A 230,686-nucleotide genomic window follows, 5' to 3' on the forward strand; every position below is an offset into this window, starting at 1 on the left:
GAATACCTACCATAAAGTTAGCAATGGCAACTCCCCAAAGGATAGGTGGTAATAAACTTCCTAAAAACATACCCCAATCCCAAAAACCTTTCCATTTATGATTGTCTATTTTCGCACGGAATTTAAAGGAAACACCTCTTATAATTAAAGCAAGAAGCATAAATACAAAAGGAATGTAAAACCCACTAAATAAAGTTGCATACCAGTGCGGGAATGCTGCGAACATAGCGCCACCTGCACAAACAAGCCATACTTCATTCGCATGCCAAAATGGGCCAATTGTATTTAAGTAAATCCTTTTCTCTAAATCGTTTTCTCCTAAAAACCTTGAAACTATACCTACACCGAAATCGAAACCTTCAAGTACAAAGAAGCCTACGAATAAAATTGCAATAATGATAAACCACAACTCATTAAGAGATAACATACTCATCCTCCTTATCAAATGGATCATGGCTTTGAGAATCCTGTTTCGCTTTCTTATTCTCATGTCCTTTAATGATACGAACGAATAAGTAAATAGTAATTCCACCTATAATTAAATATAGTGATGTGAATGAAACTAAAGAGAATAACACTTCTCCGAACGTAACATTTGGAGATACAGCATCTTCCGTTTTCATAACACCGAAGACTACCCAAGGCTGACGTCCCATTTCAGTCATAATCCATCCTACTGTATTACCGATAAACGGTAGTGAAATTGCATACACCATTAATTTTAAATACCAAGTTTTTTCAGCTAAACGGTCCTTTTTGGATAAGAACCAACCGTACGCTCCTAGAAGAAGCATAAATGTTCCACTCATTACCATCGCTCTAAAACTCCAAAACATCGTGTGTACTGGCGGAATATAATCTCCAGGCCCATATTTTTCTTCATATTGCTTTTGAATTTGATTCATCCCTTCTACTTGACCGCTAAATTTATCAAATGATAATAGGCTTAGCATATAAGGGATTTGAATTTCAAACGAATTTTCTTTCTTCTCTGCATCAATTTTCGCAAATACAGTAAATGGCGCTGGATCTTCACTCGTATTCCATAACGCTTCAGCAGCCGCCATTTTCATTGGGTGTGTTTTGATTAATTGTTGCGCTTGCGCATGACCGAAGAATAATACTAGCGCCGTTGTAAGTGTTCCAACAATGATAGAAATGCGAAATGATTTTTTAAACACTTCCGTTTCTTGGGCTTTCGTTATTTTCCATGCACTCACACCTGCAATAAAGAATGCACCCGTTGCAATTGCCGCTGTAATGGTATGCGGGAATTGTACCCATAATTGTGGGTTTTGAATAATTGCTAAGAAATCATTCATTTGTGCACGTCCATCTGCTGCCATTTCATATCCTACTGGCGATTGCATAAATGCACTTGCAGTTAAAATCCAAAATGCTGATAACATTGTTCCAATTGAAAGGAGCCAAATACATAAAAGGTGAATGCGCTTCGGTAATTTATCCTCACCGAATACCCATAAACCTAAAAATGTAGACTCAATGAAAAATGCTAATAAACCTTCAATCGCAAGTGATGGACCAAACACATCACCTACGAAACGTGAATAGGTTGACCAGTTCATACCAAACTGGAATTCTTGTAAAATACCAGTTACTACACCTACCGCAAAGTTAACAAGGAATATTTGTGTCCAAAACTTCGTCATCTTCTTATAAATTTCTTGTCCCTTTACCACATATAACGTTTGCATTAACGCAATGATAAAAGCTAAACCAATAGACAGCGGAACAAAAAAGTAATGGAAAATCGTTGTTGATGCGAATTGTATTCGTGCCAATTCAAGCGTTTCCATACTACAATCACTTCCTTCATAGTTTTTATAATAAAAGTGAATTGAGCAATCTTATCAAGCTCAATTATTAAGAAATACGAAAAGACAAAAACATTTTGTATGTATTGTCGAAAAATACGAAGTTTCAGTTTTTCAAACTATTGTAATGCTATTTTTTACCTTTTCACTATTTCTGTAGTGTTTTATTCGTTAATCGAATTGTATAATATACCTGCATAGTAAATTCAGCTGATTTTTGACGTATTATTGACATCATTTTGTCTGAAATATGTCTTTTGGTATTTTTTTGAATTAGATTTTTCTCATCGATAAAATGTGTTTTTTTAATATGAGACTTATCTTTGCATCAATAAAATAATCGTTTCTCTCTTTATACACTTGACTTTTCTACGGAAAAATGTCCTATTAACCAATGGATAATTTCGTTATTTTTTTGTCAAGAGAAAAATGTATTTCTAAAATTCAAACATGAAATATTGTTATTCAAAAATAGGAAATAACCTCCTCTTTTCAGATTAAAAATTCACTTTTTTGTCATTTTTTCAAACTAAAATAAATTAAAAATACCGAGAATCCATTAGACTCTCGGTATTTTTTAATTTATTTTGCTGTATGTTTTCTAATAGCCGGTAAAATTTCAGTAGCAATTAGCTCGATATTTTTCTCAATTTTATCATATGGTACGCCACCAAAATCAATTTCTGCCATAAAGCGTTGTTGCCCAAACAATTCATATTGGTAAAGCATTTTTTCAATAATTTGTTGTGGGCTACCAACCATTAACGCGTCACGGTAATCTATTGCATTTGTAAATTGTTGTTTCGGATACCCACCACCGCGTAGCGTAAGCATACCAGCATTAATGTGAGGGTAGTATTCACTAAGTGCATCTTGTGAATTTTTCGCTGTATAAAATAAACTCGTTGTTGCAACTGGCAAACTCGCTGGATTAAATCCACTTTGCGCAGCCGCCTCACGGTAAGCATCTACTGATCCTTTAAAGTTAATAGCTGGACCACCTAGTGTTGTTATCATCATTGGTACACCTGCACGTCCTGCTTTAATCGCACTAGCTGGTGGGCCACCAACTGCACGCCAAATTGGTAAGTTATTATTTTTAGCTCTTGGAATAACCGATGCATGCGCAAGCGGTGCTCTGAACTGTCCATTCCATGTTACATGTTCCTCTTTATTAATTTTTAATAAAAGATCCATCTTCTCTTCAAATAACTCTTCATAATCATTCACATCATAACCAAGTAAACTATATCCCCCAATACGAGATCCACGACCAGCCACAATTTCTGCACGTCCATTAGAAATCAAATCAAGTGTAGCAAAGTCCTCGTATACTCGTACCGGATCAGATGTACTTATTATCGTTGCTGAACTTGCAATTTTTATATTTTTCGTTGCTTGCGCAATCGCTCCTAAAATAACTGTATGAGCTTGCGTTGTAAAGTGTGTTTGATGACTTTCACCGACAGCAAATACATCAAGTCCAGCTTCATCTGCTAACTTAGCTGTTTCAATTAATTCATGAATTCTTTGTTCCGCACTAATTTTCTCTCCATTATGCGGATTTAAAACATGATCCCCAATCGAATATAATCCAAACTCCATCCCTTTACTTGTATCCATACGGTATTTTTCCATCATTACTCTCTCCTTTAATAAAGTGTTATTAGTTTCTCTTTTAAAAACGTTTGTAAGTCAAATGTATTTTCCTATTGTCTATAACTTCACTTGATTAGTCAATTGATAGTGTAAAAAAAATTACTCTTGCGGTAATTCTTTTTTTTCACTATGCTTATGAACCTTTGTCATTAGCTCGTATAACATTTTCTGTTCCTCTTCATTTAATACGTCATCAAAAAACGATGATTGAAATGCAAGTTGCTCTGGCAATGCTTTCTCTAAGGCAGCTTCCCCTTGCTCTGTCAGACTAATTGTTTTCGTTTTCCAATCTTGTTTTCGTACAATATATCCTTCTTTTTCAAGACGCGTTAACATTCGAGAAATACCGCCTTGTGTAACAGTTACCTTTTCAGCTAACTCCATTTGTGTTAGTGGTTGATACGTACGTATTTGCAAAAGCACATCAAATTGAGCAGTTGTTAAATCAAAACGTTTTAAAAACTCATTTGACATCTGATTACTTTGGTTCGTAAATCGTATTAAACGTAACCATATTAATGATCCTATCGTATTATCACGCATGTTTGATCACTTCCTATCGTGAATCTTACTATCACTTTACTACGCAAGTGATAAAAAAGCAAGAGAAAACGTGAAAAATATCTCATTAAAGTATTACATAAATAACGATAAGAAAGAATTCATGTTTAAATGAATTCTTTCTTATCGTTATTCTTAACTTTCCATATCATTCATTGCTATATGTAAAGCGCCTACTGCTTTGGGCCAACCAACATAAAAAGCCATATGTGTTATTAATGCAATCATTTCATTTTCTTTAATTCCATTTTGTTTGGCCAGTCGCAAATGAAATGGTAATTGTTCTGTATTACCAAGACTGATTAATACCGACACTGTACATAAACTCCTTTCTCTTAATGTTAAAGTGTCATCTCGCCACACTTCCTCGAACAATATTTTTTCACTATAATGAGCAAATGCAGGTGCCTTTTCTCTCATTTTCTCTTGAATACAATATTCAATGGATTCATTCATCATTTCACTCCCCCTTCACTTTTACCAATTGCGCCAATCCTTGACCAAACGACCAATTTTCAGCGGCTGTCTCGTTAAGTGTAATAAAAATGTCTGCACTTTTTATACTAGAACATTCAGAAACCCTCAAAGATATTGACTGATACAGATCGCGTTTCTGTTTTATCGTTCTTCCCGGTCCACATGTAATAGAAACATAAATCATATTCTCTGTTCTCTTTTCTCCCCTTTCTAATAAATAATATGGATCATATAAAAAATGATTTTGTTGATAAGGTAAAAACATTTCAAAAAAATCATTTTCAGGGATGTTAAAATATTTAATTAATGAAAGATGAATACATTCACCTATCTTTTTCAATTCTTCTTCATTTAATATATTTTCATGATAATAAACGTTCACAAAAGGCATATATTTTCACCCCTTTACTTAATTTAGCATTCAACAAAATATCATTGTGAAATGTGCAAAATCTCATATACTGTAGTACCTTTATTCGTTACCATATCAGGCTTTTCTTCATAAAAATTAAACTTACTATATCCCCATTTATCTGGATTATATACTATTACATTTCCTAAACAATTTTCTACCTTTTGATCCACAATGATAGATTGAATCCCACTCAATGATTCACTTTGAGAAATACTTCCTTCATATTCAACAACATATCTACATTTCTTAAAATCACCCTTTACATTAACAACTAATGGAACACCTATATTTATTTGTTGCCATCCAAAAGATTGTAAAATATTATCGTAATACCCTTCAAAGATAAATTTGTTCATTCCTTCATGACCATTCCAAATATATAAAGGTGCATAACAGTTATAGAAATTTCCGTCCTTATCTGCCTCAGTAATTAAATAAGCTTTAAAATTCAAGTCTTGAAAACTATCCGTTTTATACCCATTATCCTTTACCCTTTTCTTAACAATCTCCATATCATAATCTTTCGGCAAAATGACCTTATATTGCATTCCAATCATGTTTATCACTCACTTTCCATCTTATATACACAATGATAAACCGATGATTGACTAACGTAAAATAGGTATAAATTATGTTTGGTATCATTTATAATGATATCGTATAAGGGGCTGTGATAAATGGAAATAAATGATCTTATTATATTCAAAACTGTGGCTACCGAAGGTTCTATTAGTAAAGCTGCGAAAGAGTTAGGGTATGTTCAACCGAACGTAACTGAAAGAATTAAAAAATTAGAACAAGAGTTAGAAACACCTTTACTACATAGAGATAACAAAGGCGTTTCCTTGTTACCTTCTGGGGACATTTTATTAGACTACACGAATCAAATATTAACTTTAGTAGAAGAAGCAAAAGATAAAATTAAAACGAGTGGTTCTTCTTATATAATCGCGACGTCACAATCTATTTTGACTACTTATATAAGCAAGCGTATTAAAGAAAATTTCAGGAATTATCAAATATATGTAGAAAATAGTAGTCATTTGCAAAAATTACTGCAGCAACAAAAAGTTGATATGGTCATTACTTATGAGGATTACCCAGACATATCGTTTAAAAAAGTATTTTCCACTTCAATTTCTATCGGCTTATTAAAACCGATAGAAAAGTGTACCATTGAATTTTCAAAGGAACTCTTCTTCGTTAGTAATGACAAAAAGTGCCCTTTTAGGAATAAGACGATACAATTTCTAAAAGAAAATAATTTATCTCAGCGCCAACTTCAACAATTAGATTCTTATTCGCTTATAGAAGAGTTTATTCAGGACGGAAAAGGAATAGCCTTTTTACCAATTAAAAATGATAAATTAGTACCAATTGAAGATGTTCCAATTGAGAAATTAGCTGTTCATTTCTTTACGAACCAAAATTCTTTCAAACAAATCCCTGATGAACTATTTAATTAATATAATATTTATAAAAGAACTAAATTTACATACAGCAATAAAAATCCCTCCTTTCCGAATCTAAAAGAGGGATTTTCATATTCTATACAATTGATTTTTCACACGTTTTGCTCCACTTCTGCACTTTTCTCCTTCTTATTCCGTTTCATATTCTTCAAACCCTTAACCGTGCCAACTAATCCTTTCGGGAAAACTAGCAATACGATAATGTACAATACACCAAGAATAATCGTCCATCGTTCAAAGATCGGATACTCTGTAGCTAGTTCTGATAAATAATATTTTAGGGATTCAATAATTCCAGCTCCTGCAATGGCTCCAATTAACGTTCCAACGCCTCCAATCATCGTCATCAATAATGCATTTAATGTCATTTCAATTGAAAATACAGTTGTATTAACAAAGCGCAGTGTAATAACAAATAAACCACCGCTAATCGCAGCTACTACTCCTGCAACAACACTAGCAATAATTTTATAATGAAGAACTTTATATCCTAGTGCTTCAACACGTTGCTCGTTTTGTGAAATTGCCTTTAATACTTTTCCAATAGAAGATTTTGTGAAAAGACGTAACAGAACAAAAATGATAAGTAAACATATAAGTGTTACATAATAAAACGTAAAACGATCACGAAATACGTCTGGTACACCAAATGTAAAACCATCTCCTCCGTGAGTGAGCCCACGCCATTTTTCAGCAAGTACGAAAAACAACTGTGAAATAGCAAGTGTTAACATTGCATAAAAATGACTTTTCAGCCGTAAAGAAAGCAAACCAATTATATAACTAACAATGGCTGAAATGATAATTGCAGCTACTATCCCTATTAAAAAGTTCGTTATGGATACTCCTTGTCGATCAAATAAAAGTGCTACGCCATATGCTCCGATTCCAAAGAACATACAATGGCCGAACGATACAATTCCTGTATATCCAAGCAATACATCAAAACTCATTGCAAAAATAGCAAAGATGAAGATTTGAGTGAACAAAATTAACAAGCTCCGTGAATCATTTACGAATGGAAATACACTTAAACAAATGAGCATACATACTCCGAAGTATACTTTAATTCGATTTGATGTACTGTTCACCATTTCACCCCTTTTCACCAACAAGTCCATTTGGCTTCACGATTAAGAAAAACAGTAGCATTAACATATTGATTGCAAGTGATAAATCTGGTATAAAATACGCTGTAAAAGCACCAGCTAATCCGACAATTAAAGAAGCAATTGCTGAACCTTGTACGCTTCCTAATCCTCCAATGATTACTACTATGAAAGCTAAAATCGCATACTGCATACCCATTTCTGCGAAAATAACGCCTGAATACGGTGCTAATAAGAACCCTCCCAACGCTGCCATCCCTGCTCCTAATAAAAAGACGAAAGAAAATATCGCTTTTACGTTAATACCGAGCGCTTGAACCATCTCTTTATCCATTACGCCTGCGCGTATCATAAGACCTATCTTTGTTTTTTTGAGCAATAATAATAATGCAATGTATATGATAACCCCAATTATGATAACGAATAGACGATATTTAATTAATATAACGCCTCCAAATGTAAAACTTCCTTGTAGCCATAACGGTAACTTTGCACCAATTGGATTCGGTCCCCAAAATACTTTAATACATTCACTAAGTACAAGCATTCCTCCAAGCGTAACAAGAAGCTGGCGAACGTGATTTCCATATACCGGTCTAATAAGGAATCTTTCTAAAATGAATCCAAGGAACATTCCCATAGCTATTGCTCCAATTAAAGCTAATACGTAACTACCTGTCATATTAAATAGCCAAACACCTGTAAACGCTCCCCACGCAAATAAACCACCATGTGCGAAGTTTAGAACACTCATCAAACCGAAAATAAGCGAAAGACCTGATGCTAATAAAAAAATGAGCATCCCTGTTGAAATCCCATTTACAAATAAATTGATTAACACATCCATCCTTCTCACCCCGGATTCATGTTAAGAGATCCCTAAATATTTGTGACACATTTCCTTATCCTCTTTTAATTCATGCATAGAACCGTTATGAACAATTTTTCCGTTATCCATAATATAAAAGTAATCACCAATTTGACTAGCCATCATAAAATTTTGTTCAACGAGTAAAACTGTTGTTTTCTCCTTCATTTTCAAAATAGCTATCATTAATTTTTCTATCATAATGGGGGACAAGCCTTTACTCGGCTCATCAATAAGTAGTAAACCATCGCTATTAATAAATGCTCTTGAAATTGCTAACATTTGCTTTTGTCCCCCGCTTAGGAGTCCGCTTTTTTTGTGCCAAAATTGCTTTAAATCTGGAAATAGTTCAAGCATCCATTCTATTTTTTCTTCCGCTTCTTCACCCTTACCTCTAGCAAGAGCGAATGTTTCTTCTACTGTCAGATCGTGAAAAATACCTTGATTTTCTGGTACATACCCTATTCCTTTCCTTGAAATTAAATGTGTAGATAATCCATTTACTTGTGTACGATCGTAATAAATTTCACCATGTGCGATATGATGAAATCCCATAACCGAACGTAATGTCGTAGTCTTCCCTGCCCCATTTCTTCCAAACAGTACAGTAATCGTTCCTTTTTCAACAGCAAGAGATACCCCTTGTAAAATATGAAACTGATCTAAATACGTCTCTATATTATTCACTTGTAATAGTGCCACTATATAATCCCCCTAAATAAGCACTTTGTACACGCTCATCTTTCATAATTTCTTCGGGTAAACCTTCAGCCAATAACTCTCCATGAAATAAAACGATTAGATGGTCTGACAAACCTAGTACCATATCCATTTTGTGTTCAATAAGTACAATTGTACTCTCTGGATGTTTCTTAATATTTTCAATCACTTGTAGTATAGCTGGGACTTCCTCAACCGAAATACCTGCCGTCGGCTCATCAAGTAATAACACATCTGTTTTTAAAGCTAATAACATCGCAAGTTCTAGCTTTCTTTTCTCTCCATGTGCCAAATCTTTCGCTAATACATGCTCTTTCTCCTGAAGTAATACTGTTTTTAAGAAACGCCTTGCCTCTCCAACTTGTTGCTTAAATTTTGCTGGATTCGGGAAAAAACTATAGTAATCTTGTACGAATGATTGAACACTTAAACGGACATTTTCAAGTACCGTTAATTCTGGGAATATGTTTGTAAGCTGAAAAGAGCGACCGATTCCTAAGCGTGTTCGATCTGAAATCGATAGTTTTGTAATATCTTGCCCTTTAAAATACACTTCACCTGTTGTGGGTGAAATCTGTCCACTTAGTAAATTAAATAATGTTGTCTTACCCGCACCATTTGGTCCGATAATAGAAATGAGTTTTCCTTTTTGTACAGTTACATTCACATCTTTAATAACATGATGCTCACCAAAAGATACGCTAAGATTTTTCGTTTCTAGCAAATGTGTCACGAAATCCCTCCCTTTAAAGCTTTCAGTATGAAAGAAATACGTATAAAGTGAAACTTTAATCAGTGGGGGTTTTCTTCATTCCCCACTGATTATCAGCCCTCACCAATCGGACTTTAATGGGCAGCCCGACCCATTAAAGCGGGATAAAGAGGATGTGCCCCTCTTCATACAAAATCAACAGAAAATTCAGTCTATTTATTTTGAACTGGTGGTTCTGTTTCTTTCATCGTTAATTCTCGCTCTAACACTGGCACCGGATAATCAACACCATCTTGTTTTTTCAATGTGATAGAATACAGCGTCTGCATCGCTTGATGATCCTTCTCTCTAAATTTCATCTTTCCTTTCGGCGTATCAAATTCCATTCCTTCCATTTTCTTAATTAATGTATCTACATCTGTATCACCTTTTGTTTTCTTTAAAGCTTCTACAATTGAAATTGCCGCTGACATTCCCCCTGCTGTAAATAAATCTGGTACCGCACCATTAAATCGTTTTTTATGTTCTTCCACTAACCAATCATTCACCTTATTTTTCGGGAGTGTATGATAATAAACAGAAAAACCTTGCATTCCTACTAATGCATCCATCGTTTTTAATGCTGGTATATCTGGTGCACCTGTAGAAATTTTAATACCTTGCGCTTCCACATTCATATCTTTTAACTGTTTCCAAGGTGAGTTTGCCCCTGCCCAAACGATAAATAAATAGTCTGGTTTTGAGCTAATGATATTTTGAATATTTGCTGTAAAATCTGTTGAATTTGTATCCGCGTATTGCTCATTCACAATGTTCGCACCTAATTTTTTCGCACCCGCTTTAAATGCAGCAATCCCTTCACGACCAAAAGCGTTATCTGGGGCAAATGTCGCAATCTTTACATCTTTTTTCGCAATTGCTGCTGCTCCTGCAATCGCATCTTGTGAGGAACTTCTTCCAGTTCTAAAAATATATTTATTCCAGTTCTTCCCCGTAATACTATCCGCAACTGCCGGTTCTACAACCATAATCTTTTCATATTCTTCAGCTAATGGTAAAACCGCTAATGTATCACTTGAACTAGACGATCCAACTAAAAAATCAACTTTCTCTTCTTCTAATAACTTCGTAGCTTTTTTAACCGCTACATCAGCTTTTGTTTCCGTATCTTCTACAACAAACTTAATCTTCTTCCCTTCAACTTTGCCAGTTCCACCAGTTGCATAGTCTAACCCTAATTCAAATCCGTTCATGGTTTGTTTTCCATATGATTCTAATGGACCTGTTAATGAAGCAAGAACACCTACCTTAATCGTCTTGTCACCCTCTGTACTTGTTTTCTTTCCTGAACAAGCTGCGGTTATTAATAATGAACCTAAAACACAACCAGTAGCCATCATTCTTAGCCATTTACGTTTTTTCATCGACATTGTGATCCTCCCCATACTTTACTTTCTGATAGAATCAAACACGCCAAAGTTACCCAACCGTAATTATGACTTTTTCTTTGAATCATACAAACAAATTTATTAAAAAATTAATGAAGTACCATTACATTCGCCGCCCCTTTCCAAATACCTCCATTTCCCATATATTCATTTAGTATTTTTCACCACCTAATCACAGTAGCTGCCCACGTATACCCAGTCCCTGCACTAACTACTACTGCAATATCTCCGGCCTGTAATTTCCCCTGTTCATTTGCAAAGTGAAGACCAATGCAAGGATCAAGCGCTGACATATGTCCATAATGATCTAAATATACAACTTGTTCTTCTGCTAGCCCTAGCCCCTGTATCAATTCTATTAACATAGAACGTTTTGTATGCAGTGGTAACAATACTTTAATATCTTTAGGAGTTAACCCACTTTTTCTTAACGCCTCCCGAATCACCTTGTCAAAATTAGGGATTGAAACCCGATCTAGACGTTCTTTCATACTAATAGGATCTATTACATCAATATAATGCTGTCGATTCTCAACTGTATCGTAGCTCGCAACCTGCTTCGATCCACCTGCTGGAATACGAACATCTTCATGAAATGAACCATCTGTTATAATCGCACTTCCTAATATTTCACCGTTTCTAGCGTCTTTTTTCACTAAAGCTGCACTTCCGCCATCAGCGAAATTAAACATAAAACGCGAACGTGGATTATCATAATCTACAATTTGAGATTCTTTACATCCACCTACTAATAATATATTTTCAATTGAGTTATCGGAGTAGAGCATATCTTTTGCGACTTTGAGAGCAATAGGAAAGCAAGAACTAACATTCATAATTTCAAAAGCATAAGCATTTTTCAATCCAAGTTCATGCTGAATTTTTGGGGCACTTGACCATACGTGGTAATCTTTATGTGGACTGCCAAAATAAATGACTACATCAATAGATTGAGGATCTACTTGTGATAATATTGGTTTTGCAGCAGCAATAGCTAAATCTGATGCATGCATCGTTTCATCTGCGACATGTTTTTCATATAATCCAAACTTTTCTATAATAATATGCTCAGGAATACCTGTTTTTTTAGATAGGTCTGCAGCCGTCTCTACGTCTTTTGGGAAGAAAACACCAGTCGCTTCAATCCCAATATTCATTAGAATACTCCTCCTTCTTTTGGCACCATCATTGTAGCTACACCTGTTAATACTAAATCTCCTTTTTGGTTATGACATTCTGTTAACAATTTCAAAACTCTCTTTTCCATCATAAATTCTTGTACTGTAGCCGTTGCTGTAATTGTATCTCCTATAAAAACTGGTGCTGTAAATTTAATAGTTTGCTCCATATAAACGGATCCTTTTCCAGGTAAATGAATACCAAGCAATTGCGATAATAAACTAGAAGTTAGTAAACCATGTGCTATTCTTTGATTAAATCTAGTTTGTTTCGCATACTCATGATCAATATGGATTGGGTTAAAATCCCCACTTAAACCTGCAAATAATACAAAATCTGTTTCTGTAATTGTTTTACTACATGACGCCTGTTGACCAGTGATATATACCGTCATCTCTTCACCTGCTTTTCAATTGATTTGCTAACTGTGCTTTTTGAATTTTACCAGTTGCATTTTTTGGCAATTCCTCTAGAAAAACAATTTCTTTCGGTATTTTATATTTTGCTAGAAATAAACGACAATGCTCAATGACTTCTTTTTCAGTTAATACACTGCTACTCTTTTTCACAATAAAGGCGATTGGAGTCTCTCCCCACTTTACATGTTGCCTACCAACGACCGCTACCTCATATACGTCCGAAAGCTTATTAATGACTTGCTCTACTTCAAGTGGATAAATATTTTCACCACCGGAAATTATCATTTCTTTTTTTCTACCGACAATGTATACAAAACCATCTTCATCAACTCTAGCTAAATCACCCGTATATAACCAACCATCTTGAATCGCTTCTTTTGTTGCATCTGGCCGGTTCCAATACTCTTTCATTACATTCGGTCCTCTTATTAGTAACTCCCCAACTTCACCAACCTCAACTTTATTTTTGTTTTCATCAATAAGTTCATACTCACAAAACAGAACAGGTTTCCCAATCGAGCCTACTTTACGTCTTGCATCTTCTTCTGAAAGCATAAATACGGTTGGTGATGTTTCAGTCATACCGAAGCCTTGACCAAATAAAAATCCTCTATCTATAAATTCCCTCATCAACTCTTCTGGACAAGGGGCACCACCGTTATAAAACCAGCGAACTGATTGTAAATTTGTAGTCTCAAACTTTTCGCAATTCATTAATGCTTGATGAATTGTAGGTACTCCCATCACTACGGTCACTTTATGTTTTTCTATCATGGAAAGAGCTGTGGTTGGTTCGAATTTTCTTGGAATAATGATTACACCGCCTGCAAATAAAGTTGGAAATGCAAATAAACCAATTCCACCAATATGAAATAAAGGTAATAATACAATAGAGCGGTCGTGCATAGTTAAGTCAATCGCAAATGTATTATTAAGCGCATTCCAAAACATATTGTCTTGTGTAAGTACAGCTCCTTTCGGTTTTCCCGTTGTCCCTGAGGTATAACATATAATAAAGGATGCGCTTTCATTTATCTCTTCAAGGTTGTCACTTTTTCTATCTTCTATTTCTTTTAAACTTTTAATCAAAATAACTCTTTGAACATACGATACCTTATGCATTGACAGTGCCATATTTTGAAAGGTTTCCTCTACAAATAAAACTGTAGTTCCACTATCTTTTAACTGAAAGATAAGTTCATTTTCTGTTAACCGTATATTAAGTGGAACAGCAATACATTCTACTTTTGCTATAGCAAACAAAAGCACAATATATTCCAAGCTATTTTGCGATAAAATAGCTATCCTTTCTCCTTTTTGCACATTCAAGTCATAAATTAGATAGGCTGCTACTTTACTTACATACTCATGTAACTGTTTATATGTCATTTCCTCCTCTTCTGTAATAATGGCAATGCGATCTGGATGTAAATAGGACCGTTTTTCAATCCAATAAGCAATGCCCTGCATATTTCCCCCACTCCTTTATCTCTTTCTCAATCCTTCAAATATTAATGACATCGCTGCTTCAAATACATCTTCCGGAACATCTTTCTCTTCCCAATAACCCCATCGCATTCCTAGAAATTGCCCAATTGACATAAGACAATACGCAATTGTTTCTGTATCAAGTTGTTTAAACTCTCCTGCTTCCATACCAGCTGATAAACTTTTTAAAAATCCATTTGCGAGCTTTGCATAGTACCATCTATATAAATTATCATCAACAACTACCGCCTGTTGTACAATATTATATAGATTAGGACGATCTTTCACCCACCGAAAAAATGCCTGAAAACCTCTTCTTTGTGCCTCTTCATAACTTGATATCCCCTTCATTTCTTCTTTAATAATTAAGCGTAACTCACGGTTCAATCTGCGAATCAATTCATCAAATATATCTTTTTTAGATGGAAAGTAATTATAGAAAGTTCCGTGTGCTACCTTTGCTTCTTGTGTAATATTCACGATAGAAGCCTCGTAATATCCTTTACTACCAAATACTTCTTCTGCAGCACACAATAATTTCTCTCTCGTTTCTAATCCTTTTGTTGTTAGGTTTTTTACATCCATTATTATTTTTTCTGACACCTGAATCACCTCTTAGATTTGATTATAAATACATTTCAGAATTTTACAATTATTATTGTTAGACAAAATCTGCAAGTGTTTTTCTACATACAAAAAGGCCTAACTTAAAAATAAGTTAGACCTTTAGTCTTAATTAGAATTATTTTCTACTTTCTCTAACCCTTCAGCCAATCGTTTCTTATCTAGTCCTTCTCCAATTACTACTAAGTTTGTTGGGAAACCAAAATCTTGTTCTAATAAAGTCGGCACTCCGAACGAATATTGGAATAGGTGAGGGTATTTATCTCCATGGAATTTTACAAAACCTTTTACACGATAAATACTATCTGGTAAATTTGAAAGCCATTCATATAAATTGTCTTGATCAATCGATTTCGTAAATTGATATGTCATCGTTTGTATATGTAAATGCTGTTTGACATGTAGTGTCTCATGTTCCCCATCATTCATAAATTCAGCTTCTTCTATATCTTCTAAAGATATATTACAATATTTTGTTTCAAACAATTTTGCATGATTATTTATTGCTTTCACGTCTTCAATTACTTTGTTCTTATCCGCAAATGTTAGTAAATCTGATTTATTAATTAAAATATGGCTACCAAATTTCATTTGCTCATGCAGTAGCTGTTGCACATTTGCACTTAATATACTTCGATTTAACCACCTTACTGCATCTAAAACGACTACTATTGATTTCACTTCTAAGAACGGTGCTAAAATTGGTGATACACATGCATCTAGTACTTCAATTGGATGCGCAACACCTGTCGTTTCTATATAAATGACATCTGGTCTTTCTTGCTGGTATAACGAATGTAACTGTATTTCAAGCTCTTCTTTTAACGTACAACAAATACATCCTTTCAGAAGTTCCCTTAAAATATTCTCTTTTCCAATAATATCTGTATCTACTGAGTATTCACCAATTTCATTCATTAACACTGCAACTTTTCTATTCTTCTTTTTCTCCGCTAACAATAAATTTTGTAATAATGTTGATTTTCCGCTACCTAAAAAGCCACCTAATATATGAATTTCTACTTTATTCATTTGATCGACCATCCATTTCTTTATTTCAAAACGTATTCAAAGCGTAATAATTACGATTTATATTTATTATTTTATTAAAAGAGTCGTGATTTGTAAATATATGTTCACTGTTCGTTTACTTCATAAGCAACTTTAATCCCAGATTCTATCGCTCCTTGCATCCACCCATGTGTTAATGTCGTATGCTCTCCTGCAAAGTGCACTTTTCCAGATGGTGGTGTAATATACGGAAATAACTCGAGCTCTTGACCTGGTTCAAAAGCTGTAAATGCACCGCAAGAATACGGATTTTGACTCCAGCTAAAAGATGTTCCCGTAACAAACTCACTATAGACGATATCACCGTATATTTCTGCTAAATTTTTTAATGCGTAACGAATGCGTTCTCTATCCGGTAAACTATCCCATGTTAACGCCTCATCTGCCCACGTATAACTCGCTAAAACGATAGCTGCCCCTGGTGTATGAATGCCATAACTCGGATAATATGTAAACCGTATAGGTAAATCTGTAATAGATTTACCTCCACACTGTCCCGCTTTCTCCCAAAATCTACTTTTAAACTCTATCGCAATTTTAGTTGCAGCAATATAATTTAATTCACGAATTGCTCGTCTTTTATAATAAGAGAATAGATTGTAAGGCTGAATTTCAACAAAACGTAAAGCTGAAAACGGGATCGTAACAATTGCAACATCACCTGTAACTATAAATCTCTCAATAGTTTGTTCATAGTTTACTTGCATCATCACTTTGCTATTTTCTTGTATAATTTTTTCAACCTTATACCGCATAAATATATTCTCATTTAACTGCGATAAAAATGCTTTTGGTAATGCATCCATCCCACCCGTTATCTCATAATATTTCGTCGTTGAAGTAAAGAAGATCATTTCTCGTAATACTTCAATTAAAGACATTCCCATATACGCTTCCATATCAAGAAGTACACCGATCATATCTATTGCACCGTCTGAATAATATTCAGTTAAAAATGTGCCGAGCGAATATGCTTTATACTTTTTTTCAACGATAATCCAGTTTTTATTAGGGTCTTTTTTTATAAAATTTAGTATGGGTTCTAATACTACTAACATTAATTCTTCTGCTGTTTTACCTTTTTCGCTCTCCAAAATTGGATATCCAAGTATACTTGGATTTTTTTCGAAGATGCTCAATCTCGTTTTAATATTATTCGTATAAATAATATCTGAAGCGGTTTTATTTATAAAAAGATTTAACGGTAATTTAAATTTACGAATGTAAGCTAAAGTTAACTTGTGTGTATCAGGAATTCGCATTGGTCCTGCATTAAAATATAAACCTCTGCTAAACGGTTCACGGATCGTATATATTCTTCCGCCTATTCGATTATTCGCTTCTAAAATTGTTATGTTATGACCTGCTTCTTTCAATAACGATGCTGCAACTAATCCTGAAATTCCTGCACCAACAATAATAATCTGTTTTGGCTCCTTCGTTTTAACGAGCCCCACATGAATAATATGGAGCATTCTTTCCATCGTTAATGGCTGCATCATGGCCTTTTCCCCTTCAATAAAGGATTTTATTGCATTATATTCGGTTAACTTACTTCCTATGTTTTATGCAAGAAATTGCACGGATACATTTTCAAATACTTGAATATCTTTTATAAAATGTAATAAACTAGATATGAATCTATAGAAGTAAGACGTATTATCTTACATAATAAAATCAATGAAATTGCGAGGAATTTTGAAATGAAAAAAGGTATTAACCGTGTTGTATTAGTCGGAACAGGAGCAGTTGGATGTAGTTATGCTTACTGCATGATTAACCAAGCTGTAGCTGAAGAATTTGTTTTAGTTGATGTAAACGAAGCAAAAGCTGAAGGAGAAGCGATGGATTTAAGTCATGCCGTTCCATTTGCTCCAGCTCCAACTAGAGTATGGAAAGGTAGCTACGAAGATTGTAAAGATGCTGACCTTGTAGTCATTACGGCTGGATTACCACAAAAGCCAGGCGAAACACGTTTAGATTTAGTTGAGAAAAATGCAAAAATCTTTAAACAAATCGTGCGCAGTATTATGGATAGCGGATTTGATGGTATCTTCTTAATCGCAACTAACCCTGTCGATATTTTAACTTACGTAACTTGGAAAGAATCTGGTTTACCGAAAGAACGCGTAATTGGTTCTGGCACAACACTTGATTCTGCTCGTTTCCGCTATATGTTAGGTGAGTACTTCAATATTGGTCCACACAACATTCATGCTTATATTATCGGAGAACATGGTGATACGGAACTTCCTGTTTGGAGTCACGTATCAGTTGGTATTCAAAAACTACAAACACTGCTTGAAAAAGACAATACGTATAATCAAGAAGATTTAGACAAAATCTTCATAAACGTTCGTGATGCAGCTTACCATATTATTGAACGAAAAGGCGCAACATACTATGGTATCGGTATGTCACTTCTACGCGTTACTAAGGCAATTTTAAACGACGAAAATAGTGTATTAACTGTTTCGGCATATTTAGAAGGTCAATACGGTCAAAAAGATGTATATATCGGTGTACCTGCTGTTTTAAATCGCGGCGGTGTTCGTGAAATTTTAGAAGTAGAATTAAGTGAAGACGAAGAATTAAAATTCGATCACTCAGTTCAAGTGTTGAAAGAAACAATGGCTCCTGTTCTTTAATCATATATGTGAAAAAGCAATCCAATTTATTTTGGATTGCTTTTTGTTTATTTTCTATTTTTTAATCGATTCCTCATTATTTACATCAAGTACATCTAATAAAAAGATGAAGATTGGTATCCCAATAATAAGCCCCCATATTCCAAGAAAATGTTCTGAAAAAATGAGAATCATAAATGTATAAAAGATTGGTAAATTTGTTTTCGCAGACATAAACTTCGGGTTTAAAAAATAACTTTCAAGAGCATGGATGACTGTAATGAACACAAGTATGTACACAACGTATATAACTCCGCCTACGTTATAAGCAATAATACAAAGTGGAAATAAAGAAATAATCACACCTGCAACTGGAATCAACCCTAGTAGAAAAATCATAACAGCTAATACGAGAAGCTGCGGAAATCCTAAAACAATTAATGCAATAACAGTAAGAATACAATTTACAACCGCAATTAAAAACTGTGCTTCAATTACTTTACCGAACGATCTTGCAAACCTTTCGCCAAAATATGCAATCTCCTCATAAAAAATCTTTAGCTTACTCTCTTTAAATTTAGAAGTAAAGGTAATAATACGCTCTTTTTCTAATAAGAAAAATAAGCTTAATATGAGAGACAATAATATTTGTAAACTTACCTTCCCTATATTTGCTATCGATTGATAGATGACATCTACACCTTGTTCTATATACTTTGATACTTCCATTCCGTTAATTGTCGAAAGTGCATATTTAATGATTTCATTATCAGGCGGGTTTTGAAAAAACAATTTAAATTGATAAATCAATTGCGAAATTTGTATCGTTAACACAGGTAAATATTTATACAATGTCGTGCCAATAAAGGAAACTAATATGATATACAAACAGGCGATAACAATTTTCCGGTTCACTTTCAATTTCTTTGAAATAAAACGTTGAAATCGATCCATTAAAAATGTCAGTATAAACGTAATTAATATTAAGTTGATCATACTTTTTAATCCATATAATACAAGCGCTAATATTATTAAAACGAGAAAACGTTGAAACCCTCTACTTCGAAAAAAATTTTTCACTTCATTCATTAAGATTTAACCTCCCCCTTCAATGGATGGAAATTGAATATATTACATTTTATGAACTTCTATAGACAATCTTTCTTACTAATTAGGAAGAATCCTTTTTTTCTTTTTATATTGTTAGATTCTATTTATATTAGCCCACCTACTTACTTCAGTTGAGCTCTTTTTTTCGTTTAACCTTTTACAATTTAGGTGATTTTCTATTTTTAGACTGCTGCTCATACGCATATCCAATATTGAACAGTTCCTTCTCACCGAATTGCTTCCCGACAAACACTGCACCTACTGGCTCTCCATTGTTATCATATCCTGCTGGCACCGCTAATTCTGGATAGCCAGCTACAGCGGATAGAAGAACTTCATCGTTGTTAATCATAACTAAAGCGTCTAAACCCTTTTCTACTAAATATCTATCTAGCTCTTTTCTTGCATTTTTTTGACTCGTTTGCACTACTTTTTCAAACTCATCTTTCGTTGTAGCAGATTTTTCAGATCCCTCAATTAATGTTTGTCCATATTTTATTCGTCTATTACTATCCTTTTTATTAAACGCTATAATCTCTTCTAACGATTTTACCGGTACATTTTTTTGCTTTGAAAGAAAATCGTTAACATTATGTTTGAATTCATATTCTAATGTTTGTAGATTATCTACACCCTCAGCGTTTAACTGAATATCATCAGTCACTATTGCACCTGCATCTTGAAGGTCTTTTCTTATCTTTTGTGCTACTTCTTTTCTATTGTCATCTTGTCGATCTATTGAAAATAGTACTCCTACTTTTTTCCCTTTTAAACCGTCTATTGATAAGTCCTTCGTATAATCCATTCTTTCTTTATCTTTCATTTTTTCTGTCATAGCATCTTTTTCATCATAACTTACCATTATGTTAAATAACGTTGCCGCATCCTTTACCGTTCTTGCCATCGGCCCTGCTGTATCAAGCGTTTCAGCTAACGGAATAATGCCTGATCTACTCACCATACCTAGTGATGGACGTAATCCAACTACTGATTGCTGCGTCGCTGGTGCTACAATTGATCCAGTCGTTTCTGTCCCGATTGCAAGCGGTGCAAAATCTGCCGCAACTACTGTAGCAGATCCAGAGCTTGATCCTGATGTATCAAACGTAATCGGACCATACGGATTCAAATTTTGTCCTTTTTTCCCGCTATATCCGCTAGGCATTGTAAAGGATAAATAATTTGCCCACTCAGACATATTCGCTTTTCCTAAAACAAAAGCACCTTCTTCTTTCAACTTTTTCACAATCGTCGCATCCTCATCTGCAACCCAATCTTTTAACACATATGTTCCTGCACTAGTCGGCATCACTTTTTCCGTCTGTACATTATCTTTTACAACGACAGGAATACCATATAAATTCGACTTTTTGTTTCTACCTCGCTCTTGATCTAACTTTCTTGCTTCTTCCATCGCATTAGGATTTATCTCTGTAACAGCATTTAATGTTATTCCATTTTGATCATGTTCTTGTATTCTAAAGAGATAAATACTCGTTAATTCTTCATATGACAACTTTCCATCATCAATCATTTTTTGAAGCTCATCTACAGTCGCATTTACGACTTCTTTTTCTTTCATCTTTACATTTTCTATATTAATTCCTTTAAGCTGATTATGTATCGGTTGTAGCACTCTTTCTTTATCATATACAATACGCTCAGGTTCCTTTGGAAAATAATTTTTATACATGTAATATCCGCCGGCACACGCTAATAAGACAACGCCTCCAGCGATAGACAGCGTTCCCTTTACCCATTTCTTCATGTTGCTTCCTCCACTCTATAAGGTGCTTCGTTATACGAAAAAGAGAGTTACTTTTTACTTAACTCTCTCCAATCGAAATGCCAAATGAAAAAATGAAAGATTTCAATCTAATTACTTCTTTTTTTGCATTTGCTTCGCTAACATTTCTTTCACTTGATTATACGTTAACCCTGAATTTTTATTTAAACGCTTTACTTCCTCGACATCAGTACCTACCACTGTATATTTTTTCTCATCATTCATTTTTCTAATTCCCTTCTCACCGGATTATTTCTTATATTTCTTCCCTAAATGCGCATACTTTAACACCACTACAAAAAGGAAGCTGTTTTTAAGTACAGCTTCCTTCTCGTTACATATTGTATATCTTAATAAAATTTCAATACATCTTCAGTAGGCAAGAACGTTCTTTCTGCTGGTTGTTCGTTTGGTTCACCAAATGGCATTTGACCTACTAAACTCCACTCTGCTGGAATGTTCCAAGTTTCTTTCACTTCAGCATCTACGATTGGGTTGTAATGTTGTAATGACGCCCCAATTCCTTCAGCAGATAATAACATCCACACAGTATGTTGTAACATTGCATTTCCTTGATGAGACCAGAATGGGAACTGATCTTTATATAATGGTGCGTTTTCTTGCATTTTTTCTACAGTTGCTTGATCTTCAAAGAATAGTACAGTCCCTACACCTGCATGGAAGCCTTTTAGTCTTTCTACAGTCGCCTCAAAATTTTCTGCTGGTACGCGGGCTCTTAATGTTTCTTTCACAATATCCCAAAACTTTTCATGCTCTCCATCCATTAATACAACCATACGACCACTTTGCATATTGAAAGATGTTGGTGCGTGTAAAGCTGTTTTTAGCACTTCTTCAATTCTTTCTTTCGTAATTGCATCATTTTTTGTTACTTTACGAATGGAACGGCGGTTCACGATTGCTTCTTTTAAGTTTGTTGTAGTTGTTGACATTTTAATTCCTCCAAATGTTTGTTTTATAATTTATTTTGTTATTTCATAACAAGCGAATTAGCAATATCCATCGGTATTACATTGCATACCTTCAAATGAATTTGTTTTATCCTTTTCAATTTCTTTATCAATGACCCTTTGTAGCGTTTCTTTACTAGCAAGCCCTTGAATGATTTCATCTCCAATCATGACAGTTGGAACAGCCATAATATTCGCTTCATCATATGCGTGCTGAATTGCTTCTTGATGCTTTTCCTTATATTTACGAGTTACTAAAGCATCTTTAAATTCCGCCTCAGGAAGTCCTACTTCTACTGCTAATTTTGTTAACACATCAATATCTTCAATGTTTTGCTCTTCTTGGAAAAATGCTGTGAATACGCGGTGATGATACTCATTACCTAGTCCACGTTCTTTCGCAAATTGACACCCTTCGAAAGCTAAATGTGTATATGGATGCGGAGAAACACGTGGCAAACGCATATCAATTCCTAACTTCTTCGCTGTCGGAAGAATGAAAGCATCCCATGAACCTAATTTTTCTGGCTCATTCCATGGATCTATTTTTGAATATGGACTTGGACGTAATTCAAATGGCATCCATTCAATTTCTACATCTTTCTCTTTCGCTACTTCATCTAATGGACCTTTTGCTAAAAAACAAAATGGACATATAAAATCTGAGTATACTTTCATTTTTACAGTCATAACTTTTACACCTTACCTTTATAGTTGTAACTATATAAGTTACATTAATATTAAAAAAATATAAATATGATTTAAGCATTCATTTTTTCTTGCAAAGTTTCAAACAGCTGCCCCATCGTAATATTTCTCAAAACTTCTTCCATTGCGGATTGTGCTTGAATTAAAATAATTTCTAACACCGCTTGAATATTCGCCCCAATTGGACAATCTGGATTCGGTTGCTCATGAATGTGAAATAATTTATCCTCTTCCACTACATTCACTGCATGATACACATCTAACAATGTGATTTCATGTAAATCCTTTAGTAAACCTGCGCCACCCGGTCCACGATTTACGTAAACAAAGCCAGCTTGTTTCAAGTACGACATCATTTTACGAATGACTACTGGATTTGTATTGACACTCTCAGCCATATAGTCTGAAGTACAAAGTGAAGATGGATTGTTTTTCAAAATAGATAAAATATGAACAGCTATGGAAAAGCGGCTACTAATTTTCATCGTAATCACCACCTCGATGTAATCATTATAGTTACAACTAAAAAATAAGTCAATCCTTTTCACATATTTTTTATAAGTAAATTAAAGAGTGTCCCATTATAATATACGAGACACCTCTTTTTATTCTGCAAATAGCGCCTGAAATTCTTCAATAAATAGCTGCACAGCGATTGAAGAATCCCTTAATAAAGGAACAGCTAAAGCAATTTCTCTCCATACTTGCGGTTCCAATTCTCTCGTTTGCACATTCTGTGGTAAATTCGTTAAAGATAATTCAGCTAATATTGCAATGCCTAATCCTTCTTGAATCATATTTAAAGCTGTCGTAACTGTCGAAATTACATACTCAGCCCGAAGTGGTACGTTTGCTTGTTTAAACATATCGATAATGGGTGGTTCGTATCCGCCCTTACATAATATGATCGGTTCATTCTCCAAATCACGAATTGTAATAGCATCCTTCTTGCAAAGAGGATGATCCTCTCTTAAAATAACAACCATTTTCCCCTTCGTTAATGGAACAATCTCCATCTCTTTATTAGGTAAAATAACAATCCCTATATCAACAACCCTCGATACTAACCAATCTTCAACTTCTTTAATCGTTCCTTCACAAAGAACGACTTTTAAGTTCGGATACTTCTCCTTAAAATGGTTTATCATTTTCGGTAAGAAATGTGCAGAAGCACTCGGAAAACTCCCAATTCGAATCGTCCCCACTTCGTGTCCTTTCTCCATCGCAACTTCTTGTTCAATCTTCTCTACACCGTTCAAAATCTCTCTAATATGTACAAGAATTCTGTTTCCTACATCCGTAACGAGTAATCCTTGTCGTTTATCACGTATAAGAATCGTAACTCCTAACTCTGACTCAATACTTGAAATCGCATGACTTACTGCTGGCTGCGTCATATTTAACACCCGAGCAGCCTTCGTAAAACTACCTAACTCAACAGTTTTTATTAATACTTGTAGTTGTGTAATGGTCATAACTAATCGCTTATACTCCTCATAAAAAAGATTCATTTTATTTATTACAGTCGATATCATATCATAGTGAAATGAATAACATCAAGGAGGTCTTACAGTGACACAGCTTTCTCGAACTAAGACGGCCATCATCCTTACCTTTCTCGTTTTCATGTGGGGAATCAATTGGCCTTTATCTAAGTTTGCCCTGCATTATACACCACCCGTTTTATTTGCAGGCGTTCGAACTTTAATTGGAGGATTCATTTTACTCCTGTTCGCATTACCGAAATACAAAGAGTTACACTTAAAAGAAACTTGGCATTTATACGTTATTTCTTCTTTACTTAATATCATTATATTTTACGGATTACAAACTGTCGGCCTTCAATATATGCCCGCTGGTCTATTTTCCGCCATCGTATTTCTACAACCCGTTTTACTTGGTATTTTCTCGTGGATATGGCTTGAAGAATCAATGTACGGTTTAAAAATTTTCGGGCTTATACTCGGATTTATTGGCGTAGGTTTTATTAGCTCAAGCAGTTTAACTGGACATATTTCTATTATCGGGATTCTTCTCGCGATAGGATGCGCTATTGGCTGGGCACTTGGAACCGTATTTATTAAGAAGACTGGGCACCGCGTTAATTCCATTTGGATGGTAACACTGCAACTTATTATTGGCGGACTTTGCTTAATTGGATGTGGATCAGAGTTTGAAAGTTGGTCTAGTATCGCTTGGAGTATGCCGTTTGTTAGTGTACTACTCTTTATTTCATTCTTTGTTATTGCAATGGGGTGGCTTGCATACTTCACACTCGTTGGAGCTGGTGAAGCAAGTAAAGTTGGGGCTTATACATTTCTCATTCCTCTAATCGCTATTATTGTAAGTTCAATTTTCTTACATGAGGCCATTACTATTAGCTTATTTATCGGACTATTATTTATTGTAGTGAGTATTTGTTTCGTAAATATAAAGCCGAAAACACTTGCTGTAGGGCAGCGGATTGAAGTGAAGTAAATTAACATAAGAAGGAGCCTACTGATTGTAGGCTCCTTCTTATCGTTATTACTTATTTTTTACGCCGTACCATAAAAACACACGTACCTACCGAAGATACAATCGCCAAAATAGATAAAACAATTGCTATCAATTGCATATTACTAGTACCTTCATTCTTTTCTACATTAGATACTTCACCATGTTCTCCTGTTAATGACGTACCTTTTGCAATTGTAGTAAGTGAATGCGGTTTTTCAGCTTTCTCATCGCCTGTCCATTCAACAATTTCTCCGTCTTTATATTGTTGATATGCATCCCAAGCTATTTTTTGTTCTTTATCCGGATTTTTAGCGACGAAAGTAAACCGCTGGAATTGGCCAGGTAAAATCCCTTCTCCTGTTGCTTCCCATACTACAGTTTTCACTTTTCCGGCACTATCTTTTTGCTCTTCCATTTTCCACCCTGGCACTGGTTCATACTGTTGGAATTCCACACCAGACGGTATTTTCAGTGTAACTTTTGTTGTTGCTACATTCTTTTCAACTGGTACTTTTATCGTGTAAGTCTCCCAAGAGCCGATGTCAGAAGTTGCTGGCTTCACAGTGACGTGCGCACTAACAGGTAACGAAAAAATTCCCATTGCAATTACTGTTGCGATCATTGTTGTTCCTAATTTTTTTATGCGTTTCATTTTCAATTAGCTCCTTTTTATCTATACCTACTCTTTATCCCGCTATTCGCCGGGCAGCCCAATTGATGAGGGCTGCTTAAAGTTTCACTTTATCTGCCACCTACAATAAATTTATAATCCGTATCGAAGCTATCAAGCGATTTCGTTAATCCATGTACTTGTATATTCCAGTTGCCTGTCATGTTAATATACATACCTTCTGCTTCATATTCTCCCGGTGAAACTGCCGAAACTTTAAATGATCCCTTTCCCATATTCATATCTAACGATTGAGTTGTTAATATGATTTGTTCCATATCAGTAACAGGTTGTCCGTTCTCATCCTTTAAAGTAATATGGAATATATTTTGTCCTACTCTATTAGGACTTACATTTAGCGTCATTTCATATCCATTATCCAATTGTTTACTCTCTGTAAAAGGTCCAGTAGGAGGCATCGGTGGTGTTTGTACGTTTGTCATAAAAGCTACGATTACGAAAATGATAATTCCAATGATAAACTCTACTTTCACCGTAGCACCTAATCCTTGCTCCGCTCTCATTTTCCCTTTCACATAATGAATAATTCCTAATATCCCCATGAAAATGAATAAAAGTATCTTTGCTAATAAAGTTAATCCATACTTCGTATCAAATAACGAGTGGATTGTTGGAATAAAAAATGTACTGTTAAAAAGACCTGTTATTAAAATCACAATGACAGCACATATTGCCCACGGTGAAAAACGCTTAATCATATCCCAATACATATTCCACTTGTTATCCTCATTACGTAACAGAAGAATAATGGACGATAAACCACCAATCCATAATGAAGCTGCGAATAAATGTAAAAAATCCATAACAACAGCAATTTCTTTAAACTTTAAACCATATGCGTGACTATTACATGCTTTCATAACAAGTATCCCGATAAACAATATTATTGGAATACTCCACACTTTAAACGACGAAAGCTTCTCACGCTTCATCGCAAAATACGTAACGATTATAAGCGAACTAATTAGAGCCATTTGAGTAATCCATACATAACTAAAAACAGAAAGCTGTAACGTTTCTTTTAATAGTAAAGGATTGAATGCTTCTAGCCATGAAACATCCGCATTTATTTTCGCTTGCAATGGTAGATTAAATAACAAGCTAATAAATATCCCTAATAAAGAAATCCATATTATGTTCTTACTCCTTGATCGAACCGAGGTTGCATTCCCTTTATACATAATAAGATTAAAGAATAGCACTCCTATAAATAGTGAGAAACTTGTATATAAAATTCCACGTTCCATGATCATATCAATTTGTGGAACATATCCCACCTCTTCTACTTGTATATCATCTGCTCCAGCTTCCGCTAATCCAATACGGAATGGAATAACTCCTTGAATTGGATGTCCATCAGCTGAAATTACTTTCCACTGAATAGAATAGAGACCGTTTTTGAGATTCTCTTTTAATCCGGCTTCTAATAGCTTTTTATTATTTTTATCAATATGAGCATCTTTTAAATCGACCCTTTTACCTGATGTATCTCTCACGTACAATGTATTAAAACTTGAAACTTGTATGTCCTCATCGAACTCGATTTTCACAACAGACGGTGCTTTCTTCAATGTTTCATTTTCAGTAGGGTTTGATTTCACAACGTATGCATGAGCAGATGCACTTTTCGGTATCAATACGATAAGCACACATACAATAAATAACAATGTCCCTAACCTTTTCATTACTTTCACACTCATTTCACTTCTTTCTTCCTCATCGCTATATTTTCATTATTTTTACTTCCCGAGTTGGATTCTTGGACGAAATATTAACCTGATTAAATATAATCTTCTATACAGTATAACTATTTATTTCTCTCTCACCTCTAAACTTCCAATACAATAGTAACTACCTTGATAGATACAACTTACATTTTTAAAGTCGATTGTTATTATATCATAAAATATATTTATGTAAGTTCTTGAAGAGGAAAAGTTATCGTGAATCATTTGTGAAGAAAGTGTGAAATGCATAAATAAAAAGGTATTACGTTATTACGTAATACCTTCTTAAAAATATCTTTCTTCTACTTCTCTTCCGGATAATCACAATACTCTATAATTGTTCCCTCTGTATCCGCTGGGTTAAGATAGATTAATCTTCTGCCATGTTTATTCATTCGAAGTGTATGCTCTAAAGTTCGAATTCCTTGTTCTTTCAATTCCTCTAAAGCTACATCTAAATCATCTACTCGATATGCAACATGATGTACACCTTTACCTTTTTGTTTAATGAATCTGGCAATTGGTGACGTCGTATTATTCGTCGGTGCAAGTAATTCAATTCTATCTCCATCCACTTCAAGAATGGCTACTTCGCTTTCAACACCAGGCGCTTCACTTACGTAACGATCTATTAAAGTTCCTGACAACACTTTTTCATAAAAACGTATCGTACTATCTATATCGCGCACTGCGATGCCGATATGATCAATTGTTTTTTTCATTTTATTTCCCCTACTACTTTATTTTCTTTCATTATTAATAGTAACAAAAAAAGCTATAGAAACAAGTTCTATAACTTTTTTATTTAACCTATTTTCTTATCCACACTAGCTGCTGGTTGAACTTGATTTTTTGCTTTCACAATGCTAATGACATACCCGATCAATCCGCCAATAAGTGCTGGTAAAATCCACCCTAACCCAACTTCATGCATTGGAAGTATTTTAGTAAGAAAATCATTTACTACTGCTAACTTCATACCAGCTGCATTCAATCCATCGAACACACTTACAATAAATGTAATTAATAAGCTACCTTGATACACCTCTGCTCGTCCTTTAAACAATGGATGAAGGAGCGTTAGGAAAATTAAGACGATTGCTAATGGATAAATCGCGATTAATACAGGAACAGAAATTGCAATTAATTGCGTTAAACCTACGTTCGCAACAACTGCACTGAACACTGATAAGATGATTGCTATCTTTTTATACGAAACATTCGGGAATAGTTTATGGAAGAATGAAGAACACGCTGAAACAAGTCCTACACTAGTCGTTAAACATGCTGCTGTAACCATAATCCCTAATATAATTCCGCCGTATGACCCAAAATAATAGTTTGAAACTTTTGCTAATACTGCACCACCATTATCTAAATGACCAAGTTTTGCAACACTTGAAGCTCCCATAAATGAAAGTGCTGAATAGATCATTGCTAAAATAGATGCAGCAATCAATGTTGCTTTTGCACAAACAATCATAATGTCTTTTTTTGTTTTTGCGCCCTTTTCTTTAATCGCATTGATGATGATAATACCGAATACGAATGATGCCAACGTATCCATTGTTAAGTAACCTTCTTGGAATCCTTTAAAGAACGCATGTGATGTATATGCCTCTGCAGGTGCTTGCATTTCTCCCATTGGATGAATAAAAGCAAATACTACTAAAATCCCAATAAACGTTAATTTAATTGGCGTTAAGATTTTTCCTACAATATCGACAATTTTCGCGGGATTTAGCGAAAAAAAACAAGTAATGCTAAAGAATATAATTGTAAAAAGAATGAGTGCTGAAGAACCCATAGCTTCTGGTACAAAAGGCTTCATACCAATTTCATAAGAAACGCTGCCTGTTCTCGGAATAGCGAATAGTGGACCAATCGCTAAATATAAAACTGTCGTAAATACAATGCCGAACACTGGATGTACACGACTTGCTAACGATTGTAAATCTTCTTTACCTGAAATTCCAAATGCTAATACCCCTAGCAACGGTAAACCTACACCTGTTACTAAAAATCCTGCATTAGCAATCCAAACATTCTCTCCTGCCGATTGACCAAGCATTGCTGGGAATATTAAATTTCCTGCCCCGAAAAATAGTGCAAATAACATTAAACCAATAACAACTATGAACGAAAACGGTACTTTATTCGTCATAATATAACCTCCATTCAATATAACCTATGTCATTTCCATTTTTAACTAATTGAATTTTCTGAATATTTAACTTAAGTATCAACTATTCTTGAACTCATTATAGTTTGATATATAATATTTTGCAATACTATTTTCAAACTTTTCATTCATTTTATAAATATACATTTTTTAACATAGAAATAGACTAAAAAACCAACATGGTCATCCATGTTGGTTTTTCCATTTTTACTATCAATTAATTAAAATTTCGCCGCTACTTTCTTAACGTTCTCTAAACCTTCTTCAACAATTTGTTGTGAGCGATCTGGATATTGATTGTGTCCTTCAATTACAACAGTTTCTGGATTTGTAATTCCCCAGAACCCAAGTACAGTTGTTACGTAATTAACTGCCATTTCCATAGGAGCCATTTGTTCTGAAGAGTAATCTGAACCACGAGCACCTAACACAACTACTTTTTTACCACCAGCTAAGCCTTCTGGACCATTAGCTGTATATTTAAACGTTTTTCCAGCTTGAGATAAATATGAAATATATGTGATTAATGGTGCTGGTACAGTAAAGTTCCATAATGGGAATGCAAATACAACTTTATCAGCTTCTAAAAACTGATTTAAATATTGATCTACTGTAGCAACTGCCTTCTCTTCTTCTGCTGTTAATTCCATACCTTGACTACGTTTGTATCCACCTGAAATAGCAATATTTCCGTAATAAGGAAGATCTAATGCAAATAAATCTAACTCTGTAATTTCTGTATTCGGATTTGCTTCTTTATAAGTACTTACAAATGTTTCATACATTTTTGAACTAACTGCTTGCTCCGCTGGGCGATCGTTTGCTTTTACAAATAATACTTTTGACATTGTTTTATTCTCCTCTACTTTTTGATTTTCTTCTTTTTTACCAAATAACGAGCTAAATAATCCCATTTTCTTCACCTAAACTTTCTTATCATATTCATTATTCATCATCACAAAAATTCTTATTCTAATAAAAAGTTCCAATTGATACCTTAAGGAAAGTTAATTAAAACTTTTTGTTATTTAATTACCTTATGTAAGTGATTGTAATATAGTCACTTACTTTAGTCAAGTAACTTTTAATAAAAAAATAAATCTCAAATTAAAAACATTTACTAAAATACAATTGAACACCAAATTACAGCCTTATTACTTGTATAATAAAATTAGAGAGGAAAATTCATATTTAGAAAGGATTCATTCATGAGCACGATAGAAAAGATTCAAACTTTTATTATTCTTTTTGCTGTTACATGCGGCATCATACTCGGGCAATTTAATTTCATACATATGTATTCAGAGCGATTTATTGTCCCCTTCTTATTTTTCATGCTATATGGATTATTCCTCAGCATCCCATTAAAAGAAATAAAAAATGGATTTCGCAATTTAAAATTTGCTGGAACAAGTCTTACTATTAACTTCTTATGGACACCTTTACTCGCTTGGGGATTAGGAGCACTATTTCTTTCAGATCACCCTGCGCTTTGGGTTGGATTTATTATGCTAATGGTTACTCCGTGTACAGATTGGTACTTAATCTTTACTGAAATAGCAAAAGGTAATGTAGCACTTTCTACAGCGATTTTACCAGTAAATTTAATTTTGCAAGTACTACTACTTCCCATTTATTTATTTTTATTCGCTGGTGTTATGAAGACTGTTGCGGTTTCTGTTTTAGTAGAAAGTATTGTTATCGTAATCGTCTTACCATTTTTACTTGCACACGCTACAAAATTCATTATGAATAAACTGAAAAAATCTGAAACGCTCGAGAATAAACTCATTCCGTTTTTCAGCTCTGCCCAAATTGTATTTTTAAGTTTAGCAATCGTAGCGATGTTTGCATCACAAGGTAAATATTTACTACAAAATATGAATGTCGTTTTATTATTACTCATTCCTGTTCTATTGTTCTTCATCATTAATTTTGTACTAGGACAATTTATCGGGCACGTTATGCGTTTATCTTATAAAGATACAGTAAGTCTAAACTTAACAACGTTAGCAAGAAACTCACCTGTTGCTCTTGCTATTGCTGTGACTGCTTTCCCTGACGAGCCTCTTATTGCACTTGCACTCGTTATTGGACCGTTAATTGAACTGCCAGTACTTGCTTGTGTTTCACAAGTGTTGTTACTTATTAAGAAAAGACGGCAATATATATAATAAAAAACGTCCTACTTTAGGACGTTTTTTTATTGTCGAGAAATTATAGAAGTAACGATAATTATCGACTCTAAGGATTTTATACGTTTTAGACACGCTATATTAACAAATCCATTCTAATTAAACATTAAAGGAAAAGTAAATATAACGAAAGCTGCCCAAAGTCCATAAATTGGTAAATACTTCGTAACGGCATCTTGGATAGCTGTCGGTCCTGATTTGCTTTGCAAGAACCGCATATAGGAAAACATAATCCAAATTAAATTTGCCCAAATCAGTATGTTTACCCCTAAAACAGCAAGTCTATTAGGTGTAATCCCGTAAGAAGAAAGTCTGAATACAATGGCTGATAAAGCGACAGTGTCAATAATAAGCGCCAGAACAATTAAGGCAAAATTTATATAATCTGAAATGTTCTTTTTCTCATCCGAATCACTCTCAACGATAGAAAATATGGTAACGGCCAACACGCCAAGGAGTATTCCGTTGAAGGCCATTAAGAAATTGCGGTCCAAGAAAGGATTTTTCCCGACCCATATAACCGTTATAAGATAGATTAGCAACGTAATCAAGACAAGTGGACTAAAAATTTTAGATATGTATGGTGTAATATTTTTAGCAAGTTTAAGATTCAATGATACTAAGTATGCAGCCACTACAGCGAGAGCGGCAGCTCCAAATAAAACAACATTACTAAAATAGAACTCTCCTATATCCAAGTCAACAAAACTAAATAATCGCATGGTGAATACTGCTAGTATCATTCCACTCACTGCCATGCTCGCGTAGAGAAGACCATATTCTAAATTAAATTTAATATAAGCTAATCTTGTATTACCTTTTGAATATTCATTTCCTGTAAATGCAAGTCCCAATAAGACCCATAACAATATAGGAAGATGTAAATAAGCAAGGATAATACTGTCTTTATAATTTAATGGCAACATATTAAGATACAACCCAGCAATTAGGAACAACGCTGCAAGGAAATAAATAATACTTTTTTTCGGGGTATTATTGTAAACAAAATAAGCAGCGATAAAGGGAATTACACCAAAAGCTAGGTTAATTGGAGCAATTGCTTCCTGCTCTACAAAGTGGAAAATGATTCTAGTGCTTAGCCCAGCTAGAATAGCTAACATGCCCATAAATAAGAAACCTTTTTGAAACAGTGATATTTTTTCTGCATTTGTCTTTCCCTTGAAATGCAATCTTTCATACCAGGCAGCTAGCACCTGAGAATCAGAGTTTTCATCCCATGCTTGTGAGAATGACTTTTTAAAAGCTTTCGGGTCTTTTCTATACATTCTCTCCAACTCATGAGGGTTATCCATATTTTCGATAATCAAATTTTGATCGTTCATAGCTTTACCTCCTCTAATAAAAAACAGCTTTGTTCCCTTTCTATAAAAAGCATCTCACCGATTTATTATGATAATGATTTTAATACATTATTTATTGTTTTACAATAAATAATTATCAATTATAAAGATTTTTTTATTGTATATTTTATTTCAAACAAAAATATATAGTACTACTTATTCAAAAAAATATCCTATAGAATAGACTTTTTTAAGCGTCTATTCTATAGGATATAATTTAATTATCATATTTTTATTTGTTAAAACAACTTAATTCTCAAACACAAAATTAATCTTATTATCTTTCCACTCTAATTTCGCATCAAATGTTTTCTCGCCCTTTTTAAAGCCTTTAATTAAATCGGTTTTCTCACCTTTTAAGAGCTTTGTCATATTCTTTTGCGAAATTGTTTTACTTAATATCTTCTTCGAGATGGTAAAGTCACATTGTGTCGTGTTGTAATTAGAACAGCCGTAAAACGTTGACTTATCAATCACATCGCCATCACATTTTTTACAGCTACCAACCTTTTTACCCGTTGTAAATTTCGATCCTTTTCGCTCAATCGATTCAACATGTAATCCGGTGAAATCCCACTTCTCAGACATTTCAACCGCATCTTCAATAATTTTAGCTGATAATTTTTTCGTTTGTTCCATAAAAGTTGCTGGTGATGCTGTACCTTCCCCAATTTCCGCAAGACGTTGCTCCCATTTTGCGGTCATTTCTGGTGAAGCTAGTATTTTGTCACCGATTGCGGTAATTAATACTTTCCCTTTATCGGTCGCATACACTTGGTTCTTCTTCACATCTATATATTTACGGTCTTTTAGCATCGTAATAATACCTGCACGGGTCGCTTCTGTACCTAAACCTTCTGTTTTCTTTAATACTTTCTCAAGCTCTTCATTCTCTAAATACTTACCAGCTGTTTTCATTAACGTAATAAGTTGTCCTTCTGTATAACGCTTCGGTGGTTGTGTTTTTCCCTCTTTCACTTTCACCTTTACAACTTTTCCTTCTTCACCTTCAGCTACAATTGGAAGAATGGTTTCGTCATCTTTATCGTCTTGGAAAATAACTTTACGCCAGCCTTCTTGAATTTGCTGTTTTCCTTTTGAAATGAATTCAGCACGTTCATCTACAAGCGTTACAATTGTTGTATAGTCAAAGATTGCAACTTCATAATGAGCTGCAATAAGCCTTCTTACGATCATATCGTAAATTTTCTTTTCATCACCTGATAATCTGCTTGGGTTTGTAACTTGCTCTGTCGGAATAATGGCGTAGTGATCTGTTACTTTCTTTTCATTCACATAACGCTTATTATTCATAATCGATTCAACCGGAGCTGGTAATAAACCTTTATATTCATCAAACTGACTTAACTTCTGTAAAATATCAGGGAATGTTGCCGCTTCACCTTGTGTAACATAGTTGGAATCCGAACGAGGATAAGAAACAATCCCTTTTTGATATAGTGCTTGCGTTATATCAAGCGTCTTTTTCGGTGAAAACTTAAAGGCTTTATTTGCCGTTGCTTGCAGTGATGATAAGTTAAATAAAAGCGGCGGCTGAAATTCTTTACGCTCCGTTTTCATTTCCTTCACTACTGCCGTTTTACCTTGGCAAAATGCCGCAATTTTATTCGCCATATCAGGGTCTTTTAAGCGGGATTCACTATCCTTCTCCCATTTCCCCTCATACTTCTTTCCTTCTATATTAAAGGTTGCGAACACTTCCCAGAACGGCTCTGACTTAAAGTTTTCTATTTCCTTTTCACGCTTTACGATTAACGCGAGTGTCGGTGTTTGTACACGACCAGCTGAAAATACATCATTCATTCCTTTTTTCTTTAACAAAATACTAAACACACGCGATGCATTCATACCAACAACCCAATCCGCACATGACCTTGTATACGCCTCATAGTACGTATTGATTGTATCTGATTCGTCAAGCAAATTTTTAAATCCTTGGTAAATAGCTTGCTTCGTTAAAGAGGAAATCCAAAGACGCTTCATCGGCTTTTGTACGTTACAAAGATTAATAATGTTTCGTACAATTAATTCCCCTTCACGCCCAGCATCGCCCGCGTGAATAATTTCTGTTACCTGAGGATTATGTAACAGCTGTTTCACAACGTTAAATTGTTTATACTTTGATTTTGTTACTTCAAATTGAAAACGCTCTGGAATCATCGGTAACGTATTAAGTGACCATTTTTTCCACTCTGCGTGATAATGTTCTGGATTACATAACTGCGTCAAATGACCAATTGCCCATGTACAGTACGCTCCATTTGGAAATAACTCATTTGCTTCTACTTCTAAATAACCATCTTTCCGGCGATATTTAAATTGTGAAACAAGAGCCAAACCTTGATCTGGTTTCTCGGCAATAATTAATTTCATTTTATAACTCCCTATCTGTATTCCAGTGTTACTTTCATTGTCTATCTGTTTAGAAGCGATGATAAAACAACAATCTTATTTATCATTCGCGGGTTATCCCGAGTAATGGGATAACTATAATATTATACGCTTATTCTTTATTGCTTCACAATAGAAACTCATTATATAACACTTTCTTTCACATGTTCACACGTAAAAAAATCAAACGCCACCTTGCTTTCATTTATGAAATTGTGCAGATAATATGCAGATATAAATAAGCATAAGTACTCTCTATATGAACATATGATGAAGTGAATGATAGGACAGGGAGGTATCATGATGTTTGCTTATACATTAACTGCCTTAATGCTTTGCTGTATCTCAATTATTATTACATCATATATTTCGAAACGTAGTGGTACCCTAATGGAGTATATGGTATTTATTATGTCTTTTAGTATGAGTATCGGTTTAAGTATAGGTTTTTATTTAGGTATTCTATTTAAAGGAGAATTGCTATATTCTACTTTGCTTGCGATTTTAATTAGTGGTTGTATCGGCTTTTTAGTTGGTCTACGTTTTCATCTATATACTGCTTTAGAAGGAATGTTCTCTGGGGTAATGGCAAGTATGATGGGAGCAATGATTACAGAAATGCTAAATGCGCAACAAGCTCATAGTATACTGTTTATCAGCCTTTTATTTACTATAACGATTACTATGTCATTTATAATTCAAATTTTATCAGAAAGGTTTTCTACTGTGATCCACCGATGCTTTTTGTTATTGCTTTCAATTAGTGTTGTAATTATTGTTTCGGTATTCATAACATTCCCCGATTTTACTCCTTCAACTTCACACGAGTATAAACAACATATGCACTAACACTTAAAACAAAATTATTAAATCAGAAACCTTAGAAGAAGCGATACTTTTAGGTATGCAAGAGGATTTCTCTGTAACGAATGTATTAGCAGTTCTCCTATTTATTAGGGCTTTATTTCTTAAGAAACAATAACACTGTGATTATTAAATTAGAAAAAGGTAGCCAAAATCCTCTTCACAAAAAAACGTATGATTGTGTATAATAAGAACTAATGTTCCTTTCGGGGATTCACTAAACCTAAATTACACTTATATATCAAATAGAAGAGGATTGATATACCATGAAAATTGATAGACCAAAAATTTCACCAGAGTTATCTTCAAAAAATTTTCAAGATATTTTTTATGAAGAAGATCCTACACTAGAAATGTGTGAAATTATCGATTCCACTTTCGAAAATGAATCTGTGGATAGAGTACGATTATATGATGCCGTGATAAAGAATTGTAAGTTCACGAATACAGACTTTAGCAATATTGATATTACAGATGTTTGTTTTGAAAACTGTGATTTATCAAATGTTAATTTAAGCAATTCTTCTGTTCACAGAGTTGAATTTAAAAACAGTAAATTAATCGGGGTTAATTTTACAGAATCTAGCTTAGGAAATGTTAAATTTGAGAATTCTATTTTGAACTTAGCTGCATTTGGAAATTCTAAACTAGAAAAGATTGTATTTAATGAAACTTCATTAAATAGTGCAGATTTTTTTGACTGTAAACTAAAAAAAGTTGAATTCCAATTATGTAGCCTTGACGAAGCTAATTTTGACCAGACATCACTGAAGGGGATCGATATTAGCTCTTCTAATTTTAATACTCTGACAGTTTCAGTGAGCGATTTAAGGGGATGTAAAGTATCTACATACCAAGCTGTTCAGTTTGCGACTTTATTAGGATTAATAATTAAAGATTAGTATTTCGAAGATAAAAAGAACCCTATCCCGAATCATGGATTTTTTAATTGTCCACGATTCGAGATAAAGTTCAAATAAATTAGCGATGACTTTCTTATTATTTAACTACAGCTTGTTTTCCTTTGACATGTTCATTATTTACACTCATAAACGCTTCAATCTCTTCAACTTCTCTAATGATATCTTTTGACAAGTTTTCATGTCCGTCTTTCGTTACAAGAATATCATCTTCAATACGAATGCCAATTGATTCTTCTTCAATATAAAGACCAGGTTCAATTGTAATAACCATACCTTCTTCTAATACTCTATCTTTGTATGTCCCTACATCATGCGTATCTAAACCAAGGAAATGGCTGACACCATGATAATAATATTTTGATAACTCTTCATCTTCTTGAATTAAACCAACCGCTTTACACCCTTCTGCAAGTACTTTTTTAGCATGCTCATTTAATGCAGCGAACTTTAAGCCTGGCTTAATAATCTCTGTTGTTTCTTTTAATGCTTTTAATACAATATTATAAATTTGTTTTTGGCGACTAGAGAATGTTCCATTTGCCGGGAATGTATAACTAATATCAGCGTTATAGTAGTCTTTTTGAGCGCCTAAATCTAGTAATACTAAATCACCATTTTGAATTTGCGCATCATTATCTTCATAATGAAGAACTGTAGCATTTTTCCCACTTGCCAAAATTGTATTGAACGCATGATGCTTAATGCCAGATGACTTCAGTGTGAAATCAAACTGAGCTTCTAATTCATATTCCATTATGTCTGCTTTTGCATGCTTAAGTACATTGTAAATACCGTCTTTCGTTACAGCAATCGCTTCTTTCATAATTTCAATTTCTTCTTCTGTTTTAAACACTCGCAATTCACAAATATTCGGATATACATTACCAATTGTTACGTGTGGATATTGTTCTCTTACATGTTTAGCAAATGCTAGCGTTTTTGTCTCTGTACCATTCCACTCACGACGCTCTAAATCTAAATATAGATGCTTCACATTTTCTGTGAAGAGTATATTTGACATTGTCTTCTCAAAACTATCTAAATATACAACTTTCTTTATACCAGAAATTTTCTCTGCTTCTTCTTTAGAAACTGTTTTACCGACCCATTTTTCCATTACTGGATCTGATTTTTCAATGAAAAGTGTCTCTTCTACACAATTCCCAAACTTTTTCAGCATAAAAATAACATTTGGTTCATCGATTCCTGTTACATAATAAAAATTCCGATTCGGCACAAACTTATAATGTGCATCCGCTGACATATGAGGTGCTTGACCAGCAAATAAAATTGTAATCGATTCATCTGGTAATGTGTTTACTAATCGTTCTCTATTTTGAGCAAAAAATGTTGATTTCATAATAATCCCCCTAGCGTTCTATGTATGATTAAAAAATAATTATCTAATCAATTCATTTTATTATTGTTACAATTTTTCGTCAATTTTTAACCTTTTTTGATGGTGTTGACATAATTAAAATTACACGTTACAATAACTATACATTAGTAAGTAACTAATGTATTTAAATCAAACTAGAGGTGAAACAAATGAAAAACATTTTATTCCGTATTAACGAATTATCAAAAAAAGAAAAAGCAACTGGATTAACAGTTGATGAAAAACAAGAACAACAAATGCTACGTCAAAACTATACACAAACATTTCGTGGAAGCTTAGATTCCATTTTATTAAACACAAAAATTGTTGATCAAAATGGTCTTAACGTGACACCAGCCGCATTACAAGATGCTCAAATACGTTTAAAATTAAGCAAATGAGTTCCGCGCAAAAGAATTTCAATAAAACATAAAAAGAGCTGGATTTCCTATTTAGAAATTCCAGCTCTTTTTATTGTTTTTTCTAATTTAGCATACGAGCGATACATAGCAATTCTCCACGATACAATCATTGCAAAAGCGAGTAAAAAAAACATTCCACTTAACTCTGCTAAGTCAATCGATTGACTTAAATACGATTTCATTACTACTCGCACTGCTAATAATCCAACTAAAATAAATATAAATGCTTTTGACGGTTTCATATATATTTGTTCATTTCTTATTTCAAACTTCGTTGTTTTAATAAGGAATATAGAGAAAATAAGTCCTACAGTAATTGCTTCTACTATTTCTAATGACGTTAACCGAAACGCTGGTAAGAAGTACATCATAGCACCAGTACTCATAAAAAATGGGGGCAATATAATTTTCTTTTTCGTTACCGGTTTTTTCGCTGCTTTAAAGCGAAGAAACATGACACCAACAGCCATACAGACTGCTACAATACTTGATAAAAGTGCTATCATACTTTCCACTCCTATCTATTTAAATGACTTTTTGAGCAAAATCATAAATTAATAAGTAACTACAAGCACCATTATAGAATTTCTTCATTATATCCCTCCTGCTGTAAACTTTCCATATTCGCTGCAATCATTTTACACAAAGTTTATGAATGGAATATGAACAAAATATTACATTCAATTTTCAAACAAAAAAGCCATTTTGCAATTAATATTGCAAAATGGCTTTTAACTTATTTTAAATCGTCATTTGTAAAAGCACCAGGTAGTAACTGCTCAACAGTCACTTCTTTTTCATCGCCTTTTACATTCGTTAGTAATACAGGCATTTTCGGATCACAGAATTCAGCAATTACTTGTCTACAAGCACCACATGGTGAAATTGGTCCGTCCGTTTCTCCTGTAATAACTAAGTAACTAAAGTCGCGCTCACCTTCTGATACTGCTTTAAAGATTGCTGTTCTTTCTGCACAGTTACATAAACCATAAGAAGCATTTTCTATATTACAACCAGTATAAATTTTACCTTCTTTCGTAACTAATGCTGCCCCAACAGGAAATTTTGAATACGGAATATATGCTTTTTCTAACATCTTATTTGCTTCTTCAATATATTTTTTCTTATCCATATTATTTCCCCCTCAAAGTAAGTGTAATTATGATTAGTCAGTAATAACTGTATGAACTAATTTAGGAGCCACTGCTGTTTCAGCGATAGAAATGTTCTCATAAATTTTCGCTTTTACATCTTCTACATTTTCGCGATTTGCATAAATCGTTACGAATGGCTCGCCTTCTTTTACTGCATCGCCCACTTTTTTACGTAACATTAATCCTACTGCTAAATCGATTTCATCTTCTTTTGTTGCACGACCAGCACCAAGTAGCATAGCTGCGATACCGATTTCATCAGCAACAATGTTAGAAATAACACCTGAAGTTTTAGCAGGTACATCAATTACATATTTCGCTTGTGGCATTTTTTCTGGATTGTCTACAATCGAGCTATCTCCACCTTGATTGCTTAAGAACTCTTTAAACTTCTCAGTTGCTTTTCCGTTCTTCATCACTTCAATTAACATTTCACGCGCTTCTTCTAATGTATTAGCTTTTTTCGCAAGTACAACCATCTGACTTCCTAATACGAGTACTAATTCTGTTAAATCTTCTGGACCTTCACCTTTTAATGTATCAATTGCTTCTTTCACTTCTAGAGCATTACCAATCGCAAATCCAAGTGGTTGTGACATATCAGAAATAACAGCCATTGTTTGACGTCCTACATTATTTCCGATACGTACCATTGCATGTGCTAATTCTTTTGCATCTTCTTCTGTTTTCATAAACGCGCCAGCACCTGTTTTTACATCAAGTACGATTGCGTCAGCTCCAGCTGCAATTTTTTTACTCATAATTGAACTTGCAATTAGAGGAATTGAGTTAACAGTTCCTGTTACATCGCGTAATGCATAAATCTTTTTATCTGCAGGTGTTAAGTTTCCTGTTTGTCCGATAACAGCTACTTTGTCACGGTTTACAATATCAATGAACTGCTCTTTCGTAATTTCAACGTGGAATCCTTCTACTGCTTCTAATTTATCAATTGTTCCGCCCGTATGTCCTAAACCACGACCAGACATTTTTGCTACTGGTACATCTAAAGCAGCTACTAATGGCCCTAATACTAATGTTGTTGTATCACCAACACCACCAGTTGAATGTTTGTCTACTTTAATTCCTTCAATTGCAGATAAGTCGATTGTTTCTCCAGACTCCACCATTGCCATCGTTAAATCTGCACGTTCGCGATCTGTCATATCTTTAAAGAAGATTGCCATTGCAAGTGCACTTACTTGATAATCAGGTATACTTCCTTCTGTATAACCATTAATAAAGAATTTGATTTCTTCAGTTGTTAATTCTTTGCCGTCACGTTTTTTCGCAATAATATCTACCATTCTCATTACAATCACCATTCCTTTTTATATGATATGAATCTATTAAAATAATAAGCCTACGATTGTTGCTGATAAGAAGCTTACTAATGTTGCACCGAAAAGTAATTTCAAACCAAATCTTGCGACTACATTCCCTTGCTTTTCATTTAAGCTCTTAACTGCCCCTGCAATAATTCCAATTGAAGAGAAGTTTGCAAATGAAACTAAGAATACAGATATAATCGCTGTCGTTCTATCTGAGAAATTAAAGTTTCCTTGTGCTAAATCTGTCATAGCGACAAATTCATTTGATACTAATTTTGTTGCCATAATATTTCCGGCATTAACTGCTTCATGCCAAGGTACACCCATAATAAATGCAAATGGTGCAAATGCATAACCGAGAATTTCTTGGAATGAAATACCGATTACACCTTTAAATACTGCATTAATGAATGCGATAAGAGCAACGAAACCAATTAACATAGCTGCTACTGTAATCGCAACTTTAAATCCATCAATAATGTATTCCCCTAATACTTCAAAGAAAGTCTTTTTTTCTTCTTCTTGTACTTCTAACATATCTTCTTCATCAGTAACTTCATAAGGATTAATAATAGAAGCAATAATAAAGCCCCCGAATAAGTTAAGCACTAAAGCGGTTACAACATATTGCGGTTTTAATAACACCATATACGATCCAACGATAGACATGGAAACGGTAGACATTGCAGATGCACATAATGTGTACATTCTTTTCTCTGGCAATAATCCTAATTGTTTCTTAACTGAAATAAACACTTCAGATTGTCCTAAAATCGCAGAAGCAACAGCGTTATATGATTCTAGTTTCCCCATTCCATTTACTTTACTTAATGCTAGACCGATAGATTTCACAATAATAGGTAACACTTTAATATGTTGCAAAATACCGATTAAAGCTGATATAAATACGATTGGCATTAATACACTTAAAAAGAATGAAAACTCTTTTTGATTTACTAATCCACCAAATACGAAATTTACACCGTCAGCGGCATATTTTAATAGCTCTCCAAAACCATCTGCTATTCCGCTAATTAATATATTCCCTACACTTGTATTTAATAATAGAAACCCCAAAATGAATTGTAATATAACCATCGTTATGATTGGACGATATTTGACTTTCTTTCTATCATTACTAGCAAGCCAAGCGATACCTAAAATCAATACGAGGCCAAAAACACCGATTAAGTATTTCATAAGCCGTCTCCTCCCGTGTTCGTATCCGCTTACATTTCTTTCAATTGTTAAAGCAATAGATACACTTTACTTTGTGTATCTATTGCCCTTGACTTCACTAATGATTAGTAGTTATCTGTAGCACCTTTTGCATCATTTAATACGATTGCAACACTAGCACTTGCTCCAATACGAGAAGCTCCAGCAGCTACCATTTTGTCTGCATCTTCACGTGTACGAACACCACCAGATGCTTTTACACCAACGTTTGGTCCTACTGTTTTACGCATTAATGCGATATCTTCAGCAGTTGCTCCGCCAGTTGAGAATCCAGTTGAAGTTTTTACGAAGTCAGCACCAGCTTTTACTGATAATTCACAAGCGCGTACTTTCTCTTCATCTGTTAATAGACAAGTTTCAATGATTACTTTTACAAGAGCTTTTCCTTTTGCTGCTTGTACTACTTCATAAATGTCTTTTTCAACAAGTTCGTCGTCGCCATCTTTTAAAGCGCCTACGTTGATTACCATGTCAACTTCAGTTGCACCTTTTGCGATAGCATCTTTTGTTTCAAATGCTTTTGTTTCAGTCGTGCTTGCTCCTAATGGGAAACCGATTACAGTACAAACATCTACATCATGTCCAGCTAGTTCTTCAGCAGCTAGCTTTACCCATGTTGGGTTAATACAAACAGAAGCGAATTTATATTCCTTTGCTTCTTCGATTACTTTCATAACATCTTCTTTTGTAGCATTAGCTTTTAAAATTGTATGGTCAATTAACTTTGCAATATTCATTATCTTCACTCCTCATATCTTTTAACAACTTCATTCTAACTCTTAGTTGAACAAATGTAAATATACTTTTGAAATTTTGTTCATTCTTTTTAAAAAGGAATTTCCTTCTAGTAAATAAAGCGCATTCTAACTAAGAAATACTTCATATATAAATTCAAATTTTTTATATTAACAATGGTAGTATGTATCTCAATATCCATAATTATTTTAAAAAAGGCAATTTGTATTCAAAAATAATCCCATAATTCATACATAACAAAATAAAAGGCTTTCTCAAGATTAATATCTTGAGAAAGCCTTTTATTTCTAATCTTCTTTTTGATAATGTAACAATTCTTTCGCCGTATGCTGATCGATAATTAATACATTTGCATATCCGCCACGTAACGCACCATCAATTGCTTTTATTTTTCTATTACCACCTGCAACTAAAATAGAGCGTTTCTTTAATTTTAGTTCTTCTAACTCAATTCCGATGGTTCGCTTATTAATTTCTTCACTACTAATATTTCCGTCTCCATCAAAGAAACGTGAACAAATGTCACCGACCGATTGTTTTTTGAGTAAACTCGTTTCATCCTTATCGAAATAACCTAATCGGAATAATAGCGCTTCGTCTCGCACTGTTCCTACAGTGAAAATTGCAATATTCGCTTGTTTCCCCATTTCGATAATGTGATGAATATGTCGATCCTGCTCTACTAATTCTTTTGTCACTGCATTATCAAATATAACTGGAAGAGGTAGATTTCTTGGCGTCGTTTGAAAAGCATCTGCAAATAATGCAATGGTTTCATTTGCATATGTATTTACACTCGAATGGCTAATACCACCTTTTAGCTGGACAACTTCTACACCTTTTACATGTTGTGGTACGATTTTTCTAGCGATTTCATACATCGTCATTCCCCAGCTTACACCAACGATATCACCGTTTTTAACCGTCTTTTCCATATACTCAGCTGCATATTTACTTATATACTCTGTAATCGTTGCATATTCTGGCACTGGGGAAAATACAACATGTGCTTCTAACAAGTTATATTTTTCTTTCAGTAAATTGCCGACATTATCTAAATCAGCGAATGGATCGGCTATACTAATTTGAACAAATCCTTTTTCTTTCGCGTACTTTAATAGTCTAGAAATTGTCGGTCTTGAAATATTTAATTTGTTAGCAATTTCTTGCTGACTATAATCTGATTGATAATATAATCTTGCAACTTCAACACTTAATTGTTGTTTATCTTTATCCATAGTAACTCATTACATATCCTTTCCTGTATTTCCTTTTCGTTACAAGCATTATACAGCTTTATGCAAGAAATTTCGACTATCGAATTTTATCTAACTGAACTTCAACTACACTTACTTTATGAAATGAAACATTATCGTGTAGATTTATTAACTCAATATAGTTACGCGTGAAACATGTAAATCGATTATCATTTAATTCACGCATTTTCTGCAATAACGATAATAAGCCCATTCAAAAATGTACGATAGAATCAAGTTATTTAACATAGAAAAGTTGTATATGAGGCCTAGGATATCAAAGACTGTTTTTCTCATACTTACGGAATTTCCGTTCGTTTTTCTGTAAGAGATTGAACGAATAAAGCAATAATTTTATTATATAAAATACAAAAGTTCTACTGAACAAAGAATATAAATTATGTATCCATAGAGATGCAATCCCACTCTTCATTTTTATAATTGATTAGCCAAAACAAGCCCCTTCTTCTTTCAATAACAATACTTTCCTGCATACCTGCAGTTGATTCTCTCGCATTCATTCTATCATGTACACAAGCCCAATGAAGCCGATAAACGAGGTCAGCCTCGTCCAAAATCTCTTCTGCATTTCGCAATTTTGTTTTTCCGAAAAATTCGTTAAAAGAACTGCAATCAGAAACCAGTTTAATTGCATAATGACAGTCACAGATTTCTTTTGGAAATTCCAGTGTATTCACGAGACCTATTGACCAAAGCAAAACCCATTGAGCTTCATACTGCCATGCAATCTGTATCGCTTCTTTCTCTTCAGGTTGCTCTGAATTTAGAAAATTCCTTTCCTGCATCGTTAATGATTCAACCACATCAAATTGATTCAGCAGCTCCATGACGAACTCTTTGGAAGTTTTCAAATCACCTTCTTGAGCAACATCACAAGCATATTGTATAACAATCAGCAAAGCTACTGCTCTCTTCGCAATCTCTTCTCGACTTCTTAACTGAATGCTTGTCAAAGGAGGCAATTGAGGCAATCCTTCGATATATGGAATCCCTTTATCTTGCAGGTAGCTTATAGATTTCTGTTTTCTTTTCTCCCCATCGGTAGAAGCACTACTCTGTCCCCTTACTTTGTTCGTACATGCTTGAGGAGTAAATTCTGAAGGACCAGAGGATCCATCCGGAAATACGATTACTTTTCCATCCTTCCCGATTAGAGTTCGATCAGGGATAAAACCAATACCATTCACCTCATTAAGTAATTTAAGAAACAGCTCCACGTATTCATCACTATAATCCTTCTTCGTCTCTATAGCGATTATGGTATTAATTACAGAAATCTGTGCCAAAACCATCTTCTTAAGATGTTCTTCTTGAAATTCGATTTGATTGTACATGTGCATCATTCCAGGAATATTATTGGAAAAATAATTAGGAGATGATTCTTCAGAATCCACCCGAATAATAATTTTATTTTTGCCAAATAGCCTTTTCGATTGAATCGTATATTCATTTTTATTGCGTTCAACCTTGAAACCATTTTGAAAAACTTGAGTAATGAAGCCTTCTATATCACTTGTATCATTCCTTGATGCAAATATCGTAAAAAATCTCAATTTTCCCCCTCCTATAATTCTTATATTCTTCTTAGCTATTAAATTTTAAAAATAAAAGAACATAAACTATTTAATATATTAAACAGCCTTTTATTGTGGCTTATTCTTCAACTAAGATCCGTTTGATTGTCTTAGTTATCCATATAAATAATTATACTACCCAGTTAGGAGCGCCGCCATATGCTATCGATTTAACGGTTTTATAACACCCAAAACGAAAAAACATTTTTTATTACAACTATTATAATTATGAAGAAGCTCACTTAAATTTACGGGGACGTCAGTAAAATAACAAATAACAAAACAATCAAACTTTTTTATAAAATCTTTACACCACTTTTCAAGAAAGAACTCCATTTTAATCACTTCTTTTTCAAAATAGAGTCTTTGTGTTTTTCATAAAATCAAGATACATACAATATTTCGAATCAAAATTAAAGTCAAATAGTTAACTTTTTTCCTGCATAACAGTATCTTTATTCACTATTTTCAAATAGAAATGCGATACTGTTGTAATGTAGTATGGATAGATCCAAAGAAACGGGATACCAAATGTGAAAAATCCGATGATAACACCTAAAATAAACCATCCGATAAAACTTAACGATAGTAGGAATAAATCTAATTTATGTCCTTTCATCAGTACTTGACTCTTTTTAATTGCTTCACTCGCCGTATATTCTGGATGATCTAACAAAATATAATAAGCCATAGAATAAGAGATAAACTTTATAATACCCGGTACAATTAATAATACACTCCATAAAAGTGTGTATACAGTCATTAAAGTAGTCACCTTTATAGATCTAAACACATTACTTTTTCGAAATCCTTCAAATAACTCACCAATTGTTGTAGATTCGTGTTTCGCTAAACGCAATGTAACTTTAAGATACCCATAATTCATAATGCCTTGCACACTTACTAAACAGATAAATAGAACAACAAAAACAAGTAAATAAGAAAAAGCGCCTGCTGCATTTAACTTTTCGTCTCCTGTAATGGAATAACTAGCATTCATTATTTCACTTAATAAGATACCAAGAAACAAAAGGGGAAATCCTATAATTAACATACAAATTCTAGAAATAATATGATAAAGAAACGATGACAATACCGCCAATCCCCATTTGTCTTTTAATGAAGATACGGCCGCTTTTTTTAAGCCACTAATCATTTTAATCCTACCTTCCATTTTTTCTTTTATGTGAACTACTTTTACATAAGGGATAACGGAATATTTTAACAATATTCACATTATATACAACCCTATTGATATCCAAATGAATAGTGTAACTATTTCAAAAGTGTTATTTTTAAGTAAGTATCAAATTCAGTACTTCTAATGTTTTTCTAACACTACTTGACTAATTTTTGTGTATTTATTTTCAATCTATTAATCATGTAATTTATTTAAAAACACAGTGAATATACTCGCTACATAAAATCCATTACCAAACTGAAATCATTCTATAATGGCTTTAATTAAGTTCGAAATGATCAAAAACACTCTGAATTAGGTATTTAGAAAGTTTCTTCAAAGTCAGGGTGTCTATGCTTGGGTATTCCGATTACTTGTTCTCCACTGCTAATATGATGAATAAAGCGAAACTGTAATGAGTGGGGATTCCTCATTCCCCACTCATTATTAGTTGAAACATTCGGACTTTTACGGACAGGTCCTCTCCTACCTAACTTCCTAGCACTTCTCTAAATCTTGAGGCGGGAATTTTATTGCCCGTTAATACGGGTTCTCATTCAATCACATCTTTATAAATGTAGCATTTCAGCCTTTACAACTCGAATATATTCCTGCAACTTACAAAATGCTTCCGTTAATTCCCCAGCTTCTTCTTTATGAAGAAAGCGGGCCTTGTTTCGTTCTTCCTCTATGACAAGTAGTTGCGTAGCTGCATAAGAAAGACCGTACTTTTCGCATTTTCGTTTTATATCTTGAAAAAAAGAAGGAGGTATCGTTCCTGCTCCTGAGACAAGCATCTCATCTAGAGCTTGTTCCAATTCATCGATTATGTGCACTAACTCTATCATAAAATGTTTCCCCTTCATTAAGTGTAATATTTATAATTTCTCCTACTTCTGTATATAAAATAATAGGTGTAACTACGAGCTTTGTTCCTTCCTGATAAGGATGAACTAGCATTCTCTTTACATGTAATGAGTCCAAATATATTTTTACAAGTCGAATTGTCCACTCATTTTCTGGTTGTTTCATCATTTGCAGTTGTAATATTTCCCCCTTTTTATCAATAAGAGGTATAATCCATTTTTGCTCTTTCTTTTGAAACTTCCATTCTTCCATTTCAGTAAATTCAATACAAAAGACTCCTTGTTTAGATGTCTCTAACCTGTTTGCTTTTACTTTTTTTAGTAGTTCTTCCCATGTGGTTATAAAGAGCGATTGCCACTCTGTTACATTTGTTTTCCCTCCTGCTTCTCCTACTGTTTGTGAGCTAGATGACAATTGAAAATCGACGTTAAGCTTTGCATGTTTCAACCATAGACATGAACGAGACAGTTCGTTTCCCTTCCCAGCAATCCCCCATGGAACTTGCTGTTCATGGAGATCTTCAGAAGTTATGTTGCTCCCTTCATAAAACATGGGGCGTGACTGTGTGTATGTAATCCACTTTTCCTGTTCTCGATTATAGAAATAATAGGTCACACCAACATAACCAGATTTCGTTTGCCAGCCGGCTGCGCCAAAGGCATGCAAAGTAAGCGGTGGTACTTCATAATATTCCGAACGATACGGACTCTCTTGCAGACGATGCTTTTCTAACAACATAATGTATTCATAAATCGCGGACAGCGTTTGCCGATAGGATGCCATTTGAAAAGAGGCATGTTTCATTCGGTATAGCCTAATATCAGTCCCGAGCTTGCGAAATAAATTTTCTAACTTTGCTAGTTTCAAAGAGCGCGCTTTTACAGAAAGTTGTTCTATTTCATAGATTGTTTTTTCTGTAAGACGTGTTAAGCCCAAGTGAACAATTTGCTCAATCATCTCTTTGAAAATAGATAGCTTATCCGACTCAATAATAAGACACTGCACTTGTTTCGTTTCATGCGAAATTCCTCTTTCTTTTTGATACCAATATATCGCTTCCACCTTATGCCGGCATATTCCCTCTGTTTTACATGTACAAATTGCATCAGCTACCGACTCAGCTGTCAGAAAACGAACCGTTATAGACTCTTCTGGAAAAGAGACAATTAAAGCACCCTCCTCTTCCAAAACAATTTTTTGATGAAATGTTTTGCGGAACATCATTTCAGCCCACATTTTTTCGGAGACAATATTGCGAACATCCACATTCAAAAGGGCAGAGAAATCAACTTTTATATTTTCTTCACCTTCGTACATCTTCTTCGCTTCTAATAAAGCCATCATGACATGCTTACAAATCGAGCGCGCTTCACAAGTACAGGAGTAACTGCGTATATCTCCCGTAAACGTTACAGTAGTTTCATCATCAAGATGTATTTGCGCTATATCCTCTTCTAAATCTATTTTGATATTTTTCACAACTGCCAAATCCTTCATGGCTCTCTTATATGTTCCTTTGTTGGACATGGCAATTAAATATGTTTCATCGATAGAGGAAAGAACATTTAAGAAATGATTGTTGCGATCCATTGCGCCAACCTCCCTGGTGTTAATGCTGCTACATGAGCACCAAGTGCCGCCATTTTTTTTGCTGCCTCTTTATCATAAAAAGGCTGTGCAGTCGGATCGAGAGAAGTAAGCACAATCAGCTTCGCCCCTGATTCTACAATCTTCATCGCTTCTCGGTACATTTCATTGTAACTACCGCCTTCATATAAATCCGTTACAAGTACGACAATTGTTTTATGAGGTATCTCAATTTGATTCGTTGCGTAACGCAGCGCCTGAGCAATATAGGTTCCTCCACCAAGCTGTACACTCATAAGCGTTTCCACCGGATCATCAATACGATCCGTTAAATCAACAACAGCTGTATCAAAGATGAACAGATTTGTCTTAATCGTCGGTAAGCTTGCAAAAATACCTGCCATAACTGCGCTATGGATAACAGAATCAATCATACTTCCACTCTCGTCTACTGCGAGGATTACCCGCCATGTACTAACATGCTTCGTGGCAGCATAAAAGTATGTTTTTTCAATATGAATGGTATTTGTTTCTTTGTCAAAATACTTTAAATTTTTTCGAATCGTTTTCTTAAAATCAAAATTGCGCATCGTGCATACCCGGCTAGAACGATTTCGATCCGGTCTACCGCTTAATGCGTGCTTCACTTCTTGCTCTAAATTACGATGCAACTCTTCAGCGACTTTTGCTACAATACGTTTAGCTGTGTCTAATACATCCGGTTTTACATAATCTTTAAATTGTAAAATGCATTTTAATAAATTTATATTCGGCTCCATTTTTTCAAGTGTTTGCTTATCTTGCAATAGAGCGGTTAATTCATATTTTTCTAACGCATGGTTTTCCATAATTTCAATGGTTTCCTTCGGAAATAACTCTCGCACTTTCGAAATCCAAGTCGGCACGGTTAGCTGAGAGGGTTCTAAGGATCCACCGCGCTCTTCTCCGCGTTCTCTCTCGTACAAAAAGTCCAGCATCTCGTCCATTTCTCTGTATGCAGGCTCTTCTTCCTGAAATGTGATTTGGTCATCTGCATGTTTCCCGAGAACAAGACGCCAGCGATTTAAAGAAATGTTATTCTCCATCTTCTAGCCCCCGTCTCATTAAAATCCCCTTCGCTTTCCGGTCTAACTGCATTACATACAACAGCATCTCTTCGGAAATTTGGTCTTCTTTTATTGCTTCTTCTGTATCACCATATAACTTGGAAATATGCCTAGCAATCGTATCCACTTCAACCGGCGTGAATTGACTGAATAAAAGGCGCAAATGTGGCAACACTTGCAGAAATACCTCTTCATCAAGTTCTTCTAGAACATGAGACATTCCGCTAAGCAACGATTCGTTATATAAAAAGATATCTTTGGCGCCAGCAAATAAACCACTCAAAAATATCGGAGCTTGCTTTTGCATATCACCACTTCCATAAAAATATCCTTCTGCCACTTGCATTACTTCATCGATTTCCCGCTTTCCTAAAGAAGTTAACAGCCCAAATACCACTCCCTCTACTTGACTTTCTCTCTTTTCCTTTTGCAAATAAAGCTCTAATGCGTCAATAAATTGCTGATCTGTATGCTTCATTGTATACAAATCGATAAGTTTTTCTGCAATAATTGCTGATTTGCCCCTATCTAAAACTGAAAATAGCGAAAGTGCTTTATTCCTAGCATAATCCGCTTGCTGATTTGCTTTTTCTATTTGTGATAAATAATAAGCACAATCTGCCATAGAAGCAAAATCTCCGTCCTTTTGTAAGACTTCATCTATAAATTGGGTGTACATGGAAAAGTCGGTAAACAAACCACTTAAATAGGCTTCTAGCAATAAAAGGGCCACCTCTCCGGCCCGTCCCTTTGCCTTGTTCAGCTTTGCTCTTAGCATTTCTTGCGCCGCTTCTCTCACCGTTCCGCCATACACAGATAAATCAATTAGAGAACTTTCTACTTGTGCTGAAAAACGATATTTCCAAGTTTCACGCATAAGATTAATATTCTGTTTTCTAGCTAAGTTTGGACCGCGTAGTCTCTCGGAAAATGGAACTCCTAAAAAAGCAAGGCAATGAAAAAATTGACTTAAGCGTAAGTGCTTTTCTTTCTTGTATATGTCTAGAATCGTCTCCTGCGGTACAGTTGAACGTACTGGTAGACGAAATGAGCGAACAGAAGCACGAAAATCATGCACGAGCGGCGGCAAATCGGCTTCTTTTGACAATTCCCCGCGCTTCACCCCTTGCAAACTCTTCTGAAGTAATGTTAAAGGCTTATTTGCTGAGAATATCTCACCTTTCACAAATGTACTGTGCACTGCGTCCGTCAATTCATACAATCCGGATTGCATCTTTCCACGAAGCAGTGCAAGTTCACGTATCATTCGTGCAGCCTCAATCTCATCTGCCATTGATATTCCTTCTACCTTTAGCTGTCTAGCAATTCGTATCATAAATTGCTCAGCTACCGATTCATCCCTGTTTTCCCAAATATGTTGGTAAAAAGCAGGTGCAGGCATTCCGCTCTTATAGCCACGCATCTGATCGCTTTCTAAAAAAGAATACGGCATAAGATAGTTTTTAGCATTCGATTTAGATAACGGGCTTTTCGACAACTTTTTCTTTTTTCCTTCCAATTCAAGAAGCCCTTTCACATGAAAGCCTCCAGTAATAACGAGCACCTTGTCATACACTTTACGTGCTTTTTCAATTTCTTTTGCCATATGTATCTCCCTAGCTTCACAACCGTCTTCTGTCAGCATCCTCTGCGTATAGTCCACGCGTGTATAATAGCAGTAATGGAATAACTGACGAACAAATTCCTCGCTTGTCATATGAAAACCTTGCAACTCAAAGTATTTCTCCCAAAACTCATGGAAACTTCGGCACCCCGTTTTTTCCGAAAGCATACGGACATATTGACTATGTTGAAAATATCGATCTTCATTTTCCTCATTCTCTTCCTCATTTTTTGCTAGAAACAAATATTCTTTATAAGGAAGATCAATAAATGAAACAGGAATGTTCTGTGCAGCCCCTTCTCTCAGTGCGACAAGTTCCGGTGAATAGTCGAGAAAGGGATAGTACGCACGATACTTTCCACTTTCTCCTCTTTCAAGCACATTCGTTTTATCATCATAACTGCAATATATACAAATTGGAGCTTTACTATCTGCACTCACAATATGCGGAATAAGTGGGTTGCAGTCTATCGGGCCTTCTATAAGAATTACATCTGGTTTATAGCATTTAACAATCTTCTGTATATGAAAAGAGCACGCAGGACTATGATGGCGAATCGGCACATATACGACGTTTCGATCTAAATTGTAAGCTCTTTGAAACAATGCATTTACTTCAGCTGATTGCGAGCTTCGAAAAACGACTTCCATACCTCTCCTCCTATTTGACCTCGCGCCTTAACGATGCTTGTAAAATAACTGCGTAATTTTTCTAAATCATCCTTGTTTTCTTTCGCAATCGTCCCTGACAAATATCGAACAAGCGCATCCATTTTCACTTCTCCACTTCCATAATAGTACGTATCCATTGCACTTTGATAATATACTGATACAGCTTCTGCAGTACTCATAACAGAAGATGGCTGATCAATTCGTTTTCCTTCAGCAGTTATCCCTTCCCGTAGTTCATGAAAAACAGTCGCTAACAGTTGAACAACCGTTTTATCCACTTTTGGTGTGATGCCTGATGCCCCTAATAACCGCGTTACTTGTGACTCTATTATTTTTGCTTCAAGCTTTACATCTTGAATTGGATGTACCGTTTCAAAATTAAAACGACGTTTCAATGCACTACTCATTTCATTCACACCGCGATCTCGTGTGTTAGCCGTTGCAATAATATTGAAGCCAGGCTTTGCTGTAAGAATTCCTTGTTCTCCAAACTCCGGAATAGTGAGCACCTTATCGCTCAGAACGCTGATCAATGAATCTTGCACTTCCTGTGGGCAGCGCGTTAACTCTTCAAATCTAGTTAATATCCCTTGTTCCATTCCAACGAAGAGAGGCCCTGGCACAAGTGCTTCCCTTACAGGTCCTTTCGCAAGAAGAAGTGCATAGTTCCACGAATACTTAATTGTATCTTCCATCGTAGCAGCGGTTCCTTGTACTGTATTACGGCTATTTCTGCATATTGCGGCAGAAAGTAGTTCACTCAGCATCGTCTTTGCAGTCCCAGGCTCTCCAATTAACATAAGTCCGCGATTCCCTGCTAATGTAACAATCGCTCGTTCCACAAGTGCATCATTCCCATAAAACTTACGGCTAATTTCCACTTCTTGTCCTTCCGAAAGAAGCGCTTCTTCTTGTCCGATAATAAACGTACGAACAGCACGTGGTGACAATCGCCAGTTAGGTGGTTTTGGAAACGAATCATTCGCTTCTAACGCATTCAGTTCTATTTCATATAATTCTTCCATTAATGGTTTAATAGATTGCATATGTCATTTCCTTTCTTATCGCTTACTGCGCCAGTTTTCATCATAGCCAAGATTCGATTCTGTCGTACGTTTTATATCATATAAAATTTCGCTAAAAAATCGTTCAGGTACTTGCTTTGGTACAATGCGTCTCGCATCATCAACTTCGTCATAAGAGTATGAGCCGCGGCTCACTGTACCTGCTTTATAAAATTGAATTTCAAATAGGCATACATCGTCCTCTTCTTCATATCCAACAGGTGCACCCTCAAATGCAAGCTCCGCCCCTAATCCTGCGCGAGTGTCTTCTTTATAGAAAGAATAATACACACCAGCATCTTCAACTGATCCGCGATTCCAGCCGTACTTCGTTATCTTACCAAACAGCGAACGACCATTGATTTGAATACCCCCAAACCTTTCCACAGTTACTTTCTCATCTTCCGCCACCAAAAATACTTCCCGAACAATCTGCGGGAATGGTTGGATAACCTCATAATCTTCTAGCTGTTCCTTCCATAATTCTCTTTCCTCTTCGGACAATTCTAGCGGATGGATCAGACCGATAACAGTGTCTGGCGTAAGTTCATGCTCTTCTTCGTCAATCGTATTAAATGTTCCGTCCTCCATATAACGGAACATCGCAACCAACTTTCCTTCCTTATACTCGCCCCAAATCAGTGAGATAGCAAATTGCTGCATAATTGGATTTTCTACAAACAGAGATTTCCATGTATGTTGCGACCAATAGCGATTAAGAGAAAGTGCTGTTTCGAGACGCTGCGTTTGCATACTAATGATGCTTCGAAGCTGTTTCTTGATAGACGATAACTCCACCTTAGCCTCTTCTGCTTTTTCCACATGATCTTTTGCATTGGGTTTCGGAAGCGACTTTATTCGTTTTCCCTCTTCTGTTTTCAACTCGATTTTCAGGTTGGGTGTTAAATAGGCAGTAAATGCCCTGCTTCCGTAATCAATTGTCTTTTCACCGCGTTTATTAAAGCCAAGGTCTGGAACAAGCTGATCCTCTAGCTCTTCTTCTGTTATACCGCGTGTTTTAGCAGCGAGACTCAACGCTTCTTTCGCAGCATTACGCACCTGCTTATGTTTATATTTGAATGCCATAGTATTAATCGTCATAAGTGCAAGATATGATGAAGACAACGCCAACGCCTGAACAGCTGCGGCAGCAATAGCTCCACGCATGCCAACAGCCCACTCATCAATCTGCTTTTTGAGTAGCAGCGCCATTTCATCATCACTATAAATGCCGTACATCGAAAGAATACCGCGTTTTTTCGCCTCCGCCCCTTGAGAAACCCACAACTGATAGATTGCCTGTATATTTTCTTTCAAATCTTGTTCATTCAAAGCCGCAGCTATCATTTCCGCCGCTTCCTTTTTCAAAATTACAGACTCTGATACATACTGCTGAAAATAAGCTAGTGGAAGCGTTGTATCGGCAATTGTATTAGAGTCACGAAGACGAATTTGTGGTTCAAATCCGAGCCATTGCACGAGTGCATTTCTTTTTTGCGGTGTTAAAATACGTGTACAAAAAGATTCGATACTTCCTGATACTCCTTCTATGTCCTCATCGCCAAGCAGCGGAGCAAACTTCTCCATCAAGGAAGCATTTTTCTTTTCTTTCAAAGCTTCTTGCACAAGCTGTGTATATTTTTCAGATTTATAGTATAAAAGTGTTTGCATTACATTTTCGCGTACGACTTTCTTTCTACTATTCAATTCCTTTGCTACATCATCTGCAGCTTCCACATCTTTTGTAAGAAACTCGACTGCGGCAGTACGTACTTTTTTAGAGGAATCTCCAAGACTTTGAATAAGAAGAGCACGCGTTTTAACCGCATCATACTTTGCTAGCTCATCCAAAATGAAAATCCGTTCATCTACAGAATACTCAGTAAATACTCCTTTCACATATGCCTGTTCTTTTACAAATAAACGAACAAGTGCTTCTTTTGCCTTACTTTCATCCTCACTGTGCCGAGCAGCTTGTTTAACTGAATAATAAACAAGTTTCTCCTTCGATAAACCGTAGGATAGAAGATCTTCCAACATTCGTTCAAGCGAACCTTCCCTATGAGAATACTGTTGCAGAAGTTCATATAATTTATAATTATAGTCATTTCCAAATTGAAGTTTGAACGCTGCTTCCCTCTTTACCGCTTCCTCTATATCCCAAAGGAGTGCAATTGCTAAAACAGACATTCCCCGGTAATTATTTTGCTGCTTTGAACTCTCAAGCACTTGCTTCATATCTTCAAATGATAATTTCCCAACTAAATAGTCACGATATGTATCACGTATGTCAGATGATTCGGAATCAAGGGCAATCATTAAAAATTCTTCACGTAATCTGTTTCGATTAAATTCGTATCCTTTTTCCGCCAAAAGCATCACCACGAAAAGATAATAACTTTGACTTAAATATTGCAGCGTACGCTGAACAAATTCTGGCTGCTCTTCCACCATACGAAGCAATAATTGATATTCATATACTTTGTCGGGGTTAAAGACGCCTAAATGACGCCAGGTAAGACGATATGCGAAAAACCTTTCCTCTGAAACACCGAATTGTTCGCACAAGTTTAGACTGGTTTCATACGCTTGTTTATCAAAACTCCTTGTTCTTACATGATTTCCAAACTGATCAAGAACATGACACACATGATCCGTTGCATAATCCATAAAATTTTTAACAGAACGTTTCGCTAACAAGTCAATATATCGTCTTGCCACATTTGAATGCTGATAAATACGAAATAATAGGTGCCAGGTTACATCAGGTAAAGATGAACCAACAGTAACTTCACTATCAGATTCACCTCGAACGTATCTTTTCGCCAATTCTATCTTCTCTTGAGCCCCATCCAGTTTCAATATAAACTCCGCATGCTCTTGCAGCTCTTCCTCCAATAAAGAACTGTACGTAAGAAATCTCTCATAATCTGCATCTAGCATATGCAGAAGCAAAACCATCTTTGGTCGACCTGTTATAACTTGCAACTTCTCTTCTATGTACTTTGGATTCTCCCTTATTAATTCCCTAAGAAAAACATCTGCTTCATTTACAGAACGGGAAAGATTCGTTAAATACTTACACGCCAATTCTACAAGACTATCAAATGCAAGACCGCTTTTTTCAAAATAAACTTTTATATCTGGAAAACTCATATGTGAAAAGCGTACGAGAAGAACGTTCAACAGTTGATCTTCAAGCAAATAATAAAATAACCGAAAAAAAACTGCGTCTTGCTTATACGTTTCCCTAAAATCACTCATAAACTGCCAAGCAAAATCACTACGTTTATTGTCACGAATCGTCGTTTGTTCTATATGTTTTAAAACTTCTTCATCTCTCGTCTGTAAGTAACGTAACGCTAATTCCTCTTGTTCCCCTGTCATATTAAGATGTTGAAACAACTGATATGTACTGACTGCCATCTTCTCTGCCTCCCTAATCCTTTTATAAATTCATAGTTATATTACTTAAACAAAAACCATTATATCCCATATCCGAAATTTCAGATATAAAAACACGGAATATTTTTACATTATCAGTATATCATATCAGCCTAAGAGAGAACACACGTTCCGCGCAAGGATTTCATATTTATTTAAGATAATCATTGAAAATTTGGTTTAGAGATACTCAAAGTAAGTAATGGACGTTTTTATGTTATGTATTAGACTTAGGGTTTTGGCAAAAAATTAATGTTCTGTATTCAAACTCAATTTAATGAATAAAAAAGACGCCAATTATAGCGTCTTTTAAAAAATCTTGGTTTTCAAATAGATTATTATTTTACATTAACTTTATCATTTTAACTTAGTTATTTGGGAATCATTTTAATATTTCTGATAACCCCATAATTTCTTCAGCTTTTGGATTTTGGATGCTATAGTAGATTTCTAGCCCCTGACGATTTCCCTGTAGAATGTTTCCTCTCATTTTAGATAGGTGTTGTGAAACTAATTCCTATCGTTGTCAGTGGACATAAAAAAAAGATGGCTTCGATCGAATATCAGAACCACCTTTTAAGTGCTTGATTTTTCAGGTCTTTTTTATAAACATAAATGTATTAAGATTTATATTTTTTTACTGTACAAGGAATAGTTACAATGTACAAATCTATAGCATAGATTGTAACCCAAATACCTTTACCTTCAGCTTCTAACTTTTTATCTAGTTGAGACAAATGTTCTGAAACTTTTCTTTTCCCCCATCTCCTAGGAAACCATTGAAAAACCTTAGGAACATTATATTTCTTATTATACCAAGTATTCAATCTCCAGAAAATCAAAAAAAACAAAACAATAGTTACGATACGAAAAATATCAGAATATGAGATTCCTAAAATCATATTATATCCTCTCCATTTTCACTAAAATCCATATAATTCACTTTTTAATTCTAATTCATCCCCATCCCCTGTTTCGAAACCCTTAAATAATAAATGAATTATTTAATTATGATTAAAGAACACATTATATTCTTTTGATAAATTACCATGAGGATATGGACAAGAAACATAATCCCATAATTTATTATCAGCTTGTTGTTACGTTCTTCCATAAATCATAAGGGGGTTATTAATTTCTTCTATTAGGACAATGGGGCTTACGATTAATCATACCAAGAAAAATAAATACCCTGCGATAAAAAGATCGGTACCTTCATCAAAAAATGTACATTATTTGGTTTCTGAGTTTTATAAAATTACAAGTCCACCTCTCACAAAAACAGGATAAAAAAATAAACAGCAGAACTAGTCCACTGTTTACTTCGCTACGCCTTCATGTAATTTTTCTGTATAATCTTTTACGTCTTTCCAGCTATCTTTTGCTGTATGTAAATCTTCTTTTATAAACGTAAACTCTTCAGGAGTAATTCCTTTTACGTTTTGTAATAAGTTATTATATTTTGCCCCTACTGTATACCATTGATTTGATATGTTTTGCAGTGCTGTAATTGCTGCATCAATCGTTTCAGTCATATTTGTTGTTTTATTTTTTACATCTGTTAAAATTGCGACTTCTGCTTGCGCTCCAGAAATTCTATCTTTTAAATTAGCGATTTCTCGTTCTGCATTTGCGATATCTTTTTTCGCAACCGCAATCATCGGTCCGCCAGCAAGACATGTTATTAGAGCTACGCAAAGTACGCCACCAGCAATAACCATATCATTACTCTTTTTAATCGAATCGTTATATGTATTTATTTGTTGCTCTAGAGCTGGAATACCTGCATTCGTACTTGCCAATATCGCTGTTAACTGATTTGTATCCTCTTTGAAACTATTTGTATCTTTCGCCATTCTATCGCGAAAAGCTTTCAAATTTCCTAATAATCCATCTACCTCATTTTGATTCTTTACAATATCCGCATACAACTTTTCTAAATCCGCTTTTAATTTTCCGCTATCCTTTTGATCAATCGCTATTAACATGTCATTATAATACGATTGAAAAGTATTATTGTAATTAATAATATTTTGATCCGTTTTCATAATTTGAGGCTTCATACTATTTAACCAATACGCCGCATTCATTTTTGCATCTCTTTGATGCTGAATCATATTCCCTTTAAGCTCACCATTAATCGAACTTATTTTGCTTAAATCCGTTTCTTGCTGATTTTGAATTAATTTTGCATATGAATCCATCGCGAATATGCTCGATGTTGTTTGTGCCATTACATCTTGGAATCCTGCTGGGCCAAGAGAGTAATCATTCGCATTTTCTTGTTGTATTTTTACGTTTTGTTCTGCTGCAAAAGTATGTAAAGGAAATGTGTTACTCGTTGCCACCCCAGCAATCATTAATGTTAAAAGACATTTCTTATAAAATCGTTTCTGCATACTTTTCACCTAGTTTCTTTATAAGAGTATAAAAAGCTCCTGCTCACAACTGAACAGGAGCTTCAAATCATTCATCAACACTTAACGCTCTAACGATTCGTATTCGATTATGCTTTTTTTGTGTCTACTACTTTAATGTCTTCAGCATAAATCTTTTCTGCATAGTCTTTAATGTTTTTCCAGCTATCTTTCGCAATGTTTAAATCTTCTTTAATAAAAACAAGGTCATTCGGACTAATTGAATCTACATTTTGAAGTAAAGAATTGTATTTTGACCCCATTGTGTACCATTGGTTTGAAATGTTTTGCAACGCTGTAATTGCAGTATCAATTGTATTTGTTAAATACTCCGTTTGTGTTTTAATGTTTGTTAATCCTGCTACCTCTAATTGAGCAGTTGTAACTTGTCCTGTTATTTTTTGAATTTCAGCTTGTGCATTATCAAGCTCCTTTTTTGCTAATACGATTCCAGCTGTACCACCGCCTACAGCTGCTGTACCACCTGCAATTAACGCCACTCCTAACGGCGTTCCTGCACCTGTAGCAATAACTACTGCACCACCGATAATTGCAATTGGCCCTAGAGCTGTCGCAACTGATGAACCGATAATAATTGCATTATATTTACTAATTGCTTCATTGTACGTTGTAATTTGATTTTGCAATAGCGGAATTCCAGCGTCTTGACTAGCTAAAATAGATGTAATTTGATTTGCATCACCCTTAAAGTTTTGCGTATCCGACGTCATTTTATTTCGGAATTTCTTTAAGTCTTCTACTAGCTGATCTACTTGCGCTTTATTTTCATTAATACTACTTGATAATCTAGTTAACCCTTTCGTAAGCGTCGCTTTATCTTTTGCATCAACCGCAGCAACTAAAGTATCATAATAGTTTTGGAATTTCGTATTGTAATTAATGATATTTTGATTTGTTGAAATAAGCTGTGGCTTCAATACATCTAACCATTGCTTCGCATTTCCTCTAGCTGTATCCTGGTGCTGAATCACTTTTCCTTTTAAAGCAGCATCAACAGACGATACATTTCCAAAGTTAACATTACCTTGTTTAATAATTGTTAAAGCGTACAGATCCATTACTAAAGCGTTTGAACCTGTTCTTTCCATTGCATCTTTTAGGCCTTCTGGTCCTAATGAGTATTCCTCATAGTCATTATAAGCTTTTGCGACCGCATGAACTGGAGCTTGTTTCACTGTACTTTCAGCTGCATACGTATGAGCTGGCATCATGTTTCCTGCTGTAAATACTGCCATAAGTGCTGATAGAGCCATTACTTTATAAGGTTTTTTTGTCATTTTTCTTCTCTCCCTATATCGTTACTTATTTTTAATGTACTTCAACGTTTGTAACGTAATCTTCAAATTGATTCGTTTGTTTATTCATTTCATCACTTACTTTTTTAATTTGGTTGAAATGTTTTTGTAGTAAACTACTATCTGTATATGTGCCTTCTTCAACATTTTTTTGAATTTGGATCATATTATTGTTTAAAACTTTCCAATCCGTTAACAACGTTTCTAAAGTTGTAATTTGACGGTCAATTAGTTCTGTAAAGCTACTTACTTGATCTTCAACGAATGTAATTTGTGTCGCCTCTGCTTCAGTTTGTGATAATTTTTGAATAAGTGGTAGAAGCTCTTTTTGTTTTTGCTGAATACGAAGAGCCGCTTCCCTCGTTTGACTATCGGCAGCATTTACAATTTCATTACTTAAAGTACCGATAGAAACAAAATCAATTGTTTTCGTTTGTGCAGTTTGATTTGTAATTGTAAATACTTGTTTACCGATATTAATAGAACCTTTAATAATTTCTTGAGGTCTATTCAATATAGTAGTTAGTTCAGCTTGAATTTCCCCTTGAATTCTTTTAATATCTTCTCTTAACTTCACAATATCTCCACTTGATCCTTGTAGTGTTTTTATTGCTTCATCAGCCTTTATCGATAAGTTATTACTATCTTTGTCTAATACTGCTTTAAATCGATTTAGTTCTAATAAATCTTGCTCCATACTCTCTTGGATGCTTTGTACTTGCAATTGTAATTTTCCATATGCGCCTGTAAAATCTGCTTTTGCCTGTTCATTTTCATTTACGTTTTCTGCTAGTTCATAGAGCTTACTATAATAGCTATTAAATCTAGTACTATACCTCATCATCTCTTGATTTAAGTCGATTAACTTCGGATTATATTCATCAATCCACTCTCTTACATTTGCCTTTGCAAATTTTTGATGATTCGTCAAACTACTCATCGCGTTCACCTTAATGTCTGGCTGTTGTAAAATAACTAATCCATATGCTTGTATAAGTGGTGATTGTGATCCTAACATTCTAATTGAATTCGATAATGTATTTGGAGCAATTACATTTTGTGCATATACTGTTTTCACTTCTGTTTGCCCCTCCTTAGCGTAAGCGCTTACAGGAATAAAACAACTCGTAGATACTGCTGTAACCAATAACCCTGTAATTAAAGTCTTTTTCACTTTAACTCCTCCTATGTATTAGCAACTATTACTATCGCATTTTATTATTCTATTTTCTTCCCCATAATTTGAGATGGTTAAAATAGAGAACGTTCTCACCGCAATCCATGTATGAACCACCTCTCTCGTATTGCTACAGTACTTACTTATCTTCACAAAACATTTTATTATTTTTTCATATGTGATTAGTATGAATAACACTGTATAAAATTTCTATTTTATAGCAATTTCCACATTCACACAGTGAATATATTACATAAAAATATTATTCATATTAAACTAAATAACGTACGTAAATATGAAATTCCGTTTTGTTTTCATATAAGTTTTATACTGTAAGGTCATTTAAACACAGCTATTTATATAACGTAAAGAAGTATTTTCATTCCCTTTATTTTCAAGCTTTCATGTCTTTATTTTAAAATATAATCCACTTTACTTTTTCAATTGAAATATCCATATATCACAACAAAAACCTCTACTTACTCACAGATGTAAAAATTATATCAATATATCTTTCGGATTCGTATGCAATTATGCATAGCGTATACACAAAAAGGATAGCTTCACTTTCGTAAAGCTATCCTTAAAAAACCTTCTTATTTTTTCAAATGATATGGTACTGTTGTAATAACAACATTTCTTTTATAGAGTAAATACGCACGAATGAGTAAACTAGACTGATTATGAAGAATGTTATGCCAACCTTTTTTCGGAATGAATTGTGGTATAACGACCGTAACTCGGTAATTTGATTCACTCGCTTTATACTGTACTGTATCAATGAACTTTGTTAGCGGTTGAATAATACTTCTATAATGAGAATGTAAAGTAACAAGCCTTACTTCAGGTTGCCACTTCTTCCATTTCTCTTCAAATTTCTTTTCCTCTTCTCTGTCAAAAGCGACATATACAGCAATAACTTGATCTGCTGAAAGAGACTTTGCATAGTTCAATGAGTTTTCTACCACATGTGTCATACCAGCTACTGGAACGACAATTACATTTCCTTCAATCGGGACAATCCGTTCACAAGTTTTTAAACTTAGTTGGTCTCCTACTGCATCATAATGCTTCTTAATTCGGTGGAATAAGAAGATAATTACAGGTAAGAAAATAAGGATTGACCAAACTTGTGCAAATTTAGTTAAAAAGAACATACTCATTACGATAAAACTAATGACTGCACCAATTAAATTGACCGTTAATCGTAAAGCCCATCCTTCCGGTTTTTCACGAAGCCATTTTAATACCATACCACTTTGAGAAAAGGTAAATGGAATAAATACACCTACTGCATATAACGGAATTAAATGCTCTGTTTGCCCTTGGAAAGCTACAATTAAAATAATCGATGCGATTCCAAGTATAATAATTCCATTTGAGTAACCTAGGCGGTCTCCTCTAATCGTAAACATTCTTGGTATAAACTTATCTTTTGCAAGGTTTACTGCTAATAACGGAAACGCAGAATATCCTGTGTTAGCAGCAAGGATTAATATTAAAGCTGTTGTACCTTGTATGAAATAGTACATGAAATTACGTCCAAATGTTTGTTCAGCAATTTGTGAAACAACTGTTACTTCTTTACTTGGAGAAATTCCGTAATAATAAGCTAAGAACACAATTCCTGAAAATAAAACTGCAAGTAATGCACCCATTGCAAGCAATGTTTTCGCTGCATTGTTTGGCGCAGGATCTTTAAAGTTCGGAATTGCATTTGAAATTGCTTCAACACCTGTTAAAGCAGAACTACCTGATGCAAATGCTCTTAGTAATAAAAATAAACTAATCCCTGCAACTGGTGTTCCAATCGGCGTGTGTAAAGCCTGCGAAACGTGCCCCGTTAAAATATTGTATATCCCTACACCAATTAATATAAATAGTGCCAAAACGAATAAATAAACAGGATATGCTAAAACGGAAGCTGATTCCGTTACACCTCTTAAATTTAAGATGGTAATAAATATAACAAATATAATCGCAATGATTACATTATGTGCATGTAAACTAGGAAAAGCAGATGTGAGCGCATCTGTACCTGCAGACACACTTACTGCAACAGTTAAAATATAGTCAACTAATAAAGATCCTCCAGCAATTAAGCCTGGATTCATCCCTAAATTTTCTTTTGATACAACATACGCGCCCCCGCCATGCGGATAAGCAAAAATAATTTGACGATAAGATAAAATAAGGGCCGTCAATAATACTAATACCCCAACAGCGATCGGAATGGAATACCAATAAGCGATCGCTCCAATACCTGCTAAAGCAATTAAAATTTGCTCTGGACCGTAAGCAACTGATGACAATGCGTCAGAAGATAAAATAGCTAAAGCTTTCGTTTTATTAAGCTTCTGTTCTCCAAGCTCTGTTGATTTTAACGGTCTTCCAATTAAAAATCTTTTAATAGATGAAACCACTGCTGTCCACTCTCCAATAATTTTGTACGAACTTTTCTGCTAGTTATAGCGGATAAACGATTTCTTCAGAAAACAAAAAATGTCTACAAGCCATAACGAAATAGACTTGTAGACATTATTTTTTTTGTCGCACAAGCTCCACCTTCCTTCTCAATATAACGCTTACGAGGTTAGCTGTCGGATTCGGGCCTATGAGTAGCCCTACCTTTTTCAAGGATTCACCCCATTGGATTAAGAACTAATCCATAAGAACGGGTCCCCCGCACCATGCGGTTTCAGCGATTTAGAAAATTGAAACTGTGGATTATAATACTCCTTTATTTTCAAAATGTAAACAAAAATTTTTAAAAAGGAAAAATTAAAATGATTGCGCATAATCCGCTGGTAAATATACATAATGAATACTAAAAAATCAATAAAGGAGATCTATATGTCTAAAGAAAAGAAGCCTATTTTTTCCGATTCCTATTTAGATGCATTAGCAAATGAAATTAATCAATTATACGGTAAACGTGAACAGGAAATAAATTTGACAGATAGAACAAAAAGAAATAAATGATTTGTCATAAAAAAAGAAAGCAATACACTTATATATTGCTTTCTTTTTTATTTTTTCATACATCCAATTGTATTGCTGATTTGTTAAAGGTCATTTCTTCATACACTTTCAAATTTTGATATACTGCTCCTAATAATGGTGCTTCTATAGAAAATTGTTCCGCTACATCTAGTAAGTATCCTTGTAAGTGCTTCGCTTCAATAGACGAACCTTTTTCCATATCACGCTGCATCGATGACTTCATATCATACGAAATTTTATCAATCGTTTTCATATGTTCCTCGGTAATATCATCCTTAACTGGTGCCCCAATATATCTCATAATTTGCACACATTCTTCAAATAAGTTTCGGATAAAATCGTGTCCACCTTCGCTTTCACGGATTGGTCCTATTGGGGCACGCATTAATGTTGTCACACCTGACATTACAGTAATAAATAAATATTTATGCCACATATCTTGTGTAATATTTTCACTTAAAACAAAACTAGATTTCGTACCTGCAAATGCTTTAGCAATATGCTTTATTCTCTCTGAATCTTGAGACTTCATTTCTCCAAACATAAGTCTATTTGCAGCGCTAGTTTGTACAATTTCTCCTTGATCGTTTAACGTCGTCTCGATAAAGCATAAACCACCAATTACTTTTTCCTCACCGAATTCCTTTTGTAATAGCGATACATGAGCAATACCATTTAGCAACGGAATGATTACAGTACTTTCACCTACAAACGGCTTCAAATCTTGAATTGCCTCGTTTAAGTGATACGCTTTTGTTGAAAATAAAATCACATCAAATGGAGCAGTTTGATCTTCTTTCGTTATTAATTTCGGTTGAAAGGAAAAATCTCCGTTAACACTTCGGATTACAAGTCCCCTTTCCTCCAATTGTTTTTTCCGTTTACTACGAACAAGAAAAGTAACATCTTCTCCTTTTTCTACTAAGCGTCCCCCAAAAAATCCTCCAACGCCTCCCGCTCCTAATACTAAAATACGCATACAACATCCCCCTTTTCAAAATACAATTTTATAACATTCAGTATACATAACATTATACATGTCCCCTACTAAATAAGCTGAATTTTCATTCTTACTCAAGTATAAAACAGTGGTTATTTTCAAATGAATTTGGGCATGTTGTTTTTATAGCATATATGGAAAGGAAACAATATAGATGGAGGCAATACAAGTAATTGAGGAAAAAGATGTAGCAACAGCTATATTTCAATTTATATTCCCGTTTTCATTTAAAGCTGGATATGAACAACAGATGTTCCCTTTCTTACAAAAAAATGATTTTCGTCCTTTTCGGCTCGATCATCTCGATGATGAAAATACATATTATGGGGAGTTTAAAGTTTCACATCAAAATATGGAAGCATACTATCTTTCATTTACCAATAAAATTCTCTTTCCTCACTCAGAGCATCAAAAGGGCTTGCAACGTTATTCAAAGGACCTTAACTTAGCTGGACATTTAACAACAAATCTTATTTCAATCCCATTCAAGATACACTCTATTGACGTAACACTTTGTCCTTATGAACTTGGCTTCTTAACAATTCGAACAGAAGTAAACACTGCTCCAAACATGACTTTATCCGAAGCAATCGAATTCGCTGCTCGCTTCCGTGTACTTGAAACTAAAAATGATACAAATGAGACTATTTGTATTGAATGTAACGGAAAAAAGTATTCCCAAGTGGAAAGATTCATTTTTGGCTATTTATTTCATGGCGTAACAGATTTCTTTGAGAAGAAGAGATTAAGAAGTTCTTACTTTCAAACCTTTCCTTTCTTTGAAGATCAGCGAATGTACGTACAAACTTTATTATCTATAAAAGAAGATATGGAACTGAATGAAGTGGATGTTTATCGTACTTCTAGTCTTTCCGGGTTAACAAGTGATGGCAAGGCAAATGTGAGTGCAAATAATCTGCCTTATATTCATGATTATTTAAAACAACACGCTTACCAAAGATGGGCTCCGAATCGCTATTTCATAATGGAAGAACATATATTCACATGTGTAACAAATGAAGGAGAACGCGAATTTACTAAACTTGCGAGTCAAATGTATGGGGAGTTTTATTACGCTTTATTATTAAATCTATTTCATAAAATTGTTTTATTGAAAATGGCAAACGCTTATGCTGAATTAAACATTGAACAAGATACAAATGAAATAGAGAAATTAATTTATTCAATCAATTCGTTTACGGCGAATTACTTTTCTTTAGAGCTAGTATCCCAATCACAGAGTGAAGATATTTTCTTCCGCTTAAGAAAGCTTTTTAACATCGAGATACTATACTCGAATGCAAAACAAAATCTTGATAGTTTGTTTAAATATCAAGAAAATGTTGCTTCAAAAAAAGATAGCCTTTTACTATTAATTTTAACGCTCTACTCTGTAGTAGGCCAAATGTTAGGGTTTACTATGATTGATCTGTTAAGAAACACCGATTCAAACAAAATATCATCGCCACTTGAATTTTTCGCGCTTTTAATAGCAATTAGCGGCATAGTCATTTCACTTATTTTAGGTGCGCAAAGTTTATACCAATGGAGTCTACAACATAAACGAAGAAAAGCATGGGTAAAACAAACTGTACTTTCTGCTGTGAGAGAGAAAGATGATAAGAAGTAAAGAAGAGTATTTTTACATTGAAGTATGTGGTACGCTACAGTAATTGAAATTTTTATCAGCGATTTTCAAATTATATCGGCGCAACTCGAAATATATCAGCGATTTTCAAATTATATCGGCGCAACTCAAAATATATCAGCGATTATTTAAATATATCGACTTACCGACAAAAAACGCCAAAAAATCAAATATAAAAAAGGCTAATCCAAAAATTTAGATTAGCCTTTTCCCTCTTACTTCTCTGCTTCGATTTTCTCTAATGCAGCAGCTACTTGTTCTTCCGTTAATTCATGTTGTATTACGTAGCGGTTACGTGGGCTTACACGGCATTCGTGAGAACATGCACGTAAATATTTCGCCTCGTTTTCTTCAGAACATAAAATTTTCTTGTTACATTCTGGATTTGCACAGTTTACATAGCGCTCACAAGGTTCACCTGTAAAGTGGTCTTTACCAACGATAACATGTTCTTTTTGGTTTACTGGTACAGCGATACGCTCATCGAACACATAACATTGTCCATCCCAAAGCTCACCTTGTACTTCTGGATCTTTTCCATACGTTACAATACCGCCGTGAAGCTGACTTACATCTTCATAGCCTTCACGAACTAACCAACCAGAAAACTTCTCGCAACGAATTCCACCTGTACAATAAGTTAAAATCTTTTTACCTTCAAGTACTTCTTTATTTTCACGAATCCAATCTGGTAATTCACGGAATGATTCGATATCAGGTTTAATCGCACCTTTGAAGTGACCTAAATCAAATTCATAATCATTTCGCGCATCAATGATAACTGTATCTTCTTGTTTCATTGCTTCATAAAAATCTTTTGGCTCTAAATACTTCCCAGTTATTTCGTGTGGGTTAATGTCATCTTCTAGACGAAGTGTAACTAACTCTGGACGAGGACGCACGTGCATTTTCTTGAATGCATGACCATCAGCTTCATCTATTTTAAACACGATACCGTCAAAACGTGGATCATTGTTCATTGCTTCCATGTATTTCTCTGTTTGCTCTACAGTACCAGAACAAGTTCCGTTAATACCTTCTTTAGCTACAAGGATTCTTCCTTTTAACTCAAGTGAATTACAAAATTCTAAATGCTCTGCCGCGAATTCTTCTGGGTTTTCAATTGTTGTGTACATGTAATATAGTAATACTCTGTATGGTTTTGTAGTTGCCAATGTATTTCTACCACCTATCTAATTTTTAAAATCATGTATAAGTTAACGTTCATATCAAAACATATATAATAAGAAAATGAATCCCATTTCCTTCTCTTTATACTATTTTCTATCAGTTAACAAAAATAAAAAACAAGATTACACACCAAAACACTGTGGTTATGTTGTAATCCCAATATATTATATATCATACAAATGCAATTCCATCAATTAATATGCTGTATTATCGGCTTTATGTTCACATAAATTTCAAAAACAGCCCTTTAATTCATTATGTTTCCCCGCCTCATCACACCATAAACTCCCAATTTTTAATAATGCCACACCATTCATTGTATAAAGGCATATAATTTGCACTAAGGAAACATTTATGTTCAAATAAAAATATCATCTAATACATTTAAATGTATTGAAATAAACAATAAGAATACTTACAATAATTTCATCAAGTTAACATTTCAAAGGGGAAAACTACTATGAATAAAGATATATCAAAAGATGAACATGTCCCTTCTCAAAGTACAACTGTTCAATCAGCGCATTTAGCATTAAGCGGACAAACGAAAGGCTTAAAAAGACTTTTACCATTCTTAGGTCCTGCTTTCATTGCTTCAGTCGCTTATATTGACCCTGGCAATTTCGCGACAAATATTGCCGCTGGATCACAATATGGATATTTATTACTCTGGGTAATTCTTGCTTCTAATTTAATGGCTGTATTAATCCAAACTTTATCAGCTAAATTAGGAATCGCTACAGGTAGGAACCTTCCTGAAATTGCTCGAGAAAACTTCCCAAAACCTGTTTCCATCGGCTTATGGATACAAGGTGAACTCGTTATTATGGCGACTGATTTAGCTGAATTTATCGGGGCAGCACTCGGATTGTATTTATTATTTGGAATTCCAATGTTACCAGCTGCTTTAATTACAGCTGCTGGATCATTTATTATTCTTGAATTTCAACGTAGAGGCTTCCGTCCGTTAGAAGCGATTATAACAGGAATGATTTTTATCGTTGTTATCGCTTTTGGTGTACAAGTCTTTTATGCAAAACCGGAATTAAGTCCTCTACTTTCAGGACTTTTCATCCCAAAATTCCAAGGCGTAGACAGTATATTACTTGCAGCCGGAATTTTAGGTGCGACAGTTATGCCGCACGCAATCTATTTACATTCCGCCTTAACACAGCGCCGCGTAGTCGGAACAAATGATGAACAAAAGAAAAAGATTTTCCGCTTCGAGTTTATTGATATCATTATCGCAATGATTATCGCTGGAGCAATTAATGCAAGTATGTTAATTGTTGCTGCTGCACTATTCTTTAAAAACGGCTTGCATGTCGAAGATCTTGATGTCGCTTTTAACCAGTTTAGCAACCTAGTCGGTCCTGTATCAGCTGCTTTATTTGGAATTGGTCTCTTATCAGCAGGACTATCTAGCTCTTCTGTCGGTACAATGTCAGGTGATATTATTATGCAAGGTTTCATTCGAATGCATATTCCGTTATACTTACGCCGATTTATTACAATGATTCCACCATTAGTTATTATCGCTTTAGGTGTAAATCCAACTTACGCTCTAGTCATGAGTCAAGTCGTCTTATCATTCGGTATTGCCTTTGCATTAGTACCACTTATTATGTTTACAAGTAGTAAAAAAATTATGGGTGCACTCGTTAACCACCGCATAACTACCTTTATCGCTTGGATCATTGCTGTACTTGTTATCATTTTAAATATTTTCTTACTGTATCAAACATTTGTAGGGTAAGGAGAAAAGGTATTCCAATAAACTGGAATACCTTTTTTAGTGAAGTAATTCTCTTTTAATTACCTCTTATATATGTCCCTCTTTCCGGCATCATCTCACCTTTTTCAGTTTGAAAGTACAGTGGCAATCCTTCTGCTAAAAACATACTTACCTTGGATGGATCCTGCCTTTGATGATGAATATGTAAATGTGGCTCACTTGAACTTCCTGAGTTACCTACTTGAGCAAGAAATTCTCCTTCATTTACATGTTGTCCTTCCTTCACTTTAATTGACCCTTTCTTTAAATGCGCAAGAACCAAAAATGTCCCTGTTTCATCTAGTCGTAAATAAATATGATTTCCCGCCATTGACTTAAAATCATCCGATCCCGGAACTAAATCTTTTTCATCATTATTAATTGATACAACTGTTCCAGAAGCTGGTGCCATTACTTTCGCTTCATATATTCCATAATCATCCAACTTACTACTTTTCACTTCAGCAGGAGGAATGAGAATATCATATGCCCAGCGCTCATTTGGTTTGATAACGTGATAGTTCGTTTCTAAACGATCACCACCCCAACCTATTAATGCTCGTTCATTTAAAGGAAAGCGCACGACTACTTTAGGGCTCGTAGAATGTACATCTGCCGGGTAAGCAAGTCCGCCTATGTTAGCGAACCATCCTAAGGGCCAAGCTCCAATTATAGAAAAAAGCACAATGAAGAGTAGCGTTCTATCTATTCGCTTTCTGAAAATGCCTTTCCACACAAATAGTAATACTGACCCTATCAAAATAAAGCTTGATACGAAGCTAAAGGCTTGTATACTCCACCAAAAAACGACTGATATAATACCATTAACTAAATAAATTACACTCCAACTTGTAAGTAAAAAAGCAACTAAAATTACCAACACATATTTCTTCCACATGTTATATCCCCACTCTCATATCCTTGTTCTACATGATACGAATTGAAAATTACAACATACGTAAGAAATACTTACGACTTTCTTACATTTCTTTATACTGCGGTAAAACGATAGTAAAAACTGTTTCTTTATCGTTACTACGTACAGCGATATCTCCTTTATGAAGTTCTGCTATACTTTTCGCAATTGCAAGTCCCATTCCTTTTCCACCTGTATGAGAGCTGCGTGATTTTTCACCACGATAAAACTTCTCAAAAACATAAGGCAGGTTCTCATCCGGAATACATTGCCCAAAATTTTTAATTTCTATTTCAACATTCATGTCTCTTTTAGAAATTTGAATTACAATCTCCTTTCCGTCTTTCCCGTACATAATACTATTACTAATTACATTTTCGAATAACCTCACCATAAGTGCTACATTCATTTCCACATGTAACTCCTTATCACCTTTCATACAAAAGCTCATATCGGCATCATCTAGTTGTGGTACAAAATCAATCATAATTTGTTCCATTAACGCTTTCATATTTACTACACTTTTATGTAATTCAATCTCTCTATAATTTATTTGACAGTATTCTAATAATTCATCAACTTGATTTTTTAATTCATAACTTTTTCGCTTTAATATGCTTACATACTGTTCACATTCTTCTCCATTTGCATGCAGCTTATCTCCTAATAAGTCCGCATAACCGATTAAAGATGTTACAGGTGTTCGTAAGTCATGCGAAATATTACTAATCATTTCATTTTTCATTTCCTGTGATTTTTTTTCATTCTCGATAGACTCTTTTAAGCTTTTCGCCATTCTATTAACATTTGCCGCTAGTTCACCAATCTCATCGCTTTTCGAAATAGGTATATGTATTTCAAAATTACCTTCACTTATTTCTTTCACGTTCTTGTTAATTTGAGACAACCTTTTCATCAGCGTTTTTGTCATGAATGCAAAGTATGTTGTAGTAAAAATCAAAAAAACTATAAAATATAAAAATGAATATTTTTCCTCTAAAACATTAACCTGACTATATATATTTCCAACCAAAATTTGAAACACTATTATACTTACAGTCGCTAACAAGATGCTACATATGAATGCGATAAAAAACTTAGCTCTAATGCCTTGTAATGATTTAATCTTCAATTTTATATCCGACTCCCCAAACATTTTGAATAAACTTCGGTTCTTTTGGATTCTCTTCAATTTTATTTCTTAATCTTGCGATATGAACCATTACTGTATTATTGCTTTCATAAGCCCTTTCTTTCCAAACGCTCTCATATATTTCTTCAATAGTAAATACACGATTCTTTGCAGCTGCCATTAAATACAAAATATCATATTCAGTTTTCGTAAGATTGATTGTTTCTCCATATAACATTACTGTTCTAGACGCTTCATCTATTTCTAAACCTCTAATATTTATTTTCTTTTCTATTACTTGGACAGCATTTTGATTGAAATATGTATACCTTCTTAATTGAGCCTTCACTCTTGCAATTAATTCAATTGTACTGAACGGCTTCACAATATAATCATCTGCTCCCGTACTAAATCCGACGACTTTATCTACGTCCGATGATTTTGCACTTAAAAACATAATTGGCAAACTATGTTTCTCTCTAATTCTTCTACACAATTCTATCCCATCCATTTGTGGCATCATAATATCCAAAATAGCAAGTTGAATACTGTTATTATTTATAATTTCTAAAGCCTCTTCTCCGTTATGAGCACTAAAAACTTTAAAACCTTCTTGTATTAAATTCACGTTCATAAATCTAACAATATCTTGATCATCATCTACAATTAAAATTGAATTTTTCTCCATATATAAACCTCTTTTTGAAATATATTCCACAATCAATTTTATCACAAATCAAAACTATACTCCCCTCTTGAATAATCTTTATTTTCAGACTAGATTATATAATAACAATACATTCTAGTTTCAAAAGAAATGGAGTGAAAGTATGTTTCCTATATTGAAAACTGAACGACTCATTTTACGAGAACTTACCGAAGAAGATGCACCAGGTATACTACAATGCTTCTCTAATACTGACGTACTGCGCTATTATGGCCAAAAACCGTTACAAGATATTGATCAAGTGAAACAAATTATTCATAACTTTAAACTGAGTTACAATGCAAGAAGCGGTATAAAATGGGGAATCGAATTAAAAGACAAGAAAGAACTCATCGGTACCATTGGTTTTCACGATTGGTCTTCTGAGCATAAACGAGCCAATATAAGTTATGCCTTTTTGCCTGAACACTGGGGACAAGGATATGCGACTGAAGCTGTTTCTGAGGTTATATCATACGGTTTCCATACGATTCATTTAAAGCGGATCGGAGCAATTGTATTTCTTGAAAATGAAGCTTCCAATAAAGTACTATTAAAATTAGGCTTTGAAAAAGAAGGCGTTCTAAAAAATTATATGTATCAAGATGACATTCCCTATGATACGAATTTTTATTCTTTATTAAAATCGTTTTAATAGAATACATGTGTAAAAAAACCTTACTTTAAAAAAGTAAGGTTTTTTGTATTTATTCATTTGCAATATAAGCATTCTTATAAGTATAAATACCACCAAATTGATGCTTTTCAATTCCTCTTACATAATCCTTTTGTACGTAAGCTGAGCCCATTTGATAAAGCGGTGCGACTGCAGCATCCCCTAATAGAATACGCTCGGCCTCTTGCAATGCTTCCCATCTTTTCTTCTGATCTAATACTAGATCGCTTTTCGCTTTCTTTATTAATTCATCGTAGTGACGGTTAGAATAATTCATTTTATTATTTTGATTACCAGTCGTAAATAGTTCTAAATAACTAATTGGGTCTTTATAGTCGGGTCCCCAATTTGCCATAGTTATATCGTAATCACCTGTTTGTTCTAACTGTAATTTTTGCTTAAATGGCTGTTGTTTAATTTGTATCGTTAATCCTTGTAAATTCTTTTCTAAATCACCTTTTATATATTCTGCCATACGTTTTGCGTTATCTTGTTCAAATGTTAAAAACTCGAAGTTTACTTGTTCTACTCCAAGCTCTTTTTTCGCTTCTTCCCAATTTTTTTTCGCACTTTGTACATCATATAAAGAAAGGTTTCCGTTTTCTTCCCTAAAATCTTTTCCCGTTTCTTCATTGATATGCCCAACTGGTACTAGCCCAGTTGCAGGTTTTGCTCCGTTATTAATAAAATGAGCAACGAAATCCTCTTTATTTAACGCGAATGAAATAGCCTGTCGCACTTTCTTATTTGCTAACGCACTATTTTTTTCATTAAAACGTAGCATAGCAATTGCAGGTTCGCTCGACATATGTAACTCCTTATCCCCTTTATACTTGTCTACAAATTGAGAATTAATAGGCACCCGGTCCAAATTACCAGCTTCGTATAAATTAACAGCGGTCATTGTATCCTTTACAATTTGAAAGTTTATCTCGTCTAATTTCACTTTCTTTTCATCCCAATATGGGGCATTTTTCTTTAATTGAAACTCTTGTTCATGCTTCCATTTCTCTAATATAAATGGACCGTTATATAAGAGATTACTAGGTTCCAATGCATAATTCTTTCCTTGTTCTTTCAAAAATGATTCATGCTGTGGTAAGTAAATAGGTAGCGCTAACAACTGTAAAAAATACGGGATTGGCTGTTCAAGTTCCACTTCCAATTTATAATCATTTATAACTTTAACCCCAAGTTCAGCAAGAGGCACTGTTCCCTTATTTATCTCTTTTGCATTTTTCACGTAAAAAAGCATATACGCATATTGAGACGCTGTTTCAGGATTAATTGCACGTTTCCATGCAAACATAAAATCATTTGCTGTCACATTGTCTCCATTTGACCATTTTGCATCTTTACGCAAATCAAATGTATATTTTTTACCATCTTCACTTCTTTTAAACGATTTTGCTACTGCTGGAATCGGCTGATCTTGATCATCTAATACATACAACCCTTCAAATATGTTCTGCATAACGTGCGCTGACGTACCATCCATCGTTTTCACTGTATCAAGAGAAGGAATTTCTTCTGATACTGTTACATTTAATACTTGTTTTTTTGCCTCTTTATCACTTTTATTTTCCTTATTATTACAAGCTGTTAATAATAAAGATGTAACAAGTGCCATTACCATTAAATGGCTCTTTTTTCGCTTCATGAGTTGTTCTCCTTAAATATAAAATATTATAAAGCGTTATATATTATAGCAGAAATATGAACAGAAAGATGCGACATTCTTTTGAATATTTATTCGTTCAAGAAAAAAGTGACCCTTTTAAAAAGGATCACTAAAGATTGAATGTATAATCTACGCTGTTCGCTCAAGTTTAAAAAACATCTCCTATTGTATACCTCCCTTTTTGCTTTAACTTTTCTTCTGTTTCATATAAATCCCCCCATAATTAACTTAATAGACATATAGGTACAGTTTGGTTGGGATATTTTTTTATCTCCATTAAGAAATGCCGCTTTTTTTTGAAATTCAGGTCAAGTAGCAAGTGATATTTTACAAATCTTATACACTTAAGGATTTTGTAAGGATCAAGTAAGAAAAACGAGAACTTTGTTTCGTATAGTCAAAATATAAAGTGAAGAAAGAGAGATTAGGAGTTACTAGAGCGATTACGACAAAACCAGAACTGTTGGTTTTAGATGAACATATCAATGGTTTAGACGTTGTTACAACAGAACCTTAATTTATCATACCTATTTTTCACCATCACATATTGGAGGTTAAAACATGAATAAAAAAAAGAAAATACAAAAATCAATACTTTCCTTTACCCTGCTCTTTTCTTTAGGCATTTCATCTTTTCCGCTTACAACAGCTATTCACGCAAATACACATGAGGAACCATCTGTAGAAAAAAAACGAGTCTCTTTAACGGAGCGTACCTCATTATTTTTTGAATATCTCCAGCAAGATAAATATGCAGAGGCACTTCAGTTGACGTCTGCTGCTTTTCAATCCAAGTTTACAGCAAACACATTACAAAACTGGTGGACACAGAGTGGCTGGAGCGGTATAAAAAGCATGGGGCCCCCCGTGATAAAAGAACGAAACTTAGTCCATCAGACGGTGGAAATGCCAGCAGTTATCGAAGGAACTACCATACCGCTACTCCTTAAATTTACACCTGGCGGGAAAGTAGATGAAATTGGAGAAAGGCCTCCCAAGGAATCATATACCATCCCGCATCCTAGCTATGATCAACCTGACTCTTATCAAGAACGTGAAATCGTCATCGGAAATTCCACCTATCCGTTACCAGCGACATTAACGGTTCCGAAACATAAGCCTGGTGAAAAGCTACCCGTAGTTGTTCTTGTTCATGGTGCTGGCATCCATGATCGCGATAGCACATATATGGGAACAAAAATCTTACGCGATCTTGCGGTGGGCCTTTCATCCAACGGAATTGCAGTGTTGCGCTATGAAAAACGTACCTTAGAACACGCATTAAAGATGAGTGCAGAACCTGTTACGTTAGACCGTGATACTACAGATGATGCAATATATGCAGCAAAATCAGCAGCGCAGCAGGAAGGCATTGATCCAAATAATATTTTCATTCTTGGACATAGTCTAGGAGCTGGCGCAATGCCACGTATACTAAGCAAATCACCTTCTTCACTTGTTAGAGGAAGTATCTTACTCGCACCACCTGCACGCCCCTTGACTGACATTGCCATTGATCAGAATCAATACCTAGGGGCGTCAAAGGAAGTAATCGATGAACTAAAAAGACAGTTCGCTTTTATCCAAGACCCTACGTTCAATCCTGAGCATCCTCCAACTGGCTACAATTTGGGATCGCCTCATTTTATGTATGATGTTTCTAGGTGGCGTCCTGTTGAAGAGGCAAGATCACGAAAAGAACCTTTACTGATTCTGCAAGGAGCACGCGATTATCAAGTAACAGTAAAAAATGAATATACAAAATGGCAGGAAGGGCTTTCAAACCGCAGGAATGTTCAGTTCAATGAATACCCAAAATTGAATCATTTCTTCACAGAGGGTGATGGGGAATTAAGTCTTCCTAGTGAATATGAAATCCCTGCTAATATTCCTAAATACGTAATTCAGGACATTATTAAATGGGTCAACGCGACAAAAGAATAAGAAACATCAAAATCCTTTAAATAATCATTATGATGTAAAGGATTTTTGAAACTAATGATTTTATCTAAATTCTTAACTTCTTTTTATTAATAAAAAGGTTCAGACACAAAAACAGGATGTGGAGAAGACTTTCTCCACATCCTGAAAATACCTATCTTTGCAAACCTCGTTTATATCGACTTGCTTCAAATATAATACGCTCTTCATCTAACGTTTTACATTCGCCATTCCAAACGACATGTTTTCCGTTAATAATTACATCGCTTATATCTTTTCCACTAGCAGCATATACAAGATGCGATAATACTTCATCTGCTGGTTGTAAATGGGGCTTATTAGACGGATCAATTGTAATGAAATCAGCGCACTTTCCAACCTCAAGTGATCCTGTTTGTTTCATGCCGATTACTTCAGCCGCTCCTTTAGTTGCAAGTGTAAGAGCTGTTTCAACCGGTAACGCTGTTGCATCTTGGTGAATACCTTTTTGTAGTAAAGTCGCTATGCGCATTTCTTCAAACATATCTAAATTATTGTTAGATGCAACACTATCTGTTGCAATTCCTACTTTCATTCCTGCTTCTAACATCGCTTTTACATTCGCTATACCAGACCCTAGTTTTAAATTACTATTCGGATTATGAGCTACTCGAACGTCATGTTCCGCTAAAAATGCACGCTCATTGTCATCTAATACTACACCGTGTGCAATCACTGTTGGTCGTTTAAACAATCCGCAACTTGCCGCATATTCTACTGGACGTTTTCCGTACTGCGCTTCAATATCACGTACTTCACGCTCTGTTTCGGAAAGGTGAATATGAACCATCGTTTGATTTTCTACTGCAATACGTGCACACTCTTCTAACAGTTCTGTACTGCATGTATATGGACTATGCGGTGCAACCATCGTAGTTAACATACCACTTTCGTTATAGTAACGCTTCACATATTTCTCAGCTTCTTCAATTGCTTTCTTTTCATCCTCTTTCGTTCCGAAGCTAAATAAAGTTCTTGAAACAGCAGCTCGCATCCCGCTCCTTGATACCGTTTCCATAATTGCATCTTGATCTACTCCAATTGGATTAAACATATCAGAGAAAGATGTTGTACCACTTTTCACCATTTCAAGTAATCCTAATTCCGTACTAGCAACCGCAAGTTCTGGAGTAAATTGACTTTCAAGTGGCCAAATTCTTGTCTCAAGCCACGGCTGTAATAACATATCATCACCAATACCTCTTAAGAGACTCATTACAACGTGTGTATGTGTATTGACAAGCCCTGGCAAAACCCATTTTCCTTTCATGTCAATTACTTCATCTACTTCAAAATCATTAGCGAATTCTCCGCTCTTCACATCTATAATTTGATCATTTTCTACAATGATATATCCATTTTCTATCACTTCATTTTGTTCATTCATCGTTACGATTGTAGCGTTTACATAAGTTGTTTTCAAAAGTATTTCCCCTTTCAACTCTATGAAGTTCCCTTTAATAAGTTACCACCATTATAGTAACTTATTAAAGATTAAGAGTCAAAAGATAATTTCAATTCTTTCGTTATCTTTTTCTTCAACATGCAATATTGTTTTTCATTTGTATCTGCAAATGCTTCTTCTCGATTTGATTCTATATCCATATAATTCAGTTTTTCATTAAATTGAGCCTCTGTAAAATCAAACCTCTGTCCATCTATAAAGTTATAAAAGTGCCACGCCTCTCTTACTTTTGTCTTTTTAATCTCTCCTCCGTATATGTCTTGAACGACCAAAGCCGTTACACCACACTGTCCCTTTGCTGGATTCTCAGTCGTCCACTTTGAACTTGTTTCAATCGACCACGATCTTATTAATGCTTCATATATTCTTTTTTCCTTTACATCATCCACTCTAATCTTCCCCTACTATTAATAGTTTTACACATCATATTTCAAAAGAGGCAGTAAACGATCCTTAAAGACCGTTGATGGTGTCTCTCCGATTAACTGTGCGCCCATTTTCAAGTAATATCCTTTTGCATTCGGATCACTATCAATCGTAAAACTTTTTAAGCCTAGTTCATTTGCTTTTTCTATTACATACTTCCACATTATTTTCCCGTAGCCTTTCCCTTTGTAACGAGGATGAATGTACAGGAAATCGAGAGCTTTATCATTACGTAAAAATGAGAAAAATCCAATCTTCGTATTATCGTTTTCAAAAACATATACAAAATTATTATTTATATACTCTTCTGTAATAGTTAAATCTTCCTTACAGGCAAGTATGAATTCTTCACTATAATCCCACGTCGCTTTTGATTGTAGTGCGAGTTCACTTAATTCATTTGCTTCACTTAATAACGCTTCTCTTATCTTCATGATTCTTTCTCCTCACCTTCGATATGTAAACTATTAAAATGATTCGAAAAGTAATTAAAAAACCCTCTTATTTTCATAAATCTTTATTATAATCAGTACGGCCTGTAACAATGTATTTAAAGGAAAAAACGCCATCTTTGAAAGTTGGCGTTTTCTTCTTCTAAATTTTTTTTCAAACTCAATCTTTCGTTTTACTATTTCTAACGATACACACCTATACAGTTTCTACTACCGCCTCAAGCATTGTTCCATTTTTAGCATAATTCGTATGCCAAGAAAAAGCTTTTTCTAAAACATGAGGAGTTTGTCCACCTCTCGTTTTAGCTTCTTCGTAATAAGCTCTTAGCTGATCACGATACATTGGATGTGCGCAATTCTCGATAATTAATTCCACTCTTTCTCTTGGGGCCAGTCCTCTTAGATCAACATACCCTTGTTCAGTGACGATAACATCTACATCGTGTTCCGTATGGTCCACATGTGAAACAAAAGGAACGATACTTGAAATGTTGCCACCTTTCGCAATCGATTTCGTAACAAAGATAGCTAGGCGAGCATTTCTCGCAAAATCACCAGAACCACCGATACCATTCATCATTTTTGTGCCTAAAACGTGAGTAGAGTTCACATTTCCGTATATATCTAATTCTAAAGCAGTATTAATCGAGATTAATCCGAGGCGACGAATGATTTCAGGATGATTAGAAATCTCTTGCGGGCGCATCATTAATTTGTCACGATACTTTTCAAAGTTGGAAAATACTTTTTGCATTTTCTCCTCAGAGAGTGTGATTGAACAGCATGAAGCAAAATTGACTTTTCCAGCATCCATAAGATCAAAGACCGCATCTTGTAAAACTTCAGAATACACTTCTAAATCTTCAAACTCCGAATCTAACATTCCATGAAGAACAGCATTAGCCACTGAGCCAATTCCTGATTGTAACGGTGCTAAACGATTTGTTAATCGGCCTACTTCGACTTCTTTTCGAAGGAACTCTATTAAATGCTGTGCCATAATAACAGTTTCTTCATCCGGAGGAACAATTGTCGATGGTGAGTCTAATTGGTTCGTAAACACAATCCCTTTCACCTTTTCAACATCGATTGGAATGCCAATCGTTCCAATTCGATCATCCGTTTTCACAATTGGAATTGGAAGTCTTTCTCCTTGTTTACCTGGTTCATATAAATCATGCAGTCCTTCTAACTGCGTGGATTGAGCCATATTCATTTCAATAATAATGGACTTAGCATTTAAAGAAAACGCTAAAGAATTTCCTATTGAAGTTGTTGGAATAATCATGCCATCTTCAGTAATCGCAACCGCTTCCAAAATAGCAAAATCTACATCCATAACGTCAGCGCGAAGTAACTCTGATGTATGAGATAAGTGCTGGTCCACAAATAAAAAATCTCCGTTATTAATTCCTTTTCGCATAGTCGCATCAGCTTGGAAAGGCAATCTTTTCCCTAAAATTCCTGCTTCCGCAAATAATTTATCTACATCAGAACCTAAAGAGGCACCAGTATAAACATTTACTTTAAAAGATGTATCATTCTTAACTCGGTTTACAAGCGCAAATGGGACTGCTTTTACATCACCTGCACGTGTAAACCCACTTAAGCCTAAAGTCATTCCACTTTCAATCCATGAAGCTGCTTCTTCAGGTGTAACTACGCGATCTTTCAGACGTTCATCCCTAATTCTATCCAAATTATTCTCCATATGTAATCCCTCTCCCTATGAATATTCATAATTATTTTACACTTTAACAGTATCTAAATAGGGATTTCAGTATACAATGGCAAAAATTCAGACAAAACAGCGAATCTAGTCTCTAAAGCAGAATAATTTAGAATCCTAGAAGTTTACGAAAATAACTAGCGTATGATTGACTAACTGGAACCCTCTCTCCATTATCCATAGAAAGTAAAAAAGTAGAATGCGTATCAGGATAAATCGCTTGAATATGATTCACATTTACAATAAAGGAACGGTGGCATCTAATAAATGAATCTTTCGGAAGTAAGTATTCGAATTCTTGTAACGAGTATTTATGTGTCCCTGTTAACTCTTCTGCATTTACATACGTCTTTTTATCTTTTGCCTCTAAATACATGACTTTTGAAAAAGGAACCGGAATCCAGCCGTCCGTTATTTTTAAAGTAACGACTGATTTTCCGTCCGTTAAAGCTGGATAAATGGCTGTCACGCAACCTTCAAGCTTTCCATTGTTTGAGAATGGTACGGCCATACCATGATAAGGAATACCAAAAACATCCCGATTCATAAACTCAGAGGTTTTTTGGTTTGTCACCATTGCTTTATGAGCAATCGTTCCTTCCTTTATAGGATCACCGACACTAATCTTTAAATCAATTCGTTTACTTGGCCGATAGTATATATATTCTTTCGTATTCGATACAGCAATTGAAATTTCATCTGAAAATAATTCCCCAACAACATCTAATAGTAAACCTAATGTTTTATCTTCCATTCTATTAACACCTCATTCACTATTATACTACTATTATGAATGGCCTCTGTTGCTTTATAAAAAGTTTGATTATTAATTTTATACATTTATCTCCTCATTTGCACAAGGCTTTCTATTTATTTAATTATATAGAATATAACCTATCTTCAAATATGTAAAAATGACATGAACACTACATCAGTAAATACTTGCAACACCTACAAACAAAAAGTCCAAACTATAAACAGTCTGGACTTAGCTTTCATTCTCATTTATTATGTTCTTCTAACCACGAAATCAAATCTTGAAATACTTCTTCTCTATTCACTTCATGGAACATTTCATGTCTTCCATTTTCATATAGACGCAGCGTTACATCTTTTACGCCACATTTTTTATAATTTTCATATACTTCTTTTACACCTTTTCCCATATCTCCAACAGGATCACAATCTCCTGAAAAAATATGTATTGGAAGGTTTTGCGGTGTTTTCTTAAACTCTTCTAGTTTATTTACTTCTAACACACCAGAAAATAATTCTCGATAAAAACTAGTCGTACAAATGAATCCACATAATGGATCCGCAATATATTTATCTACTTGACTGTTATCTGAAGATAACCAATCAAATTTTGTGCGATTTGGTTTAAAGTGCGAATTGAAATTTCCGAAAGATAAAAAGTTTAGCATCGGACTTTTCGTTTTTGTCCCGCGTAATTTCATCTCAATTGTCGCTACTTTATGACCAATGACTCCTAAGAACCCTGGGTTTCCACCAGTTCCTGAAATAAGGAATCCATCATATAGTTCGCCTCTAAGTTGCACAGCTCGTCTTGATAGGAAAGATCCCATACTATGGCCAAGTAAAAATAATGGACATGACTGCTCTTCTTTTATCATTTCCGAAACAAAGATCACATCAGACACAACCTGATTCCACCCTATATCCGGTTCAAAATGACCATAGTCTTCTTCTCTTTTTACTGTTTTCCCATGGCCTTTATGATCATGCGCATAAACACCATACCCTGCTTCTAATAACGCATCAATAAAGTCTGTATAAACACCTGCATGTTCTGTCATACCATGTGCAATTTGAATAATCCCTTTCGGTTCACATTCTGGTAACCACTTGCGTAAATAAATTTCTGATTCATCCAATGCCGTAACGAAACTTTCCTGTACGTTCATTTCGTCAGCCCCCAACTCTATTATGTATCTCAAAAATGAATATCTATTCATTATTCTTATTATGTATTATATGCAATTGCTTTCATTATGACAAATGCCTACCTTTTCCGATTAGCTGTCAAACCATTTATGTTGACGAAACGTCTATAAAACCATATAGTTACTTACATAAAGTAACTATATGGTTTTAGGAGGTTTTTACTATGATGCCATCACTATTTTTAGCACATGGTTCACCAATGCTCGCTATTCAAGATACAGATTATACAAGTTTTTTAAAAACACTTGGAGAAACATATAAACCGAAAGCAATTGTTATTTTCACTGCTCACTGGGAAAGTGAAGTATTAACGATTTCCTCATCAGATAACGAATATGAAACAATTTATGATTTTGGAGGTTTTCCTCCAGAGTTATATGAAATTAAGTATCGTGCAAAAGGTTCTTCTAGCATTGCATCTATGTTAGAAACAAAGTTTAAAAACAAAGGTATTCCAGTCCATCATAATATGACGAGAGGTTTAGATCACGGCTCATGGACACTATTGCACCGTATGTATCCAGAAGCAAATATTCCTGTCGTCCAAATATCAGTAAATCCATTCCTTTCTGCAAAAGAACAATTTAAGATTGGAGAAGCATTAAAAGGACTTGGACAGGAAGATATTTTAGTAATCGGTAGTGGTGTTACCGTTCATAACTTACGAGCACTGAAATGGAATCAAACTACACCCGAACAATGGGCAATTGAATTTGATGATTGGATTATAAAACATATGCAGACTAACGATAAAGATGCGTTGTTTAATTGGGAAAACAATGCGCCTCATGCACAATTAGCAGTACCAAGAGCAGAGCATTTTGTTCCTTTATTTATCGCTATGGGAAGTGGTGAAAATAGCGGTGAAGTCATTCACCGTAGTTATGAGCTTGGTACATTAAGCTACCTATGTCTTACATTTTAAAGAAAAGGATGAAGCAATCATTGCTTCATCCTTTTTTATTCACTTAGTTAACTAACTTCCAAATGTCGTTTCTCTGATACCTCTTCGTTCTTATTATGAAAATAAACCCAAATACACGCAATAAACAATAGTGATGATGTAGAGAAGAAAACATATTGAAACCCTGCATGTGCTGCAATTTGTCCACCAAGTACTGGTCCAATCATATTTCCTAAAAACTGAAACGATTGATTATATCCAAATATTCGTCCCGTTACATGAGTTGGTGTATGTTGTTTTAGTAGAGTTTGTACGGAAGGTAATAATCCTGCTTGTGCAATACCTAATAAAAATCTAAGAATTAATAGTTGCCAAGCTGAGGTTACAAATGCTTGCGGGATAAAAATAATTCCTGCAGCAAACAACGCTACAACTAACGTTTTTTGAGGACCGATATGATCTGATAATCGTCCTAATCTTGGTGCTGCCAAAATAACAGCTAATCCTGTCGCTGACATAACGGCGCCTGCAATTGTTTCAATATGCGCCGTTTGAGGACCAACTAAATTTTTCACGTACAATGTAACAATTGGCTGAACAGACATATTAGCAAGTTGAATAATAAATGTTGTGACAAACAAACTAATAATCAAATGTTTAGCTGGAACCATCGTCCATACTTTTTTCGTTTGTACTTTTTTTGCTTGAGCAGAGTGATTTTCTTCATGTAGAAAGAAAAAAACGATGAGAAAGGAAAGGAATAAAAAAGCTCCTGTAACAAGAAAAACATGACGCATTCCAATTAACTCAGATAAATAACCTCCAAGTAACGGTCCAAGTAAAGAACCGCTCACGCCACCAGTTGAAATTGTGGAGATCGCCCAACCTGAATGCTCTTGCGGAGTTTCTGCTGCAATAAATGTCATCGCTGTTGAAAGGAAACCAGATACTGCTCCCATCAAAAATCTTAGTGCGACTAGTTGATATACATCCGTTACAAACCCCATAAGCGTCATAATAATCGCCATACCAAGGCTAGCACGAATTAGCATCAATTTCCGTCCATGTATATCACCAAGCTTTCCCCATATTGGTGATACGATCGCACCCATTAAAAATGTTACACCAAATGCAAGTCCCGACCACTGTGCAATACTAGAAGTGCCAGTCACCCCTAATTCCTCAATATAAAAAGATAAAAAAGGAATTACTAAACTCATACCGGCTGCAGTGGTAAAACAACCTAGCCAACAAATCATTAAATTTCGTTTCCAGCTGGCCATTTTCACACCTTCTTTCTTTAGATACCCATTCTACACCCTTTCTTATAAAAAGTTTAGTAATTTGCTTTATTTGTAAGATTTACTACAAAACCCGCTATTTTCTAATAAAAATCACTACATTCCCACATTTTTTTCATAATAAAACCAACTCCACCTAAATGAAGTTGGTTAATAATCCATGATCGGTATTAAACGTGCATTACAACATCTCTCATAAAACTCAATTGGGCCCGCTTGCCCAATAATTGCATATTCATAACCCTCTTGCTTCATACTATGCAGACTACAATGTAACAATTGCTTCCCTACACCTTTCACACGATTTTGTTTCGCCGTGCCCATTGGACCAAACAATCCTTTCTTTCCTCTCACTACATCATAACAAGCGAAACCTACTATCACTTCTTCTTGCTCTGCTATATAAATAGGTAAGTTTTCTTTATATGTACGAAATCCATATTCTATCGAATGTAACCACCGTTCACCAAATTCTGCTTCAACAAAAATTGCTAATTGTTCAAGATCAGAAGCGTTAGCCTTTCTAACAGTACAAGTTAAATCATTATAAATAGGAACAAAACTTTTTAAATCGACTGCTAAATCTCTTGGCTCAGCTATAATACGTAATATATCTCTTTGCATCTGTGCATTTTCAATAACTGGATTTACACGAAATAATGCATATATAACATGTCCTTCATTAATTATTACTTGCTGAAAACGTTCCATACGTTTTTTCGCTATTTGTAAAATTTCTAGCGTCTTATGGGATAATTTATATTGTCCTATTTTTTTATAATCTTGATCCGTTAAATCATATTGTTTTCGTAATGAAAATTTTTCTGAAAAATCCGTACCCATATTACGGAACAAATACATATACAACTCGCCACAAATGCCAGTACCTTCTTTACACATGCCAATAAACAAATGAACTGGTTGAATGATATTACATTCTGCCTCTTCTGCTGCAATCTCCAATATGTTATGCACACGTTTTGTAAATTGAAACTCCTCCATATGTATTTCCATCCTCTACTAATTTACTAACAAACCGTAACCATAAATAATTGAAACAATTACACCCACTACCAATATACCTGGAAGTAAATTTGCCACCTTGATTTTAATAATACTAAGCAAGTTCAATCCAATAGCGGCTATCATAATACCACCTGTAGCTGTCATTTCTACTATAAATTGATTCATTAATTCCTTCGGGACCAAACTATTAATTTGTGTTGCAAAAATTGCAATACCACCCTCATATAAAATAACGGGAATCGCTGAAAATACTACGCCAATTCCTAAAGTTGTCGTTAATATAATAGAAATGAATCCATCGATAATTGCCTTTGTAAATAAAATATCATGATTTCCGCGAATTCCACTGTCGAGTGCACCAAGTATCCCCATCGCGCCAATTGCAAATATTAAAGTAGCTGTTACAAAACCTTCTGATATGCTCCCTTTCCCTTTCGATCCAACTTTATTTTCTAGCCAATCTCCTAACTGTTTTAACTTTCCCTCTAATTGTAACCATTCCCCGATGACGGTACCAATTACTAAACTTAGTATGACAACAAGAAAATTTTCACTTTTCAATGCCATTTGAAGTCCAAGTACAGTAACCGCTAAACCGATTGCATGCATAATTGTTCCCTTCATACTTTCTGGTATTCTACTAAATAATTTACCTAGTAAAGTACCAAATATAATGCAAATCCCATTTACAACTGCTCCTAATATAACCATTTCTCATTCTTCACCCTTCGAATTCTTTATTTCTATATTTTGGTTTATTCATTGATTTACAGGTTATCTATATGTTAACTTAATATTGAGAATATTAACAAATGTTTTTTCAATACATAAACCGCATTTTTTATATCTGTACATAAACCAATTACTTTTTATAGACTCATTGCTAATTTAATTGCGGGATAAACTCAAAAGGGAAGGTATTTATGAAAACTTTACTAAAACGATTTTTGTTAATAGCCTTTTGCATTACGCCAATTGTTGTATTAATTAACCACTCTTTTACTTCAAAAGCGAAAGACAAACCCGATTTCCAAAACAAATCTAGCAAAACTGCTTCAACGAGAGAAAAGAAAATAGAAGACCCAGAAATTACCCTCACCTTTTCTGGTGATACAATGTTCGATTGGCAATTACGTCCGGTAATCGAAAAAAACGGGGCTGATTATCCATTCCAGCATGTAAAAGAAGAAATAACAAAAGCTGATATTTCTTTCGTTAATTTAGAGTCTGCATTTACAACGAGAGAAAAAAAAGCTCCTGGACAACTGTTTTGGATTAAAAGTGATCCATCCACGCTTCAAGCTATAAAAAACACCGGTTATGACATCGTAAATATCGGGAATAATCATACACTTGATTACGGACAAGAGGGATTACTAGATACAATCTCTTACGTAGAAAAATCAAAGTTCCCTTACATTGGAGCCGGAAAAAATGCAAAAGACACATATACTGCACGAGAAATGACTGTAAAAGGAAAAAAATTCAAATTCCTTTCATTCGTCCGATTTATGCCTGATTTTACTTGGGTAGCTGATGACAATAAACCTGGCGTTGCGAACGGGTATGATTTAAATCTTGTAACAAAAACAATTAAAGAGCAAAAGAAAGATGCAGACTATTTAATTGTCTATATGCATTGGGGTGTCGAAAAATCAAATCGTCCGGTAGATTATCAAAAACAATATGTAAATAAAATGGTTACAGCAGGAGCCGACGCGATTGTCGGAAGTCATCCACATTGGTTACAAGGGTTTGAATATTATAATAACGTTCCTGTCGCTTACTCATTAGGAAACTTTTTATTCCCAAGTTATGTGAACGGAAAAAGTGCTGAAACTGGTGTATTAACTTTAACTTTTAAAGGAAAGGATGTCCAAATGTCATTCAATCCTTATATCATCCGTAACAACCAAGTTTCCCCTGTAAATGAGGAAGAAAAGAAAAAAGCTCTACAATATTTACAAGAAGTTTCAACCGATGTAGAAATTGATGATACAGGGAAAATAATAAATAAACGCCACTAAACAGTACAAGATCCATTTCTCTGTAACATACATTAGAGAATAGGTGATGAATATGCTAAAGAGCTTATTAGAAAATATAGTTCTCTTAGAAAATATCTATAAAATTTCTATAGCAATCCTGCTTTTATGTTCCTTTTATTCTGTGAGACTATTAAAAAAAATAAAGCGAGAGAGAAACCTTTCTCCCTTTGAATTTACTATGTATGTAATCATTCGTATTGCAATACTCTTTTGGTTAGCTAGCTTTATTCTTCTTGAATTTAATGAATATCTAGTTTAACTATAAAAAAGATAGAACAAGCATTATATTTCCCCGCTTGTATCTATCTTTTTTATTTGGGTGCTAACTCTTTCCTTCTATTAAATAAGCAAATCAAACAAAACAGGATTTTTATTAAGCTCCATAAATTGAATGTTATTTTCTTTAAAACGGGTAATTAACTGCTCGTAATCTTCTTTATGTTTTAATTCTACTCCGACTAATGCTGGACCATTTTCCTTATTATGTTTCTTAATATACTCAAAGCGAGTAATATCATCTTCTGGCCCTAATCCTTTATCAAGAAATTCTCTTAACGCACCTGAACGCTGTGGGAATTCAATGATGAAATAATGCTTTAATCCTTCATAAATGAGAGATCGTTCTTTCATTTCTTGCATTCTATCAATATCATTATTTCCACCACTTAGCGTACAAACAACTGTTTTACCTTTTATTTCATCTCTGTATAAATCAAGCGCTGCAATAGAGAGTGCACCAGCTGGTTCAGCTACAATCGCATTTTTCTTATACAGTTCTAAAATCGTCGTACAAACCTTTCCCTCTGGTACTAAAACAATGTCATCAATTACATCTTTACAAGTTTCAAATGTTAACTTTCCTACCTTTTTAACCGCTGCCCCATCAACAAAACTATCTATTTTCTCCAATGCGACATTATCATTTTGAAGAAAAGCCTCTTTCATAGATGCAGCTCCCATTGGCTCTACCCCAATGACCTGTGTAGCAGGACTAACACCTTTCACATATGTACCAACACCTGATGCTAATCCACCACCACCAATTGCTGTAAAGATATAATCAACCGGTTTCTCCATATCATGCATAATTTCAACTGCCACTGTCCCTTGACCAGCAACTACGTACGGATCATCAAACGGATGAACAAATGTCATTCTATTCTCTTCACAATAACGCTGCGCTTCTTGGAAAGAGCTATCGAATGTATCACCAACCAATACAATCTCTGCGAAATCACCACCGAAAAATTGTACTTGTGACACTTTTTGTTTAGGTGTCGTCGTCGGCATGAAAATTTTTGACGGAATCTTTAATAAATTACACGTATAAGCTACTCCTTGCGCATGATTACCAGCACTTGCACAAACAACACCGTTTTGTAATTGCACTTTCGGTAAACTTTGAATTAGATTATACGCACCACGAATTTTGAAAGAGCGAATTAATTGTAAGTCTTCTCGTTTTACATAAACGTCACAATCATATTTCTCAGATAAAACTGTATCACGTTGTAACGGTGTTTTAATAACGATATCCTTCATGCAATTATGAGCCATTAAGATATCTTCAATTTTCACTCTCTCCTTTACCTTTTGCACCATTTCATATCATCCTTATCTCTTTTATATTGGCTCAATCAAAATTTGGGACTTTTAAGACTGCACCTGTATTCGCCGACGTTACCATTTGTGCGTAGCGCCCAAGCCATCCCGTTTTCACTTTCGGTTCTGGTCGTTTCCATTCTTTTTTACGCTTATCTAATTCTTCATCACTAATTCTTACTTCTAACAACCTTTCCTCAACATCGATACAAACGATATCCCCTTGTTCAAGAAGTGCAATCGTTCCGCCCGCAGCTGCTTCTGGCGAAATATGCCCTACTGAAATACCACGTGAAGCACCAGAGAAACGACCATCGGTTAACAACGCAACATCTGCACCTAATCCCATGCCAGCAATCGCTGACGTTGGTGCTAACATTTCCGGCATACCAGGACCGCCTCTTGGTCCTTCATAACGAATAACAACTACATCTCCTTTTTTAACCTTCCCAAGCATAATGCCGGCAAGCGCCTCATCTTGTGAATTAAAAATAACGCATGGTCCTTCAAATCGTTTTACTTCAGTTGCCCCACTTTTAATAACTGCCCCATCCTTCGCAAGGTTTCCTTTTAATATACGTAATCCACCTTCTTCACTATGAGGGTTTTCAAGAGAATGAATAACTTCCTTATCTTTAATCTCTGCATGAGCAATGTTCTCTCTTAACGTCTGCCCCGTAGCAGTAATACGATCTAAATGAAGTACCCCTTCTTTTCGGCTCATCTCTTTCAAAATTGCACTAATCCCGCCCGCGCGGTCAATATCTTCCATATGCCAATTAGAAGCAGGGCTTACTTTACATAAATGTGGTACACGCCTTGAAACAGCATCAATACGGCTCATATCATAATCTAGTCCTGCCTCATGTGCGAGTGCTAATGTATGTAACACTGTATTTGTTGAACCGCCCATCGCCATATCAAGCGCGAACGCATCATCAATTGCTTCTTCTGTTACGATGTCTCTCGGTTTAATATCTCTTTCAATTAAAACCTTTAATTTCTCTGCTGCTTCTTTAATTAACTCCTCACGCCTCGGATCAATAGCCAAAATACTTCCGTTACCAGGAAGAGCTAAGCCTAATACTTCACATAAACAGTTCATAGAGTTCGCTGTAAACATACCGGAACAAGAACCACAAGATGGACAACCATGATCTTCAATATCCTTTAATTCTTCTTCTGAAATTTTCCCAGATTGATACGCTCCTACTCCTTCGAAAACAGAACTTAAATCGACAACTTCTCCTTTAGATGTTTTTCCTGCTGCCATCGGGCCGCCCGAAACAAACACAGTCGGAATATTAATACGTAGTGCAGCCATCATCATACCAGGTGTGATTTTGTCACAGTTTGGAATACAAATCATGCCATCAAACCAGTGTGCATTTACAACCGTTTCTACTGAATCTGCAATGATTTCTCGACTCGGAAGCGAATAGCGCATACCGATATGCCCCATCGCAATACCGTCATCTACTCCAATTGTATTAAATTCAAATGGAACCATGCCTGCTGCACGTACTGCTTCTTTAACAAGTTTCCCAAACTCATTTAAGTGCTTATGACCTGGAATAATTTCAATAAAAGAATTACAAATAGCTATAAACGGTTTATCAAAATCTTCATCTTTCAAACCAGTTGCTTTTAATAAACTACGATGCGGCGCTTTATCAAAACCTTTTTTAATCATGTCACTTCTCATCTTGTCAAATCCCCTCTTACGTATTTTTCACTTACAATCTATTACTCTATTTCTTTACTAATTCTTTCGGTGCATGAATCCAGCTCATCATTTCACGAAGCTCTGCTCCTACTTTTTCTAACTGATGATTTTGCTCTGCTTTTTTCATCGCATTATACGTTGGACGCCCAGCTTGGTTTTCTAAAATCCATTTCTTCGCGAATTCACCTTGCTGAATTTCTGTAAGTACTCGTTTCATTTCTTTCTTCGTTTCATCTGTAACAATTCTCGATCCTGTTACATAATCTCCGAACTCTGCCGTATCGGAAATAGAATGTCGCATGTTCGTTAAACCACCTTCGTACATTAAATCAACAATTAACTTTAATTCATGTAAACATTCGAAGTATGCAATTTCAGGACGATATCCGCCTTCTGTTAACGTTTCAAAACCAGCTTTCACAAGTGCAGTTACACCTCCGCAAAGTACCGCTTGCTCACCAAACAAATCCGTCTCTGTTTCTTCTTGGAATGTCGTTTCAATTACACCTGCACGTGTACAACCTACACCTTTTGCATAAGCAAGTGCTACATGTAACGCTGTGCCTGTTGCATCTTGATGTACTGCGACTAATGCTGGAACACCATTTCCTTCTTGAAATACACGGCGAACGAGATGACCTGGACTTTTTGGCGCAACCATCGCTACATCTACGTAACTTGGCGGATTAATTTGGCCGAAGTGAATGTTAAATCCATGTGAAAAAAGTAACATTTGTCCTTCACGAAGATTCTCTTCTACCTCTGCTTTATACACATGAGCTTGCTGTTCATCTGGCAGTAACATTTGTACAACTTGCGCGGTTCGAACTGCTTCTGAAACAGACATTACTTCAAATCCATCTGCTTTTGCTACTTCAAAAGACTTACCAGGTCGAACACCAACTACAACTTCCACACCAGAATCGCGTAAATTTTGCGCCTGTGCATGACCTTGAGACCCATAGCCAATTACCGCAACTGTTTTCCCTTTTAATAACTCTACATTTGCATCTTGCTCATAATATGTTTTCATACTCCATACACTCCTTATAATTTGTTTACTTGCAGTACATTGATTAACTTTTTCAACTGACCGACGAGTAATGTTGCTTCTTGTTCTGTACAAACTGCCGTTAACTCCATTTCACTTTCATTTAAATTTAATGAAGAAATATAATAACCACGCCGAGCAAAAATTCCACTTATGCGTAATAAGACATTTGAATCGTTATCGATAACTAATGAAAAAGTATGACTCATTCTTCCCACCTCTTCATAATCATTTCGTTATTCCCTTTATTTGGTGGAACCATCGGAAATACGTTTTCACCTTCTTCTACACAAAAATCAACTACGACAGGTCCTTCATGAGCAAATGCTTCTAACATCACTTGTTTCGCCTCGGTTGAATTTATCGCTCTTAATCCTTTCACTCCATAAGCTTCTGCCACTTTCACAAAATCTGGAGATCCAATTTTCGACTCTGACAATCGGTTTTCATAAAACATTTCTTGCCATTGCCTTACCATCCCTAAAAATTTATTGTTTATAATAAATACTTTTACAGGGATGTTATTTTCAGCAATTGTTTGTAGTTCTTGAATATTCATTTGAAAAGAAGCATCACCTGCAATACAAATAACGAGTTCTTCTTCTTTTGCAAGCTGAGCACCAACTGCCGCCGGGAAGCCAAATCCCATCGTTCCTAATCCACCTGATGTTAGAAAAGTCCGCGGGTTTTTCGCTTTATAAAAATGCGCAGCCCACATTTGATGCTGTCCTACTTCTGTCGTAACAATCGCTTCACCATTCGTTAATTCACTTACTAAGCTAATAACATGCTGTGGTTTTAACTCACTTTCTTTTTGAATATAGGAAAGAGGGTATTCCGCTTTCCATTCCTCGGTTTTCGTAAGCCATTCATCTGTCTGTGTACAAATTGGCATATGTAACAACATGTGTAACGCTTTTTTTACATCTCCAACAACTGGATACTTTACCGCTACATTTTTTTGAAACTCCGAAGGATCTATATCAATATGTACCTTTTTCGAATGCGGAGAAAAGAGTTCTAATTTTCCTGTTACACGATCATCGAAGCGAACACCTAAAGCAAGTAATAAGTCACATTCTGTTACTGCCATGTTTGCAGCGTACGTTCCATGCATACCGAGCATTCCTAAAAACAATGGATCTCCCGGCGGATATGCACCTAGCCCCATTAAAGTTGACACGACTGGAATACGATTTTCTCTTGCAAATTTGATCAGTTCATCAGATCCATCTGAATGAATGACACCTCCTCCAATATAAAGAAGTGGACGTTTCGCTTTTGAAATTTCTTTCGCTACCTCTCTAAGTTTCATGCTGTCTGGTACGAGTTCTGGTTTGTACCCCGGAATATCAACTTCTTCATTAAAGAAACTGGTGACTTTTGCATTTTGAACATCTTTTGGAATATCAATTAATACCGGCCCCGGCCGCCCGCTTTCGGCGATGTAAAAAGCTTCTTGTACAATGCGCGATAAATGATTCACATCACGAACTTGGTAATTATGCTTTGTAACAGGTACTGTAATTCCAACAACATCTGCTTCTTGAAATCCGTCTTTACCAATTAATGACTTTGCAACTTGCCCTGTAATGACAACTAAAGGAATCGAATCCATATAAGCATCTGCTAAGCCCGTAACTAAATTTGTCGCCCCTGGGCCAGAGGTAGCAAAGACTACCCCGACCTTTCCAGAAGCTCTCGCATATCCTTCTGCCGCATGAATAGCAGCTTGTTCATGACGAGTTAAAATGTGCTTTAAACCACTTCCGTATAACGCATCGTACACTGGCAAAATCGCTCCGCCCGGATAACCGAAAACAGTCGTTACGCCTAAATTCTTCAAGCATTGAATAACGTGTCCAGCTCCTGTCACATCTTCACACTGTAATTTCTCATATGTTGTATACTGTTGCTCCATTTTAATTAACTCCTCTCCCTACCTACAGTAAGCTTTCCGCCAATCCTGGAACACGTACTCCTCTTTCCCTCGTTAACTTTTTAAATTCCTCTGTCAATTGTTTCGTTACACTTCCTGGTTTCCCATCTCCAATTTCTCTTGAATCAACTTTTACAACAGGAATTAATTCTGCTGCCGTTCCCGTTAAAAATACTTCATCTGCTACATATACGTCATGGCGAGTAAATGGCCTTTCCTCACATGGAATATGAAGTCGCTCACATAGCTCAATAACACTATTTCTTGTAATACCTTCTAATGCTCCTAAATAGGATGGCGGGGTTAATACTTTTCCATCTTTCACAACGAAAACATTATCTCCAGATCCTTCACAAACATATCCTTGTTGATTTAACATAAGAGCCTCTAGCACTCCTGCTTGTGCCGCTTCAATTTTTACAAGTACGTTATTTAAGTAGTTCATTGACTTAATACGTGGGTCTAAAGCATCTGGCGTATTACGTCTTGATGCAACAGATACAACGCTTAATCCATTATCGTAAAATTCCTGTGGGAATAACTTTAATTGTTCTGCAATGATAATAACGCTCGGTTTCACACAACTTCTCGGATCGAGCCCTAAGTCCCCTTTTCCTCTTGAAACAATTAACCGAATATAAGCATCTGCATACTCATTTTTTTGAAGTGTCTGTAAAACTGCTTCTTCCATTTCGTCAACCGTCAGCGGGATTGTAAGTAAAATAGATTTTGCCGATTCATATAATCGTTTTACATGTTCTTTTAAACAAAATACATTTCCACCGTAACTACGAATCCCTTCAAATACACCGTCTCCGTATAAAAAACCATGATCATATACTGAAACAACTGCCTTTTCTTTTTCTACAAATTCCCCATTCATATAAATGTACTGATTTCCCATCTCACATCGCTCCTCTTTTTTTCTCTCTATTTTTGCAATCTATTTCTATATCGATTGCTGAGATGAGTATTTTTAACAGAATATTCAGTATATAAACTTTAAAAATATACTCGTCTCAACAATCGATTACATACATACTTATAGCAATCCATTGCTGAGACGAGGGAATCGTGGTACCACTCAGCTTCCTTACACTTCTCACGAAATGTAAGCTCTGCAAGTCCAATTAGACTTTTGTTTTTCTATCGGAAACAACCCCGCTACTTTTTACTAGTTTTCAAAAGTAGTGCTCCGAGGTGATCTTCAATGATGACATTGTTACCACCCTCACAGCATCTGGGTAGCTCTCTGAAACAATTTTTATCATTTACTCTCCTCTTCTACGCATTCTCTTATTTTTAAAAATAAAAACTCTCACCTCAGCAATCAACTACTACAATTTAGTAGCTTTGATTGCTGAGGCGAGAGTTTCGCGTTACCACTCAGCTTCCTTATACTTCTCACGAAATATAAGCTCTGTAGGTCCAATTAGACCCCCGTCCTTTTACCGGAGACGATGCCGTCGCCCTCTACTCAGTTTCCCTTTCGCAAGCGATGCTCCGAGGTGATCTTCAATGACTCGATTGTTACTACTCTCACAGCCTTGGAGTAGCTCTCTGAAACGATCATAATCATCTACTTTCCTCTTCTTTGCATATACAACATATAAAGTTAGAAAATTCTTAATTAACTTTCATTTGTTAAACGTATTATAGGACGTTGTTCTTTTCATTGTCAACATGTTTTTTTGATTTTTTTTAATACTACATATATTTTCGAATCTTTTTTATTGCGCAATAAAACTTTTTATATAATACTATATAAAACATATATATTTAGGAGGATTACAACAATGTCCGAAAAAACATACGAACTCGCAACCTTCGCAGGCGGTTGCTTTTGGTGCATGGTAAAGCCGTTTGATGAACTTCCTGGTATTCATAAAGTACTTTCTGGCTATGCAGGTGGTCATGTAGAAAACCCAACATATGAACAAGTAAAAGCGGGTACATCTGGTCATTTAGAAGTTGTACAAATTACATTTGATCCTTCTATTTTCCCATATGAAAAATTACTGGATTTATATTGGCCACAAATCGATCCAACTGATGATGGCGGACAATTTTTTGACCGTGGTCCATCTTATCGCACCGCTATTTTTTATCATAATGAAATGCAAAAAGAACTTGCTGAAAAATCAAAACAAACTCTTGCGGAAAGCGGTATGTTTAAAGAGCCAATCGTAACTGAAATTCGCCCGGCTGCACCTTTTTATGAGGCTGAAGAATACCATCAACATTTCTATAAAAAAAATCCAGAGAAATATGCTACTGAGCAAAAAGAATCTGGCCGTGCAGATTTTATAAAAGAAAATTGGCAAAAAAAATAATAAAAATGCATCGTACCTTTTAAGTACGATGCATTTTTATCTTTGAAAAAAGTACCATACAATGATAAAAACAACAGCTGTTAATGTCCAAAGTATTATCTCATTTTTAGTTTTATTCTTTTTATTAGTCATTTTATTTTCTCCTTATAGCTATTTAACATATTCAAGATTTCCTTTGTTTCATTGTCCACCTTATATATGTGAATACATCCTTACAAATTCTTATAACAAGACCACCAACGATTCCGATTGTAATTGAAATTACTAACATCTGTACAAAACTAAGAGTAGTTGTGTATGTTATGTAGATAACAATACATATAAGTAAAACATCCGGTAAAGAAAGTAAAAACTTTTTAAACATTTCTTTAGCTCTCCTATGTTTTATTTATAAATTATATCTTTTAAAAAAGAAATCTATTACCGTTTCTTAAATAAAAAACCTCCAGTTTAAGCACTAGAGGTTTTCCATTTTATTTCTTCAATCTCTCAATAAAATCCTGCAATTTATCAAGTGATTTCATATTCTGATTACAGGCCACGGCATCTTTGCAAATATAGTTTCCCTTTTTCACGAAAGTTCCTGGTATATCACCTTTAATTTCAACTAAAAACATCCCTACCTCTTCATGTCCGTGACATAAAGAACAAATGCTCTTTTTATTTAAACTTTGAAACGTTCCTTGCAGACCAACAAACTTATTTTTATCATTTTTCGCTATAATAAATTTCCTGCTTGACCCTTTATCAATCCAGCTTAAATAAGATAATTCTTTCATGTCCATTTCTTCCATATCAGGAAGTTTTAATTTTTTCACCTTAGGAAATAATTTTTTTAATGTTTGTGCTGTAACTTCCTGAAACGGAATGACGTACGGATTTATTTTCATTAAAAACGATTCTGCATCTTCTCTATTTTGAACTGTTAATACCGTATCGATTAACTCTTTCTGCTCATCCGTTAAATTCTCAAATACATGTATTATCTTTTCAATTGCTAATGATTTTAACGCTTGAATGACACCTCTATCATTTGCCGTTGCGTGCCCATTCGCTAAAATATAAGCTTGTGATTTTATAAAATTATATTGATCACTTCTAATAAAAGCTTCCATCTTTATCACTCCATACAAATTGTTGATCTAATCTTATTGTATACAATGATTTAGCTTTTTGGTATGTAAAAGATAACTTAGAAACGAATATTACATACATCGATTATATTTTACCGCTCCATTTCCTGACAAAAGAAGCCATCATCTGTTTTCCATTCCGCATATAATACGTCTTCAAACTTAGTAATCCCCTTTTGTTTTATTTGCTTATACAGCCATCCTTCATCAAAACCAGCTTCTCTCAAATTATCTTTCACTACTTTTCCATCACTAATTAATGAAATTGGTAAGTATACAGGCTTATGTTTTAAACTTAAATCATTTATAGTGGGAGATTCGTATTTACTTTTTTTCAGAACACTTATATTTCCGTTAGGTTCTAATATCATATATTCAACTTCTCGGATTGAAAATATATCTTTTTGTTGCCTAAGCATTTGTTGTAATTGGTTAATGTCCAAATGATTTACACTTAATTGTTCACGATCAATCTTTCCATTACGAATAATAATGGAAGGATATCCTTCAAAAAACCTTCTTGTTCCTCTTATTTTTTGCGTTATCACTTCTATTGTATAAATTAAAATTACCCATACAAATACTGAATATAAAATAGACCACACTTTAATTTTAGGATCATATATTGAATTTCCAACGAGCTCACCGAGAACAATAGCAGAAATAAAATCAAATGGCGTCAGCTGAGATATTTGTGTTTTCCCTAATATTTTTGTAGCAATTAATAGAACAAAGAAACCAATTAAAAGCTCTATCGTTATTTGTCCAATATGATTCATATATGTTCACCTTTCTACTTTTCAAGTGCTCTGTATACCATTTTATAAAAAAACGGCACATTTTTTCTATTATCATGCCCGTTCACATCTCATATATCCAATACATATAAAACAAAAAGAGTCTGATTCAAAGTAATATGAATCAGACTCTTTTCCTCTTATTTAGAATACACAATCTTTTTTATCGTTTCTCCGGAAAGAAAATACTCTTCTGCAAGTTGATGAATAGCAATTCCACTTTTAAACGCTTCTTTAATGGCTTTGTTTCTTTCATCTAACTGTTTTCTTCCTCCAGATCGTGTTCCCCATTTATAATGTTTCGTTTCTTGTTTTGGAATGTAAATTGTTTCACCTTGTATATACTTTTGAATTTCAGTAATTAAACTCTCTGGTAAAACTGCCTTAGCTTTTACGTATTTCATTTCTGCTCGCCCCTTATTTTTTATGGTTCATTTCAATAAGGTGCAAAGCCAAATACAAAAAATGATACAAGCTCATTTTGGCGATGAATTGTATATTACCTGTCTACCTCACGCAAAGTATCGCCATTTCCATACTTGGCTTTGCATGAGACGCTGCAGTGTCTGGCAATTGAATTATAATCGCCATGTAAACACCTCCTAATATACCTTTTTCATTACATTATATGATAAATTCCTTCCCCTTGCATCCACATCCTTTTTAAAGCATGAAATTACTTAGTTTGATATAATACTTTTTAGTCCAATCAAAAACTATAGTGAGGTTGCTTTATGAAAAAGAAAATAATCATTACAATCATTACATTATTCATTATTATTGTAGCATTATTCGGAACATACAAATTGATGAATGCAAGAAGCTTTCAATTATTTGGAGATTTAACAAATCGAGTAGAAACAAATGAAAAGGTGATTGCTTTAACTTTTGATGATGGCCCTACTAACAATGTAAAACAAATATTACCGCTACTAGATACATACAATGCAAAAGCTACTTTCTTTTTAATTGGAAATGAATTAGAGAAAAACCTATCGTTAGGAGAATCTATCGTACAATCTGGACACCAAATTGGAAACCATACATATTCTCATAACAGAATGGTTTTTAAAACACCTTCTTTTATTAAAGAAGAAATAGAAAAAACGAATGCATTAATCCGCCAAACAGGATTTACAGGCGCAATTGATTTTAGACCACCTAACGGGAAAAAGCTAATTGGTCTGCCCTATTATTTAAATAAAAACAATATCGAAACAATCACCTGGGACCTTGAACCTGATACTTTTTATAAATCTGCTGCTGATAAAATTGAATATGTTAATAAAAATGTAAAACCAGGTTCTATCATTTTACTGCACTCTATGTATGATGAGTCTAATGAAAGTTTACAGACCGTTGAAGGTATTTTAGACTCTTTATCTAAGAAGGGCTATCAGTTCGTAACAGTAAACGAACTACAAAAAAGAACAAAGTAAGAAAGGTAGCGTATCATACAATGATACGCTACCTTTTTGTTTAAATAATGCCAAGTACATTTAAGAATACGATAATAATCGCAATTGGTGCGATGAAGCGAAGTAAGAATAACCATAATACGAATAATTTATAGCCTTTATTTTTACTTACACCAAGCTCTTTCATTAATACATCTTTCTTCATTTTTAAAGGAACAAAGATAGAAACTAATAAAACACCAAGTGGCATTAATACGTTACTAACTGCATAATCCACTAAATCAAAGACTGTCTTTCCGAAAATCTTCAGATCGCTTAATATACCAAATGACAATGCTGATGGTACTCCTACAACGAAGATTAATAAACCTACGATTAAAGCCATTTTTTCACGTTTCCCTTTACCTTTTGCAGTTAAAGATGCCACGCTAATTTCTAACATCGAAATCGCTGATGTAATAGTAGCAAAGAAGAATAGTAGTAAGAAAACGATGAAGAAGAATTTTCCGAATGCCATTTTACTAAAAATAGCTGGCAGTACGATAAATAATAGTCCCGGTCCTTGAGATGGTTCCATTCCAAATGCGAACACTACTGGGAAAATTGCAAGTCCTGCAAGTAATGTAATCACAAGCGTTAAAGCTACGATAGAAAATGCTGAACGCGGTAAACTTTCCTCTTTCGGTAAGTATGAGCTATACGTTACCATTACTGCTACTCCGACTGATAGTGAGAAGAACGATTGTCCCATCGCATATAAAATAACTTCTGATGTTACATGTGAGAAATCAGGTTGTAAGAAGAAACGAACCCCTTCTCCTGCACCATCTAACGTAAGTGCACGAACGATTAATACAAAGAATAAAACGAATAGTGCTGGCATGAAATATTTATTTACTTTTTCAACACCATTTTGTACACCTTTACTTACGATAAAAATAGTAATAAGGATGAATAATAGCTGTGATCCTACTGCTAAATACGGATTGGAAATGATTTCACCAAACGTAGCTTCGTATGCGCCATTTCCTTCCCATAGTCTACCTGTAATTGCATTCCATAAATATAATAAAATCCAGCCTCCTACAACACTGTAGAAAGAAAGTAATATGAAACAAGTTACAATCCCTAATTTCCCTAACCATGGCCATAATGTTTTTGGTGCGATTTCTCTATACGCATCAACAGCCTCTTTTTGTGTACTTCTTCCGATAACGAATTCAGCTAATAATAGCGGTAAACCAATTAATAATGTGAAACCGATGAAAATAAGGAAGAACGCGCCGCCCCCTCCAATTCCGGCCATATACGGGAACTTCCAAATAGCCCCTAGACCAATTGCTGAACCTGCCGCAGCTAATACGAAACCTAATTTCGATGTCCATTGCTGTGAATTCATTTGTTAATCTCCTCTCTTTATCTTTTTCTGTTTTACAATTCGGTATTTATATTGTTCTATCCACACTCTTTTCTAATACGTTCACTTCCTCTCTACTAATAAAAAACGCCCCTACGTAAATACGTAGGGACGACAAAAATATCGCGGTACCACCCTAGTTATGAAGATACACCAAAGTTAGGACCTAAATAAAAAACGTCCCTACGCAAATACGTAGGGACGATAAATTATCGCGGTACCACCCTAGTTATGAAGCCACAACAAAGTAAGACCTAAATAAAAAACGTCCCTACGTAAATACGTAGGGACGATAAATATCGCGGTACCACCCTAGTTGTGAAACAATCTTCACCACTTTATTTGATAACGGTATAAACTACCGTCTTTCATTTCCTCATAATGTGAGATTTATGAAAGATGCTCCAGGACGAACTTCATGAATAATCTATATACTGATTCACACCAACCATCAGCTCTCTGTAATAGGGAGATATTCACTACTATACCCTTTCATTGCCCAAATATTATTTTCCGAATTGATTACTATCATTTTTATCACACATTAAAAATAGTGTCAACTTATATTTTGAATTTTTACGTATTACATTCTATTTGAAAATGTAAAATATGACTTTTAAGTGAATAATATTAGAATATTTATGTTCCATACTATATTAACTACTCTAACAGGTTTATAGTAATATACGATAAACGTAAGACAGCACGAGTAGGAGGAAAGAATTTTGTCTACTTCAAAAGTTTTAAAAGGAACTGCTTTATTAAGCGGCGCAACAATGATTTCACGTATATTAGGTTTTATATACTTCTTCCCTTTTCAACTATTAGTCGGAACACAAGGGGTCGCTTTATATGGATATGCATACTCTTGGTACGGAATTTTATTAAGCTTTTCAACTGCCGGTATCCCTATTGCCGTTTCCAAATTCGTTGCAAAGCATAATGCGCTTGGTGATTATAGTACAAGCAAAAAATTATACAACTCTAGCGTAAAATTAATGTTGTTTATGGGATTTTTAGGGTTTTTAGTTTTATTTATTGGAGCACCCTACATATCACAATTTATTATTCGCTCGAAAACGCCAGATCCACAATTTATCTCTGACGTAACACTTACGATGCGAGCATTAAGTTTCGCACTTATTCTCGTACCAGCAATGAGTGTGACACGTGGTTATTTCCAAGGATTTCAACATATGAAACCAAGCGCTGTTTCTCAAGTCGTAGAACAAATTGCACGCGTTGTTTTCATTTTAGTTGGTAGCTTTATCGTCTCAAAACTATTAGGAGGTTCCGTAGCCTCTTCTGTTGCAGTTGCTACGTTTGGAGCTGTTATCGGAGCACTTGCAAGCGTCTCTATTTTAATGATGTACTGGAAAAAATATAATGGGTTAAAACCTCCCGAAGGTGAATTAAAATCAAGAGCATCCAATATTCCATTAAAAAATATTTATATAGAATTACTTCGATATGCCATCCCAATTGTATTTGTCGGCATCGCAATTCCACTCTACACGTTAGTAGATCAATATACTGTAGCTGATGTCCTTAGAGCGATGGGAGAGCCGTTAGAAACAGCAAATGCAGTTTTCGCTTATATAACGAACTATGCCCAAAAGTTAATTATGATTCCAGCTTCACTTGCAACTGGATTCTCCTTAACGATCATTCCGGCTATAACGAAATCTTATACAAGCGGGAAATTAGAAGAATTACAAGAACAAATTTCAAAGATATTTCAAGTCTTGTTATTCTTCACAATCCCGGCTGCATTTGGTCTTGCTAGCATCGCTTACGATGCATTCCGCATGGTTTATGTAAATCCTGAAATCGCACTTGGTGGATCACAATATTTAATTTCATTCGCACCGTCTGCTATATTAAGTGCGATTTTCACAGTTTCAGCAGCTATTTTACAAGGAATCGATTATCAACGAAAAACAATGATTGCATTCTCAGCCGGAATTCTCGTTAAAGTTGTAGTAAATACACCGCTCTTACATTTATTTGGCGGACACGGTGCTGTACTTGGAACCATTCTTGGATACCTCGTTTCCAATAGTATTATGTTGTACTGCATCGTTAAGTTTGCGAAATTTAAAATTGGTGAGACAGCAAAAACAGTATTTCTTATTACAATTTACTCCGCAGCAATGTCTGCTGTTGTGATGGCATTAAAATCAATTTTAACATGGCTAATTCCTGGACAAACTTATATGGAATCACTTCTCATTGTCGTTATATGTGGCGCTGTAGGAGGGCTTGTTTACCTTTTATTCGTATTAACAAGTGGACTTGCTTCACATATTCTCGGTGATAGAATTCAACGCTTACCTATACTGGGGAAATCAGTAAAATAAAAAACAAAGAGATGTAACAAGGGTTACATCTCTTTGTTTTTTATTTCGCATATTGAATACGCTTTTGCTGTTCAGCGATATGTAATTCCGGAGCATGGTGTTCTACTAACTGTAATAGCTCCTCGATTAACACTTCTAACTCCTGTACACTATACTCCGGTTTCCCTATTAAAGCATTCGCCATACGCTCATATAAGTTTTCAGGCTTAATAATCATTCGTTCCACATTATATGGCATCCATTTAAACGCCGGGTGATGTACATACATTTTATTCAAACCAAATAAGACACCAAATATATTCCTTTGTGCTTCACAAATAACATCATATAGCATAAGCCAGTCTTTTCGTTTTAAAAGTGCCTCTCGATTATGCCAGCGATTGCTTAACCAAAGATTTTCTGAAATCATCCGTTTCGCTAGATTTTCTGGATATGCTACCACTCTATCTTTTAATGCATGTACTTTCTCTTCTCCATACAAACTAACACCGTCATGCACGGATGATACAATACATTGTTTTTCATAACTTATATCATATTGATCCACCACATCCGAAATCACTTTCTCTACTGTTTCTGTTAAAAAGTTACTAATCTCTAATTTAATTCCTTCTTTCGTCAAATACGTTTCCGACCATTCTTCTTCCTCATAAGGATGATATGACAAAATTGTTCCACCAATATAGTTAATAGGCCCTTTACGATCCTCATTCTCTGGTGGCATTGACCATAAAATATGTAGTTCTATATCTGAATGTTCATCTTCTAGCTTTCTAGCTACTGAACCGGCTAAAATAATAGCCTCCACTTTTGGGTTCTTCCTATAAATCTCTGACATTTCTATTGCTTTCTCTTTTAATCCCACTTCATTTCCCCCTATAATTGCATTACAGCCTTACTTCTTTTATTTATTTCGATATTACACATTTTATTCCCTTTTCAAAGTTCCACTACATCATATTTCTACCCAATAACGTTGTACAATTTCCCCAGTATGAGAAGAAACTACTTCATTTTCTAACACACCGCCAACCTTTTGAATCGTTTTAGCCGAAGCGATATTAGCTTTATCACAAGTTATTAACACTTTCTGCAATCCTAATTTTTGCGCTTCATCCAATGCAAATTGTAGTTGTTTTGTAGCGTAACCTTGGCGACGTTTATTTGGATGGACACTATATCCAATATGACCACTTTCCCGCAATAATTCTGAGTTTAGTCGATGTCTAATATTTACAAAACCTATAAGTTCCCCTTTTTCAAAACTTAAAAATTGGCTAGACGGTACTCGATTACCTTGTAAGTTTTCTCCCGCTTCTTGTATACTCACTTTTTCAAACCATTCATCGAGAGAATCAAAATTTTGTAAAGAACTACTGCCGTGTGGTTGTTCATCAGCATGTAAAAACGCATCGCGATACTCCATAATTTGTTTGCTATATTCATATGTTGGTTTTAATAGTTTCATTGTGCTTCTCCTCTCTAAATAACCTACAACAAACCCCTTAATAGCTCTCTTTCACCATTAAGGGGTTTCTATCATTTTCATTCAAATAATCCCATACTCAAATAACGCTCACCTGTATCAGGTGCAATACATAAAATTTTTTTACCAGCACCTAATCGTTTCGCAATCATAATCGCTGCGTAAACAGAAGCACCAGAAGACGGCCCAACTAATAATCCCTCTTGTCTAGCTAAATTTCTCATTGTCGTTAAAGCCTCTTCGTCTGCAATTTGAATAATTTCGTTATACACTTCCGTATTTAAGTTTTTCGGGATAAACCCTGGACTTGTTCCTACTAGTTTATGAGGACCTGGAACACCTCCGGATAAAACAGGAGATCCTTTCGGTTCTACTACTGCAACATATAAATTGGGTAGTTTCTCTTTTAACGTTTCACCAGTCCCAGTAATCGTTCCGCCTGTTCCTGCCGTTGCTACAAATGCATCAAGCTCTCCATCCATTTGTTCATAAATTTCAAGTGCAGTTGTATAACGATGAATATTCGGGTTTGCTGGATTTTCAAATTGCTGCGGAATAAAACTATTTGGAATTTTCTCTTGCAATTCTAACGCCTTCGCAATTGCTCCTGGCATTCTTTGTTCTGCCGGTGTTAAAACTACTTCTGCACCGTATGCTTTCAATAAATTTATACGCTCTTTTGACATATTGTCCGGCATAATTAAAATCGCTTTATATCCTTTCGCAGCCGCGTTCATCGCTAAACCAATTCCTGTATTACCACTTGTTGGCTCAATAATTGTATCTCCTGGTTTGATAAGACCATTCTCTTCTGCAACGTGCAATAAATTATAGGCAGCACGGTCTTTCACACTGCGTGATGGATTAAACATTTCTAGTTTTACATACACATCTGCTGCGTCTTCTGGAATAAATTTAGATAAACGGACGACAGGTGTATCTCCTATTAATTCTGTAACATTTTCACATAATTTCATAGTGCATCCCCTATTCTATCGTTTTCTTATCACTTGGTAATAACCAAGAAGTAAGTCCAATTAATGGTAGACAACTACATAGTAACATAATGAATTGTAGACTATATATGTCAGCCAATTTCCCAAGAACTACAGAGCCTAAAGCGCCGAGTCCAAACGCAAGCCCTACAATTAATCCAGATACCATTCCTACTTTTCCAGGAACAAGCTCTTGCGCATATACAACAATTACACTAAAACTACTTGAACTAATAAAACCGATACATAAAAATAGCGGTATGACCCATACGAGCGAAACGTGGGGTAATAAAAGTGCAAGTGGGGCTGAACCTAGCATTGAAAATACAATAATTGTTTTCTTTCCAAATCGATCTGCTAATGGACCACCAAAGAAGGTTCCTAACACACCAGCAATCATAAATGCGAATACGAAATACTGAGCATTTTTTATCGATAAACCGTAATGCTCAATTAAGTAAAATTGATAAAAGTTCCCAATACCAGCACCGTACCAAGATCGTACAAAAGTAAGAAAAACAAGAAGTAAAATAACAAATTTAATATGTGTACTTACAATCGCATTTTCCGCCTCAAGCGCAGCCCTCTTTTTTCTCCTCACAGCGCCAGTCGCTAATTCATTCCTATACCAATTTGATACGAAAATTAATAATACAATTCCTACCGCCGCAAAGGCCGTAAAACCTAAAGAACCAATTTGCCCAAGCGGAACGAAAATTAACGCTGTAAAAATAGGAGCTAGAGAATTACCTGTATTTCCTCCCACTTGATAAATCGCTTGCGCTAAACCTCGTTTCGTCCCTGCTGCCATATAAGCAACTCGGGCGCCTTCTGGATGAAAGACTGCGGAACCTAATCCGATAAATAAAACAGAAATAATAACAATAATAAAGTTCGGTGCAAACGCGAGTCCAATCATCCCAAGCATACTCGAAAACATACCGAGCGGTAATAAAAATGGTGACGGCTTCTTATCCGAATACATACCAAAAACCGGTTGCATAATCGATGATGTCATATTTAACGCAAACGCAATCCACCCTACTTGCATATAGGATAAATTCATCGTTTTTTCCAAAATAGGAAACAACGCGGGCACAACTGCTTGCATCGAATCATTTAAAAAATGACCGAAACTAATCGCAAATAATATTCGATATATTGTCGGTGTTTCTACTCTGTTTTTTTGCGAAACTGCCTGCATATGTGTATTTCTCCTTCCTGTACAAAATATATATTTATTACAGTAGGTGTAATAAATTCTGACTTTTGAAACATTTCTATTCTATACTGGTTTCATTTCTTTTTCCAGAAATATCACCTTTTAAATAATATATTTTTTCTATATGCTTTATCGGATTTATTTATAGAAATTTTCTATATTTTCTTTTATACTAAGGCAGAGATGAAGGAAAGGATGACAACTATGAAGAAAAAAACAAAGGGAATCGTTGCACTCTCAATCACATTATCTATGTTTTTAACAGCATGTGGTCAAAAACAAGAGGCAACAACTACCGGAGAGAAGAAAAAAGAATCTTCGAAACAAGTATTAAACATTGTAGAAGCTGGGGAAATTTCTACACTTGATTCATCTATCGCAACCGATGGGTTTTCTTACGCTGCATTAAACAACGTAATGGAAGGATTATATATGCCTGGTCCTGACAATAAACCTGTTCCTGCAGCAGCTGAATCATACAAACTGAGCGAAGACGGAAAAACATATACATTTACATTACACGATTCAAAATGGTCAAATGGTGATCCAGTAACTGCTCATGATTTTGAATATGCATGGAAACGTGCCGTAAATCCAGAAACTGCTTCTGAATACGCACACATTATGTTCGATATTAAAAACGCTGAAAAAATAAATAAAAAAGAATTACCAATTGATTCATTTGGTGTAAAGGCAATTGATAATAAAACACTTGAAGTACAGTTAGAACACCCTGTTCCATACTTTTTAGGTTTAATGGGATTTGCAACATTTTATCCTCAAAACAAAAAGGTTGTAGAAGCACAAGGGAAAAATTACGGACTTGAAGCTGCAAATGTAGTTTATAACGGACCTTTCCAATTAAGTGAATGGAAACATGATACAAGTTATAAAATGACAAAAAACCCGAACTACTGGGATAATAAAAATGTGAAATTAAATGAAATTAATGTAAATATCGTAAAAGATACTTCAACAGCTGTTAATTTATTTGAAAGTAAACAAGTAGACCGTATTACGATCAATTCAGAGTTTGTTGATAAATATCAAAAAGATCCGAGCTTAAAGAAAATGGAACGTCCTTCTGTGACATTTTTCCGATTTAGTCAAAAGAACCCTTTATTAGCAAACAAAAATGCTCGTAAAGCTATTTCGCTTGCTTTTGATAAACAAGGAATCGCAACAACGATTTTAAACAATGGTTCTATACCTGCGAATGCATTCGTTCCAAAAGGATTCGTAAAAGGACCTGACAATAAAGATTTTCGCAGTACAAGTCATGTAAAAGTAGAAACAAATGTGAAAGAAGCTAAAACACTATGGGAAACTGCGAAAAAAGAAACAAATTTACAAAACGCTTCTCTTTCAATCATAACAACAGATGAGTCTAACGATAAAAAAATTAGTGAGTTTTTAAAAGGTGAGCTGGAGAAAAACTTACCTGGATTAAAAATCACATTACAACCACTTCCAGTAAAAGCATTTTTAGATCGTGAAGGAAATGGTGATTATGACATTTCACTTTCTACATGGGGACCAGATTATCCTGATCCTACAACATTTTTAAATATGTTCGTTACAGACGGACCGTTTAATAAGATGAGTTACTCAAACAAACAATACGACGAATTAATTGAGAAAACGAGCTCTACTTTAGTAACTGACTTACCAGCACGTTGGAAAGCGTTCCAAGATGCAGAGAAAATCTTACTTGAAGATGATGCAGCTATCGCTCCAATCTTCCAATCAGGACTTGTATATTTAGAACGCCCAACAGTAAAAGGTGTTGTTGTTCGTCCATTTGCAGGAATTTATTCTTATAAGTGGGCCTCTATTACGGAATAAGAAAAAGGCGATCCTAAAACATATTAGGATCGCCTTCTTTATTAAATTGCAAAAAGCTTATACTTTTCGTAATCACTCGTCTTACATTCTACTTCTAGTTTCGTACCTTCGTTTTCATAACTCGTAGATAGAACGTGCGCATGAGTATTGAAATAAGAAACTACCTGTCCTTGATCATACGGAATTAGCATTTCACACTTCGTATACTCTTTATAAATGTGTGAGCGAATCATTTCGACAAGCTCTTTTATTCCAACATGTTTCTTCGCTGATAAATAAACGCGGTCTTCTTGTACTTTCGGAATTTCAACATCTACCATATCTGATTTGTTATAAGCATAAATTGTTGGAATATTTTCTACTCCAATTTTCTTTAACGTTTCATTTGTAATATCAATTAACTGTTCATAATTTGGATTTGCGTAATCTACAACATGAATAAGTAGGTCTGCTTCCGCTACCTCTTCTAATGTTGACCGGAATGCTTTCACAAGATGATGCGGTAATTTACTTACAAATCCAACTGTATCTGTTAATAAGAATGATTTGTTATCTGGTAACTCAATATTTCGCACCGATGTTTCTAACGTTGCAAATAACATATCCTTTTCAAATACTTGTTTTTCTTCTGTACCATTGTAAATTTCAAGCATCGCATTCATCGTCGTTGATTTTCCCGCGTTCGTATAACCTACTAATGCTACAACAGGAATTTCATTTTTCTTACGTTGTTTGCGCTGCGTTTGACGCTGTGCAACAAGAGCTTCTAAATCTTTATTTAAAACTGAAATTTGTTCTTCAATTTTACGACGATCCAACTCTAATTTCTTCTCACCGACACCTTTATTTTTCGTACCAACACCGCCGCTCTGTCTTCCTAACGATTCACGAAGACCAATTAAACGAGGCATCATATACTGAAGGTGGGCCACTTCTACTTGCAACTGCGCTTCTTTCGTTTTCGCACGTTGCGCAAAAATGTCTAAAATTAATATGGTACGGTCAATTACTTTACAATCTAAATCTGCTTCTAAATTTCGAATTTGAGAAGGCGATAATTCGTCATTAAAGATGACCATATTCGCACCTACTTCATTTACATAGGCTGCTACTTCTTCAATCTTTCCTTTTCCAATATAATGGGATGGATTTACACGTTGTAAATTTTGCGTCACTTGTCCAATTACCTCTACATCACAAGCTTCTGCAAGATTCGTTAGCTCTTCCATCGAATATGCAAAATCATCCTCATTACCTAAATTTACTCCAACTAAAACTGCTCTTTGTAATAATTCTTCCATATATTTATTCCTCCATTTCGATTACGTAAAATAAAAAACACAGGTCGCTGCCTGTGTTTTCGTAAACGGATAAGGGTTCACCAAAGAAATAGAAGAAAGTTGTGCTTTCATCCTATCTCATAGTTAAAAAGTCCCAAGATCGTATGCGTATCCACTATAAGTGTTCACCTATACAATCCCATTCTATTTATAAAGGCAAAACAAAAAGAGGGCGTATTCGTCCCTCCCTCTTTTTCACATATAAGCTTAATAAAGGGTTCCTTTAAAATAGGCAGACCAATCCCGTTCACTCTGCACACAGACAGAGCCTTTGAGCGCTATTCAATTATTGGCACAAAGTATTGAGACGTAATCTGATTAAGATCAAAGGAAGCCCCTCCGTTCATTTTAAGTTACATAAAGTGTAGCATAAGTAATTCGCTTTCACAAGATTAAACCACCTATAGAAACAGAAAGAAAATCTTTATATATTTACTTTAATCGTCATTTTTTGCGAGTTCTTCTCACAACAAAAACAATGATTAATAATAGACAAATGGAAATGGAAATGATAGCAACTTGCCACCAACTGAAACCGCTCACCATCTCCCCTTTTAAATCCACTTTCTTCGTTGGAACAGACTCTTTTGCAATTTGACGTAAAGCCACTTTGTCCGCCCCTGCCTCATCTAATCTCTTCGTTCCACTACAACTATTTGTGTGTAATTGTTTTTCAGATCCTCTTTGAGAAGAATATATTAAGTACTCTCCTCCTTCCACAAAGTGAAATACACAATCACCACCATTTGTATATACAATAATTTGCGAAGAATTTGTCCCTTTCCAAATTTTCTTCACTTCAAATAATACTTCAATTCCACCTCCTTCTTTCCTTCCAACCTCAATTACTTGTCCCTCAAACACTACATCGTTTTTTTGAAAAGCCTCTTCTGCTGATACGTTAATACAATCACAAGCATAAGATTTCTCTGGAAAAATAATAAAAATAAAGCTACAAATAATGACAAAAGGCAACATACGTAAAATTCTTTTCAAGGAGCCCAACTCCCTTCATTATCAATTTTAGAAACTTCTCGTATATTATTTTTACAACACTCGCTAAATTCCTCCATAGTAAGCTAAGTCGTTCAATACACTAAAAATCTATATTGACATTTTTATAACCTGATATTAGTATCAGGTTATAAAATAAAGTTAGGAGCTGTTCCTATGAATTCTAAATCCCGTATCACTGCAATTGGTACTCATGTTCCAGAACAAATATTATCAAATCATGATTTAGAAAAAATGATCGATACGAATGATGAATGGATTGTACAAAGAACAGGAATGAAGGAAAGAAGAATCGCTAGCGAAGATGAATACGCCTCAAACTTAGCCATTAAAGCAGTTGAAAATTTATGTACAACATATAAGAAAAACTTAGAAGATGTCGACTGTATCATTGTCGCTACTACTACTGCTGATTACGTTTTCCCTAGTGTTGCTTGCCAAATACAACAATACTTCAACATACCTCATACAATGGCATTTGATTTAAATGCCACTTGCGCTGGTTTCACATATGGCTTGCACGTCGGTAATAGCTTGATTACTTCTGGATCACATAAAAAAGTACTTGTCGTAGCGACCGAGACATTATCAAAAGTTACTGATTACACCGATAGAACGACCTGCATTTTATTTGGCGATGGTGCTGGCGCTATTTTATTAGAAAGAGATGAAAACAAACCAAGCTTTATCGCGTATCACATGGGCACAAACGGTGACGGCGGAATTCACCTATACAGAACAAATTTATCTACTACTATGAATGGCACACAACTGCAAACAAATGAAAAAATCGTTCAAAATGGAAGAGAAGTATATAAATGGGCAACACGTACGGTGCCAGCAGGTATAAAAGAACTATTACATACTGCAAATATGCAAAAAGATGATATAGACTGGCTCATTCCTCATAGCGCTAACTTACGCATGATTGAATCTATTTGTGAAAAATCTCAAATTCCAATACAAAAAACATTAACGAGCGTGGAATATATGGGGAATACATCTTCTGTCTCTATTCCACTCGCTCTAGATTTAGCTAGAAAAGAAGGGAAATTAAATAACGGAGACACACTTTTACTGTACGGATTTGGTGGTGGTCTTACACATTTAGGTCTTATTGTGGAGTGGGATTTAAGTTAAATGCATGAAAAAGAGGTTCTAGTCAATAACTAGAACCTCTTCTTTAATTTCTTTCTCCTTTTCGAGACCATATCACAACAGGAATAAGCATGAAAGCTAACACTCCTCCAGCTAATGACAATGCCGCATAACTTGAATTCGCTACTACCATTCCTGACATCGCTCCACCAGAAGCTCCAGCTAACGCAATAAACACATCTATCTTCCCTTGTGTTTTTGCACGTGTGGAAGGTATAGTTGCATCAACAATTTGAGCAGTACCACTTATTAAACCGAGGTTCCACCCTAATCCAAGTAAAGACAAAGCAACGATTAATAGTATTAAAGAATCACTCGGCGCTATCGCAGCTATGACACCTGCTGCTAATAAGATTACTCCACCAGCTATACTCATCGTAGTTCTGCCAATTTTATCAATTAATATTCCTGTAACGAGAGATGGAAGATACATTGCACCTACATGAAAACCAATTACAAGACCTACTGCACTTAAAGCATGACCATGGTGCCCCATATGAACTGGCGTCATTGTCATAATTGCAACCATCACGATTTGTGTAAGTATCATTACGATTTGTGTAAGTATCATTACGATAGCTCCAACCGTAATGCCTCTTTTATTTTCTTTCGCTTCTTCTGTTACTGGTTGCCCTTTATATGTATGTTCTTGTTTATATGATTCTATCATATTAGCAATAAGTAACGGATCTGGACGTAGCATAACAAAAAGGACAAGACCCGCCAGTATAAACGCCGCCGCTGATAATATGAATGGGCCAGCAAGTTCAGGAATTCCAATTGAATGAGCAAACCTTCCCATTACACCTACTAAATTTGGACCTGCGACTGCACCAAAAGTCGTCATTACCATCGTAATACTAATGGCAGTTGCTCTTTGCTTCTTATTCGCTAAATCCGTTCCAGCATAACGCGCTTGTAAATTTGTAGCTGTACCCGCGCCATATATGAGTAAAGAAACTAGTAAAAGAATAATACTATTTATTAAAGCTGCCAATACAACTCCAATAGCCCCTAGTCCACCTACTATAAAACCCGCTGCAAGCCCTACGCGGCGACCATACTTTTGCGATAACTTCCCAACAAAGAAAGCCGCTATCGCAGATCCCATCGTAAACATAGCAGCCGGTAAACCTGCAAATGCATCTGTCCCAAGCATTTGCTGCGCAAGAAGTGCACCTACTGTAATCCCAGCAGCTAACCCAGCTCCGCCGAACATTTGTGAAATACTTACGATTATTAACGTTCTTTTGTATAATTTTCGTTGTCCCTCTTCTGTATACATACGATTACTTATTAAAGCCCCCGCCTTATGTAACAATTCTTCATCCTCCCTTTCAAATTAAACCCTCTTGTTAATGTACTATGTTTAACGTTACATATTCAATGCCATTTTCCATTCTTCTCTTTCATTCTAAAAAACTTTCTAACCAAACTCGACTTCTCTCATGCTATATTAAAAATTCTACCATTCACAATATGTAATCAAAAAACAAAAAACAGGCTGCTATTAGCCTGTTTTCTTTACACTTCCTCTACTACTCTTCCACTTTTCTTTTTACTCAAAACCTTTCTTTCCGAAAATAACAAACTTACTAAAGCACAAATTAAAATAATTGGCACACTCGCTTTATATAAATCTGTAAAACTCATCGCCATCTGACTCTTAGCATAATGGTTTACATCATTCGAAAATGCGAGTACTTCTTTCTTTATACTTTCCTCTTGTTTTTCAACTTCATTTGTCACTTGATTCATAACTTCTTCTCTTTTTATATCTCTATATTCTACTGGAACAGCATTTAACACTTCATCTACTTTTTGGTGAATTAATTCGTCTTTTTTCTCTTTATGTAACCCTACAAATTTTTCATTTTGATGCTTTTCTACATTCGTTTCTATACTTTGATTCTCTATTTTTTCTTTTGTCATTTGTAATATCTCCGCTTGCTGAGTATTACCTACATGAATATTACGCACCTTTTCTTCTGCATAACGATATACATTCTCTTTATTTACAGTTAAGTTGTGAGTTAAGTTAGATACAAATATTGCGACCGCTAAAACAATACCTACTTGCCGCAACATTGACACGACACTTTGAGAAGCAGTTAATAATTCCCCTTCAAACGAAGAAGCACTTAAAACTGTAATTGGACCTACTACTAAACCATACCCAACACCTAGTATCATACATGGAATAATAATTTCTATATTTGTTGAATTAACATCAATCATTTGCAACCAATAATAAGATAAGCCCATCACAAGAAAGCCTGATAAAATAATAGTTACTTTTCCGAGTTTTTTAATTAAAGTTGCTGCAGCTGGTGAGACAAAAAATATCATTGCTGAAATAGGTGTCACTAAAAAAGCTGCTTCAATTTCCGTTCGACCTTGTATTTTCGTCAAGAACGTCGGAAGCAATACAGTAACTCCAATTAAAAATACATTACTTAATATAACAACGATAGATGCTCCAACAAACATTCGATCTTGAAATAAATTTAAATTCACCATTGGATTATGAACCTTTCGTTCCACTAGAACAAATAGAATAAGAGAAATAGTGCTAATTGCATAACAAGACAAGGCTATGTTACTTTGCCATCCCCATGTATTTCCTTTTACTAATACGAGAGTAAAAGAAAAAATTGCTAAGCTACTTAATAGTAGTCCTACCCAATCTATTTTTGAGATAATACGTTCTTCATTTTTTATTTGTAACATAATGCAGCATAAAATGATTCCAAGAATACAAATTGGAACATTTACGAAGAACACCCATCTCCAACCGAAATTTTGTGTAATAATTCCACCTATTACTGGACCCATCGCAGCTGATAGTCCCTGTGTTACTCCCAAAATCGCAAGTGCAACATGCCTCTTTGCTAATGGCATAGCTGATACGCCAATTACCATACTAGTTGGAAATAAAATCGCTGCACCTACACTTTGTATAAAGCGAGAAAAGATAAGAAAATCGCCCGTATTAGCAAAAGCACAAAGTACTGATCCACCACCAAAAATTATCAAACCAACAATATACATCTTTGCTTTCTCAAAAATATCAGCTATCCGTCCTAGCGGAATAGCGAGTACAGCTATTGTCATTGTATAAACATTTAATACCCAAGACATCTTTTCTAATGAAGTATTTACACTCGTTTGTATCGCTGGTAAAGCTATATTCATAATTGTCGTATCAATCATACAAAGAAATATACCTAAGCACATTAAAAAGACAATCTTAATACCCTTTGATTGTTCCATGTTCTTCTACCCCTTTATTTATTATGAACGTTTTTTCAGTCTTCCATTTTATTGTGTTCTTTTGCTTCTAGTTGCTCTAGTTTTCTTTTCAAAGTCTCTACTTGAGCACTATACGATGCGATTCCTACATCAAGTGAAATTTCCTCAACAAAAGTAATACCTTCTCTCCACTTTTCATATTTCAGACGTAGATCCGCAATGTATGCTTCTTTCCTTTCAATTTCGTCCTTAATCCATTTTTTTATCGCCTGACCATCGCTGTAATTACCGAAATACATCCTCATTAAAAAATCTGAACGTAAAACATCTTTCTCTACATCCGTTTGCATGTATTGATAAAACTCTTCACGCCCTGCATCTGTAATAAAGTACATTTTCTTATTCGGTTTCCCTTCTTGCATAACAACTTCTTTTTTTATTTTCCCCTCTTTTTCCAACTGACGTAACGTTGGATAGATCATCCCAAAACTTCCATCAAAGAAATGAGTAAATACATCTTCAAACACAATTTTAATATCATAACCAGACAATTCTTTTCCCATTAATAAACCTAAAACAACATCTCTTCCTTTCAAAATAAGACCCCCACATAGTATATAATCAATAATCATATTAACAATGTTAATATGATTATTGATTATATACCTTATTCTGTTATTTGTAAAATGTTTCTAAATAAAAAACACCCTGTAATTTTATTGTTCAAAATTACAGGGTATCTCTACTTTATATTTCATATGTAAACCTTGTACTATTTTACAACTACATCTTGATTCGTTTCAAAGTCTTCCGTCTTACCTTCTTTCATTTCATAATAATAAGAAGGCAATTCTATACCATGCTCTACAAAATAATCCTCAATTAACGAAATAATCACTTTCAACGTTTTCAAACGTGCGTATAATTTATCGTTGCTCGCGATTATTTGCCATTTTGCATTAGGCTTATTTGTTTTTTCAAACATGTCTTCCATTGCCTCAACATACTCGTCCCATTTTTCACGGTTACGCCAATCTTCATCTGTAATTTTCCATCTTTTTAAAGGATTGTTCTCTCTATCCTTAAACCTCTTTAACTGTTCATCTTTACTAATATGATAGAAAAACTTCCCGATTATATAATGATCATCTGTTAATAGTTTTTCAAAATCATTAATCTCGTCATACGCTCTCGTCCACTCTTCCTTTGTAGCAAACCCTTCAACACGCTCAACTAACACGCGGCCGTACCACGAGCGATCGAAAATAGTAATTTGCCCGTACTGAGGTAGTTTCCGCCAGAAACGTTGCAAGTAATGGTACCGTTTCTCATGAGGTGCCGGTGCTCCAATTGGATTTACTTGAAACCCACGCGGATCAAGGTGCTCTGTCACTCGTTTAATCGCTCCGCCTTTTCCAGCCGCATCCCAGCCTTCCATAACGAGCATAACTGCGATTTTTTCTTCTTTTACTATTTGCTGCAACGCTAATAAGCGCCTTTGATATTTTTCAAGTTTCTTATTATACTTAGATTTCGATTCAATTCTTTTCGTTACATTTACTTTAGCAAGATATCCATGTTCCATAAAACAAATCCCCCTTGTTGTATGACAATGTTATCTTACCATACTTTTGGTAATTTCTTCATAATTCTATTCCCTTTGACTTATACTTCAAATCGAGAACCGAACTGATAAATCACATCCGTACATACTTTATAGCACATCATCAACAAATGTATATTCCTATTAATATTTCAAACAAAAACAACCATCAGCTGATATATAAACAAGATAATGGTTGTTTAAAAATAAAAAGCTCTACGTGTTAACTATTCTCGATAAATATCTTCTAAAATTATATATTCATTGACTTTTCCTCACATTGATTCAACGCTACATAACAAGCTCCATATACACCAGCATCATTATGTAATGATGCTAAAGCGATTTCCACCTTATTTTGATAGATATCCATTATTTTGTCATGGAACCTTTCTTGAATTTGTTTCAAAAATGGTTCACCTTGCTCTGTAATACCTCCCCCAATAATAATTAATTCGGGGTTAAATATATAAGTAATATTTACTAAACCAGCAACAACATACTGTAGAAACTGTTCATATACATCCTTTGCCAATCGTTCTCCTCTGTACATACGTTCTATAATTTCTTCACCTGTGATTGTACCTATCTCTAGCCCTTGAATTTTTGATGCTTCTTTATACTGACGAATCAATGCCGAAGTCGATGCATATCTCTCATAACATCCCTCTCCGCCACAACTACATTTTTCTCCATTATGAACAATTATCATATGACCAAGCTCTCCTGCTAATCCTTTCACTCCCTGAAGCATTTTGCCATTTATAATGATTCCACTACCAATTCCGGTTCCAAGTGTGATTAAAACAATATGTTCTTTCCCCTGCCCTACTCCTTTCCACATTTCACCGAGACAAGCTGAACGAACATCATTTTCAATACTCGCCACATACCCTGTCTCACTATAAATGTAATCTGCTATTTTTGTACCGCTATATCCCGAAATATTGGCAGAATACAGAACTTCCCCCTTGATATTATCAATAATCCCACACGATGATACACCTACAGAATGAATTTTATAGCTCTTTTCAAACTCATATATTACTTCACAAATGCGATACAAAATTTCTTTCTTTTGATTTTGTACTGGTGTTGTTATTTTCCCTTGTTCATGTACCATTCCTTGTTCATCAATCATTGCATATTTTATAAAAGTTCCTCCAATATCAAAACAAGCAACGTACTTCCCCATATTTCTCCCCTTCCTACTTTTAGACAATTGTAATTTCATTATAGAAATTCTCTACATTTTTAAGCTGTATGTAACCTGTTATTTCCTCAGCTGCGTTAGCCATTCCACACGCCACCGAAAAACGAAGTGCATCCTTTATCCCATACCCCTTTGCGAGTGCTAACGTTATTCCTGCAACCATTGCGTCACCTGAGCCAACGGCATTGATTGTTTTTATTTCTGAAATAATTGCCCTTATGCTTTCATCTTTCGTAATAAGTATCGCTCCTTCTCTTCCAAGTGATAACAAAACATACTGCACGCCCCCCTCGCAGATTTTAGTTGCTTCCGCAATCATTTCTTCCTGTGACACACGTTTTTTTTGAAGCAACTGACAAATTTCTTGCCTGTTTGGTTTAATTAAAAATGGTTTTCCTTGTATGCCATGCAATAATGGTTCTCCACTTGTATCTAATATGAATTTTTTACCGTTTTCAGCCGCCTTTTGTGCCAACTGTTGATAAAATGAATTTGGAATACCCTTAGGTAAACTTCCCGATGCAACAATAAACTCAAAATCTTTTACTATCCTTTCATATTTTTTTATAAAAAGAGCTATTTCATCCTCTGAAATAGCTGGTCCTGCTTCTAATACTTCAGTAGCTGACGCAGATTTTTTTGTGATTAACGCTATACAATTGCGAGTTTCTTCTTTAACGGAAACAAACTCATCAATAATCGATAAATCTTTCAATCTTTTTCTTATGAACTCACCATTACTACCACCAAGTAACCCAGCTCCTGTTACTTCTTCTCCAAGCAAACGAAGTACTCTCGATACATTAATGCCTTTTCCACCCGCAGTTTTTTCATAGTCTTTCGTACGATGTATTTTGTTTAGTTTTAATTCTCCTAATTCATATCGCATATCAACAGATGGATTCAATGTAATTGTCGCAATCATAAGAATATCTCCTTACACACGATTTAAACTTTTGCACATCTTTATTTTATCTGCAACAACCCGTTTCATCGCCATAATTGCATCTGAAAAATATTTACGCGGATCATTTTCTTCTGGATGAGAATGTAGATAATGGCGTAATGCTGTTCCGAATGCAATTTTTAGCTCTGTTGCAATATTTACTTTACAAATTCCTAAACGAATCGTTTCTTGCACTAAACTGTCTGATAATCCAGATGCCCCATGTAGTACAAGAGGAATATTGACTTGCTTTCTGATATTTATTAATCTTTGTAAATCTAATTTTGGTTCCCCTTTATATAGTCCATGTGCCGTTCCAATTGCAACTGCCAATGAGTCAATATTCGTGCGTTCTACAAATTCTTTCGCTTGGTAAGGATCTGTATAAATTGAGTTTTCTACTTTTATATCTTCTTCTATTCCTGATAATTGCCCTAATTCAGCCTCTACTGTTACTCCATATTGTTTTGCATACAACGAAACTTCCTGAACAATCTGAATATTCTCTTCAAATGGATGATGCGATGCATCAATCATAACAGAGCGAACTCCTGAATCAATACAATTTTTAATATCACTTATATCCTCATGATGATCTAAATGTAGGCTAATTGGTATTTCATATTGCTTTCTCGCTGCTTCAATCATATGCAAAAGATATTCTTTTCCCATATATTTTATTGTGCCTGGTGTAGCAGCTATAATAACAGGTGACCTAAGCTCTACTGCGGATTCAATTACTGCTTTTAAAGTTTCTAAATTATGAATATTAAAAGCCGGAACCGCATAACCCTGTTCTTGTGCATTTCTCAGTATAAATTGAGTTGAAACAAGCATACTCTCAAATCCTCTCTTTATTCTTTTTATATTTCATTTCTCCCCCTACAACTGTTCCTATAAGATCTAAATCCTCTGTTAATATAAGAAAATCAGCTCTTTTCCCTGGTGCTATACTTCCAATTTCATTATCAACTCCAATACTTTTAGCAGGAATTAACGATCCCATATGAACACATTCCCATAACGATGCATTTGTCCATTTCTCTATATTCTTCACACCATCAATAAATCGAAGTGTACTTCCTGCTAAAGAACCCGCCTCTGTTCGGGCAATGCCGTCTTGCACTTGGACAACAAATTCTCCTAAATTATATGTGCCATCCCCTAATAAGCCCGCTCGCATACAGTCACTAACTAAACAAGTTTTGTCGTATCCTTTACATTTATATAAAATATTCACTACGCTTGGATGTACATGATGTCCATCTACAATGATTTCACCATACACATGCTCAGTTGAGAGTACCGCTCCAACAACGCCAGGTTCACGGTGATGTAATCCTTTCATTCCATTAAACGTATGCACAAAAATCGTCGCTCCTGCTTGAATCGCATTCTGGCATATCTCATAGTTTGCATTCGTATGCCCAATTGCTACATGAATATTCTTTTTCACAGCATGATGTATACACGCAATAGCACCTTTCCTCTCTGGTGCCATGGCAATTTTTTTAATTGTCCCTTCTGATGCAACAATCCACTCCTCTAACATTTCAATGGTTGGATCAATAAAATATTTAGAGTTTTGTGCACCTTTATAGACCTCCGTAAAACAAGGTCCCTCCAGAAAAGCTCCAATAATATTGGCCCCATCCACTCCTCTTTTTTTTGCATGAGCTATATTTTTTAAAGCTTTCATTATATTTTCCGAAGAATCAGTTAATGTTGTAGGTAAAAAACTCGTAACACCATTTTCCAATAACATAATAGAAATATTGTTTAACGATTCATATGTGCTATCCATTACATCATGTCCCGCTACACCGTGAATATGTGTATCCACAAATCCTGGAGAAATAATACTTCCTTCAAAATCCATTACTAACGCTCCGTCTACTATTTCTTCAACATGTTTTAGAAAGTAGCCATTTACAATATGTAAATATCCACCCTCACGAACACCATCTTCTAGTAGATACATAGATGCTTTGACATAGTAGTTCATAAATTGCTATTCCTTTCCTTTATAAGGATGTACTGTTACCCCTCGAACGATACGATTTACACTTCCACTTGGACAAGGGTTATCTGGAGTAATCCCTAATGCAATAGATTTATATAACGCTAAAATTTGTCCGTATAATATATAAATAAACGTAATATACATGTCATCTTTCAGATTGCGTCCGTCATTGCATAAAAACGTATTTGAATTTCGCCTTGCTTCCTGATTATCTTGATGTGCTATAACAATAATCTCGCTTCTTTCTTTCTCTTGAAAAAGCTCTTTTAATAAATCAAGATCATATTTTTTCGTATACTCATCATTAGATAAAAATAATACAACAACTGTATCCTTATCTAAAATTGATTTCGGTCCATGCCTAAACCCAAGTGTTGTGTCAAACGTAACTGGGATACGACCAGCAGTTAACTCTAAAAATTTTAAAGCAGCCTCTCGAGAAAGTCCCTCGAATACGCCTGATCCTAAAAATACAATTTTACGAAATTCTTTTTCTGCAATTCGTTGAATTTCCTGTTCTTGTTTTTTGATTACATCTTTTCCTAATCTTACAATATCCATAATGCTAGGTTCTAAAAGATGGGTCTGATTATAGTTACATAACATAAGTGCAGTTAACATCATAGAGGTAAAACTTCCTGTCATTGCAAACCCTTGATCGTTTGCCTCCTGTGGCATATACATAACAAAAGCGTTCTCTTTATGCTGAAATTGCTTCGCTAAATTTCCTTCTTCATTACATGTTAAAATAATATGATAAACTGAATGAATAATTTGTTCTCCTAATTGCGCTGCCGCTACACTTTCTGGACTATTGCCTGAGCGAGCAAAAGACACTAAAATTGTTGGGATGTCTGGCTGAAGATAGTAATAAGGACTTGAGACTATATTTGTTGTTGGAATGCTTTCAATATGCATTTTCTTTAAATCCGTAATCCTTTTTACATATGGAACAATTGTGTCTCCAACAAAAGCGGATGTCCCTGCACCAGTGAAAATAACCCTCACTTGTTCATGATCTCTTGAAATACGTGAAAAGAAGTCTATAATTTCATGATGTTTGCTTTGAAAATTCAAATATACTTGCTCCCAAAGATCTGGCTGTTGTGCAATTTCTTTCGCTGTAAAACACGCTCCATATGTTTCTCTTATTTCATCATTTGCATGTAATAACATTTCAGAACCCCCTTAATATTAGTCCACATCTTATCACGTCATCATTACCAGTTGAATTACAATAAGTATAACTATACTTATTGTAATTCAACTGTGTAAGTAAATTTATCTCCTCTTGCAATGGTCTGTGTGTATTCAATTATATTTTCTTTCGCATATGCAATACGTTCTAGAGATAAAGATGGTTCATTCTTTTCAACTTGTAGCCATGTTGCATGCTCTTTTTCTGCTGCAATCGCTTTGAAACTTTCCACCGCACGTGTGATATGAACTTGGTATTTTGTACGGAAAATCTCGTACATTGGTGTTTCTTCTAATTCTTTCTTCGTTAAATATGGAAAGAACTTTACAGGAATATAAGATGTTTCAAATAGCATGGGTTCTTTATCAGCTAACCTTAATCTCGTAATTTGATACACCTCTTCTCCATTGTTAAGATTCATAATTTTCGATATTTTTTTATCGCAATGAATTATGGAAAATGATACGACTGTTGATGATGGAACCTTTCCAAATTTTTTCATTTCTTCTGTGAAACTATAAAAACGGACAAGACTTTGATTAAATACACGAGGTGAGACAAAACTCCCTTTACCATGTTTTTTATAAATATATCCTTCTTTTTCTAATTCTTGCATCGTCTGCCTTACTGTTGTTCTACTTACATCATGAATCTCGCATAGTTCACGTTCTGATGGAAGCTTATCATGTTCTTGTAAATTCCCAGTTTCAATTTGCTCCACAATAATATCCATTAGTTGGTAGTATAATGGTGTTCGATTATCTTTTGCAATCATGTTTTACTCCCTCATCTATAAAGTTGTTATGACCAGTTTATGGCTATTATATCGAATGAAAATAGGAATTACCATTACTTTCTCACAGAGAAAGATAAGCTTATTCTATCTGTTAAAATTTACTTGAATCGTATATTTAATTTGTTTCTTTATATGCACTCTTCTTACTTTGCTAGATTCATCGATTGTTGTAACTCTGTCACATATTGCTTAAGATTTACTGTTTCACCCGTTATTCTTGATCTTTCAGCAGCAAATGCAATCAAATGACTATTTGCCGAAATCATTGCAGACGTTAAACTTTCTGTTTTATTGCTTTTTACCTTTTCGATAAAATCAGTCATAATTGCATTATCTGCTCCCATATGTCCACCTTCTATTGTTTTTGGGTAAATCGTTTCAACTTCACCTGAAAAATATTTGACCTTCAATTCATTTAAGACATCATGACCATGAATTTCACCATGTGTTCCCATAATTTTAAACGTACGGCAACACTCTTTTGTAAATGCAGACATTGTAAAAGCAACTGTTACATCATTATCAAACAGCAAATTTACTACTTGATGATCCACAACATCATTGTCACAATGGTACACACAACGCCCATAAGGTCCCTTTTTTAGTGCCTCCAGTCTATTTTCAATGCTTGTATCAATAGAAACTACATTCGCTGGCCATTCATCTCTCTCATGTAAATACCATTTTAAAGCAGAATATTGGCAGTTTCCCTCAACTTCACAACCATCTGTACAACGTAACGTCGAACCCTTAGGTGCATGTTCGGATTTAAAATGAGTCAAACTTCCAAAAGATGAAATCTTTTCACACTCTGCACCCACAAGCCATTGTAGCACATCCATATCATGACAACATTTTTGCAAAATCATTGAACTTGATTCAGACTTATTACGCCAATTCCCTCTTACGAAACTATGTGCTTGATGCCAATGACCGACATTTTCATTCCATTGAATTGAAACGATATCCCCTATCTTCTTTTGATCAACAATTTCTTTTAAAGTCCTATAGAATGGTGCATACCTTAACACGTGACATACTGTTAATAACACGTTATATCTCGTGGCAGCCTCTGCAATTTCCAATGTCTCTTTAGGACTTGGTGACATTGGTTTTTCTAATAAAATTTTGTATCCCTTCTCAATCGCTTGCATTACAGGTTTATAATGAAACCGGTCGGGCGAACAAATAAGCAATACATCACAAAGCTTTTCTTTCGCTAATAACTCTTCCCATGTTTCAAATTGCATATCTTCCGAAACGTTATGCATTTCAGAGAATTTCTGTCTTTTTGCATTATCCAATTCTGCAACCGCAACAAAAGTTATCTCTGTTGGATGTTCTAACGCGTAAGAAGCATAAGCGTACATTCCACGACTTCCTGCCCCAATTAATGCCGCCGTAATCATACATATCCTCTCCTATTCTATTATTCTTATTTTCCACCTGTAATTGTAATTCCTTCAATAAATTGTTTTTGTAAAAAAATAAACAATAACAACATTGGTAAAATCGCTAAAAATGATCCCGCCATTAGTACAGGATAGTTTGTTGCATATTGCCCTTGTAGTGAAGATAAACCAACTGATAATGTCATCATATCTGGTGAATTATTTACAATCATCGGCCACATCAATTCATTCCAAGACCAGAGTGTTGTAAATATACCAAGTGCAATTAAACCTGGTTTCGCAAGAGGCAGCATAACATACCAATAAATTTGGAAGTGATTGCAACCATCTAATCTCGCCGCTTCTTCTAGTTCCTTTGGAACGCCCATAAAAAACTGACGCAATAAAAAGGTACCAAATGCACTAAATAACCCAGGTACAATTACCGCTTGTAATGTATTCAACCAATCCAGTTTTACCATAATTAAATATTGTGGAAGCAAAAACACTTGAGCTGGAACCATTAGGACGGAAAGAGTTAGTAAAAACAGTACATTTCTACCTGGAAATTGTATTCTAGCAAAAGCATAAGCTGCTAATGAGCATAAAAACAACTGCCCAATCGTTCTAGCTATTGTAACAATTACAGTATTCATCATAAATTTTAAAAATGGTAATAAGTTGAATATTTCCGTATAGTTACTCCACATAAATTGAGATGGGATAATAACTGGTGAAACTTGAACAGATTCTGCATAAGTCTTTAGAGACGTTAATATCATCCAAATAAAAGGACCAATGGTTAATAAGGCACCTATGATAAGCATTGTATGAATCATAATTTTATTTTTATTGACTGCACCTACTCTTTTATTCATCATAATGCACCCACTTTTTCTGTAATATCATTTGAATCGCTGTAATGATTAATATAATAATTAATAATACAACTGCTATGGCTGCCGAATATCCTTTTTCATTCAAAATAAAGGCATTTTGATAAAATAAATAAACAATAGATTGTGTATTTTCAATTACATTACTTGTTCTACCAATCATCATAAAGATGAGATCGAATACTTGAAATGCTCCAATTAAAGACATAATCGTTACAAAGAAAATAACTGGCGATAAAAGTGGCAATGTAATCTTAAAGAAAATTGTAATTGGCCGGGCTCCATCCATAATTGCTGCTTCATAGTATGTTTTAGGGATGTTTTGGAGACCAGATAGAAAAATAACCATGTTATATCCTATCCCACCCCAAATCGCAACTATAATAATTGAATATAATGCAATGTTAGGGTTGGTAAGCCAATTAGGACCATCAATTCCAAAGCATGATAACATGTAATTGAGTAACCCATAGTCAGAATTATAGATCCATTTCCATACCATCGCGATTGCAGCAGGCATTGTAATAACAGGTAAAAAATATAATGTTCTATACAGGGATTTCCCTTTAATGTTTTGATTTAATAGCACCGCTAATATGATGGATAAAAATATACTGATTGGAACAGTAAGCACGATATAAATAAATGTATTTTGAAAAGCCTTTCCTAAATCTTGATCAGTAAACATCTTTTTATAGTTTTCTAATCCAATCCATTCATAGCTACCAAACGCATCCCACGCTGTAAAACTAAAATAAATATTTTGCAAAATTGGCCACATATAAAAAATGAATAACCCTAGCATAGTTGGGGCAATCATGACATATGCCCATATATAATCTAATTTCTTTTTCTTTTTATATTTTTTTTGTATATGTGTGTTTTTGCTCCACTACCTTTATTGATAGATCCTCCATCTCTTCACTCCTCCCATAATTTTTGATTTAAAGTAAGGAGAGAATCCCTCTCCTTATTTTTTAGAAAGAACTTCATTTGCCTTCTCTGTTAATTCTTTTGTTGCATCTTCAACATTCAATTCTCCTCCCCATACCCTTTTTAATACTTTTGTTTCTTGCTCCCATAAAGCTCCTGTATTTTTCACACTCGGTAATGGGTAAGAATATTCAAGACCAGTGATATACGCTTGTAAATTCAAGTTTGGAACGGATTTAACCCATGCTTCTTGTGTTCCATTAAAAGCAGGAATAACTGTTCCAGTTTCTGCAAACACATCTGCTGCCTCTTTAAAACCTAAATATTTCACAAATTCCCAAGCTGCATCCGGATATTTTGTTTTCGCTGAGATGACATTTGCTAGACCATGAATCATAACAGCTCTTTCTTTCCCTTTTGGCATAACAGCAATATTTAAATCAGGATTTTTCTTATATTCTGGTACCATCCAAGGCCCATCAAAAATCATCGCTACTTTACCTGATAAAAACAAATCAGATGCTGTTGTCTCTGTCATTTGAGCAAATGTTGGTGATAATCCTTCTTTAATAAAACTAATGTTATAATTAAACGCTTCAATTGCTTGTGGTTTATTAAATCCTACTGTTTTTTTATCTTTAGAAAGAACATACCCTTTATTTTGGTAAATGAGATCATAATAGCCACCTTGATTTCCCATTGCTGCTGCAAATCCCCAAACATCTTTTTCCTTTTTCGTCAATTTTTTTGCAGCTTCTTTCATTTTCTCCCAATCCCATGAATCATCTGGATATGCTACTCCAGCTTCATCAAATAATTTTTTATTATACCAAAGTGCCGTTGTATCAAAATCTTTTGGAATACCGTAAGTTTTATTATCTACTGTATATAAATCAACTAAAGATTTCGGATAATTTTCCAATTTATACTTATCCTTTTTCGCTTTATCATCCAAAGGCATCAATACTTTCCCCGAAGCGTATTTCACAACATTTGGTCCATTCATCCAAAATACATCCGGCAATGCATTTCCTGTTGCTGCCGTTTCAAGCTTCTGAAAATACTGCCCATACGCTGTTAATTCTATTTTCACCTTAATATTCGGATGTTTTTCATTAAACTGTTGAACCACTTTTTCCACTGCTGGTAGTTGTTTCTTATCCCAAAGTGCATACCGTAATTCTATTTTTTCATCTTTAGATGACGTGTTAACTTTTTCGCCACTGTTAGAACATCCTACTATTGCCAATAGCAATGTTGACAAAAAGAAAATAAACCACTTTTTCATCCCTTTTCCTCCTCTAGAAACAATCATCTATATAACATAATCTTTACTTATGTTTCTTGTAATTCACTGACGACAAATTAAACTAATATAATCAACTTTACAAAAGATTTGGAGCACCTTGTAAATAAAGCGTTTACAAACGAATTTTATTCATTTATAAAAACAATGCTCGTCTCTCCCTTCCCTATCAATTTTAGTAGACTTATGTCATTACCAGTTGAAGGAATAAACTATCATTGATATATTATTTATACATATACCAATTTGATCACGACATGATGTTGTCATTACCAGTTGTTATGAAGTATAACACTATCACTTTTTCCTCTGCAATATATTTTCTGAATTTTTTAAATTTTTATCACGAACTGTATTAATCCATTATCCCTATATAATTTGTTATTAATAAATAATATAAAGATAAGGAGTGTTGATATGATTCAACAATTAAAAAAATATTACGCTAAAGATATAAAAATTAATGAAGCCATACTTTCTGAAGATTACAGTTGGTTTTTGATTGACGGGAATAGAGTAGGAATTCGTAAATCTCGCTTACATAAACGGGAGTGTCAATTGCTTTCATCCCTCTTAACTCCCATCCATACTGACACATGCTACGAAACAAAAATAGAAAAGTATTGGTACGAAGCGTTATATCAGAGTAAAGATATTCAAATAACATCTGTACGCTTTTTACATTTCTTCACAACGCATCCTATAACGGAACGAGAAGAATTTCATAATGCTTTACATTCAATACTTGGTTTTGATACTCCTACAATATGGGAAACTTCACAAACTGGAGTCCTCATCTTAACAGAAAATATATCTGAATATAGATTACAAACAGCCCTTGATACGCTAGAAACAGATTTTTTTATATCCTTATCCTTTTTTGTCGGCAGACACTACACCCAAACCAATCAAGTTTCTCACTTGTATCAATGGGAACGAAATTTATTTTCTTATCTTTCTCCCTATTTATCAAAGAAAATTACATACATTGAACAACTTCTCCCTTATCAATTAATGACCTTATTACCAAAAGAAAAAAGAGAAAAATATACAAATCGTTTATTGGAAAATGTTTCCAATGATAAAGAACTAATAGAGAGTATTAAAGTATTCTTCCAATGTAATTTAAATGTATCACTTGCGGCTAAACAATTATATTTACACCGAAATACTTTACAGTATCGAATTGACAAATTTATTGAAAAAACAGGATTGAATATAAAAACATTTGAAGGTGCTGTGGCTGTTTATTTGGCTTTTCTTTCTTTGAACATCTCGTAATTTTGCATAAAAAAATTAACTTTTTTTGTGCAACTTACCAATTCACCTTACATTAAATAAAACTTATAATTCAGTTAATTATAAAAATAGGGGTGATGTATAATGGCCGAACTCGTATTAAATCATATTTTCAAATTATACGATAATAAAACAACTGCTGTTTCTGACTTCAATTTACATATTCAAGATAAAGAGTTTATTGTATTTGTTGGCCCTTCTGGTTGTGGAAAATCAACTACTCTACGGATGATTGCAGGTTTAGAAGACATTTCTGACGGCTCATTTTATATTGATGATAAACTTATGAATGACGTCGCTCCAAAAGATCGTGACATTGCAATGGTATTTCAAAATTACGCACTATACCCACATATGTCTGTTTACGATAATATGGCGTTTGGTTTAAAATTACGAAAACTACCAAAAGATGAAATTAATCGTCGTGTAACTGAGGCAGCAAAAATATTAGGTCTTGAAGATTATTTAAAGCGAAAACCAAAAGCATTATCGGGTGGACAGCGCCAGCGTGTGGCATTAGGAAGAGCTATCGTTCGTGATGCAAAAGTATTCTTAATGGACGAGCCTCTATCCAATTTAGATGCTAAATTACGTGTAAGTATGCGTTCAGAAATTTCTAAGCTTCATCGCCGCTTAAACACAACTACTATATATGTAACACATGACCAAACGGAAGCAATGACAATGGCATCACGCCTTGTTGTGATGAAAGATGGTATCATACAACAAGTTGGTACACCAAAAGAAGTTTATGATACTCCTGAAAATGTTTTTGTTGGCGGATTCATTGGTTCTCCAGCTATGAATTTTTTTACTGGAACATTAAAAGATAACTATTTTCATATAGAAAACATTCGTTTTAAAGTACCAGAAGGGCAATTAAAAAAATTGCAGAAAAAGGGATACAATAAAAAAACACTTATACTCGGTATTCGTCCAGAAGACATTCACGATGAACCAATTGTCCTTCAATCTTCTCCCGATTCAACTGTCGAAATTAATGTTGAAGTTGCTGAACTATTAGGTGCTGAGACTATGATACATGGAAAACTTGAAAATCAAAGTTTTGTCGCACGAATTAATGCTCGATCAGAACTGAAAGCTGGCGATAAACTTTCAGTAGCCTTTAGTTTAACAAAAGCACATTTTTTTGATAGTGAGACAGAACTACGTATACGTAACAATTAAATACACTTAATTGATTATTCTAAAATTAGATGTACAAAAAAGCTGTGTAGTATGACCTTTACACAGCTTCCTTCTTTAATCCCTTAAACATACTATTACTATTTAACCTTATGATGAGAGAATTCTTCTCTTAAACATTTTGATATTAATCATTTTATTTGTAGGGTTAAGGGGATGACCGTCCGTTTAATTAAAAACAAATGAACGCTGTTAGTATCACATACCATTGCCATATCAAACTCGTTACATATCCCTTCAACCAACACCTTAAAACATTCTTCTATTATCATTTATTTCCGAAAAATTAAAATAAAAAATCTGAAGACACTATCTAAACTTCGGATACTTAAAGTACCACGATCCTTACGGTTTTTAGTAGTATTTCGGATCCAACTTCCCTTTCATTTCATTCCATGCCTAAAGGCGGATCGGCTTTCTTGTTTAGAAAAAGATGTAATAAAACTAAGTACAAGCATAGCAAATAATATAATAACTCCTAACCCAATATTCATAAAACGAATCCCTTACATTATATGGTATAACTTAACATAAAGAGAAGATAATAATAAATAAATCCGTTACAGAATGGGAGCTCTCAAAAAATGAAACGAAAAATATTAACTCTCTTTACGCTTATATGCTTAGCACTACCAATACAAGCTAGTGCATACACATTTCAATCACTACCAATTGCATCAAAGTCTAAACAATGGTATATCGAAATTGATAAATCTCATAACGTAAACAAGCAAGCAATCCAGCCAAAACAAGGTGTATTTGATACATATAGTTTACTCGTAAAAAACATCGGTCATGATGTATCAAACGTATCCGTGGAAATACTTGATAACAATCCTACCTCTAAAGCTACCTTTAAACCTACTACACCTAATGAAAATATTTCTAAAAGTCATACAAGCTTTGACTACATGGTATTCCCATTAGACTTTAATAGCCATAATTTTAAAGTTGTGATTACTTGGGAAGAAAAGAACTTTTCTTACAACGGCCATCCAGTAAATGAAAGTAAAAAACTGAAACAAACATTTGTATTTAATGAAGAGTAAGCCCTAATTTAATTAGGGCTTACTCTTCATTTACAAAACCAGTTTGAATGGCTTCTGTCACTTCTTTTGTGATGTCCAGTTTTGTTGCATCGGTGCTAATTTTCTTATGCCAAATATGCACGGAAGGCTTTTCGTTACAAAAATGTTTTATTAATACTAGTTGATTATATGCTAGCTTATTTTCTCTATGGGTAGCAATATAGACTGTGAAATTTTTTGCTTCAAAGATCTTTTCCTGCAAAGTATATTGGTTGTCCCATTCCTTTGCGACTATATCGTTCAAATTTTTTATAAGCATATAAGTCGTTCCCACCTTCCCTTATATCATCAATCAAATCTTCGAATACTCGGCACACATAATGCTACTCCAATTGTTACAAGTACTAAAATAGCTAATGTTATAATCGTTATCTCGCCACCTATGACAGTAGCTAACCATCCTACAACTACATAACCTAGTGGCAATAAAGCAAATGAACCTAACATATCAAGGCTTGCCACTCTTCCAAATGCTTCTTCTGGCACGAGCTCTTGTAAACTCGTTTCCCAAATGAGTCCAAATATCATCATACCGAACCCTTCAATTGCCATTAATACAATTAAAACAGGTGCCCAAGTAATGAACGGCATTATTAAAAGCGCACAACCACTTATTAAAACACCACCATAGGCAAGTATCCCCCGCTTATACCACCGTTCTCTCCCGCCGAATATTAGCGCAGCAACTACAGCTCCAACACCAGAGGATGCCATTCCTAATCCATACACATATGCTTCAAAATGATGATGAACATTAAATAACCATGGAATTAATACGACGATAATTCCTGCATAACAAATATTGATGAAAGAAAAGACTAAAATTGTAATCCATAGCCACGGATGACTTTTTAAAACAAAAACACCTTCCATAAACTCTTGTTTATAATCGACTTTTTTCTTTTCAATAGGTTTTACTTTTTTAAACTTTATTTCTCTTAAAAATAATAAACAAAAAAATGATAACAAATATGTTACTGCATCTAGTCCAAACCCTATTCCGGCAGATGCAACTGAAACGATCAATCCTCCAAGAGCCGGTCCAATTAGTCGTATACCTTGATTGCTCATTTGCGTTAATGAATTAGCTGCATTTCGAATTTCTGGTACAAATACTTTCGCTCTTACAGCCGCATATGCTGGCTGAAATATCCCTTCCATAAGTCCATATAATGCTACAAGTACATATAGAAGTGGAATTGTTAAAACATCCATAAATATAAGTATTGCAAGTAATAGCATTAATATGCAGCGAACTATATCTGTAAATAACATTACTTTCACTCGATCCATTCGATCTACGATTAATCCCGCAAACGGTAACGCAAGAATATTAGGAAGCATGTACATTGCCATAGTCATTCCCATTACAACTGTTGATCCAGTTAATGAATATACAACGACTGGCAAAATAACCATCGTTATCGAACTACCTAAAGTCGAAAGCAATTGCCCGATCCATAAAAATTTAAAATGTGGTGACGCTTTAACTGGCAATAATAATTTGCCAACATACCCTAAACCCTTTTCTCTTTGTATTCCCCCTTGCATTTCCCTCTCCTCTTTTCAAATAACTATAGAATTTATACCAATAAACTAAAAATTCCTAATCTTCTATTTTTAATTATATAAGAAATCATTATATCATGGTAAAATTATCAAAAAATATAAAGGAGAATACATCATTATGCCAAATTCATATAACATCGAACACCGCATCTATACAATGTGTATGATGCAGCGCAATAATGAAGTTTTACTTATAAAACGCCCCGATCATCGAGGTTTTCCTGGTTACATCGCTCCCGGCGGAAAAGTAGATTTTCCAGAAAGTATCGTTCAAGCTGCTAAACGAGAAGTAAAAGAAGAAACTGGATTACTTGTTTCAACTTTAACCTTTAAGGGATTAGATGAATATGTAAATCCGAAAGAAAATGTTCGATATATGGTATTTAACTATTGGACAGATTCATTTGAAGGTGAGCTTCTTGTGGACCCTCCTGAAGGTAAATTATTATGGGTACCAATCGCTACAGCACTAAATCTTCCTATGCAAGATTGGTTTAAAGAAAGATTTCCATTATTTTTTGAAAAAGGTACGTTTGAAATTCAACGTGTTTGGGACAAAGACTTAGATAAACAAGTCGCTATGACAATTACCCATACGTAAAAAAAGCTTGGAATCTCTCCAAGCTTTTCTTACTTCTCCTCTATTTTCTTAATCTCATAATCAATTTCTAAAAACTTAACTCCAAATATCCACATTTTATGGTTAGCTTCTAACATTTGATTGGTGCCCTCTTTAATAATAAACGTCTCAGCTAACGGTAACCGTACTGTAAAGAAACGAGTATGTAAATAAATCCCCTCATCTCCCTTACCATTTCTTCTCAGCTTACTAGTAATAATTAAATTATTATTATCATTACGTAATTTTAAAATCCCCGTCATATTCGAATATGGTAGAGGTAATGCAATATTCATATATGTCTCATTCTTATACGTATGTTTTGAGTAAAGAGCTACAAAAATAGATGCTCCTGCTTCATTTTTTCTTAACCAAGCTCTTACATTCTCCCTTCCATCCTTCTCATCCATTACCCCTATGATAGAGCCGTGCATTGTTTCCCACTTGCCGCCCATTCCTAAATGTATTTGTCCTACACGCTTACTCATTTTCTCATAACAAAATGCTAACAGGCGGAACGAACGAGTCCATTTAATATACGATTGTAACTCATACTCTTTTGTATTTTCATAAAACCGAATAATGCTTAAAGGTATCTTTGTCACGTCAAATGCCTCACTATGAAAATCATCCATTTTATCAACTAAACCGTTGTATTCCTTACTATCTATTACATTTCTGTTATGTAAAAACGCTTCACCAACTGTCGCCTTTCCTCTTAATCTGCTCATTGGTTTCCCGTAATATTTATAGTTCGGAACACTCTTTTCAATCATCCAGCCGACAAATGCCGGTAACGCTACTCCAATTCCATTCACAACACCGTGAATCCAAACCATTTGAGCAATTGTAATCGTCATTACATGTTTCAAATTCCCATACGAGTATATAAGTGAAAACATAATTGTTACCATAAGTGTACTAGACGATATGATCAGCAGAATCTTTGCGTTGATAGCATTAAATTTCGTACGCCAAACATAAATTCCATAACCATAAATAACGCATAAATATAGGAACACTGCAAAAAATTCAAATACCCTTGAATACGTAATTCCTACTGCGACTGTCAGAGGTGAAATAACGATGACAAACATAATAACATCATATACTTTACTTCTCTTTTCTCTTTTTCTCCCAATTAAACCAGCCGATAACGGCAATAGAAACGCCGAATAATGAAAGTGTGCAGCTGTGAGTAAAACAATGTCAGAACTAAAGTGCATAATGGAAAGCTTTGCTACAGAAGCAAAAAACCAAAAACCACCTAAAAACAAATAAATAAACGCACTATCGATAGCTGTCTCTTCTAACGGTGTCCATCCTCTTTCTAGTAATCTATTTATACCAAATAACGCAACGATCCCCGTATATACAAACCAAATTATCGCAAAGATATATTGATTTGTTACGAAAGCTAACATTGCACAAATCGCTGCTATCGGATATAAAAACGATACGGATTTATAAAATAATAAATACGATCCATTTCGTGCTCTTTTATCAATAATACAAAAAGACATCGGTATACATAACAAAATAGATAATAAAATAATTGCTTCAACTGGGTTTACATTTGACCACTCACATATTAGAAAAATAATATAACAAACAAGTCCAACTATTATATTTTTCATATTATTTATTTCCTCTCCACAAACGTTCCCTTATATGAAAATAATGAACCAATTAACGGATTGCGTACTTGAACATGAATTCGAAAGCATTGTTGTGTTTCATCATAATTTTCTACAATGTTGGCCTCCCCGTATAAAAATCTAGGTAACGGGACTTTCCTTCCAAACATGTAAAACCATTGTTTCTTTGAAGAAATATGCATTGCCCCTAACTCATCAATATGAAAATTCAATGTAGAGACGAGTAAATGTGGTTCACCAAAATAATCTACAATTTCATTTTCATCAAGTTTCATTACCGCATTAAAATACCTTTTCTTATTATGAAAATAAAAAGTACGATTCCACCGCACAAGTTCATGTCCATGTTCATCACGCTCAGCGGTATTATGTATTGTAAATGGCACTCCCTTACCTCTCTCAGAGAAAAACATTCGAAACTTCGATGCAATTTTTAATATGAATTTTACGAAAAAAGAACCACCGTAAATTTCATCCATCTTCCCTTCTCCAATAAAGCTATTTTCTTCTGTAATCTCATAACGTTTCTGTAATTTCGGATGAAGTTTTTTATAAGAATCCCCTAATAATCTTTCATACATATTAGCCATACATTACCCCTTTCTCTTCCTCTTGCAATTTTTTGCACTTGGCAAATTCGTACTATTTATATAACCGACAATCGATAATCCAATTAGAAGTAGATTTAACGTAATTGGATTAAACGGCTCTGTAAAGCTTGCGATATTCGTAAATCCTGCTGCTATCGTTAAGGCTATTAACATAAAAATATGTACGACAAATACTTTTCGTTTTGGAAATGGTAACAGCCATAGGACACCAAAAATAATTTCTAGTAATCCAATTATTTTAAGTATAAAAACACTATGTTCAGTTGAACCAACCATCACCGATAGCATTTTTACTTCTTCTGAATGAGTAAACACTAGTTTCGGTACTATTCCTTGATACATCCATACGAAAGCAAATAAAAAACATACGAGCCAATACGTCACTGTTCTTCTAATGAGCAATCTAGGATAAAGTCCCTTTTCTAACCATAATTTTAAAGCATCAAAACTCCAAGCAGTCGCCCAGCCTAATAACGGCCGAAACATATAGAAATCTATTACATTCCCTATACGACCAAACCTCGTATCATAATCATATTGTGTCTCAAAATGAATGTGTTCTTTACACGGTGTATACTTCCAATAACCACGCCCTATTTGAATAAGTGATAATTGATTTTCTGTCCAAAATTTTAAAGAAGAAATACGTTCTCCCGTTTCTTTTCTTATCTCACCTATCGATTCCCCTTCCCCAGCTATTTCAAGTCCAAATCCGATTTTTGTTTTATATGAAAACTTCTGTGGTTCTCCTTCTTTTTTCTCTACATACGAAATTTCAGTAAAGCGAGCATCCCATTCTGTATGTATATGTGGTTCTTGCGTGTATTTCCATAATTTCTCCATTGTTGTGTTCATTTCTGCCGAAACATAAATAGGCTTTTTCCCCTTCATTCCTCCACCTCCAATGCACTATAATTTTAATGTACATGTAATATATTTATTTTGCTACATTTTTCACAAACTTTCTAACAAAAAGAAAGAATTTTTAAAATATATACAAAACACTTGATTCCTCGAAAAATATAAATTATTATAAAACAAATGTTACCAACAACTTCATAAATCAAACACTCTCGCCTAAAACGTGAGATAGAGGTTGCGATACTTATGAGTATTCTAATGGAGACACAGAGATGTCTATGAAATTAGATGAAAGGAAGTATTGCCGAAATCGATATATTTCTCTGTATGTATCGATTGGGGCTGTTTTCGAATAGAAACAGAACTGTCATATGTACAGACGTGTATGTATGAAGAGCTATCTACAAAAAAGAGATATCATTTTCATGGTATTCCTTTTTTGGCGGTTTTTTTATTAGCTCCGTTTTCTGTTTCCCTTTTCCTGTAACAGCACCATCCTCACTTATTTGAGATGGTGTTTTTTGTTTTTCTCTGGTAACTACAGGAATATTGGGATTTGTATATATCCTAATCTATTCTTAAAAATGGATGAAAGAAGGAATTCGTAATGGAAACGATTGTACAAAAATTTGGTGGCACTTCTGTCGGAAGTGTTGAGCGTATTCAACATGTAGCAAATTTAATTATTGAAGAATATGAACGAGGACATAGTATCGTCTCTGTCGTTTCAGCAATGGGAAAAAGTACAGATGAACTTGTAGCACTTGCTAACGCAATTACAGAAAATCCAAGTAAACGCGAAATGGATATGCTTCTATCGACAGGAGAGCAAGTAACTATTTCATTATTAACGATGGCACTGCAAGCAAAAGGCTATAACGCGATTTCATTAACAGGATGGCAAGCTGGTATTACGACAGAATCTGTACATAGTAGTGCACGGATTACTGACATTCATACAGATCGAATTCAGTCTTATCTTACTAAAGGCACGATTGTTATTGTAGCTGGTTTCCAAGGAGTCAGTGAAGATTTTGAAATTACAACGCTTGGACGAGGTGGTTCTGATACAACTGCTGTCGCATTAGCTGCTGCACTAAACGCAAAAAAATGTGATATTTACACAGATGTGACTGGCGTATATACGACGGATCCACGAGTTGTAAAAGATGCTTATAAATTAGATGAAATTTCTTATGACGAAATGTTAGAACTTGCAAACCTCGGTGCTGGTGTATTACACCCGCGTGCTGTTGAGTTTGCTAAAAATCATAATGTCATTTTAGAAGTTCGCTCAAGTATGGAACAAGAAAACGGAACAATTGTAAAAGGAGAATGTAACATGGAACAACAATCAATCGTTAAAGGTATTGCATTTGAAGATAATATTACACGCATCACAGTGAAAGGATTAGAACAAGGTTCACTTTCAACTGTTTTCTCTACATTAGCAGCGGCACATATTAATGTAGATATCATCATTCAAAGTATTACTAATGAAGGAACTGTTCATCTCTCCTTCTCCATCCATTCTAATGATTTAAGAGAAACATTAGAAGTATTGGAACAAAATCAAGAGGCACTTCACTATGAAGCAGTAGAATATGAAAATCATTTAGCAAAAGTATCAATTGTAGGATCTGGTATGGTCTCTAATCCAGGTGTTGCTGCGAATATGTTCACTACTTTAAAAGAAGAAAATATTCATATTAAAATGGTAAGTACATCAGAAATTAAAGTGTCTGTCGTTATTGACCGCCTTCATTTAGTGACAGGTGTTGAGGCACTGCATCAATCATTTATAGCGAAAATTGTGCCTTTAGTACAAATGAGTTAATTTCCAGCGGTACTACTTAAAACAAATTATATGAATCTATTTCCTTCCTATTAAAAATAGAAAGCTGTTTGCATTATATAGAGTGACAAGAAATTTATGTGTCATTAAAAAAATACAATTAATTCTATACAACAATCGGATCATTTAATGCCGTACAGGATAGAAATATTTTTGCAAGGAAGTCTCGGTATTGTTTGTTAACAAGATACTATATGACATACTTAAAAACACCTTGTCACATTTTCCTAAACTGTGACAAGGTGTTTTTGTTTGAAAGGAATTTGTAACTTTTTAATAGTATAATGAAGATGATGATTAGATAATACACTTTTACATATAAGGAGATAAAGACAATGTCAAAAAATAAATTACTCAGAATGGACAATGTTAGCATCGTTGTAGAATCCCTTGATCATGCAATCTCTTTCTTCGAGGAGATTGGGTTAAAACTCGAAGGGCGCGCCACTGTAGAGGGGGAATGGGCTGGTCGCGTAACCGGACTCGGTTCGCAGTGCGTAGAGATTGCTATGATGGTGACTCCAGATGGCCATAGCCGAATTGAACTTTCGCGATTTCTTACCCCGCCCGCTATAGGAGATCACCGGACAGCTCCTGTCAATGCCCTCGGTTATTTGCGCGTCATGTTCACCGTTGAAGACATTGATGAAATGGTATCTAGGCTTACTACTAAGCATGGTGCTCAACTCGTTGGTGAAGTAGTTCAATACGAGAACTCTTACCGTCTCTGCTACATTCGTGGAACCGAAGGGGTTTTAATCGGTTTAGCGGAAGAACTCGGTAACAAGTAAGTGATGTATTATAAATGAAACTACTATATTTTTAACCACGTCCTCACTCCAGAACGTGGTTATGCTTGTTTGAGTTTTTAAAAATATATTTTCATTTTACACATAGATTTCAAGACTCTATCCAAACAGTTCTTTAACATATCACTAATATCCAAAAATCATTATGAAATAATTTAATTATTCGCTTTACCTTTTCCTAGGAAATATAACTGACTCTTCTCATTTTATATCTTATCGCTCTTTTCTATGAAAAAACGATCTATATTCATTCAAAATAACTTTCTTCACATCCGAGTAAAATACCATCATGAATAATGCAACGCCTAATACAACCACCTGTATTTTTTCATAATCAATGAACGCACTCATAATTAGTAAACCAAATCCAATATAAAAACCAAACTCGTTCTCTTTCTCAAAATCCTCATCTTCTTCATCAATATGTATTTTTTCTTTCATGTTTTGATTCCCTTTTATTAACGCATCGAGCGTAACATTATACATTTCGCTAAGCAAAATTAAATTATCAATATCCGGACAGCTTTTATCATTTTCCCATTTACCCCGCTTTAACAGGCAGTAAATCTCATCAAAGCTTTTAAGCATAATCAAGGCAGTCAGATGCGATTAACTGCCTATAAAAGCCCGATTGGTTCAACTAATAATCAGTAGGATAAATCGCCCACTGATTAAAGTTTCACTTTATATACCGCTTGCCTCGTCACACCAATCTTTTTAGCAACATCCTCTTGTGAAAATCCCTTTGACTCTCGTAATTTTTTTAACTGCTCTCCTAAGCTCATAACATCCCCCTCCTTTAACAAATTATTACATAAAAAGAGATATAAAAGAAAGAAACCATTAGTAAAACTCACTGTAAACCATTCGTTTACAAAGTAAAAAAAGAGAGAATAGCCCTATATTTAAGCTATTCTCTCTCTTCTATTAAAATAGATGAATGTTTTCTTTCTTGCAAGCTTCACGTAAATCGTCAGGCCATACAGAAGATTGAACTTCACCAATATGTGCTTTACGTAAGAAGTACATGCACATTCTCGATTGTCCGATACCACCGCCAATTGTTAATGGTAGTATGTCTTCTAAAATACCTTTATGGAAATCATACTCACGTTTATAGTCTTCACCTGTTTTCGTTAACTGCTCATCAAGTGATTTACTATCAACACGAATTCCCATTGATGATAATTCAAATGAAGATTGTAGTACTGGGTGCCAGAATAAAATATCACCGTTTAATTTCCAATCATCATAATCAGCTGCGCGTCCATCATGCTTTTCACCTGAACGAAGTGCATCACCAATTCCGATAATGAAGACTGCACCGTGTTCTTTTGCAATTGCATGTTCACGATCTTTCGGTGTTAATTCTGGATATTTATCTTCTAGTTCTTGAGAAGTAACGAATACAATTTCTTCTGGTAAATACTTCCCAAGGAACGGATACTTTTCAAATAAGTGGTCTTCTAAATCTTTGAATATTCCATAAATTGTTAGTACTGTTTTTTGTAAATAATCTACAGTACGCCATTCTTTTTGAACGATTTTTTCCCAATCCCATTGGTCAACGTAAATAGAATGTGTTGCATCAAGTTCTTCATCACGACGGATCGCGTTCATGTTTGTATATAAACCTTCACCAGCTTCATATCCATATTCATGGAGTGCAAATCGTTTCCACTTCGCTAGTGAGTGCACAATTTCTAATTCTTCTCCTGAGTGTAACATATCAAATTCAATTGGACGTTCTACACCGTTTAGGTGATCGTTTAATCCTGATTTTTTCGTTACGAATAATGGTGCAGATACACGGAATAATTCAAGTCGTTTTGCTAATTGATCCTCGAAAAATGTTTTAACTTCCTTAATTGCGATTTGAGTCTCTCTTACTGTCATTAATGATTGATACATGGTGGTTTCCTCCTAAAATGTTTGGATGTTGTGAAAAGAAGCCAACAAAAAAAGCCCTTCTTTCCCAAAAAACTGGGACGAAAGGCTTTGGTTCCGCGGTACCACCCAAATTAGCAACAGAGGTTGCTCACTTATACAATACGGAGATGAAATATCTCGATACTGTTCTTCTTGTAACGGCGAAGTTCCCGGCTAAGTCTACTTTCCTATCAAGGATTTCGGTTAGCAACTCCAGGAGGTTCTTCATAATAGGCTTCGTATCAGGCTCACACCACCCCTGACTCGCTTAGACTACGTCCTACTACTACTCGTCCTTTCATAGTCGTTTTGTTGTCACATCTCTGAAACATTTTATTAATGATTATTCTATACAAAAAATAAAGAAAGTCAACAAAAAGTTTTAAAATATTTTTCAATTCTTTATTTTACGGCTTTATTGATTGTTTCTAATATACCTTCTTTACTTCTTTTGCCTAGATATTCTAAAAAACGTCTCACTAACTGAAACTAACGTATATACGACGATTAATGTAATCGTTCGAAATATAGAATCCGCAGTATTTCGTATTATTTTCATTTTCTTTGTAATTCCTTTCAGTTTACTTGCAAATTCATGATATACTATAGCATTCAAGCAGTTTGTTTTCCTTAAAGCAAACATAGTCATTTATAAAGAGTATTTTCTAAATCATTGACTATTATCAAATTAGATTTTTATATAACGGAGTGATTATATGAGTAAAACGAAAGCAAAACCGAAAAAAGGTGTAGGACAAGGTACAGGAAGTAAAGGGTGGAACCGTTGGCAATCAAGTGCAAAAAAGAAGAAAGCTGCAAAGCCATACAAAAGTAAAGGTACAAAGAAATAACATTTAGTTTCTTTACTTTGTACAAAACAAAATATAATTATTACAACGAAAAAGCTATGCCCTCATATATTTGAAGGCATAGCTTTCTTTATTAGATCATTAAAATATCTCGAATTTCTTCTTCCGTGATGGATGATAATTTCTCTTCTCCCGGCTCAATCACTTCAGCAATTAAATTTTTCTTACTCTCTTGCAGTTCGTGCATTTTTTCCTCAATGGTTCCGTGTGCTACTAATTTAATAACTTGTACTGTATTTTTTTGCCCCATTCGATATGCCCGATCTGCTGCTTGTTGTTCAACAGCTGGATTCCACCATAAATCGTATAATATAACCGTATCGGCACCCGTTAAGTTAAGCCCCGTACCACCAGCTTTTAAAGAAATGAGAAATAGGTCCCCTTCCCCTTCGTTAAATCGATTACATAGCCCTACACGTTCTTGCGAAGGTGTATTTCCGTCTAAATAAAAGTATGGAATCGCTTGACGATTTAATTCACGACCAATAATGGACAGCATCTTTGTAAATTGAGAAAAGATTAAAATTCTCTTACCAGTACTTCTACATTCCTCTAGTATGTCTAACAGTTGCTCAAATTTAGCTGAACTCCCTTTATAATCATCAACGAATAAAGCGGGATGACAGCAAATTTGTCTTAATCTCGTTAAGCCAGCTAAAATTCTAATTTTATTTTTACGTAACGTGTCTTTGTCTAAATGTTTTAACGTTTCTTCTCTTAATTTCGCTAAATAAGCAGCATATAGTCTCTTTTGGTCTGGTAATAACTCCGATGACTGTAAGTGCTCTATTTTATCTGGCAGCTCCTGTAATACATCTTCTTTTAATCGTCTTAATACGAAAGGTTTTACGCGCTTCGCTATATCTTCACGCCTTAAATCACCGAACTCTTTTCTTCCTGGTAATAATTCTGGAAATACAACGTGGAAAATAGACCATAGCTCTTCTAATGAATTTTCTACAGGCGTTCCTGTTAGTCCGAAACGATATTCAGCTTGAATTGTTTTCACTGCTCTTGCAGTTTGCGTTGTCGGATTTTTAAACGCCTGTGCTTCATCAAGAAATAGCGTATGAAACGGCCTCGCATACGACCTTATATCTCTTCTTAGTAATGGATATGACGTAATTACGACATCAAATTCTGCTACATCTTTTAAAATTTTTCGCCGTTCTGTCTGATTTCCATCTGCAATAACTGCTCTAATATGTGGAGCGAATTTTTTCAATTCACTAAACCAATTATAAATAAGCGAGGACGGTGAAACGACTAATATAGGCAGCTTCTTCTCTCGAATTTCAGGCAAAACAGAATCTATATAAGCAATACTTTGCAGCGTTTTTCCAAGTCCCATATCGTCTGCTAAAATACCGCCAAAACGGTAATAGGCAAGTGTTTTCATCCATTCGAACCCGTATACTTGATACTCTCTCATTACAGCATGTAAAGTTTGTGGCACTGTAAATTTTAATTTTTTCGGGTTTTGAATGCTTTCAACTAAATCTTGAACAGACTCATCTAAACTTAAAACATTACCTTCATGAAGTCCGTTCATCCATTTTACACTCCGAATAAGCGGAACATTCACTTCTTCCCCATGTAAAAATTCTTTTCGAATACCTGATTCTTTTACAAACTGATTAATTTCATTAAACTCTTTGCTCTCTAGTGATAATAGAGAACCATTCGCTAATCGGTAATATTTACGTTTCTCCTCAAGAGCCGCTAATACACTTTTAATTTCAGCTTCTGGTATTCCTTTTATATCAAAACGAAATGACAACCAATCAATTCTTTCTTTCCTTCTCACTCTAATAAGTGGCGCTGTATCCCCTTTATGAATTCGTAATTTGATTGCTGTTGTCGCGTAAATATCAACTAAACCTTTTAACGTTGGAACGATGTGATATAAAAAGTTATACTCAGCTTCTTCATTATGCATAAAGTAACCGCCTTCTGTTTTCGCAAAGGCACTTTCACTCATAATGTCTAAAATTTCTTTTTCCTTTTTCTCATCACGATTAAAAACAGAAGGTTGCCCGTCTTCTTCTAGCGGATTAATCACGACGTTTCCATAATGAAATTCAAGACCTGCTAGCAAACGATTTTTCACACGATCTAAATATAGCTTTGCTTTTAACGATGGCGTTTCAACACGATCGGATATGACTTCATCAATGCGCACTGTTCCAAGTTTCATTAATCCAGGCACAACTTTCGCTACGAAATGTTCCATCTTATTTTCAGGAATATAAAACTGATTGCTATTTGAGTGACTCATCATCTTTTGCAATTCAATAAGTCGCATACAATCTTCCATGGGTAAATGATATAATTTCCCATCGTAAAGAGCGTTGTTATACATCTCCATAACTCGAACACGATTTAGACCGTCTATATGAAGGGTAAACCCGCCATTATTCCCTTTCGTAAACTCAAAATGTAATGGCAATAACCCTTTTGAAATGTGTAATCCCTGAAACAGTTGCTCATTTTGTTTCAGCTGTACATACTCGGCTCTAGAAAGTGCAGAGAGCATATCATTCCACGAAGCTGGCGGTATAAATATCATGCTTTCATCTTGTTTCGCATGTACTTCTAGTGCATCTTCATACATTTTTTCGTTATGATATATTTTAATAAGTTGTTGTATAATCGCGTCTGTTTCTTGTTTAAAACTGTGTACATCTGGCGTATATGTAAATTCATTGGAACAATGAAAAGTCTCTCTCTTCTCCACTTTAGAAAGAAATTCTCTAATATGATTTATAAAATATGTTTTGGCAAGTTTTAACTGAATTCCAAGAAGAGCCCCACCGCTTTTCGTCGCTACCGGTGAACATATAAACGCAACATCTAATATTTCACGTGTATCAAACCGATGTTGTTTACTTTTTGGCCTCAGTGGTTTATCTGCAAACAACTGAAACATCCCGTTTGTTAATTGATCATTTCTGCTACTAATAGAGCCCATTCCACCCGTTTGCTGGTTATAATTTATTTGTATCAATACAGCTGCTACATGTTGACAGTACGTTTGGAAAGACGCTAACGAAGGACAACTACATCTCGCAACAACATCACCTTTCTTAGCTTTTTCTACCGTAACATGAAAATCCTCGTTCCCTTTTACCGTCGCCTCACAAATTTCTTTCGTTTCATCATAGTAATTCACGATTACTTTATTTGATTTATAATAAGCTTCGCCTCTTTTATATGAGGTTTCTCCACATACTTCTTTAATAATCGATTTATTTAATGTAAAACTCATTGTTTTGACACTTCCTTAATGTAAAACCATTTTCTCTTACTTAACATTTTACATGCTTCACGAGAAAATATAAAATGTTGATTTAACAAAAAAAGATGCTTATTTATAAGCACCTTTTCACTCTATCTCCATCAGTCGTTTCGCCTCAAAATACAACACTTGAATAAATTTTTTCGTATTAATTCGTATATGGCCAGAAGTCGCTACCCCATCCTTTGTCATTTCTGTCATCCGTTTTCTAACCACAGTGAAATCAAAAAACTTCGGAGCATAACTTTCAAATTTCGGATTTGAAAAGTCTGTTAGTCCAAGAGAAGCTAAATGGTTTAATGATTGATAAATTGCTCTTCTCACACGTTGTTCAGATGCTTTTTTCTCCTTCTCTATATCTGCTTCTGAAGCTAGTTCCCCTAATTTTTTTACTGTTATTTGGTGAAAGATATCTTTTAAAGCAGGAAATCCAAACTCAAATGTTTGCGCCTTTTCTTGTCCATATAAATATTCCAGCATACTAAGCAAATCTTTACTTCCATTCTCTCCCGCAATACCGAGTTCTGATAGTAAGAAGCGTCCTGAATCTGATATCTTTTTCCCTTCTTGCACTGTTTCACTACGCATTTGCGGCTTTTCCCACTGAAACACATTATTCAATGATTTTTGAATGTCATATATAGAACGTTCCAAACGAATACGTTCTATCACTTTTCGTACAACAGATACTACTTCTATTTTGTTTAGTGGTTTTGTAATATAATATTCCACACCAAGTGTATATGCCTCACCAATGAGCTGTTTCGATTCAACTTGGGAAATCATAATAATTTTCCCAGTAAATGAAGATGCTATATGGCGAACTGTTTCAATGCCGTCTCTCATCGGCATTAGTAAATCAATAAATAAAATGTCCACTTTTTTATAATTTAACTGTTCTGCTTCAATAAACGCTCCATCTTCCGATTCTCCAATTACTTCCCCAAGATCGCCATCCTCAATAATTTGCGAAAGCATCGAACGGAAAACTTCATCATCATCTACAATATAATAAAACAAACCTATTCCCCTTCCCGCTTTAAACTGCACTCCGGTAAACAAACGATAAACTTACACCCGTTCCCATTTTCATTGTCTTCTAACCTTACTTCTCCGCCGAGCTCTGTTACCATTTCATCTATGTAAGAAAGTCCAATACCTGTGGACGGTGTTCCTGTTTGATCATACTTTGAAGTAAACCCGGGCTTAAATACTAATTTCTTATACTTTTGCGTTATACCTGGGCCATCGTCAATCACTTCAAAGATTACATTTTTTTCTCGTTTATATAACTTAATACGAATGAGACCTCTATCTTCAATTGCTTCAACTGCATTCGCAACTAAGTTATTAAAAATTGATAGCACTGTATACACGTGATATGCAGCGTGTTCACCTTCTATATGTTTAGAAAAACGTATATCTTTCTCTAACATTTCAGCATACTTTTCATTTATTCTTACAATCATTTCTGTAAGCTCATGACCTTCTACATACTCAGCCACATTTTTATCTAATAACAGTTTAGATAATCCTGCAAAAATCCTTTGATTATCCTTTTTTATTTCGTGCACTTCTCCTGCTATTTTCAATGCTGTTTTACTGCTGGAATCATCATTCGCTTGTAAATTCCGATATAATTGATACGCTTCTTGTGTAATTAATTCTGCATTTTGTAACGTTTTTTTCAAATGAACAGATTCTACATATAAATTTGAAAGGTGCATGAACATTTTTTCATTTTCTTTTCGAACTTGTGATTCTTTTAATTTCGTTTCATATAAATTCATCATATTTAAAAAGCCAAGTGCAAAGAAGCTACGGAAAATAGCAATAATGATGAGTTTATTTACTTCAGAAATTGTTATTGTTGTACCTAGTACTAACATGTGATAAAACGCAAGTTCCGACATACTTGCAACAATTTCAATTGAAATTCCAAGGCACCCAATAACAATTGGCTTCTGATGAAACTTATTCACCCTACAAAGTGAAAAAAGACTTCCATAAATAAAATAATAAAAGAACACAGGATAACGCAAATAAAATGATTCTGTCATATGAAATGAGCCTTGCATGACCCAGTCAAGGCATACTCGGAATAAGACTACACATATACCGACAAGAATACCCGCAGCAGCTGCTGGTATTCTTCTTAAAAATAGTAATAAAAAGAAGAATAACGGCGTCCCAAAGCTAACACGAAACGTATCATTAAAAGGATGAAAATTAAGCTCTCCAGCAATCGGAACAACAACCATTAATATAATTAAAAGAGATATATCTTTCTTCCATAATTGATTCCAATTCAAAGGTGCCACTTCCTATACTCTTTTTTCAGTAATAAAAGTGAAAGCCCGCTTATATTATAAACGGGCTTTATTTCTATATTCTAACCTTTTCTACCGCTTTTATTTGGCGATACTCCGGCTCCCAGATTGCTTCTTTCACTGCAATCTTAATATCGTTATCACTTAAGTTCTCTCTCGCAACACCTTCCGCAACAGCAACTTTCGCTACTTCAATTGCTACCATTTCCGAGATATTACGTAGCTCTTCAACTTCTGGCAAAATAGGTGCTCCTGGCTGACTTGTATCAACCATACTTGCAACTGCTTCAGCTGCTGCTGCGAACATTCCATCCGTCATAACGCTTGCACGTACGACAATTGTTCCAAGACCAAGACCTGGGAAAATAAGTGCATTATTTGATTGTCCAATCACATACGTTACACCGTTATATGTAACTGGTTCAAATGGACTTCCTGTTGCAACTAACGCTCTTCCTTCTGTCCACTCGATTAAATCGGCTGGTTTTGCTTCAGCAAGTGGCGTCGGATTCGACATTGGTAAAATGATTGGTCTTTCTACGTGAGAAGCCATTTCTTTAATAATTTCTTCTTTAAATGCACCAGCAACGGTTGATGTACCGATTAAAATTGTCGGTTTCACATGTTTCACAACTTCAGCAAGTCCGATCACACCATTTTGCTTCCACTCACTTACTTCCGCTTCTTTTCTTGCATACGGAATTTGGAAATCAAGAAGATCTTCCATGTTATCTGTAACTAACCCGTTACGATCAATACACCAGAAACGCTTATATGATTCTTCTTCTGATAAGCCGGCGCGGACCATCGCATCTCTAACTTGATCTGCGATACCGATTCCAGCCGTACCAGCACCAAACACAACAACGCGGTGTTCACTTAGCGGTACACCAGAAGCTTTCACTGCAGATAATACAGCAGCAAGTGAAACTGCACCTGTTCCTTGAATATCATCATTAAACGTACAAATATCATGACGATATTTATCTAAAATTTTTCGTGCATTTCGAGAACTAAAGTCTTCCCAATGTAAAAGAGCTTTCGGGAATTGCTTATTTACCGCTTGTACAAATGTATCAATAAATTCATCGTAAGCTTCACCTGTTATACGAGGGTGACGATTTCCAATATAAAATGGATTGTCTAATAATTCTTCACGATTTGTACCTACATCTAAAATTACCGGTAATACGCGGCTAGGATCGATTCCAACTGCGGCTGTATAAACAGCTAATTTTCCGATCGCGATGTTAATACCACCAACGCCCCAGTCACCAATTCCTAATATACCTTCTCCATCTGTTACAACGACTAAATCAATATTTTCTGCTGTTGCACCAATATTGGCAAATGCTTCCTCAATACCTGACGGATCGTTAATTGATAAATACACACCTCGTGGTTTACGATATTCATGACTATATCTTTGAATCGCTACACCGACAGTTGGTGTATATACGATTGGTAACATTTCGCGTAAATGATCTGTTAAAATACGATAAAATAATACTTCATTTCGATCATGTAACGCTGTTAAGTATACATTCTTTAATAAATCATCCGGCTGAGAACAAAATTGTTCATATGCTCGACGTGCTTGTTCTTCCAATGTTAAAACCGCTGGCGGTAATAACCCTTTTAAACCTAATTCTTCTCTTTCTTCTTGCGTGAAAGCGACCCCTTTATTTAAAAGTGGTGTTGATAATACTTCTACTCCTCTTAATGTCGTTTCTAATGAACCATTAGAAGCTACTGTAAACTTGCTCATAACATCCCTACCTCTATTCATATATAGCATTTCTATATTGTAAACAAAAAAGAGGGGCTTGTCCCCCCTCTTCTTTTAGTTTTTCTTTAAAAGAGTTGCTCCTGCAATCCCTGGGTGCGTCATTTCGAATGGATCTAGAATTAACTCTAAGTCTTCTTGTGACAGTACACCATTTTTCACACAAAGTTCTCGAACGGATTGCCCTGTCGCGATTGCTTCTTTCGCAACGCGAGCTGCTGCTTCATAACCGATATGAGGGTTCACGGCTGTAATAATTCCTACACTCTTCTCAACATACTCTTTTAAGCGATCTTCATTCGCTTCAATTCCTTTTAAGCAATTATCTGTAAAGGCACGGAAACCGTTATTCATAATGCTAATTGATTGTAGTAAGTTGAAAACAAGTACTGGTTCCATCACGTTTAATTCTAATTGACCTGCTTCTGAAGCAAGACAAATTGTATGGTCGTTACCAATTACTTGGAATGCAATTTGATTAATTACTTCTGGCATAACAGGGTTTACTTTCCCTGGCATAATAGATGAACCTGGTTGACGAGCCGGTAACATAATTTCTGCTAAACCAACACGTGGACCTGATGCCATTAAGCGAAGGTCATTCGCAATTTTAGACATATTCATCATACATACTTTCAGTGCTGCAGATACTTCTGTGTATGCATCCGTATTTTGCGTTGCATCTACTAAGTCTTCTGCACCAACTAGTGGTAGTTCACTAATTGCAGCTAAATGTTTTACAACAGCTTGAATATATTCTGGATCTGCATTTAAGCCTGTACCAACTGCAGTTGCTCCCATATTCACTTCATATAAGTGTTGACGTGATTGCTGAATTCGTTTCATATCACGTTCAAGTACACGAGAGTACGCTTTAAATTCTTGTCCAAGGCGAATTGGCACAGCGTCTTGTAAATGTGTACGACCCATTTTAATAACATGATCGAACTGTTCTGCTTTTAATTCAAATACATCGTGCATATAACCCATCGTTTGTAATAAACCTTCTAATGCGTTTAATGTAGCGATATGAATCGCCGTTGGGAATGCATCGTTTGTTGATTGCGCCATGTTCACATGACTATTTGGACTAATATAATGATAGTCTCCCTTTTCCATTCCTAATAATTCAAGAGCACGATTGGCAATGACTTCATTTGCATTCATGTTCATTGAAGTACCTGCTCCGCCTTGGATTGGATCTACGATGAAATGATCATGCCATTTTCCATCGAGAATTTCTTGAGCAGCTTCTGCGATTGCGCCGCCCTTGTTCAATTCCAATCTTCCTACATCTGTATTGGCAAGCGCTGCAGCTTTTTTTACAACTGCGAAGGCTCTAATTAAACCTTCATGGATTTTGTATCCTGTAATTGGGAAGTTTTCAACTGCACGCATTGTTTGTACGCCGTAGTATGCATAGTTTGGTACTTCTTTTTCACCTAAAAAGTCTTTTTCAATTCGAACACCATTTTTAACTTCAGTTAATGTTGCCATGATTATTCACTCCTTAACGATTTCTTATGCTGCTTTTGTTTCTTTGACTGTTTCTACATATTGTTTTGCTTTCTCATTATCGAATTCGCCTTCCCACTTCGACATAACAATGGCCGCTAATGCATTTCCTAATACATTGACAGATGAGCGAATCATATCTAAAATGCGGTCAATTCCCGCAATTAATGCGATACCTTCTAGTGGTAACCCCATTGAACCTAACGTTGCTAATACAACAACGAACGATGCACCTGGAACTCCCGCCATACCTTTGGATGTTAACATGAGAACGAATAATAACGTTATTTGCTCTGTCAGTGACATGTGCACACCGTACATTTGTGCAACAAATAATGCCGCTAACGCTTGATAAATAGCCGATCCAGTCAAGTTAAATGTATAACCTGTCGGAATTACGAAAGAGGCAACTGCCTTTGGACAACCGAACTCTTCCATTTTTCTCATTATATTAGGTAGAACAGCTTCTGAACTTGCTGTCGTAAATGAAAGAATAAGTTCTTCTTTTAAAATTTTCATTAATGTAAAAATGTTTACGCCAACCATTCTTGCATTAATACCTAATACAATCACAACGAATAGTATAACAGTTACGTATACAGCTAGCACTAGTTTTCCTAAAGGAAGTAGTGTTGCTACACCAAATTTTGCAACCGTAACCGCAATTAATGCGAATACACCAAATGGTGCAAATTTCATAACTTGATTTGTAACCCAAAACATCGCTTCGAGTACACCTTCAAAGAAGTTAAAAACAGGCTTTCCTTTTTCCCCAATTGCTGCGACTCCTAAACCGAATAATACTGAGAAGAAAATAATCGGTAATAAGTCACCTTGTGCAATCGATTCAAATACGTTTTTCGGTACGATATGAACAATCGTCTCAGCGAATCCTTGCTTCTCTGTAGCATCTGCTGTTTGTTTATAAGAAGAAATATCACTTTGCTGTAAGTTATTCATATCAACGCCAGTACCCGGCTGGAATATATTTGCCGCAAGTAATCCCATTAAAATAGCAATCGTCGTAATAATTTCGAAATAAAGAATGGTCTTCCCGCCCAGTTTCCCAAGCTTCTTCATATCGCCTACACCAGCTACCGCAACAATTAATGCTGAAATAACAATCGGTACTACAATCATTTTAATTAAGTGAATAAATATATCCCCAATTGGTGTAATATAAGAAATCGCCGTTTTATTGCCATAAAAGACTGCCCCTACTACAATCCCTAAAACAAGCGCGACAAAAATTTGTGTTGCCAATCCGAATTTTTTCATTTATGTTCATCCCCTTCATGCGAACGCTTTCAATTTGAATTTATAAAAGCTACTCACACATCTTATAAGCGAACCTACAAAATCATACAAAAACCTACAAGTTCGTCACAAAAAATTCAAATATTTTTCTTCTTTTTTTCATTGACACCATTTTGTTAAAAAACGATAAAATAAACTTGATAAGTAGTCAGATTGTTTCGTATAATCAAAAAGATATATACTTAAAACAAATTAAAATGAAAAGGAGTGGATGATATGAAAAACTATACAAAACAATTCGTCTTATCTTCTTCTTTTCTTTTTCATTTTCTTAAAAAGGAACAAAGGCATTCGCCTTTGTTCCTTTTTTATTGCGATCTATATAGGGGGAATTGTTATGAGACCATATAAACGTGTCTTAATTAAATTAAGCGGCGGTGCACTTGCCGATCAAACTGGAAATAGCTTTAACTCCAAACGATTAGAACATATCGCAAACGAAATTTTATCCATTGTTGATTTAGGTATCGAAGTATCCATCGTCATCGGTGGCGGTAACATTTTTAGAGGTCATCTAGCTGAAGAATGGGGAATCGATCGTGTAGAAGCTGACAATATCGGGACGTTAGGTACAATCATTAACAGCTTAATGCTACGCGGCGTTTTAACAAGTAAAACAAATAAAGAAGTGCGCGTTATGACTTCCATCCCGTTTAATGCTGTAGCTGAACCATACATTCGCTTGCGTGCAGTCCACCATTTAGATAACGGGTATATCGTTATTTTTGGAGGTGGTAACGGGCAACCATTCGTTACGACAGATTATCCAAGTGTTCAAAGGGCCATTGAAATGAATAGTGACGCAATATTAGTCGCAAAACAAGGAGTAGATGGCGTCTTTACTAGTGATCCAAAACATAATAAAGCAGCAAAAATGTACAAAAAACTAAACTATAACGATATAGTTAGGCAAAACATACAAGTAATGGATCAAGCCGCTTTATTGCTTGCCCGTGATTATAATTTACCAGCACACGTCTTTAACTTTGATGAGCCTGGAGTAATGAAAAGAATTTGCTTAGGTGAACATGTGGGGACGTTGATTAATGATGATGCTTCATTGCTTGTGCATGAAAAATAATTATTTCCCATCAAAAAAGGGCGTCTTTTCTAGACACCCTTTCTTCCTTTATCATCACAAATAAAAATCAATCCATCCCGCAAATTTCTCCTTACAACGCTCCCAAAATGATAACTTCTCAAAAAATTCTTTCGTCATTTCTTTTGAATCATGAAAATCCTCCGTTAACGCATCATTAACTTGTCCTACAATTGAACCACCATGAATATACAAGTTCATTTCATCATTTATATTGAAGCTACGCGAAGTAAAGTTTGTTGTGCCAATAACGGTTAATTCATTATCAATAAGCATTAATTTTCCATGGAACATTCCTTTTTTATACCCATATACAGTAATCCCATTATTAATAGCTTGACGTATGTATGGATACGCCGCTTCTTTTATAAGAGGTAAATCTGGTTTATATGACCAAAGTATTTTCACTGTAACACCACGCTTTTGTGCTGCAATTAAAGCATTCATTGATTCTTTATTTTTCGCTATAAAATACGGCGTTGCAATTACAATTGAGTGCTGAGCTTGTTTTATTAGCTCTATATATTTTTCAGCAACGTAATGCCCATTGTAACTGACCATAGTATGCAATGTATTCCCTTTGCTAGCCTTATTTGTGCTCCTCTTTATATCCTCTTTCGTATCTCGTTTCCAATCTAAAGCAAATTGTTCCTCTAAATCTTTTGCTCCTTCTCCTTTAAGCCGCACATGATAGTCACGCCAATATCCAAAATGCTTATCTTTACCTAAATACTCATCTCCTATATTAAAACCACCTGTATAACCAATCTCCCCATCAATTGTCGTAATACGGCGATGATTACGATGGTGAAGTGAATAAAACCCGAATGGCAATTCAGGTTTTCTACTATACGTAAAATGCACACCACTTTCCCGCAATTCATTTATCATCTTTCTTTCAAATGATAAATCATTAATGCGATCAACTGATAAATAGACGTTTACTCCTTCTTGTGCCTTCTCTTTTAATAAATTTAAAAAAGTATGGCTACTTTTATCATCCGACAAAATAAAAAAATATGTATAAATAGATTGCTTCGCTTCTCTTATATCAGCAAATAACTGTTTATAAAACGACTTCCCTTCTACATATAATTGAAAATCACTATAGTGAGGGGCATACTCTGTCGGCATATTTTTGCCAGCTTCCATTTTCCTTCCTAAGGTAACGTCAATATGCATCCAAATTAAAATAAAAACGAAAATAGCAATAATAATAGAAGTAACTCGCAATATTTTTTTAATCATTTTAATTTCCTTCCGCTCGTTTTCTTTCCTCCTTTCTATTTTGTCATTCAAATTTAGATTTCATGCTTTATACAAAAAAGGGTGTGACTTTACATCACACCCTTTTTGTATTAAACAAAGTTTCTCGCATCATTATTTCTTCCAAATTTATAAATGGCAATTAAGAAGAACGCAATCGCAAAAGCGAATAAAATTAATATGTTTAAATACAACTCAGAGAACGGAATTCCTTGTTGTAATTTTGCTATCGTATCTAATAACCAACGCTGCGGAAGAAAATTAGCTACTTTTTGTACTGCATTCGGCATAATGTCGTACGGGAAATAACATCCAGCAAGCAAACATGTTGGTACTATCACTAAATTTTGCATTGCATTTGAAGCAGCTGAACTTTTTGAAAAAGACACAATGACTAATGATAAACCAATTGCAATTAAAGCGAATACCATAAGCACACCAATCATTACTATGAAAGGCATATTAATATTTGTATGAAAAACATTCGTCAGAAATAGTACTGCAATGACAATTTGCAATGTTAATATCATCATATTTACTGCCACATTGGACAATATAAATTTCTTTCCGTCAATTGGTGTTGATAATAATCTAAAATACGTTCTATTCTCTTTTTCTTTTAAAATAAATCCTGATAAGTTCACTGCTGAAAACAGCATAAACATAATAAGATAACCCATCGTTTGATTTGTCATATCTTTATTTTTCGAAGTATCTTCTAGCGTCTCCGTTTTCATTTTAAATGAACTTTTTTGATATCCTGCGTACATCTTATCAAATGCACTTTGATCTGTTCCTGCTACTTTACTAATAGCTGCTACATTATCAATATAATTGTATAAATATGATTTTATAAATCCTGTTACTTGATCACCTTTAATCGATGCAATTTCAATATAATCTGGTTTCCCTTCTCGAACGCTTTTTGAAAAACCAGAAGCTAATGTAATAACTCCATCAAGTTTTTTAGAAGTGAGTTTATCTTCTATTTCAGACTCCTTAACCTTACTCACATTCACATGATTTAATCCTTCTAAAAACTTTATCGTATCGTTTGCTATCGGCTCATTTTCTTTATTTACAATCCCGATATTTAACGTTCCTTGCCCTGCATTTCCGTATATCGAAAAAGAGATGAGCGTCCCGATTATTGGCAAACTAATAATAATCAATAACCCTTTTTTATTTTTCAAAAGTACAGATAACGTTTTTTGTATGAGCCATAAAATATCTTTCATACTATAGCCCCTCCCGTCTACGTAATGCAATAATTGCAATTAATAAAAAGAGTGCTGATATTCCAATATTTAAAGAAATGACTGGTAGTGCTGCCCCTACATCATTCGCATAAATAATTTTCATAACAGCTGTATTTGCCCACGTTAATGGTGATAAATTCGTAACGAAATTTTCTTCTATTACGAAATATGCACCGCCAAAAATAGAAGCTAGTTGCACTACCACCATAATAATTGCTCTAGACGATTCAGGTGTTTTTGTAATATATCCAATCCCTAAACCGAAGCTAATTGCTAGAAAGACTTCTGTTAATAAAATAAGAAATATGATTCCAAGGTGATCTCCCCAATTCGCTTGAAAGACAAATTTACTAAATAACATAACGAGTAATATGCACAGGGCATTTGCTACTAGACTACCAAGCACTTTCCCAATGAAAATTTCAGCCTTACTTATAGGTGCAGCAATAAGGCGATCTCCTGTTTTACGTATTCGTTCTCCTCGAATTAGAAAACTTGCTCCCATCGCAGCATACAGCGCAATCATCGTCGTCATTACAACCGCATAGTAATCCATAGAACCCGGTTTATTCGCAGCTTGTAAAGATGTTTCTTTTATATAATCATTATGATTTCCATTTGAAATAACTGCGCTCACCTTACTAGGATCAACTTTTGCAACTTCGGCTGCTACATTGTACTTATCAACAAATGTTATAAGCATACCTTCCACAATACTTCCCTCAATACTACTTTTGTCACTTCCGTAAGTTTTTGCACCATCTTTATTTAATTCTACATAAGCAGCATATTTATTTTGCTTCACTGCTTCCTTCCCATCTATACCTTCAGAAGCTTTTTTAAAATGAATCCCCGATTTATCAACTTCTTTCGCAAATGCTTCAAATGCTTGAGAAAACGTGCTACTCGCTTCATCTTTATATAGCACCTGTATATCTTTAATTGAATGACTATCACTATTAAACGCATTACTTAATGCTGTACCTAACACAAGCATAAGCACAATCGGAAAAGCTAACATAAAAACTAAAGTTCTTACGTCTCTGAAATCTCTTTTCATATGCATAATTGCAATATTGAAGATGTTCAATTGATGAACCTCCCTTTACCTTTTCTTCATTTACTCTTTATTTATCTCGTAAGTTTCTTCCAGTTAACGTAAGGAATACCGTTTCTAAGTTAGGAGCCTGCTCCTCTAACGAACGGATTTCAATGTCATGATTGATGAAGTGCTGAACAATTTTATTTAAATTATTTAATCCTGCATCAGAATTTACTTTAATTACGTTCTCTTCAATTTGAACAGCTTTCACACCGTTTATCTCTTTTAATTTTTCTACATCTAAATTCTCTACCGATTTCACTTCAATCCAAATATCTTTCGTATCAGTAATAATCGCTTTTAACTGCTCTTTCGTTCCTTCTGCAATCACTTTACCGTGATCTACTATCGCTATTTTCGTACAAATCTCTTCTACCTCTTCCATATAGTGACTCGTATAAATAATCGTACTTCCCATTTCGTTTAATTTCCGAACAGACTGCAGGATATAATTTCTTGACTGTGGATCAATTCCAACTGTCGGCTCATCCATAATAATTAACTTCGGTCTATGAGCAATTGCACAAGCGATATTCAGTCTTCGCTTCATCCCACCAGAAAAGTTCTTTGGATAGCTTTTCTGTTTATCACTAAGTCCTACAAATTGAAGAGCTTCCTCGACCCTAGCTTTTAATTCAGCTCCCCGTAATCCGTACAATCCAGCAAAGAATTTCACATTTTCATAAGCTGTTAACTCTTCATAAATTGCAATATCTTGCGGAACAATACCGATATTCATCTTCGCAAATCGATTATGTTTCTTTATATTTTTTCCTAGTATGCTAATTTCACCTTCATTACTTCTTAACAAACCAGCAATCATGTTGATTGTCGTACTCTTACCAGCACCATTCGATCCTAAAAAGCCAAATATTTCTCCTTCTTTAATAGATAAAGACATATTATCAACTGCGATGAAATCACCAAATTTTTTCGTTAAATTTTTAATTTCTAAAGTATTCATCGTTTCACCCCTATTTCGGTTTCTCTGCTTTTAGTATAAACAAAAAGAATGAACCTGCTCAGTGCAGAAGTTCATTCTTTTCACATGAGATTATTCACTTTTTTCATATGAGATGATTCATCCTCATATCGGTAGCAACATTGTTACTGAAAAACCACTTGTTCCATCTACAATAATTTTACCATTTACAGACGCCGTTCGTTCCTCCATCCCCATAATCCCGAGACCTTTTTTAACAAGTGTTGCACCTTTTCCATTATCCTTCACTTGCACTTTCACCATCTTATTAAGTACATGAATATCGATTGAAATGACTGTCGCATCAGCATATTTCATCGCGTTTGTTAATGCCTCCGTAACATTTTCACCGATAATCTTCCACTGAATCGGTGAAATCATATCTAAATTCCCTTTATATACGAAAGGAATATTTATATCATGCTTACCGGCAAATTCCTCTATGAATAATTTCATACGATGAATGCCAATTTGCTCAGTTGGTGGCTTCATATTTTTTAATGTAATCCGAATGCTTTCAATACCATCTTTTGAAATATGTATTGCATTTTGTAATAACTCAGCTGATTTTTCTTTATCTATCTCCATTAACCTCTTTGCTGCTTCCATTTGAATGAGTGCCCCTGTCATCGAGTGGCCAATTTTATCATGAATTTCCTGTGATAACCGGTTTCTCTCTTCTAACTTAAATGTGTACTCTGATTGTCTTATATACTCTTTATTTTCATTTAAGCTTTTCGTCAGCCGCTGCATATCTTTTCGCATCTGATCATTTTGTGATTCAAGCTTTAATACGCGCGATATATACCGTTCTGCCATAGTTAATACGAGAAAGGAAAATGCAACAATTAATCCATATGTCATTCTAATACTTTCATTTGTAAAGATAATAGGAATCATCATAATGATAAAGAGTTGCCATCTCTTCTCTATATAACGGAATATAATTTCATATAAGTTCAATGGTAAAAACAATATAAAGAACGAATGAATCTTCCATGTAAATAACATAACTAAGCCAATCGATACAGAAGTTAATATGTTTTTGTACGTATCTTTTTTACATATAGAAATCAGCACGTTTACAGAAAGATATAAAAGCAAAGTAAGTATAATCCATGGTAAGTTCGCAACATTTAAATACATGTAACTAAACACAATATATATAAAGACAATTAATTTACTTACAGTTAACCAAAATTCCATATCTTTAATCTACTTTCCCTGTTAAATAATAAATCGCGATTTGTGTACGATGTTCCAGTCCAGTTTTCCCTAAAACTGACGTAATATAATTTGCAATTGTTCCTTCTGATATGAAAAGTTGCTTCGAGATTTCTTTATTCGAAAAGCCTTTTGCAATTAATGCGATAATACTCAGCTCTCTTTCAGTAAAAAGACTTTTATCTATTTTACATTCTTCCTCTTTACTTTCCATTAAATTAGACTTAATTTTATCGAGAACTACATCTTGCATAACGGTTTGACCGTTATATACTCCTTTAATCGCATCTCGAATACGCTCTGGATCATTATTTTTTAATAAATAACCTTTCGCTCCGTTTTTTACTGCATCCAAAATATATTCATCGTCATCAAACGTCGTTAAAATAAGCGGCTTCGTTTTCGTCTCTTCACAAATGAATTTCGTCGCCTGTACCCCGTTCATATTTGGCATGCGAACATCTAATAGAGCGATATCAACGTCGTTCTTTTTGCAATATTCCACTGCTTCTTTCCCATCATTTACTGTATCTACTACTTCGAACTCTTCATATGTATTTAAAATAATTTTCATGCCTTCTCTTATAAAAGAGTTATCATCTGCTATTAATATTTTAATTTTCATGTTTGTTAGTATGGATCTTCCCCTACTAACATTCACATCCTTTCTTCCCGTAACATTTCTTACTTGCTCATTATATACTTCTCTTTACCATTTTTTCACACCTTTTTTCATCTAGCCCCCTTCCTAAAAATATATTATTCTTTTTTTACAACATGTGTAGGGTGACTTATCGTTCTTTACGTCTATATAATAGAATGCGTCAAAAAGGAGGGAGAGACCCATTGAGGAAAAACAATTAATTGAAAAAGCACAGCAAGGAGGCGAACATGCTTTTCGTATCCTTGTGCAAACATATCGTCATTATATTTTTCAAGTTATCTTTTCTATTTTAAGACATGAAGAAGATGCGAAAGATGTTACACAAGAAGTATTCGTAAAAATTCACGCCTCTCTCCCAAATTATCAATTTCGCGGATTAAAAACGTGGATGGCGCGTATTGCCACCAATCACGCTATTGATTATAAGAGAAAGAAAGCTAGAGAAAACGAAGAACTCTCTTTATGTAAAGAAACTGAGGAAAATATAAAATCCTCTCATAATATTGAGGCTTTATTATTGACGAAAGAGCAGAAATTACTCATTGCTCAAAAACTGAGAGAACTTCCCGATAATTACCGTGACGTCGTTCTCGCACATTACTTAGAAGAAAAAAGCTATCAAGAAATTGCTTTACAGGAAAACATCGAAGTGAAAACAGTCGAAATGAAACTGTATCGGGCAAGAAAGTGGATTAAAAAACATTGGAAGGAGGAAGAGTTTCTATGATGCATTATTCAAAAGAAGATTGGCGCAATTATACATTAAATGTTATAGAAAGCAATGAACGTGAATCTATGGAAGAACATCTTTATGAATGTGATCATTGTTTAGCACTTTATATGGAAAGTATTGATGAACAACAGGAAAACCTTCCAATGATAAATGATGATTCATTTACGAACGAAGTTATGACGCAAATTAATTTTGAAACGCTACAACCTAATGAAAATATAAAAACAAACTCACTAAAGCGCACCATCGTTCACTACATAATTGCGACTGCGGCTACAATTATTTTTATGGTAAGTGGTTTATTCCAATATATTTTCACAGCGACATCAAATTTCGAGAAATCTTCAAAACATAACGAGTCTTCTATCTCACAACAAATTGTAAACAAATCGGTAGACACATCAAAAAAGGACGGAGGTTCAAAGCATGAATAAAAATCCCTTTTTAGCACTTGTATTAGGGCTAATTCCTGGGCTTGGACATTTATATTTAAAGAAGTTTGGACGGTTTATTTTATATGGTGGAGGAGCTTTATTACTATTTTCCATTGCAGTTTTTTGCGTAGTAGAATTAATAGCGCGCGAACTTGCTTTTCTTTCTCTATTTTTACTAGCCGTGTTATGGGTGGTCAACTTACTAGATTTAGTTATCACAATTATTAACCAATCGAAAAAACAAGCAACCGGAGAATTGACAGAATCCTCTAAAGAGAGCGAACGATTTTATATCATTCTTCTTTCCATCATCCCTGGACTTGGTCATTTTCAATTAGGACTTATGCAACGTGGCCTTACATTTTTAGTAGCTTGTACAGGAATCGGAAGTATGATCATTTTCGTTGCTCTTTTAACATCTCAAGAAAGTTTTCTTATCTTTCTCGTGACGTTACCTGTTTTATGGATTTATAATTTCTTCGATGTTGTTCAGCAACTCCAGAAAAAAGAACGTGGTGAGCAATTAATTGATCGTACCATTTTCGAAGATTTTGAAGAGCACCGTGAACAAGGAAAAAAAAGTAAAACATTCGCTTCTATTTTAGCGATGTTTCCTGGAGCAGGACATATGTATTTAGGCTTACAGCGCCGTGGCCTTCAGCTTATGGCAGCCTTTTTACTTTCAATATATTTACTCGACTTATTAAGACTTTCAGCGTTTTTATTTTTAGTACCAATCATTTGGTTCTATAGCTTTTTTGACGCTTTACAGCAAACTTCAAAATACGGAAAAGAACGTGTAGATGATGAACCTATCATTGATTATTTTATCAATCATCAAAGATGGATCGGTATTGGGTTAATTATACTCGGTGGTTATTATTTATTAGACCAAACACTCCTTCCTATTTTGGACAATTATTTTGCATCTCTATTTAACATTCATCTTAGCGAGCTGTATTATCGCTATTTCCAAACATCTATCGTTGCACTTCTCTTAATTGGTGGCGGCTTTAAATTGTTACTTGGAAATAAAGAAAACAAAGGTGGTACGAAAGAATGAGAACATGGCGCGTTGGAACATTTTCAATGGGGCTTTCTATTATTGCATTAGGATGCTTCTTACTATTTTCAGTTATAAAAGGTACTGAGGTATTAGATTCCTTAACAGCATGGTGGCCTGTTTTACTTATTATACTTGGCGTGGAAATTTTACTTTACCTACTATTTTCTAAGAAGGAACAATCATTTATTAAATATGATATTTTCAGTATTTTCTTTATCGGTGTTTTAGGAAGTGTTGGCATTGCTTTTTACTGTTTATTATCAACTGGATTGCTAGAAGAAGTTCGCTACGCCATTCATACAACTAGACAAACGAACACGATTCCAGAAAGCAAACTTAGCATTCCTGAATCTATCAATAAAATTGTCGTAGATGCAGGTACAGACAACCATCCTCTAACGATAGACGGAAGAAACTCAAATGAAGTTAGCCTTCTTGGAACATACGAAATGACAACAAAAGGAAATGAAAAACCAAATTTAAAACAAGAAGATTTTCTTTCAGTTCAAACGACCGGAGAAACAATGTATATAACATTAAAGTCGTTACCGTTTCATCAAAGACTGTTTGGTCATGAACCACGCGTAAAGCCGACACTTGTACTACCGCAAACGAAACATGTAGAAATTCGTGCTTCTAATCGCGATCTTTCTCTTTATCCAGGTCAATTACAAAACAATTGGTTTGTACAAGAAAGCTCAGGTGTATCTGTTCATTTAATAAAAGAAAGTGACATTTCTCTAACAGCAGTAACAAACCAAAAAGAAGCTATCGGAAATACACCTTGGGAACAAGTAGAGGATTTAACGAAAAAAGAAAATAATTCTTCAGAAGAAAATCCAGAATTAAACGGGCAAGAACATTGGTATAAAAATTCGATTAAAACCGGGAATGGAACGTACAAGTTAAATATTGAGAAAGCTTACAATTTAAATATGAGCGTTATTGAAAAATAAAAAAACCTTCCGCAATTGCGGAAGGTTTTTCTCATATAATCGCTTTAATTCCCTCTAACACTACGCCAATCATAAATCCGCAAACAGCTCCGTTTACTCGGATCCATTGCAAATCTTTACCGACGTTATTTTCAATCATTTCAATTAACGTTTTATCATCTAACTTATCAAGATTTTCTTGCACAAGCTTTCCGATTTTCGAATGGTTATTCTCAACAAGCTTCACAACTTGTTTTTGTAACCAATCTTCTATTTTTTGAACAGTCACTTCGTCATCTTTTATTTTATTCATTTGTTTTTGTAAAAATGGAATAACATACTTATCCGCAAATTCTTCATTGTTTACAAAGGCAACTGCTTTTTGCTGCACTTGTTCCAGCATCTCTTTAATTTTGTCAGTACCATCCCAATTTGCAATCCACTTTTCTTTCCATTTTTCTAATTCCTGTAGCAACGCTTCATTTTCTTTTACATTTATAATTTCTTGACGAATTTTCGCTAATATAAGTTGTCTCGTGCTATTATCAGCATCTTGTAAGCTGCTAATATTACTAATAATAAACTTCTGCAAAATACCGCCAATTTTATCTTCATCTACAATATTCATAAATGATTTCAAAGTAAACTGCAAGAATCCATCTACTTTTATATTTTCCATCGCCTTCATACCTAAGCTTCCGAGTTGGTAACGCGCTTCATCTTGCGCTGTCCAGCCTTTCACTTTTACTAATATGTAATCAAGTGTCTTTTCATCATATTCTTGCACAACTAATTGATCAACAAGCACTTGTAAAATGTTACTTGTATTCATTGTATGCAAATACGTTTTTAATTCTTTTTCAATAATAACCGCTAATTTTTCAGTATCTATTGAAACAATCGCTTTCTCCGCAATCGTTACAATCCCTTTTTTCACAGCATCAGACTGCATTTCTCTCTCTGCAATTTGCAGCACCATTTGTGCTAATTGCATTTCTTTTACTTTATTCGTAATACTTTCTTTCGTTAGCCACTCATTTTCTAACGTATTGATGAGCCCTTTCGTTACTCGTTTACGGTTTTTCGGTAACAAAGCTGTATGCGGAATTGGAATTCCCATCGGGTGACGGAATAATGCTGTAACTGCGAACCAATCCGCAAGTCCACCAACTAACCCAGCTTCAAATCCACCTTGAATAATCTCACCAGCTACCGTCCCTTGAAAAGGAATAGAAGCCGCAAAACCTACTCCCATAACCCCAAGCGAAATACCCGCTATATATTTAGTCTGTAATGACATCGTATACACATCCTCTTATTATGTAAAATAAAGCTTTTTTGTTATATTTATTCGATCTTAGTAATCCTTTATATCTATACTATAAAGAACATATGTGAAAATAACAAAGATTTTTATGTACATGAAAAAATGAGACTATAACTAGCCTCATTTTCCTTACAGTATTAATTCTAAACCTTTCTTATAATACCCATCCATCACATCTTCTGGAACCATACTACCACCAGTTCCCCATACAATATGAGTACCTTTTTTCATCTCCTTCATTAACTGTTGCTCTTGTAAATACGCATCTTCTTTACATACTTTTACTGGTCCTATCATACCTGCTAATGCAGAAGGCTCTAAATAAATATTCTCTGTATCAGCTAGTTCTTTTAACAATCTATATAACTCTTCATCGCTTACTGTGTAATTCCCACTCAAAAATGGTTCCATCGTTTTACCAACAAATCCAGATGGCCTTCCTACCGCAAGTCCGTCTGCGTCTGTTACATTATCAATTCCGATATCTTGAACAGCGATTTTATCATGAAGTCCTGTCATTAACCCGATTAACATACATGGAGAATGTGTTGGCTCTGCAAAGAAACAGTGTACGTTGTCTTTATACAATAACTTTAAACCAAATGCGACTCCGCCAGGTCCGCCCCCTACTCCGCATGGCAGATAAACGAATAAAGGATGCTCTTCATCCACTACAATCTCTAACTCTTCTAATTGTTTTTGTAAACGCGATGCTGCTACTGCGTATCCTAAAAATAAATCATGCGAGTTTTCATCATCTACAAAATAACAGCTAGGATCAGCATCTGCTTGCCTTCTTCCTTCTTCTACAGCTTTACTATAATCAGCTTCATATTCAATAACATTTACACCTTTACTTCTTAATAAATCTTTTTTCCATTGTTTCGCGTCTGCTGACATATGAACCGTTACGTTAAAACCTAGTTTCGCACTCATAATCCCAATGCTTAGCCCTAAATTACCTGTAGAACCTACAGCAATTGAGTATTTTGCAAAAAACTCTCTACATGTATCACTATCTAAAATGGAATAATCATCTTCTTCTGTTAACATACCATGCTGCAAAGCTAATTGTTCAGCATGTTTCAACACTTCATAAATGCCGCCTCTAGCTTTAATTGACCCTGATATCGGAAGATGACTATCACATTTTAATAATAATTCTCCTAATATAGGTTGCTCGTAATTTTTCTCTAAAGACTGTTTCATAGAAGGTATCTTCACTAAAGGTGATTCTATAATACCGCCTGTGTCTTTCGTTTCAGGAAAAACTTTCGCAATGTATGATGCAAAACGCTTTAACCTCTCCTCCGCATCTTTTACATTCTCTTCACTGAGTGGCGAATCTTTTATTGCCGTTTCATACTTTTCCATGTTCGGATTCACCCAAAACACTTCTTCTGTTGCGATTAATTTATTTAATAGTGGATATCCCTCTTTTAATTTCTCTATTCCCTTCATTCTCTTCCTCCTCATCACCTTGTAGCTTACGATTTAATAAATTATAATTAAATTAATTTTAATATAGTTTAACATAAATTTTTCACTTTAGTTAATTTTAATTTAATTTATTTAAATATAATTTAATAATTAGTAAGGAGATTTTCATTATGGAAAATATAGATATTGGTAAAAAAATTGAAAAACAAAGAAAAGAAAAAGGTTTAACGAGTAAAGAACTTGCAAAGATGGCTGATATTACACCATCTATGTTAAGTCAAATTGAGCGTGGATCTGCTAACCCTTCTATCCAAACATTAAAAGTACTCGCTAAAGCTCTTGATGTTCCAACATTTAGCTTTTTACTTGAAGATACAAATACAGACGATTTAATTGTACGTTCTCATAAACGAAAAAAAATGATTATCGATAATTTATCATATGAAATGCTATCACCTGATTTCACAGGAAATTTAGCAACAGCAATTATGACCATCCCGCCGAATACAGCTTCGTCAGAAAATGTGCTAGAACATAAAGGTGAAGAATTAGCATATGTATTAGAAGGGAAAATCACATTACATTTAAATGAAGAAGAGTACATATTAGAAACGGGTGATAGCGTAAAAATACCCGCTTATTTAAAACATAAATGGGTAAATCAATTCGAGAAAAATGCCATTGTTTTATTTTCTGTTACTCCGCCGATTTTTTAATAGATGTAATAAAAATAGCCACGTGCGGATTCCTCCGTACATGGCTATTTTTATCTTTTCGGCACGAACAAAATCCCTAAACTCATAACACAAAAACTTAGTATTTGCTGCATCGATAAACCAAATAGAACCGAATTCTGTTCACTAACAAGCGAAATAATAATATGAGCAAACCCCTCAATAATTAGAAAAACACTTATATTCTTTCCATTTCCAAGCCTTTCATTTTTCATCCATAACAAGCCCACTATACAAAGAGCCAGAATGATCTCGTATGCGAATATAGGATGATATAAAAAATTAGATTCATATACTTTCACACCCCAAGGCAATGTCGTTTGTACTCCTACTTTTTGGTGGAATAGAAAATAAAAAATAATACTCATACATAGCGCAATAGGTAATGCATCAAGTAAAGTACGAAGCGAAAATTGCCCCTTTTTACTTTTCCAAACAATGTATACACTTGCAATTATGCATCCTACTACAATATGTTTCGTACTTCCTATAGCTAATAATGCTTGCAGTGGCGACCTAATAGCCCATACTGGATTTAAAAACGCCGGTGCAAATTTCCATACAAATACGATGATAAAAAAAGCATTTGTTACTGCATCCATCATTTTTTCATATGGTACACTTTGTTTCTTCATCTTTCGTTTCATCAACATAAATCCAAATAGACTTCCAATTATAAGAGATACGGGTTGTAACCTCACGATCCACTCCATTAATACAAAATCCCCTCTTTAACTCTCAATTAATTTCTTAAATTTCTCTTCTAATTGATCTGGAGGTAATACGCCTCGTACTTGCTCTACAATAATTCCATCTTTATTAACAAAAAACGTCGTTGGTAAAGAAAATACTTTATAGTCTAATCCAGCTACTCCATCCATATCTAGTAAAACAGGAAACTGAAATCCGTGACGATCCGCAAAAGCGCTCGCTTCTTGCACTGGATCTCCTATTGTTGCATTTACCGCAAAGATTTCAACATCTTTTTTATATTTATCATACATACGAACTAAGTCAGGTGCCTCCATTTCACATGGACCACACCATGATGCCCAAAAATTAATAAGATATGGTTTACCTTTTGCATCATTTAACGAATACAGCTTCCCGTCTAATCCTTTTAATGTTATGTCTGGTGCTTTAAATCCTACTTGTGGTAATACTTCTGTTTTCTGTAATTCCGCTTGTTTCGCTTTTCTTTCTTTTTCTTCTTTCTTTGCATTATAAAAATTAACTCCGGCCCAAATTAGTGCTCCGGCTAGTATAATAGCAATTAGTTTCTTCACTTTTCTTCCTCCTCATTTTTAAAAACCTGTAAATCCACCGAATAGACGAATAAAGAATGCTGTAATTTTCGTCATTTGATTTGTATACAATAAAACACCTGTAATATATATAGGGATAAAAAGTATCATGATATAAATGACAATACCTCTATACACACTACATAGAGTAGTGTTCATCCTTAAAAAAAGAGGCTATATGCACTCTCCGACAATCAGTACAACCGACATACAGAATAAACCTACTGTTACATATACCGAATTCGTATGTAACGGAATAGTAAGCTTAACAACTTTTTCATGTAACACTTGCTCAATTCGTAAATTTATTGCTGTTTTTGCAAATGAAGCTGTCACACATCGGTTTTCCATTGTCTTTATTTTAATTAATTTTAATAATGCGCTTCCTAACTCAAACGAAGACTCCATTTTTTGCATCGCATATTTATCAGCAGCTAGCTCCTGATACGTGTGATACCGCTGTAACAATCCTTTTAATATCGGTATGTACATCATTCCTTCTGCTAATAACGTAAAACAAAATAATTTTAGCGGATCTCGATTGTTTTGATGATATTCTTCATGAAAAATAATCGCATCCATTTCTTCATCTGAAAATGTTTGAAGCATCCCTTCTGACACGACAACTTTCGGACGAAATAATCCAATTGTAAATGCCGCAACTTCCGCAGTCGGCAATATATATATTTGTTTTCCTTTTCGAACGAAAGGAATAAGTACTTTTTGTAATCTTTTAGTATCAAAAAATTGTCGCCACATTCTTTTGCACACGATAAACAATGTAAGTAGTAGAAATCCAGCGATTATAATACGAATGAGCGATAATTCTTTCATATGTTTTTCTAACTGAAACAAGCAAAAATTTGAAAGAAAGAACGCCTTATTTTGAAAAAGAAATGGATATGTAACGTAATACACTAACATACTGAAAAAGACGGTACTAACAATTATTGCTAACAATACGATTTTATGCATTTGCCATTTCATTTCATTAATCCTCTTTTTTTAACTGACTCAATCTATCTTCTAACTTTTTTATTAAAGTCGGATCAACCTGCTCTAACTCATCTAGCATATGATTTACAACTAAATCTCCAAATTCCCCCATTAATTCCTGCGTCATTTTCTTCGTTTGATTAGATAAGAACTCTTCTTTTGTTTGTACAGCACGATATATGCCACTTCTTTTCACAGTCTGCTTTTCTAAGTGTAATTTCTCTACTAACCTGTTCATAACTGTCATAACGGTATTAAAATTCACAGGTGATTCTTCACTTAATTTCTGCTGTACTTCTTTAATCGTAATACCCTCGCTAGACCAAACAATCTCCATAATTTTCGCTTCAAGCGGTCCAAAGAAATGATTTAACCCTTGCTCATTTAGCTTATAGTTTTGAGTAAACATCATGCGTCTCCTTTCACACTACGAATTGTAGTATAAATTAATTGAAAGGTCAAACGTAGATGATATATACGAAAATGAACTACCTATAAATACATAGGCAATTCCATTCATTTTAAACCTAATTTTTCTCCAAATGTATCAAAGAGATACTGCTCTAATATTTGTACACTAAACTTCTCATTACGTCCAAGTGCAAACAATTCCCGATCTTTCGCTACGATCGTATCTAACGGGATAACGACATTATCCACTATTTTTGTAATTTCAATGATGTTACTTTTTACATTTACCTCTGTTTTAAATTCAATGTTTTCTAATACGATATGCGAGCGTCTTCCTGATGCAAAAAAAGTAAAGTTAGGATTTTTATAAATACCAATTTCACTCTCTAGCGGATATAAATACTGAAAAATGATATCTCTATGTCCATCTTTTATTATTTTTTCATCCTTCTCATCATCCAAGTATTCCTTCACCTTCGTTGTAAATTCGAATCGAAAATCCACTTTTCTCACGCTCCCTCTTTGTATTTTTATATTAAATAAATATATTGAAATAATTTTACCATATTGTAATACAAGTTCCTATTAAAAGTAAAAACTCATTTGTAAAATCTCTATTATTTCCGATTCCTTTTTAAAGGATAAGTACTCATTCAATATGAATACATGCTTCTTTATATCCATTTAAACATATTGTTTCCATATTTTGAAACAATAGTATGAAGTATTATATATTAATAAATTGTTTCTAATTCATTTCTCAATATAACCAGCCTTTGCTTTACTATTCCGATATATTCAAACTATATTTTCTACTTAATCACTACATCGCAGAAGGAATGTAACTCTCTTCTATCGAATTTTTATATAACGAAAATGATTAGGTGGTGCTTTACTATGAAATTAGCTGTCATTGGTGGCGGTGATTTACAAGATTCAAATCACTCGCCTATTAATGAGCGACTTATAGAATTAACAAATAAACAGTATCCGAAAGTATTATTCATTCCTACAGCTAGTCATGATGATGAAAGCTATATAAAATTATTTTTAGACACATTCGAAAAACAATTACACTGTGACGTACAAATTTTACGTATTATAGCCGATACACCTTCTAAATATGAAATAGACGAAATGATTCAGTCTGCTGATTTAATTTATCTCAGTGGCGGAAACTATATTCAAATGATTTCAGAATGGAAAGAACATAAGCTCGATGAAAAATTACTATCGGCTCTGCAGCAAGGAACGCTCATTGCAGGGTGTAGCGCTGGTGCTATGTGCTGGTTCACATCTAGCATCCGCTCAGATTATGAAGGTTCCGGTTATATAGAGAGCAACGGCTGGGGAATTGTGAACAAAAGGTTTTGTCCACATTATAATCAATTAAATAGAATGAACGCCTTCCATTCCTTTTTACAAAATCATCAAGGGAATATAGAAGGCATTGCACTAGAGGATAATTGTGCCTTATATATTACAGAAGAATCTTTTGAAATTATCGGTGAACCAGAAAAAGCGTGGGAGTTTTATATGAGTGATAACAAACTCATTAGACAACATTTTGATATTACTTTAAAAAGCTATTTGTAACCTACACTTACAAAAAATGTCCCTAAGTATAATAACTTAGGGACATTTTCAATATTTAACTCACTAATCGTGTAATTCGTTTCTTCTGCCATGAAAGCTTATAATATGCATATTGTAGTATTAAACTGACAATAAACGCTGCTGGGTACCCAATCCATATCCCTTCTATGCCAAGACTTGTATGGTAAGAAAGGTAATACGCTACAGGTACTTCTACAAGCCATATTGATACGACGCCGATAACAGTTGGCCATAATACTGTACCACTCGCTCGCATTGTCGCACTAATAATTTGCGCATGCCCGAAAATTAAATAACTCCATAATGTAATCATAACTAGGCTATGAGCAATTTCAATTGTAGTTTGACTCGTTAAAAATAGTGATAGAATGTCTCTTGAGAACAAGTAAATGAGAGATATTAGCACACCACCGATGACGTAGTTCATAATAATTCCGGCCTTCACAACTTTCTGCAATCGATCAAATTGATTCGCACCAATTGATTGGGCAGCAAAAATGGAGACTGTAATACCAAGACTAACTGCTGGCATTTGCACATAACTTGCAACTTGGTTCACAACGCCATAAGCTGCTGTTGCATCCGAACCGTAACGATTTACAAACGCGATTACCGCAATTTCTGATAATGAAACTAATATCATATTAATACTCGCTGGAATACCAAGTCGTAGTAGAAGCTTTAATAACCCCCAATCCATTCGAAGATATTTCCTTACCGTACTATCTAATTGTAGTGGGTGATTTTTTTTCTTTAAATACACTAACATGACAATAAACGTAATAACTGTAGATATAACAGAAGCATAGGCTGCTCCATACACATCTAATTTTGGAGCACCTAACCATCCAAAAATAAGGATTGGTAATAAGATCATATTTAGCGCTGTACTTACAATTAAAAAGTAAAATGGCGTTTTAGAATCTCCTGTACCTCTCATAAACGTTGTGTATGCGAAATATAAAAATAAGATTGGCATCGATATAAATAAAATACGTGCATAATGTACACTTATTTCAATAATATTTTCTGGCGTCCCCATAAGGCGCATAATATCCATCGCAAAAATACTACCTACTATCGCTAACACAACTCCAATAATAAAGGTAAATGTTAGCGTCGTACCAACAATCGCTTTTAAACGATCTTCGTTTTTTGCCCCAAACGCCTGACCAATTAAAATGGAACTCCCTGAACCAATACCAATTACGAATGAAACAAGTAAGAAAAATAATGGGAAGAATGCCGATATGGCCGCTAAATCATTCACTCCAAGCCATCTTCCTACTACTACCATACCGAATAATTGTCCAACTGATTGTAGTACATTACTTAATAGTAAAGGTACTAAAAACATGGACATCGATTTCCAAATCGGTTTACTCTCACTTTCTAACTTATGTGACTCCGCACCTTCTTTATTGTTATTTGTAGGTGGTTTCAAATTTCATTTCTCCTTTTATTAAAAATCTGTTTTTCAACTTCTATCTCTTTGTATAGTTGTTATAACGATGTGCTTCTATTCATTTTCTTGTCCCTATATTATAACTTCACCCAATATTGGCTTCCATCAGCTGTTCTATCTAAAAACCCGTATTCGATTAAATATCTTCTCAAAGTTACAAAATCCGGATATACGTTTTCTATAATAGCATTTACTTCTTTTTCAGTGTACTTTTTATGACTATCAAACTTCGTCACTAAATGACGTAATATAATTAATTTACGCTTTTGCTTTTTTGGAAATTTAGAAAGCGGTCCATCTAATCCCTCTGTAAAATGCGTTTTTAACACTTCATCATTTTCTTCTTCTGTAATATTGTAACGATCATCTACCATCGTTGCTGTTCTATGAATAGGTACAAATTTCGTTTGTACTTTTGATTTTTCTTCTGACAGTTCCATTAACGCTAAAAACACTTTCGCTTGCTTCATTTTCTCTCGAAGTGTAAACCGATGATTGCGGATGGTTGAAGTACTTCCGCCATCCATCTCTTTCACAATCTCTTTATCATTCAGCCCCATATGGAAAAACTGAACCATCTTCTTTTGCAAATCCGTTAAACCCGTATACTTCTTATCAAGGTTTAATAAATAGTCAAACATAGATGTATGTTCGTTTTGCACATGCAATTGTACAAACTTCTCTGCTTCATACAAAACTTGATTATCTTGATAAATAACACCCTTAATAAACGTTTCTCCACAAGCTAAACAAATATACTCTTCCGTTTCCTCATCAAACACATACCCTTTTTTCAATTCCTCTACCGACGCATCCCAAAACTTCTCTGAAATATCGCTCATACTAAACACTCCTTTAAAATGTCCATTTTAAAATAAACAAATTCCAATAACGTTTATTACCACTTCATCATCTTAACATAAACGAAATAAACATTTCAATGTTTCGTTTACCTATTTTTCAAACCTTTATAAAAAATGTCTATAAAATATTCTTTAAAAAGGGCATGAAGCAATAAAAAGCGAATGTATTTAATAAATAAATTACGATAGGATGTGAAACAAAACATGACTATTCTGCACGACCCTTGGTTTACTGTTAAACAAATTGCCCAAAATACATATGCAATTAGTGAATATGGAGATTGGGAGAAAGTACATTCAATTTTAACTACAAAAAAGGTGTTTCCGTATAAGAAAACACCTTTTACTTTTTATATATTCTATTTAAAGTCTCAACTAAAACCTTACTTGCTTGTACAAATGTATGCTTTCGGTTTCTATCTTCAACAAATGTATTAGCACAACTCCCCATAATCATCATACAACTAATTATGACTAACACTATCTTTCTATTCTTGTAAGTCACTTCATGCCACTCCACTATTACAAAACTTCTTTTGAATGTATCCCATCAAGAAATTTTACATGAATAATAAAACGTGTGAATATGCAATTATGCATATTCACACGTTTTATTACAATGTTATGATTTAATTTAGTTAAAGTACACGTATACCGAGGTGACTAACTTGAAATTTAAAGCGAAAAAAAATCCATTTCACGTCATTTTTATTACATTATTTATCATGATTTTTTTCATTTCACTATTTTTCCAAAATGAAAATTCTATTTTTTTCACCCTCATGATGCTGCTAAATATCGTGAATCTTTCTTCATTCTATTTCTCTCACTACAACGTAACAGAATCATCTCTTTTCGTAAAACATGGTTTCATACTACGTACTGAAATTCCCTTTGAAGATATTCGCCACATTAAATACTCTGGTAAAAAACTTCATTCAAAGAAATGGACTAGACAGCAATTAGAAATCCATTATAATTTATTCGACTCTGTGACAACTTTCGTACCACAAGAAGAAGAAAAATTCATTGCACTTTTAAAAGAAAACTGCCCACATATGAAAATATTGAATATGTCTGCTAACAAATAATATATTTTGGCATTTACAGTAATAAAAAAACCAAGATTCTAAACAAAGAATCTTGGCGTTTTTATTACTCTTTCGGAGCAATCATTTTTTTCGGATCGACAATTTCATCAAATTGTGCTTCTGTTAGTAATCCAGATTGCAATGCTGCTTCTTTTAAAGTTAACCCTTCTTTATGAGCATGCTTCGCAATTTTCGCTGCATTTTCATATCCGATATGCGGATTTAATGCTGTAACAAGCATTAATGAACGATTCACATTCTCTTTAATGACTTCTTCATCTGCTTCAATACCAACTGCACAATTATCATTAAATGAAACAATTGCATCTGCTAATAAGTGAGCAGATTGTAAGAAGTTATATGCAATAACAGGTTTAAATACATTTAACTCAAAATTGCCTTGGCTCGCTGCAAATCCGATTGTTGCGTCATTTCCCATCACTTGTGCTACAACCATCGTTAACGCTTCACTTTGCGTTGGATTTACTTTACCTGGCATAATAGAGCTTCCTGGCTCATTTGCTGGAATAATAATTTCTCCTAGCCCACTACGTGGACCACTTGCCAGCCAGCGCACATCGTTAGCGATTTTCATTAAATCCGCTGCTAATGCTTTTAATGCCCCATGCGTATATACAACTTCATCATGACTCGTTAATGCATGGAATTTATTTGGTGCAGAAATAAATTGCTTACCTGTAAATTGGCTAATTTCCTCAGATACCATCTCACCAAATTTAGGATGGGCGTTTATACCTGTTCCAACTGCAGTACCACCAATCGCAAGCTCTTTCATATATGTATTGCTCTCTGCAATCATACGCTCTGTTTTTTCAAGCATACGGTGCCATCCACTAATTTCTTGTCCTAATGTTAACGGTGTCGCATCTTGTAAATGTGTACGACCAATTTTTATAATATGTTCAAATGCTTTTACTTTTTCTGCTAACGTTTCTTTTAATTTCGTAATTGCTGGTAACACGTGATTTTCTACTGCGAGTACACATGCTACATGAAGCGCAGTTGGGAAAGTATCATTTGAACTTTGAGACATGTTCACATCATCATTCGGATGAATATGTACGTCAGATCCTTTCTCTTTCAAAATTTGATTCCCTCGGTTTGCAATTACTTCATTCACATTCATGTTTGACTGAGTACCACTACCTGTTTGCCATACGACAAGTGGAAAATGTTCATTCCATTTCCCTGCTATCACTTCGTCAGCTGCTGTCACAATTGCTTCTGCTTTTTCTTCTGATAGCTTTCCTAATTTTTTATTAGTAAGTGCTGCACTCTTCTTTAAAATGGCAAATGCTTTTACAATTTCAAGCGGCATTTGCTCTGTTCCAATCGGGAAGTTTTCTTTACTACGTTGTGTTTGTGCTGCCCATAATTTATCAGCTGGAACTTTAATTTCTCCTAATGTATCTCTTTCAATTCTGTACTCCATGTTTTCATCCCCTTGAAAATATAATACCTACATTTCTTATAATAACAGACTTCCCTTTAAATGATAAGAATTCTCACTCATATAAATAGATATTTTATATTTATTTTAAAAACTCCTCTTGACCTAAACTTAAGTTTAGGTTGTATTCTTTCCTTTGTAACCTACTATAACAATACTGGAGGAATTCAATATGAAAAAGTATGTTTTCATATTAAAAAATCACCTTCTACAACACGTAGAAGGTGATTTTTTATTTATGACGCTTCTTTTCCTTTTTCAGCATCATCTACATACCAAATGAACTTGCCTGTATATCCGTAAATAACTGCTAAAATTAACGATACGAAGCTTAACCACATAAATGGAATGTATGATATCGTCGCAACACCTAAAATACCAGCCATAAAAATACCGTTATCCGACCATGGAACCATACCTGAAGTTAATGTTCCACCTACTTCTGAGTTACGCGCTAATACGCGGCGGTCGATTTTTAGTTTATCATAACTTTCTTGCATAATTTTCGGTGTTAAAATAAGTGATACGTACATCGCACATCCAAATATGTTCGCTAAAAATGCAACGATTAATGTAGATAATGTTACATTACCAGCAGAATTTAATTTCTTTTCGAATTTTGATACGATTACTTTTAAAACACCTAATTTTTCAAGTAATCCACCAAACCCTAAACCGAAAATAATTACGGCTACTGAACCGAGCATACCGTTAATTCCGCCACGGTTTAATAACTTATCGACAAACTCAACGCCTGATTGAATTGAGAATCCGTTATATGCTGTTCCAATTGCGTCTCCAAAGTGCATTCCTTGGAAAACAGTTGCCCAAATTGCGCCAAGTAAAGCTCCCATTGCAATTGTAGGCATAGAAGGCTTCTTCATTGCTAATAGGACAATGACAATAATCGCCGGAACTAACATCCATATTTTAATATCAAAGTGTTTTAATAATGATTCCTTTAAAAATTCTACTCGATTTAAATCTACGTTATCTCCGCCATACATCCAACCAGCTACAGTAAACATAATGCTAGTAATAATATACGCTGGAACGTCTAATACAAGCATAGCTCGTACGTGTGCAATAACATCTACTTTTGCCATAGATGCTGCAAGTACTGTACTATCAGAAAGTGGCGATAATTTATCCCCGAAATAAGCACCTGAAAGAACTGCACCAGCAACAAGTGGTAATGGTAACCCAAGACCTTCACCAATCGCCATCATAGCAATACCTGCTGTTCCTACCGTTCCCCAAGATGTTCCTGTTGCGATAGAAGTGATCGAACAAATAATTAATGTTGCTAATAGGAATATACTAGGGTGAATAAATTCTAATCCATAATAAATTAATGTTGGTACTATCCCACCAGCAATCCATGTTCCAATTAAAGCACCTACTGCAACTAAAATGAGTATTGCTTCTAATCCGTTAGAAATCCCTTTCGTAATTGCATCTTGCAATTCTTGATAACGAAATCCTAATCTTAATCCAAGCGCAATTACTAAAAACCATGAAATAAATAGCGCTAATTGAATTGGGAGATCAAAAATCGTTTGGAAGGAAAAGACAACAGCAAGAAATAATAATAAAAGAACTATGATTTCTAGCATCGATGGTAATCTTACACTTTTCATTTTTTTCTCTCCTTACAAGTCGATAACATGACGTGTGTCGTCTTACATGTATGTAATATACAATTAGCGAAGACAAAACAAAATTTTCATATTATTTCGATTTATTTTTCCAGTATAATATATTGGACACCTTTTCTATTGTAAAAGTAGATGCTACTTTTCGCAATGGAAAATATAAAAAATGTTACATTTTTTATATTTAACAATCAAAGAGTAACTTTTTTAATATTTGCCAACATAAAACTTTTTACTATTATCCTCACCGCTTAAAGGAATATCATTATTCCCCACACAAAAAAGCACGCATCATTCAAATGATGCATGCTCCACTTTTATTTATACATATTTTGTATTTCTTCTTTATTTTTAAGTATTTCCACAAACTTATCGCTACAACCTTTCGGAAATAATACGCCGAGTCCATATGAATGCTGGAACTGAAAATGAGGGTGCTTTGCTGTGACTTCATCCCAAAACTTATACACGCCGAAGTTTCGATCTTTCACCTCAATATCATGAAATAACACAATACCGTTATTCGCAAGTTTCGGTAACCATGTTTTATAATCATGAGAAACTGCTTCATACGTATGATAGCCATCAATATGCAACAAATTTATCGTTCCATCTTGAAATTGATCAATAGCCTCATCAAAAGTAGATTTAATTAAATTACCTATATTGGGATAGCTCATTTTCACCACTTTATCTACAATTTGGAAAACACCTTCTCCATATGGACCTGTATGCCCGTCTCCTGTCCAAGTATCTACAGCATAACATTTTGTATCTAATCCCCCATCCTTTACCCCTTGACAAAAACTGAAAAAAGAAGCGCCTAAATGTGTACCTAGCTCAACTAATATTTCTGGTTTTTCAAATCTTACTAAATCGTATGCGAACTCCAAATGCCCAAGCCACGCAGTATTCGCACGAATAAATGGACTAAAATTATCAAATTCAAATGTTGGTTTATGAGTAACCCAGTTCATCGCGTATCTCCTTCTACACATATTTTTAACAAACCAAATTACTCTTATCTTTATTTTTTTATCCGCTTGATTATGATTTAATTTTATAATTTTCTCTCACTTTATTTAACCTGCTCGCTTGTATCGTAAATATAACTAGAACTATTCAATTCTCCACCATACAACACAGAAATTTCAGTTTATTTTTTATTCATTTCGTGATATATTGCATATTGTATATAATATATTTCCTGAAAGGAGGACTCTATACATGATGGATCCAAATCGTTTAAAAGGAATCATTATGGTTGTCATCGGTGCTTGTTTATGGGGCTTGTCCGGAACAGCTGCACAACAACTTTTTCAATATGACAATATTTCTACTGAATGGTTAGTTACAATTCGATTGCTTATATCGGGCGTTATCTTACTCATTATTTCATCATTCGGAACGAGAAAAAAAGAAATATTCAGCATATGGAAACAAAGATCTGATGCTACTAAAATGATATTGTTTGGCCTATTCGGTATGCTTGCTGTACAATACACGTACTTCGCTTCTATTAAAGAAGGAAATGCTGCCGTTGCAACATTATTGCAATATTTAGCTCCTATATTTATTACTGTATACTTACTTTTCAAATGGAACGTTCGTCCATCAAAAATTGATTTTATTTCAATTACCCTTTCATTAGTAGGTACTTTCCTCTTACTAACAAACGGGTCTGTGCATAACTTAGCTGTTTCTACACCAGCTATTATTTGGGGGATTTTATCTGGATTATCTCTCGCTTTTTATAGTTTATATTCAAAGGGATTACTAGATAGATGGTCTTCCTCTGTTATCGTTGGATGGGGCATGATTATTGGGGGTATTGGTGTAACGATTGTACACTTTATTTCTACGAAAGAATTTATTTTATTATCAACTGTGAAATATGTAAAAATAAGTACTCTACCGCTCATCACATTTGTCGTCATTTTTGGGACACTTATTGCCTTTTATTTATACTTAGACAGCATACGATACTTAACCCCGAAAGAAACGACATTATTCGGTTGTACAGAACCACTCGCAGCTATTATTTCTTCTGTACTTATATTACATGTACCATTTCAATCTTTTCAGTTATTAGGGGCCCTTTGTGTCATTGTAATGGTGCTTATCTTAAGCCAAAAACCGGATGAAGGGAAACCCGAATTAAAGCTTGTTCATGAGAAAAAGGAAAATATACAATGAAAGGATTGAATTCACTATGCCTATCCCTCAAAATAATAAAAAACTAGGAAGAGTTTCAGCAAAATCACTCGTTTTAAATCAACTACAAGATTGGATTATTGAAGGTGTACTGAAGCCCAATGAAAAAATTAATGATGGGGAACTGGCTGAAGCACTAGGAGTAAGCAGAACACCTGTAAGAGAAGCGCTTCAAATATTAGAGCTTTCTGGATTAGTGGAAATGGTACCTGGACAAAAAACAAAAATTGCTCCTATTCAGTTAGACGACATTCCGATCATTTATGAAACGATGGCTGGTCTTCACTCTATTATAGGAAAACAAGCACTTCAAAACATTACAGACGCTGATCTGAAGCTACTTTCTAAAATAAATGATGACTTTCAGTACTCTATAGAGAAAGAAAACACAAAACAAGCTTTACAACTAGATATACAATTTCACAATACCATTTCTTCTATTGCTAAAAATCAATATATTGAACCCTTTCTAGAAAATATGCAACTTCACGTCTTACGCCTTGAATATTTGTTTTTCCAAAACTTTGTTCCAGCAAGTCAATCTATTGATGAACATCACGCTATCATTCAAGCACTGCAGAAGCAGGATGAAAAACAAATGGAACAAATGATGACTCAAAACTGGCTCCGTCCAATGAAAGAAATACAAAAAATAATTTCTACGAAATAGAAAGAGAGCTGGCTACATAAAATCGTAACCAGCTCTCTTTTTACTAATATATATAGTTATGCCTGAATATTTGCATAATCTTCCATATCTTCGTATTCTTTTTCCAATTCCTCTAAAGACAGCTCGTATAATTGTCGATCGCGAATTTTAAACACACCTGCTCCAATTAACTCATCAATTAAATGCCTCTTACGATTTTCAACAGCAAAACGGAGTTGACTACTCATCTTTTAAAAAAACTCCTTTCTACGATTATTAAAAATGATAATCCTTATCAATTACCACTTTTGATTATAAAAGATGACTCTTTATAAGTAAAGTAATTTCATGAAATATTTACCTTACAAAGTATTTGTGGCCACATTATATATATGTATGCCGCGCGAAAAATGTTATGACACTTTTTCTTATCCTTTTTCTTTCATACTTTGCAAGTTGTCTCACTATGATGAAATTCACCATCTATTTCTACTTGAATGGTGACATGTTCTACATGAAACTTCTCTTTTAATACTTCCGTAGCCTCTTTTAATACACTTTGTGTTTCATTTCCTTGAATAATCAAGTGGCAAGTTAATACTTGAAAATCCGATGTGACAGACCATATGTGCAAATCATGAACTTCTTTTACAATCGTAATATTTAACAATGTACTTTTTACCTCTTCAACATTTATGTTCTGCGGTGCACCTTCCATTAATATATGGACCGTATCACGTGTTACACGCCATCCACTAATAATGACTAAAATAGACACAAGAATACTAGCAATCGCATCTGCAGCAGTCCATCCGAAAAATTTAATAAGTAACGCAGCAATTATCGCTCCGACTGATCCTAATAAATCGCCTAATACGTGTAAGAAAGCACTTCTTAAATTTAAATTACCCTTCACATCTCCGCCTCTCATTAATATCCCAGCTGATAAAATATTAATAAGCAGACCAAGTACAGCAATAATAAGCATCCCATTACTAGCAATCTCAACTGGCTCTTTAAAACGGCGAATTGCTTCAATAAAAATGTATATTGAAATGACAATAAGGACGACACCGTTACATAATGCCGCTAACATCTCGACTCGCTTATATCCATATGTTTTCGCAGTTGTTGCTGTTTTTTCTCCGAGTTTAAACGCAAGTAAACTTAAAGCTAAAGATACTGCATCACTTAGCATATGCCCCGCGTCAGATAGTAGTGCTAAGCTATTTGTTACAAATCCCCCAATAACTTCAGCAATCATAAAACTTGTTGTTAGTAAAAATGCAAGTAATAACGCTTTCTTATTATTAGAATTACCATGATTATGTGAATGCCCCATACTAATGCTCCTTTAAGGATAATATCTGTACATTAGTATGAAACAAACTCCCCATCTTTATCCCGCTTCCTCTGTATAAACACTTCGCTACATTTCAAACAAGTCCTTTTTCTCAACAAAAAATAAGACTACTTCTTTTTCAGCTTCATATTGTTTACTAATGAAAGAATTTTTAAGGAGGTTACGAAAATGAAACGTTTATTTCTCTGTATGGAACGTGAACTTATCGTTGTAAAAGAACACTATGGTAACTATGAAACCGCATATCACTTACAAAATATGCAACCTACCTGTATCGCTGTTGATCCATTTCAAAAAAATCGTGTATATTGCGGCACTTTTGGACGAGGTCTCTGGTTAAGTGACGATAGCGGAGATTCATGGAGACCAATTGGAGATTCTTATCGTTACTTTGATTTTCCAAAAGAAGATGGTATTTTACATTCTTCGATCACTTCCATTACGATAAGCCCGAATGAACAAGTTAACGGATATGGCGTCGTTTATGTCGGCACAGAACCGAGTGCTTTATTCCGTTCAGAAAATGGTGGTGAAACATGGACGGAACTGAAAAATATGAAATCATTATTATCTTCTTATACGTGGGCTTTCCCGCCTAGACCTTTTACTCATCACGTACGCTGGATTACGGTTGATCCAAACAATCCAAATACAATCCACGTTTCAATTGAAGCTGGTGCTGTTATTCAAAGTAACGATAAAGGCCATACATGGATTGATAAAAAATTCGGTGCTCCTATCGATGCTCATCAATTACTTATGCACCCTGAAGCCCCAAATCGTCTTTATGCATCATGTGGTGACGGATTTATGGGCGGACCTGATCGTGCATACCTTGAAAGTTATAACAGTGGAAACAGCTGGATTTCATGTAGTGACGGACTTGAGCATCATTACTTATATAGCATGGCTATCGATCCAGCTGATTGTAATACAATTCTCGTTTCTGCCGCACCGAGTGCAGATCTCGCTCATCACCGTATTCCTTATGAATCTTATATTTATCGTAAAACGAAAGACACTCCGTTCCAGCAAGTACAGCAAGGACTACCATCTGCAATCGGTACAGTCATTTCGATGTTTGCGACAAACGAAGCCGAACCACATACATTTTACACTTTAAATAACAATGGCGTGTTTCAATCCAATGATAGCGGCGAATCGTGGGAACAACTAAATATTCCTTGGAAAGAGGAATATAAAACGCAGCATCCGCATGCACTACTTGTTACTACTCCTTAACGAAAAAAAGACTGCCTAATAGTTTTAGGCAGTCTCTCTTTTATTTCTTTAAATCAATAACGATATCATCTAACACAAAATCTTTCTTTTTCGCTTCTTTTTTCGGTACTTCTATTTTCTTCTCTTTCCCATTCACATACTCCACTCCACCATGATTTTCAGGTGTATGAACTCGCAAGTGCACGTGAGGTGTAACGATAAGCTTTGTTGCATTTTCATTTAACTTTTGGAATGTAGAACTCCAACTACTTTTGTGCGGTTCTGCTACTGTACTAGTTCCGCCATTTCCTTCACCAGCATATTTATTTCCTAAATCATCTTTTATTTCTAATTCTACATCAGCGCTATCCCATATACTTCTTAATACTTTAGATTCTTCCTGATTGAAAAAAACGATAAATGACATCGGAGTTACTTCCATTTTGTCTATATTTACTTTTATTAATTCATTTTCAGAAACCCCATTAACCTTTACTTCTTTACCCTCCATTGCTTTTAAACTAAGTGCGAAGTTCCAATTCCCCTTAATTGAATTACCTTTATAATCCAACTTAATCTCTTCCATATTCCACCAAACATTTGCAACATCTAACCTTTTACTACTATTACCACTCATTGTAGTCATACCTACGTACTTTTTCTCTCCAACTTTTGTTACTTGAGAGCTTCCTCCCCCTCCATTAAACCCCATCACCTGCGGATATCCAAATATATTTGGCTTCTCACCTAAATCTTTATCACTCTCAATAGAGTATGTGATTGTAATTGTTCTACCATCGAATACAGCATCATTAATTGTAACCTTAACCCCATTACTCTCTCTCGTCATATTCAACTCAGTCGAAAACTCTTTATAATTTTCATATAACCCCGTTCTACCATTATCTAAAAATCGGAATATGTCCCCTACTATTGGTAATCCCCCAGCGTATGTAGGAAATCCGATGCCAAGCATGGCAACCGATACGCCGACTAAAATAGATGCAGCAGCGACACCTTTTTTCCAACTTCTCATCTTTTTCTTCGTATGAATAGATTGTTTTACATTACGCTTCACTTTTTCTTTTTCAATTTCAGAAGCCTCAATTTCCTTAAGTTCTTTTTCATCTATATCAATATCATTTAATAGTTCATAAATGTCTTTCATATGGCACTACCTCCAAAACTAATTTTCGTAGCATTTTGTTGTAGTTTCTTTTTTCCACGATACACACGATTATCTATCGCTGCCCGAGTTAACCCTAACTTGTCTCCTATTTCTTCTGTCTTCATACCAAGAAGATATTTCATAATGAACACCTTTTGATCTAACGGTTCTAATTGATTAATAAGCTTCAATAACTCTTCCCTATCTTCCATAACAATTAATTCATCTTCTGCTGACTTTTCCGTACTAATATGAAACTCATCCGAAATAATCTCTACTTTTTTAGTTGCCTTCCGGTAATAATCAATCGCCTTAAATTTCGCAATTGCCGCAATCCATTTTTTAAAATCATTTGGTTCTCCATGAAATTTATTTGCGTTATTCCATATGGAAAGAAATATATCGTTTACACATTCCTCTATGAGTCCATCATTTTGAACCGGAAGAAGAAATTTGTGGGTTATTCCTTTTATGAGCGGTAAGTATGTATCGACAACAAATTCTAGCGCATCTTCTTTTTGTCGCTGTAATCTTTTTATATAATTTTTCTCATTTGATTTCATGTAGCGATTCCCCTTATTTTTTTGTAAAAGCTTTTACACCCTATATAACGTCTAAAAAAATATTTTCTCTCATATTTTTATTATTTTTTATATGTAATGGAATACTTTCCCTTAGCCATTGTCTCACGTAACTATGCGTTCAAAGAAAATTTTCTCAAGTCTGCAATTTGATTCATGTAGTACACTATTTATATAGTCATTCTTTAACTTGGTGTACATTTTATTTCGTTAACCTACTATTTAAAATTAGGAGATGAGATGTGTATGTGTGGAATTACAGGTTGGGTAAATTGGACTAAGGATCTTTCTAATGAACATGTTATTTTAAAAAAGATGGCAAATCGTATTCAGCATCGTGGTCCGGATGCTGAAGGATTTTGGTTTTCACCTCGCGCGGCCTTTGCACACCGGCGTTTAATTGTAATTGATCCAGAAGGCGGAACACAACCGAAGACATTTCGTGCTGGTGATTATACGTATGCTCTTACTTATAATGGAGAAATTTATAATTTCCGTGAGCTGAGAGAACAACTTAGGAAATGTGGTCATACATTTGAAACGCATTCAGATACAGAAGTGTTACTACATGCTTATTTAGAATGGAAAGAAGACTGCGTACAACATTTAAACGGCATTTTCGCTTTCGCCTTATGGGATGATCAGAAGCAACAACTGTTTTTAGCACGTGATCATTTAGGCGTAAAACCACTCTTTTATATAGAAAGAAATGACAGTATTATTTTCGGATCTGAAATTAAAGCATTATTAGCTCATCCATCTGTCCCTGCTGAAATTGATACGGATGGCATAAATGAAATATTTGGATTAGGGTTATTTCGAACTCCAGGATGTGGCGTCTTTAAACATATTCAAGAAGTGCGTGCTGGACATTCTATAACGTTTACACGTGATAAAAAAGTAGTTACGAAGTATTGGAATTTAGAAAGTAAGGTCCATACAGATTCTATAGAAGATACATCATCACATATTTTATCTATTTTACAAGATACAGTAAAAAGACAATTAATTGCCGATGTTCCTCTCGTTTGCATGTTATCAGGAGGATTAGATTCTAGCGGTATTACTGCACTAGCAGGAAAAGAATTTGCTGCTGAAAATAAAACACTTCATACGTATTCCGTTGACTTTGTAAATAGCGCAAAAGATTTCGAGCTGACATTTGCTCGCACTGGTTTAGACGCTCCTTGGGTAAAACGCGTTTCTGAACATGTAGGGACATCTCATCATGATATTATTGTGAATGCTGAAGAATTAGCTAATCACTTATTCGTTCCCCTCCGTGCAAAAGATTTACCGAGTGCTGGTGAAATGGAAACTTCACTATATTTACTATTTTGCGAAATGAAAAAAGATGCGACCGTAGCTTTATCCGGAGAATCTGCTGATGAAGTATTCGGTGGATATCCTTGGTTTCATCAAGAAGAATTACTATATGTAGATAAATTTCCTTGGCTAACAAATTGGAAAAATACATCTCCTCTTCTACTACATGAAGTAAGTAACCAATGTAATCTAGAAAACTATATTGATACACGATTCCAAGAAGCGATACTTGAAGTACCTACTCTTGAAGGTGAAAGTAAAAAATCCGCGAAACAACGTCAAATGTTTTATTTATTTTTAACGAGATTTCTTCCGTTCTTACTTGACCGTAAAGACCGTATGAGTATGGCTGTAGGATTTGAAGTTCGTGTACCGTTTTGCGATTATCGATTAGTTGAATATTTATGGAACGTTCCTTTCAACATAAAAAGCATTGATAATATTGAAAAAGGCATTTTACGTAGAGCACTGAAACCTGCTTTACCTGACGATGTACGCAATAGAAGAAAAAGTGCGTATCCAACTTCACAAGACCCACATTATTTACAAAAAATTCGTTATTTATCCCTCGACATGTGCAGTAATAAAAACAATCCTATTTTCTCACTTATTAATCATTCCACATTACTTGCTATTGCCGATCAGAGTAATAAAGAAATTAACAATTTCGAAGCAAGAAGCGCTATGGAATACATGCTACAAGTAAATGAATGGTTAAAAACGTATCACATCCATATTGCTTAACAAAAAGGAGTTCAAGAATAAAAACCTTGAACTCCTTTTATATTAATTAGCACATCGTTTATTTTCAGTGTCAATGGACCATCCAATAATTGTGGCACAATCTCTACCTTTCCACTGCAATACATTTGTTAATACTGGCTCAATCTGTAAGCAACTTCCGTCGTGTAATATTTCTATTAAAGATTGGTCATCATCAAATCTTCGTTTATCACACTCTAAAATACCGTCCGTTGCCATTACGATGTGATTCATTCCTTTTTCTAATCCTCTTACACCTGACGTAAAGCAAGGTGTATTTGCTGCAAAAATATTTTTCCTACCGATATATTCGTAATTCTTCCGTTTATTTAATCGCCCTTTCCCATTCTTCGTTTTCTCAGAATGGAATAAATATGCGAAACAATTACCAACTGATAACCAATATAAAAATTCGCCTTTTCGCAAACATATTAAACATGCGAGTTCCTCATCATCTTGATCACATTTTTCAATAAACAGCTCATCTGTAAATAAAGCTAACAAATACATATGTGTATGATGAAAAGCTAAATGTATCGGGTAGGAAAATAACTCTTTTAGTTTCTCTTTTCTTTCCGAAATTGCTTCTACTATATAATCTATATTTTTTGTTTTGTGATGTGTATCAAAAATCATAACAAATTCAAATTGTAATTCAGGATCCCACCAAGCAAGCACCGCATCTCCTCGTTCATATGCATCACTCTCTTGATTTCCCCCATATACGCCGACTGAAAGAGGACCACATTTTTCAACATGTATTTCATCTACATACATCTGTTCATGACTCATCCATTTGAATGTATTCACAGCTATCATCCTCTCTCTTGCTAAATGTATACCTTTACACATAGATTACCTTATATTTCAATAAAAATAAACTTTTTCAACATTTTTTATCCAAATAAAAGGATTTTATTTCTACACTAACGAATATATCTTAATATACGATATAAAAACAGGAGGATTTATTATTATGAAAGACATCAATCAGCATTGGGAGAACATTTATTATCACTTACGATATGAATATGAAGACAATCTTTCTCACCAAGCTATTCGTATTTTACAAATCGTTTCTCGTGAGAAAGAAATAACAATTGGAAAAGTCGCTACTGAGCTTACTCTCTCTCATAACACAGCTTCTGAACACGTAAAGCGCCTTATTCAAAAAGGCTATATCATGAAAGAAAGAAACAAACAAGATGAAAGAGTTGTGAACCTTACTTTAACGAAAGAAGGCATTGAAGTATTAGAAAAGCATACTTTACTAGATAAAGAAAAGATAAAAATATTAGAATCGCAGTTATCGAAAGAAGAACAACAATTAATTGAAAAAGCTTTTTCATTATTAGCGAAGGAGGCAAAGTATGCATTTCCTCGTTAAAGTAATCGTTTCGGCACTTATTATCGGTGTTATTACTGAAGTAGCTAAACATTATAGTACGATTGGCGGGTTTATCGCTGCCCTTCCTCTCGTTAGTTTACTGAGCCTGTTTTGGATTTCTTTCGAAGGCGGGAACAAACAAGAATTAAGTCAATTTGCTTTAGGTGTATTATATGGATTTCCTGCATCCGCACTACTATTATTTATCGTTTATATCGGTTTAAAAAACTCATTTGCACTTAGTACATCTGTCCTATTCGGTATAGGTGTCTGGTGTATTGTTTTCGCTTGTCAAAAATTACTTCAATCTTAGTTAGGAGGGTTTACTATTTATAAATTTGTAGAGGTATTGGGGCAAACTATAGAAGTATATATGAAAGGAAGTAGTAAACAAACTGTAGTCATTCAAACCGGAATGACTTGCTCATTTTATGATTGGCTTCCTATTATAGAAAAGCTTTCACAGCACTTTACAGTCGTTTCCTACCATCGCCCAGGTTACGGAAAAAGTGAACTAGGGAATTATTCACGTACTACGTTACAAGTAACAAAAGAACTTCATTTGTTGCTACAAAAATTGGATATTCACGAGCCAATCATTCTAATCGGTCATTCCTATGGAGGTTTATGTGCACAACATTTTGCGATGTTACATGAAGATAAGTTGCAAGCACTTATTTTAGTTGATTCTACATCCATGAACTTACACCGATTAGATGAACTTCATTTACCAATTTCTGATGAGACTGATTCGGATGATATGTGGCTTCAAAAATATAATACATACTCTAAAATGGATGTAGACATGCTTTCTAATGAACTAAAGCCAATACTCGCTAATCAATCAAGACAGTACATTGAATTTTCTACCTCTCCTACATTATATAAAGCGACAGCTTCTGAACTATCTACGTGGAAAAATTGTGCTCGCTCAATAAAAGAACTCTATAAAACATTAGAAGTACCTTTAATCGTTATCGGTAGAGACCCTCAATATTCTATTACTCAGTTGACTGAGGGCGGCATGCAAAAAGAGGAAGCGACACAACTTGAAGCAATGTGGCAAGAACTGATTCATGAACAATTACAACTCTCAATAAACAGCCAATATATACTTGCTGAACATGCTGGTCACGGAATAGAAAATGATCGACCAGATATTATTATTGAGGCTGTTCAATCTGTACGAATAAAAAAAGGAAGCAACTAAAGTTGCTTCCTTACTTATCTATTCATAATCTTCTTCATCATCGATTTCTTCGTAATACGCATTCCCATTACTTACATATATAGGACCATTCGCAACGTCAATACGTAATACCCATGCCCATGGCACAGCTAAACGCTTATGTATTGCTCGCCAAAAGCTCATTGATTTTCTTTCGTACTCCTGGAACTCCTGAAGTAACTCTTTGTAGGAGGAACCGTCTAACTGAATATTTGTTTCTAACAAACGAGAATGGGCATAGTACTGCAGCTCTAGCTCAGCAGCAATTTCCATTTCTTCTTCCGTTGCCATACCTATAATTGTTCCATCTGCTGGTGCAATTTCATATACGTTGTGAACTTCAATAAGCCCTTCTTTCTCTTTCTCAAACATGTAAACAGCCTCCTTTAACATATATTTTTTATGTTACAAAGTCATACTTCTACAATAACATCTCTCTTTCCTCTTTTTTTGATAAACTTTTACAAATTATTTATCTGATGACCCGTATTCTCTATCCTTTCGGCAGAAACTAAATCTTCATTATGAAAATTCAACTTAAATATATCAGGCATACGAATTGTTTTCCAAAATCGAAAATCATATTTTGAATCAAAATAATTCATGAGTAATACCATAATATTCCCATGAGTTCCTATTACAATATTCTTATCTTTATATTTTTTTAATATATTTTGCATACATATTACAGCACGCCTTTGCGCTACATCATTCGATTCTCCGCCTTCGTGTGCAAAATCCCAATCTTCCCACACCTTTTGGACTGCATCATTAAAATCTGTTACTGACTCTGAACTTAATAACCTTTCTCGTAAATCTTCTTCTATTTGTATCGATACATCATATGTATTCGCAATTCCTTGTACAGTTTGAATTGCTCTTTTGTACGGGCTAGAAATCACTACATCAATATGTCTATCTTTTAATAAGTGTGTTACATTCTCTGCATCCAATTGTCCTTTTTCAGATAAAGGTCGCTCCCGTTCTTCTTTTGTATAGGTAGAATGGGCATGGCGAACGAAATATATTGTTGTCATTTATTCATCTCCTCGTATGATTAAGTTAGGTTTTTAGGGACGGGATGTACCTATAAACCCAAGGGTATCTATTTTTATGAGATACTAATATTTGTAGATAGAGTGTTGCCGACCATCTCCCTGAATCTTTGTATTCGTAAAAAAGAGCGGTACCTCTGTCTAATAAGTAGTTTACGAATGAGTTGGATGTTGATGACCATTGGTCATTCTTCGTATCTCTTACGAGGTAGTAGCGCTTATTAGTTCAGGGGAGGAAAGCACTATCTAACACTAATTAATATAGGGGTGTAAGCTATGTTCTATTTAGGTATTGATATCGCTAAACATAAACATTATGCGTCCATTATCGATCAAGCGGGAAAACCTATTACTAAGCCATTTCCTTTTCAGAATCACAAAGAAGGTGGACAAACCCTTTTAAATCAGATCTACCAATACATTGAGTCTCCTACAGAAATACTGATTGGAATGGAAGCCACCGGACATTATTGGTTAGCTGTTTATTCTTTTCTACTGGATCATGGATTTTCAGTCATTGTATTAAACCCCATTCAAACCAATGCCTGGCGAAAAGGAACAGAAATTAGAAAGCGAAAAACAGACGCCATTGATGCCACTATGATTGCCGATATCATTCGATTCGGCCGTTTTGTTGAAACCCCACTTGTGGACGAAAAAATGTTCGCTCTAAAACAAATGAGCCGCTTTCGTAATGCGCTTGTAAGTAATATGAGTGATTTAAAACGAAAAGCTCTTGTCGTATTAGATCAGACTTTCCCAGAGTACCAAAGCATCTTTTCGGATGTTTTTGGTAAAACTTCTTCGCAAATCTTACTTGAATATGCCTCTCCTAGTGACTATGAACAGATATCTATTGATGATTTAACACAAATAATTGAGCAAACCAGTCGTAACCGACTAGGAAAGAAAACAGCTAACAAGCTAATGGAATTAGCCTCTAATTCGTTTGGTGTTACCTTCTGTAAAAACGCTTTTTCCTTCCAACTAAAAATGTTGATGGAGCAAATTCGTTTTATCGAAGATCAAATCAAAGAATGTGAAGACGAAATGTCACAACTTTTAATTGATTTAGATACTCCTATCATGACAGTACCTGGCGTTGGACCAATTTTAGGTGCCACTATACTAAGTGAAATTGGGGATATACACCGCTTTGATAAACCATCTAAACTTGTCGCTTACGCAGGCATTGATGCCTCTGTGTCCCAATCTGGACAATTTGAATCATCAGGTATGTCTATATCTAAGCGTGGCTCTTCTCATTTACGTAGAGCCTTATTCCAAGCCGCTATTACAGCCCATAAACATGACCCTGTCTTGAAAGCTTTTTATGAGAAGAAACGAAAACAAGGAAAGCACTACTATGTTTGTATAGGAGCTGTAGCTAGAAAGTTGTGCTACATTATCTATGCCATCCTAAAAAACAATAAACCGTATGAAATCCCTCAATATTCAAAAGAAGTTTGATACTTTTATTTTTTTTAACATCTCTTAGGGTTATTTGGTGCACCCTTTTTTAAGTTTCCTATTTATAAAATTCCTCTTGACTTCTCATAGTTGGTCTTTTTCCGTTTCTACCCAAATTCAATACATTATCATCAAATCCCTTTACCTTTATAATAAGTGCTGTCAATTTTAAATGTTGATTTTCATATTAATAAAAGGGAAACACCCCATATGGTGTTTCCCTCATTTAAAATAGACTACATTCAATTAAATACTTTATCGATTTTATTTCGATCGTAGTCTAATATCCAATCATTATATGTATGATACATATCCCTAATTGTATTAGGAGAGGTAGCTAATACATCACAACCTCTATCATCATAAATGTGAAATATAGTATTCTTGTTAACATTTATGAAATACACCCTATGAAAAATACTCGGTTTGATTCCCATATCTTGATTACAAATTGCTTTTAGCATAGGAATGTATTTCAAGTCTGAAACTTTACATTTCAAAGTAAATCTATGTGTTTTATACAATCCATCTTCATCATCTTCTGGAAAAACATAAGGGATTGTATTTTTCTGTAACTTAAACAAATCAGACTTCTCTTTTACATACCTAGAAAAGATATTCAATTTGTGTTTGAAAGTTTCACCGTCTGCATAGTCATTTACATCCACTACAATATACATATCATCTGTTTTGGAATGTAAAAACTGAAATAAAGTAATGGCTCTATTATAAACGCCTTCTAAATATGGGCAGTTTTCATAAATATTAGTGCAATCATAGTTCACACCTAATTTAAAGCGAATACCCATATCCCCATTATAAAATAGAGGTGGTCTAAGTTCTAAATTTGGAAACGTTGCAAGCATATACTCCTTCAACCTCATCTCAACACCTACCTTTAACAGCATCTTGTTTACATAATAAAATTATTCTATTATAATTTATTTCTAAACTCCTCACTTGTTATAATATCTCGAATAAAATAGTCTACATTATTTCTCAACTTTTGATATGCAATTTGATCTTCTATACCGTTAAACATAATGACAGCTTCTACTTTATTCCCTTTCTTATCTGTAGTATACAAGCTTTTTGTCAATACGAATGCGGTAGAACCACCTTTTTGACCAGCATATTCGAACTTACTATTTTTAACTGTTCCTTTAAAAATGTTCTCGATCTCTTCTTGCATTGATTTTGGAAAATAATTTCTACTATTTATCTTTTCCATTATACTCATATAATCTTTAGCGTTCGCACCCACTAATCGATCTGACCAAATTCGCTGAAATTCCATATCTACTTTTAATGGAATATCCCGCTTTTTCCATTCTTTCTCATCTTTCATCCATTCCTGTATTTGTAACACATGTTTATTATATTCATCTTTTGACATGTCACGTAACGTTTTTAATGACTGATTTTCTGGCATATGAAGTTCTTTTTCTACGTATCCTCTCATATATAGTGCAGCGGTATAAGAAGTGAACTTATCATGACTAGTAAGCTCTAACTCTTTTATACTTTCATTTACTCTTTCTATTCCAAGCTTTTCTAACAAATATGTTGTATTTGCATTAGAACTATAATGAATCATTCCTTTAGCGACTTCTTCTAAAGCGATTTGTCCATTTTTCACTAATTCTCTCGCTTTGGCATCTTCTAACCAGTTAGGATGTGCTCCACCATCAGTATCTTTAACGTAATATTTTTCTAGCTCGTGCAATGAAATTTGTTCATCACGACTTATTTTTCCTTCTGACACTTGCTTAGCAAATTCAACTGCTATTACGATTTTTGCCATACTCGCTAATGGCAATTTTTTATTTTCATTTATAGAAGTTAATACTTCTCCATTTCTTTTAATAAGTAATGAACATGTTTCATCTTCTTTATGTTCTTTTATGTACTTTAATACGTAATCAGGATCTTCTTTTGACAAATAGTAATTCATAATAACGAAGAAAGCTATAACAGCTACTATAATGACTCCTACAATTATTCCTATAACCTTTAATATGTTCACAATATCCCCCCTCTAATACATTCCCTTCTATCTCATAATTATAACGAATTAAATTACAAAATTATACAAATAGAGTAACTCTTCCTAAAAAGAAAGAGTTACTCTATTTCACATGATGTTATTTGTCCATTTAACGTAACGACTATATTTGATTCGTCACTTTTTTTCACACTATTTATTCGATTTGAGTTAGTAGGACTAATTACAACTGATTCCTTAATTGGCGAAAGGTCCTTCTCTAATTTTTCTGCACTTACACCATATGCAGCTTGAAATACTTCTGGCGGTGTTAATCTAAGTATGTCTGATCCTTCTGCTGTTTCAAACTGATCGTTATTAAAGAACAAATGTAATTGCACTTCTTCTGTTACCGCTGTGATCCAATGCCACCATCCCATTGGAATAAAGACAGTTTGCCCCGCTTTCACATGATAATTTTGCAATTGATTCGTTTCGGGATTTAAGATGGATGTAACTGCTTCTCCTGATACTACAACATCCAATTCCCACGCATTCGGATGCCAATGTGGTTCTCGCATGTGCCCTTTTGTCATAAATAAATCAACAAACGCTCCACCTATCATTGCTGGTAACTGCGTGGACGTAACTTCATATGCAACGTTTTTCTCATCCCTTTTAAAAAAGACATTTTTTCTCGAATCAAAGAAAAGGTTTGGAGTTCCTGAGCTTTTCTTTAAATTTTTATTATCTGGAACATAGCCTGAACTACTCATTTTATCCCTCTTTTCCACTCCGAACATTTCTACTTTCACACTGTATCGTATGGAAAAAATGTATGAATGTGCCTAATCATTCACATAACAAAAAAACATGCCTTCATAAGGAGAGCATGTTTTGTGATATCCTGCACATTGTTTAGTTAAAAAATAAATGTTTACTTACCATGATGTAACATTAAATCACTAAGTTCTTCTTCAATGTGATTTAATTTCGCAACGCCTTCTTTCCATTTATGAATATAACGTGAAACCCCAACGAAAAATAAAACGATAATTGTGGAAAGAATAATACCATACACGATTGTTACAGTACTCATAGTTACACTTCCTTATAATTAGTAATGTGGTTATTAGTTATATTTTTATTATAAACCTTTTTCTTTTAAAATACTTCGATTTCAACTTTTTGTAACAAAATTGATTTTTCTAACATTTCGTTCATAAAAATGGCATATTTTTCACAAATTATACAAAACTTCACCTTATGTACTATTACCATATGAGTTATATTATTTAATAGGAAAAAGGGGATGATATAGTATGACGACTTGGTTTATTGTTATGTTAGTTGTATTTGGGGCATTTAAAATTATCGTTTCGAGCCTTCCTAACACTGTTATTGAATCCATTATTAGCAAGTACGAAACACATCCACAGCTTGAAGAAGAGAATGCGACTGTTACAATCAATGGAAATAACGTAGAAGGCGAACAAAAATCCAAAATTATTCATGATTTTAACGAAGGTTTATTTTTAGATCGCTATTATGCACCGCCACATAATGAGGGTACTCCTTTAATTATTCATGCAAAACGTGGCAAAAAAGATTTTACATTTTATATTTATAGTCATGAAGAGCATGTTGATGTTGTAAAACAATATAAAAAGAAGGTAGTTGCTTATAGTTTACGCTCTAAAAATCTTCAAAATAGTGATATGTTCGTGTCAGCTGATTTAGCTTAATACTCATATATAAAAAGGAATCCATGGCATCTGGATTCCTTTTTACTATTCACTGAAAAATAAGCTCTGTTTTCAAACTATCTTTCGGTAACAACCATCCTTTTTGGTCTAAACTCTTCATTAATAATTCTCTTTGTTCTTTTGCAATACTTTCCTCATTTGTTTTAAAAGACACTTCTATTACGAAATCATCTTCTATTTTCCCTGTATTACTTAGTGGCCAAACTTCAATATTCGTTTTACTATTTTTAAACTCCCCTGTATACCTTTTCATTAATACCGGACCGTAAATACGGGAATCCCTTAACATCTCTTCTCCCCAATTCGTATACAACCATTTGTTCATTTTCCCCGGTAACTTTTCTACTAACATGTTTTGAGCAGCTTTTTCGTTTGGTAAATCAAGTACTCCATATCCTTTTGCACTGTAACTTTTCTTATTTGAAATACTTAACGTTTTCTTTTCAAATCCCCAGTCTATTTCCGCCTCATAACTATCCGTATTACTATCGAATCCTTCTTTTTTAGCTACTTCTAGTGCATCTTGAATTACACCATTTGGAATAGGATATCTTTTTTTATATGTTAGCTCAAAATCTTTACTAAATTCTTTCTTTCTTTCGTATTCTGGCAAACCAGCCTTCATTACTTAAATTTTTATTTGCAGTATCTAAAAACTGTACTTGTATTCTTTCATAATTTGTACCAGCCTGGAAATGCTCTAGTACATCTTGCTTCATCTCTTTGTTAGGACCTAGTACTTGTTCTGGCTTTAATAATAACTTCACTTCAAAACTAGGTGTCATTGGACTAGCGGCAAATCCTTCCTTAACGTTATAAAGGAAACAACAAAAGAAAATACTTACGAATACAAATACGCTTTTCATATACCTATCCCCTTTACATTTCAAATGACTTCTATTCGTTCCATAGTAAGTGAATATACATTTTCATACCCTGCGGTGCTAAGCTTTTTCTGTAATCGATCCGTATCCTCTTTCAAAGCGTGTACTAACACCGTATGTTCTGGTGATAATGTATTTAACATCTCTTTCACATCTCTTATACTTTGGTGAACTTTATATGGAACTCGCTTCACCCTACATTCTTTACCTACACGTTCCTTCAAAACTTTTTCTGCAAAACTCCCTTTCGCAATATGTCCAGTAAAGATAATAGAATTTCGTTCGTCATGCCGAAGTTGTTCATAATATAACTGCGCTCGCTTCGTTTGCATATTCGCATCACTCATTACAACTATTCCATAACTATGATGCGTACCGCTGTCATCATCCATAACTATTATGTTTCTTTTTAAACTCTCCATTAGCTCTTCAAGTTCTTCATTATTTTTGATCCAATCTTTATATGCGAACATCTGTTGAAATCCATCCAAAATTTCTTGATCTACTATAATAGGGAGTTCTTTATATTTTTTATATAAATACAATACGATATCTTGCGCCCTACCAAGGGGGGGCAATGGTAGTAATGTTATCCCTTTATTCCCGACGGCGCGTTCAATTTCTGCACATAGTTCGTTTATTCGTTCATGTTGCGAAACATCATCAGTATGATAAGCGGCATCTACGATTGCGACTTTTATATCGCCGTGCAACTTCTCAGGTAAATTAGCTCGCAATATGTTAGACTCTGCTGAGTAATCGCCAGAATAGAATACATATGTATGACTCATATCCACTAAAAACCAAACAGCTCCTAATACATGCCCACTATACCCCCATTGAAAACGCAATGTAGGAGTAATCTGTACCCATTCATTCGGATTGCTAATCTCATCAATATATACATAATTTAAATCTTTCACATTTTGGTCGGTATAAGGTACATGCCATCCTTGCGCCAAATTGTAGTTTCTCCATTTTTCATAGTAAGCTGGGAGTTGCTCCTTCGTATAACGAGTTGTCCATATTTTTTTCTTATATCCATACTTCGCTAATAAAGGTAAGCCCATCGTATGATCTTCATGAATATGTGACAAAAATACTGCATCTAAAAACGGTACAACTTCTCGTTCTATTTTTGGATAACTATCCTTATATGACCGATTAATACCACAATCAAATAATATTTTTGTCTCTTTATTTTTTACGAAGTAGCAGGAGCGACCGTATTCTCCCGCTCCTCCCCATACTTCTACCCTCATCATGCTACCCCTTTTCGTTTGTGCTCCATATGCTGCAGAAGTAATAAACATAGTGTTGTAAGTCCAACTGAAACGACAGCCATCGCCATTCCAATAGATACTTCTCCTTGTTCAAATTGAGCAAAAATAAATGTTGCTGACGTTTCTACCGATGGAGGTAGTACGAGAAGCGATGCTACTAACTCCCTTATCGAGATTGTAAATGTCATCGCCCATCCGGCAAGAATACCCGGGATAATAAGAGGGAATATTATTTTTCTAAAAACATACATATAATTCCCAGAAAAAATACTTCCTGCCTGCACGAGAGAATCATCAATTTGCCCGAGCGATGCTTTTACATACTGCACTGTATAAGGTAAAAAAAGAACAACGTACGTTACGATTACCATGACTGGTGTATTGTAAATGGACAGGGGCATATAGGGGGAATTCCAAAATAAAATAAGCCCTACAACCATTACGATTCCTGGTACCATGTTCGGTAACATACCGCACATATCCAGCCATTTTTCAGAGGACTTTTTCCCCTTTCGAATCATAAGTGCTAAAAAGACGCCAATCATAACAGCAATAATCGCTGTTATAAGTGAAAAAAGAAAACTGTTCCATAGAGCTTCTAATCCTGGAGATCCGATTGTAAATAATGCTTCATAATGACTCGTTGTAAAGTTATGTAACTGTAAGCCTCCGCCTCTTAATTTTGACAAAGAAGCAATCAGTATAGAAAAATACGGGATTCCAATTGATACGATTAATAAACCAATTACATAAACCCATGCTACAACGCGCACATATATAGACAAAGTGTACCTTTTAGATTTCACACCTTTTCCACTAACCATTGCATATGAATACTTTCGATTTAATACGTTTTGCATATACCAAATGAGCATACATGCACTAAGTAATAAAGAAGATAATGCTGTTGCACTACTAAAATCAATTGGCCAACTCGAAATAAATTTATGAATCTCTGATGTTAACACATGAAATCCGATTCTTCGTCCAAATGTAGCCGGTGTTCCAAATTCAGCAATCGTCTTTACGAAAATGAGTAAAGCACCCATTACATAACTTGATACTAATAACGGTAATATTATTTTTCTTAAACGATAGAAAAAGCTTCCACCATGAACTGCTGCCGCTTCTTCTTTACTACTCCCAATTTGAAGTAATGTATTCTTCAACATGAAGTAAAGAAATGGGAATAAATGCAGACTCATAATTAAAACCATACCTCCTAAACTAAAAAACGAAGATGAAATCGTCTTTAGCATCGGAAAAAACTGTTCAAAATATCCGTTCGGTTGCATGAACAAAATCCAGCCCATCGATCCAATATACGGCGGTGTCATAAATGGAATCATAAAAACAATATCTAACTTGCTATGCTTTCCAACATCTGTTTTGCTCATAATGAAAGCTAGTGGAAATGCAAAGATAGTTGCCCCTATTACTACGAGTACACCTAGAAGCATCGAATTTAGAAAAATCCCAGCTAATCCACCACTCTGCATCACTTCAAACGGCTTTAAAAAATTCCAACTACTATTTTCATATACACTAGAAAGTAAAATGAGAAAAAGCGGAATGACGATTAACATCGCCACAAGTAACAACGCTACCGTCATCCCAACTTGCCTTACTGATCCAAATCGATTTACCATGTAATCACCATCTTATTGAAATACTTTCTTAAATTGTTTTCCTATTTCATCTTGTTCTTTCTCAACTGTTTTCCAATCAATATGTAATACTGGAATCTCTTCCACATTCGGTCTATTTTCCGCTTTTATATCTGTTCTACCGGGTAATAAATACGCTTTAGAAATTTGTTTTTGTACATCATCTGATAATAAATAATCAATAAACTCTTTTGCACCTTTTACATTTTTACTATCCTTCATAATACCTGCTGCACGTGGGCTAATAACTGTTCCGCTTTTTGGATAAACAATATCAACTGGTTCCCCCTTTGCTTTTGCACTGTACGTCATATAATCAACACCCGCAATGACCATATCTTTTGCTCCTGTTACAACTGGATCTAACGCTTCTTGGTTTGCCCCTGCTACTGTAACTTCATTTTTCTTAAGCTGTTCAAATAAATTCCATCCATCTTTTCCATTCTTTTTCACATATCCTGTCACAAAGTCTAAAGCTGAACCTGAAAGTGCTGGATCTGGAAGATTCACTTTCCCTTTCCATTCTCCTTTTGTTATATCGCTCCAATCTTCAGGCGCTGTCTTCACATTTTTTGTGTTATACACAATTCCTAACGCTGAAGCACTATATCCAAAATAATGTCCTTTATCATCCGACCATTCAGAACGAAGCTTATCAGCTTGTTTCGCTTCTTTATAAGCTAACGTTTGTCCATCTTTTTTTAATCCTTCCATCGCTGGTAAAGATGCAAGTACGACTACGTCAACGACTGGATTTTTCTTTTCGGCTTCCATTCTCGCTAAAATTTTACCTGTTGTTCCTTGAAACATTTCCACTTTTATACCCGTTTTCTTTTCAAAGTCCTTTTGAATTTTTTCTGCTAATCCTTTTGGTCCTGCACTATATACAACAATCTTCTTTTCATTCGTAGTTTTACTTTTTGCATCTGCATTACCTGTCTTTGAACTACACCCTGTTACTACGGCAGAAAATAATAAAGTACATACAAATAACGACTTAAGCGAACTGAATTTCTTCATACGATTCTCCCCCTATATGATGAATACATTTTTTCGGTACATATAACGATACTGGCTTTCTGATGCTTATCTTACTATTGTGATAAACTGTCCATATTCCGAGTGTCCCCATATTTACTTTCACTTCATAACGCTCTCCTACATATGTAACGTGCTGGACTTCACCTGTATACATTTCACACACTTCATTTTTTGTCCAGCTCACATGCTCTGGACGAACCATTTGTTTACCCTCTACAAGCCAATTTGCTTTACCAACAAATTTTGCAACAAATTCATGAGATGGCTTCACATAAATATCTTCTGGTGTTCCTTTTTGTAATACTTCTCCTTGTTTCATGACAATAATTTGGTCTGACATTGACATAGCTTCTGTTTGATCGTGCGTTACATACAATGCCGTTAAACCAATGGAATGAACGATATCCATAAGCTCTAACCGCATTTCTTCTCGCAAAATTGCATCGAGTGCACTGAGCGGTTCATCAAACAAAATGAAATGTGGCTTCGTTACAATTGCTCTCGCAAATGCGACACGTTGCTGCTGTCCGCCAGAAAGTTCATGCGGATATCTTTTCTCCATTCCTTGCAAGCGAACTCGCTTTATTGCCTCTTCTACTTTTTCCCGTAATTGATTCGTTTGCTTTGTAGCTCTTAAACCAAATGCAACATTTTCAAATACAGTCATGTGTGGCCATAAAGCAAAATCTTGAAATACCATACCGATATTACGTTCATGAGGAGATGTTTTTATTTTTTTAGAAGAAGAATACATGCACGTATCTCCAAAATATATTTCACCTTTATCTGGCTCTTCCAGTCCTGCAATCATTCTGAGTAATGTCGTTTTCCCGCATCCCGAAGGTCCTAACAGTGTGGTGAATTCACCTTGTTTCATCACAATTTGTAACGGCTTTAACGCTTGTACTTTTCCAAATGATTTTTCTAATCCACTAATTTTAATATCCATCGTTTCACCTCTCTCCCCTCACTCTTAACCTGCTTTCATTCTATATGGGAGATTTATACTGAATGTTAATGTACTGTAAAGATTAAATTAAAAAACTTCTAATAAACTATTTATTTCTATAGATTTTTTCTATAGTTAGAAGAAAAAGGGGCAACTTGCCATGAATCTCTTAAAATTAGAAATTGTAGTGCTTATTAAGAAATACAAAAAGCTTACGATTGTTGCAGAACAGCTTGGTGTTAAACAACCTACTATTACATTCCATATAAAAAGCTTAGAAGAGGAGCTCGGTGTACCTCTATTTGAATTACGTTCTGGAAGATATTTCTTAACAGAGGCTGGCGAGGCATTGCATCATTATGCTTGTAAAATAGATGCGCTTATGAAAGAAGCTAGGCGAGTCACGCAAGAGTTTAAAGATTTTCATAAAGGAGCTATAACAATTGGCGCTAGTTATGTACCAGCGACTTATCTTTTACCAGAAATTGTTCATCAATTTCAATGTGAATTTCCAAATATAAAAATAACACTCATGGTAAAAACAGCTCCTGAAATTCGAACGATGCTACAAAATCATGAAATTGATCTCGGTGTAATTTCAGCAGCACCGTTTGATGAATCACTTTTAAAACAGACGAATGTAATGCCTGATACACTTGTTCTTGCTTTCTCCAAAGAACATCATTTTTCAAAAAAAGAAAATGTATCATTACAAGATATCGAAAAGGAACGCATATTACTACATCGTAATCCATCTACAACGAGAGATTTACTTACAAAATGGATGTTAGCTCATAACATTACATTCCAATCAGAAATTGAATTAGATTCATTAGAAACGATGAAACAAATTTTAAAATACGGTAATGGGGTTGCCTTTATTTCTAAACTTGCTATTGAACAAGAAGTACAACGAAATGAACTACGCTACATACCCATCCCTGAATTTGAATTTCAACGTAACATTTATACGATTCATCATGAGGACAGGTGGAATTCTAAAATTATTTCTTTTTTACTACATAACATCACTTCTTATGCAACAAAAAATTAAAAGACTGTCGCTTTACACGACAGTCTTTTAAGCTATAACTCTATTTATTTTTCTTCGCTTCAATTTTTGCTTGCGCCTCTTCAGCCTTATCTAATGCTTCTGAAACTTTTTTCTCTTTTTCTTTCACATCATCTATACTATCTACAGCTTTAATGAGTTTATCAATTCCTTCTTCTTCTACTTTTCTACGTTTTGCTACTCTTTCATTTACTTTCTCTTCTACATCTTTTGCTTTTTGAAGCATATTCTCTGCATTTGATGTTACAGCTGTTTCAAGTGCATCGTCTTTTTTCATTTGTAACACTTCATTTGCAATGTCTTTCGCTTCTAAATACTTACCGTCTTTTAATGCCGTTGCTCCGTGATCCATTTTCTCGGCCATTTCTTTATATGATTTCGCTTCATTTCCCGATTTCTCTTTTTCTGCTTTTTCAAACCACATTGTTGCATCACTATATTTTTCATCTTTCAATGATTGCATACCTGTTTCAATATATGTGTCATAATTACTACATCCAGCCATTACGACTAACAGAAAAAGCATAACAAAACTTAATTTTTTCATGCTGTTGTCTCCTTTTCTTTGCCTGCTCACTTTACTTTAACATACATGAAAAAGAGTTTCAAAAACTAAAATACTGATTTGGTCATTTTTATTATTTTCTCGTTTTTAAGCCGACACATCCACTTGCTTTTTTACCATATGTTGCCTTACTCCAACTAATACAACTAACAATAAACCTCCACCTATTGTCATCATAACAATGCTAGTTGGTAACATGTCTAACAATAATCCATATACAATCATACCGAGCGGTGCGATTGCAGTCGCAATTGTTTCAAGTAGGCCAAATACACGCCCTAAGTAGTTCGGATCTGTCGTTTTTTGCATATGTACTTGCATCGGAATATTGACAATCATAATTGCTATACCAGTTAACATCATGAAAGCAATATAGTAAATAAAACTTGCCACTTTTGGAATGGTAACTAACAACGGGAAGACTGTACATAAACTCAAACCAGCAAACAAAAACAGTCCAGTATAAATAGAACGAAACGGATTATTCACTTCTTTACGCACTGATAAAGCAATCGCCCCCATTAGCATCCCGACTGCTAACATTCCCTCTACAGTACCGAGTTGCTTTGAAGATAAATGCAATGTACGTATGATAATGTATGGCAGTGCAACGGTTAGCCCACACGCAAAAAAGTTTACCCACAATGCTATTTTCATTAAACCATATATTTCATGTTGTCGTTTTACATATAAAAAACCTTCTTTTATACTCGTCAAGAAATGCTCTTTACTCTCAGCCACTACTTTTTTATATAAATCAAATACAATAAATAATTGCAAAATAACCGCTAAAAAGAACGTAATACTATTTAACAAAAAGAACGACTGAATGGAAAAGAAACCAAATACTACTCCGCCAATAATTGGTCCTAAAATATTTGATAAAGAAGCTGCCGTTTGATTTAAAGCACTCGCTTTTTGAATACGCCCCTCATCTACTAAATTAGGAATAGATGAAGTTAATGCAACAGAATAAAAACTTGCACAAATTGATAATAATGCTGCTGAAACATAAATAAAAAGAAGTGATGGTCCAAATATAGTAGCAAGGATAAACATGATAAGCATCGTTAAACTACTTAATAAATCTGTACCGATGACAAGCCATCTTCGACTCACACGGTCAGCTACAGCACCTGCAATCGGACCACAAATCATCCTGGGAAGCGACCCGCAAACGAGCGTAGTTGCAAATCCCATCCCTGAACCAGTTGTCTTTAATACGTATAACCCCATTGCGAACGTATAAATACCTGCGCCTAATAAAGACGTCATTTTTCCAATCATCATTAAAATGATATTTCTCGTTGCAATCTTCATTCTTGAATCATTTTGATCTATACTTACATCTTCCATTATGACACTCTCCCTTTAAAAGTTAAATTGTGTTAAACTTATTATATAATCAACTTTCCAATTATTACAACAAAAAGTTTAATTGTATTTAACTTTTGATTATAAAGGAGCTACAATATGGCAACTCTCGGAGAAAAAATTAAAGCATTACGTAAAGAAAAAAAACTTACACAAACTGAGCTAGCAGGTTTAGAATTGACAAAAAGTATGCTTAGTCAAATTGAAAATGGAAAAGCTACACCTTCTATGAAAACATTACAATATATTGCAGAAAAACTTGAATGTGAACCGAGCTTTTTATTAGAAGAAGATGAAGGAAAAATTGTAGAACTCATTCAAAAAATGGAGCCACTAATAAAGGCAAATGGCGATGAAGTATACAAAACTTTACTACCTATCGTTCAAACAGATTTACCTCCAACTTTAAATACAGCACGTTTATATAAACAGTTCATAACTGGAGCGGCTATTATGAACGATTATAATATTGAATATTACGTTGAAACAGCTGTTTCTATATTTGAAAAATATACTTTGTATCGCGAAAGTACTGAAACGAAACTACTGTTTTACTATATGCTCTTCAAACGTAAAAAATATAAAGAATGTTTACAGTTGATCGCCACAATTCGTGATGAATATAAGGCGAAGAATTTAGAAATGGATCTTATTACACATATACAACTATACTTAAAAGAGGCAATTATTTTACTCGCATACGGCAATTATGAAAAATGTGAAAAAGTCATTTTAGATGCACTTGCATTTTCAAAAAAACATCAAGTGTATTATAAAACAGATGAATTTTACCGTATTTTATCTTATCAAAAAATCATTGTAGCTGATAAAGAACAATATTTATATTACATAAAAAAATCTGAGCAATTTTCCATTTTTACAGAAGATACTTTATCCGCTGCAAATATAGATATATTAAAAGCTTATTACTATAACACTGTTACGAATGAATATACAATCGCATTGGAACATCTAGAACAATTTCGAGAAAAACTAAAAAATGATCCAATTTTCCAAGACGATGGGCTGTATTATCTTGAGAAAGGAAAATCATTGTATGGTTTAAAACGTTATAAGGAAGCTTTGGAAACATTAAAACACGCTACCATACCAGATTATATGAGTCATCCACTTGATCAATCGTGGGTATTAACAGCTGGGTCTTATCGTGCCCTTTGCTATATAGAACTTCAAGATAAAAAATCTGCCTTAACAGAGGCAAAAGAAGCTGTTCAAGCAATAGATAGCTATCCTGATTCGATCTTCACTTCATTTATTAAAGAAACATTACAAATAATACAAAAACTTTAAGAATGTCTCGAAATGGTATATTATTCCTCTTTTTTAGCAAAGATAATAATGATGGGAGGAATATAAATGAATATTCAACGTGCAAAAGAGCTTTCTGTGTCAGCGGAGCAAGCGAATGTTAGTTTTCAAGGCATGCCTGTTATGATTCAACACGTCGACGAAAGCAATGAAACCGCCCGCATATATGAAGTAAAAAACCCAGGACGCGAATTAACAGTTCCAGTTAATAGCTTAGAGGAAATATAAGAAATGCCACTTCATTTTTTTGAAGTGGCATTTTTCTTTTTTTAGATTACTTATTATAAATTTCTTCTATCTTCTATTTTACAGGAGCTGAAAAAAATAAGAATTTTCTACTTCTTTTCTTTTTGTGACCTGCTAAAATACAAACTATGGATTAATTATTCACACTATACATTAAGGGGGAAAAATAATGGCATCTAATTTAGAAAAAAACAATTCTTATTATGCAGTTATATTCACTTCCAATTTATCTAATGATACAGCTGATTATAGTACAGTTGCCGATAAAATGGAGGAACTCGCAAAGCAGCAACCTGGATTTCTAGATGTAGAAAGTGTGCGAGATCATTCAGGGCTCGGAATCACAATTTCTTATTGGGAATCACTTGAAGCAATTGAAAATTGGAAACAGAACGTCTTACATAAAGAAGCGAAAAAAAGAGGTCGTGAGCAATGGTACGAAAACTTCCACCTACGTATCTGCCTTGTTGAGAAAGAATTTAAGTTTCATAGAAATACTTTGTAGATATGAAGAAAAAATTAGCTCTCATTGCTGTTCATGAAATATATGGTGTGAACGATCATATGCATCATGTTACCGACCACTTCACTTCATCTCATATAGATGTATTCTGTCCTAATCTGCTACAATCACAACATGCATTTCCTTATAGTGATGAAGAAAAAGCATATCATTTTTTTATGAATCATATTGGATTTGAAGATGGAAAAAAGCAAATTGAAAAATTCATTACTTCTCTTTCTAGTAGTTACACACATATTGGACTTATCGGCTTTAGTGTTGGTGCTACCATCTCATGGCTATGTAGTAACAATCCGAACATAAATTTTATTATCGGATGCTACGGTTCCCGTATACGTGACTATATTCATATGAAACCAACATGTGCTACCTTACTTATTTTCCCTGAAAAAGAAGCTAGTTTTTCAGTATCCTCTTTCATTCAAACATTGCAGCAACAAAAAAATCCTTTATTAGAAATACACCAACTACACGGTGAACATGGTTTTCTAAATCCGTACACTGAAAAATATAACGGGCACTCTACAAAACAAGCATACAATGTAATAGATTCATTTCTTGTAAAAAACACTCTTATAAAGGAGATGTAAATGACACTTACATTACTCTTACTGATTTTCATGCTCATTGCTTTTTTCTTAGCGCTAACTATCATTTTTGTAACCGTAAAAAAGAGAGAGTTTTCCAAACAGCCCTATTTACTATCTATTATCCTTTGCATTTTATTTTTTACAAATTGGATTTTATATTTATTAACTTTTTATGCGTTACTTCCTGAAAAGATTAGTGAGTTCCTATTTCTGCCTATTTGGTTTTTCCTTTGTATATTAGGTTTTATCACTTTCTGGCGCGAATGGAGAAACAATCGTGTGTTCTCCATATGTATCGGTTTTCTTTCCTTTATTAGTTTTTTATTTGGGTTATTGTTGTTAGTTCTTTCGGGGATGTGACTGTTATAAAGAAGATTAAAAACCTCTTTATAACAGTCTTTTTCGTTCAATAACGAAAGGAATTATTAAATAAAGAGCGTAAGCAATCACCATCCAAATGGTAAATGACATGATTTGCTGTGAGGATAATTGTGAGAATATGTTAGAAGAGTTATACAAGATATAAGAATCTAAAGTTAAACCGATTGCCGTACCACATATACCTAACTTAATAACTGCATATTTTGTAGTATCTAGTCTTTTGTATAACCACATTACAAAGTATAAAGCTATCGCTGTTCCTAATTCAAGAAACGTCAATTGTAGAAAAAATCTATTTGAAGTGTATTCTAATAAAACAGAAGAACCGAAAATAATGAAGAATGCTGAGGCAAAAAACCAAACGCCGATAGAAAATAAAATAGTGAGCCAAAGTTTATTATTCACTACCATTACCTCCCTTTTGTAGCTCTATGAACTTTTCCAATAACAGGTGCAAATCACCATATACTTTGTCGCTAGAAAAAGATGGATTGAATAAGGCTTGCAATGCCAATCCATCAATTAATGCATTACATAAAACGCTCCACGTTTCAGTTGAAATTTGAGATGTCATTGTACCTCCTATATTTTTATTTAACACTCTTGTTAATTGTTGGTTTTCATAATGTAACAATCCACCAATTTTATCTTTCATCGCATCATTTTGTAATCCACTAGCTACTAATTGAAAAAACAAATGATGATACATTGAATCTTTCACACATCTACTTTCGGCAGACTGTAAAGCCTTTTCTAACTGTACATCCTTTCCTATTTGTTCCCACGACGCTTTACAAAACGCTTCGGTTACTTCAAGTAATAATTGATCCTTCGTTTTAAAATGATAATATACGGTACCTTGAGTAACTTGAGCACTCTCTGCAACTGCTTTTAATGTCAACTTTTCCATCCCATGCTCTGCAATAATTTCTTTTGCTGCTTTTAGTAACTTCTCTTTATTAACAACATTCGGTTTTGCCATTTCTATGCCCCCCTTTTAAGTTAGTTAGATAACTAACTTAAATTATACAGAAAAATCAGATAAAATAAAAGGAAGAAAAGCCAGCATTCAACTTTTCTTCCTTTTATGTTTACCTTTAGCTTTCACTGTCACTGATTCACAAGGTGTATAATATATTTGAGGTGTCGCCTTATCAACAAACATCATAAACGTAATGAAGCCGATAATAAAGAAAATAAACAACGTTAACAAAATTGCTCCTATCGTTAAAAGTATCATAACACCACCCCTATATTTTTCATGTTATTACACTTTTCGCTATTATATGAGCGTAATCCTTTTTAGAAAAAGAAACGTAACAAAATAATCACAATCACACCAGTTAATACTGTACCTAATAAACTACGAGTATATATCGCTACAAGAAATGTTGGAATTGCTGCAATCAAGTAATCCCACTGCATCGTGTCATGCATAAATAAAACTTGCGCTAAAAGTGCTGCTAATATCGCGATTGGTATGTAATTTAACCATTTTAAACCCCAGTCTGGAATTTGTAGTTTACTAAATACGAGTAGAGGTAAAATACGTGGCACGAGTGTGACAGCTCCTGCTGCTAATAAAAGTAATAATACGTCTAATCTCATTTCCATTTTTCAATCACCACTCCAATCGTCGCAGCTAGTAATGTTGCGATAATAACCGCTATACTATCTGGCATAAATAAGTGTGAAACGTACGCAATTATAATCGCTACAATTGCAACAGTAAGATGAATTGCCAGTTTCGGTTTACTACTTATAAGCTGAAGTACAAATAATCCGATAAACATTGCTGGTAATGCATAATCCATCCCGTACGTATGTGGGTCTGGTATCCACTCACCAAACAGCCCGCCGATAATAGTAGCAAGAATCCAATTTAAATACGCTGTTACGTTAAGCCCGACCATCCATCTTTCGCCTAAATATCCTTTTTGCGCTGCATGCTGTACTGCAACTCCGAACGTTTCATCTGTAATTTGAGAACCGATTAGTAAGTTTTTAAATAGAGGCAGTTTCGTAAAGTACGGCGCAAGTGCAGCACTCATAAGAAGGTGGCGCAAGTTAACAAAAAATACAGTAAAAATAATTGCGGAAGCAGGTGCACCAGCTGCATACATACCAGCTAATATAAATTGGGCAGAACCTGCATAAATTAAAGTGGACATAAACGCAATTTCAATAATGGAGAAACCAGCTGTTTTTGCAATTACACCAGCTGCTATACCGATGCTTAAATAACCAAATACAGTTGGTAAACAATCTTTTACTCCTTGCTGAAATGTATCATCGCTCTGCAAATCTACATGTGCCTCAGCTTTACTCATCCTTATCATCCTCCATTCCTTCCATAGTTCGTTTTCCTGTTACGACATGAACTAAATCTATATTTTCACGCCACAACATATCTAACTTATCAGCTCCAAATTCCTTTGTGATTTCTTCAACCATAATATCGTGGCGCACATACTCTGTAGCAACGAGAACTAGCGCTGGGTCATACGTTGTAACGGCCCACGAAGTGCTATCATTTGAGAAGTTCGCAATTAATACTTCTTCCCCGTCACGCGCGATTACAGTTAAATGACCACCCATTCTCTTTTCAACAACGTGGGGCGTCATATAATTATGGTGAAATGTCGCGCCTATTTTGGTTTCTGGCGCGCCAAATAAGATTGAAAATATATGTACGCCTTCCTCTTCTTTTTGATGAATGTATGGCTCAATTTCATGCACTTGATCTTCCCATACAGAAATCCATAACTCTTCCTTTGCTCTATTAATTATATTGCAAATTTCTTTTAAAACACGATCATTTGAGCGAATATGCGAAATTACATCTATTTGTCGCTCTTGTTCTAAACCATTTAATTTCTCATCTAAAAATTCAAAGGACTTCTCAAAGTCTTTTCGCATTCGATTCATTAATTCGGTAGCTGGTACTGGTACATATTTCACTGGTTCAGAAGGTACAATATGTACTGCTCCTTTATCCATTAACTTTCCGAGTACCTCGTAAATCATAGAACGAGGTACTCCTGTTTGTTTACTCACTTCATAACCTGTTACTGGGGAATGTTTTAGTAGTCCAATATACGCTTTACATTCATACTGGGAAAATCCTAACTTTTGTAATTCCTTTATAATTTCATCCATCGGTAACCCCTCGCAATCTAGATTGCTCTAACTTCAAAACGACGATTTTGCTTCCCTTTACTTTTTACTTTATCAATAACAAGTGTTCCTATTTCACTTGTGTTTTTTACATGTGTGCCTCCACAAGCTTGTTCGTCTAAATTTTCAATTGTAACAATGCGGATTTCTTGTATAGTAGCTGGCAGGAGGTTTATTGCTGTTTTAATCATTCCTACAGCATTTTCTGCTTCTTCGCGGCTCATATAACGAGTGGAAATTTCTTTATTTTGTTCAATAAGTTTATTCACTTCCTTAACAATTTCTTCTACTTCCACGCTCGATAACTCTTGTAACTCATTAAAATCAATACGTGCTTTGTCAGGATAAATTTGATTTCCAGTGCATAGAGCTCCATATTTTTCATAAACGACAGCTCCGATAAGATGCAGTAAAGAATGATGACGCATTAAATTATGACGTCTTTCCCAATTAATCTCTAATTTAACGGGACCTAATTTTACTTGAGCTCCATCTTTTATATAGTGAACTATTTCTCCCTGCTCCTTTTTTACTTTTTCAACTTCAAATACAAACCCGTCTTGTACAATGACACCTGTATCACATTCCTGCCCTCCACCAGTTGGATAAAAAACTGTTTCTTTTACAAATACTTTATTCCCTTCTACTTTTATCACTTCTGTTTCGCAACTCGTTTTGTATGCATCTTCTAAATATAACGCCGTTGTCATACTCTCACCTCTTTAGTAGTTATAGTTATACCTACTAATATAAAAAAGAAGCTCCGTAAAGTCAATTGATAATTCTGAAATTTAAAATTAATAAAAGACTCCTTTATTAGGAGTCTCCTATCTCAATATTTCATTCGCTTCTTTTTCATAAATTTTATCAAATGAAGTCATAACGCGTTGTGATGCTTGAATCATTTTTTGATCCGTCATAAGATCAGCCATCTCTTTCGTCATATCTACATTTGAATTTTCTAGCATATAATTTTTTACTGTCCCTACTCCGTTCGGTAAATCAGCAATGTTCCCTTCTGCTAGAGTAAAGCTTTTGTTCTCTCTTTGGATTAGACGATTATTCGCTTCTGCACCTACTGTTTTTGTTTGCAAGCGAGCAATATTGTTTTGTGTTACTGCATCATATAACGTACCGTCTGCTTGTACAGCTACTTTTGCTCCTTCTGGAATACGAATACGTTCATTATTCTCTCCCATTACGAAAGCGCCTGAAGTTGTTTGTAAATAACGATCACTATTTAATGTAAAACTACCGTCTCTCGTTAAAAACGTTTCATTCTTTTTAGATGTAACGAAAAACGAAGCTGTGCCTGCAGTTCCATCATCTAAAAAGAAATCTGTAGCACTATTTGTCATTTGTATATTTCCTTGTACTAAGTTCACATGCGTTGCGGCTGGTACTACAGCGTAATCGACCGAACCGATATTTGTTACAGCACCATCTCCGCGGCGATATGTGTCTTGTACATCAAATACTTTAGAAGTCATATTTTCTGCTTTAAATCCTGTCGTTTGAGCATTTGCAACGTTATTTGAATGAACATTAATACGCTGCATGTAATTCATCATACCCATAGAACCTATATAAAGACCGTTCATACTCGTTTGAATAAGGCAGTTGCCTTATCCTTCACCTCTTTTCTATGATGTTTGCAACATTTGTTTCGCTAAATGTTCCGCTGTAGCGATATGTATGTTTTTCTTTACGTCTTGTCCGTCTGTCATTAATACAATAGGAGCTGATGATACTGCTGGAATTTTCAACAATTCACCACTACTTGCTGTTTCATCAAATTTCGTAAAGACGATACCATCAATATGAATATCTTTAAAGTTCGTAATGATTTCGATCATGTCTTTACTTTTCATCGAAGCTGATAACGTTAAACAAATATAATCTGGCTCTACTTGTCCCATCGTTTCAATCATTTCTTCCACTGTTTCTGATGCACGATAATTTTTCCCAGCTGTATCAATTAAAATATAATCGACGCGCGCTTCCTCTTTAAAATACGTTAGCGCTCTTGTCATTGCAGCTCCATCGCGTACAGCGATTACTTCAAATCCAATTGTCTTTACGTAATCTTGCAGTTGCTGAACTGTCCCAATGCGAGAATGGTCGGTCGTAATGAAACCAACCGTTTTTTTCTTACCGTGAAATTGCCACGCCATTTTCGCAAGTGTCGTCGTTTTTCCAACACCAGTTGGGCCGATTAATGCAATTGTTTGTACTTCTTTTTCAAATACGTTTTCTGTGTTGAAATGAGAGCTCATATCTTCCAATATATATTCGATTACTTCTTCTTCTGTAATCATCGTTGCATTCTCAAACTTCACTTTTAGCTTTTCAGCATATGCATGAATGAAGTATTGTTCTACATCGTTTTGCTCTAGCATGCGAATTACTTTTTGAATAATAAATGGTACAGATTCTTGCTTTTCTTTTTTTACAACCACTTCTTCTTTCTTGACAGGAACGACTTTTTTTACAGCTTTTTGCTTTTTCGTTACTTTTGTTTCTTCCGTCTGTTTCACAACGACGATACCTTTTTCAAACAGCTTTAATAGTTTCTCTTTCTTTCTTGCCCATTCTTCACTATTTCCTGTTTGCATCGCCGCATATGACATAGGAGTCGTCACGTTTTCTAAATTGTGCAGTACCGATTGAATTCCGTTCGCCTTCACAATTTGTTCTGAAGGGTCATTCACAACATCCATTAATTGCTCATGAAATTGAGCTGTACCTTCGTTCACTTCTTCCTGTTTATCCTCTGGAAAAGCAACTAACATTTCATAATTCTTTTTCCAAAAAAACGGGATATTTCGTTTTACACTTTCATCGACAACGTAATAATAATCTGTACCATATTGGTCAAATAACTTTCGATACAATTCATTTTTCGAAGCTGCTTTTATTCGCATTAACGCTTCTTTCTTTTCTGTACTTTCCATTACTTCACCCCCTACTATTCAATATAGGCAATTTGATCTACAACAATTTCTGGTGCTAATTCGCTAATACAAAGTACTTGCGCCTCTACTTGGTAGCGCTCAAGAAGTCTTACAATCGCAAATCTGAAATCTTTTCTACGCGTTAATAATACTGGTTCTCTTCCCATTAACCTCGCTTGTTTAAATACGCGTTGTACCTGCTCAACGACTCGCGTTTCTAAATCTAAATCCCAGTTTAATAAATAACCTTGATAAGAATTGTTCACAACGTCTGCGTCTAACTCAATTGTATCTGAGAAGAGCGCCGCATATATTTTACCGTCAGGATTTTTCGCATTTTCACAAATAACTTTTGAAATACATTCACGGACGAATGATGTTACACCGTCAACATGATTTTGATAAATTTCTTTTCCGTCAATAATACCTTCAATAATGGTTGGTAAATCACGAATAGAAATACCTTCTTTTAGCAATTGCTTAATAACATTTTGAACAAGTGATAAGTCAATTTCTTTCTTCTTAATCTCTTCTAATAAAACGCCGTTATCATTTTCAAGCGAGTTAATTAAGTCTTTTACATGTTGACGCTGAATTAACTCATGAAGATTACGTCTAACGACAACATCTAAATGCGTAATTAATATGCTAAGTGGCTCTAATACTTGATAGCCTTTCATTTGTGCATCTTGTACCATATGCTCTAAAATCCAATATCCATCCTCGCCAAAAATTGGATCTTTCGCTGGTTCTGCATCTAAATCGGCCATTACATTCGGTGTTTTCAGTGCTAATAAGTAACCTGATTTTAAAACACCTTCAGCTGCCTTCGCACCTTTAATACGAATAATGTAACGTCCACGTGGTCTAAAACTCGTATTATCTTTAAAGTTAATTCCAGGAACGTTAATACCAAGGTCGGTAATAATCGATTTCCTCATAAGAACAACTTTATCACGAGCTGTTTCCCCGTTAATTTTCTGCTTTACAAGTGCTGCTAAATCTAAACCTAGTTCTACAATAATTGGATATTTATCTGTAAATACGCCAAATGAATCTTCCACTTGTTGCAATTGCTCATCTTCGCCTTGAATCATTTCTAATTCTTTTTGAAGCTCATCTTCTTTTTCTTTCTTCATTCGGTTTTTATTTCGAATTCCTAAGAAGATAATTGTTCCACCAACGAGTGCGAACGGTAGAAATGGTAGCGGAGTAAAAATACCCATTGCGATAAATAAACCGCCAAGCGCATATACAACGACTTCATGCGCTAATAACTCTTTAAAGATACCTTCCGTTACTGTATCCGGTGAACCGTCAAATACACGCGTTACAATAATACCTGTTGAAATCGCAAGCATGAGCGATCCAATCTGGTTTACAATTCCGTCGCCGACAGTTAACTGTGTGTAATGAAGAGCAGCTTCACCAAAGCTCATTCCTTGCTGCATCATTCCGACAATTAAACCGAAAATGATGTTTACGAATAAAATGACAATCCCGAAAATAACGTCCCCTTTAATGAACTTCCCGGCACCATCCATCGCCCCGTAAAACTCTGTTTCCATATTTAATTTTTTTCGTTTTGCTTGTGCATCTTTTTCTGTAATAATACGCTGGTTTAAATCTGCATCGATCGACATTTGTTTCCCTGGTAAAGAATCAAGTGTAAAACGTGCTGCTACTTCAGCTGTACGAGATGCACCGTTTGCAACGATAAACTGGAATATGATTAGTACTGTAAAAATAACGATACCAATTAATAAGTTCCCGCCAATTACGAATTGACCGAACTCTTCAATAACATGACCCGCATTTCCGTTTGTCAAAATCGCTCGCGTCGTCGATACGTTAATCGATACGCGGAAAATCCCGATTAATAACAACATCGTCGGAAATGACTTTAATTCATCCCACTCGTTAATACTTGTCGCTCGCATATAAATAAGCACTGACATACTTAGTAGAAAAACGATAATGATATCAAGTATAAATGGTGGAAGTGGAATTAAGAGCGCCACTACGAATGACGCTGCTAAAAAGATAGAAAAATAGGTTCTTGCAGAATCTATCTTAAACAAAGAGATCTCCTCCAAACACGCTATTATACTTCAAGTTCGTTCGTTTGAATTAAATAGCGCATAACTTCAATTACAGCTACGTATAAATCTTCTGGAATCGTCTCATCTTCCTCGACTTGATAATATAAAGAACGAGCAAGCGGACGGTTTTCCACCATTGGTATTTCTTGTTCACGGGCAAGTGTTCGTATATATAATGCGAGTTCATCTTCCCCTTTTGCAACGACAATTGGTGCTGCATCAACGTGTTTATTGTACCTGAGTACGACCGAAATATGGGTCGGGTTGTTTACAATAAACGTTGCGCCATCCATCTTCTTCGCAATTGTTCCTTCCAATATGGCATGCATAAAGTTTTTTCGTTTTCCCTTTACTTGCGGGTCCCCTTCATTATCTTTATGCTCTTGTTTTACTTCTTCTTTTTTCATCTTAATATCTTGTTCGTACTCCCATTTTTGATATATGAAATCAATAATAGAAAGAACGATTAATATAATTAAAATAGCTAAAAAGATAAATTTAATTTGCCTTATAATTTCAGTAAGTGACGCAGTCCAATTAAATCCAATCATACTCACGATTTTCTCTAAATTCTTTTTAAATAGCACATAAGCGACGTAACCGATTAATCCCATATAAAACAGTGATTTCAAAATATCTACTAAACTTTTACGACTAAACAACCTCGTAAAATAGTTTTTCGGGTTAATACGCGAAGCTTTCGGCTTAATGACTTTAGAAGAAAATAAGAAACCGACTTGAATCATATAATTGAATAAATGAAAAGCGTATACGAGTATTAATATCGGAGCTGATACTTTTAGTAGTAAAATCCCCATCATATAAAAATACTCGGTTGAATCTGTATTTTTTCCAATTTGATCAAACAGCACCGATACAGAATTGGCAATCTCAAACCCTAGCCAATCTCCAAAAAAGTAAACGACAACTGCTAACACAAGTATGGAAAATAAATTATTTAAATCTTTACTCCGGGCAATATTCCCTTCTTCACGCGATTTCTTACGCTTCTGCGGGGTGGCCTTTTCTGTTTTATTATCCTTTGCCATGAGCGTCCCCCTACTTCGTTAAGAAAAAGTTAAATAGTTTCGTATATTCCTCAAGCAATACATCCGTCATATTTTTAAACACATAACCGAGCATCGGTACACTCATCGCAATAAACAAAATACCACATGTAATTTTAATAACATACGCATTCATAAAAACGTTTAATTGCGGAGCGTTTTTTGCGATTAAAATTAAAACAAAGTTAATGATGAATAAGCTTCCCATGAGCGGAAGAGCAATTTCAACCGCTGATGTAATCGCAAATAATAACGTTGCGAGTAGACTATCTAAAAAACTAGTCGTCAGCAATTTTGAAATCGCCTCTGTATATTGAAACGACTTTAAAATCGTGGCAACGAAATAATTAATGCCGCCAAGTGAAATAAAAATAATGAGAAAAAATATATCAAAAATGGTTGATAGTAAAGTAGACTGTGAACCTGCGTTTACATCAAACAAACTTGCTTGTGATAAACCGATATCAAAGTCTAAAATATGCCCGGCCATTTTCGGAATGTTCCACAGCATTTCTACAATTTTTGAAAGTGATAATCCAATTACAATTTGCGTACCAGCATAAGCTGCAACATCCCAAGTTGTTTTTATGTGAGAGACATCAACTTGATCGGCAACTGTAATGGAAAGAGCAAGTCCTACTGTAACCTTCGCCATCGCTGGAATGGATCGACCTGAGAAAAACGGTAAAAAATATAAAAATGAAGTAATGCGGCAAAACGCAAAAAACGTCGCCGCCCATAATTCCATATTCATTTCAGTTCCCCTATCTTAGTACGAACGCAATAGCGATGGAATTTTATCAAATAAATCTAAAATAAGCGTCGTTAACTCTTGAAACATCCACGGACCTAAAATGATAATAACGAGTACAATACTCGCCATTTTCGGTAAAAACGTCAGCGTTTGTTCTTGAATTTGCATCATCGCCATAATGACAGCGATGATAATAACGACAATCATACTAACACCGGCAACCGGCATTAAAATCATAACCCCTTTATAAAAAAAGGTTTGAAAAATATCTATAATTGGTGACGTATTCATTTATATGACTCCTATCACATAGCATCAAACGCTTCAGGCGACCGTTTTAAACATAATGTCGACGATTTTTGTATATCCACCTAAATATACGAAAACGAGTATTTTAAATGGTAAACTTAAAATCATCGGCGGTACCATCATCATCCCGAGGTACATTAACAGTGTACTAATAATCAAATCTATAAATACAAACGCTAAATAAATGAACATCCCTGTTAACAATCCCTTTTGAATTTGCGTTAACGTAAAGGATGGTACGAGCGTAAATAAGGATAGATCCTTTAAATCTTTCGGCAACTCTTCTCCGCGCACTTTCAGCATCATTTTTAAATCATGCTTATACGTATGCTTTGACATATACTCTTTCATAATCGGCGCTGTCGTTTCCGCAGCTTGACTTACTGTTATTTTCTCTTTTGTCATCGGATCCCACACATCGCTCTTTAGCTGCCCAAGAACAGGCTGCATCGTAAAGAGTGATAAAAACAATGCAAGTCCAACGAGCACTTGGTTCGGCGGTAAATTCATTACCCCGAGTCCTTGACGTGTAATCCCAAGAACGATCATAAAATAAGTAAAATGTGTAAATAATAGAACGATAGATGAAGATAATGATAAAAGGGTAACGAGCGCAAATAACTGTACACTTGAGTTACTCGTAAACTCTTTTCCATTTTCAAAATTAATAAAACCGTTTTGGGCTGCATACGCTGGATTTACAAAAATAATTGAAAAAACGATAGAAAATACGAAAATAACGGCTAATAACGATAACTGTTTCTTTATTCTCATGATGGATCCTCTACTTTTTTCGTTTCACTCTTCACCGCGTCTTCTAGCGCTTGTTGAAACTGATTTCCTGTTCCTGTTAATTGCACAGATTGAACACCGTTATTACTAATAACAGTGAACACTTGCTTACCGTCTACTTCAAATAAAAAGGCGCTCGTTTGATGATTTAAATACACGCCGTCTTTCACTTGAATGTGGCCATTTTCACCTTGCTTAAAAAACTGCTGCTTGCGCGTCTTTTTCGTCATATAGTATGCACCGTAGCCGAGCGCACCAAACAGTAAAACGACTTGAAATAAGGTCGTCATATACGACATATGACTCCTCCTCTACTCTTTATCTTGCATTTGACTTTGCGCTTTCATAAGCGCAGCTTGCTTCTTGTCAGCTTCAATTTCAGAAATGATAATACCGAACTTCTCGTCCATTACGATCGCTTCCCCAATGCCGACTTTCATATTACTTAAATACACATCTACTTTATGTCCTAAGTTTTTCTCTACTTCAAGAACATCGCCCACTTTTAACTGTTTCACATCACCGAGCGTAATAGATGCCTTTCCAAGCTTTACACCAAGTTCAATCGAAATATCTGAAACAGTATCAATATGTGCTTTACTTGCTTCATTTCGCTTTCCTGCAAAATCTTCTAATCCCATTAATGACACAGGAGATACTTCATGCTTCATATGGATCCTCCTACTCTACAAAACTTTTAAATAAGAGCGCCTTACGCGTTCCATCTTTTCCAATAAAACAATTAAATTTATGCTTTCCATCTACATAACCAAGTAATTCATCCGAAACTTTCGTATGAAGCGGAATAATATCGCCTTCTTCAATTTGTTCAATCTCACCCATTGTCATCTTCTGCTCACCAATTGCAACGTGAACAGGTTTATACACTTGATTTACTTTCACTTCCACTTCAGACGTATACTTCTTACGTTTATCTGAAGAATGTTCAACAATATTTTCAGATGTTAACTTATCCATAATTTCTTCAACAGATAAGAACGGAATTCCGATGCGCACCGTCGTATTCCAAAACTCTGTTTTCATATTTACATTCAATAATGAAATAATATCGCTTGCTGTCGTAATCTTTAATGCATTCGGGTCTGTCTCCGTCGTTACAAATTTTGGTTCAATCGCAACAACGCTTTCAAATGATTGCTCTAAATTTTTACAAAGGAGCATAAAAATATTATCCAGTGTTAAAAACTCAAATGCGGTAAGTGGTCTGCGCATCGTAAAGTTACGCTTACTATCTCCGCCAAGCCAACATTCATGAATATAAATAACGAACGCTAAATCAATTTCAATGACAATTTCTCCAAGCTCTGGAAGGCCAAGATCAATAACACAATATAAATAATAATCTTTCGGCATTTTCTCCACATACTCACTCGTAAACGGAACTTGCTCAACCGTTGAAGGCTCTAACTCAATCGGAATACGCATACGCGCTGACAACGTCTGTGACGTCTGTTTACCAAATGTAGAAGCAATTGCTTGCAAGCTACGTAAATGCTCAACACCGAACTTCTCCGGTCTATTAAAATCATACTCTTGAAATTTCTCTTGCTTTCCTGCTTCTTGTGCAAAAGCTGGCATTTCCTCGCCTTCATTTACCGCCTTCAGCAGGGCATCAATTTGCTCTTGGCTTAATTTTTCGCCACTCATGACAATCCCCTTCCCTACCTTTTCAATTCAACGATTTCAACGTACATCTTCCCGTTTTTCGTCAAAATCTTTCCGGTTCCAATCTCTTCATTCTCAAGCATAAGACGTACCGTATTTTTCGTTGAATTTTCAAGACGATACAATGTACCTTTCGTAATATGAAGCAAATCTTCAATTTTCTTTTTTGTATTTCCGATTTCAAAATAAATTGTTAACGGAATATCATCTTGTAATTTCAAATCTAGCCAACTCCCATATCATGTTCACGAAAATTTCATGTTCTCTCTATATATGAAACTTCTTATTTTGAAACGTCGATATTTAATATTTTTTTAATATATCCTTGCGTTTCTTTAAATGGTGGTACGCCTCCGTACTTTCTCACATTACCAGGACCTGCATTATAAGATGCAAGCGCTAGTACGAGATCGCCGTTATTTTTCTTTAAATAACCGCTTAACTCTTTCACGCCGCCCTCAATACTTTCAGCTGGTGAAAATGGATTTTTTATACCCATCTCTTTCACATTCGCTGGCATAAGCTGCATAAGACCCTTCGCACCTGCATGTGACACCGTTTTCGGATTAAAATCAGATTCTACTTCAATCATTTTTTGAATTAACGTTTTCGGGATTCCATATGTATGACTTACACGATCTATAATATCCTCATACTTCCCTTCATTGGAAGAACGTATTTTTTGAATATTATACTTCTTCGTTAATCCCCACGTATCAGCAGCCTCATTTTTCGTTTCTGGGAAACGTCGTTCAAACTCTTTTTGTGCGACTTGCACGTCATCTACGTTCTTCGTTTCAGTCTTTTCTTCAGGCTTACTCGCTTCCTCTACTTTATTAATAGATTGTTCCGGTTTATTTACGACCGTTTCTATTTTCGTAGATTGTACCGGCTGACTCATATCCTCTACCTTTGCTGGCTGCGTAGTACCCTTCGTCTCCTTCGCAGGTTCACTCTGCAACTTCTCTTGAAAACGACTACTAACGAATGCTTGTGGACTACTTAGCTTTTGCTGAATTTGTCCTTTCTTATATGCAAGCACTTCTTTTACTATATTTCCAACTATCATAATATCACCTTTTCGGTAAACAAAGATAATCTAATATTAGAGTTTTTTTTTAAAGTTTGCAATAATCCTTTTAATAATATTGTAATAAAAAAATGAATATATTGTTAAACTGTTATTTTTTTATATTTATTAATTCGAATTTTTAGTTGACACCCGCTATGACAGGGATTACAATAAATCTCGAAATTGATTTTTTCGCATATTACCGTTTTTCAATTTGCAGAAAAGTCAATATAAAAAAATGGGGGTTCTTAATCATGAGAATTAATACAAACATCAATAGCATGCGTACACAAGAGTACATGCGCCAAAACCAAGAAAAAATGAATACTTCTATGAACCGTTTATCAAGCGGTAAACAAATTAATAGTGCAGCAGACGATGCAGCTGGTTTAGCAATCGCTACTCGTATGCGCGCAAAAGAAAGTGGTCTAAATGTAGCATCTCGTAACTCACAAGATGGTAAATCAATGATTCAAACAGCTGACTCAGCATTAAACACAGTATCAAATATTTTACTTCGTATGCGTGATTTAGCAGTTCAATCTGCGAATGGTACTAATGGTTCTACTGACCGTGGTGCTCTTCAAAAAGAATATGAAGAGTTAACTAAACAAATTGATTATATCTCTAACAACACTGAATTTAATGGTACTAAATTAATGAATGCATCCGCTTCTTCTGTTAGCATTAAGTCTACAGATGCATCAGGTGCAAGTACTATCGATATTTCATTAACTTCAATTAACTCAACATCATTATCAGTTGGAACTACAAGCGCATTGAACACTGCTTCTAGCGCCGAAACAGCAATTTCTAATATCGACGCAGCGATTAACAAAATTGCTGATCACCGTGCGACATTAGGAGCTACTTTAAACCGCTTAGATTATAATATTGAAAACTTAAATAATCAATCATCATCTATGGCTGCATCAGCATCTCAAATTGAAGACGCTGATATGGCAAAAGAGATGTCTGAAATGACAAAATTCAAGATTTTAAGTGAAGCTGGAGTAAGCATGCTTTCTCAGGCAAATCAAACGCCTCAAATGGTAAGTAAACTATTACAATAAGTTTAAAATACAAAAATCCTCACCCTATATCTTTAGAGTGGGGATTTTGTACATTTAATAACAGCACTTTCTAGTAGATTTATTTATGAATTAAATAGAAATATCAATCTAAATTGTTCCTATGCTCCAACAATTAATCAAATCCCTTTCAAGAAATCCATATATTAATCTTGTAAATATACCTCTACTAAATCCAAAGAATCACTCTATATCTTCATCGGGAATGCCTTGATTAACGTTTTAAATATTTTCATAAATTTATCTTATTTATAATAACCTCTGCTAATTACACATGCAGCCCCTCGTCTTTCTTATTGCCTGTACTCTGCATAAAAAAACTCCTCACACTCTCAGCAAAAAATCTTCTAATAATAGCATAGAATACACCATCTTTTTTCATTGTATTATCTTTAGATAAATATACATATATTTATCTAACCTTCTCTCTTTGCTTGGGATGAAATATCTCTATTTATTACCTCTCTTCAGCTTTACATAATCATATTTAACATAAAATACATGATAAACAAAAAAATCCCGAATCACGTTTTTGGTTCATCCATGATTCGGGGAGATCTATAGAAATTAAAATTTTTAATTTAAATAATATTTGCGAAGAGCTTAGTGCACTATTCACTCCATTTACCAAACAAAAGATTTTATTTTTGAATCAACTCTTTACAAACTTCGCTCTATCATAATCAAACTATAATTGATTATTCACCTAAAAAATTATTTATACAATTTTTTATCTAATATGTTTTCTTCCATTTTTATATTTAATTCCTTTATAATATCTGTGTACTCTGATAATTCCTCATGATTTTTTTCTCGTACTATTAATTTTCGAAGTAACAAAATACTACACTGATATAATTTTTTCTCATGACATTTTTTCAATAATCCCCTTAACAATTCTTCCTTATTATTTACTGCATACTCAATAATTTTAATAACTTCTGTAATTAGCTCCATATCTTCAGTCAGTATGTCTACAACTTCACTTATAATTTCATCGTTGCTATCTAGTCCGACCATTAAATCATATAAACCATTTCTATTATATAAATTTATAAACAGCTCCTTAATTTGGGCATCTTGCCCTTGTATAAGTTCAAAATATTTTTTAGCAGTTGCTGTTCTCCCTAAATCTGCAAGAACTACAACTAAATTATATAAAGTATCTGTATTAGTATTATCCAATTCAAAAGCTTGTTCTAAATATAATAGAACATCCTCATAGTTGCATTTATTCACACCCTGAATCGCTAAATAATTTAACACTTCAACTTTATCTTTTATTTCCAAGCATACATTTTCTATTATTTCTTTACATTTAAAATTATCTAGTTGATCTGTATGGTATTCTTCATTCTTTCGTAAGCTAACTTCTATTTCTAGCAGAATACTCTTTAAATCGGGTTTTCTGCTATTTTTAGATGCCTTCACTAAATACTGATAAGCCTCGTACTGTCCCTTTAATTCTTGTGTACCTAATGATACTAGAGCTTCAATAAATTCTTCATCTTGTTTTGTTTTAGGTATTTGATTCATGCCATATTCTATATCTTTGTATTCAGCTTCTATTAACATCTTATTAATCTCATCCAAAGTGAAAAATCTAATATGTGTTCTATCTAATAACCCTGAATCCGTGTAAGTCCATTTCCCATTAATAACCTCTCTGAGTAAACTATAATGCATTACATTTGGAATGCTTAATAAAATTTGACCATCTTTTTTCAAATATTTTCGGAGATTACGCATAACCTCCCAAGGATTAAATAAATGTTCAATTACATCTGCTAATATAATATAATCAAAAAATTCAGCGGGATAATCTAACACTTCATTTTCAATATTTTCTGCTTTAACATTTGCAAATTGAGAGGAAAATGATGCAGCTTTTTCATTAAATTCTATCCCAAATAAATCTGCATTTTTATAAATGTTTTTAATTTTTAACAATGTTCCTCCGCAAGCACACCCTACTTCAAGCACATTAATTTTCTTATCTTTTGGCGCATCCATTAAATCAATTATTTCATTTCGAATATATGTCGAATACCTAGAATTGAATCCCCATTTTTCTTCAAATTTCTTTTCATTTTTTTGTAAAAGGTCGCTATATTCTGATGTGTCATCTTTAAAAGAAACACTTCCAAAATGATGTATAAAAGTATCTTTACATAAAAGAGTTTTATACCCTTGAGCTCTCATTCTGAACGAATAATCATCATCTTCAAAATTACCAGGGGTAAATCTCTCATCTAATAAGCCAATTTTATCCACAACTTCTTTTTTGATTAGCATACAGAAACCAATTAATTTTAACCTTTCTTCCCATAATAATTCATTTGATATATTATGTCCTTTTGCATAGAAATGCATTTCTTCAATTGAATTATAATCCACTCTTACTGCTTGATAATAAGAACAATTATTTGTCACTGGGCCTACAGCCCCAACATCATTACAACTATATAAAGCCATTATTAAATTATCTAGCCAATTTTCTGTGACAATTACATCATTATTTAACAATAGAATATTTTCACCTTCTGCAATAGCTATTCCCTGATTACATCCCTTTGGAAACCCAACATTCTCGCTATTATATATTACCTTTACATCTACTTGCTCCTTTAGCCACTCTCTCGTCTCATCAGTAGAATAATTATCGACAACAATAAGTTCATAAGCATCTTTTTGAGTATATTTTCGAACACTTTCAATACATAACTTTGTATATTCGAATTTATTACGAGTTAAAATTATAATACTTGTTTTCATAAATCCACCTCTTATTATTTTTTTAAAACTTGTAACTTCATTCACGTTTATTGAGATTTTACTGATTGTTTTTCAGCCAATTACTATCTGGAAAATACTTAAACGCTTCCAGTACCAATTCTTTATTATTTCCTAATTCAATCCCATATTTATAAAAACGGAAATCTGTTTTAAATTTTTTTATTGCTTTTAAAATTATAACTCTTGCTTCATCTACTTCATTTCGAGAAATTAACCAATCTATCACATTCACATACCCTTGTTTTGTAACATGATTTTCTTCTGCTAAATCATAAAAACCCATTCCAATTTCTTCATATCCATGCGAGTAAAATACATCAGCAACTTTTGCATTTATCTCTTTTGGAAAAGTACTTACGAATGAAATTAAACGCTCCGAAAAGTCTGGCTTGTAAAAACATACTGTTTTTTCCAAAATTGATATAAATTCAAATTGACTTATTTTTTTTGTAGTCTTTTCAGAGCTAAACAAATAATAGAAAACATGTGCATACTTTGAATGTTCCAACACTTTGCGAATACGCATATCGCGAGTTTCTTCATATAAAATACAAAGGTCAGCTACATGAAATACCTCTTCTTGTATACCATACATTAAACTCTCTGTTGTAAAATCTAGTTTTTCTTCTCCAACTATCATCCGCCCTTTTAATTGAAGTGCTTCGACAATTAACTGTTCCTGATCTTCAAAATCATTTATAATTAGTATTGCTAATTCACCTAATCCTAAATTTAATACTAATTTTATTACTTCAGTACGAATACGATCATTCCTAATTATTTGACGTATACTTACAAAATCATAAATTTCTTTTGGACTATGATTCTTGCTTAATAATAAAATAATCTGAGTAATTATTTTGACAGACACTCTACTTGAATTTAACGCCTTCACATAATGCTCTAAAGCTTTATAATTCTCCCCCTCACTTGAATATATTTCTCCAATCCTTACATGGGGCAACATTTCTTTGGACTCAACATAAAAAATTACGTCTGTATATCGATCTGAGTTTCTCAAAAGACTGCTATAAACATCTCGCGCGTCATCAAAACGTTTCTGTTTTAAATATATCTCGCCTTTCCAAAATGGGAAATCTGGAGCATTGGGGAATATCCTCTCTGCATCTTCGATAATTTCTAACGCTTCTTTATTACGCTTTAATTCCACTAAACTTTCAACAATATAAAACAAACACTTTCCTACCCAATCATTATAAATATTTGATTTATTCTTAAACGCTTCCACAAATGCATTTAACGCTTCTTCTGTTTTATTTAATGCTCTAAGCTCTTGCCCATAATTGAAATACGAAAAACTTTTATCTTTTTCACTTTGCAACACATTTTTAATAATATCCATATTTCTCTTACGTTTGTTTTGCTTTTTTACTACATTTGGCAAATACCCATAATGATAAAGTTTTAATTGTGATAGAGCTAATTGACTAGTTCCTTGATCATTTACAATTTGCTCATGAAGCGCTCCATCAAAATACGATTTTCCATCATTCCGATAAATCCTTGCCATTTTATTCACGGCTGAATTTTCCCCAAATTCATCAAGAAAATTAACAATCTCTACTGCATAAACACTCAATTCATTATTATTAGACTTGATTTCTTCGAGCGCTACCTTGAAATTTTCTGGGTCCATACATTCATCAGCATCTATTGCTAAAACCCATTCTCCCGTTGCATATGTAGCTGCAAAATTTCTTGCCTCTGCAAAGTTATTTGTCCATCTGAAATCATATACTTTATCTGTAAATTTTTTTGCAATTTCCTTCGTTTTATCCTCAGATCCTGTATCTACTACTATAATTTCTTCTACCCCACTGTTTTTCAAAGAATTCAAACATCTAGGCAATATATCTTCTTCATTTTTCACAATTAAACATGCTGATAAGTACGGTTTCATCCTAATTATGCTCCTT

Annotated in this window: 222 protein-coding genes, 4 pseudogenes, 2 riboswitches and 4 other annotated features (2 of these 232 cut by a window edge); of the genes and pseudogenes, 52 read left to right on the forward strand and 174 right to left on the reverse strand. The window is 34.6% G+C overall.

Translation table 11 applies throughout. The features are described 5' to 3' along the window. The 7 genes from cydB to QCI47_RS18445 all read right to left on the reverse strand — a co-directional run. On the reverse strand, window positions 1-427 hold the start of the coding sequence (cydB, locus tag QCI47_RS18415) for a cytochrome d ubiquinol oxidase subunit II (protein ID WP_000950063.1). Its footprint begins 590 nt before the window's first position; the window shows 427 of its 1,017 coding nt (coding positions 1-427); it begins with the start codon at window positions 425-427; the stop codon falls past the left edge of the window. Beyond that, entirely contained in the window at window positions 414-1,817 is a 1,404-nt protein-coding gene (gene cydA, locus QCI47_RS18420) for a cytochrome ubiquinol oxidase subunit I (protein WP_000448876.1), read from the reverse strand. The genes cydB and cydA overlap by 14 nt, the downstream gene beginning before the upstream one ends. 600 nt (window positions 1,818-2,417) lie before the next feature. Next, entirely contained in the window at window positions 2,418-3,473 is a 1,056-nt protein-coding gene (locus tag QCI47_RS18425) for an LLM class flavin-dependent oxidoreductase (RefSeq protein WP_061131169.1), read from the reverse strand. A 120-nt stretch (window positions 3,474-3,593) separates the two neighbouring features. Further along, window positions 3,594-4,037 carry a MarR family winged helix-turn-helix transcriptional regulator gene (locus tag QCI47_RS18430; protein WP_001205518.1) on the reverse strand — a complete coding sequence of 148 codons (444 nt, stop codon included), beginning with the start codon at window positions 4,035-4,037 and terminating at the stop codon, window positions 3,594-3,596. Between the two features lie 153 nt (window positions 4,038-4,190). Beyond that, complete coding sequence (locus tag QCI47_RS18435) at window positions 4,191-4,514, reverse strand: carboxymuconolactone decarboxylase family protein (RefSeq protein WP_000980847.1); 324 nt, start codon at window positions 4,512-4,514, stop codon at window positions 4,191-4,193. Window position 4,515: 1 nt separating this feature from the next. Further along, window positions 4,516-4,923, reverse strand: a complete 408-nt coding sequence (locus QCI47_RS18440) for a tautomerase family protein (RefSeq protein ID WP_061131168.1) — start codon at window positions 4,921-4,923, stop codon at window positions 4,516-4,518. A gap of 41 nt (window positions 4,924-4,964) precedes the next feature. After that, complete coding sequence (locus QCI47_RS18445) at window positions 4,965-5,504, reverse strand: DUF4865 family protein (RefSeq protein WP_309422685.1); 540 nt, start codon at window positions 5,502-5,504, stop codon at window positions 4,965-4,967. A gap of 120 nt (window positions 5,505-5,624) precedes the next feature. On the opposite strand from QCI47_RS18445, the gene QCI47_RS18450 reads away from it, so the two are divergent. After that, window positions 5,625-6,413: a LysR family transcriptional regulator gene (locus tag QCI47_RS18450; RefSeq protein ID WP_076875031.1), complete on the forward strand. Its 789-nt coding sequence runs from the start codon at window positions 5,625-5,627 to the stop codon at window positions 6,411-6,413. Window positions 6,414-6,511: 98 nt separating this feature from the next. On the opposite strand, the gene QCI47_RS18455 is transcribed toward QCI47_RS18450, so the two are convergent. The 11 genes from QCI47_RS18455 to QCI47_RS18505 form a co-directional block, all read right to left on the reverse strand. Continuing rightward, a complete protein-coding gene (locus QCI47_RS18455) occupies window positions 6,512-7,465 on the reverse strand; it encodes a branched-chain amino acid ABC transporter permease (RefSeq protein ID WP_309422711.1) in 954 nt (317 codons plus the stop codon). A gap of 49 nt (window positions 7,466-7,514) precedes the next feature. Further along, window positions 7,515-8,375, reverse strand: a complete 861-nt coding sequence (locus QCI47_RS18460) for a branched-chain amino acid ABC transporter permease (protein ID WP_000382789.1) — start codon at window positions 8,373-8,375, stop codon at window positions 7,515-7,517. Between the two features lie 21 nt (window positions 8,376-8,396). Beyond that, the gene (locus tag QCI47_RS18465; protein ID WP_353811910.1) at window positions 8,397-9,098 is read right to left on the reverse strand and encodes a branched-chain amino acid ABC transporter ATP-binding protein; all 702 of its coding nucleotides are present in this window, start codon (window positions 9,096-9,098) and stop codon (window positions 8,397-8,399) included. Then, window positions 9,076-9,849, reverse strand: coding sequence for an ABC transporter ATP-binding protein (locus QCI47_RS18470; RefSeq protein WP_076875027.1), 774 nt, complete (start codon window positions 9,847-9,849; stop codon window positions 9,076-9,078). The genes QCI47_RS18465 and QCI47_RS18470 overlap by 23 nt, the downstream gene beginning before the upstream one ends. 191 nt (window positions 9,850-10,040) lie before the next feature. Continuing rightward, complete coding sequence (locus QCI47_RS18475; RefSeq protein WP_309422683.1) at window positions 10,041-11,258, reverse strand: substrate-binding domain-containing protein; 1,218 nt, start codon at window positions 11,256-11,258, stop codon at window positions 10,041-10,043. Between the two features lie 179 nt (window positions 11,259-11,437). Further along, window positions 11,438-12,433, reverse strand: a complete 996-nt coding sequence (locus QCI47_RS18480; protein WP_001020494.1) for a 3-oxoacyl-ACP synthase — start codon at window positions 12,431-12,433, stop codon at window positions 11,438-11,440. After that, a complete protein-coding gene (locus QCI47_RS18485) occupies window positions 12,433-12,849 on the reverse strand; it encodes a MaoC family dehydratase (protein ID WP_000219483.1) in 417 nt (138 codons plus the stop codon). The genes QCI47_RS18480 and QCI47_RS18485 overlap by 1 nt, the downstream gene beginning before the upstream one ends. A gap of 4 nt (window positions 12,850-12,853) precedes the next feature. Continuing rightward, window positions 12,854-14,344: an o-succinylbenzoate--CoA ligase gene (locus QCI47_RS18490; RefSeq protein ID WP_001161515.1), complete on the reverse strand. Its 1,491-nt coding sequence runs from the start codon at window positions 14,342-14,344 to the stop codon at window positions 12,854-12,856. Between the two features lie 15 nt (window positions 14,345-14,359). Then, window positions 14,360-14,965, reverse strand: a complete 606-nt coding sequence (locus tag QCI47_RS18495; RefSeq protein ID WP_001290800.1) for a TetR/AcrR family transcriptional regulator — start codon at window positions 14,963-14,965, stop codon at window positions 14,360-14,362. A gap of 129 nt (window positions 14,966-15,094) precedes the next feature. Continuing rightward, entirely contained in the window at window positions 15,095-16,018 is a 924-nt protein-coding gene (locus QCI47_RS18500) for a CobW family GTP-binding protein (RefSeq protein WP_353811911.1), read from the reverse strand. Window positions 16,019-16,122: 104 nt separating this feature from the next. Continuing rightward, window positions 16,123-17,559, reverse strand: coding sequence for a flavin monoamine oxidase family protein (locus QCI47_RS18505; protein WP_242230369.1), 1,437 nt, complete (start codon window positions 17,557-17,559; stop codon window positions 16,123-16,125). Between the two features lie 201 nt (window positions 17,560-17,760). On the opposite strand from QCI47_RS18505, the gene QCI47_RS18510 reads away from it, so the two are divergent. Continuing rightward, on the forward strand, window positions 17,761-18,705 hold the full coding sequence (locus tag QCI47_RS18510; RefSeq protein WP_000715326.1) for an L-lactate dehydrogenase: 945 nt from the start codon (window positions 17,761-17,763) through the stop codon (window positions 18,703-18,705). Between the two features lie 54 nt (window positions 18,706-18,759). On the opposite strand, the gene QCI47_RS18515 is transcribed toward QCI47_RS18510, so the two are convergent. From QCI47_RS18515 to QCI47_RS18545, 7 genes are all read right to left on the reverse strand, one after another. Then, window positions 18,760-19,773, reverse strand: coding sequence for an AI-2E family transporter (locus QCI47_RS18515; protein WP_001006574.1), 1,014 nt, complete (start codon window positions 19,771-19,773; stop codon window positions 18,760-18,762). Window positions 19,774-19,951: 178 nt separating this feature from the next. Beyond that, a complete protein-coding gene (locus tag QCI47_RS18520; RefSeq protein ID WP_242230368.1) occupies window positions 19,952-21,562 on the reverse strand; it encodes an amidase family protein in 1,611 nt (536 codons plus the stop codon). 111 nt (window positions 21,563-21,673) lie between these two features. Further along, window positions 21,674-21,805, reverse strand: a complete 132-nt coding sequence (locus QCI47_RS18525; RefSeq protein ID WP_000997344.1) for a hypothetical protein — start codon at window positions 21,803-21,805, stop codon at window positions 21,674-21,676. A 125-nt stretch (window positions 21,806-21,930) separates the two neighbouring features. Then, a complete protein-coding gene (locus QCI47_RS18530) occupies window positions 21,931-22,533 on the reverse strand; it encodes a nitroreductase family protein (protein WP_242230367.1) in 603 nt (200 codons plus the stop codon). Window positions 22,534-22,590: 57 nt separating this feature from the next. Next, window positions 22,591-23,241, reverse strand: a complete 651-nt coding sequence (locus QCI47_RS18535) for a DsbA family oxidoreductase (RefSeq protein WP_000216672.1) — start codon at window positions 23,239-23,241, stop codon at window positions 22,591-22,593. Window positions 23,242-23,312: 71 nt separating this feature from the next. Next, window positions 23,313-23,744, reverse strand: coding sequence for an Rrf2 family transcriptional regulator (locus tag QCI47_RS18540; protein WP_000704088.1), 432 nt, complete (start codon window positions 23,742-23,744; stop codon window positions 23,313-23,315). A 120-nt stretch (window positions 23,745-23,864) separates the two neighbouring features. Then, window positions 23,865-24,734, reverse strand: coding sequence for a LysR family transcriptional regulator (locus QCI47_RS18545; protein ID WP_353812013.1), 870 nt, complete (start codon window positions 24,732-24,734; stop codon window positions 23,865-23,867). A gap of 97 nt (window positions 24,735-24,831) precedes the next feature. On the opposite strand from QCI47_RS18545, the gene QCI47_RS18550 reads away from it, so the two are divergent. Then, window positions 24,832-25,737: a DMT family transporter gene (locus QCI47_RS18550; protein WP_242230365.1), complete on the forward strand. Its 906-nt coding sequence runs from the start codon at window positions 24,832-24,834 to the stop codon at window positions 25,735-25,737. A gap of 52 nt (window positions 25,738-25,789) precedes the next feature. Here the strand turns inward: QCI47_RS18550 and QCI47_RS18555 are convergent, their stop codons facing one another. From QCI47_RS18555 to QCI47_RS18575, 5 genes are all read right to left on the reverse strand, one after another. Beyond that, on the reverse strand, window positions 25,790-26,410 hold the full coding sequence (locus QCI47_RS18555; RefSeq protein WP_000821410.1) for a YcnI family copper-binding membrane protein: 621 nt from the start codon (window positions 26,408-26,410) through the stop codon (window positions 25,790-25,792). An 89-nt stretch (window positions 26,411-26,499) separates the two neighbouring features. Then, window positions 26,500-28,149, reverse strand: coding sequence for a copper resistance CopC/CopD family protein (locus QCI47_RS18560; RefSeq protein WP_309422679.1), 1,650 nt, complete (start codon window positions 28,147-28,149; stop codon window positions 26,500-26,502). A 329-nt stretch (window positions 28,150-28,478) separates the two neighbouring features. After that, window positions 28,479-28,898, reverse strand: coding sequence for a VOC family protein (locus QCI47_RS18565; RefSeq protein WP_000750839.1), 420 nt, complete (start codon window positions 28,896-28,898; stop codon window positions 28,479-28,481). An 83-nt stretch (window positions 28,899-28,981) separates the two neighbouring features. Beyond that, a complete protein-coding gene (gene brnQ / locus QCI47_RS18570) occupies window positions 28,982-30,340 on the reverse strand; it encodes a branched-chain amino acid transport system II carrier protein (RefSeq protein WP_000182722.1) in 1,359 nt (452 codons plus the stop codon). Window positions 30,341-30,579: 239 nt separating this feature from the next. Then, window positions 30,580-31,272, reverse strand: coding sequence for an FMN-dependent NADH-azoreductase (locus tag QCI47_RS18575; protein WP_000522508.1), 693 nt, complete (start codon window positions 31,270-31,272; stop codon window positions 30,580-30,582). Window positions 31,273-31,566: 294 nt separating this feature from the next. Between QCI47_RS18575 and QCI47_RS18580 the strand changes: the two genes are divergently transcribed. Then, complete coding sequence (locus QCI47_RS18580) at window positions 31,567-32,532, forward strand: arsenic resistance protein (RefSeq protein ID WP_309422677.1); 966 nt, start codon at window positions 31,567-31,569, stop codon at window positions 32,530-32,532. A gap of 116 nt (window positions 32,533-32,648) precedes the next feature. Here the strand turns inward: QCI47_RS18580 and QCI47_RS18585 are convergent, their stop codons facing one another. Both QCI47_RS18585 and topB read right to left on the reverse strand, forming a co-directional pair. Further along, on the reverse strand, window positions 32,649-33,896 hold the full coding sequence (locus QCI47_RS18585; protein ID WP_076875019.1) for a DUF4153 domain-containing protein: 1,248 nt from the start codon (window positions 33,894-33,896) through the stop codon (window positions 32,649-32,651). Between the two features lie 267 nt (window positions 33,897-34,163). Then, window positions 34,164-36,308, reverse strand: a complete 2,145-nt coding sequence (gene topB, locus QCI47_RS18590) for a DNA topoisomerase III (RefSeq protein WP_076874223.1) — start codon at window positions 36,306-36,308, stop codon at window positions 34,164-34,166. 321 nt (window positions 36,309-36,629) lie between these two features. On the opposite strand from topB, the gene QCI47_RS18595 reads away from it, so the two are divergent. After that, the gene (locus tag QCI47_RS18595) at window positions 36,630-37,175 is read left to right on the forward strand and encodes a hypothetical protein (protein WP_000458505.1); all 546 of its coding nucleotides are present in this window, start codon (window positions 36,630-36,632) and stop codon (window positions 37,173-37,175) included. 281 nt (window positions 37,176-37,456) lie between these two features. Next, on the forward strand, window positions 37,457-38,092 hold the full coding sequence (locus QCI47_RS18600) for a pentapeptide repeat-containing protein (RefSeq protein ID WP_000687264.1): 636 nt from the start codon (window positions 37,457-37,459) through the stop codon (window positions 38,090-38,092). A 97-nt stretch (window positions 38,093-38,189) separates the two neighbouring features. Here QCI47_RS18600 and QCI47_RS18605 read toward each other — a convergent pair whose 3' ends face one another. Continuing rightward, complete coding sequence (locus QCI47_RS18605) at window positions 38,190-39,473, reverse strand: aminopeptidase P family protein (RefSeq protein ID WP_061131157.1); 1,284 nt, start codon at window positions 39,471-39,473, stop codon at window positions 38,190-38,192. A gap of 188 nt (window positions 39,474-39,661) precedes the next feature. Here QCI47_RS18605 and QCI47_RS18610 point away from each other — a divergent pair, with 188 nt between their 5' ends. After that, window positions 39,662-39,892: a DUF896 domain-containing protein gene (locus tag QCI47_RS18610; protein WP_000789783.1), complete on the forward strand. Its 231-nt coding sequence runs from the start codon at window positions 39,662-39,664 to the stop codon at window positions 39,890-39,892. 47 nt (window positions 39,893-39,939) lie between these two features. On the opposite strand, the gene QCI47_RS18615 is transcribed toward QCI47_RS18610, so the two are convergent. The 21 genes and pseudogenes from QCI47_RS18615 to QCI47_RS18715 form a co-directional block, all read right to left on the reverse strand. Further along, entirely contained in the window at window positions 39,940-40,419 is a 480-nt protein-coding gene (locus QCI47_RS18615) for a CcdC family protein (RefSeq protein WP_000561052.1), read from the reverse strand. Window positions 40,420-40,649: 230 nt separating this feature from the next. Beyond that, a complete protein-coding gene (locus tag QCI47_RS18620) occupies window positions 40,650-41,045 on the reverse strand; it encodes a cytidine deaminase (protein WP_000358525.1) in 396 nt (131 codons plus the stop codon). A 33-nt stretch (window positions 41,046-41,078) separates the two neighbouring features. After that, window positions 41,079-42,380: a pyrimidine-nucleoside phosphorylase gene (locus QCI47_RS18625; RefSeq protein WP_309422675.1), complete on the reverse strand. Its 1,302-nt coding sequence runs from the start codon at window positions 42,378-42,380 to the stop codon at window positions 41,079-41,081. 36 nt (window positions 42,381-42,416) lie between these two features. Next, window positions 42,417-43,598 carry a NupC/NupG family nucleoside CNT transporter gene (locus QCI47_RS18630; RefSeq protein WP_000876184.1) on the reverse strand — a complete coding sequence of 394 codons (1,182 nt, stop codon included), beginning with the start codon at window positions 43,596-43,598 and terminating at the stop codon, window positions 42,417-42,419. Window positions 43,599-43,702: 104 nt separating this feature from the next. Continuing rightward, on the reverse strand, window positions 43,703-44,374 hold the full coding sequence (gene deoC, locus QCI47_RS18635; protein ID WP_001017431.1) for a deoxyribose-phosphate aldolase: 672 nt from the start codon (window positions 44,372-44,374) through the stop codon (window positions 43,703-43,705). A gap of 306 nt (window positions 44,375-44,680) precedes the next feature. Further along, window positions 44,681-45,631, reverse strand: a complete 951-nt coding sequence (locus tag QCI47_RS18640; RefSeq protein WP_000356563.1) for a DNA-binding transcriptional repressor DeoR — start codon at window positions 45,629-45,631, stop codon at window positions 44,681-44,683. Window positions 45,632-45,707: 76 nt separating this feature from the next. Further along, entirely contained in the window at window positions 45,708-45,863 is a 156-nt protein-coding gene (locus tag QCI47_RS18645; protein WP_003293817.1) for a hypothetical protein, read from the reverse strand. A gap of 184 nt (window positions 45,864-46,047) precedes the next feature. Further along, entirely contained in the window at window positions 46,048-47,223 is a 1,176-nt protein-coding gene (locus QCI47_RS18650) for a DUF4272 domain-containing protein (RefSeq protein WP_061131154.1), read from the reverse strand. 448 nt (window positions 47,224-47,671) lie between these two features. Continuing rightward, window positions 47,672-48,400, reverse strand: a complete 729-nt coding sequence (locus QCI47_RS18655; protein ID WP_070171344.1) for a DUF975 family protein — start codon at window positions 48,398-48,400, stop codon at window positions 47,672-47,674. A gap of 593 nt (window positions 48,401-48,993) precedes the next feature. Next, entirely contained in the window at window positions 48,994-49,272 is a 279-nt protein-coding gene (locus QCI47_RS18660) for a hypothetical protein (RefSeq protein WP_061131152.1), read from the reverse strand. Next, entirely contained in the window at window positions 49,244-50,881 is a 1,638-nt protein-coding gene (locus QCI47_RS18665; RefSeq protein WP_061131151.1) for an SWIM zinc finger family protein, read from the reverse strand. The genes QCI47_RS18660 and QCI47_RS18665 overlap by 29 nt, the downstream gene beginning before the upstream one ends. Further along, window positions 50,857-51,963 carry a VWA domain-containing protein gene (locus QCI47_RS18670; RefSeq protein ID WP_071742574.1) on the reverse strand — a complete coding sequence of 369 codons (1,107 nt, stop codon included), beginning with the start codon at window positions 51,961-51,963 and terminating at the stop codon, window positions 50,857-50,859. The genes QCI47_RS18665 and QCI47_RS18670 overlap by 25 nt, the downstream gene beginning before the upstream one ends. Continuing rightward, window positions 51,953-54,259 carry a DUF5682 family protein gene (locus QCI47_RS18675; protein WP_071742576.1) on the reverse strand — a complete coding sequence of 769 codons (2,307 nt, stop codon included), beginning with the start codon at window positions 54,257-54,259 and terminating at the stop codon, window positions 51,953-51,955. Before QCI47_RS18675 ends, QCI47_RS18670 begins: the two co-directional genes overlap by 11 nt. Continuing rightward, on the reverse strand, window positions 54,220-55,326 hold the full coding sequence (locus QCI47_RS18680; protein WP_061131148.1) for an ATP-binding protein: 1,107 nt from the start codon (window positions 55,324-55,326) through the stop codon (window positions 54,220-54,222). Before QCI47_RS18680 ends, QCI47_RS18675 begins: the two co-directional genes overlap by 40 nt. A 15-nt stretch (window positions 55,327-55,341) precedes the next feature. Next, window positions 55,342-58,770, reverse strand: a complete 3,429-nt coding sequence (locus tag QCI47_RS18685) for a DUF4132 domain-containing protein (RefSeq protein ID WP_071742578.1) — start codon at window positions 58,768-58,770, stop codon at window positions 55,342-55,344. Between the two features lie 638 nt (window positions 58,771-59,408). Then, window positions 59,409-59,690 (reverse strand): hypothetical protein, encoded by a 282-nt coding sequence (locus tag QCI47_RS18690; protein ID WP_038356793.1) that lies wholly within the window; start codon window positions 59,688-59,690, stop codon window positions 59,409-59,411. 21 nt (window positions 59,691-59,711) lie between these two features. Next, window positions 59,712-59,909, reverse strand: a pseudogene (locus tag QCI47_RS18695) (DUF4176 domain-containing protein). A 198-nt stretch (window positions 59,910-60,107) separates the two neighbouring features. Further along, on the reverse strand, window positions 60,108-61,187 hold the full coding sequence (gene nheC, locus QCI47_RS18700) for a non-hemolytic enterotoxin subunit C (RefSeq protein ID WP_353811912.1): 1,080 nt from the start codon (window positions 61,185-61,187) through the stop codon (window positions 60,108-60,110). A gap of 107 nt (window positions 61,188-61,294) precedes the next feature. After that, window positions 61,295-62,503 carry a non-hemolytic enterotoxin NHE subunit B gene (gene nheB, locus QCI47_RS18705; RefSeq protein ID WP_309422673.1) on the reverse strand — a complete coding sequence of 403 codons (1,209 nt, stop codon included), beginning with the start codon at window positions 62,501-62,503 and terminating at the stop codon, window positions 61,295-61,297. 31 nt (window positions 62,504-62,534) lie between these two features. Further along, on the reverse strand, window positions 62,535-63,695 hold the full coding sequence (gene nheA, locus QCI47_RS18710) for a non-hemolytic enterotoxin NHE subunit A (RefSeq protein WP_000751839.1): 1,161 nt from the start codon (window positions 63,693-63,695) through the stop codon (window positions 62,535-62,537). Between the two features lie 599 nt (window positions 63,696-64,294). Then, entirely contained in the window at window positions 64,295-66,121 is a 1,827-nt protein-coding gene (locus QCI47_RS18715) for an APC family permease (protein ID WP_353811913.1), read from the reverse strand. A 144-nt stretch (window positions 66,122-66,265) separates the two neighbouring features. Next, window positions 66,266-66,412, reverse strand: a riboswitch (cyclic di-AMP (ydaO/yuaA leader). 139 nt (window positions 66,413-66,551) lie between these two features. Between QCI47_RS18715 and QCI47_RS18720 the strand changes: the two genes are divergently transcribed. Further along, window positions 66,552-66,680 (forward strand): hypothetical protein, encoded by a 129-nt coding sequence (locus tag QCI47_RS18720; protein ID WP_000031869.1) that lies wholly within the window; start codon window positions 66,552-66,554, stop codon window positions 66,678-66,680. Window positions 66,681-66,735: 55 nt separating this feature from the next. On the opposite strand, the gene panE is transcribed toward QCI47_RS18720, so the two are convergent. Next, the gene (gene panE / locus QCI47_RS18725) at window positions 66,736-67,680 is read right to left on the reverse strand and encodes a 2-dehydropantoate 2-reductase (protein WP_001221876.1); all 945 of its coding nucleotides are present in this window, start codon (window positions 67,678-67,680) and stop codon (window positions 66,736-66,738) included. A gap of 175 nt (window positions 67,681-67,855) precedes the next feature. Between panE and QCI47_RS18730 the strand changes: the two genes are divergently transcribed. Further along, window positions 67,856-69,331: a hypothetical protein gene (locus QCI47_RS18730; protein WP_076875849.1), complete on the forward strand. Its 1,476-nt coding sequence runs from the start codon at window positions 67,856-67,858 to the stop codon at window positions 69,329-69,331. Window positions 69,332-69,564: 233 nt separating this feature from the next. Here QCI47_RS18730 and trhO read toward each other — a convergent pair whose 3' ends face one another. Continuing rightward, a complete protein-coding gene (trhO, locus tag QCI47_RS18735; RefSeq protein ID WP_309422671.1) occupies window positions 69,565-70,524 on the reverse strand; it encodes an oxygen-dependent tRNA uridine(34) hydroxylase TrhO in 960 nt (319 codons plus the stop codon). A gap of 476 nt (window positions 70,525-71,000) precedes the next feature. On the opposite strand from trhO, the gene QCI47_RS18740 reads away from it, so the two are divergent. Then, a complete protein-coding gene (locus QCI47_RS18740) occupies window positions 71,001-72,296 on the forward strand; it encodes an Nramp family divalent metal transporter (RefSeq protein WP_001030647.1) in 1,296 nt (431 codons plus the stop codon). Window positions 72,297-72,351: 55 nt separating this feature from the next. Here QCI47_RS18740 and QCI47_RS18745 read toward each other — a convergent pair whose 3' ends face one another. From QCI47_RS18745 to QCI47_RS18755, 3 genes are all read right to left on the reverse strand, one after another. After that, window positions 72,352-73,212, reverse strand: a complete 861-nt coding sequence (locus tag QCI47_RS18745) for a M23 family metallopeptidase (protein WP_309422670.1) — start codon at window positions 73,210-73,212, stop codon at window positions 72,352-72,354. Between the two features lie 82 nt (window positions 73,213-73,294). After that, complete coding sequence (locus QCI47_RS18750; protein WP_353811914.1) at window positions 73,295-74,362, reverse strand: sensor histidine kinase; 1,068 nt, start codon at window positions 74,360-74,362, stop codon at window positions 73,295-73,297. Further along, window positions 74,352-75,050 (reverse strand): response regulator transcription factor, encoded by a 699-nt coding sequence (locus QCI47_RS18755; protein ID WP_193654489.1) that lies wholly within the window; start codon window positions 75,048-75,050, stop codon window positions 74,352-74,354. The genes QCI47_RS18750 and QCI47_RS18755 overlap by 11 nt, the downstream gene beginning before the upstream one ends. A 142-nt stretch (window positions 75,051-75,192) precedes the next feature. Between QCI47_RS18755 and QCI47_RS18760 the strand changes: the two genes are divergently transcribed. Next, on the forward strand, window positions 75,193-75,723 hold the full coding sequence (locus tag QCI47_RS18760; protein ID WP_046197686.1) for a GNAT family N-acetyltransferase: 531 nt from the start codon (window positions 75,193-75,195) through the stop codon (window positions 75,721-75,723). Between the two features lie 52 nt (window positions 75,724-75,775). Here the strand turns inward: QCI47_RS18760 and QCI47_RS18765 are convergent, their stop codons facing one another. After that, window positions 75,776-77,404 (reverse strand): peptide ABC transporter substrate-binding protein, encoded by a 1,629-nt coding sequence (locus QCI47_RS18765; RefSeq protein ID WP_309422669.1) that lies wholly within the window; start codon window positions 77,402-77,404, stop codon window positions 75,776-75,778. 582 nt (window positions 77,405-77,986) lie between these two features. On the opposite strand from QCI47_RS18765, the gene QCI47_RS18770 reads away from it, so the two are divergent. Continuing rightward, on the forward strand, window positions 77,987-79,369 hold the full coding sequence (locus tag QCI47_RS18770) for an alpha/beta hydrolase family protein (RefSeq protein ID WP_071742594.1): 1,383 nt from the start codon (window positions 77,987-77,989) through the stop codon (window positions 79,367-79,369). 151 nt (window positions 79,370-79,520) lie between these two features. On the opposite strand, the gene QCI47_RS18775 is transcribed toward QCI47_RS18770, so the two are convergent. From QCI47_RS18775 to QCI47_RS18800, 6 genes are all read right to left on the reverse strand, one after another. Beyond that, the gene (locus tag QCI47_RS18775; protein ID WP_001997220.1) at window positions 79,521-80,846 is read right to left on the reverse strand and encodes a bifunctional S-methyl-5'-thioadenosine deaminase/S-adenosylhomocysteine deaminase; all 1,326 of its coding nucleotides are present in this window, start codon (window positions 80,844-80,846) and stop codon (window positions 79,521-79,523) included. Window positions 80,847-80,899: 53 nt separating this feature from the next. Beyond that, window positions 80,900-81,259: a YunG family protein gene (locus QCI47_RS18780; protein WP_000342916.1), complete on the reverse strand. Its 360-nt coding sequence runs from the start codon at window positions 81,257-81,259 to the stop codon at window positions 80,900-80,902. A 27-nt stretch (window positions 81,260-81,286) separates the two neighbouring features. Beyond that, on the reverse strand, window positions 81,287-81,730 hold the full coding sequence (locus tag QCI47_RS18785) for a GNAT family N-acetyltransferase (protein ID WP_000701911.1): 444 nt from the start codon (window positions 81,728-81,730) through the stop codon (window positions 81,287-81,289). Window positions 81,731-81,944: 214 nt separating this feature from the next. After that, window positions 81,945-83,459, reverse strand: a complete 1,515-nt coding sequence (locus QCI47_RS18790) for a succinyl-CoA:acetate CoA-transferase ScpC (RefSeq protein ID WP_000429782.1) — start codon at window positions 83,457-83,459, stop codon at window positions 81,945-81,947. 127 nt (window positions 83,460-83,586) lie between these two features. Then, window positions 83,587-84,231 carry a LytTR family DNA-binding domain-containing protein gene (locus QCI47_RS18795; protein WP_353811915.1) on the reverse strand — a complete coding sequence of 215 codons (645 nt, stop codon included), beginning with the start codon at window positions 84,229-84,231 and terminating at the stop codon, window positions 83,587-83,589. 247 nt (window positions 84,232-84,478) lie between these two features. Then, a complete protein-coding gene (locus QCI47_RS18800; protein WP_262724102.1) occupies window positions 84,479-85,402 on the reverse strand; it encodes an alpha/beta hydrolase in 924 nt (307 codons plus the stop codon). 203 nt (window positions 85,403-85,605) lie between these two features. On the opposite strand from QCI47_RS18800, the gene QCI47_RS18805 reads away from it, so the two are divergent. Next, window positions 85,606-86,367, forward strand: a complete 762-nt coding sequence (locus tag QCI47_RS18805) for a DODA-type extradiol aromatic ring-opening family dioxygenase (RefSeq protein ID WP_000982933.1) — start codon at window positions 85,606-85,608, stop codon at window positions 86,365-86,367. Window positions 86,368-86,414: 47 nt separating this feature from the next. On the opposite strand, the gene QCI47_RS18810 is transcribed toward QCI47_RS18805, so the two are convergent. The 3 genes from QCI47_RS18810 to QCI47_RS18820 all read right to left on the reverse strand — a co-directional run bounded on the left by QCI47_RS18810 (window position 86,415) and on the right by QCI47_RS18820 (window position 89,384). Beyond that, window positions 86,415-87,629, reverse strand: coding sequence for a multidrug efflux MFS transporter (locus tag QCI47_RS18810; RefSeq protein WP_000179317.1), 1,215 nt, complete (start codon window positions 87,627-87,629; stop codon window positions 86,415-86,417). A gap of 168 nt (window positions 87,630-87,797) precedes the next feature. After that, the gene (locus QCI47_RS18815; protein ID WP_309422664.1) at window positions 87,798-88,649 is read right to left on the reverse strand and encodes a GNAT family N-acetyltransferase; all 852 of its coding nucleotides are present in this window, start codon (window positions 88,647-88,649) and stop codon (window positions 87,798-87,800) included. A gap of 18 nt (window positions 88,650-88,667) precedes the next feature. Beyond that, complete coding sequence (locus QCI47_RS18820; protein WP_000236043.1) at window positions 88,668-89,384, reverse strand: DUF554 domain-containing protein; 717 nt, start codon at window positions 89,382-89,384, stop codon at window positions 88,668-88,670. Window positions 89,385-89,596: 212 nt separating this feature from the next. Here QCI47_RS18820 and QCI47_RS18825 point away from each other — a divergent pair, with 212 nt between their 5' ends. Then, a complete protein-coding gene (locus QCI47_RS18825) occupies window positions 89,597-90,700 on the forward strand; it encodes a CapA family protein (protein ID WP_309422663.1) in 1,104 nt (367 codons plus the stop codon). 52 nt (window positions 90,701-90,752) lie between these two features. After that, complete coding sequence (locus tag QCI47_RS18830; RefSeq protein ID WP_000920264.1) at window positions 90,753-90,980, forward strand: hypothetical protein; 228 nt, start codon at window positions 90,753-90,755, stop codon at window positions 90,978-90,980. Window positions 90,981-91,060: 80 nt separating this feature from the next. Here the strand turns inward: QCI47_RS18830 and ilvA are convergent, their stop codons facing one another. The 6 genes from ilvA to ilvE are packed head-to-tail and all read right to left on the reverse strand — an operon-like array spanning window position 91,061 to window position 97,943. Further along, window positions 91,061-92,323, reverse strand: a complete 1,263-nt coding sequence (gene ilvA / locus QCI47_RS18835) for a threonine ammonia-lyase IlvA (protein ID WP_000250338.1) — start codon at window positions 92,321-92,323, stop codon at window positions 91,061-91,063. Window positions 92,324-92,354: 31 nt separating this feature from the next. Further along, the gene (gene ilvD, locus QCI47_RS18840; protein WP_001255807.1) at window positions 92,355-94,028 is read right to left on the reverse strand and encodes a dihydroxy-acid dehydratase; all 1,674 of its coding nucleotides are present in this window, start codon (window positions 94,026-94,028) and stop codon (window positions 92,355-92,357) included. Window positions 94,029-94,074: 46 nt separating this feature from the next. Further along, window positions 94,075-95,082 carry a ketol-acid reductoisomerase gene (gene ilvC, locus QCI47_RS18845; RefSeq protein WP_000861157.1) on the reverse strand — a complete coding sequence of 336 codons (1,008 nt, stop codon included), beginning with the start codon at window positions 95,080-95,082 and terminating at the stop codon, window positions 94,075-94,077. Window positions 95,083-95,096: 14 nt separating this feature from the next. Next, window positions 95,097-95,309: an ACT domain-containing protein gene (locus tag QCI47_RS18850; RefSeq protein WP_270726065.1), complete on the reverse strand. Its 213-nt coding sequence runs from the start codon at window positions 95,307-95,309 to the stop codon at window positions 95,097-95,099. After that, complete coding sequence (ilvB, locus tag QCI47_RS18855) at window positions 95,306-97,021, reverse strand: acetolactate synthase large subunit (protein ID WP_000437840.1); 1,716 nt, start codon at window positions 97,019-97,021, stop codon at window positions 95,306-95,308. The genes QCI47_RS18850 and ilvB overlap by 4 nt, the downstream gene beginning before the upstream one ends. A 22-nt stretch (window positions 97,022-97,043) precedes the next feature. After that, window positions 97,044-97,943 carry a branched-chain-amino-acid transaminase gene (ilvE, locus tag QCI47_RS18860; protein WP_000528129.1) on the reverse strand — a complete coding sequence of 300 codons (900 nt, stop codon included), beginning with the start codon at window positions 97,941-97,943 and terminating at the stop codon, window positions 97,044-97,046. A 152-nt stretch (window positions 97,944-98,095) separates the two neighbouring features. Next, window positions 98,096-98,335: a binding site (T-box leader), on the reverse strand. Between the two features lie 62 nt (window positions 98,336-98,397). Beyond that, window positions 98,398-98,643 (reverse strand) — a binding site (T-box leader). A gap of 192 nt (window positions 98,644-98,835) precedes the next feature. Between ilvE and msrA the strand changes: the two genes are divergently transcribed. Then, window positions 98,836-99,372 carry a peptide-methionine (S)-S-oxide reductase MsrA gene (gene msrA, locus QCI47_RS18865; RefSeq protein WP_061131128.1) on the forward strand — a complete coding sequence of 179 codons (537 nt, stop codon included), beginning with the start codon at window positions 98,836-98,838 and terminating at the stop codon, window positions 99,370-99,372. A 163-nt stretch (window positions 99,373-99,535) separates the two neighbouring features. Here the strand turns inward: msrA and QCI47_RS18870 are convergent, their stop codons facing one another. The 4 genes from QCI47_RS18870 to QCI47_RS18885 all read right to left on the reverse strand — a co-directional run bounded on the left by QCI47_RS18870 (window position 99,536) and on the right by QCI47_RS18885 (window position 101,706). Next, window positions 99,536-99,736, reverse strand: coding sequence for a hypothetical protein (locus QCI47_RS18870; RefSeq protein ID WP_000473064.1), 201 nt, complete (start codon window positions 99,734-99,736; stop codon window positions 99,536-99,538). 109 nt (window positions 99,737-99,845) lie between these two features. Further along, on the reverse strand, window positions 99,846-100,487 hold the full coding sequence (locus QCI47_RS18875) for a FusB/FusC family EF-G-binding protein (RefSeq protein ID WP_000387076.1): 642 nt from the start codon (window positions 100,485-100,487) through the stop codon (window positions 99,846-99,848). A 110-nt stretch (window positions 100,488-100,597) separates the two neighbouring features. Further along, window positions 100,598-101,284: a DUF421 domain-containing protein gene (locus QCI47_RS18880; RefSeq protein ID WP_001015532.1), complete on the reverse strand. Its 687-nt coding sequence runs from the start codon at window positions 101,282-101,284 to the stop codon at window positions 100,598-100,600. 158 nt (window positions 101,285-101,442) lie between these two features. Then, window positions 101,443-101,706: a CD3324 family protein gene (locus QCI47_RS18885; protein WP_000878319.1), complete on the reverse strand. Its 264-nt coding sequence runs from the start codon at window positions 101,704-101,706 to the stop codon at window positions 101,443-101,445. Window positions 101,707-102,036: 330 nt separating this feature from the next. Here QCI47_RS18885 and QCI47_RS18890 point away from each other — a divergent pair, with 330 nt between their 5' ends. Beyond that, a complete protein-coding gene (locus tag QCI47_RS18890; protein WP_353811916.1) occupies window positions 102,037-102,741 on the forward strand; it encodes a polysaccharide deacetylase family protein in 705 nt (234 codons plus the stop codon). Between the two features lie 40 nt (window positions 102,742-102,781). Here the strand turns inward: QCI47_RS18890 and QCI47_RS18895 are convergent, their stop codons facing one another. After that, complete coding sequence (locus QCI47_RS18895) at window positions 102,782-104,119, reverse strand: sodium-dependent transporter (protein WP_353811917.1); 1,338 nt, start codon at window positions 104,117-104,119, stop codon at window positions 102,782-102,784. 300 nt (window positions 104,120-104,419) lie between these two features. Next, window positions 104,420-104,642 (reverse strand) — a binding site (T-box leader). Window positions 104,643-104,862: 220 nt separating this feature from the next. Between QCI47_RS18895 and QCI47_RS18900 the strand changes: the two genes are divergently transcribed. Then, entirely contained in the window at window positions 104,863-106,497 is a 1,635-nt protein-coding gene (locus QCI47_RS18900; RefSeq protein WP_309422659.1) for a putative polysaccharide biosynthesis protein, read from the forward strand. 40 nt (window positions 106,498-106,537) lie between these two features. On the opposite strand, the gene QCI47_RS18905 is transcribed toward QCI47_RS18900, so the two are convergent. The 4 genes from QCI47_RS18905 to QCI47_RS18920 all read right to left on the reverse strand — a co-directional run bounded on the left by QCI47_RS18905 (window position 106,538) and on the right by QCI47_RS18920 (window position 110,182). Continuing rightward, window positions 106,538-107,362 (reverse strand): DUF4037 domain-containing protein, encoded by an 825-nt coding sequence (locus tag QCI47_RS18905; protein ID WP_000523167.1) that lies wholly within the window; start codon window positions 107,360-107,362, stop codon window positions 106,538-106,540. A gap of 90 nt (window positions 107,363-107,452) precedes the next feature. Beyond that, window positions 107,453-107,965, reverse strand: coding sequence for a GNAT family N-acetyltransferase (locus tag QCI47_RS18910; protein ID WP_000771318.1), 513 nt, complete (start codon window positions 107,963-107,965; stop codon window positions 107,453-107,455). A gap of 77 nt (window positions 107,966-108,042) precedes the next feature. Continuing rightward, complete coding sequence (gene cysK / locus QCI47_RS18915) at window positions 108,043-108,960, reverse strand: cysteine synthase A (protein WP_353811918.1); 918 nt, start codon at window positions 108,958-108,960, stop codon at window positions 108,043-108,045. Window positions 108,961-108,970: 10 nt separating this feature from the next. Next, a complete protein-coding gene (locus tag QCI47_RS18920; protein WP_001149408.1) occupies window positions 108,971-110,182 on the reverse strand; it encodes an MFS transporter in 1,212 nt (403 codons plus the stop codon). Between the two features lie 222 nt (window positions 110,183-110,404). Between QCI47_RS18920 and QCI47_RS18925 the strand changes: the two genes are divergently transcribed. Beyond that, a complete protein-coding gene (locus QCI47_RS18925) occupies window positions 110,405-112,045 on the forward strand; it encodes a peptide ABC transporter substrate-binding protein (protein WP_071742600.1) in 1,641 nt (546 codons plus the stop codon). Between the two features lie 41 nt (window positions 112,046-112,086). Here the strand turns inward: QCI47_RS18925 and hflX are convergent, their stop codons facing one another. Together hflX and QCI47_RS18935 are read right to left on the reverse strand one after the other, a co-directional pair. Continuing rightward, window positions 112,087-113,346: a GTPase HflX gene (gene hflX / locus QCI47_RS18930; RefSeq protein ID WP_309422658.1), complete on the reverse strand. Its 1,260-nt coding sequence runs from the start codon at window positions 113,344-113,346 to the stop codon at window positions 112,087-112,089. A 483-nt stretch (window positions 113,347-113,829) separates the two neighbouring features. Then, window positions 113,830-114,381, reverse strand: coding sequence for a cobalamin biosynthesis protein CbiN (locus QCI47_RS18935; RefSeq protein WP_309422657.1), 552 nt, complete (start codon window positions 114,379-114,381; stop codon window positions 113,830-113,832). A gap of 174 nt (window positions 114,382-114,555) precedes the next feature. Between QCI47_RS18935 and QCI47_RS18940 the strand changes: the two genes are divergently transcribed. Further along, on the forward strand, window positions 114,556-115,539 hold the full coding sequence (locus tag QCI47_RS18940; RefSeq protein ID WP_001086306.1) for a ketoacyl-ACP synthase III: 984 nt from the start codon (window positions 114,556-114,558) through the stop codon (window positions 115,537-115,539). 43 nt (window positions 115,540-115,582) lie between these two features. Here QCI47_RS18940 and QCI47_RS18945 read toward each other — a convergent pair whose 3' ends face one another. The 14 genes from QCI47_RS18945 to QCI47_RS19010 all read right to left on the reverse strand — a co-directional run bounded on the left by QCI47_RS18945 (window position 115,583) and on the right by QCI47_RS19010 (window position 131,096). Further along, window positions 115,583-116,842, reverse strand: coding sequence for an MFS transporter (locus QCI47_RS18945; protein ID WP_483299112.1), 1,260 nt, complete (start codon window positions 116,840-116,842; stop codon window positions 115,583-115,585). Between the two features lie 239 nt (window positions 116,843-117,081). Beyond that, complete coding sequence (locus QCI47_RS18950; RefSeq protein ID WP_353811920.1) at window positions 117,082-118,830, reverse strand: MFS transporter; 1,749 nt, start codon at window positions 118,828-118,830, stop codon at window positions 117,082-117,084. 35 nt (window positions 118,831-118,865) lie between these two features. Beyond that, window positions 118,866-119,405, reverse strand: a complete 540-nt coding sequence (locus QCI47_RS18955; protein WP_061131122.1) for a PadR family transcriptional regulator — start codon at window positions 119,403-119,405, stop codon at window positions 118,866-118,868. A 176-nt stretch (window positions 119,406-119,581) separates the two neighbouring features. Next, complete coding sequence (locus QCI47_RS18960; protein WP_061130804.1) at window positions 119,582-120,394, reverse strand: polyphosphate kinase 2 family protein; 813 nt, start codon at window positions 120,392-120,394, stop codon at window positions 119,582-119,584. Window positions 120,395-120,665: 271 nt separating this feature from the next. Continuing rightward, window positions 120,666-121,607 (reverse strand): ROK family protein, encoded by a 942-nt coding sequence (locus QCI47_RS18965; protein WP_062822334.1) that lies wholly within the window; start codon window positions 121,605-121,607, stop codon window positions 120,666-120,668. A 19-nt stretch (window positions 121,608-121,626) separates the two neighbouring features. Continuing rightward, window positions 121,627-122,550, reverse strand: coding sequence for a 1-phosphofructokinase (gene pfkB / locus QCI47_RS18970; protein WP_000562120.1), 924 nt, complete (start codon window positions 122,548-122,550; stop codon window positions 121,627-121,629). A gap of 12 nt (window positions 122,551-122,562) precedes the next feature. Then, window positions 122,563-123,408: a tagatose-bisphosphate aldolase subunit GatY gene (locus QCI47_RS18975; protein ID WP_000961489.1), complete on the reverse strand. Its 846-nt coding sequence runs from the start codon at window positions 123,406-123,408 to the stop codon at window positions 122,563-122,565. Window positions 123,409-123,412: 4 nt separating this feature from the next. Beyond that, on the reverse strand, window positions 123,413-124,576 hold the full coding sequence (gene nagA / locus QCI47_RS18980; protein ID WP_001110428.1) for an N-acetylglucosamine-6-phosphate deacetylase: 1,164 nt from the start codon (window positions 124,574-124,576) through the stop codon (window positions 123,413-123,415). A 6-nt stretch (window positions 124,577-124,582) separates the two neighbouring features. Continuing rightward, the gene (locus QCI47_RS18985) at window positions 124,583-125,770 is read right to left on the reverse strand and encodes an SIS domain-containing protein (RefSeq protein ID WP_000924262.1); all 1,188 of its coding nucleotides are present in this window, start codon (window positions 125,768-125,770) and stop codon (window positions 124,583-124,585) included. Between the two features lie 77 nt (window positions 125,771-125,847). Beyond that, window positions 125,848-126,567 (reverse strand): GntR family transcriptional regulator, encoded by a 720-nt coding sequence (locus QCI47_RS18990; protein ID WP_000560690.1) that lies wholly within the window; start codon window positions 126,565-126,567, stop codon window positions 125,848-125,850. A gap of 164 nt (window positions 126,568-126,731) precedes the next feature. After that, window positions 126,732-127,997 carry a Gfo/Idh/MocA family protein gene (locus QCI47_RS18995; RefSeq protein WP_000626886.1) on the reverse strand — a complete coding sequence of 422 codons (1,266 nt, stop codon included), beginning with the start codon at window positions 127,995-127,997 and terminating at the stop codon, window positions 126,732-126,734. A 26-nt stretch (window positions 127,998-128,023) separates the two neighbouring features. Beyond that, the gene (locus QCI47_RS19000; protein WP_011198667.1) at window positions 128,024-128,857 is read right to left on the reverse strand and encodes a carbohydrate ABC transporter permease; all 834 of its coding nucleotides are present in this window, start codon (window positions 128,855-128,857) and stop codon (window positions 128,024-128,026) included. Then, entirely contained in the window at window positions 128,850-129,749 is a 900-nt protein-coding gene (locus tag QCI47_RS19005; RefSeq protein ID WP_353812014.1) for a carbohydrate ABC transporter permease, read from the reverse strand. The genes QCI47_RS19000 and QCI47_RS19005 overlap by 8 nt, the downstream gene beginning before the upstream one ends. A 96-nt stretch (window positions 129,750-129,845) precedes the next feature. Continuing rightward, window positions 129,846-131,096 carry an ABC transporter substrate-binding protein gene (locus QCI47_RS19010; protein ID WP_353811921.1) on the reverse strand — a complete coding sequence of 417 codons (1,251 nt, stop codon included), beginning with the start codon at window positions 131,094-131,096 and terminating at the stop codon, window positions 129,846-129,848. Between the two features lie 435 nt (window positions 131,097-131,531). Here QCI47_RS19010 and QCI47_RS19015 point away from each other — a divergent pair, with 435 nt between their 5' ends. The 3 genes from QCI47_RS19015 (at window position 131,532) to QCI47_RS19025 (ending at window position 134,668) form a co-directional block, all read left to right on the forward strand. Then, on the forward strand, window positions 131,532-132,395 hold the full coding sequence (locus tag QCI47_RS19015) for a PucR family transcriptional regulator (protein ID WP_000615934.1): 864 nt from the start codon (window positions 131,532-131,534) through the stop codon (window positions 132,393-132,395). A gap of 102 nt (window positions 132,396-132,497) precedes the next feature. Beyond that, window positions 132,498-133,601 carry an ABC transporter ATP-binding protein gene (locus tag QCI47_RS19020; RefSeq protein ID WP_062822336.1) on the forward strand — a complete coding sequence of 368 codons (1,104 nt, stop codon included), beginning with the start codon at window positions 132,498-132,500 and terminating at the stop codon, window positions 133,599-133,601. Window positions 133,602-134,203: 602 nt separating this feature from the next. After that, on the forward strand, window positions 134,204-134,668 hold the full coding sequence (locus tag QCI47_RS19025) for a hypothetical protein (RefSeq protein ID WP_000823325.1): 465 nt from the start codon (window positions 134,204-134,206) through the stop codon (window positions 134,666-134,668). A gap of 19 nt (window positions 134,669-134,687) precedes the next feature. Here QCI47_RS19025 and QCI47_RS19030 read toward each other — a convergent pair whose 3' ends face one another. Both QCI47_RS19030 and QCI47_RS19035 read right to left on the reverse strand, forming a co-directional pair. Continuing rightward, window positions 134,688-134,966, reverse strand: a complete 279-nt coding sequence (locus QCI47_RS19030; RefSeq protein WP_000905834.1) for a hypothetical protein — start codon at window positions 134,964-134,966, stop codon at window positions 134,688-134,690. A 29-nt stretch (window positions 134,967-134,995) separates the two neighbouring features. Beyond that, window positions 134,996-136,258 carry an MFS transporter gene (locus tag QCI47_RS19035; protein ID WP_098671764.1) on the reverse strand — a complete coding sequence of 421 codons (1,263 nt, stop codon included), beginning with the start codon at window positions 136,256-136,258 and terminating at the stop codon, window positions 134,996-134,998. Between the two features lie 136 nt (window positions 136,259-136,394). Between QCI47_RS19035 and QCI47_RS19040 the strand changes: the two genes are divergently transcribed. Continuing rightward, complete coding sequence (locus QCI47_RS19040) at window positions 136,395-136,877, forward strand: 8-oxo-dGTP diphosphatase (protein ID WP_098671765.1); 483 nt, start codon at window positions 136,395-136,397, stop codon at window positions 136,875-136,877. Window positions 136,878-136,906: 29 nt separating this feature from the next. Here the strand turns inward: QCI47_RS19040 and QCI47_RS19045 are convergent, their stop codons facing one another. The 3 genes from QCI47_RS19045 to QCI47_RS19055 are packed head-to-tail and all read right to left on the reverse strand — an operon-like array spanning window position 136,907 to window position 140,055. Continuing rightward, window positions 136,907-138,532, reverse strand: coding sequence for a YndJ family protein (locus QCI47_RS19045; RefSeq protein WP_098671766.1), 1,626 nt, complete (start codon window positions 138,530-138,532; stop codon window positions 136,907-136,909). 5 nt (window positions 138,533-138,537) lie between these two features. Continuing rightward, window positions 138,538-139,143 carry a DUF4166 domain-containing protein gene (locus tag QCI47_RS19050; RefSeq protein ID WP_000002626.1) on the reverse strand — a complete coding sequence of 202 codons (606 nt, stop codon included), beginning with the start codon at window positions 139,141-139,143 and terminating at the stop codon, window positions 138,538-138,540. 3 nt (window positions 139,144-139,146) lie between these two features. Next, window positions 139,147-140,055 carry a DoxX-like family protein gene (locus QCI47_RS19055; protein WP_098671767.1) on the reverse strand — a complete coding sequence of 303 codons (909 nt, stop codon included), beginning with the start codon at window positions 140,053-140,055 and terminating at the stop codon, window positions 139,147-139,149. A gap of 191 nt (window positions 140,056-140,246) precedes the next feature. Continuing rightward, window positions 140,247-140,433: riboswitch (Lysine riboswitch) on the forward strand. Between the two features lie 199 nt (window positions 140,434-140,632). Between QCI47_RS19055 and QCI47_RS19060 the strand changes: the two genes are divergently transcribed. Then, window positions 140,633-141,862, forward strand: a complete 1,230-nt coding sequence (locus QCI47_RS19060) for an aspartate kinase (protein ID WP_098671769.1) — start codon at window positions 140,633-140,635, stop codon at window positions 141,860-141,862. A 353-nt stretch (window positions 141,863-142,215) separates the two neighbouring features. Continuing rightward, a complete protein-coding gene (locus QCI47_RS19065) occupies window positions 142,216-142,671 on the forward strand; it encodes a VOC family protein (protein WP_061130797.1) in 456 nt (151 codons plus the stop codon). Window positions 142,672-142,902: 231 nt separating this feature from the next. On the opposite strand, the pseudogene QCI47_RS19070 reads toward QCI47_RS19065, so the two are convergent. The 4 genes and pseudogenes from QCI47_RS19070 to QCI47_RS19085 all read right to left on the reverse strand — a co-directional run. Further along, window positions 142,903-143,232 (reverse strand): annotated as a pseudogene (locus QCI47_RS19070) (helix-turn-helix domain-containing protein); the annotation flags it as partial. A 128-nt stretch (window positions 143,233-143,360) separates the two neighbouring features. Beyond that, window positions 143,361-143,474, reverse strand: coding sequence for a helix-turn-helix transcriptional regulator (locus tag QCI47_RS19075; protein ID WP_000051967.1), 114 nt, complete (start codon window positions 143,472-143,474; stop codon window positions 143,361-143,363). A gap of 142 nt (window positions 143,475-143,616) precedes the next feature. Beyond that, window positions 143,617-144,600: an aspartate--ammonia ligase gene (gene asnA, locus QCI47_RS19080; protein WP_000284909.1), complete on the reverse strand. Its 984-nt coding sequence runs from the start codon at window positions 144,598-144,600 to the stop codon at window positions 143,617-143,619. 70 nt (window positions 144,601-144,670) lie between these two features. Beyond that, window positions 144,671-144,929: a binding site (T-box leader), on the reverse strand. Window positions 144,930-145,060: 131 nt separating this feature from the next. Next, window positions 145,061-145,234 carry a hypothetical protein gene (locus tag QCI47_RS19085; protein ID WP_033670848.1) on the reverse strand — a complete coding sequence of 58 codons (174 nt, stop codon included), beginning with the start codon at window positions 145,232-145,234 and terminating at the stop codon, window positions 145,061-145,063. A 100-nt stretch (window positions 145,235-145,334) separates the two neighbouring features. On the opposite strand from QCI47_RS19085, the gene QCI47_RS19090 reads away from it, so the two are divergent. Further along, on the forward strand, window positions 145,335-145,469 hold the full coding sequence (locus QCI47_RS19090; protein ID WP_000047591.1) for a DUF3934 domain-containing protein: 135 nt from the start codon (window positions 145,335-145,337) through the stop codon (window positions 145,467-145,469). 91 nt (window positions 145,470-145,560) lie between these two features. On the opposite strand, the gene QCI47_RS19095 is transcribed toward QCI47_RS19090, so the two are convergent. From QCI47_RS19095 to QCI47_RS19120, 6 genes are all read right to left on the reverse strand, one after another. Further along, window positions 145,561-148,755, reverse strand: coding sequence for an SNF2 helicase associated domain-containing protein (locus QCI47_RS19095; RefSeq protein ID WP_353811922.1), 3,195 nt, complete (start codon window positions 148,753-148,755; stop codon window positions 145,561-145,563). Between the two features lie 117 nt (window positions 148,756-148,872). Next, window positions 148,873-149,805, reverse strand: a complete 933-nt coding sequence (locus QCI47_RS19100; protein WP_000500322.1) for a response regulator — start codon at window positions 149,803-149,805, stop codon at window positions 148,873-148,875. A 2-nt stretch (window positions 149,806-149,807) separates the two neighbouring features. Continuing rightward, window positions 149,808-151,106: a sensor histidine kinase gene (locus tag QCI47_RS19105; protein WP_001997204.1), complete on the reverse strand. Its 1,299-nt coding sequence runs from the start codon at window positions 151,104-151,106 to the stop codon at window positions 149,808-149,810. 64 nt (window positions 151,107-151,170) lie between these two features. Beyond that, entirely contained in the window at window positions 151,171-152,883 is a 1,713-nt protein-coding gene (gene malS / locus QCI47_RS19110; RefSeq protein ID WP_002170289.1) for an oxaloacetate-decarboxylating malate dehydrogenase, read from the reverse strand. Between the two features lie 75 nt (window positions 152,884-152,958). After that, the gene (aspA, locus tag QCI47_RS19115; RefSeq protein ID WP_000224208.1) at window positions 152,959-154,398 is read right to left on the reverse strand and encodes an aspartate ammonia-lyase; all 1,440 of its coding nucleotides are present in this window, start codon (window positions 154,396-154,398) and stop codon (window positions 152,959-152,961) included. Window positions 154,399-154,422: 24 nt separating this feature from the next. Next, window positions 154,423-155,694, reverse strand: coding sequence for a cation:dicarboxylate symporter family transporter (locus QCI47_RS19120; protein WP_000713289.1), 1,272 nt, complete (start codon window positions 155,692-155,694; stop codon window positions 154,423-154,425). Window positions 155,695-156,070: 376 nt separating this feature from the next. On the opposite strand from QCI47_RS19120, the gene pyrH reads away from it, so the two are divergent. Then, a complete protein-coding gene (pyrH, locus tag QCI47_RS19125) occupies window positions 156,071-156,814 on the forward strand; it encodes a UMP kinase (protein WP_001248049.1) in 744 nt (247 codons plus the stop codon). A gap of 54 nt (window positions 156,815-156,868) precedes the next feature. Here pyrH and QCI47_RS19130 read toward each other — a convergent pair whose 3' ends face one another. From QCI47_RS19130 to QCI47_RS19155, 6 genes are all read right to left on the reverse strand, one after another. Next, window positions 156,869-158,080: a phospholipase D-like domain-containing protein gene (locus QCI47_RS19130; protein WP_048557490.1), complete on the reverse strand. Its 1,212-nt coding sequence runs from the start codon at window positions 158,078-158,080 to the stop codon at window positions 156,869-156,871. Window positions 158,081-158,190: 110 nt separating this feature from the next. Beyond that, window positions 158,191-159,336, reverse strand: coding sequence for an ABC transporter permease (locus tag QCI47_RS19135; protein WP_353811923.1), 1,146 nt, complete (start codon window positions 159,334-159,336; stop codon window positions 158,191-158,193). Window position 159,337: 1 nt separating this feature from the next. Then, entirely contained in the window at window positions 159,338-160,447 is a 1,110-nt protein-coding gene (locus QCI47_RS19140) for an ABC transporter permease (RefSeq protein ID WP_001020164.1), read from the reverse strand. Between the two features lie 37 nt (window positions 160,448-160,484). Continuing rightward, on the reverse strand, window positions 160,485-161,423 hold the full coding sequence (locus QCI47_RS19145; RefSeq protein ID WP_001093819.1) for an ABC transporter ATP-binding protein: 939 nt from the start codon (window positions 161,421-161,423) through the stop codon (window positions 160,485-160,487). A 123-nt stretch (window positions 161,424-161,546) separates the two neighbouring features. Further along, window positions 161,547-162,647 carry a sensor histidine kinase gene (locus QCI47_RS19150; protein ID WP_000397675.1) on the reverse strand — a complete coding sequence of 367 codons (1,101 nt, stop codon included), beginning with the start codon at window positions 162,645-162,647 and terminating at the stop codon, window positions 161,547-161,549. A gap of 4 nt (window positions 162,648-162,651) precedes the next feature. Beyond that, the gene (locus QCI47_RS19155) at window positions 162,652-163,290 is read right to left on the reverse strand and encodes a response regulator (protein WP_353811924.1); all 639 of its coding nucleotides are present in this window, start codon (window positions 163,288-163,290) and stop codon (window positions 162,652-162,654) included. Between the two features lie 283 nt (window positions 163,291-163,573). On the opposite strand from QCI47_RS19155, the gene QCI47_RS19160 reads away from it, so the two are divergent. From QCI47_RS19160 to exsE, 4 genes are read left to right on the forward strand one after another with little or no spacing between them, the layout of a single operon-like run. Next, window positions 163,574-164,056 carry an RNA polymerase sigma factor gene (locus tag QCI47_RS19160; RefSeq protein WP_001195469.1) on the forward strand — a complete coding sequence of 161 codons (483 nt, stop codon included), beginning with the start codon at window positions 163,574-163,576 and terminating at the stop codon, window positions 164,054-164,056. After that, window positions 164,053-164,496, forward strand: a complete 444-nt coding sequence (locus tag QCI47_RS19165; protein WP_000972367.1) for a hypothetical protein — start codon at window positions 164,053-164,055, stop codon at window positions 164,494-164,496. Before QCI47_RS19160 ends, QCI47_RS19165 begins: the two co-directional genes overlap by 4 nt. Next, window positions 164,489-165,559: a hypothetical protein gene (locus QCI47_RS19170; protein ID WP_076875823.1), complete on the forward strand. Its 1,071-nt coding sequence runs from the start codon at window positions 164,489-164,491 to the stop codon at window positions 165,557-165,559. The genes QCI47_RS19165 and QCI47_RS19170 overlap by 8 nt, the downstream gene beginning before the upstream one ends. After that, complete coding sequence (gene exsE / locus QCI47_RS19175) at window positions 165,556-166,518, forward strand: exosporium protein ExsE (protein ID WP_309422646.1); 963 nt, start codon at window positions 165,556-165,558, stop codon at window positions 166,516-166,518. Before QCI47_RS19170 ends, exsE begins: the two co-directional genes overlap by 4 nt. A gap of 31 nt (window positions 166,519-166,549) precedes the next feature. Here exsE and QCI47_RS19180 read toward each other — a convergent pair whose 3' ends face one another. Together QCI47_RS19180 and dsdA are read right to left on the reverse strand one after the other, a co-directional pair. Next, window positions 166,550-167,797, reverse strand: a complete 1,248-nt coding sequence (locus QCI47_RS19180) for a DUF445 domain-containing protein (RefSeq protein ID WP_309422645.1) — start codon at window positions 167,795-167,797, stop codon at window positions 166,550-166,552. A 156-nt stretch (window positions 167,798-167,953) separates the two neighbouring features. Beyond that, a complete protein-coding gene (gene dsdA / locus QCI47_RS19185) occupies window positions 167,954-169,285 on the reverse strand; it encodes a D-serine ammonia-lyase (RefSeq protein WP_309422644.1) in 1,332 nt (443 codons plus the stop codon). 149 nt (window positions 169,286-169,434) lie between these two features. On the opposite strand from dsdA, the gene QCI47_RS19190 reads away from it, so the two are divergent. After that, entirely contained in the window at window positions 169,435-169,980 is a 546-nt protein-coding gene (locus QCI47_RS19190; RefSeq protein WP_000427635.1) for a helix-turn-helix domain-containing protein, read from the forward strand. Between the two features lie 50 nt (window positions 169,981-170,030). On the opposite strand, the gene QCI47_RS19195 is transcribed toward QCI47_RS19190, so the two are convergent. The 6 genes and pseudogenes from QCI47_RS19195 to QCI47_RS19215 all read right to left on the reverse strand — a co-directional run bounded on the left by QCI47_RS19195 (window position 170,031) and on the right by QCI47_RS19215 (window position 173,213). Next, window positions 170,031-170,711, reverse strand: coding sequence for a prolipoprotein diacylglyceryl transferase family protein (locus QCI47_RS19195; RefSeq protein WP_309422642.1), 681 nt, complete (start codon window positions 170,709-170,711; stop codon window positions 170,031-170,033). A gap of 18 nt (window positions 170,712-170,729) precedes the next feature. Continuing rightward, complete coding sequence (locus tag QCI47_RS19200; protein ID WP_046197751.1) at window positions 170,730-171,284, reverse strand: TlpA family protein disulfide reductase; 555 nt, start codon at window positions 171,282-171,284, stop codon at window positions 170,730-170,732. A gap of 18 nt (window positions 171,285-171,302) precedes the next feature. Then, window positions 171,303-171,389 (reverse strand): annotated as a pseudogene (locus tag QCI47_RS30310) (cytochrome c biogenesis protein CcdA); the annotation flags it as partial. Window positions 171,390-171,476: 87 nt separating this feature from the next. After that, complete coding sequence (locus QCI47_RS19205) at window positions 171,477-172,289, reverse strand: M56 family metallopeptidase (protein WP_061130789.1); 813 nt, start codon at window positions 172,287-172,289, stop codon at window positions 171,477-171,479. A gap of 4 nt (window positions 172,290-172,293) precedes the next feature. Continuing rightward, window positions 172,294-172,707, reverse strand: a complete 414-nt coding sequence (locus QCI47_RS19210) for a BlaI/MecI/CopY family transcriptional regulator (RefSeq protein ID WP_000495066.1) — start codon at window positions 172,705-172,707, stop codon at window positions 172,294-172,296. 107 nt (window positions 172,708-172,814) lie between these two features. Further along, the gene (locus QCI47_RS19215) at window positions 172,815-173,213 is read right to left on the reverse strand and encodes a DUF3942 family protein (RefSeq protein WP_001983153.1); all 399 of its coding nucleotides are present in this window, start codon (window positions 173,211-173,213) and stop codon (window positions 172,815-172,817) included. Window positions 173,214-173,606: 393 nt separating this feature from the next. On the opposite strand from QCI47_RS19215, the gene QCI47_RS19220 reads away from it, so the two are divergent. Then, window positions 173,607-174,305 (forward strand): peptidase E, encoded by a 699-nt coding sequence (locus QCI47_RS19220; protein ID WP_000762143.1) that lies wholly within the window; start codon window positions 173,607-173,609, stop codon window positions 174,303-174,305. A 55-nt stretch (window positions 174,306-174,360) separates the two neighbouring features. Here the strand turns inward: QCI47_RS19220 and QCI47_RS19225 are convergent, their stop codons facing one another. Beyond that, on the reverse strand, window positions 174,361-175,770 hold the full coding sequence (locus tag QCI47_RS19225; RefSeq protein ID WP_000804168.1) for an MATE family efflux transporter: 1,410 nt from the start codon (window positions 175,768-175,770) through the stop codon (window positions 174,361-174,363). Window positions 175,771-175,868: 98 nt separating this feature from the next. Next, on the reverse strand, window positions 175,869-176,633 hold the full coding sequence (locus QCI47_RS19230) for a DUF2087 domain-containing protein (protein WP_309422640.1): 765 nt from the start codon (window positions 176,631-176,633) through the stop codon (window positions 175,869-175,871). Window positions 176,634-176,858: 225 nt separating this feature from the next. On the opposite strand from QCI47_RS19230, the gene QCI47_RS19235 reads away from it, so the two are divergent. Next, window positions 176,859-177,092, forward strand: a complete 234-nt coding sequence (locus QCI47_RS19235) for a hypothetical protein (protein ID WP_002193851.1) — start codon at window positions 176,859-176,861, stop codon at window positions 177,090-177,092. A gap of 230 nt (window positions 177,093-177,322) precedes the next feature. After that, window positions 177,323-177,745 (forward strand): PH domain-containing protein, encoded by a 423-nt coding sequence (locus QCI47_RS19240; RefSeq protein ID WP_000669080.1) that lies wholly within the window; start codon window positions 177,323-177,325, stop codon window positions 177,743-177,745. 64 nt (window positions 177,746-177,809) lie between these two features. On the opposite strand, the gene fumC is transcribed toward QCI47_RS19240, so the two are convergent. The 3 genes from fumC to QCI47_RS19255 form a co-directional block, all read right to left on the reverse strand. Beyond that, complete coding sequence (gene fumC / locus QCI47_RS19245) at window positions 177,810-179,198, reverse strand: class II fumarate hydratase (protein ID WP_000456630.1); 1,389 nt, start codon at window positions 179,196-179,198, stop codon at window positions 177,810-177,812. Between the two features lie 254 nt (window positions 179,199-179,452). Next, window positions 179,453-180,856 (reverse strand): Na+/H+ antiporter NhaC, encoded by a 1,404-nt coding sequence (gene nhaC, locus QCI47_RS19250; RefSeq protein WP_000843974.1) that lies wholly within the window; start codon window positions 180,854-180,856, stop codon window positions 179,453-179,455. A 332-nt stretch (window positions 180,857-181,188) separates the two neighbouring features. Further along, the gene (locus QCI47_RS19255) at window positions 181,189-181,848 is read right to left on the reverse strand and encodes a class I SAM-dependent methyltransferase (protein ID WP_309422639.1); all 660 of its coding nucleotides are present in this window, start codon (window positions 181,846-181,848) and stop codon (window positions 181,189-181,191) included. A 253-nt stretch (window positions 181,849-182,101) separates the two neighbouring features. Here QCI47_RS19255 and QCI47_RS19260 point away from each other — a divergent pair, with 253 nt between their 5' ends. Both QCI47_RS19260 and QCI47_RS19265 read left to right on the forward strand, forming a co-directional pair. Further along, entirely contained in the window at window positions 182,102-183,067 is a 966-nt protein-coding gene (locus QCI47_RS19260; protein ID WP_309422708.1) for a DMT family transporter, read from the forward strand. Window positions 183,068-183,083: 16 nt separating this feature from the next. After that, window positions 183,084-183,755, forward strand: coding sequence for a GntR family transcriptional regulator (locus QCI47_RS19265; RefSeq protein ID WP_076868802.1), 672 nt, complete (start codon window positions 183,084-183,086; stop codon window positions 183,753-183,755). Between the two features lie 56 nt (window positions 183,756-183,811). Here the strand turns inward: QCI47_RS19265 and fbpA are convergent, their stop codons facing one another. Both fbpA and QCI47_RS19275 read right to left on the reverse strand, forming a co-directional pair. Then, on the reverse strand, window positions 183,812-183,982 hold the full coding sequence (gene fbpA / locus QCI47_RS19270) for a Fur-regulated basic protein FbpA (protein ID WP_000098302.1): 171 nt from the start codon (window positions 183,980-183,982) through the stop codon (window positions 183,812-183,814). 194 nt (window positions 183,983-184,176) lie between these two features. Next, entirely contained in the window at window positions 184,177-185,076 is a 900-nt protein-coding gene (locus QCI47_RS19275) for a cation diffusion facilitator family transporter (RefSeq protein WP_000510073.1), read from the reverse strand. Window positions 185,077-185,265: 189 nt separating this feature from the next. Between QCI47_RS19275 and QCI47_RS19280 the strand changes: the two genes are divergently transcribed. After that, window positions 185,266-186,339, forward strand: coding sequence for a WD40/YVTN/BNR-like repeat-containing protein (locus QCI47_RS19280; protein WP_076868795.1), 1,074 nt, complete (start codon window positions 185,266-185,268; stop codon window positions 186,337-186,339). 40 nt (window positions 186,340-186,379) lie between these two features. Here the strand turns inward: QCI47_RS19280 and QCI47_RS19285 are convergent, their stop codons facing one another. Beyond that, complete coding sequence (locus tag QCI47_RS19285; RefSeq protein ID WP_309422638.1) at window positions 186,380-187,486, reverse strand: DUF4179 domain-containing protein; 1,107 nt, start codon at window positions 187,484-187,486, stop codon at window positions 186,380-186,382. Beyond that, window positions 187,483-188,049, reverse strand: coding sequence for a sigma-70 family RNA polymerase sigma factor (locus QCI47_RS19290; protein WP_076868797.1), 567 nt, complete (start codon window positions 188,047-188,049; stop codon window positions 187,483-187,485). The genes QCI47_RS19285 and QCI47_RS19290 overlap by 4 nt, the downstream gene beginning before the upstream one ends. A 264-nt stretch (window positions 188,050-188,313) precedes the next feature. On the opposite strand from QCI47_RS19290, the gene asnB reads away from it, so the two are divergent. Further along, window positions 188,314-190,137, forward strand: coding sequence for an asparagine synthase (glutamine-hydrolyzing) (asnB, locus tag QCI47_RS19295; RefSeq protein WP_076868798.1), 1,824 nt, complete (start codon window positions 188,314-188,316; stop codon window positions 190,135-190,137). Between the two features lie 42 nt (window positions 190,138-190,179). On the opposite strand, the gene QCI47_RS19300 is transcribed toward asnB, so the two are convergent. After that, window positions 190,180-191,007 carry a PP2C family serine/threonine-protein phosphatase gene (locus QCI47_RS19300; protein WP_002163702.1) on the reverse strand — a complete coding sequence of 276 codons (828 nt, stop codon included), beginning with the start codon at window positions 191,005-191,007 and terminating at the stop codon, window positions 190,180-190,182. Between the two features lie 124 nt (window positions 191,008-191,131). Between QCI47_RS19300 and QCI47_RS19305 the strand changes: the two genes are divergently transcribed. Genes QCI47_RS19305 through QCI47_RS19315 form a run of 3 tightly spaced genes read left to right on the forward strand, consistent with a single transcriptional unit; the run spans window position 191,132 to window position 192,752 of the window. Further along, the gene (locus QCI47_RS19305) at window positions 191,132-191,542 is read left to right on the forward strand and encodes a MarR family winged helix-turn-helix transcriptional regulator (protein WP_000651919.1); all 411 of its coding nucleotides are present in this window, start codon (window positions 191,132-191,134) and stop codon (window positions 191,540-191,542) included. Further along, window positions 191,526-191,855: a DUF3147 family protein gene (locus QCI47_RS19310; RefSeq protein ID WP_000545637.1), complete on the forward strand. Its 330-nt coding sequence runs from the start codon at window positions 191,526-191,528 to the stop codon at window positions 191,853-191,855. Before QCI47_RS19305 ends, QCI47_RS19310 begins: the two co-directional genes overlap by 17 nt. A gap of 60 nt (window positions 191,856-191,915) precedes the next feature. Next, complete coding sequence (locus QCI47_RS19315) at window positions 191,916-192,752, forward strand: alpha/beta hydrolase (protein ID WP_376746376.1); 837 nt, start codon at window positions 191,916-191,918, stop codon at window positions 192,750-192,752. Window positions 192,753-192,770: 18 nt separating this feature from the next. On the opposite strand, the gene QCI47_RS19320 is transcribed toward QCI47_RS19315, so the two are convergent. Continuing rightward, on the reverse strand, window positions 192,771-193,142 hold the full coding sequence (locus QCI47_RS19320) for a hypothetical protein (protein ID WP_000461770.1): 372 nt from the start codon (window positions 193,140-193,142) through the stop codon (window positions 192,771-192,773). Window positions 193,143-193,231: 89 nt separating this feature from the next. After that, window positions 193,232-193,807, reverse strand: coding sequence for a histidine phosphatase family protein (locus QCI47_RS19325; RefSeq protein ID WP_000208295.1), 576 nt, complete (start codon window positions 193,805-193,807; stop codon window positions 193,232-193,234). 294 nt (window positions 193,808-194,101) lie between these two features. On the opposite strand from QCI47_RS19325, the gene QCI47_RS19330 reads away from it, so the two are divergent. Further along, window positions 194,102-195,295 carry an IS110 family RNA-guided transposase gene (locus tag QCI47_RS19330; RefSeq protein WP_049106919.1) on the forward strand — a complete coding sequence of 398 codons (1,194 nt, stop codon included), beginning with the start codon at window positions 194,102-194,104 and terminating at the stop codon, window positions 195,293-195,295. 242 nt (window positions 195,296-195,537) lie between these two features. Here the strand turns inward: QCI47_RS19330 and QCI47_RS19335 are convergent, their stop codons facing one another. The 5 genes from QCI47_RS19335 to QCI47_RS19355 form a co-directional block, all read right to left on the reverse strand. Beyond that, the gene (locus QCI47_RS19335) at window positions 195,538-196,179 is read right to left on the reverse strand and encodes a DUF3885 domain-containing protein (RefSeq protein WP_061131103.1); all 642 of its coding nucleotides are present in this window, start codon (window positions 196,177-196,179) and stop codon (window positions 195,538-195,540) included. Between the two features lie 50 nt (window positions 196,180-196,229). Beyond that, window positions 196,230-197,321, reverse strand: a complete 1,092-nt coding sequence (locus tag QCI47_RS19340; protein WP_220778773.1) for a serine hydrolase — start codon at window positions 197,319-197,321, stop codon at window positions 196,230-196,232. 98 nt (window positions 197,322-197,419) lie between these two features. After that, a complete protein-coding gene (locus QCI47_RS19345) occupies window positions 197,420-198,055 on the reverse strand; it encodes a cupin domain-containing protein (RefSeq protein WP_098671773.1) in 636 nt (211 codons plus the stop codon). A gap of 161 nt (window positions 198,056-198,216) precedes the next feature. Next, window positions 198,217-198,378, reverse strand: a complete 162-nt coding sequence (locus QCI47_RS19350) for a hypothetical protein (protein WP_000109006.1) — start codon at window positions 198,376-198,378, stop codon at window positions 198,217-198,219. A 65-nt stretch (window positions 198,379-198,443) separates the two neighbouring features. Next, window positions 198,444-198,560 carry a hypothetical protein gene (locus QCI47_RS19355; protein WP_001994830.1) on the reverse strand — a complete coding sequence of 39 codons (117 nt, stop codon included), beginning with the start codon at window positions 198,558-198,560 and terminating at the stop codon, window positions 198,444-198,446. 41 nt (window positions 198,561-198,601) lie between these two features. Here QCI47_RS19355 and QCI47_RS19360 point away from each other — a divergent pair, with 41 nt between their 5' ends. Beyond that, complete coding sequence (locus tag QCI47_RS19360; RefSeq protein WP_001989725.1) at window positions 198,602-199,024, forward strand: YfmQ family protein; 423 nt, start codon at window positions 198,602-198,604, stop codon at window positions 199,022-199,024. A 49-nt stretch (window positions 199,025-199,073) separates the two neighbouring features. Here QCI47_RS19360 and QCI47_RS19365 read toward each other — a convergent pair. The 5 genes and pseudogenes from QCI47_RS19365 to QCI47_RS19385 form a co-directional block, all read right to left on the reverse strand. Next, a pseudogene (locus tag QCI47_RS19365) lies at window positions 199,074-199,911 on the reverse strand (hypothetical protein). A gap of 20 nt (window positions 199,912-199,931) precedes the next feature. After that, on the reverse strand, window positions 199,932-201,194 hold the full coding sequence (locus QCI47_RS19370; RefSeq protein ID WP_139303490.1) for an MBL fold metallo-hydrolase: 1,263 nt from the start codon (window positions 201,192-201,194) through the stop codon (window positions 199,932-199,934). Further along, complete coding sequence (locus QCI47_RS19375) at window positions 201,191-202,861, reverse strand: ABC transporter permease (protein ID WP_309422635.1); 1,671 nt, start codon at window positions 202,859-202,861, stop codon at window positions 201,191-201,193. Before QCI47_RS19375 ends, QCI47_RS19370 begins: the two co-directional genes overlap by 4 nt. Window positions 202,862-202,873: 12 nt before the next feature. Further along, a complete protein-coding gene (locus tag QCI47_RS19380) occupies window positions 202,874-203,899 on the reverse strand; it encodes an ABC transporter substrate-binding protein (protein ID WP_000714696.1) in 1,026 nt (341 codons plus the stop codon). Then, window positions 203,877-204,869 carry an ABC transporter ATP-binding protein gene (locus QCI47_RS19385; protein ID WP_309422634.1) on the reverse strand — a complete coding sequence of 331 codons (993 nt, stop codon included), beginning with the start codon at window positions 204,867-204,869 and terminating at the stop codon, window positions 203,877-203,879. Before QCI47_RS19385 ends, QCI47_RS19380 begins: the two co-directional genes overlap by 23 nt. A gap of 160 nt (window positions 204,870-205,029) precedes the next feature. On the opposite strand from QCI47_RS19385, the gene QCI47_RS19390 reads away from it, so the two are divergent. Next, a complete protein-coding gene (locus QCI47_RS19390; protein ID WP_001050629.1) occupies window positions 205,030-205,923 on the forward strand; it encodes a LysR family transcriptional regulator in 894 nt (297 codons plus the stop codon). Window positions 205,924-205,963: 40 nt separating this feature from the next. Here QCI47_RS19390 and QCI47_RS19395 read toward each other — a convergent pair whose 3' ends face one another. Continuing rightward, entirely contained in the window at window positions 205,964-206,488 is a 525-nt protein-coding gene (locus QCI47_RS19395; protein ID WP_000736430.1) for a DUF4398 domain-containing protein, read from the reverse strand. A gap of 105 nt (window positions 206,489-206,593) precedes the next feature. Then, a complete protein-coding gene (locus QCI47_RS19400; protein ID WP_076873321.1) occupies window positions 206,594-207,862 on the reverse strand; it encodes an MFS transporter in 1,269 nt (422 codons plus the stop codon). A 117-nt stretch (window positions 207,863-207,979) separates the two neighbouring features. Here QCI47_RS19400 and QCI47_RS19405 point away from each other — a divergent pair, with 117 nt between their 5' ends. From QCI47_RS19405 to QCI47_RS19425, 5 genes are all read left to right on the forward strand, one after another. Continuing rightward, a complete protein-coding gene (locus QCI47_RS19405) occupies window positions 207,980-209,191 on the forward strand; it encodes a helix-turn-helix domain-containing protein (RefSeq protein WP_353811925.1) in 1,212 nt (403 codons plus the stop codon). Between the two features lie 66 nt (window positions 209,192-209,257). Then, window positions 209,258-209,437, forward strand: a complete 180-nt coding sequence (locus QCI47_RS19410) for an H-type small acid-soluble spore protein (protein WP_001025740.1) — start codon at window positions 209,258-209,260, stop codon at window positions 209,435-209,437. A 187-nt stretch (window positions 209,438-209,624) separates the two neighbouring features. Then, window positions 209,625-209,960, forward strand: coding sequence for an antibiotic biosynthesis monooxygenase family protein (locus QCI47_RS19415; protein WP_000157883.1), 336 nt, complete (start codon window positions 209,625-209,627; stop codon window positions 209,958-209,960). A gap of 2 nt (window positions 209,961-209,962) precedes the next feature. Further along, complete coding sequence (locus QCI47_RS19420) at window positions 209,963-210,568, forward strand: dienelactone hydrolase family protein (RefSeq protein WP_000727611.1); 606 nt, start codon at window positions 209,963-209,965, stop codon at window positions 210,566-210,568. Then, window positions 210,569-210,928 (forward strand): hypothetical protein, encoded by a 360-nt coding sequence (locus QCI47_RS19425; RefSeq protein ID WP_309422630.1) that lies wholly within the window; start codon window positions 210,569-210,571, stop codon window positions 210,926-210,928. It abuts the gene before it with no gap. Between the two features lie 27 nt (window positions 210,929-210,955). On the opposite strand, the gene QCI47_RS19430 is transcribed toward QCI47_RS19425, so the two are convergent. The 19 genes from QCI47_RS19430 to QCI47_RS19520 form a co-directional block, all read right to left on the reverse strand. After that, the gene (locus QCI47_RS19430; RefSeq protein ID WP_001060577.1) at window positions 210,956-211,354 is read right to left on the reverse strand and encodes a DUF5367 family protein; all 399 of its coding nucleotides are present in this window, start codon (window positions 211,352-211,354) and stop codon (window positions 210,956-210,958) included. Further along, on the reverse strand, window positions 211,347-211,931 hold the full coding sequence (locus QCI47_RS19435) for a TetR/AcrR family transcriptional regulator (protein WP_262717969.1): 585 nt from the start codon (window positions 211,929-211,931) through the stop codon (window positions 211,347-211,349). The genes QCI47_RS19430 and QCI47_RS19435 overlap by 8 nt, the downstream gene beginning before the upstream one ends. An 87-nt stretch (window positions 211,932-212,018) precedes the next feature. Then, on the reverse strand, window positions 212,019-212,189 hold the full coding sequence (locus QCI47_RS19440; protein WP_000602230.1) for a DUF3951 domain-containing protein: 171 nt from the start codon (window positions 212,187-212,189) through the stop codon (window positions 212,019-212,021). A gap of 62 nt (window positions 212,190-212,251) precedes the next feature. Continuing rightward, a complete protein-coding gene (locus QCI47_RS19445) occupies window positions 212,252-212,563 on the reverse strand; it encodes an AzlD domain-containing protein (RefSeq protein ID WP_000425940.1) in 312 nt (103 codons plus the stop codon). Then, window positions 212,554-213,279 carry an AzlC family ABC transporter permease gene (locus QCI47_RS19450; protein ID WP_309422628.1) on the reverse strand — a complete coding sequence of 242 codons (726 nt, stop codon included), beginning with the start codon at window positions 213,277-213,279 and terminating at the stop codon, window positions 212,554-212,556. The genes QCI47_RS19445 and QCI47_RS19450 overlap by 10 nt, the downstream gene beginning before the upstream one ends. Beyond that, window positions 213,272-214,108 (reverse strand): TrmB family transcriptional regulator, encoded by an 837-nt coding sequence (locus QCI47_RS19455; RefSeq protein WP_061131089.1) that lies wholly within the window; start codon window positions 214,106-214,108, stop codon window positions 213,272-213,274. The genes QCI47_RS19450 and QCI47_RS19455 overlap by 8 nt, the downstream gene beginning before the upstream one ends. Window positions 214,109-214,125: 17 nt before the next feature. Beyond that, window positions 214,126-214,836, reverse strand: a complete 711-nt coding sequence (locus QCI47_RS19460) for an alanyl-tRNA editing protein (RefSeq protein ID WP_070172119.1) — start codon at window positions 214,834-214,836, stop codon at window positions 214,126-214,128. A 117-nt stretch (window positions 214,837-214,953) separates the two neighbouring features. Next, window positions 214,954-215,727, reverse strand: a complete 774-nt coding sequence (locus tag QCI47_RS19465; protein ID WP_270692302.1) for a flagellar basal-body rod protein FlgG — start codon at window positions 215,725-215,727, stop codon at window positions 214,954-214,956. A gap of 42 nt (window positions 215,728-215,769) precedes the next feature. Continuing rightward, on the reverse strand, window positions 215,770-217,080 hold the full coding sequence (gene flhF, locus QCI47_RS19470; protein ID WP_229132765.1) for a flagellar biosynthesis GTPase FlhF: 1,311 nt from the start codon (window positions 217,078-217,080) through the stop codon (window positions 215,770-215,772). Window positions 217,081-217,094: 14 nt separating this feature from the next. Further along, window positions 217,095-219,161 carry a flagellar biosynthesis protein FlhA gene (flhA, locus tag QCI47_RS19475; RefSeq protein WP_061131088.1) on the reverse strand — a complete coding sequence of 689 codons (2,067 nt, stop codon included), beginning with the start codon at window positions 219,159-219,161 and terminating at the stop codon, window positions 217,095-217,097. 23 nt (window positions 219,162-219,184) lie between these two features. Next, window positions 219,185-220,231, reverse strand: coding sequence for a flagellar type III secretion system protein FlhB (gene flhB / locus QCI47_RS19480; protein ID WP_309422626.1), 1,047 nt, complete (start codon window positions 220,229-220,231; stop codon window positions 219,185-219,187). A gap of 10 nt (window positions 220,232-220,241) precedes the next feature. Continuing rightward, window positions 220,242-221,003: a flagellar biosynthetic protein FliR gene (locus QCI47_RS19485; protein WP_001055716.1), complete on the reverse strand. Its 762-nt coding sequence runs from the start codon at window positions 221,001-221,003 to the stop codon at window positions 220,242-220,244. A 15-nt stretch (window positions 221,004-221,018) separates the two neighbouring features. Further along, entirely contained in the window at window positions 221,019-221,294 is a 276-nt protein-coding gene (locus QCI47_RS19490) for a flagellar biosynthetic protein FliQ (RefSeq protein ID WP_001098085.1), read from the reverse strand. Between the two features lie 33 nt (window positions 221,295-221,327). Beyond that, a complete protein-coding gene (locus QCI47_RS19495; RefSeq protein WP_001220586.1) occupies window positions 221,328-222,086 on the reverse strand; it encodes a flagellar type III secretion system pore protein FliP in 759 nt (252 codons plus the stop codon). Then, window positions 222,083-222,403, reverse strand: coding sequence for a hypothetical protein (locus QCI47_RS19500; protein ID WP_000121176.1), 321 nt, complete (start codon window positions 222,401-222,403; stop codon window positions 222,083-222,085). Before QCI47_RS19500 ends, QCI47_RS19495 begins: the two co-directional genes overlap by 4 nt. Window positions 222,404-222,415: 12 nt before the next feature. Then, the gene (gene fliN / locus QCI47_RS19505; protein ID WP_000680012.1) at window positions 222,416-222,775 is read right to left on the reverse strand and encodes a flagellar motor switch protein FliN; all 360 of its coding nucleotides are present in this window, start codon (window positions 222,773-222,775) and stop codon (window positions 222,416-222,418) included. Between the two features lie 10 nt (window positions 222,776-222,785). Next, window positions 222,786-223,772: a flagellar motor switch protein FliM gene (gene fliM, locus QCI47_RS19510; protein ID WP_000012368.1), complete on the reverse strand. Its 987-nt coding sequence runs from the start codon at window positions 223,770-223,772 to the stop codon at window positions 222,786-222,788. Window positions 223,773-223,786: 14 nt separating this feature from the next. Next, window positions 223,787-224,011 carry a flagellar motor switch protein FliN gene (locus tag QCI47_RS19515; protein ID WP_000775712.1) on the reverse strand — a complete coding sequence of 75 codons (225 nt, stop codon included), beginning with the start codon at window positions 224,009-224,011 and terminating at the stop codon, window positions 223,787-223,789. 62 nt (window positions 224,012-224,073) lie between these two features. Continuing rightward, entirely contained in the window at window positions 224,074-224,859 is a 786-nt protein-coding gene (locus QCI47_RS19520; RefSeq protein WP_061131085.1) for a lytic transglycosylase domain-containing protein, read from the reverse strand. A gap of 257 nt (window positions 224,860-225,116) precedes the next feature. Between QCI47_RS19520 and QCI47_RS19525 the strand changes: the two genes are divergently transcribed. Next, on the forward strand, window positions 225,117-225,935 hold the full coding sequence (locus tag QCI47_RS19525) for a flagellin N-terminal helical domain-containing protein (protein ID WP_061131084.1): 819 nt from the start codon (window positions 225,117-225,119) through the stop codon (window positions 225,933-225,935). 732 nt (window positions 225,936-226,667) lie between these two features. On the opposite strand, the gene QCI47_RS19530 is transcribed toward QCI47_RS19525, so the two are convergent. Further along, entirely contained in the window at window positions 226,668-228,728 is a 2,061-nt protein-coding gene (locus QCI47_RS19530; RefSeq protein WP_076872081.1) for a glycosyltransferase, read from the reverse strand. A gap of 58 nt (window positions 228,729-228,786) precedes the next feature. Then, window positions 228,787-230,686: the 3' portion of a glycosyltransferase gene (locus QCI47_RS19535; protein ID WP_308669264.1), read on the reverse strand. 41 nt of this gene lie beyond the right edge of the window; the window shows 1,900 of its 1,941 coding nt (coding positions 42-1,941); its start codon lies off the right edge, out of view — the gene reads right to left on this strand; the stop codon is at window positions 228,787-228,789.

This window comes from Bacillus cereus group sp. RP29 (assembly GCF_040459765.1).
GTDB lineage: Bacteria > Bacillota > Bacilli > Bacillales > Bacillaceae_G > Bacillus_A > Bacillus_A paranthracis.

Excerpts from the sequence above, each read along its gene's own strand:
- cydA (WP_000448876.1), bottom strand. The coding sequence starts at position 1,817 with ATGGAAACGCTTGAATTGGCACGAATACAATTCGCATCAACAACGATT.
- QCI47_RS18425 (WP_061131169.1), bottom strand. The coding sequence starts at position 3,473 with ATGGAAAAATACCGTATGGATACAAGTAAAGGGATGGAGTTTGGATTA.
- QCI47_RS18430 (WP_001205518.1), bottom strand. The coding sequence starts at position 4,037 with ATGCGTGATAATACGATAGGATCATTAATATGGTTACGTTTAATACGA.
- QCI47_RS18435 (WP_000980847.1), bottom strand. The coding sequence starts at position 4,514 with ATGATGAATGAATCCATTGAATATTGTATTCAAGAGAAAATGAGAGAA.
- QCI47_RS18440 (WP_061131168.1), bottom strand. The coding sequence starts at position 4,923 with ATGCCTTTTGTGAACGTTTATTATCATGAAAATATATTAAATGAAGAA.
- QCI47_RS18445 (WP_309422685.1), bottom strand. The coding sequence starts at position 5,504 with ATGATTGGAATGCAATATAAGGTCATTTTGCCGAAAGATTATGATATG.
- QCI47_RS18450 (WP_076875031.1), top strand. The coding sequence starts at position 5,625 with ATGGAAATAAATGATCTTATTATATTCAAAACTGTGGCTACCGAAGGT.
- QCI47_RS18455 (WP_309422711.1), bottom strand. The coding sequence starts at position 7,465 with ATGCTCATTTGTTTAAGTGTATTTCCATTCGTAAATGATTCACGGAGC.
- QCI47_RS18460 (WP_000382789.1), bottom strand. The coding sequence starts at position 8,375 with ATGGATGTGTTAATCAATTTATTTGTAAATGGGATTTCAACAGGGATG.
- QCI47_RS18475 (WP_309422683.1), bottom strand. The coding sequence starts at position 11,258 with ATGTCGATGAAAAAACGTAAATGGCTAAGAATGATGGCTACTGGTTGT.
- QCI47_RS18480 (WP_001020494.1), bottom strand. The coding sequence starts at position 12,433 with ATGAATATTGGGATTGAAGCGACTGGTGTTTTCTTCCCAAAAGACGTA.
- QCI47_RS18485 (WP_000219483.1), bottom strand. The coding sequence starts at position 12,849 with ATGACGGTATATATCACTGGTCAACAGGCGTCATGTAGTAAAACAATT.
- QCI47_RS18490 (WP_001161515.1), bottom strand. The coding sequence starts at position 14,344 with ATGCAGGGCATTGCTTATTGGATTGAAAAACGGTCCTATTTACATCCA.
- QCI47_RS18500 (WP_353811911.1), bottom strand. The coding sequence starts at position 16,018 with ATGAATAAAGTAGAAATTCATATATTAGGTGGCTTTTTAGGTAGCGGA.
- QCI47_RS18505 (WP_242230369.1), bottom strand. The coding sequence starts at position 17,559 with ATGATGCAGCCATTAACGATGGAAAGAATGCTCCATATTATTCATGTG.
- QCI47_RS18510 (WP_000715326.1), top strand. The coding sequence starts at position 17,761 with ATGAAAAAAGGTATTAACCGTGTTGTATTAGTCGGAACAGGAGCAGTT.
- QCI47_RS18515 (WP_001006574.1), bottom strand. The coding sequence starts at position 19,773 with ATGAATGAAGTGAAAAATTTTTTTCGAAGTAGAGGGTTTCAACGTTTT.
- QCI47_RS18520 (WP_242230368.1), bottom strand. The coding sequence starts at position 21,562 with ATGAAGAAATGGGTAAAGGGAACGCTGTCTATCGCTGGAGGCGTTGTC.
- QCI47_RS18525 (WP_000997344.1), bottom strand. The coding sequence starts at position 21,805 with ATGAATGATGAGAAAAAATATACAGTGGTAGGTACTGATGTCGAGGAA.
- QCI47_RS18530 (WP_242230367.1), bottom strand. The coding sequence starts at position 22,533 with ATGTCAACAACTACAACAAACTTAAAAGAAGCAATCGTGAACCGCCGT.
- QCI47_RS18535 (WP_000216672.1), bottom strand. The coding sequence starts at position 23,241 with ATGACTGTAAAAATGAAAGTATACTCAGATTTTATATGTCCATTTTGT.
- QCI47_RS18540 (WP_000704088.1), bottom strand. The coding sequence starts at position 23,744 with ATGAAAATTAGTAGCCGCTTTTCCATAGCTGTTCATATTTTATCTATT.
- QCI47_RS18545 (WP_353812013.1), bottom strand. The coding sequence starts at position 24,734 with ATGACCATTACACAACTACAAGTATTAATAAAAACTGTTGAGTTAGGT.
- QCI47_RS18555 (WP_000821410.1), bottom strand. The coding sequence starts at position 26,410 with ATGAAACGCATAAAAAAATTAGGAACAACAATGATCGCAACAGTAATT.
- QCI47_RS18560 (WP_309422679.1), bottom strand. The coding sequence starts at position 28,149 with ATGAGTGTGAAAGTAATGAAAAGGTTAGGGACATTGTTATTTATTGTA.
- QCI47_RS18565 (WP_000750839.1), bottom strand. The coding sequence starts at position 28,898 with ATGAAAAAAACAATTGATCATATCGGCATCGCAGTGCGCGATATAGAT.
- brnQ (WP_000182722.1), bottom strand. The coding sequence starts at position 30,340 with ATGACGAATAAAGTACCGTTTTCGTTCATAGTTGTTATTGGTTTAATG.
- QCI47_RS18575 (WP_000522508.1), bottom strand. The coding sequence starts at position 31,272 with ATGGGATTATTTAGCTCGTTATTTGGTAAAAAAGAAGAAAATCAAAAA.
- QCI47_RS18580 (WP_309422677.1), top strand. The coding sequence starts at position 31,567 with ATGAGCACGATAGAAAAGATTCAAACTTTTATTATTCTTTTTGCTGTT.
- QCI47_RS18585 (WP_076875019.1), bottom strand. The coding sequence starts at position 33,896 with ATGAACGATCAAAATTTGATTATCGAAAATATGGATAACCCTCATGAG.
- topB (WP_076874223.1), bottom strand. The coding sequence starts at position 36,308 with ATGAAATTAATTATTGCCGAGAAACCAGATCAAGGTTTGGCTCTTGTT.
- QCI47_RS18595 (WP_000458505.1), top strand. The coding sequence starts at position 36,630 with ATGTTTGCTTATACATTAACTGCCTTAATGCTTTGCTGTATCTCAATT.
- QCI47_RS18600 (WP_000687264.1), top strand. The coding sequence starts at position 37,457 with ATGAAAATTGATAGACCAAAAATTTCACCAGAGTTATCTTCAAAAAAT.
- QCI47_RS18605 (WP_061131157.1), bottom strand. The coding sequence starts at position 39,473 with ATGAAATCAACATTTTTTGCTCAAAATAGAGAACGATTAGTAAACACA.
- QCI47_RS18610 (WP_000789783.1), top strand. The coding sequence starts at position 39,662 with ATGAAAAACATTTTATTCCGTATTAACGAATTATCAAAAAAAGAAAAA.
- QCI47_RS18615 (WP_000561052.1), bottom strand. The coding sequence starts at position 40,419 with ATGATAGCACTTTTATCAAGTATTGTAGCAGTCTGTATGGCTGTTGGT.
- QCI47_RS18620 (WP_000358525.1), bottom strand. The coding sequence starts at position 41,045 with ATGGATAAGAAAAAATATATTGAAGAAGCAAATAAGATGTTAGAAAAA.
- QCI47_RS18625 (WP_309422675.1), bottom strand. The coding sequence starts at position 42,380 with ATGAGAATGGTAGATATTATTGCGAAAAAACGTGACGGCAAAGAATTA.
- QCI47_RS18630 (WP_000876184.1), bottom strand. The coding sequence starts at position 43,598 with ATGAAATACTTAATCGGTGTTTTTGGCCTCGTATTGATTTTAGGTATC.
- deoC (WP_001017431.1), bottom strand. The coding sequence starts at position 44,374 with ATGAATATTGCAAAGTTAATTGACCATACAATTTTAAAAGCTAATGCT.
- QCI47_RS18640 (WP_000356563.1), bottom strand. The coding sequence starts at position 45,631 with ATGGATAAAGATAAACAACAATTAAGTGTTGAAGTTGCAAGATTATAT.
- QCI47_RS18645 (WP_003293817.1), bottom strand. The coding sequence starts at position 45,863 with ATGGGCTTATTATCGTTATTGCAGAAAATGCGTGAATTAAATGATAAT.
- QCI47_RS18655 (WP_070171344.1), bottom strand. The coding sequence starts at position 48,400 with ATGATTAGTGGCTTAAAAAAAGCGGCCGTATCTTCATTAAAAGACAAA.
- QCI47_RS18660 (WP_061131152.1), bottom strand. The coding sequence starts at position 49,272 with ATGATAGAGTTAGTGCACATAATCGATGAATTGGAACAAGCTCTAGAT.
- QCI47_RS18665 (WP_061131151.1), bottom strand. The coding sequence starts at position 50,881 with ATGGATCGCAACAATCATTTCTTAAATGTTCTTTCCTCTATCGATGAA.
- QCI47_RS18670 (WP_071742574.1), bottom strand. The coding sequence starts at position 51,963 with ATGGAGAATAACATTTCTTTAAATCGCTGGCGTCTTGTTCTCGGGAAA.
- QCI47_RS18675 (WP_071742576.1), bottom strand. The coding sequence starts at position 54,259 with ATGGAAGTCGTTTTTCGAAGCTCGCAATCAGCTGAAGTAAATGCATTG.
- QCI47_RS18680 (WP_061131148.1), bottom strand. The coding sequence starts at position 55,326 with ATGCAATCTATTAAACCATTAATGGAAGAATTATATGAAATAGAACTG.
- QCI47_RS18685 (WP_071742578.1), bottom strand. The coding sequence starts at position 58,770 with ATGGCAGTCAGTACATATCAGTTGTTTCAACATCTTAATATGACAGGG.
- QCI47_RS18690 (WP_038356793.1), bottom strand. The coding sequence starts at position 59,690 with ATGATTTTAGGAATCTCATATTCTGATATTTTTCGTATCGTAACTATT.
- nheC (WP_353811912.1), bottom strand. The coding sequence starts at position 61,187 with ATGCAGAAACGATTTTATAAGAAATGTCTTTTAACATTAATGATTGCT.
- nheB (WP_309422673.1), bottom strand. The coding sequence starts at position 62,503 with ATGACAAAAAAACCTTATAAAGTAATGGCTCTATCAGCACTTATGGCA.
- QCI47_RS18720 (WP_000031869.1), top strand. The coding sequence starts at position 66,552 with ATGTCTAAAGAAAAGAAGCCTATTTTTTCCGATTCCTATTTAGATGCA.
- panE (WP_001221876.1), bottom strand. The coding sequence starts at position 67,680 with ATGCGTATTTTAGTATTAGGAGCGGGAGGCGTTGGAGGATTTTTTGGG.
- QCI47_RS18730 (WP_076875849.1), top strand. The coding sequence starts at position 67,856 with ATGGAGGCAATACAAGTAATTGAGGAAAAAGATGTAGCAACAGCTATA.
- QCI47_RS18740 (WP_001030647.1), top strand. The coding sequence starts at position 71,001 with ATGAATAAAGATATATCAAAAGATGAACATGTCCCTTCTCAAAGTACA.
- QCI47_RS18745 (WP_309422670.1), bottom strand. The coding sequence starts at position 73,212 with ATGTGGAAGAAATATGTGTTGGTAATTTTAGTTGCTTTTTTACTTACA.
- QCI47_RS18755 (WP_193654489.1), bottom strand. The coding sequence starts at position 75,050 with ATGGAGAAAAATTCAATTTTAATTGTAGATGATGATCAAGATATTGTT.
- QCI47_RS18760 (WP_046197686.1), top strand. The coding sequence starts at position 75,193 with ATGTTTCCTATATTGAAAACTGAACGACTCATTTTACGAGAACTTACC.
- QCI47_RS18765 (WP_309422669.1), bottom strand. The coding sequence starts at position 77,404 with ATGAAGCGAAAAAAGAGCCATTTAATGGTAATGGCACTTGTTACATCT.
- QCI47_RS18770 (WP_071742594.1), top strand. The coding sequence starts at position 77,987 with ATGAATAAAAAAAAGAAAATACAAAAATCAATACTTTCCTTTACCCTG.
- QCI47_RS18785 (WP_000701911.1), bottom strand. The coding sequence starts at position 81,730 with ATGAAGATAAGAGAAGCGTTATTAAGTGAAGCAAATGAATTAAGTGAA.
- QCI47_RS18790 (WP_000429782.1), bottom strand. The coding sequence starts at position 83,459 with ATGGAGAATAATTTGGATAGAATTAGGGATGAACGTCTGAAAGATCGC.
- QCI47_RS18795 (WP_353811915.1), bottom strand. The coding sequence starts at position 84,231 with ATGGAAGATAAAACATTAGGTTTACTATTAGATGTTGTTGGGGAATTA.
- QCI47_RS18800 (WP_262724102.1), bottom strand. The coding sequence starts at position 85,402 with ATGAACGTACAGGAAAGTTTCGTTACGGCATTGGATGAATCAGAAATT.
- QCI47_RS18805 (WP_000982933.1), top strand. The coding sequence starts at position 85,606 with ATGATGCCATCACTATTTTTAGCACATGGTTCACCAATGCTCGCTATT.
- QCI47_RS18810 (WP_000179317.1), bottom strand. The coding sequence starts at position 87,629 with ATGGCCAGCTGGAAACGAAATTTAATGATTTGTTGGCTAGGTTGTTTT.
- QCI47_RS18815 (WP_309422664.1), bottom strand. The coding sequence starts at position 88,649 with ATGGAGGAGTTTCAATTTACAAAACGTGTGCATAACATATTGGAGATT.
- QCI47_RS18820 (WP_000236043.1), bottom strand. The coding sequence starts at position 89,384 with ATGGTTATATTAGGAGCAGTTGTAAATGGGATTTGCATTATATTTGGT.
- QCI47_RS18825 (WP_309422663.1), top strand. The coding sequence starts at position 89,597 with ATGAAAACTTTACTAAAACGATTTTTGTTAATAGCCTTTTGCATTACG.
- QCI47_RS18830 (WP_000920264.1), top strand. The coding sequence starts at position 90,753 with ATGCTAAAGAGCTTATTAGAAAATATAGTTCTCTTAGAAAATATCTAT.
- ilvA (WP_000250338.1), bottom strand. The coding sequence starts at position 92,323 with ATGGTGCAAAAGGTAAAGGAGAGAGTGAAAATTGAAGATATCTTAATG.
- ilvD (WP_001255807.1), bottom strand. The coding sequence starts at position 94,028 with ATGAGAAGTGACATGATTAAAAAAGGTTTTGATAAAGCGCCGCATCGT.
- ilvC (WP_000861157.1), bottom strand. The coding sequence starts at position 95,082 with ATGAAAACATATTATGAGCAAGATGCAAATGTAGAGTTATTAAAAGGG.
- QCI47_RS18850 (WP_270726065.1), bottom strand. The coding sequence starts at position 95,309 with ATGAGTCATACTTTTTCATTAGTTATCGATAACGATTCAAATGTCTTA.
- ilvB (WP_000437840.1), bottom strand. The coding sequence starts at position 97,021 with ATGGAGCAACAGTATACAACATATGAGAAATTACAGTGTGAAGATGTG.
- ilvE (WP_000528129.1), bottom strand. The coding sequence starts at position 97,943 with ATGGGAAATCAGTACATTTATATGAATGGGGAATTTGTAGAAAAAGAA.
- msrA (WP_061131128.1), top strand. The coding sequence starts at position 98,836 with ATGTCCGAAAAAACATACGAACTCGCAACCTTCGCAGGCGGTTGCTTT.
- QCI47_RS18870 (WP_000473064.1), bottom strand. The coding sequence starts at position 99,736 with ATGTTTAAAAAGTTTTTACTTTCTTTACCGGATGTTTTACTTATATGT.
- QCI47_RS18875 (WP_000387076.1), bottom strand. The coding sequence starts at position 100,487 with ATGGAAGCTTTTATTAGAAGTGATCAATATAATTTTATAAAATCACAA.
- QCI47_RS18880 (WP_001015532.1), bottom strand. The coding sequence starts at position 101,284 with ATGAATCATATTGGACAAATAACGATAGAGCTTTTAATTGGTTTCTTT.
- QCI47_RS18885 (WP_000878319.1), bottom strand. The coding sequence starts at position 101,706 with ATGAAATACGTAAAAGCTAAGGCAGTTTTACCAGAGAGTTTAATTACT.
- QCI47_RS18890 (WP_353811916.1), top strand. The coding sequence starts at position 102,037 with ATGAAAAAGAAAATAATCATTACAATCATTACATTATTCATTATTATT.
- QCI47_RS18895 (WP_353811917.1), bottom strand. The coding sequence starts at position 104,119 with ATGAATTCACAGCAATGGACATCGAAATTAGGTTTCGTATTAGCTGCG.
- QCI47_RS18910 (WP_000771318.1), bottom strand. The coding sequence starts at position 107,965 with ATGAAACTATTAAAACCAACATATGAATATAGCAAACAAATTATGGAG.
- cysK (WP_353811918.1), bottom strand. The coding sequence starts at position 108,960 with ATGAAATTATGTGAAAATGTTACAGAATTAATAGGAGATACACCTGTC.
- QCI47_RS18920 (WP_001149408.1), bottom strand. The coding sequence starts at position 110,182 with ATGCAGGCAGTTTCGCAAAAAAACAGAGTAGAAACACCGACAATATAT.
- QCI47_RS18925 (WP_071742600.1), top strand. The coding sequence starts at position 110,405 with ATGAAGAAAAAAACAAAGGGAATCGTTGCACTCTCAATCACATTATCT.
- hflX (WP_309422658.1), bottom strand. The coding sequence starts at position 113,346 with ATGGAAGAATTATTACAAAGAGCAGTTTTAGTTGGAGTAAATTTAGGT.
- QCI47_RS18940 (WP_001086306.1), top strand. The coding sequence starts at position 114,556 with ATGAATTCTAAATCCCGTATCACTGCAATTGGTACTCATGTTCCAGAA.
- QCI47_RS18945 (WP_483299112.1), bottom strand. The coding sequence starts at position 116,842 with ATGTATACAGAAGAGGGACAACGAAAATTATACAAAAGAACGTTAATA.
- QCI47_RS18950 (WP_353811920.1), bottom strand. The coding sequence starts at position 118,830 with ATGGAACAATCAAAGGGTATTAAGATTGTCTTTTTAATGTGCTTAGGT.
- QCI47_RS18960 (WP_061130804.1), bottom strand. The coding sequence starts at position 120,394 with ATGGAACATGGATATCTTGCTAAAGTAAATGTAACGAAAAGAATTGAA.
- QCI47_RS18965 (WP_062822334.1), bottom strand. The coding sequence starts at position 121,607 with ATGGGGAAGTACGTTGCTTGTTTTGATATTGGAGGAACTTTTATAAAA.
- pfkB (WP_000562120.1), bottom strand. The coding sequence starts at position 122,550 with ATGATTGCGACAATTACATTGAATCCATCTGTTGATATGCGATATGAA.
- QCI47_RS18975 (WP_000961489.1), bottom strand. The coding sequence starts at position 123,408 with ATGCTTGTTTCAACTCAATTTATACTGAGAAATGCACAAGAACAGGGT.
- nagA (WP_001110428.1), bottom strand. The coding sequence starts at position 124,576 with ATGAACTACTATGTCAAAGCATCTATGTATCTACTAGAAGATGGTGTT.
- QCI47_RS18985 (WP_000924262.1), bottom strand. The coding sequence starts at position 125,770 with ATGTTATTACATGCAAATGATGAAATAAGAGAAACATATGGAGCGTGT.
- QCI47_RS18990 (WP_000560690.1), bottom strand. The coding sequence starts at position 126,567 with ATGATTGCAAAAGATAATCGAACACCATTATACTACCAACTAATGGAT.
- QCI47_RS18995 (WP_000626886.1), bottom strand. The coding sequence starts at position 127,997 with ATGATTACGGCGGCATTAATTGGGGCAGGAAGTCGTGGAATGTACGCT.
- QCI47_RS19000 (WP_011198667.1), bottom strand. The coding sequence starts at position 128,857 with ATGAATAAAAGAGTAGGTGCAGTCAATAAAAATAAAATTATGATTCAT.
- QCI47_RS19010 (WP_353811921.1), bottom strand. The coding sequence starts at position 131,096 with ATGAAAAAGTGGTTTATTTTCTTTTTGTCAACATTGCTATTGGCAATA.
- QCI47_RS19015 (WP_000615934.1), top strand. The coding sequence starts at position 131,532 with ATGATTCAACAATTAAAAAAATATTACGCTAAAGATATAAAAATTAAT.
- QCI47_RS19020 (WP_062822336.1), top strand. The coding sequence starts at position 132,498 with ATGGCCGAACTCGTATTAAATCATATTTTCAAATTATACGATAATAAA.
- QCI47_RS19025 (WP_000823325.1), top strand. The coding sequence starts at position 134,204 with ATGAAACGAAAAATATTAACTCTCTTTACGCTTATATGCTTAGCACTA.
- QCI47_RS19030 (WP_000905834.1), bottom strand. The coding sequence starts at position 134,966 with ATGCTTATAAAAAATTTGAACGATATAGTCGCAAAGGAATGGGACAAC.
- QCI47_RS19035 (WP_098671764.1), bottom strand. The coding sequence starts at position 136,258 with ATGCAAGGGGGAATACAAAGAGAAAAGGGTTTAGGGTATGTTGGCAAA.
- QCI47_RS19040 (WP_098671765.1), top strand. The coding sequence starts at position 136,395 with ATGCCAAATTCATATAACATCGAACACCGCATCTATACAATGTGTATG.
- QCI47_RS19045 (WP_098671766.1), bottom strand. The coding sequence starts at position 138,532 with ATGAAAAATATAATAGTTGGACTTGTTTGTTATATTATTTTTCTAATA.
- QCI47_RS19050 (WP_000002626.1), bottom strand. The coding sequence starts at position 139,143 with ATGGCTAATATGTATGAAAGATTATTAGGGGATTCTTATAAAAAACTT.
- QCI47_RS19055 (WP_098671767.1), bottom strand. The coding sequence starts at position 140,055 with ATGAAGGGGAAAAAGCCTATTTATGTTTCGGCAGAAATGAACACAACA.
- QCI47_RS19060 (WP_098671769.1), top strand. The coding sequence starts at position 140,633 with ATGGAAACGATTGTACAAAAATTTGGTGGCACTTCTGTCGGAAGTGTT.
- QCI47_RS19065 (WP_061130797.1), top strand. The coding sequence starts at position 142,216 with ATGTCAAAAAATAAATTACTCAGAATGGACAATGTTAGCATCGTTGTA.
- QCI47_RS19075 (WP_000051967.1), bottom strand. The coding sequence starts at position 143,474 with ATGAGCTTAGGAGAGCAGTTAAAAAAATTACGAGAGTCAAAGGGATTT.
- asnA (WP_000284909.1), bottom strand. The coding sequence starts at position 144,600 with ATGTATCAATCATTAATGACAGTAAGAGAGACTCAAATCGCAATTAAG.
- QCI47_RS19090 (WP_000047591.1), top strand. The coding sequence starts at position 145,335 with ATGAGTAAAACGAAAGCAAAACCGAAAAAAGGTGTAGGACAAGGTACA.
- QCI47_RS19095 (WP_353811922.1), bottom strand. The coding sequence starts at position 148,755 with ATGAGTTTTACATTAAATAAATCGATTATTAAAGAAGTATGTGGAGAA.
- malS (WP_002170289.1), bottom strand. The coding sequence starts at position 152,883 with ATGAGCAAGTTTACAGTAGCTTCTAATGGTTCATTAGAAACGACATTA.
- aspA (WP_000224208.1), bottom strand. The coding sequence starts at position 154,398 with ATGGCAACATTAACTGAAGTTAAAAATGGTGTTCGAATTGAAAAAGAC.
- QCI47_RS19120 (WP_000713289.1), bottom strand. The coding sequence starts at position 155,694 with ATGAAAAAATTCGGATTGGCAACACAAATTTTTGTCGCGCTTGTTTTA.
- pyrH (WP_001248049.1), top strand. The coding sequence starts at position 156,071 with ATGAGACCATATAAACGTGTCTTAATTAAATTAAGCGGCGGTGCACTT.
- QCI47_RS19130 (WP_048557490.1), bottom strand. The coding sequence starts at position 158,080 with ATGATTAAAAAAATATTGCGAGTTACTTCTATTATTATTGCTATTTTC.
- QCI47_RS19135 (WP_353811923.1), bottom strand. The coding sequence starts at position 159,336 with ATGAAAGATATTTTATGGCTCATACAAAAAACGTTATCTGTACTTTTG.
- QCI47_RS19145 (WP_001093819.1), bottom strand. The coding sequence starts at position 161,423 with ATGAATACTTTAGAAATTAAAAATTTAACGAAAAAATTTGGTGATTTC.
- QCI47_RS19150 (WP_000397675.1), bottom strand. The coding sequence starts at position 162,647 with ATGGAATTTTGGTTAACTGTAAGTAAATTAATTGTCTTTATATATATT.
- QCI47_RS19155 (WP_353811924.1), bottom strand. The coding sequence starts at position 163,290 with ATGAAAATTAAAATATTAATAGCAGATGATAACTCTTTTATAAGAGAA.
- QCI47_RS19165 (WP_000972367.1), top strand. The coding sequence starts at position 164,053 with ATGATGCATTATTCAAAAGAAGATTGGCGCAATTATACATTAAATGTT.
- QCI47_RS19170 (WP_076875823.1), top strand. The coding sequence starts at position 164,489 with ATGAATAAAAATCCCTTTTTAGCACTTGTATTAGGGCTAATTCCTGGG.
- exsE (WP_309422646.1), top strand. The coding sequence starts at position 165,556 with ATGAGAACATGGCGCGTTGGAACATTTTCAATGGGGCTTTCTATTATT.
- QCI47_RS19180 (WP_309422645.1), bottom strand. The coding sequence starts at position 167,797 with ATGTCATTACAGACTAAATATATAGCGGGTATTTCGCTTGGGGTTATG.
- dsdA (WP_309422644.1), bottom strand. The coding sequence starts at position 169,285 with ATGAAGGGAATAGAGAAATTAAAAGAGGGATATCCACTATTAAATAAA.
- QCI47_RS19190 (WP_000427635.1), top strand. The coding sequence starts at position 169,435 with ATGGAAAATATAGATATTGGTAAAAAAATTGAAAAACAAAGAAAAGAA.
- QCI47_RS19195 (WP_309422642.1), bottom strand. The coding sequence starts at position 170,711 with ATGGAGTGGATCGTGAGGTTACAACCCGTATCTCTTATAATTGGAAGT.
- QCI47_RS19205 (WP_061130789.1), bottom strand. The coding sequence starts at position 172,289 with ATGAAATGGCAAATGCATAAAATCGTATTGTTAGCAATAATTGTTAGT.
- QCI47_RS19210 (WP_000495066.1), bottom strand. The coding sequence starts at position 172,707 with ATGTTTACTCAAAACTATAAGCTAAATGAGCAAGGGTTAAATCATTTC.
- QCI47_RS19220 (WP_000762143.1), top strand. The coding sequence starts at position 173,607 with ATGAAATTAGCTGTCATTGGTGGCGGTGATTTACAAGATTCAAATCAC.
- QCI47_RS19230 (WP_309422640.1), bottom strand. The coding sequence starts at position 176,633 with ATGAGCGATATTTCAGAGAAGTTTTGGGATGCGTCGGTAGAGGAATTG.
- QCI47_RS19235 (WP_002193851.1), top strand. The coding sequence starts at position 176,859 with ATGACTATTCTGCACGACCCTTGGTTTACTGTTAAACAAATTGCCCAA.
- fumC (WP_000456630.1), bottom strand. The coding sequence starts at position 179,198 with ATGGAGTACAGAATTGAAAGAGATACATTAGGAGAAATTAAAGTTCCA.
- nhaC (WP_000843974.1), bottom strand. The coding sequence starts at position 180,856 with ATGAAAAGTGTAAGATTACCATCGATGCTAGAAATCATAGTTCTTTTA.
- QCI47_RS19255 (WP_309422639.1), bottom strand. The coding sequence starts at position 181,848 with ATGAACTGGGTTACTCATAAACCAACATTTGAATTTGATAATTTTAGT.
- QCI47_RS19260 (WP_309422708.1), top strand. The coding sequence starts at position 182,102 with ATGGATCCAAATCGTTTAAAAGGAATCATTATGGTTGTCATCGGTGCT.
- QCI47_RS19265 (WP_076868802.1), top strand. The coding sequence starts at position 183,084 with ATGCCTATCCCTCAAAATAATAAAAAACTAGGAAGAGTTTCAGCAAAA.
- fbpA (WP_000098302.1), bottom strand. The coding sequence starts at position 183,982 with ATGAGTAGTCAACTCCGTTTTGCTGTTGAAAATCGTAAGAGGCATTTA.
- QCI47_RS19275 (WP_000510073.1), bottom strand. The coding sequence starts at position 185,076 with ATGGGGCATTCACATAATCATGGTAATTCTAATAATAAGAAAGCGTTA.
- QCI47_RS19280 (WP_076868795.1), top strand. The coding sequence starts at position 185,266 with ATGAAACGTTTATTTCTCTGTATGGAACGTGAACTTATCGTTGTAAAA.
- QCI47_RS19285 (WP_309422638.1), bottom strand. The coding sequence starts at position 187,486 with ATGAAAGACATTTATGAACTATTAAATGATATTGATATAGATGAAAAA.
- QCI47_RS19290 (WP_076868797.1), bottom strand. The coding sequence starts at position 188,049 with ATGAAATCAAATGAGAAAAATTATATAAAAAGATTACAGCGACAAAAA.
- asnB (WP_076868798.1), top strand. The coding sequence starts at position 188,314 with ATGTGTGGAATTACAGGTTGGGTAAATTGGACTAAGGATCTTTCTAAT.
- QCI47_RS19300 (WP_002163702.1), bottom strand. The coding sequence starts at position 191,007 with ATGTGTAAAGGTATACATTTAGCAAGAGAGAGGATGATAGCTGTGAAT.
- QCI47_RS19305 (WP_000651919.1), top strand. The coding sequence starts at position 191,132 with ATGAAAGACATCAATCAGCATTGGGAGAACATTTATTATCACTTACGA.
- QCI47_RS19310 (WP_000545637.1), top strand. The coding sequence starts at position 191,526 with ATGCATTTCCTCGTTAAAGTAATCGTTTCGGCACTTATTATCGGTGTT.
- QCI47_RS19315 (WP_376746376.1), top strand. The coding sequence starts at position 191,916 with ATGAAAGGAAGTAGTAAACAAACTGTAGTCATTCAAACCGGAATGACT.
- QCI47_RS19320 (WP_000461770.1), bottom strand. The coding sequence starts at position 193,142 with ATGTTTGAGAAAGAGAAAGAAGGGCTTATTGAAGTTCACAACGTATAT.
- QCI47_RS19325 (WP_000208295.1), bottom strand. The coding sequence starts at position 193,807 with ATGACAACAATATATTTCGTTCGCCATGCCCATTCTACCTATACAAAA.
- QCI47_RS19330 (WP_049106919.1), top strand. The coding sequence starts at position 194,102 with ATGTTCTATTTAGGTATTGATATCGCTAAACATAAACATTATGCGTCC.
- QCI47_RS19335 (WP_061131103.1), bottom strand. The coding sequence starts at position 196,179 with ATGAGGTTGAAGGAGTATATGCTTGCAACGTTTCCAAATTTAGAACTT.
- QCI47_RS19345 (WP_098671773.1), bottom strand. The coding sequence starts at position 198,055 with ATGAGTAGTTCAGGCTATGTTCCAGATAATAAAAATTTAAAGAAAAGC.
- QCI47_RS19350 (WP_000109006.1), bottom strand. The coding sequence starts at position 198,378 with ATGAGTACTGTAACAATCGTGTATGGTATTATTCTTTCCACAATTATC.
- QCI47_RS19355 (WP_001994830.1), bottom strand. The coding sequence starts at position 198,560 with ATGGTAATAGTACATAAGGTGAAGTTTTGTATAATTTGTGAAAAATAT.
- QCI47_RS19360 (WP_001989725.1), top strand. The coding sequence starts at position 198,602 with ATGACGACTTGGTTTATTGTTATGTTAGTTGTATTTGGGGCATTTAAA.
- QCI47_RS19370 (WP_139303490.1), bottom strand. The coding sequence starts at position 201,194 with ATGATGAGGGTAGAAGTATGGGGAGGAGCGGGAGAATACGGTCGCTCC.
- QCI47_RS19375 (WP_309422635.1), bottom strand. The coding sequence starts at position 202,861 with ATGGTAAATCGATTTGGATCAGTAAGGCAAGTTGGGATGACGGTAGCG.
- QCI47_RS19380 (WP_000714696.1), bottom strand. The coding sequence starts at position 203,899 with ATGAAGAAATTCAGTTCGCTTAAGTCGTTATTTGTATGTACTTTATTA.
- QCI47_RS19385 (WP_309422634.1), bottom strand. The coding sequence starts at position 204,869 with ATGGATATTAAAATTAGTGGATTAGAAAAATCATTTGGAAAAGTACAA.
- QCI47_RS19390 (WP_001050629.1), top strand. The coding sequence starts at position 205,030 with ATGAATCTCTTAAAATTAGAAATTGTAGTGCTTATTAAGAAATACAAA.
- QCI47_RS19395 (WP_000736430.1), bottom strand. The coding sequence starts at position 206,488 with ATGAAAAAATTAAGTTTTGTTATGCTTTTTCTGTTAGTCGTAATGGCT.
- QCI47_RS19400 (WP_076873321.1), bottom strand. The coding sequence starts at position 207,862 with ATGGAAGATGTAAGTATAGATCAAAATGATTCAAGAATGAAGATTGCA.
- QCI47_RS19405 (WP_353811925.1), top strand. The coding sequence starts at position 207,980 with ATGGCAACTCTCGGAGAAAAAATTAAAGCATTACGTAAAGAAAAAAAA.
- QCI47_RS19410 (WP_001025740.1), top strand. The coding sequence starts at position 209,258 with ATGAATATTCAACGTGCAAAAGAGCTTTCTGTGTCAGCGGAGCAAGCG.
- QCI47_RS19415 (WP_000157883.1), top strand. The coding sequence starts at position 209,625 with ATGGCATCTAATTTAGAAAAAAACAATTCTTATTATGCAGTTATATTC.
- QCI47_RS19420 (WP_000727611.1), top strand. The coding sequence starts at position 209,963 with ATGAAGAAAAAATTAGCTCTCATTGCTGTTCATGAAATATATGGTGTG.
- QCI47_RS19425 (WP_309422630.1), top strand. The coding sequence starts at position 210,569 with ATGACACTTACATTACTCTTACTGATTTTCATGCTCATTGCTTTTTTC.
- QCI47_RS19435 (WP_262717969.1), bottom strand. The coding sequence starts at position 211,931 with ATGGCAAAACCGAATGTTGTTAATAAAGAGAAGTTACTAAAAGCAGCA.
- QCI47_RS19440 (WP_000602230.1), bottom strand. The coding sequence starts at position 212,189 with ATGATACTTTTAACGATAGGAGCAATTTTGTTAACGTTGTTTATTTTC.
- QCI47_RS19445 (WP_000425940.1), bottom strand. The coding sequence starts at position 212,563 with ATGGAAATGAGATTAGACGTATTATTACTTTTATTAGCAGCAGGAGCT.
- QCI47_RS19450 (WP_309422628.1), bottom strand. The coding sequence starts at position 213,279 with ATGAGTAAAGCTGAGGCACATGTAGATTTGCAGAGCGATGATACATTT.
- QCI47_RS19455 (WP_061131089.1), bottom strand. The coding sequence starts at position 214,108 with ATGGATGAAATTATAAAGGAATTACAAAAGTTAGGATTTTCCCAGTAT.
- QCI47_RS19460 (WP_070172119.1), bottom strand. The coding sequence starts at position 214,836 with ATGACAACGGCGTTATATTTAGAAGATGCATACAAAACGAGTTGCGAA.
- QCI47_RS19465 (WP_270692302.1), bottom strand. The coding sequence starts at position 215,727 with ATGAACGGTCTTTATATAGGTTCTATGGGTATGATGAATTACATGCAG.
- flhF (WP_229132765.1), bottom strand. The coding sequence starts at position 217,080 with ATGGAAAGTACAGAAAAGAAAGAAGCGTTAATGCGAATAAAAGCAGCT.
- flhB (WP_309422626.1), bottom strand. The coding sequence starts at position 220,231 with ATGGCAAAGGATAATAAAACAGAAAAGGCCACCCCGCAGAAGCGTAAG.
- QCI47_RS19485 (WP_001055716.1), bottom strand. The coding sequence starts at position 221,003 with ATGAATATGGAATTATGGGCGGCGACGTTTTTTGCGTTTTGCCGCATT.
- QCI47_RS19490 (WP_001098085.1), bottom strand. The coding sequence starts at position 221,294 with ATGAATACGTCACCAATTATAGATATTTTTCAAACCTTTTTTTATAAA.
- QCI47_RS19495 (WP_001220586.1), bottom strand. The coding sequence starts at position 222,086 with ATGAGAATAAAGAAACAGTTATCGTTATTAGCCGTTATTTTCGTATTT.
- QCI47_RS19500 (WP_000121176.1), bottom strand. The coding sequence starts at position 222,403 with ATGTCGTATATGACGACCTTATTTCAAGTCGTTTTACTGTTTGGTGCG.
- fliN (WP_000680012.1), bottom strand. The coding sequence starts at position 222,775 with ATGAAGCATGAAGTATCTCCTGTGTCATTAATGGGATTAGAAGATTTT.
- fliM (WP_000012368.1), bottom strand. The coding sequence starts at position 223,772 with ATGAGTGGCGAAAAATTAAGCCAAGAGCAAATTGATGCCCTGCTGAAG.
- QCI47_RS19520 (WP_061131085.1), bottom strand. The coding sequence starts at position 224,859 with ATGATAGTTGGAAATATAGTAAAAGAAGTGCTTGCATATAAGAAAGGA.
- QCI47_RS19525 (WP_061131084.1), top strand. The coding sequence starts at position 225,117 with ATGAGAATTAATACAAACATCAATAGCATGCGTACACAAGAGTACATG.
- QCI47_RS19530 (WP_076872081.1), bottom strand. The coding sequence starts at position 228,728 with ATGAAAACAAGTATTATAATTTTAACTCGTAATAAATTCGAATATACA.